General features: G+C 64.3%; 214 protein-coding genes, 1 tRNA gene, 2 pseudogenes and 1 riboswitch (2 of these 218 only partly in view). Of the genes and pseudogenes, 94 read left to right on the top strand and 123 right to left on the bottom strand.

Annotated features, from left to right (window positions below; genetic code table 11):
- From GTH22_RS19720 to GTH22_RS19670, 11 genes are all read right to left on the bottom strand, one after another.
- On the bottom strand, positions 1 to 504 hold the 5' portion of the coding sequence (locus tag GTH22_RS19720; RefSeq protein WP_252947295.1) for an electron transfer flavoprotein subunit beta/FixA family protein. It extends 255 nt beyond the left edge of the window; 504 of the gene's 759 nt are visible here — the first part of the coding sequence; the start codon lies at positions 502 to 504; its stop codon lies off the left edge, out of view.
- The gene (locus tag GTH22_RS19715; protein ID WP_252947294.1) at positions 501 to 1,988 is read right to left on the bottom strand and encodes a tripartite tricarboxylate transporter permease; all 1,488 of its coding nucleotides are present in this window, start codon (positions 1,986 to 1,988) and stop codon (positions 501 to 503) included. The genes GTH22_RS19720 and GTH22_RS19715 overlap by 4 nt, the downstream gene beginning before the upstream one ends.
- Positions 1,989 to 1,993: 5 nt before the next feature.
- The gene (locus tag GTH22_RS19710) at positions 1,994 to 2,440 is read right to left on the bottom strand and encodes a tripartite tricarboxylate transporter TctB family protein (protein WP_252947293.1); all 447 of its coding nucleotides are present in this window, start codon (positions 2,438 to 2,440) and stop codon (positions 1,994 to 1,996) included.
- A gap of 23 nt (positions 2,441 to 2,463) precedes the next feature.
- Complete coding sequence (locus tag GTH22_RS19705) at positions 2,464 to 3,408, bottom strand: tripartite tricarboxylate transporter substrate binding protein (RefSeq protein WP_252947292.1); 945 nt, start codon at positions 3,406 to 3,408, stop codon at positions 2,464 to 2,466.
- Between the two features lie 40 nt (positions 3,409 to 3,448).
- Entirely contained in the window at positions 3,449 to 4,585 is a 1,137-nt protein-coding gene (locus GTH22_RS19700; RefSeq protein ID WP_252947291.1) for an acyl-CoA dehydrogenase family protein, read from the bottom strand.
- 8 nt (positions 4,586 to 4,593) lie between these two features.
- Complete coding sequence (locus tag GTH22_RS19695; RefSeq protein ID WP_252947290.1) at positions 4,594 to 5,400, bottom strand: enoyl-CoA hydratase/isomerase family protein; 807 nt, start codon at positions 5,398 to 5,400, stop codon at positions 4,594 to 4,596.
- Complete coding sequence (locus GTH22_RS19690; protein WP_252947289.1) at positions 5,393 to 6,220, bottom strand: HpcH/HpaI aldolase/citrate lyase family protein; 828 nt, start codon at positions 6,218 to 6,220, stop codon at positions 5,393 to 5,395. The genes GTH22_RS19695 and GTH22_RS19690 overlap by 8 nt, the downstream gene beginning before the upstream one ends.
- Before the next feature lie 72 nt (positions 6,221 to 6,292).
- The gene (locus tag GTH22_RS19685) at positions 6,293 to 7,261 is read right to left on the bottom strand and encodes a D-2-hydroxyacid dehydrogenase (RefSeq protein WP_252947288.1); all 969 of its coding nucleotides are present in this window, start codon (positions 7,259 to 7,261) and stop codon (positions 6,293 to 6,295) included.
- Positions 7,262 to 7,365: 104 nt separating this feature from the next.
- Positions 7,366 to 8,565 carry a CaiB/BaiF CoA-transferase family protein gene (locus tag GTH22_RS19680; RefSeq protein ID WP_252947287.1) on the bottom strand — a complete coding sequence of 400 codons (1,200 nt, stop codon included), beginning with the start codon at positions 8,563 to 8,565 and terminating at the stop codon, positions 7,366 to 7,368.
- Positions 8,562 to 10,292 (bottom strand): FAD-binding protein, encoded by a 1,731-nt coding sequence (locus GTH22_RS19675; protein ID WP_252947286.1) that lies wholly within the window; start codon positions 10,290 to 10,292, stop codon positions 8,562 to 8,564. The genes GTH22_RS19680 and GTH22_RS19675 overlap by 4 nt, the downstream gene beginning before the upstream one ends.
- A 37-nt stretch (positions 10,293 to 10,329) precedes the next feature.
- Positions 10,330 to 10,959, bottom strand: coding sequence for a GntR family transcriptional regulator (locus GTH22_RS19670; protein WP_252947285.1), 630 nt, complete (start codon positions 10,957 to 10,959; stop codon positions 10,330 to 10,332).
- Positions 10,960 to 11,208: 249 nt separating this feature from the next.
- Here GTH22_RS19670 and GTH22_RS19665 point away from each other — a divergent pair, with 249 nt between their 5' ends.
- Positions 11,209 to 12,507 (top strand): DUF4147 domain-containing protein, encoded by a 1,299-nt coding sequence (locus GTH22_RS19665; RefSeq protein ID WP_252947284.1) that lies wholly within the window; start codon positions 11,209 to 11,211, stop codon positions 12,505 to 12,507.
- A 42-nt stretch (positions 12,508 to 12,549) separates the two neighbouring features.
- Here GTH22_RS19665 and GTH22_RS19660 read toward each other — a convergent pair whose 3' ends face one another.
- The gene (locus tag GTH22_RS19660; RefSeq protein WP_252947283.1) at positions 12,550 to 14,454 is read right to left on the bottom strand and encodes a TRAP transporter large permease subunit; all 1,905 of its coding nucleotides are present in this window, start codon (positions 14,452 to 14,454) and stop codon (positions 12,550 to 12,552) included.
- Positions 14,455 to 14,509: 55 nt separating this feature from the next.
- Positions 14,510 to 15,466 carry a sialic acid TRAP transporter substrate-binding protein SiaP gene (locus tag GTH22_RS19655; RefSeq protein WP_252947282.1) on the bottom strand — a complete coding sequence of 319 codons (957 nt, stop codon included), beginning with the start codon at positions 15,464 to 15,466 and terminating at the stop codon, positions 14,510 to 14,512.
- A 156-nt stretch (positions 15,467 to 15,622) separates the two neighbouring features.
- Between GTH22_RS19655 and GTH22_RS19650 the strand changes: the two genes are divergently transcribed.
- Positions 15,623 to 17,053: an NAD-dependent succinate-semialdehyde dehydrogenase gene (locus tag GTH22_RS19650; protein ID WP_252947281.1), complete on the top strand. Its 1,431-nt coding sequence runs from the start codon at positions 15,623 to 15,625 to the stop codon at positions 17,051 to 17,053.
- Positions 17,054 to 17,062: 9 nt separating this feature from the next.
- Complete coding sequence (locus GTH22_RS19645) at positions 17,063 to 18,685, top strand: GMC family oxidoreductase (RefSeq protein WP_252947280.1); 1,623 nt, start codon at positions 17,063 to 17,065, stop codon at positions 18,683 to 18,685.
- A gap of 32 nt (positions 18,686 to 18,717) precedes the next feature.
- Here the strand turns inward: GTH22_RS19645 and GTH22_RS19640 are convergent.
- The 4 genes and pseudogenes from GTH22_RS19640 to GTH22_RS19625 all read right to left on the bottom strand — a co-directional run bounded on the left by GTH22_RS19640 (position 18,718) and on the right by GTH22_RS19625 (position 23,190).
- Positions 18,718 to 19,866: pseudogene (locus GTH22_RS19640) on the bottom strand (IS3 family transposase).
- Between the two features lie 192 nt (positions 19,867 to 20,058).
- Positions 20,059 to 21,471, bottom strand: a complete 1,413-nt coding sequence (gene terL, locus GTH22_RS19635) for a phage terminase large subunit (RefSeq protein ID WP_252947279.1) — start codon at positions 21,469 to 21,471, stop codon at positions 20,059 to 20,061.
- Positions 21,464 to 21,880 (bottom strand): DUF5681 domain-containing protein, encoded by a 417-nt coding sequence (locus tag GTH22_RS19630; protein ID WP_252947278.1) that lies wholly within the window; start codon positions 21,878 to 21,880, stop codon positions 21,464 to 21,466. Before GTH22_RS19630 ends, terL begins: the two co-directional genes overlap by 8 nt.
- Positions 21,877 to 23,190 carry a DNA methyltransferase gene (locus tag GTH22_RS19625; protein WP_252947277.1) on the bottom strand — a complete coding sequence of 438 codons (1,314 nt, stop codon included), beginning with the start codon at positions 23,188 to 23,190 and terminating at the stop codon, positions 21,877 to 21,879. The genes GTH22_RS19630 and GTH22_RS19625 overlap by 4 nt, the downstream gene beginning before the upstream one ends.
- 557 nt (positions 23,191 to 23,747) lie before the next feature.
- Between GTH22_RS19625 and GTH22_RS19620 the strand changes: the two genes are divergently transcribed.
- The 3 genes from GTH22_RS19620 (at position 23,748) to GTH22_RS19610 (ending at position 28,481) form a co-directional block, all read left to right on the top strand.
- Complete coding sequence (locus tag GTH22_RS19620; protein ID WP_252947276.1) at positions 23,748 to 24,071, top strand: H-NS family nucleoid-associated regulatory protein; 324 nt, start codon at positions 23,748 to 23,750, stop codon at positions 24,069 to 24,071.
- A gap of 664 nt (positions 24,072 to 24,735) precedes the next feature.
- The gene (locus GTH22_RS19615) at positions 24,736 to 27,834 is read left to right on the top strand and encodes an N-6 DNA methylase (protein ID WP_252947275.1); all 3,099 of its coding nucleotides are present in this window, start codon (positions 24,736 to 24,738) and stop codon (positions 27,832 to 27,834) included.
- Positions 27,831 to 28,481 carry a hypothetical protein gene (locus tag GTH22_RS19610; protein WP_252947274.1) on the top strand — a complete coding sequence of 217 codons (651 nt, stop codon included), beginning with the start codon at positions 27,831 to 27,833 and terminating at the stop codon, positions 28,479 to 28,481. The genes GTH22_RS19615 and GTH22_RS19610 overlap by 4 nt, the downstream gene beginning before the upstream one ends.
- Positions 28,482 to 28,520: 39 nt before the next feature.
- On the opposite strand, the gene GTH22_RS19605 is transcribed toward GTH22_RS19610, so the two are convergent.
- From GTH22_RS19605 to GTH22_RS19565, 9 genes are all read right to left on the bottom strand, one after another.
- Positions 28,521 to 29,996 (bottom strand): hypothetical protein, encoded by a 1,476-nt coding sequence (locus tag GTH22_RS19605; RefSeq protein ID WP_252947273.1) that lies wholly within the window; start codon positions 29,994 to 29,996, stop codon positions 28,521 to 28,523.
- 171 nt (positions 29,997 to 30,167) lie between these two features.
- Positions 30,168 to 30,305, bottom strand: a complete 138-nt coding sequence (locus GTH22_RS19600; protein WP_252947272.1) for a hypothetical protein — start codon at positions 30,303 to 30,305, stop codon at positions 30,168 to 30,170.
- Between the two features lie 355 nt (positions 30,306 to 30,660).
- Entirely contained in the window at positions 30,661 to 31,290 is a 630-nt protein-coding gene (locus tag GTH22_RS19595) for a hypothetical protein (RefSeq protein WP_252947271.1), read from the bottom strand.
- A gap of 593 nt (positions 31,291 to 31,883) precedes the next feature.
- A complete protein-coding gene (locus GTH22_RS19590) occupies positions 31,884 to 35,321 on the bottom strand; it encodes a hypothetical protein (protein ID WP_252947270.1) in 3,438 nt (1,145 codons plus the stop codon).
- A gap of 33 nt (positions 35,322 to 35,354) precedes the next feature.
- Positions 35,355 to 38,132 carry a DUF3427 domain-containing protein gene (locus GTH22_RS19585; RefSeq protein ID WP_252947269.1) on the bottom strand — a complete coding sequence of 926 codons (2,778 nt, stop codon included), beginning with the start codon at positions 38,130 to 38,132 and terminating at the stop codon, positions 35,355 to 35,357.
- A 568-nt stretch (positions 38,133 to 38,700) separates the two neighbouring features.
- Entirely contained in the window at positions 38,701 to 39,816 is a 1,116-nt protein-coding gene (locus GTH22_RS19580; protein ID WP_252947268.1) for a recombinase family protein, read from the bottom strand.
- On the bottom strand, positions 39,813 to 40,340 hold the full coding sequence (locus tag GTH22_RS19575) for a recombinase family protein (protein WP_252947267.1): 528 nt from the start codon (positions 40,338 to 40,340) through the stop codon (positions 39,813 to 39,815). Before GTH22_RS19575 ends, GTH22_RS19580 begins: the two co-directional genes overlap by 4 nt.
- Complete coding sequence (locus tag GTH22_RS19570; RefSeq protein ID WP_252947266.1) at positions 40,337 to 40,744, bottom strand: DUF2924 domain-containing protein; 408 nt, start codon at positions 40,742 to 40,744, stop codon at positions 40,337 to 40,339. Before GTH22_RS19570 ends, GTH22_RS19575 begins: the two co-directional genes overlap by 4 nt.
- Positions 40,737 to 40,988, bottom strand: a complete 252-nt coding sequence (locus GTH22_RS19565; protein ID WP_252947265.1) for a DUF3489 domain-containing protein — start codon at positions 40,986 to 40,988, stop codon at positions 40,737 to 40,739. Before GTH22_RS19565 ends, GTH22_RS19570 begins: the two co-directional genes overlap by 8 nt.
- A gap of 343 nt (positions 40,989 to 41,331) precedes the next feature.
- On the opposite strand from GTH22_RS19565, the gene GTH22_RS19560 reads away from it, so the two are divergent.
- Entirely contained in the window at positions 41,332 to 45,123 is a 3,792-nt protein-coding gene (locus GTH22_RS19560; RefSeq protein WP_252947264.1) for a hypothetical protein, read from the top strand.
- A gap of 131 nt (positions 45,124 to 45,254) precedes the next feature.
- Here the strand turns inward: GTH22_RS19560 and GTH22_RS19555 are convergent, their stop codons facing one another.
- Together GTH22_RS19555 and GTH22_RS19550 are read right to left on the bottom strand one after the other, a co-directional pair.
- Positions 45,255 to 46,229, bottom strand: a complete 975-nt coding sequence (locus GTH22_RS19555; protein WP_252947263.1) for an HNH endonuclease signature motif containing protein — start codon at positions 46,227 to 46,229, stop codon at positions 45,255 to 45,257.
- Between the two features lie 350 nt (positions 46,230 to 46,579).
- A complete protein-coding gene (locus GTH22_RS19550) occupies positions 46,580 to 47,500 on the bottom strand; it encodes a LysR family transcriptional regulator (protein WP_252947262.1) in 921 nt (306 codons plus the stop codon).
- 113 nt (positions 47,501 to 47,613) lie between these two features.
- On the opposite strand from GTH22_RS19550, the gene GTH22_RS19545 reads away from it, so the two are divergent.
- From GTH22_RS19545 to GTH22_RS19530, 4 genes are read left to right on the top strand one after another with little or no spacing between them, the layout of a single operon-like run.
- Positions 47,614 to 48,546 (top strand): VOC family protein, encoded by a 933-nt coding sequence (locus tag GTH22_RS19545; protein WP_252947261.1) that lies wholly within the window; start codon positions 47,614 to 47,616, stop codon positions 48,544 to 48,546.
- An 11-nt stretch (positions 48,547 to 48,557) separates the two neighbouring features.
- Entirely contained in the window at positions 48,558 to 49,166 is a 609-nt protein-coding gene (locus GTH22_RS19540) for an alpha/beta hydrolase (protein ID WP_252947260.1), read from the top strand.
- A gap of 59 nt (positions 49,167 to 49,225) precedes the next feature.
- On the top strand, positions 49,226 to 49,525 hold the full coding sequence (locus tag GTH22_RS19535) for an N-acetyltransferase (RefSeq protein WP_252947259.1): 300 nt from the start codon (positions 49,226 to 49,228) through the stop codon (positions 49,523 to 49,525).
- Between the two features lie 42 nt (positions 49,526 to 49,567).
- Positions 49,568 to 50,530 (top strand): pirin family protein, encoded by a 963-nt coding sequence (locus GTH22_RS19530; RefSeq protein ID WP_252947258.1) that lies wholly within the window; start codon positions 49,568 to 49,570, stop codon positions 50,528 to 50,530.
- A gap of 22 nt (positions 50,531 to 50,552) precedes the next feature.
- Here the strand turns inward: GTH22_RS19530 and GTH22_RS19525 are convergent, their stop codons facing one another.
- From GTH22_RS19525 to GTH22_RS19460, 14 genes are all read right to left on the bottom strand, one after another.
- Positions 50,553 to 50,942 (bottom strand): hypothetical protein, encoded by a 390-nt coding sequence (locus tag GTH22_RS19525; RefSeq protein WP_252947257.1) that lies wholly within the window; start codon positions 50,940 to 50,942, stop codon positions 50,553 to 50,555.
- Between the two features lie 114 nt (positions 50,943 to 51,056).
- Positions 51,057 to 51,752 (bottom strand): RraA family protein, encoded by a 696-nt coding sequence (locus GTH22_RS19520; RefSeq protein ID WP_252947256.1) that lies wholly within the window; start codon positions 51,750 to 51,752, stop codon positions 51,057 to 51,059.
- Positions 51,749 to 52,444, bottom strand: coding sequence for an alpha/beta fold hydrolase (locus tag GTH22_RS19515; RefSeq protein ID WP_252947255.1), 696 nt, complete (start codon positions 52,442 to 52,444; stop codon positions 51,749 to 51,751). The genes GTH22_RS19520 and GTH22_RS19515 overlap by 4 nt, the downstream gene beginning before the upstream one ends.
- 60 nt (positions 52,445 to 52,504) lie before the next feature.
- Positions 52,505 to 53,473 carry a cupin domain-containing protein gene (locus GTH22_RS19510; RefSeq protein WP_252947254.1) on the bottom strand — a complete coding sequence of 323 codons (969 nt, stop codon included), beginning with the start codon at positions 53,471 to 53,473 and terminating at the stop codon, positions 52,505 to 52,507.
- A gap of 139 nt (positions 53,474 to 53,612) precedes the next feature.
- Positions 53,613 to 54,602, bottom strand: coding sequence for an ester cyclase (locus GTH22_RS19505; protein ID WP_252947684.1), 990 nt, complete (start codon positions 54,600 to 54,602; stop codon positions 53,613 to 53,615).
- An 8-nt stretch (positions 54,603 to 54,610) separates the two neighbouring features.
- Positions 54,611 to 55,645, bottom strand: coding sequence for a LacI family DNA-binding transcriptional regulator (locus tag GTH22_RS19500; protein ID WP_252947253.1), 1,035 nt, complete (start codon positions 55,643 to 55,645; stop codon positions 54,611 to 54,613).
- A 13-nt stretch (positions 55,646 to 55,658) separates the two neighbouring features.
- Positions 55,659 to 56,423, bottom strand: a complete 765-nt coding sequence (locus tag GTH22_RS19495) for an SDR family NAD(P)-dependent oxidoreductase (protein WP_252947252.1) — start codon at positions 56,421 to 56,423, stop codon at positions 55,659 to 55,661.
- Positions 56,423 to 57,472 carry an ester cyclase gene (locus tag GTH22_RS19490; protein WP_252947251.1) on the bottom strand — a complete coding sequence of 350 codons (1,050 nt, stop codon included), beginning with the start codon at positions 57,470 to 57,472 and terminating at the stop codon, positions 56,423 to 56,425. The genes GTH22_RS19495 and GTH22_RS19490 overlap by 1 nt, the downstream gene beginning before the upstream one ends.
- Positions 57,473 to 57,492: 20 nt before the next feature.
- A complete protein-coding gene (gene hisD, locus GTH22_RS19485; RefSeq protein WP_252947250.1) occupies positions 57,493 to 58,803 on the bottom strand; it encodes a histidinol dehydrogenase in 1,311 nt (436 codons plus the stop codon).
- A gap of 12 nt (positions 58,804 to 58,815) precedes the next feature.
- Positions 58,816 to 59,346 carry an ester cyclase gene (locus GTH22_RS19480; protein ID WP_252947249.1) on the bottom strand — a complete coding sequence of 177 codons (531 nt, stop codon included), beginning with the start codon at positions 59,344 to 59,346 and terminating at the stop codon, positions 58,816 to 58,818.
- Between the two features lie 4 nt (positions 59,347 to 59,350).
- A complete protein-coding gene (locus GTH22_RS19475) occupies positions 59,351 to 60,232 on the bottom strand; it encodes a carbohydrate ABC transporter permease (protein WP_252947248.1) in 882 nt (293 codons plus the stop codon).
- A gap of 10 nt (positions 60,233 to 60,242) precedes the next feature.
- The gene (locus GTH22_RS19470) at positions 60,243 to 61,274 is read right to left on the bottom strand and encodes a carbohydrate ABC transporter permease (protein ID WP_252947247.1); all 1,032 of its coding nucleotides are present in this window, start codon (positions 61,272 to 61,274) and stop codon (positions 60,243 to 60,245) included.
- A 69-nt stretch (positions 61,275 to 61,343) separates the two neighbouring features.
- Positions 61,344 to 62,600, bottom strand: coding sequence for an ABC transporter substrate-binding protein (locus GTH22_RS19465; protein WP_252947246.1), 1,257 nt, complete (start codon positions 62,598 to 62,600; stop codon positions 61,344 to 61,346).
- Between the two features lie 92 nt (positions 62,601 to 62,692).
- Positions 62,693 to 63,742: an ABC transporter ATP-binding protein gene (locus tag GTH22_RS19460; protein WP_252947245.1), complete on the bottom strand. Its 1,050-nt coding sequence runs from the start codon at positions 63,740 to 63,742 to the stop codon at positions 62,693 to 62,695.
- Positions 63,743 to 63,862: 120 nt separating this feature from the next.
- Here GTH22_RS19460 and GTH22_RS19455 point away from each other — a divergent pair, with 120 nt between their 5' ends.
- On the top strand, positions 63,863 to 64,864 hold the full coding sequence (locus GTH22_RS19455) for an ester cyclase (protein WP_252947244.1): 1,002 nt from the start codon (positions 63,863 to 63,865) through the stop codon (positions 64,862 to 64,864).
- A 72-nt stretch (positions 64,865 to 64,936) separates the two neighbouring features.
- Here GTH22_RS19455 and GTH22_RS19450 read toward each other — a convergent pair whose 3' ends face one another.
- The 5 genes from GTH22_RS19450 to GTH22_RS19430 are packed head-to-tail and all read right to left on the bottom strand — an operon-like array spanning position 64,937 to position 68,611.
- On the bottom strand, positions 64,937 to 65,656 hold the full coding sequence (locus GTH22_RS19450; RefSeq protein ID WP_252947243.1) for an HAD family hydrolase: 720 nt from the start codon (positions 65,654 to 65,656) through the stop codon (positions 64,937 to 64,939).
- Positions 65,653 to 66,642 carry a quinone oxidoreductase gene (locus GTH22_RS19445; RefSeq protein WP_252947242.1) on the bottom strand — a complete coding sequence of 330 codons (990 nt, stop codon included), beginning with the start codon at positions 66,640 to 66,642 and terminating at the stop codon, positions 65,653 to 65,655. The genes GTH22_RS19450 and GTH22_RS19445 overlap by 4 nt, the downstream gene beginning before the upstream one ends.
- A gap of 26 nt (positions 66,643 to 66,668) precedes the next feature.
- Complete coding sequence (locus GTH22_RS19440) at positions 66,669 to 67,310, bottom strand: DsbA family oxidoreductase (RefSeq protein ID WP_252947241.1); 642 nt, start codon at positions 67,308 to 67,310, stop codon at positions 66,669 to 66,671.
- 4 nt (positions 67,311 to 67,314) lie between these two features.
- A complete protein-coding gene (locus tag GTH22_RS19435; RefSeq protein ID WP_252947240.1) occupies positions 67,315 to 68,016 on the bottom strand; it encodes a glutathione S-transferase family protein in 702 nt (233 codons plus the stop codon).
- Positions 68,003 to 68,611 (bottom strand): NAD(P)H-dependent oxidoreductase, encoded by a 609-nt coding sequence (locus GTH22_RS19430; RefSeq protein WP_252947239.1) that lies wholly within the window; start codon positions 68,609 to 68,611, stop codon positions 68,003 to 68,005. Before GTH22_RS19430 ends, GTH22_RS19435 begins: the two co-directional genes overlap by 14 nt.
- Positions 68,612 to 68,742: 131 nt before the next feature.
- Between GTH22_RS19430 and GTH22_RS19425 the strand changes: the two genes are divergently transcribed.
- Entirely contained in the window at positions 68,743 to 69,114 is a 372-nt protein-coding gene (locus GTH22_RS19425) for a winged helix-turn-helix transcriptional regulator (RefSeq protein ID WP_252947238.1), read from the top strand.
- Positions 69,115 to 69,341: 227 nt separating this feature from the next.
- Here GTH22_RS19425 and GTH22_RS19420 read toward each other — a convergent pair whose 3' ends face one another.
- Positions 69,342 to 70,043, bottom strand: a complete 702-nt coding sequence (locus GTH22_RS19420; protein WP_252947237.1) for a DUF5681 domain-containing protein — start codon at positions 70,041 to 70,043, stop codon at positions 69,342 to 69,344.
- Positions 70,040 to 71,341 (bottom strand): DNA methyltransferase, encoded by a 1,302-nt coding sequence (locus GTH22_RS19415; RefSeq protein WP_252947236.1) that lies wholly within the window; start codon positions 71,339 to 71,341, stop codon positions 70,040 to 70,042. Before GTH22_RS19415 ends, GTH22_RS19420 begins: the two co-directional genes overlap by 4 nt.
- A 130-nt stretch (positions 71,342 to 71,471) precedes the next feature.
- Between GTH22_RS19415 and GTH22_RS19410 the strand changes: the two genes are divergently transcribed.
- Both GTH22_RS19410 and GTH22_RS19405 read left to right on the top strand, forming a co-directional pair.
- Positions 71,472 to 71,801: a helix-turn-helix domain-containing protein gene (locus GTH22_RS19410; RefSeq protein WP_252947235.1), complete on the top strand. Its 330-nt coding sequence runs from the start codon at positions 71,472 to 71,474 to the stop codon at positions 71,799 to 71,801.
- A 40-nt stretch (positions 71,802 to 71,841) separates the two neighbouring features.
- The gene (locus GTH22_RS19405) at positions 71,842 to 72,663 is read left to right on the top strand and encodes an ImmA/IrrE family metallo-endopeptidase (RefSeq protein WP_252947234.1); all 822 of its coding nucleotides are present in this window, start codon (positions 71,842 to 71,844) and stop codon (positions 72,661 to 72,663) included.
- Positions 72,664 to 73,688: 1,025 nt separating this feature from the next.
- Here GTH22_RS19405 and GTH22_RS19400 read toward each other — a convergent pair.
- From GTH22_RS19400 to GTH22_RS19360, 9 genes are all read right to left on the bottom strand, one after another.
- Positions 73,689 to 74,624 carry a 3-hydroxyacyl-CoA dehydrogenase NAD-binding domain-containing protein gene (locus GTH22_RS19400; protein WP_252947233.1) on the bottom strand — a complete coding sequence of 312 codons (936 nt, stop codon included), beginning with the start codon at positions 74,622 to 74,624 and terminating at the stop codon, positions 73,689 to 73,691.
- 2 nt (positions 74,625 to 74,626) lie between these two features.
- Entirely contained in the window at positions 74,627 to 75,415 is a 789-nt protein-coding gene (locus tag GTH22_RS19395) for an SDR family oxidoreductase (RefSeq protein WP_252947232.1), read from the bottom strand.
- Between the two features lie 30 nt (positions 75,416 to 75,445).
- Positions 75,446 to 76,156 carry an ABC transporter ATP-binding protein gene (locus GTH22_RS19390; RefSeq protein ID WP_252947231.1) on the bottom strand — a complete coding sequence of 237 codons (711 nt, stop codon included), beginning with the start codon at positions 76,154 to 76,156 and terminating at the stop codon, positions 75,446 to 75,448.
- Positions 76,153 to 76,917, bottom strand: a complete 765-nt coding sequence (locus tag GTH22_RS19385) for an ABC transporter ATP-binding protein (protein WP_252947230.1) — start codon at positions 76,915 to 76,917, stop codon at positions 76,153 to 76,155. The genes GTH22_RS19390 and GTH22_RS19385 overlap by 4 nt, the downstream gene beginning before the upstream one ends.
- Positions 76,914 to 78,164, bottom strand: a complete 1,251-nt coding sequence (locus tag GTH22_RS19380) for a branched-chain amino acid ABC transporter permease (protein ID WP_252947229.1) — start codon at positions 78,162 to 78,164, stop codon at positions 76,914 to 76,916. The genes GTH22_RS19385 and GTH22_RS19380 overlap by 4 nt, the downstream gene beginning before the upstream one ends.
- Positions 78,161 to 79,102 carry a branched-chain amino acid ABC transporter permease gene (locus tag GTH22_RS19375; RefSeq protein WP_252947228.1) on the bottom strand — a complete coding sequence of 314 codons (942 nt, stop codon included), beginning with the start codon at positions 79,100 to 79,102 and terminating at the stop codon, positions 78,161 to 78,163. The genes GTH22_RS19380 and GTH22_RS19375 overlap by 4 nt, the downstream gene beginning before the upstream one ends.
- A 63-nt stretch (positions 79,103 to 79,165) precedes the next feature.
- Positions 79,166 to 80,404: a branched-chain amino acid ABC transporter substrate-binding protein gene (locus GTH22_RS19370; protein ID WP_252947227.1), complete on the bottom strand. Its 1,239-nt coding sequence runs from the start codon at positions 80,402 to 80,404 to the stop codon at positions 79,166 to 79,168.
- 101 nt (positions 80,405 to 80,505) lie between these two features.
- On the bottom strand, positions 80,506 to 81,132 hold the full coding sequence (locus tag GTH22_RS19365; RefSeq protein ID WP_252947683.1) for a 3-oxoacid CoA-transferase subunit B: 627 nt from the start codon (positions 81,130 to 81,132) through the stop codon (positions 80,506 to 80,508).
- Between the two features lie 80 nt (positions 81,133 to 81,212).
- On the bottom strand, positions 81,213 to 81,908 hold the full coding sequence (locus GTH22_RS19360) for a CoA transferase subunit A (RefSeq protein ID WP_252947226.1): 696 nt from the start codon (positions 81,906 to 81,908) through the stop codon (positions 81,213 to 81,215).
- 186 nt (positions 81,909 to 82,094) lie between these two features.
- On the opposite strand from GTH22_RS19360, the gene GTH22_RS19355 reads away from it, so the two are divergent.
- Positions 82,095 to 84,035 (top strand): GAF domain-containing protein, encoded by a 1,941-nt coding sequence (locus GTH22_RS19355; RefSeq protein ID WP_252947225.1) that lies wholly within the window; start codon positions 82,095 to 82,097, stop codon positions 84,033 to 84,035.
- Here the strand turns inward: GTH22_RS19355 and GTH22_RS19350 are convergent.
- Both GTH22_RS19350 and GTH22_RS19345 read right to left on the bottom strand, forming a co-directional pair.
- Positions 84,027 to 84,962, bottom strand: coding sequence for a 3-keto-5-aminohexanoate cleavage protein (locus GTH22_RS19350; RefSeq protein WP_252947682.1), 936 nt, complete (start codon positions 84,960 to 84,962; stop codon positions 84,027 to 84,029). The two genes, GTH22_RS19355 and GTH22_RS19350, sit on opposite strands and share 9 nt — an antisense overlap.
- Before the next feature lie 160 nt (positions 84,963 to 85,122).
- Complete coding sequence (locus GTH22_RS19345) at positions 85,123 to 86,634, bottom strand: aldehyde dehydrogenase (NADP(+)) (RefSeq protein ID WP_252947224.1); 1,512 nt, start codon at positions 86,632 to 86,634, stop codon at positions 85,123 to 85,125.
- A 261-nt stretch (positions 86,635 to 86,895) separates the two neighbouring features.
- Between GTH22_RS19345 and GTH22_RS19340 the strand changes: the two genes are divergently transcribed.
- Both GTH22_RS19340 and GTH22_RS19335 read left to right on the top strand, forming a co-directional pair.
- Complete coding sequence (locus GTH22_RS19340) at positions 86,896 to 87,999, top strand: mandelate racemase/muconate lactonizing enzyme family protein (protein WP_252947223.1); 1,104 nt, start codon at positions 86,896 to 86,898, stop codon at positions 87,997 to 87,999.
- 48 nt (positions 88,000 to 88,047) lie between these two features.
- Positions 88,048 to 89,166 carry an iron-containing alcohol dehydrogenase gene (locus GTH22_RS19335; RefSeq protein ID WP_252947222.1) on the top strand — a complete coding sequence of 373 codons (1,119 nt, stop codon included), beginning with the start codon at positions 88,048 to 88,050 and terminating at the stop codon, positions 89,164 to 89,166.
- 40 nt (positions 89,167 to 89,206) lie between these two features.
- Here the strand turns inward: GTH22_RS19335 and GTH22_RS19330 are convergent, their stop codons facing one another.
- From GTH22_RS19330 to GTH22_RS19300, 7 genes are all read right to left on the bottom strand, one after another.
- Positions 89,207 to 90,100: an NAD(P)-dependent oxidoreductase gene (locus GTH22_RS19330; protein ID WP_252947221.1), complete on the bottom strand. Its 894-nt coding sequence runs from the start codon at positions 90,098 to 90,100 to the stop codon at positions 89,207 to 89,209.
- On the bottom strand, positions 90,097 to 90,996 hold the full coding sequence (locus GTH22_RS19325) for an amidohydrolase (RefSeq protein WP_252947220.1): 900 nt from the start codon (positions 90,994 to 90,996) through the stop codon (positions 90,097 to 90,099). Before GTH22_RS19325 ends, GTH22_RS19330 begins: the two co-directional genes overlap by 4 nt.
- Positions 90,997 to 91,001: 5 nt before the next feature.
- A complete protein-coding gene (locus GTH22_RS19320) occupies positions 91,002 to 91,454 on the bottom strand; it encodes an RpiB/LacA/LacB family sugar-phosphate isomerase (RefSeq protein ID WP_252947219.1) in 453 nt (150 codons plus the stop codon).
- 20 nt (positions 91,455 to 91,474) lie between these two features.
- Positions 91,475 to 92,749: a TRAP transporter large permease subunit gene (locus GTH22_RS19315; RefSeq protein ID WP_252947218.1), complete on the bottom strand. Its 1,275-nt coding sequence runs from the start codon at positions 92,747 to 92,749 to the stop codon at positions 91,475 to 91,477.
- A 37-nt stretch (positions 92,750 to 92,786) separates the two neighbouring features.
- The gene (locus GTH22_RS19310) at positions 92,787 to 93,362 is read right to left on the bottom strand and encodes a TRAP transporter small permease subunit (RefSeq protein ID WP_252947217.1); all 576 of its coding nucleotides are present in this window, start codon (positions 93,360 to 93,362) and stop codon (positions 92,787 to 92,789) included.
- Positions 93,363 to 93,437: 75 nt separating this feature from the next.
- A complete protein-coding gene (locus GTH22_RS19305) occupies positions 93,438 to 94,433 on the bottom strand; it encodes a TRAP transporter substrate-binding protein (protein ID WP_252947216.1) in 996 nt (331 codons plus the stop codon).
- A 176-nt stretch (positions 94,434 to 94,609) separates the two neighbouring features.
- Positions 94,610 to 95,299 carry a GntR family transcriptional regulator gene (locus GTH22_RS19300; RefSeq protein ID WP_252947215.1) on the bottom strand — a complete coding sequence of 230 codons (690 nt, stop codon included), beginning with the start codon at positions 95,297 to 95,299 and terminating at the stop codon, positions 94,610 to 94,612.
- A gap of 164 nt (positions 95,300 to 95,463) precedes the next feature.
- Here GTH22_RS19300 and GTH22_RS19295 point away from each other — a divergent pair, with 164 nt between their 5' ends.
- The gene (locus GTH22_RS19295) at positions 95,464 to 96,678 is read left to right on the top strand and encodes a CaiB/BaiF CoA-transferase family protein (protein WP_252947214.1); all 1,215 of its coding nucleotides are present in this window, start codon (positions 95,464 to 95,466) and stop codon (positions 96,676 to 96,678) included.
- Complete coding sequence (locus GTH22_RS19290; protein WP_252947213.1) at positions 96,675 to 97,451, top strand: enoyl-CoA hydratase; 777 nt, start codon at positions 96,675 to 96,677, stop codon at positions 97,449 to 97,451. Before GTH22_RS19295 ends, GTH22_RS19290 begins: the two co-directional genes overlap by 4 nt.
- On the opposite strand, the gene GTH22_RS19285 is transcribed toward GTH22_RS19290, so the two are convergent.
- From GTH22_RS19285 to GTH22_RS19260, 6 genes are all read right to left on the bottom strand, one after another.
- Positions 97,448 to 98,179, bottom strand: a complete 732-nt coding sequence (locus tag GTH22_RS19285) for a GntR family transcriptional regulator (protein ID WP_252947212.1) — start codon at positions 98,177 to 98,179, stop codon at positions 97,448 to 97,450. The genes GTH22_RS19290 and GTH22_RS19285 overlap by 4 nt on opposite strands.
- A gap of 57 nt (positions 98,180 to 98,236) precedes the next feature.
- Positions 98,237 to 99,745 carry a tripartite tricarboxylate transporter permease gene (locus tag GTH22_RS19280; RefSeq protein WP_252947211.1) on the bottom strand — a complete coding sequence of 503 codons (1,509 nt, stop codon included), beginning with the start codon at positions 99,743 to 99,745 and terminating at the stop codon, positions 98,237 to 98,239.
- A 10-nt stretch (positions 99,746 to 99,755) separates the two neighbouring features.
- The gene (locus GTH22_RS19275; RefSeq protein WP_252947210.1) at positions 99,756 to 100,169 is read right to left on the bottom strand and encodes a tripartite tricarboxylate transporter TctB family protein; all 414 of its coding nucleotides are present in this window, start codon (positions 100,167 to 100,169) and stop codon (positions 99,756 to 99,758) included.
- Between the two features lie 143 nt (positions 100,170 to 100,312).
- On the bottom strand, positions 100,313 to 101,278 hold the full coding sequence (locus GTH22_RS19270) for a tripartite tricarboxylate transporter substrate binding protein (RefSeq protein WP_252947209.1): 966 nt from the start codon (positions 101,276 to 101,278) through the stop codon (positions 100,313 to 100,315).
- 156 nt (positions 101,279 to 101,434) lie between these two features.
- Positions 101,435 to 102,565, bottom strand: a complete 1,131-nt coding sequence (locus GTH22_RS19265; RefSeq protein WP_252947208.1) for a fumarylacetoacetate hydrolase family protein — start codon at positions 102,563 to 102,565, stop codon at positions 101,435 to 101,437.
- Positions 102,562 to 104,001: an FAD-binding oxidoreductase gene (locus GTH22_RS19260; protein ID WP_252947207.1), complete on the bottom strand. Its 1,440-nt coding sequence runs from the start codon at positions 103,999 to 104,001 to the stop codon at positions 102,562 to 102,564. Before GTH22_RS19260 ends, GTH22_RS19265 begins: the two co-directional genes overlap by 4 nt.
- A 148-nt stretch (positions 104,002 to 104,149) precedes the next feature.
- Here GTH22_RS19260 and GTH22_RS19255 point away from each other — a divergent pair, with 148 nt between their 5' ends.
- Positions 104,150 to 104,884: an FCD domain-containing protein gene (locus GTH22_RS19255; RefSeq protein ID WP_252947206.1), complete on the top strand. Its 735-nt coding sequence runs from the start codon at positions 104,150 to 104,152 to the stop codon at positions 104,882 to 104,884.
- A gap of 126 nt (positions 104,885 to 105,010) precedes the next feature.
- Here GTH22_RS19255 and GTH22_RS19250 read toward each other — a convergent pair whose 3' ends face one another.
- Positions 105,011 to 105,883, bottom strand: coding sequence for a LysR family transcriptional regulator (locus GTH22_RS19250; protein ID WP_252947205.1), 873 nt, complete (start codon positions 105,881 to 105,883; stop codon positions 105,011 to 105,013).
- A 109-nt stretch (positions 105,884 to 105,992) separates the two neighbouring features.
- Here GTH22_RS19250 and GTH22_RS19245 point away from each other — a divergent pair, with 109 nt between their 5' ends.
- The 5 genes and pseudogenes from GTH22_RS19245 to GTH22_RS19225 all read left to right on the top strand — a co-directional run bounded on the left by GTH22_RS19245 (position 105,993) and on the right by GTH22_RS19225 (position 110,044).
- Positions 105,993 to 107,174, top strand: coding sequence for an MFS transporter (locus GTH22_RS19245; RefSeq protein ID WP_252947204.1), 1,182 nt, complete (start codon positions 105,993 to 105,995; stop codon positions 107,172 to 107,174).
- A 54-nt stretch (positions 107,175 to 107,228) separates the two neighbouring features.
- A complete protein-coding gene (locus GTH22_RS19240) occupies positions 107,229 to 108,053 on the top strand; it encodes an aldo/keto reductase (RefSeq protein ID WP_252947203.1) in 825 nt (274 codons plus the stop codon).
- A gap of 274 nt (positions 108,054 to 108,327) precedes the next feature.
- A pseudogene (locus tag GTH22_RS19235) lies at positions 108,328 to 108,630 on the top strand (IS3 family transposase); the annotation flags it as partial.
- A gap of 29 nt (positions 108,631 to 108,659) precedes the next feature.
- Complete coding sequence (locus GTH22_RS19230; protein WP_252947202.1) at positions 108,660 to 109,310, top strand: isochorismatase family protein; 651 nt, start codon at positions 108,660 to 108,662, stop codon at positions 109,308 to 109,310.
- Positions 109,307 to 110,044, top strand: coding sequence for an SDR family NAD(P)-dependent oxidoreductase (locus tag GTH22_RS19225; RefSeq protein WP_252947201.1), 738 nt, complete (start codon positions 109,307 to 109,309; stop codon positions 110,042 to 110,044). Before GTH22_RS19230 ends, GTH22_RS19225 begins: the two co-directional genes overlap by 4 nt.
- A 191-nt stretch (positions 110,045 to 110,235) precedes the next feature.
- Here the strand turns inward: GTH22_RS19225 and GTH22_RS19220 are convergent, their stop codons facing one another.
- From GTH22_RS19220 to GTH22_RS19205, 4 genes are all read right to left on the bottom strand, one after another.
- Positions 110,236 to 111,216 (bottom strand): ABC transporter substrate-binding protein, encoded by a 981-nt coding sequence (locus GTH22_RS19220; protein WP_252947200.1) that lies wholly within the window; start codon positions 111,214 to 111,216, stop codon positions 110,236 to 110,238.
- Positions 111,213 to 111,953 (bottom strand): ABC transporter ATP-binding protein, encoded by a 741-nt coding sequence (locus tag GTH22_RS19215; protein ID WP_252947199.1) that lies wholly within the window; start codon positions 111,951 to 111,953, stop codon positions 111,213 to 111,215. The genes GTH22_RS19220 and GTH22_RS19215 overlap by 4 nt, the downstream gene beginning before the upstream one ends.
- Complete coding sequence (locus tag GTH22_RS19210; protein WP_252947198.1) at positions 111,940 to 112,704, bottom strand: ABC transporter permease; 765 nt, start codon at positions 112,702 to 112,704, stop codon at positions 111,940 to 111,942. The genes GTH22_RS19215 and GTH22_RS19210 overlap by 14 nt, the downstream gene beginning before the upstream one ends.
- A gap of 52 nt (positions 112,705 to 112,756) precedes the next feature.
- Positions 112,757 to 113,368, bottom strand: coding sequence for a Ykof family thiamine-binding protein (locus tag GTH22_RS19205; RefSeq protein ID WP_252947197.1), 612 nt, complete (start codon positions 113,366 to 113,368; stop codon positions 112,757 to 112,759).
- Positions 113,359 to 113,465, bottom strand: a riboswitch (TPP riboswitch). It overlaps the preceding gene by 10 nt.
- A 295-nt stretch (positions 113,466 to 113,760) precedes the next feature.
- Between GTH22_RS19205 and nadA the strand changes: the two genes are divergently transcribed.
- From nadA to nadC, 3 genes are read left to right on the top strand one after another with little or no spacing between them, the layout of a single operon-like run.
- The gene (gene nadA / locus GTH22_RS19200; protein WP_252947196.1) at positions 113,761 to 114,813 is read left to right on the top strand and encodes a quinolinate synthase NadA; all 1,053 of its coding nucleotides are present in this window, start codon (positions 113,761 to 113,763) and stop codon (positions 114,811 to 114,813) included.
- Between the two features lies 1 nt (position 114,814).
- On the top strand, positions 114,815 to 116,392 hold the full coding sequence (locus tag GTH22_RS19195) for an L-aspartate oxidase (RefSeq protein WP_252947195.1): 1,578 nt from the start codon (positions 114,815 to 114,817) through the stop codon (positions 116,390 to 116,392).
- On the top strand, positions 116,389 to 117,237 hold the full coding sequence (nadC, locus tag GTH22_RS19190; protein WP_252947194.1) for a carboxylating nicotinate-nucleotide diphosphorylase: 849 nt from the start codon (positions 116,389 to 116,391) through the stop codon (positions 117,235 to 117,237). The genes GTH22_RS19195 and nadC overlap by 4 nt, the downstream gene beginning before the upstream one ends.
- 127 nt (positions 117,238 to 117,364) lie before the next feature.
- Here the strand turns inward: nadC and GTH22_RS19185 are convergent, their stop codons facing one another.
- From GTH22_RS19185 to GTH22_RS19165, 5 genes are all read right to left on the bottom strand, one after another.
- Positions 117,365 to 118,546 (bottom strand): alpha-hydroxy acid oxidase, encoded by a 1,182-nt coding sequence (locus tag GTH22_RS19185; RefSeq protein ID WP_252947193.1) that lies wholly within the window; start codon positions 118,544 to 118,546, stop codon positions 117,365 to 117,367.
- A 25-nt stretch (positions 118,547 to 118,571) separates the two neighbouring features.
- Positions 118,572 to 119,624, bottom strand: a complete 1,053-nt coding sequence (locus tag GTH22_RS19180) for a DUF475 domain-containing protein (protein ID WP_252947192.1) — start codon at positions 119,622 to 119,624, stop codon at positions 118,572 to 118,574.
- Between the two features lie 21 nt (positions 119,625 to 119,645).
- The gene (locus GTH22_RS19175) at positions 119,646 to 120,389 is read right to left on the bottom strand and encodes a ribonuclease activity regulator RraA (RefSeq protein WP_252947191.1); all 744 of its coding nucleotides are present in this window, start codon (positions 120,387 to 120,389) and stop codon (positions 119,646 to 119,648) included.
- 99 nt (positions 120,390 to 120,488) lie between these two features.
- Entirely contained in the window at positions 120,489 to 121,373 is an 885-nt protein-coding gene (locus tag GTH22_RS19170; RefSeq protein ID WP_252947190.1) for an NAD(P)-dependent oxidoreductase, read from the bottom strand.
- Positions 121,374 to 121,410: 37 nt separating this feature from the next.
- A complete protein-coding gene (locus GTH22_RS19165) occupies positions 121,411 to 121,743 on the bottom strand; it encodes a cupin domain-containing protein (RefSeq protein WP_252947189.1) in 333 nt (110 codons plus the stop codon).
- A gap of 296 nt (positions 121,744 to 122,039) precedes the next feature.
- Between GTH22_RS19165 and GTH22_RS19160 the strand changes: the two genes are divergently transcribed.
- The 4 genes from GTH22_RS19160 to GTH22_RS19145 all read left to right on the top strand — a co-directional run bounded on the left by GTH22_RS19160 (position 122,040) and on the right by GTH22_RS19145 (position 126,014).
- Entirely contained in the window at positions 122,040 to 122,726 is a 687-nt protein-coding gene (locus GTH22_RS19160; RefSeq protein WP_252947188.1) for a GntR family transcriptional regulator, read from the top strand.
- 407 nt (positions 122,727 to 123,133) lie between these two features.
- A complete protein-coding gene (locus GTH22_RS19155; RefSeq protein ID WP_252947187.1) occupies positions 123,134 to 124,117 on the top strand; it encodes a TRAP transporter substrate-binding protein in 984 nt (327 codons plus the stop codon).
- A 67-nt stretch (positions 124,118 to 124,184) separates the two neighbouring features.
- On the top strand, positions 124,185 to 124,718 hold the full coding sequence (locus GTH22_RS19150; protein ID WP_252947186.1) for a TRAP transporter small permease: 534 nt from the start codon (positions 124,185 to 124,187) through the stop codon (positions 124,716 to 124,718).
- Positions 124,719 to 124,730: 12 nt separating this feature from the next.
- Positions 124,731 to 126,014, top strand: coding sequence for a TRAP transporter large permease (locus tag GTH22_RS19145; protein ID WP_252947185.1), 1,284 nt, complete (start codon positions 124,731 to 124,733; stop codon positions 126,012 to 126,014).
- A 34-nt stretch (positions 126,015 to 126,048) separates the two neighbouring features.
- Here the strand turns inward: GTH22_RS19145 and GTH22_RS19140 are convergent, their stop codons facing one another.
- Complete coding sequence (locus GTH22_RS19140; RefSeq protein WP_252947184.1) at positions 126,049 to 126,705, bottom strand: GntR family transcriptional regulator; 657 nt, start codon at positions 126,703 to 126,705, stop codon at positions 126,049 to 126,051.
- A gap of 132 nt (positions 126,706 to 126,837) precedes the next feature.
- Here GTH22_RS19140 and dctP point away from each other — a divergent pair, with 132 nt between their 5' ends.
- From dctP to GTH22_RS19110, 6 genes are all read left to right on the top strand, one after another.
- Positions 126,838 to 127,818: a TRAP transporter substrate-binding protein DctP gene (gene dctP, locus GTH22_RS19135; protein ID WP_252947183.1), complete on the top strand. Its 981-nt coding sequence runs from the start codon at positions 126,838 to 126,840 to the stop codon at positions 127,816 to 127,818.
- A gap of 64 nt (positions 127,819 to 127,882) precedes the next feature.
- The gene (locus tag GTH22_RS19130) at positions 127,883 to 128,464 is read left to right on the top strand and encodes a TRAP transporter small permease (protein WP_252947182.1); all 582 of its coding nucleotides are present in this window, start codon (positions 127,883 to 127,885) and stop codon (positions 128,462 to 128,464) included.
- On the top strand, positions 128,464 to 129,780 hold the full coding sequence (locus GTH22_RS19125; protein ID WP_252947181.1) for a TRAP transporter large permease: 1,317 nt from the start codon (positions 128,464 to 128,466) through the stop codon (positions 129,778 to 129,780). Before GTH22_RS19130 ends, GTH22_RS19125 begins: the two co-directional genes overlap by 1 nt.
- Positions 129,777 to 131,024: a malonyl-CoA decarboxylase gene (locus GTH22_RS19120; protein ID WP_252947180.1), complete on the top strand. Its 1,248-nt coding sequence runs from the start codon at positions 129,777 to 129,779 to the stop codon at positions 131,022 to 131,024. The genes GTH22_RS19125 and GTH22_RS19120 overlap by 4 nt, the downstream gene beginning before the upstream one ends.
- 5 nt (positions 131,025 to 131,029) lie before the next feature.
- Entirely contained in the window at positions 131,030 to 132,547 is a 1,518-nt protein-coding gene (locus GTH22_RS19115) for a malonyl-CoA synthase (protein WP_252947179.1), read from the top strand.
- Positions 132,548 to 132,986: 439 nt separating this feature from the next.
- A complete protein-coding gene (locus tag GTH22_RS19110; RefSeq protein ID WP_252947178.1) occupies positions 132,987 to 133,712 on the top strand; it encodes a SapC family protein in 726 nt (241 codons plus the stop codon).
- Positions 133,713 to 133,720: 8 nt separating this feature from the next.
- On the opposite strand, the gene GTH22_RS19105 is transcribed toward GTH22_RS19110, so the two are convergent.
- From GTH22_RS19105 to GTH22_RS19065, 9 genes are all read right to left on the bottom strand, one after another.
- Positions 133,721 to 134,551 (bottom strand): hypothetical protein, encoded by an 831-nt coding sequence (locus GTH22_RS19105; RefSeq protein ID WP_252947177.1) that lies wholly within the window; start codon positions 134,549 to 134,551, stop codon positions 133,721 to 133,723.
- Positions 134,548 to 136,134: a glycoside hydrolase family 43 protein gene (locus tag GTH22_RS19100; protein ID WP_252947176.1), complete on the bottom strand. Its 1,587-nt coding sequence runs from the start codon at positions 136,132 to 136,134 to the stop codon at positions 134,548 to 134,550. Before GTH22_RS19100 ends, GTH22_RS19105 begins: the two co-directional genes overlap by 4 nt.
- Complete coding sequence (gene mgrA, locus GTH22_RS19095) at positions 136,131 to 137,183, bottom strand: L-glyceraldehyde 3-phosphate reductase (RefSeq protein ID WP_252947175.1); 1,053 nt, start codon at positions 137,181 to 137,183, stop codon at positions 136,131 to 136,133. The genes GTH22_RS19100 and mgrA overlap by 4 nt, the downstream gene beginning before the upstream one ends.
- Positions 137,180 to 138,301: a Gfo/Idh/MocA family protein gene (locus tag GTH22_RS19090; protein WP_252947174.1), complete on the bottom strand. Its 1,122-nt coding sequence runs from the start codon at positions 138,299 to 138,301 to the stop codon at positions 137,180 to 137,182. The genes mgrA and GTH22_RS19090 overlap by 4 nt, the downstream gene beginning before the upstream one ends.
- A 3-nt stretch (positions 138,302 to 138,304) precedes the next feature.
- Positions 138,305 to 139,054, bottom strand: a complete 750-nt coding sequence (locus GTH22_RS19085) for a sugar phosphate isomerase/epimerase (protein WP_252947173.1) — start codon at positions 139,052 to 139,054, stop codon at positions 138,305 to 138,307.
- A gap of 21 nt (positions 139,055 to 139,075) precedes the next feature.
- A complete protein-coding gene (locus tag GTH22_RS19080; RefSeq protein ID WP_252947172.1) occupies positions 139,076 to 140,152 on the bottom strand; it encodes an ABC transporter ATP-binding protein in 1,077 nt (358 codons plus the stop codon).
- A gap of 3 nt (positions 140,153 to 140,155) precedes the next feature.
- The gene (locus GTH22_RS19075) at positions 140,156 to 141,085 is read right to left on the bottom strand and encodes an ABC transporter permease subunit (RefSeq protein ID WP_252947171.1); all 930 of its coding nucleotides are present in this window, start codon (positions 141,083 to 141,085) and stop codon (positions 140,156 to 140,158) included.
- Entirely contained in the window at positions 141,078 to 141,968 is an 891-nt protein-coding gene (locus tag GTH22_RS19070) for a carbohydrate ABC transporter permease (protein ID WP_252947170.1), read from the bottom strand. Before GTH22_RS19070 ends, GTH22_RS19075 begins: the two co-directional genes overlap by 8 nt.
- Positions 141,969 to 142,046: 78 nt before the next feature.
- On the bottom strand, positions 142,047 to 143,279 hold the full coding sequence (locus GTH22_RS19065) for an ABC transporter substrate-binding protein (RefSeq protein ID WP_252947169.1): 1,233 nt from the start codon (positions 143,277 to 143,279) through the stop codon (positions 142,047 to 142,049).
- A 228-nt stretch (positions 143,280 to 143,507) separates the two neighbouring features.
- Here GTH22_RS19065 and GTH22_RS19060 point away from each other — a divergent pair, with 228 nt between their 5' ends.
- Positions 143,508 to 144,545 carry a substrate-binding domain-containing protein gene (locus GTH22_RS19060; protein ID WP_252947168.1) on the top strand — a complete coding sequence of 346 codons (1,038 nt, stop codon included), beginning with the start codon at positions 143,508 to 143,510 and terminating at the stop codon, positions 144,543 to 144,545.
- Between the two features lie 22 nt (positions 144,546 to 144,567).
- On the opposite strand, the gene GTH22_RS19055 is transcribed toward GTH22_RS19060, so the two are convergent.
- Entirely contained in the window at positions 144,568 to 145,953 is a 1,386-nt protein-coding gene (locus GTH22_RS19055; protein WP_252947167.1) for an NAD(P)H-dependent oxidoreductase, read from the bottom strand.
- A gap of 179 nt (positions 145,954 to 146,132) precedes the next feature.
- On the opposite strand from GTH22_RS19055, the gene GTH22_RS19050 reads away from it, so the two are divergent.
- From GTH22_RS19050 to GTH22_RS19035, 4 genes are read left to right on the top strand one after another with little or no spacing between them, the layout of a single operon-like run.
- Positions 146,133 to 146,981, top strand: a complete 849-nt coding sequence (locus GTH22_RS19050) for a transketolase (RefSeq protein WP_371928373.1) — start codon at positions 146,133 to 146,135, stop codon at positions 146,979 to 146,981.
- On the top strand, positions 146,978 to 148,021 hold the full coding sequence (locus tag GTH22_RS19045; RefSeq protein ID WP_252947166.1) for a transketolase family protein: 1,044 nt from the start codon (positions 146,978 to 146,980) through the stop codon (positions 148,019 to 148,021). Before GTH22_RS19050 ends, GTH22_RS19045 begins: the two co-directional genes overlap by 4 nt.
- Positions 148,014 to 148,916 (top strand): NAD(P)-dependent oxidoreductase, encoded by a 903-nt coding sequence (locus GTH22_RS19040; protein ID WP_252947165.1) that lies wholly within the window; start codon positions 148,014 to 148,016, stop codon positions 148,914 to 148,916. Before GTH22_RS19045 ends, GTH22_RS19040 begins: the two co-directional genes overlap by 8 nt.
- 6 nt (positions 148,917 to 148,922) lie before the next feature.
- Positions 148,923 to 149,681 carry an SDR family NAD(P)-dependent oxidoreductase gene (locus GTH22_RS19035; RefSeq protein WP_252947164.1) on the top strand — a complete coding sequence of 253 codons (759 nt, stop codon included), beginning with the start codon at positions 148,923 to 148,925 and terminating at the stop codon, positions 149,679 to 149,681.
- Between the two features lie 32 nt (positions 149,682 to 149,713).
- On the opposite strand, the gene GTH22_RS19030 is transcribed toward GTH22_RS19035, so the two are convergent.
- Genes GTH22_RS19030 through GTH22_RS19020 form a run of 3 tightly spaced genes read right to left on the bottom strand, consistent with a single transcriptional unit; the run spans position 149,714 to position 152,282 of the window.
- Positions 149,714 to 150,670 (bottom strand): LysR substrate-binding domain-containing protein, encoded by a 957-nt coding sequence (locus tag GTH22_RS19030; RefSeq protein ID WP_252947163.1) that lies wholly within the window; start codon positions 150,668 to 150,670, stop codon positions 149,714 to 149,716.
- Positions 150,671 to 150,682: 12 nt separating this feature from the next.
- Complete coding sequence (locus tag GTH22_RS19025) at positions 150,683 to 151,528, bottom strand: fumarylacetoacetate hydrolase family protein (protein ID WP_252947162.1); 846 nt, start codon at positions 151,526 to 151,528, stop codon at positions 150,683 to 150,685.
- 43 nt (positions 151,529 to 151,571) lie between these two features.
- A complete protein-coding gene (locus GTH22_RS19020; RefSeq protein ID WP_252947161.1) occupies positions 151,572 to 152,282 on the bottom strand; it encodes a GntR family transcriptional regulator in 711 nt (236 codons plus the stop codon).
- Between the two features lie 244 nt (positions 152,283 to 152,526).
- On the opposite strand from GTH22_RS19020, the gene GTH22_RS19015 reads away from it, so the two are divergent.
- The 6 genes from GTH22_RS19015 (at position 152,527) to GTH22_RS18990 (ending at position 159,721) form a co-directional block, all read left to right on the top strand.
- Positions 152,527 to 153,543, top strand: coding sequence for a TRAP transporter substrate-binding protein (locus GTH22_RS19015; RefSeq protein WP_252947160.1), 1,017 nt, complete (start codon positions 152,527 to 152,529; stop codon positions 153,541 to 153,543).
- 127 nt (positions 153,544 to 153,670) lie between these two features.
- The gene (locus GTH22_RS19010; protein WP_252947159.1) at positions 153,671 to 154,483 is read left to right on the top strand and encodes a TRAP transporter small permease subunit; all 813 of its coding nucleotides are present in this window, start codon (positions 153,671 to 153,673) and stop codon (positions 154,481 to 154,483) included.
- A gap of 3 nt (positions 154,484 to 154,486) precedes the next feature.
- On the top strand, positions 154,487 to 156,079 hold the full coding sequence (locus GTH22_RS19005; RefSeq protein ID WP_252947158.1) for a TRAP transporter large permease subunit: 1,593 nt from the start codon (positions 154,487 to 154,489) through the stop codon (positions 156,077 to 156,079).
- Between the two features lie 75 nt (positions 156,080 to 156,154).
- The gene (locus GTH22_RS19000; protein WP_252947157.1) at positions 156,155 to 157,243 is read left to right on the top strand and encodes a mandelate racemase/muconate lactonizing enzyme family protein; all 1,089 of its coding nucleotides are present in this window, start codon (positions 156,155 to 156,157) and stop codon (positions 157,241 to 157,243) included.
- 12 nt (positions 157,244 to 157,255) lie between these two features.
- On the top strand, positions 157,256 to 158,197 hold the full coding sequence (locus tag GTH22_RS18995) for a phytanoyl-CoA dioxygenase family protein (RefSeq protein WP_252947156.1): 942 nt from the start codon (positions 157,256 to 157,258) through the stop codon (positions 158,195 to 158,197).
- Positions 158,198 to 158,227: 30 nt separating this feature from the next.
- Positions 158,228 to 159,721 carry a UxaA family hydrolase gene (locus GTH22_RS18990; RefSeq protein WP_252947155.1) on the top strand — a complete coding sequence of 498 codons (1,494 nt, stop codon included), beginning with the start codon at positions 158,228 to 158,230 and terminating at the stop codon, positions 159,719 to 159,721.
- A 5-nt stretch (positions 159,722 to 159,726) separates the two neighbouring features.
- Here GTH22_RS18990 and GTH22_RS18985 read toward each other — a convergent pair whose 3' ends face one another.
- Complete coding sequence (locus GTH22_RS18985; protein ID WP_252947154.1) at positions 159,727 to 160,185, bottom strand: hypothetical protein; 459 nt, start codon at positions 160,183 to 160,185, stop codon at positions 159,727 to 159,729.
- A 92-nt stretch (positions 160,186 to 160,277) separates the two neighbouring features.
- Between GTH22_RS18985 and GTH22_RS18980 the strand changes: the two genes are divergently transcribed.
- From GTH22_RS18980 to GTH22_RS18965, 4 genes are all read left to right on the top strand, one after another.
- A complete protein-coding gene (locus tag GTH22_RS18980; protein ID WP_252947153.1) occupies positions 160,278 to 161,342 on the top strand; it encodes a Gfo/Idh/MocA family protein in 1,065 nt (354 codons plus the stop codon).
- A 2-nt stretch (positions 161,343 to 161,344) separates the two neighbouring features.
- Entirely contained in the window at positions 161,345 to 162,238 is an 894-nt protein-coding gene (locus GTH22_RS18975) for an NAD(P)-dependent oxidoreductase (protein ID WP_252947152.1), read from the top strand.
- Positions 162,235 to 162,954, top strand: a complete 720-nt coding sequence (locus GTH22_RS18970) for an SDR family oxidoreductase (protein ID WP_252947151.1) — start codon at positions 162,235 to 162,237, stop codon at positions 162,952 to 162,954. The genes GTH22_RS18975 and GTH22_RS18970 overlap by 4 nt, the downstream gene beginning before the upstream one ends.
- 61 nt (positions 162,955 to 163,015) lie before the next feature.
- A complete protein-coding gene (locus GTH22_RS18965; protein ID WP_252947150.1) occupies positions 163,016 to 163,882 on the top strand; it encodes a DMT family transporter in 867 nt (288 codons plus the stop codon).
- 63 nt (positions 163,883 to 163,945) lie between these two features.
- On the opposite strand, the gene GTH22_RS18960 is transcribed toward GTH22_RS18965, so the two are convergent.
- Complete coding sequence (locus GTH22_RS18960) at positions 163,946 to 165,598, bottom strand: DUF4139 domain-containing protein (RefSeq protein ID WP_252947149.1); 1,653 nt, start codon at positions 165,596 to 165,598, stop codon at positions 163,946 to 163,948.
- A gap of 179 nt (positions 165,599 to 165,777) precedes the next feature.
- A complete protein-coding gene (locus GTH22_RS18955) occupies positions 165,778 to 166,800 on the bottom strand; it encodes an aspartate-semialdehyde dehydrogenase (RefSeq protein WP_252947148.1) in 1,023 nt (340 codons plus the stop codon).
- Positions 166,801 to 166,958: 158 nt separating this feature from the next.
- Here GTH22_RS18955 and GTH22_RS18950 point away from each other — a divergent pair, with 158 nt between their 5' ends.
- From GTH22_RS18950 to GTH22_RS18925, 6 genes are all read left to right on the top strand, one after another.
- On the top strand, positions 166,959 to 168,338 hold the full coding sequence (locus tag GTH22_RS18950; protein ID WP_252947147.1) for a phosphomannomutase: 1,380 nt from the start codon (positions 166,959 to 166,961) through the stop codon (positions 168,336 to 168,338).
- A gap of 83 nt (positions 168,339 to 168,421) precedes the next feature.
- Positions 168,422 to 169,276: a flagellar motor protein MotB gene (locus GTH22_RS18945; protein ID WP_252947146.1), complete on the top strand. Its 855-nt coding sequence runs from the start codon at positions 168,422 to 168,424 to the stop codon at positions 169,274 to 169,276.
- A 100-nt stretch (positions 169,277 to 169,376) separates the two neighbouring features.
- Positions 169,377 to 170,681, top strand: coding sequence for a flagellar hook protein FlgE (locus GTH22_RS18940; protein ID WP_252947145.1), 1,305 nt, complete (start codon positions 169,377 to 169,379; stop codon positions 170,679 to 170,681).
- 30 nt (positions 170,682 to 170,711) lie between these two features.
- The gene (flgK, locus tag GTH22_RS18935; protein WP_252947144.1) at positions 170,712 to 172,157 is read left to right on the top strand and encodes a flagellar hook-associated protein FlgK; all 1,446 of its coding nucleotides are present in this window, start codon (positions 170,712 to 170,714) and stop codon (positions 172,155 to 172,157) included.
- A 14-nt stretch (positions 172,158 to 172,171) separates the two neighbouring features.
- On the top strand, positions 172,172 to 173,179 hold the full coding sequence (locus GTH22_RS18930; RefSeq protein ID WP_252947143.1) for a flagellin: 1,008 nt from the start codon (positions 172,172 to 172,174) through the stop codon (positions 173,177 to 173,179).
- Entirely contained in the window at positions 173,179 to 174,282 is a 1,104-nt protein-coding gene (locus tag GTH22_RS18925; RefSeq protein ID WP_252947142.1) for a flagellar basal body P-ring protein FlgI, read from the top strand. Before GTH22_RS18930 ends, GTH22_RS18925 begins: the two co-directional genes overlap by 1 nt.
- Positions 174,283 to 174,499: 217 nt before the next feature.
- Here the strand turns inward: GTH22_RS18925 and fliP are convergent, their stop codons facing one another.
- The 4 genes from fliP to fliF are packed head-to-tail and all read right to left on the bottom strand — an operon-like array spanning position 174,500 to position 177,767.
- Entirely contained in the window at positions 174,500 to 175,225 is a 726-nt protein-coding gene (fliP, locus tag GTH22_RS18920) for a flagellar type III secretion system pore protein FliP (RefSeq protein ID WP_371928391.1), read from the bottom strand.
- Positions 175,222 to 175,497 (bottom strand): FliM/FliN family flagellar motor switch protein, encoded by a 276-nt coding sequence (locus tag GTH22_RS18915; RefSeq protein WP_252947679.1) that lies wholly within the window; start codon positions 175,495 to 175,497, stop codon positions 175,222 to 175,224. The genes fliP and GTH22_RS18915 overlap by 4 nt, the downstream gene beginning before the upstream one ends.
- 3 nt (positions 175,498 to 175,500) lie before the next feature.
- Positions 175,501 to 176,094 carry a hypothetical protein gene (locus GTH22_RS18910; RefSeq protein WP_252947141.1) on the bottom strand — a complete coding sequence of 198 codons (594 nt, stop codon included), beginning with the start codon at positions 176,092 to 176,094 and terminating at the stop codon, positions 175,501 to 175,503.
- Complete coding sequence (gene fliF, locus GTH22_RS18905) at positions 176,091 to 177,767, bottom strand: flagellar basal-body MS-ring/collar protein FliF (RefSeq protein WP_252947140.1); 1,677 nt, start codon at positions 177,765 to 177,767, stop codon at positions 176,091 to 176,093. The genes GTH22_RS18910 and fliF overlap by 4 nt, the downstream gene beginning before the upstream one ends.
- Positions 177,768 to 177,887: 120 nt before the next feature.
- On the opposite strand from fliF, the gene fliL reads away from it, so the two are divergent.
- From fliL to GTH22_RS18855, 10 genes are all read left to right on the top strand, one after another.
- The gene (gene fliL / locus GTH22_RS18900; RefSeq protein ID WP_252947139.1) at positions 177,888 to 178,394 is read left to right on the top strand and encodes a flagellar basal body-associated protein FliL; all 507 of its coding nucleotides are present in this window, start codon (positions 177,888 to 177,890) and stop codon (positions 178,392 to 178,394) included.
- A gap of 9 nt (positions 178,395 to 178,403) precedes the next feature.
- A complete protein-coding gene (locus GTH22_RS18895) occupies positions 178,404 to 178,769 on the top strand; it encodes a hypothetical protein (protein WP_252947138.1) in 366 nt (121 codons plus the stop codon).
- On the top strand, positions 178,769 to 179,371 hold the full coding sequence (locus GTH22_RS18890; RefSeq protein WP_252947137.1) for a MotE family protein: 603 nt from the start codon (positions 178,769 to 178,771) through the stop codon (positions 179,369 to 179,371). The genes GTH22_RS18895 and GTH22_RS18890 overlap by 1 nt, the downstream gene beginning before the upstream one ends.
- A gap of 87 nt (positions 179,372 to 179,458) precedes the next feature.
- Positions 179,459 to 180,328, top strand: a complete 870-nt coding sequence (gene motA / locus GTH22_RS18885) for a flagellar motor stator protein MotA (protein ID WP_252947136.1) — start codon at positions 179,459 to 179,461, stop codon at positions 180,326 to 180,328.
- Positions 180,325 to 182,739 (top strand): lipopolysaccharide assembly protein LapB, encoded by a 2,415-nt coding sequence (locus GTH22_RS18880; RefSeq protein ID WP_252947135.1) that lies wholly within the window; start codon positions 180,325 to 180,327, stop codon positions 182,737 to 182,739. Before motA ends, GTH22_RS18880 begins: the two co-directional genes overlap by 4 nt.
- A gap of 319 nt (positions 182,740 to 183,058) precedes the next feature.
- Entirely contained in the window at positions 183,059 to 183,616 is a 558-nt protein-coding gene (locus GTH22_RS18875) for a hypothetical protein (protein WP_252947134.1), read from the top strand.
- A 59-nt stretch (positions 183,617 to 183,675) separates the two neighbouring features.
- On the top strand, positions 183,676 to 185,703 hold the full coding sequence (gene flhA, locus GTH22_RS18870; RefSeq protein ID WP_252947678.1) for a flagellar biosynthesis protein FlhA: 2,028 nt from the start codon (positions 183,676 to 183,678) through the stop codon (positions 185,701 to 185,703).
- Positions 185,700 to 186,473 (top strand): flagellar biosynthetic protein FliR, encoded by a 774-nt coding sequence (locus tag GTH22_RS18865; protein WP_252947133.1) that lies wholly within the window; start codon positions 185,700 to 185,702, stop codon positions 186,471 to 186,473. Before flhA ends, GTH22_RS18865 begins: the two co-directional genes overlap by 4 nt.
- Positions 186,474 to 186,476: 3 nt before the next feature.
- A complete protein-coding gene (locus GTH22_RS18860) occupies positions 186,477 to 187,580 on the top strand; it encodes a flagellar biosynthesis protein FlhB (protein ID WP_252947132.1) in 1,104 nt (367 codons plus the stop codon).
- Positions 187,577 to 187,930: a hypothetical protein gene (locus GTH22_RS18855; protein WP_252947131.1), complete on the top strand. Its 354-nt coding sequence runs from the start codon at positions 187,577 to 187,579 to the stop codon at positions 187,928 to 187,930. Before GTH22_RS18860 ends, GTH22_RS18855 begins: the two co-directional genes overlap by 4 nt.
- 3 nt (positions 187,931 to 187,933) lie before the next feature.
- On the opposite strand, the gene GTH22_RS18850 is transcribed toward GTH22_RS18855, so the two are convergent.
- Positions 187,934 to 188,389, bottom strand: coding sequence for a GNAT family N-acetyltransferase (locus GTH22_RS18850; RefSeq protein WP_252947130.1), 456 nt, complete (start codon positions 188,387 to 188,389; stop codon positions 187,934 to 187,936).
- Positions 188,390 to 188,572: 183 nt separating this feature from the next.
- Between GTH22_RS18850 and smc the strand changes: the two genes are divergently transcribed.
- Positions 188,573 to 192,031, top strand: a complete 3,459-nt coding sequence (gene smc, locus GTH22_RS18845; protein WP_252947129.1) for a chromosome segregation protein SMC — start codon at positions 188,573 to 188,575, stop codon at positions 192,029 to 192,031.
- 18 nt (positions 192,032 to 192,049) lie between these two features.
- On the opposite strand, the gene GTH22_RS18840 is transcribed toward smc, so the two are convergent.
- On the bottom strand, positions 192,050 to 192,502 hold the full coding sequence (locus GTH22_RS18840) for a GbsR/MarR family transcriptional regulator (protein WP_252947128.1): 453 nt from the start codon (positions 192,500 to 192,502) through the stop codon (positions 192,050 to 192,052).
- 315 nt (positions 192,503 to 192,817) lie between these two features.
- Between GTH22_RS18840 and GTH22_RS18835 the strand changes: the two genes are divergently transcribed.
- Positions 192,818 to 193,162 (top strand): hypothetical protein, encoded by a 345-nt coding sequence (locus GTH22_RS18835; protein ID WP_252947127.1) that lies wholly within the window; start codon positions 192,818 to 192,820, stop codon positions 193,160 to 193,162.
- 53 nt (positions 193,163 to 193,215) lie between these two features.
- On the opposite strand, the gene GTH22_RS18830 is transcribed toward GTH22_RS18835, so the two are convergent.
- A complete protein-coding gene (locus GTH22_RS18830) occupies positions 193,216 to 194,529 on the bottom strand; it encodes a FliI/YscN family ATPase (RefSeq protein ID WP_252947126.1) in 1,314 nt (437 codons plus the stop codon).
- Between the two features lie 97 nt (positions 194,530 to 194,626).
- Between GTH22_RS18830 and GTH22_RS18825 the strand changes: the two genes are divergently transcribed.
- Genes GTH22_RS18825 through GTH22_RS18785 form a run of 9 tightly spaced genes read left to right on the top strand, consistent with a single transcriptional unit; the run spans position 194,627 to position 199,226 of the window.
- Positions 194,627 to 195,013, top strand: coding sequence for a FlgB family protein (locus GTH22_RS18825; RefSeq protein ID WP_252947125.1), 387 nt, complete (start codon positions 194,627 to 194,629; stop codon positions 195,011 to 195,013).
- A 9-nt stretch (positions 195,014 to 195,022) separates the two neighbouring features.
- A complete protein-coding gene (gene flgC, locus GTH22_RS18820) occupies positions 195,023 to 195,415 on the top strand; it encodes a flagellar basal body rod protein FlgC (RefSeq protein WP_252947124.1) in 393 nt (130 codons plus the stop codon).
- A 20-nt stretch (positions 195,416 to 195,435) separates the two neighbouring features.
- Positions 195,436 to 195,726, top strand: coding sequence for a flagellar hook-basal body complex protein FliE (fliE, locus tag GTH22_RS18815; RefSeq protein ID WP_252947123.1), 291 nt, complete (start codon positions 195,436 to 195,438; stop codon positions 195,724 to 195,726).
- Between the two features lie 3 nt (positions 195,727 to 195,729).
- Positions 195,730 to 195,996: a flagellar biosynthetic protein FliQ gene (locus tag GTH22_RS18810; RefSeq protein WP_252947122.1), complete on the top strand. Its 267-nt coding sequence runs from the start codon at positions 195,730 to 195,732 to the stop codon at positions 195,994 to 195,996.
- 4 nt (positions 195,997 to 196,000) lie between these two features.
- Complete coding sequence (locus GTH22_RS18805) at positions 196,001 to 196,714, top strand: flagellar hook-basal body complex protein (protein WP_252947121.1); 714 nt, start codon at positions 196,001 to 196,003, stop codon at positions 196,712 to 196,714.
- Between the two features lie 12 nt (positions 196,715 to 196,726).
- Complete coding sequence (flgG, locus tag GTH22_RS18800; RefSeq protein WP_252947120.1) at positions 196,727 to 197,512, top strand: flagellar basal-body rod protein FlgG; 786 nt, start codon at positions 196,727 to 196,729, stop codon at positions 197,510 to 197,512.
- A complete protein-coding gene (gene flgA, locus GTH22_RS18795) occupies positions 197,512 to 197,964 on the top strand; it encodes a flagellar basal body P-ring formation chaperone FlgA (protein WP_371928372.1) in 453 nt (150 codons plus the stop codon). Before flgG ends, flgA begins: the two co-directional genes overlap by 1 nt.
- Positions 197,964 to 198,695 carry a flagellar basal body L-ring protein FlgH gene (flgH, locus tag GTH22_RS18790; protein ID WP_252947119.1) on the top strand — a complete coding sequence of 244 codons (732 nt, stop codon included), beginning with the start codon at positions 197,964 to 197,966 and terminating at the stop codon, positions 198,693 to 198,695. The genes flgA and flgH overlap by 1 nt, the downstream gene beginning before the upstream one ends.
- 15 nt (positions 198,696 to 198,710) lie before the next feature.
- Positions 198,711 to 199,226: a flagellar basal body-associated FliL family protein gene (locus GTH22_RS18785; protein WP_252947118.1), complete on the top strand. Its 516-nt coding sequence runs from the start codon at positions 198,711 to 198,713 to the stop codon at positions 199,224 to 199,226.
- Between the two features lie 40 nt (positions 199,227 to 199,266).
- Here the strand turns inward: GTH22_RS18785 and GTH22_RS18780 are convergent, their stop codons facing one another.
- A complete protein-coding gene (locus GTH22_RS18780) occupies positions 199,267 to 200,979 on the bottom strand; it encodes a thiamine pyrophosphate-binding protein (RefSeq protein ID WP_252947117.1) in 1,713 nt (570 codons plus the stop codon).
- 105 nt (positions 200,980 to 201,084) lie between these two features.
- Positions 201,085 to 201,486, bottom strand: coding sequence for a response regulator (locus GTH22_RS18775; RefSeq protein WP_252947116.1), 402 nt, complete (start codon positions 201,484 to 201,486; stop codon positions 201,085 to 201,087).
- A 267-nt stretch (positions 201,487 to 201,753) separates the two neighbouring features.
- On the opposite strand from GTH22_RS18775, the gene GTH22_RS18770 reads away from it, so the two are divergent.
- The 5 genes from GTH22_RS18770 to GTH22_RS18750 all read left to right on the top strand — a co-directional run bounded on the left by GTH22_RS18770 (position 201,754) and on the right by GTH22_RS18750 (position 206,801).
- Positions 201,754 to 202,935, top strand: a complete 1,182-nt coding sequence (locus GTH22_RS18770; protein WP_252947115.1) for a lytic murein transglycosylase — start codon at positions 201,754 to 201,756, stop codon at positions 202,933 to 202,935.
- 91 nt (positions 202,936 to 203,026) lie between these two features.
- Positions 203,027 to 203,575: a manganese efflux pump MntP family protein gene (locus tag GTH22_RS18765; RefSeq protein WP_252947114.1), complete on the top strand. Its 549-nt coding sequence runs from the start codon at positions 203,027 to 203,029 to the stop codon at positions 203,573 to 203,575.
- A 92-nt stretch (positions 203,576 to 203,667) separates the two neighbouring features.
- Positions 203,668 to 204,897, top strand: coding sequence for a tryptophan synthase subunit beta (gene trpB / locus GTH22_RS18760; protein ID WP_252947113.1), 1,230 nt, complete (start codon positions 203,668 to 203,670; stop codon positions 204,895 to 204,897).
- 220 nt (positions 204,898 to 205,117) lie between these two features.
- A tRNA-OTHER gene (locus tag GTH22_RS18755) sits at positions 205,118 to 205,192 on the top strand.
- A gap of 475 nt (positions 205,193 to 205,667) precedes the next feature.
- Positions 205,668 to 206,801, top strand: a complete 1,134-nt coding sequence (locus tag GTH22_RS18750; RefSeq protein WP_252947112.1) for a slipin family protein — start codon at positions 205,668 to 205,670, stop codon at positions 206,799 to 206,801.
- Positions 206,802 to 206,961: 160 nt separating this feature from the next.
- Here GTH22_RS18750 and GTH22_RS18745 read toward each other — a convergent pair whose 3' ends face one another.
- The 7 genes from GTH22_RS18745 to GTH22_RS18715 all read right to left on the bottom strand — a co-directional run bounded on the left by GTH22_RS18745 (position 206,962) and on the right by GTH22_RS18715 (position 212,723).
- The gene (locus tag GTH22_RS18745) at positions 206,962 to 207,960 is read right to left on the bottom strand and encodes a hypothetical protein (RefSeq protein ID WP_252947111.1); all 999 of its coding nucleotides are present in this window, start codon (positions 207,958 to 207,960) and stop codon (positions 206,962 to 206,964) included.
- Positions 207,960 to 208,463 (bottom strand): RNA polymerase sigma factor, encoded by a 504-nt coding sequence (locus tag GTH22_RS18740; RefSeq protein WP_252947110.1) that lies wholly within the window; start codon positions 208,461 to 208,463, stop codon positions 207,960 to 207,962. The genes GTH22_RS18745 and GTH22_RS18740 overlap by 1 nt, the downstream gene beginning before the upstream one ends.
- 159 nt (positions 208,464 to 208,622) lie before the next feature.
- Positions 208,623 to 209,159 (bottom strand): tetratricopeptide repeat protein, encoded by a 537-nt coding sequence (locus GTH22_RS18735; RefSeq protein ID WP_252947109.1) that lies wholly within the window; start codon positions 209,157 to 209,159, stop codon positions 208,623 to 208,625.
- Positions 209,160 to 209,311: 152 nt separating this feature from the next.
- Entirely contained in the window at positions 209,312 to 209,692 is a 381-nt protein-coding gene (locus tag GTH22_RS18730; RefSeq protein WP_252947108.1) for a DUF2237 family protein, read from the bottom strand.
- A complete protein-coding gene (locus GTH22_RS18725; protein ID WP_252947107.1) occupies positions 209,692 to 210,867 on the bottom strand; it encodes a serine hydrolase in 1,176 nt (391 codons plus the stop codon). Before GTH22_RS18725 ends, GTH22_RS18730 begins: the two co-directional genes overlap by 1 nt.
- 170 nt (positions 210,868 to 211,037) lie before the next feature.
- Positions 211,038 to 211,952, bottom strand: a complete 915-nt coding sequence (locus tag GTH22_RS18720; RefSeq protein WP_252947106.1) for an NAD(P)-dependent oxidoreductase — start codon at positions 211,950 to 211,952, stop codon at positions 211,038 to 211,040.
- Positions 211,953 to 211,970: 18 nt separating this feature from the next.
- Positions 211,971 to 212,723 (bottom strand): SDR family oxidoreductase, encoded by a 753-nt coding sequence (locus GTH22_RS18715; RefSeq protein ID WP_252947105.1) that lies wholly within the window; start codon positions 212,721 to 212,723, stop codon positions 211,971 to 211,973.
- A gap of 113 nt (positions 212,724 to 212,836) precedes the next feature.
- On the opposite strand from GTH22_RS18715, the gene GTH22_RS18710 reads away from it, so the two are divergent.
- From GTH22_RS18710 to blaOXA, 8 genes are read left to right on the top strand one after another with little or no spacing between them, the layout of a single operon-like run.
- Complete coding sequence (locus GTH22_RS18710; RefSeq protein ID WP_252947104.1) at positions 212,837 to 213,865, top strand: L-idonate 5-dehydrogenase; 1,029 nt, start codon at positions 212,837 to 212,839, stop codon at positions 213,863 to 213,865.
- Position 213,866: 1 nt separating this feature from the next.
- A complete protein-coding gene (locus GTH22_RS18705; protein WP_252947103.1) occupies positions 213,867 to 214,463 on the top strand; it encodes a LysE family translocator in 597 nt (198 codons plus the stop codon).
- On the top strand, positions 214,460 to 215,857 hold the full coding sequence (locus GTH22_RS18700) for an FAD-binding oxidoreductase (RefSeq protein WP_252947102.1): 1,398 nt from the start codon (positions 214,460 to 214,462) through the stop codon (positions 215,855 to 215,857). The genes GTH22_RS18705 and GTH22_RS18700 overlap by 4 nt, the downstream gene beginning before the upstream one ends.
- A complete protein-coding gene (locus tag GTH22_RS18695) occupies positions 215,841 to 216,986 on the top strand; it encodes a fumarylacetoacetate hydrolase family protein (RefSeq protein WP_252947101.1) in 1,146 nt (381 codons plus the stop codon). Before GTH22_RS18700 ends, GTH22_RS18695 begins: the two co-directional genes overlap by 17 nt.
- On the top strand, positions 216,983 to 217,825 hold the full coding sequence (locus GTH22_RS18690) for an SMP-30/gluconolactonase/LRE family protein (RefSeq protein ID WP_252947100.1): 843 nt from the start codon (positions 216,983 to 216,985) through the stop codon (positions 217,823 to 217,825). Before GTH22_RS18695 ends, GTH22_RS18690 begins: the two co-directional genes overlap by 4 nt.
- Complete coding sequence (locus GTH22_RS18685) at positions 217,822 to 218,724, top strand: PfkB family carbohydrate kinase (protein WP_252947099.1); 903 nt, start codon at positions 217,822 to 217,824, stop codon at positions 218,722 to 218,724. The genes GTH22_RS18690 and GTH22_RS18685 overlap by 4 nt, the downstream gene beginning before the upstream one ends.
- On the top strand, positions 218,721 to 219,680 hold the full coding sequence (gene denD, locus GTH22_RS18680; protein WP_252947098.1) for a D-erythronate dehydrogenase: 960 nt from the start codon (positions 218,721 to 218,723) through the stop codon (positions 219,678 to 219,680). Before GTH22_RS18685 ends, denD begins: the two co-directional genes overlap by 4 nt.
- 17 nt (positions 219,681 to 219,697) lie before the next feature.
- Positions 219,698 to 220,489 carry a class D beta-lactamase gene (gene blaOXA / locus GTH22_RS18675; protein WP_252947097.1) on the top strand — a complete coding sequence of 264 codons (792 nt, stop codon included), beginning with the start codon at positions 219,698 to 219,700 and terminating at the stop codon, positions 220,487 to 220,489.
- A gap of 167 nt (positions 220,490 to 220,656) precedes the next feature.
- Here the strand turns inward: blaOXA and GTH22_RS18670 are convergent, their stop codons facing one another.
- From GTH22_RS18670 to GTH22_RS18640, 7 genes are all read right to left on the bottom strand, one after another.
- Entirely contained in the window at positions 220,657 to 221,595 is a 939-nt protein-coding gene (locus GTH22_RS18670) for a 2-hydroxyacid dehydrogenase (protein ID WP_371928371.1), read from the bottom strand.
- A gap of 74 nt (positions 221,596 to 221,669) precedes the next feature.
- Complete coding sequence (locus GTH22_RS18665) at positions 221,670 to 222,512, bottom strand: phosphogluconate dehydrogenase C-terminal domain-containing protein (RefSeq protein ID WP_252947095.1); 843 nt, start codon at positions 222,510 to 222,512, stop codon at positions 221,670 to 221,672.
- 9 nt (positions 222,513 to 222,521) lie between these two features.
- A complete protein-coding gene (locus GTH22_RS18660) occupies positions 222,522 to 223,826 on the bottom strand; it encodes a four-carbon acid sugar kinase family protein (protein WP_252947094.1) in 1,305 nt (434 codons plus the stop codon).
- A complete protein-coding gene (locus GTH22_RS18655; protein WP_252947093.1) occupies positions 223,823 to 225,067 on the bottom strand; it encodes a ribulose-bisphosphate carboxylase large subunit family protein in 1,245 nt (414 codons plus the stop codon). Before GTH22_RS18655 ends, GTH22_RS18660 begins: the two co-directional genes overlap by 4 nt.
- A complete protein-coding gene (gene nanR / locus GTH22_RS18650) occupies positions 225,064 to 225,789 on the bottom strand; it encodes a transcriptional regulator NanR (RefSeq protein ID WP_252947092.1) in 726 nt (241 codons plus the stop codon). The genes GTH22_RS18655 and nanR overlap by 4 nt, the downstream gene beginning before the upstream one ends.
- Positions 225,790 to 225,839: 50 nt before the next feature.
- Positions 225,840 to 226,598, bottom strand: a complete 759-nt coding sequence (locus GTH22_RS18645; RefSeq protein WP_252947091.1) for a hydroxypyruvate isomerase family protein — start codon at positions 226,596 to 226,598, stop codon at positions 225,840 to 225,842.
- Positions 226,595 to 227,025, bottom strand: the 3' portion of a protein-coding gene (locus tag GTH22_RS18640) for an aldolase (protein ID WP_252947090.1). It continues 214 nt past the right edge of the window; 431 of the gene's 645 nt are visible here — the last part of the coding sequence; its start codon lies beyond the right edge, outside the window; the stop codon is at positions 226,595 to 226,597. Before GTH22_RS18640 ends, GTH22_RS18645 begins: the two co-directional genes overlap by 4 nt.

The following is a 227,025-nucleotide window of genomic DNA, read 5'->3' as shown; positions in this document are numbered from 1 at the left end:
CTGCAGGCCGCCGTCGACCTCACGGGTCACCACGGCATGATCGCCCTCGACCTTCACCTCGGAGGCGAAAGTGGCCTGCGACCAGCCGAGCAGGGCCGAGAGCATCTGGCCGGTGGCGTTCATGTCGTTGTCGATCGCCTGCTTGCCGGCGAGCACGAGGCCCGGCTGCTCTTCCTCGACGATCTTGGCGAGGATCTTGGCGACCGCCAGCGGCTCGATGTCCTGGTGGACATCATCGGCGGCCACCACGAGGATCGCGCGGTCGGCGCCCATGGCGAGCGCGGTGCGGAGCGTTTCCTGCGCCTGCTTCACGCCGATGGAGACGGCCACGACCTCTTCGGCGGTTCCGGCCTCCTTGAGGCGGATCGCCTCTTCGACGGCGATCTCGTCGAACGGGTTCATCGACATTTTCACGTTCGCCAGATCGACCCCGCTCCCGTCCGACTTCACCCGGACCTTCACGTTGTAGTCGATCACCCGTTTCAGGGGGACCAGGACCTTCATTTAGCCACCTTTCGCATGCTCATGAATGCCGACCCCGCGATCAGCAACATCGTCACCATGATGAAGCCCAGCGAGATCGGGTTGGAGAAGAAGACCGCCAGGTTGCCACGCGACATTGTCAGGCCCTGGCGCAGAGCCTCTTCGAATGGTGCGGCAAGGATGAATGCGATGAGCAGCGGCGCAAGCGGCAATGCCATCCGGCGCAGCAGGTAGCCCAGCAATCCGCCCGCGAACATGGTCGCCACGTCCCAGCCGCTGGAGCGCAGCACGTAGCTGCCGGCGACGCACATCACCAAGATGACGGGATACAAGTAGACCTGCGGAAGGCGCAGTACTTGCGTCAGTGGACGGATCGCCACCAATGCCAGCACCGCAATGAAAATATTGGCCAGAAGCAGCGCGAAATAGATCGTGTAGACCATGTCCGGAGCAGTCGCGAAAATCATCGGTCCTGGCGCTACACCCTGGATCATCAAGGCACCCAGCAGGATCGCGGTAACGGAATCCCCTGGGATGGCCAGTGCCAGCAAGGGGATCATCGCCGAGCCGGTCACGGCGTTGTTTGCGGCCTCTGCAGACGCCACGCCTTCGATGGCACCCTTGCCGAATTCATCCGCATGCGGCGAGGTCTTTTGCGCGACGGAGTAGGACAGGAAACTGGAAACCGACGCACCAAGACCCGGAAGCATTCCCACGAATGAACCGATGGCGCTGGAAGACAGGACCGGCAGGGCGATACGGCGCACCTCGGTCCGACCAAGCCGGTTGGCTTCTCGCTGACCGGACATCTCCAACGGCGCGCCAGTGCCCCGGAACCGGTTCTCGGCCGCGAAGAGCATCTCGGACACGGCAAAGAGACCGATCAACAAGGGGATGAACGGAATTCCATCGTAGAAGTCGTTGATCCCGAAGATGAAGCGCGGCGTGCCGAGCATCGGATCGCTGCCCACCGAGGACATCAATACGCCGAGCCCCGTCGCGACCATCGCTTTCATGGGGTCAGCGCCCGACACCAGAGCCACGAGCGCAAGCGAGAACAGCAGCAGACCCGCCAGCTCCACCGGACCAAAGCGAAGGGCGATCTCGGCAAGACCGGGGGCCACGAGAATGAGCAGCATGACGCTGAACAGTCCACCGACCACTGAGGCCAAGATCGCGACCTTGAGCGCCAGCCCTGCTCGTCCCTGCTTGGCCAGCGGATAACCGTCCAGGCTTGTCGCTGCCGAAGCCGGGGTGCCGGGGGCATTCAGCAAGATCGCCGAGACGCTTCCACCGTAAACACCAGAACAATAGAGCCCCAGCAGCATCATTATCGAGGCGACGGGCGACATGCTCAGGGTCAGCGGTACTGCCAACGCAACCGCCATGTTGACCGTCAGACCCGGTATCGCGCCTGTGACTAAGCCTACGACAACTGAAGCGACAAGGATGAGAAGGTTGCTCGCTTGAAGGACCTCTCCAAGCGCCACGTAAACGAATGTCATGGGGATCACTCCTGCAGGAAGCTGGATTCGGGCAATGGCAGGTTGAAGATGCCGGTAAAACCATAGTGCAAAGCGAGGGGCACGAGAGCCGCCAACGCGATCAGGATCACCGGTCGCCGACCGCCGAAGACGAGGCAGGTCAGCATGATGAAGACAGCCGTGGCGGGAACGAAACCGAGTATCGGCATCGCTGCTGCGTAGGCGGCACCAAAGGCCAACAGTGCGAACGCACCGCCAATCTGCCGCAGGTTCTGGCGCCACGGCAAGACGCCTGCAGATGCGGACTTCAGGGCCATGCCCGCGCCGCCGAGGGCGATAAAGGCAAGCGCTGACAACGGCATCAGCGCCGGTCCGGGCACGCCATGCTCATAGGCTGCGTAGTTCCCCGGGATGACCGCGGCGAATAGAACCGCCGCGATCATGAGGACTGCTCCGAATATCCGGGTGAACATCAGTCCGCTCCGATCCATCGGCTTCAGTCCAGGGCCTTGCCGATGGCGTTGGACATCTTGTCGATCTGCGCGTCGAACGACGGACCATCGAGATAGCTGATTTCCAGGCCCGACTTTTCGGCAAGCTTGACGAATTCGGTGCTTTTGACGGCTTCAGCAAAGCGGCTGTTCAGATATTCATATACGTCATCGGGCAGACCAGCGGGTGCAGAAAGGCCCTTCATGTTGTCGATATAGACGTCATAGCCGGCCTCCTGCAGGGTCGGGACGTCCGGTAGCCCCGGAAAACGGTCGTCCGAAGTGACCGCCAAGGCGCGCACCTTGCCCGCCTCGATCTGCCGCTGCGCCTCGTCCGGCGAAGCCAGAGCCACATCGACATGCCCACCGAGCAGGGCGACCATGGTTTCGGCACCGCCTTTGAAGGGAACATGCGCCATGTCGATCCCGGCTTCGTCGCCGAAGGCCAGCATGGTCGAATGGTACAGGCTGCCTGCGCCGCTTGAGGCGTAAACGATCTCGCCCGGCGCATCCTTGGCCTGCGCCACAAGATCTTCGACAGAGGCGATTTCGCTGTCTTCGCGGACCAGCAGCACAATCCGCATCCGGACGGCGCGCAGGATACCCTGAAAATCCTCGGAGATGTCGTAACCAACCTCGCGGTGGTTCGGAACAGACGTGCTTTCCGATCCTCCGGTAACCAGCAGCGTATAGCCATCGGCAGGTTGGCGGGCGACGTATTCCGCAGCGGACACACCCGATGCGCCTGCGCGGTTCACGATGACCAGCGGCACGGGAAACTCGTCCTGCGCAGCCGTTGCCAGAGTGCGCGCCATCACATCTGTGCCACCCCCGGCGGAGAAACCGACGACGATCTCGATGGGCTTTTCCGGTTCCCACGCCAGTGCGGCGGTGCCGGTCAGGCCCAGCGCCAGGCACAGCGTGCCGACGGTATGCTTGAAGCGTTTCATGGTTTTTCCTCCCGTTAAGTCTTGCGGCATGCGGCCGCGCTCAGAGCCCAAGCTCCTTGCCGATAATGTTCTTCTGGATTTCGCTGGTTCCGCCGAAGATCTGAAAGACCTTGGCCTCGCGGAAATGGCGCTGCATGGCATATTCCATCGAATAGCCGTTGGCGCCCATTACCTGCAGACCGTCCAGCGCGGTCTGCATGTAGCTGTCCGAAGCAAAGAGCTTCGCCTGCGATGCTTCGCGCGAGCATTGTTGCCCCGCGTTAAGCTTCTCTGCGGCGTGATAGGTCAGGAGTCGCGCCGCGTCGGTGCGGTTCTGCATCTCCACGATCCTGTGGGACACCGCCTGAAAGGCTGTCAGCCGCCGTCCGAACTGCTGGCGCTGCGTGCAGTACTCGATGGCCAGATTGGTAGCCGCCTGACCGGCACCCATGCACATGGCGGCCAGCGCGACGCGTTCCTTGGCGAGGATCGGCATCAGTTGCTTCCAGCCTGTATGCAGGTCGCCTACCATCAGGTTGCGTGGCACCTTCACGTCGATGAAGTTGACCTCGCAGGTCCGCACAGCATGGCCACCCAGCAGCGGGATCGGGGTGACGGTCACGCCCTCGGCCTCGCGCGGGATCAGGATCAGGCTGATGCCATCGTGACGCGTGGCTTTCGGATCAGTCCGAACGGCCGTCAGGATGTAGTCCGCCTGCTGGGCGCCGGTTATCCACATCTTGGTGCCGTTGACGGTGAACTCTTCGTCGCCAACTTCGGCACGGGTCTTGAGTGCCGAGGCGTCGGACCCTGAGTTGTTTTCGCTAAGCGCGAAAGCAAAGCGAACTTTACCCTCCGCGAGTTTGGGCAGCATCTCCGATTTCAGATGATCCGCACCCAAGGCCGCGATGGCCCCGCCGACCATGTTGACGTTGATGTTCCAGAACCGTGCCAGCGTGATCGAGGCCGAGGCGATCACCTCAAGCATCGAGGTCATGTCCAGGTAGTCGCCGATGCCGCCATATGTCTCGGGCAGTGTCAGGGCGAACCAGCCCTGTTCGGCCATCCCTTGCACCACGGTCTCAGGGAATTCCTTGCGCTCGTCCCACTCCATGACCGACTCGGGATCGGCGTGGTCGCGGATGTATCGCTCAACCGAGTCACGGAATGCCAGGCGGTCATCATCATCGAAAGTCATGTGCTTGCTCATTGCTCCGGTCCGTTCTTGGGTCGCACCCATTGAGGGGTGCGCTTGTCAAAGAAGGCGGCGCAGCCTTCTCGCGCATCCGCCGTCTGAAAGATGTCCTCGAAGGCGTCGATCTCGGCCATCAGGTGGCTGTCGAAGCGGTCGAGGAAGTCGTGGTCGCCCAGCCGCTTGATGGCTCGGATAGCCTGCGCGGGAGAGGCCGCGATCGTTTCCGACATCGTCGTGGCTCTCTGCAAGGCGTCACCCTGCGGCACCAATTCGTCGATCATGCCCTGCTGGCGCGCCTCGTCGGCATCGACCATGGCGCCGGCCATGATCGCCATTCGGGCCGCGTGAACACCCAGCCGTCGCGCCAGCAGCGGAATGCCCGCCGTGCCCGGAAAGATGCCGCGCTTGATTTCGGGCAGGCCGAGGCGCGCGCCTTGCCCTGCGACGATCCAGTCGCACGCCAAGGCCAGCTCGTACCCGCCGCCCAGACACGGCCCCTCGACCGCAGCAATCACGGGTACCGGGCAGCGCACGAGGTTGCGCATCATCCGGTGACCGTTGGCGCCGTGCCGACATGCCGTTGCCCGCTCGAAGCGCTGCGAGAACTCGGTCATGTCCGCCCCGGCGCAAAATGTCTCTGAGCTGCCGGTCAGCACCACCGCCCGAACCTCGGGTGGGACCTCGCCGAACAGCGTCCCGAGGGCGTGCCGCAAATCCTGCGTCAGCAGGTTTAGCGGCGGGCGAGCCAGCGTGATCCGCAGGACTCCCGCCTCGTTCAGCTCGGTCACCAGGCCGGATATGTCCGGCAGGTCACGCAACTTCGCTGTCCTTCTGCGGCTCGAGCAGCGAGTCGAGGAACCGCATTCGTTCCCTGCCCGCCTGCATCAGCAGAGACAGGTCCGAACCACCCAGCAAAAACCGCGCGCCGAGGCTGACGTATTTTTGCATGATCGTAGGCGTGTAGATGCCACCCATGCCAGGGTGCTTGCCGTGCTTGCGGCAGGCGGCAATCACGCGCTCGTAGGCGGCGCGGATCCGGGGATGATCGAACTGACCGTGAATGCCCATGTCAGCCGACAGATCGCTGGTGCCGATCAGCAGCACGTCGATGCCGTCAATGGCAGCGATCTCGTCGGCGGCCTCGATGGCCTCCTCGGTCTCCAGCATGACGACGATCAATGTGCTTTCGTTCAATAGCCGACAGCAATCCTCCTGCGAATAGGCAGCATAACCCAGCTGCGGCATCGAGCCGGGCACGGAGCGGTTGCCGAGAGGCGGGAATTTGCAGATGTCCGCGACCCGGCGCGCCTCATCGGGCGTATCCACGTGTGGTACGATGACCCCCATGGCGCCAGCGTCCAGAATGCGCGTTGCGTGGAAAGACTCGGGCCCCGGAACGCGGACGATGGGTGTAACGCCCGTGGGCAGCGCGGAGACGCACATCTGCGCGGCCGCATCAAGGTCCATGCTGTTGTGCTCCATGTCGATGAACAGCCAGTCAAAGCCGCAGGATTTGGCAACCATGGCGGTGTCCGATGTGCGCCCCTGCCTGACCCCAAGGCCCACAGCCAGCTCGCCGGCATCCAGCTTCTGCCGGGCGACGTTGGGGAAAAGGTCGGGATTTTTGTTCGTCTTCATTCTTCAACTCCCTGCGTTCTGATAGATGATTAACACACGATTGCTGACAATCCAAGAAACTTTGCCGCCATACTACTGCTTTTTGCCTCCAACTGTGTGGCGCGGCTCTCCACGTTCATAGGCCGCGACGTTGTCGATCAACTGGTCGGCCAGCGACTGCATGGCTTCGGTGCTGGCCCAAGCCGTATGAGGTGTGAACAGGAAGTTCGGGTGATCCATCAATTGCATCAGGGGGTTCTCCGGCGCGGGTGGCTCTTGTGTCGCCACGTCCATGCCCGCACCCGAGATGCGCCCGTCGCGCAGGGCTCGCGCCAATGCGGTCTCGTCGATCAGGCCACCCCGCGCAGTGTTCACCACTACGGGACGCCGTTCCATCAGGTCGAACTCGCGGTCCGAAAGCAGATCGCGCGTCGCTGGCGTCAACGGGCAGTGCAGGGTCAGCACGTCCGATTCGGCCAATGCCTGATCAAATGGCGTGTAAAGTGGCCCCAGCCCTTCGACACCCTTGTGTGCAGCGAACAGCACCCGCATACCGAAGGCTCGCCCAATGGTGGCGACAGCCTGACCGATCGCACCCTCGCCGATGATGCCCAAAGTGGAGCCCGCCAAGTCGTGCACTTGGTGATCGAAGAAACAGAATTGGCCGGACTCCTGCCAGCGCCCGTTCTCAATGGCCTGCCGATAGGGCAGCAGACCGCGCCGTAAGGCGAGGATCATCGCAAAGGTATGTTCGGGAACCGTGTTCACCGCGTAGGCCCGAATGTTGGAGACGATCACGCCCTTGTCGGTGCAGGCCTCCAAGTCGATATTGTCCGATCCCGTAGCGGCGATTGCGATCATTTTCAGGTCGGGCAGCGCATCCAGATGCTCGCGGGTGATGCGCACCTTGTTCAGAATGGCAATCTCGGCGCCCTGCAGACGCTCGACCACCTGGTCCGGAGCGGTACGCTCCCACTCTTTCCAGTCGTGATCGAAGGACGGGCGACGGATGTCGATGTGCGGCGCCAGAGTGCCGCGGTCGAGGAAGGCAATGGTTTTCATGGGGCACTCCTTGCAGGATTAGAGGCGGACAACGCCTAACCCCGCCGCCGGAACGACAGTGGGGTTACAGGTTTCAAAGACAGTCTGAAGGGGTTGTCGTAGGCTCAGGCCTCGGCCTGTTCGGGGGTCAGGCGATCCCGAATTTCCGGCGACACGCCGAATTCTTCAAGCACCTCGCGGGTGTGTTCGCCCAACCGGGGCGCGGGCCTACGATAGGTCGCGGGCGTGCCGTGGTAGTTGACGGGATGCGCCTGCATTCGCACATCGCCTGCCGTGGGGTGATTGACTGAAACTACGGTTTTGTTGTGCGCGATCTGCGGATCCTCGGTCAGCGCCGTGTGCAAATCCTGAATCTTGGCTGCGGGCACATTGCCGGTGCCGAGGATCTCCAGCCATTCGTCCGCCGGCCGTTTGGTGAAGGTCGCCTCCAACTCAGCATCCAACGCATCGCGGTTCTCGCAGCGGTCGGTGTTGTTGACGAACCGGGGATCGTCGATCAGGTCCTCGCGCCCGATGGCCTTGCACATCGCCAGCCAGAACTTCTGCGTGAAACAGGCAAGGAAGAAATAGGCGCCGTCTGCACCTTTGTAGTTGCGATACGGAACGAAGGTAGGATGCCCGCTGCCCCGCCGTTGCGGCGCCTCGCCATTCATGAATGTCTCGCCATCACGCGGAATTGTGCTGAACAGCGCGCCCGACAGCAGGGACAGGTCGATCCATTGTCCCTGCCCCGTCCGCTCACGGTTGAAAAGCGCAGTCGATACGGAAAAGGCCATCAGAGCCGCCGCGCCGAAATCGGGATAGGGGCTGCCGATGCGCACCGGCGCACCTTCGGCCTCGCCGGTCATGTGCATCAGCCCGCTCATCGCCTGGATAACCGGATCGTTGGCCGGCAAATGGGCATAAGGCCCGCTCTGCCCGAAGGCCGAGATCGAGGCATAGATGATGCGCGGGTTGATTGCCTTGACGGCTTCGTACCCCACGCCCAACCGATCGACAGTGCCGGGGCGAAAGTTCTCGATCACCACGTCGACCTGGCGTGCCAGTTCCAGAAAGGCCGCGCGCCCGTCCTCGGATTTCAGGTCCAGCCCCACCGAGCGCTTGTTGCGGTTCTGGGACAGGAAGATGCTGCTTTCGCCCTCGACGAAAACCGTGCCGATGCTGCGCGATAGCTCGCCTGTCTTGGGGTCCTCGACCTTGATCACATCCGCGCCAAGGTCTCCCAGCATCATCGTACCGACTGGACCCGCCGTCATCGCGGTCAGGTCGAGGATACGGATGCCGTCAAGTGCTCCGGGTGTCATGCTACTTCCTCTGTCTTGCGATAATTTAGGATCTGGCGGTCCGGCTCACCCGTCTCGCCGCGGCGATAGGTAAAGGAGTGGCCGAAACGCGCGTCATCGGTCTTGGGGAAATCGGTGCGCAGGTGACCTGAGCGCGTCTCTTCGCGATCGAGGCAGGCAGTCAGCACAAGCTCGGCGCTCTGCGCCAGATTGCGGATTCCGAGCGCTTCGATCAGCGTCTCAGGAGTGGCCGACAGCGATTGATCCAGCTCCTTTCGCAGATCGCGGGCGATCTTGCGAGTATCCGCCAGACCCTCGGCCGTCTTTTCGACCAGGCATTCTCGCTGCATGGCGCTGCGTAGTTCGGCACAGGGTTCACGGAAATCGGAGTCCGCGCCTTTCGACAGCACACGAGCCAGGAAATCCAGGCTTTCGTCCAGCGTAGCATCGTCTGCCGGGCGCTTGCCCGCTGCCACGTTGGCCGCGGCGCTACCGGCGCGGTGGCCAAAGACTTGCCCCTCCGCCAGCGAATTGCCGCCAGGGCGATCCGGCCCGCGCACGCCACCCGCGACTTCTCCCACCACGAACAGGCCGGGAATCGAGCTTTCGGCCGTGGCAGCGGTCATCCGCACGCCACCGTTCATGCATTGAAAGGCAATGCCCACCTCGATAGGTTCCGATCGCGGATCGACGCCGCGCTGTTTCATCCAGCGCATGGTGTTGGGAATATTGCGGTCCAGGTCTGCTTCGGGGATGTCCTCGAAAGAGAACCAGACACCGCCATGCGGCGTGCCGCGTCCTTCGCGTACCTCGCGAGCGATCGAGATGTCGATGTAGCGCGACGGGTTCGACACCGTGAAGGGAAAGACCTTCTCCTGGTAAACCTCGCTGGTGTCGATGCCGTCGGGCAAGTAATCCGGCAGGAATGCGCGCCCCTCGGCATTCGTCATCTTGGGTTCGAGCACGAAACAGGACTTGCTGAAGAGCTGAATGTAGGGATGCAGCAGCGCGGGCCCGAACTGGTGAAATTCCAGGTTCACCAATTCTGCCCCGTGGCGATAGGCGATAGCCTGCCCGTCGCCCGTCATCTCTGGCGTCGAGACCTGGCTGGAAAAGGCGCCGTGTATGCCGCCCGTCGCCAGAACGACGCTGGGCGCGCGATAATGCAGCAACACCTGCCGTTCCTGGTCGAGGGCGAGAATTCCGCTGACCGCCCCATCGGCATCGCGCAACAGATCGACCAGCATGACCGGCGCGTCGATATGGACGCCCAGCTTCTTCATCTCGTCGGCGATGGCGCGGACGAAGGCTTTGCCAGTCTTGCCCTTGACGCCTGCACAACGCCCATAAGTTCCGAAGTCGCTCTTGATCAGCTTGTATCCGCCGGCCGGCAGCTGGTCGAAGGGTACTCCCAGCTCGACCAGATCGCGCATCCGCTGCGGCGCGTCCTCGGCCAGCACGCGCACCAGGTCGCGGTCGATGAATCCTTCTCCGGCACGCATAGTGTCGTCGAAATGCACCTGAGGTTGGTCGCGTTCGTCACCGAATCCGGCGGCTGCGCCCATGCTCATGATCTCGCTGGCGCCGTGCACGGTGCTCCCACCCTTGCCGTAAGCGGCCTTCGTCACGAGATGCACATCGGCGCCCTGCTGGCGTGCCGACAGCGCGGCGCGGGATGCAGCGCCTCCGCCACCTACGACAACGACGTCCGTGTCGATCGTTTCGATTTCGATTGGCAGTGTGGTCATGGTGTCTTCCCGTGTCTTTGTGGTGCCGGCGGTGCACTCAGTGAGCGGCGACTGTGTCCGGCAATTGTTCGAGCATGCGTTCCCGCCCACTCTGGATGTGTTTCTGAAAGGCAGTTGCTGCGGCGACCGAGTCGCGCTCCTGGAACCCGTCGACGATGGCCTTATGCTCGCGCAGCGACGCCTTCAGCATAACCGCGTTGCCCAGGTTCCGCCTGCGGAACAGGTGCAGCTCCATCGACAGCCGGTGGTCCAAATCAGCGAGGCGTGGGTTGTTCGCCGTTTCGTAGATCAGCGTATGGAAGCGGCTGTTCAGGTCAAAGTAGCGCGACAGGTCGCGTACCTCACAGGCCTGGCACATACCCTCGTGCAGGGCAACCAACTCGTCGAGCTGTTTATCCGTGGCCCGCATGGCGCCCAGACGGCCGGCCACCGCCGCAATCCCGTGGCGGACGTCGAAGAGGTCTAGCGCATCCTTTACGGACAGCTCGCGTACGAAGACGCCGCGGTTCGGCACGATGACGACTATGCCCGAGCGTTCGAGCATCCTAACCGCTTCGCGCAACGCGCCGCGGCTGACCTCCAGCTTTTGCGCAAGGGCGTGTTCATTCAGCTTGGCGCCGGGCAGCAGAGACCCGCGAACGATAATGCTCTGAAGCGTCTCGGCCAAGTTGTCGGCCAAGGACAGAGTGTCGCTCCGCTCCAGCGGCGCCAATGTTTTCAAGTCGTTATGCAACACCATATTGCGCCTCCACTTTCCCGGCCAAAACCGTGGGCAGGTCGCCTGATGCGGCGAATGTACCCTGTCTTCAGCGATCTGCACAGCATCTATTGGCAATCTGCCCTGCGGTCAATCATTTTTTGTCGACAATATTTACACTCTTGCCCTACAAGAAGGCAAAACCCGAAAGGATTTGCCGTGGATTGGACGAAGCAATGGCTGGACGCACACATGACGAAACGCCCACGCTCACAGGACGATGCCGAATGCCTGAACAGTTTGCTCGGCATATTTCGCTGTTGCGTCGACTCCGCCCGTCCGGATCGCTGCCTACCCGGCCACCTGCCCGAATTGAATGACCGCGGCCGAACCGTGATCGCGGGCATCGGCAAAGGCGGTGCGGAGATGGCTCGGGTTGCCGAAGCTCAATATAACGATGGAGACTATTCCGGCGTGGTGGTGACCAAGACGGGGCATGGATACGCTTCGGATCGACTGGCGATTCACGAGGGAGGGCACCCGGTACCTAATGCCTCCGGTGTCGCAGGTGCACGGGCCCTCGTTGACAGCCTGCGTGGCCTGAGCTCGGATGATCACCTCGTCGCTTTGGTCTCGGGCGGCGGCTCGTCTTTGCTGACTATACCGCCGGACGGTACAACGCTGGATGAGATCGCCGCGCTGAACCGCGCCCTGCTGGCGTCGGGGATGGAGATCGGGCAGATGAACGCAGTACGGAGGCATGTCTCGCCGCTGGCCAACGGCGGGTTGGCACGCGCGGCCCACCCCGCGCAAGTCACGCTGCTGGCGATTTCCGATGTGGCAGGCGACGACATCTCGGTGATCTCGTCCGGTCCATTCTCGCCCGACGGTTCTACCCCAGCCGATGCTCTGGCCCTGTTGGACAGGCGCGGCATTTCAGTATCCGAGGCGCTGCGATCCCACCTGAAAAACTCCAGCACAACTGGACCGATGGCGAAGGTGCAGGCGAGGCTTGTCGCCTCGCCAGGCACCGCCCTTCAGGCCGCCGAAACGGCGGCGCGACAAGCCGGGTACGACGTGATTTTGCTCGGTGATGATCTCTGTGGTGAAAGCCGCGAAGTCGCCGCGCAACACGCACGCCTGGCAATGAAAATCTATAACGAGGGACGGCGCGGCGTCGTGATATTGTCCGGCGGCGAAACCACTGTCACGCTGCGAGGCCCCGGTTTGGGCGGGTCAAACCGCGAATACGCCTTGGCGCTGGCTGTGGCGCTGGATACCGCCGAAGGCATTCACGCCGTGATCGCCGATACCGACGGCACGGATGGCGAAGGCGAGACTGCCGGGGCCAGCGTCGCCCCTGACACATTGGTCCGGGCGCAGGAGTTGGGCGTGAGCGCCGACGACCACCTAGCCCGAAACGACTCGGGACGCTTTTTCGCCTCTCTGGGGGATGATCTGGTGACCGGCCCGACAATGACCAACGTCAACGACTTTCGGGCGATCATGATCGCGTAAAGCGGAATGCCCGCCCCGCACAACGGCTGGGCGGGCACCAAATCAGCGCAGAACCACGCTGGGCAGCCACAGCGACAGGCCGGGCCAGAAGGTTACGAGCAGCAACGAGACCAGCAGCGGAACAAGGAAGGGCAGCGTGCCCGCCATGCAGCGCTCGAACGACATGCCCGAAACGCGCGCAAGCACCGATACAACCATGCCCACCGGCGGCGTCAGCAGGCCGATCATCAGGTTCAGCACCATGATGACGCCCAGGTGCACCGGATCGACCCCGGCCGCCAAGGCTACTGGCAGCAGGATCGGCACAAGGATGGTGATCGCGGCAATTGTCTCCATGAAGCATCCCACGACCAACAGGATCCCGTTGATCATCAACAGCACCTTGATGCGGCTCGTATCGCCATCTTCGAAAAAACTGGCAAAGAATTGCGGCACCTGGTTGCTGGTGATGAACCAGGAGAATACGCTGGCGGCCGCGACGATCAACAGCACCGTGGCCGTGGTCTCGAAAGTCTCGCGCAGGATGCCATAGAGCGCACGCAGCGACAGGCTGCGATAGACGATCGTGCCCAGAAACAGCGCATAGGCAGCCGCGGCGATGGCCGCCTCGGTGGGCGTGAACAGGCCAAAGCCGATACCACCGACAATAATGACCGGCATCAGCAGAGACAGGAATGCCCGGCGAAATGTGTTCCAGATACGCGACAGCGACAGGGCCGTATCCCGCCCGTAACCACGCCGAATGGCCGTGACATGCACCATGACCATCAGCATCGCCGCCATCAGTAGCCCCGGCACGATCCCGGCCAAGAACAACTGCCCGACCGAGGTCGAAGCCGCGACGCCGAAGATCACCATGGGAAGGCTGGGCGGGATGATAGGGCCGATGGTCGACGAGGCTGCCGTTAGCCCGACCGAAAATGGCGCGTCATAGCCTGCCTCGCGCATGGCCTTGATCTCGACCGCGCCCAAACCACCGGCATCGGCCACCGCCGCCCCCGACATGCCAGAAAAGATGACCGACGCACCGACGTTGACGTGCCCCAACCCGCCGCGCATCCAACCCACCAGTGACTTGGCGAAATCGAAAAGCCGCTCGGTGACACCCGATGTGTTCATCAGGGCTCCGGCGAGAATGAAAAAGGGGATAGCCAGCAAGGGAAAGCTGTCCAGTCCATTGATCATCCGGTGTGCGATGACCACGGTGGGTAGCGAGGTGAAAAGCACCACCTGCAGCAGGCAACTGATGGTCAGTGCGGCAGCAATCGGCATCCCCACAACCAGCAGAAAGAAAAGCGCGCCGAACAGCGTTGCAACAGCGCTGTCCGCGATCCATCCCCAGACGGATAGGGCCAGCAAAGCTCCGGCAAGGGCCACGGCCAGTAGGGCGGCCAAGCCGCTCCGTAGGACTGTTTCGCGCTGACGCGAGGCCTCTGGGATGGCGATCAGAGACCGCAGGCACATCATGGCGAACGCGCCGCAGACCACGAAGTACAGCCAGCTTTTCGGCAGGTCGACCGAGACCATGCTGGTCGTCGTGCGCTGCGCCAGCATCCAGGTCACCACGGCCATCACGCCGAAGAAAACCGGCAGCAGCAGCGCCACCGCTAATCGAAGCGCCCAGACACATGAGGCGGGCAGGTAGCGATAGAAAAATTCGACCCTTATGTGTGTGCCTTCGCGGACTGCTGTAACGGCCCCAAGGAAACCGGTCACGATCAGCAGGTAGCGGGCAATCTCCTCGGTCCAGGCGACCGAGTTGCCCAGCACATACCGGCTGAAGAACTGGAGGAAGACGACACCAGCCAGCACGCAGAAGGCGGCGACGCCCAGCACATCCTCGGGTGCGTGGCGCCATCGTGGAAACGGCCGCGCGGCGGGCGCGGGTTGTACGGTCCGCGCCAAGGGCGGTGAAGCAGTCTGTTTCATGGCGATCTCCGGCAACATCTGGCCCGGCGGTGCCGGGGCAAGGCACAACGCGCCCTGCCCCGCGCCGTCCCGGTCACTTTACGGCTTGCAGCTTGTCGAAAGTCTCGGGCGACCAGTCCTGGCTGCCGTCCTGCAGCAGCGGCAGCACGTTCTGACGGAACGGCTCGCGGTCGACCTCAATGATTTCCAAGCCTTCGCCCTTGAAGTACTCGACCAGCTCCTGCTCGGACTTCTCGACATCGGCGGTGACGCCCTCGGCGGCCTCGGCCAGTACCTGATCGAAGATCGCCTTGTCGTCGTCCGAAAGCCCACCCCAGACGTTGCCGCTGACGATGGTCACGAGGCTATCAGTGATATGACCCGTCAAGACGACGTAGTCCTGAACCTCGTGAAACTTCATCGACTGGATGGTGGGAAGCGGATTCTCCTCGGCCTCGACCACACCCTGCTGCAGCGCGAGGTAGACCTCGGCAAAGGCGATCGGGGTGGCGTTCGCGCCCTGCGCCTCAGGGAACATCATGTATAGCGGCGCATTCGGCACGCGGATCTTGAGACCCTGCATGTCATCCGGCGTCTCGATCCGCTTGTTCGAGGTCGTGTGCCGCGAGCCGTAGTAGTTCAGAGCGGCGATGTGGTGCCCGGTCTGGTCCTGGTACCCTTGGGCGATCTCACTGAAAAGTTCGTTGTCGCGGACCGCTTTCCAATGGTCGAGGTCGCGGAATACGTACGGCGCGCCCAAGAGACCGACGTCGGCATAGTCGCGACCCGCGAACTGGACACCGGTATAAACGATATCGACAGTCCCCAGAGTCAGGCCCTCGTCGATGTCCGCCTGTTTGCCCAAGCTCGAGGCCGGAAAGATGTCGATCTCGTAGCGCCCTTCGGTTCTCTTCTCGATTTCGTCGGCAGCCCACTCGGCCCATTTGTGATTCGGATGCGACGCCTCGTAGACGTGCGCCCATTTCAACGTCTCTGCCGAAAGGGCCGTCGCGGAAAACGCGCCCAAGCCTGCAAGCAGCAGACCGGTCATAACGCTGCGACGGTATAATTGATGATGCATGGTTACCTCCCAAAGTTGCCGGGCAACAACTGCATGTATGAAAACAAATGTCAACGGATTGCCTACAATCCTGTTGCGATCATCGGCAATTGGAATTATCTCTGCCGCCAACCGACAGGAGAAACCATGACCTATTTCCAGTTCATCGCAGGGACCGAAACCGTCGCATCCGATGGTGGCACCTACGACATCGTCAACCCGGCGAACACAGGAACTCTCGGCAAGGCTCCTCAGGCGACTCGCCAGGACACGCGGCAGGCAATAGACGCGGCAGCCGAGGCCTTCCCGGGTTGGGCCGCTACCGATCCTTGGAAACGTTCGGCCATCCTGCGACGGGCCGCGACCGAGATTGCGTCGCGGTCCGAGGACATCGCCACTGCAATCACTTGCGAAACCGGCAAGCCGCTGGCGCAGGCCCGCGGTGAGGTGACGCAGACCGTCGAACTGTTCGACTGGTGCGCCGACGAGGCACGCCGCGTTTATGGCAGGATCGTGCCGGGTCGCAGCGCAGCCACGCAGCACCAGATTTTGCATGAACCCGTAGGTGTCGTCGCGGCCTTCACCGCCTGGAACTTCCCCGTCCTCCTGATGTCGCGCAAGATCGCTCCAGCACTGGCTGCCGGCTGCACCATCGTCTGTCGTCCCGCCGACGAGGCCCCCGGAGGCGCCTTGATCGTCGCCCAATGCCTGCGCAAGGCCGGCGTACCGCAGGGCGTGGTCAACGTCCTAACCGGCTTGCCGCAGGCCATCAGCGAAGAAGTCATGTCCGACAGCCGGGTCCGCAAGATCTCCTTCACCGGGTCGATCCCGGTCGGCCGGATGCTGGCCCGCGCTGCTGCCGCTACGCTCAAGCGCGTGACTCTGGAATTGGGCGGCCACGCACCTGTCATTGTCCACGCGGACGTCGATGCGGCATTGGCGGCCAAGCAGTCGGCCACGGCCAAATTTCGCAACGCGGGCCAGGTCTGTGCCTCGCCGACCCGCTTCCTGGTGCAAGATGATCGCTTCGACGCCTACGTTCAGGCCTTCGTGAGCGAGGCGGAAAGATTGACGCTCGGTGACGGCATGGACGACGCGACCGAGATGGGGCCGCTCATCAATATGAAGCGCCTGCAGGCGGTCGAGGAATTGGTCCAGGACGCGCGCAAACGCGGTGCGACCATCGCAGCGGGCGGACGTCGCAGCGCGCGGTTCCAGGATGGCTACTACTACGAACCCACGGTGATCGTGGACGCGCCCGACGATGCACGCGTCATGCAGGAAGAGCCCTTCGGCCCCATCGCCCTGATCAACCGTTTCAGCGATGTCCAGGATGCCCTGCGTCGTGCCAACCAGACAGAATTCGGGTTGGCCGCCTACGTGCTCACCGGTTCGCTGGAAAACGCGCAAAGGACGGCCGCAGGCCTCGAGGCGGGCGTAGTCGGCGTCAATTCCTTCGTTGCCTCGGCGGCCGAAACGCCTTTCGGAGGCGTCAAGCAGAGCGGATACGGCCGCGAGGGCGGACCAGGTGCGCTGGACGATTATCTCTCGACCAAATACGTCAACCTGAGCTTCTGAGGGGACGGGATGACCCAGACCGATACCGATATGCGGTTCGACTACATAATCGTGGGCGCAGGCTCGGCAGGTTGCGTGCTGGCGAACCGGCTGACCGAGAACCCCCGTCACCGGGTTCTTCTGCTGGAAGCCGGCGGCGCGGATCGTCACCCGATGATCCACGTCCCGGCAGGCTTCCTGCGAATCCTCGATCATCCAGCGACAAGCTGGCGCTATCGCACCAGCGCGGATGCGGAAACCGGAAACCGCGAAATCCTCTTTCCGCGGGGTAAAGGTCTGGGCGGCTCCAGTTCGATCAATGGTTTGCTCTACGTCCGTGCCTTTCAGGAGGATTTCGACGCGTGGGCAGCGCAGGGCAATCCGGGCTGGGACGGTCGTACGATGATGGCCTACTTCCGTAGGTCAGAAAGCTGGCAGGGCCCGCCCAGCCAGACGCGCGGCGGCACCGGACCGCTGATCACTGCCCCGCTGACCGAGCGTCCTGAAATATGTGAAACCATTGTCGCCGCGGCCGAGGCAAACGGACTACCATTCCGCGAGGACATGAATGCCTCTTCCGAGCCGGGGGTCGCCTATTACCAGCAAACGCGCAATGGCAGGCGGCGCTGGTCGGCAAACCGAGCTTATCTGGCACCAGCGCGCAAGCGTCCCAATTTAACGGTGCTGATGGACGTCATGGTCGACAAGCTGGAACTTGACGGTCAGCGCGTCACCGGCGTGAGATTTCAGCAGCATGGGTCGCGACGGCTGGCCCGGGCCGGAGCCGAGGTCATCCTTTCCGCAGGCGTCATCGGTAGCCCGGCGATCCTGCAGCGTTCCGGGATCGGCGATCCGGACACATTGAAAGACTTGGGGATCGAAACGCGTGCGGCGGTGCCCGGGGTCGGGAAAAACATGCAGGACCATTACGTGATCCGCACCACGTGGAAACTGCGTGACACGCTGACCTTGAACGAACGCGCACGTGGTATCCGCCTGCTGGGCGAAGTCGCAAAATTCGCACTGCAGGGACGTGGCATTCTGACCTACAGCGCGGCGCTAGTCGGCATTTTCGCCAATCTCATGCGCTCGACCCCAGACCATCCCGACACGCAGTTCGTCATCGCCCCGGGCTCATTCAAGAACGGCCGACTCGGCGAACTGGAAGACTACCCGGGCATGACCTGCGGCTTTTGGCGCATGCGCCCAGAAAGCCGTGGCCACGTCCATATCAAGAATCGCTACGCCGACACCGCTCCCGAGATCCAGCCCGGCTTCATGCGCGAGGATGGAGACCGCAAACATGCCGTCGAGGCGTTGCGCTTTGCGCGTGCGCTCTGCGGGACGGAACCTCTGGCACGCTACGTGGATCAGGAGATGCTTCCCGGGGCCGAGCTCACATCGAACAAAGAACTTCTGGCCTACGCAAGATCCAACGGTTCGACGGTATACCACGGCGTAGGCACGTGCCGGATGGGCGATGGACCGAACGATGTAGTAAGTACAAACCTATCCGTTCGCGGTCTGAGCGGACTGAGGGTCGTCGATGCGTCAATAATGCCAGCGATCACTTCAACGAATACCAACGCCACTACGATCGCGATCGCCGAGAAAGCTGCCGAGATGATAAGTTCCGCGGCCGAAAGTGCTTGACCTGGCCTGCTGCCGGTTTCGTGGACACAGGGTTAAGTTGGCATAGCGCGAGCCTCGAACGCCACCGGACTTAGACAGCCCAACTTCGAATGCCGACGTCTCGGGTTGTAGAAGCATTCGAAGTAGTCAAAGACGTCCGCTCGGGCGGCGTCAAGGTTGCGGTAGACCTGTCGAGCAGTCCGTTCGGTCTTGAGAGAAGCGAAGAAGCCCTCCATGGCCGAATTGTCCCAGACGTTTCCAGCTCTACTGATCGAGCAGGTGATGCCATAGTCGTGCAACAGGCGCTGGAACTGCTCACTCGTGTATTGCGGACCTTGGTCCGAATGATGAAGCAACTCGTCGGTCTTGCCACGGCGCCAGACGGCCATCATCAGTGCGTCCATGACCAATGTGGCATCGCGATCCGCTTTCATTGACCAACCCACCACGCGTCGTGAAAGCAGGTCCATCACGAACGCCACATAAAGCCAGCCCTCGGCCGTCCAGATGTAGTTGAAATCCGCGCGCTACTTCTGGTTAGGGGTTTCCGTCCGGAACTCGCGATCAATAATAATTTCGGCAATGACGGATCGTTCGCCATCGTCTTTCGGCATGCCACGACGCATGAGTCGGGCTCGCATGGCATTCTGCCGCATTCCTCCGCATGAGCCGCTCGATCCGGTGGAGGCCGCAGCCCAGGCCATCTTCGAGCACGTCGTGCCAGACCCGCCGGGCGCCATAGGTGCGATCGCTTGCCCTAAAGCTCCTATCGATCGCTTTCACGAGCTTTGCGTCATGAGCCGCGCGCTCGCTGAGTGGCCTTCTGAGCCACGCTTGAAAGCCGGATCGGGAGACACCCAGAACCCCGCGCATCCAGCCGATGGGCCAGATATGCCGATGCTTCGAAATGAAGGCTAAAGTCATGTCGCTTCCCGCGCGAGTTATGCTGCCGCCTTTTTTGAGATGTCACGCTCCGCCTTGAGCTTGGCGATCTCTTTCTTCAAGGCCGCAATCTCCGCGCGTTGCTACTCATTACCAGCAAAGGCGGCTACAGGAGCCGCGTTGGCTTCCCTGATCCATCGACGCAGGACGCTCGCTGCGACCTCGAGGTCCCGGCTGACTTGAACCACGGCGACGCCGCGCTCCTGCACCAGGCTCATTGCCTCGATCTTGACCTCTTCGCTAAAGATCCGTCTCTTCATCTTCTGTGTCCAGTATCGCCATCACGATCTTATCTTCGTGTCCACGAAACCGGCAGCAGGCCAGTGCAACGCCTCCCGGATCTTGAGAACGTCTGCCTACCAGCGGTGGTGGAGTGCCTTGTCCTCCCGTGTCATTGGCCCCGCAATTCAAACTGCAGCGAAGCGTCACTGACATGCTCTTGCGTGCAACACTCAACTGATCGAATCAATCAGCACCCGCCCATCCGGTTCCCCCAGCCACTTCAGGAACTGTGACAGGCTGTCGACCTGGTCGTCGTGCTTACCTCTTGGGAAGTTCACAATTTCCCGCTGAAACTCGGCGAGCCAGGGCGCTTCTTTGGGGATCGCGATCCGGCCGCACTCTATCAGTGGCGTCACACTCAGAAGCCGCGTCGCCTTATCGTCTCTGGGTTTCACCCCTCGAACGTTGAGAAGTGTATTGTCGTAAAGGTCCTGGTAGAGCGATATACCGGACCCAGCCTGCTCGATGAGCACAAGGCTGGCGTCCCATCGCCCGGCTTCTTTAATGATCCGTCGCCGCAGCTGCGGAAACTCCAGCTTCGTCCGGATCACATCGAGCAACCACGCAGACGCTCCCCGCACAAGCCAGGTCGTACAGACCGAGTAATCATTTGCCTCCTCCGCGTTGCAGGCCGTATCCCAGCTTTGTACAATACGATCATCGTCGCAGCGCGTTGGCGGTTCATCGTAGGTCCGGAACCAGCTCCACTTTACGAGCCCACCGCCGAGCGGGGCTGGTCGCTGCTGATATTGCGCCGCGTAGACATATGAGCCCAGCTCCTTCCGGCGACGTTCCAGCAGGTCCGGAGGCAACCTCCCCGAGAACAAAGGGATCCCCTCGATGAAGATCAGGCTTCGATCCGGCCCCATGGGGAACTCCATCCGTTCTTCGGCAATGGCCGGCAGGTTCAGATGCGTCCATCCGCCTTGTTCGAGGAGCATTCCGGCCAGATCCTCTTCGTGAACGCGTTGCTGGATCAGGATGATGGCGGACTTGACAGGGTCATTGAGACGACTGAGCAACGTGGAGCGGTACCAGTCCAGTACGGCGTTGCGCTTGGCATCAGAGGTCGCCTCATCGGGCTTGTGAGGATCGTCGATGATGATGATGTCACCTCCGCGCCCGGTCACAGTCCCGCCGATGGAGGTCGAGAACCGGCCGCCACCCAACGTGGTCTCGAAATCCCGCCGGGAGCTCCTGCCCCTGGCAATCCTCGTCTGCGGGAAACAGCGCTGATACCACGGCGCCATCATGAACTTCTGACAATCAAGTGCCAATTTTTCAGCGAGGCCATCCGCGTAGGACGCCGTCAGTAGCTTCTTCCGCGGATAATGCCCCAAGAGGTAGGCCGGAAAGGCCACTGACCCGGATATCGACTTCATGGTGCGCGGCGGCATCGTAATGATCAACCGAGTGATCTCCCCGCGGGCCACCCTGTCGAGTTGGTAGGCAATAGCGTCGACATACCATTCATGCACATACTGAGTCCCAGGATCGACAGTCGCGAATGACTGCTGAATGAAACTCGAGAGGTCCTTACGCAACACCGCGGTGAAAGCGGCAACCTTGTCCGGATCAGACATCACCGTCCTCCCCTTTATCCTCAGCAGCCGCCCGATCCAGAGTGTATCGGTTGAACCAGCGGTCAAGGATCTCGCTTTCGTAAGCCGCCAGCGCCTGCTCTGCGCCGCGCGCTTCCATGTCGTCGGAATGTTGCTGTGCGAGTGCGAGCAGTCGATCCAACGCGCGGGCGTCTCCCTTCAAAGCCTTCTCCTTCAAGCGCATGAGCGCTGCCTTCTGTGTGCTGATATTTCTCGGTTGGCCGTTTTGAGTGATAGGAACACCCTCCGAGAGCACGTCCTGAAGGTCCTTCCTGAAGTTCTTCGTACGTGTCGGACGCCCTTTCGGGTTCCCGGATTGCCCCTTGCGGAACCGTGAATGCTTGGGAGGCTTTCCGTAGCCGACAGGTTCATCATTATTCTGATCAGTCATTGCACCACCTCCAACATGAGATCCGCCTCGAGTGAGGTCAGGCTGCGGTGATCTCGCAGCCGTATCGGTTCCTGACCAGTCTCCGCACGCCAGCGACGCAGGATGACATCGACATACCCTGGGTCGATCTCCATGCCGTAGGCGACGCGCCCACTTCGTTCCGCAGCGATGACTGTCGCGCCCGCTCCCAGGAAGGGGTCGAGAACAACCTCCTTACGTGCCGTGACGTCCCGGATTGCATCCTGCACCATGGCCACTGGCTTGGCGGTCGGATGGGCTGTCAATTCGGCCATCCGGTCTTTTCGGAATGTGTTGACCCCCGGATAGGTCCAGAGGTTCGTGCGGTTCCGACCGTAGCGACCCAGCTGAACGTTGTTCCTATGACTCGCCCTGCCCTTTCGGAACACAAAGACCAGCTCATGCTGAGATCGGTACAGCGATCCCATCCCGCCATTGGTTTTTGCCCAGACACACAAGTTGAGCATTTGACCGAAGGCCGCCTTACCCGCGTCCTGGATTTCCCGCAAATGGCGCCAGTCCATGCAGGCGAAGCACACGGCCCCTGACTTGCTATGGCGCGCCACGAGACCGAGCGCCTCCGCCAGAAACCTCTCAAACTCAGCGGAAGACATCTCACCGCACGCTTCGGCGAACTCCACGTGCTGTACCTTTCCCTTTCCACTGACGTGGCCCTTGATCGGCACGTTGTAAGGCGGGTCCGTGAAGCAGGCATCCGCCACCCTGCCCTCCATAAGACGTGCATAGGCATCCGGGTTCCTGGCATCACCGCAGAGGATCCGGTGATCTCCGAGCGCCCAAAGATCGCCAGCTACAGCGACCGCGGCGGCCAAAGGGTCCGGCAGTGGCGCCTCTTCCGGCGTGGCGGCTACATCTGCGGTGCCTGGATCGATGATCATATCGATCTCGGCTACTTCGAAGCCGGTGATCGTGAGGTCGAAATCGAGGTCGAAAGAAGCCAGGTCCGACAACTCTGCCGCCAGCTGCGCCTCATCCCACCCGGCATTGAGGGCGATCTTGTTGTCCGCAAGCATCAAGGCCCGTTTCTCAGGTTCATTAAGATAGCCAATGCGGATCGTAGGAACCTGATCCAGCCCCAGCTGGAGGGCGGCAGCTAGCCGCCCGTGTCCCGCGATGATCACGCCCTTCTCATCGATCAAGACGGGGTTTGTGAACCCAAACCTCTCGATACTCGCCGCGATCTGTTCGATCTGGCTCGGGCTATGTGTTCTGGCGTTTCGAAGGGAGGGTACGAGATCCCCAGTGGCCACACCTTCAAATACGGCTTCCATGCCGGTCTCCAATTCCTGGACTTGCGGGCGACACATCTTCCACCATGGAAGACGCGCGCTGACGCGTTCAAATGCGGGTTGGTTTAATGACCGGCACCAACATCCGAAGGAAACCGGGTGCCCCATCCGGGGCTTTTGCCACCGCCATCCGGTCAGTGGACTTTTTCAAGGCATCCAGGGCCATCCGACTAAGCCCTCGCAGCCACCTTGCCACTGCGGGACGCCCCGGAATCTCTAAGTATTCCAAAGTGTGCCTATTGGCAATAATTAATTAACTTTGCATATTATTTTTTTACTCTTTAATTTAAACATGAAATGAAAAGCAATCTACAAATGCAACAATACCGAAAACCAAACCGCCGAAATCACCGCACATAAATGTGGATTAAATATGGTATGAACCAAAACACATCCGGAAACTCGGGCGCCGCCATTCAGCCAACAAATCGCAAAAACACCGCGAACCCAAGAAGACCACTTGGAGATCGAGCAGGTTGCATATTGCCGCGGGACAAAGGTGGCCTATGAAAAGCTCAATCAATGCGCAGGACGGGAACATGACCAAGACTGATCTTTCAAAGATGAAGCGAAAGGACCTTGAAGCTCTACGAACCCGCATTGAAGTTGCGCTAGAAGCATTGGACGCTCAGCGTAGAAAAGACGCCATCGCCGCCGCGGAAGCCAAGGCAAAGGAGTTTGGCTTCAGCCTCGCCGAACTCACTGGCGATAGAAGGCCACGGCGCACCAGGGCGCGGAGCAAGCCCAAGTATCGCCATCCCGAGAACTCTGCAGTGACCTGGTCCGGCCGTGGTCGGCAACCTCGATGGATCAAGGAAGCGCTGGAGGCCGGGAAGTCGTTGGATGACTTCTTGATCTCCTAGCCCCATGATCACGGAGTGAGCTGACTGGGTCTGGGTAGGGCAGAAAGCGGAAGTTCGCTGCGGATGCCATGGCTCATAGCCAAGAATGGAAAAGGAGACATTGGGGATACCTGAAATAACGCCCAAATAGAACATAACAAGAACGCTTGACACTGTGGGCATAACAATCCAGTTTGTTGTCAACAACAATTCAGACGGCTCGTACAGTGAAACTCTCTCCTGCACAGTTCAGAGATACGCTAGGGATCTCACAAGAAACGCTAAGGCATTGGAGAAAGTCCTTGCCCGTTTTTCATGGGCGGAATGGCTATGCGCCGGCATTCACAGCTAGTGATCTCGTAGTTGGAGTGCTAATCAAGTTTCTTCGCGAACAATGGGGCATCTCGGTCGCGTCTTTCGCTGAGCAATCGGTGTCCCTAGGACAGGCAGTGCACAAACAGCCTTGGTCTCTTTTGGCGAATTCTGTTCTTCTACTTTCTCTGGTCGACAAGAGCTGTGTTCTCGTTCCTCGTTCCGAAAATCGGCCGATTGAGTCACCTTGCCTCTTGGTTCCGCTGGCTCCGATTGTGGAACAGTTGACCGCTGCACTCCTGCACGAAGCCGATCGTGAACAAGTGCCAATTTACTTCCCACCCGTCGAGGTGGCGCGCAAATCGGGTACGTCATGACCTATCCAGCTTGGCGGGATATGCTTGCGCTCTCTGAGCGTGTTGCTCCGGAGTACTTCGAGCCGGGGCAGCCGGTTACTGGCACGCCGTACGCTGATGAAATTCGAAAAGCTATGCAAAAACTCTCCATATCGGGAGTGTTCTGCAACCAAGGTGTTCCACAGATCATGGTGTTCGAGCAAGAGCAGTATGATCGAGATGAAGTCATGAAGGTTCACGCAGCACTGTGGAACCAAGGACTGGCAAGCATTTTGATCGTTCCCGCAGAGGATGAGGTGAGGGTGTTTTCCCTTGCCCGAGACCCTGGCACTGGGGATCGAACACAGTTTGAGGACCGCTGTCTAATCGAAGCTGTCAACGCTACAGCCGACGCGCTAGCGCTTCGCAATTATGTTTATGGCGCGGAGAGCGGTCGTCTTTGGCTGGAAAAGGAGACTTACTTTGATCCGAAGTCTCGGATTGATCGCGTTCTCTTAAACAATCTTGAAGTAGCTCACGACCTGCTGTCCGAGGAAGGCCTGTCGGCAGATGAGGCGCAGGCCATACTTATCCAAACGATGTTCGTAGCGTATCTCGAAGATCGTGAGATTACGACCGCGACGTTTTTCCAAGAGGCAACTAACGGTACGTACAAGGGGCTGAATGCGATTCTCTACTCTGGCGATGTTGCGGCGCTTGAAGCACTGTTTGCAGCGCTTCAACGCGACTTTAATGGCGATTTGTTTGTTGCGCCGTGTTCATTCGACGACTCCCAACACCCACACTGCCTCACCGCAGATGCGTTGCTAATTCTCAGGCGCTTCCGAGAAGGCAAAGAGGAGATGGCTGGAGCCAATGGTCAGATGCGGTTCTGGGGCTACGACTTTGCCTTCATTCCAGTCGAGCTAATAAGCGCCGTTTATGACCGCTTTCTTGGATACGACCCCCAATCTCGTTCCGATACAGGCGCATACTATACGCCAATGTTCTTGGTCGATACGACCATATCAACCGTATGGGATACCTTAAGCTCGAAGACGAAGACTCATGGAGTTTTTTTGGATCCTGCTTGCGGCTCCGGAATCTTCCTAGTGCGGAGCTTCCAGCGCCTATGTGAGCATCGGCGAAATGAAGGCCAGAATGCGAAGCCTTCTTGGGACAAACTAGTAGAGACGCTTCAGCGAGTTCGTGGCTTCGATCTTAACGGAAGTGCAGTGCGCGTAGCCGTGTTTTCCCTATACATCGCGCTACTCGAAGAAGTTTCGCCACCCAACATTCGGACTCTCGCAAAGAAGGGTCGTTTGCTGCCATCTCTTTGGGACCACACGCTAGTTTGCAAGGACTTTTTCGACGCGGACCCAGGCGAACATGCGGCCGATGTGATAGTTGGAAACCCCCCGTGGACAAGTCGGCGCAATATACTCGGATCTGGCCTTAACTGGTGCAAGGCGCGAAAACTTCCAACACCAAGCGGTGAAGTTGCTTGGGCATTTGTCTGGAAGGCGCAACAACATGTTTCAGCTGATGGCTGCGTTGGGTTCCTTTTGCCGGCCATGGGTTTTCTGCACAACCATGCAGCAAAGGGTGTCGCGGCACGCATCCAGCTATTTGAAACGGTCGGGATGCGGGTAGTCATCAATCTATCGGATTTACGCCGGCAGCTTTTCGACGGTGCGATCTATCCGACTGCATTGATGGTGTACGGAAACAAAGCGGCAAAGGACAGTTATCACTTTGACTACTGGACGCCTAAAGCTGACCTTAACCTCAAGATCAAAAGATTTGTGACTCTAAGTTCGATCGACAAATCATCTCTCAGCCTCGCGGATGTCAAACGGAACCCACTTGTGTTCAAACAACGGCTCTGGATGCGGGGTGCTGAAGCAAAGTTGTTTGGTCATCTGGACCGTCTTCCCAAACTTTCAGCATTTGTCAGTGAATTTGGTAGCGTTCAAAGAAAGAAAGGCAACCCATCTGTGGGCTGGGTAGTGGGTCAGGGCTACCAACCCTACCATGGACGCAGCGAGGTGTCGGGTCCGCAAAGTTTCAAAGAAAGCTCATCTGTCGGACGAATTCCTGACCTGCCCGTGAACGCGGTATCCGCACTCGTTCTCACAACAGATCATCTTGAGCCATGGAATTCGAGTCGAGTCCGGCGGAGCGGATTTGAGCGAGCGTTCTCAGGCCCTCGAATCTTGTTTAGAAGAGGAGTTGATGCTGCGACTGGTCGGCTTAGGGCAGCTTATTCAGATGTCCCATTGTCCTTCCAGCACATACTTCAGGCAATCGTTGCTCCAGAAGAAGAAACAACTCGTGCAAAGTTCATAGCAGGCTACCTTAACAGTCGGCTCGCTGCTTGGTTTGCCTTTCACGGAACGTCATCATTCGGCGCGTCGCGACCCGAAGTTCAACAAGCAGAGTTGCTTCGCCTTCCAATGCCGCGCCCCGACGATCTTCCTGACCCGGAAGCGGCAATTTCAATACAGCTGGCTGTCGAGAACTTAGTTGATCGAGAACAAGAGCGTACAGGCGATTTTTTGCGCCCTCAGAATGACATTGAGTTTGCCCTTCGTGAAATCGATGCGCATATATACTCATACTTTGGTCTTTCTGAGGAAGAGATCACTGTTGTCGAAGATACTGTGAATTATGTCTTGCCAGCTGTCCAACCAAGTTCCGGCAGTTTCCCAGAACTCTGGAAACAAAGCGACCCAATTGAACGGAAGGCCTATGCTCAGCAACTTATTTCTAGTCTGTCTTTCTGGTTCCCAGAGAAAATGTGTGTTTCGGCCGAAATAATTGGCTCGAATCAAGACTTCGGTATCTTGATGCTTCAACTGACCGACGCTAAGAATGCGACACCTTTCCGTGAGGACCGAGACGAAACCTTTACAGACTGCCTGCAGTCTCTATCGCAGAAGCTAGGTACTTCGGTAGCCCGCAACTTTCAAACTGTACCGGACATTAGGATTTTCTCGGGTAGATCGCTTTATCTAATAAAGCCCTTGCAAAAAAGGTTTTGGCTTAAGTCGTCTGCTTTGACAGATGCCGACGTAATTGCAAGCGACTTGCAGACGCTCCTCCAGACTTCTTCGGTACAGAGCGCAGTTTCTTGATCATTGGTAGTGGTGCGGCTTGGCTGAGTGAGTTCAAGGGGTTTGATGAGCGGTTCATCGAACGGCTGTGCCATATCCTGCCAACGACGATCGAGAAATTGGGGGAGAATCCTGAAGAAGATGAAATCACTCATGATCTTCGCCACAGGTTCGGTTCCGATCCTGGAATGCGACGACTATTTCATTTTTGGGAGACACAGTTCGAGCCTGCTGGACTGAGTACTTCAGGCGCGTATACGCGCGACGGCAGAATAGATCTTGTCCTCTTCTGGAACCAAGATCAGACGTGCTATCTAGCCTATGAGGCAAAACGATTGAGTGTCGTCATGCCATCGGGTTTTCAGGCGCTCTCCGGAAAGTATGTGACGGAAGGACTGTCGAGATATGTTACTGATAAGTACTCCGAGGGGCTGCCCTTCGGGGGCATGCTTGGCTACGTACTCGACGATGATCTATCGTCTGCAGCTGAGCGGATAATCAAAGTGGTTCAAAGCAAATCGTCAGAGCTATCGCTCAAAGAAGGTCCTGAAGACCTACCGGTCATAGGAACTGCCCTACGATTTCGTACGCAACACGTCCGGCAAAATGGTGCAGAGATCGATGTAGCGCACTCGCTTCTACGCTGCTGCAAGAAAGCGAGCGAATAGATTGCTCCCCGACTATCAATCGCAGAGTCGACGAGCTCATCAGCCCTTGGCTTTCGCGGCAGCACTTTTTTCACTATCGGTGTACTTAATGAGCATTGAAAAGGAACTGAGCACCGCATCGTGTGGCGTCAGGCTCTGAAGTTGCCCATCCTCAAAGTAGTGGTGTGCCGCTCCAAGTAGGGCCTCGAAGGGCAAAGGATGTTTTGCGTTGGGATTGTGAAACACTTGAATCTCTTGAGTCCAATATTCTTCATAGTCCGGGTCAGAGACATCGACCTTGAATGCCTCGCCAACAACAGCTTTTGGGTCCGGATTGTACTTCAGACCAAGGCGAAAATAGCCGTAACCCGGCGCTCCGTAGCCCGCAGCAACACCCATGCGATCAAACTTTGCAATCGTGCCAGCATTCGAAAAAATCACTGCGGACACGTTCTCAGCATCGGGTAGATCGAAGAACCCCGAAGGTATTTTCTTGCCGTTATATTCGTGCTCGCCAATCTTATGACTGTCGATGATCAGCTGTTCCTCCTTGAAATGCCAAGTCACACGTGAGCCATACAAGTATTGCCACAGCGCAGACTGGGTGTAGGTCATGGGCCCCAACTCATCTTCGGTGGCCATTTTGTGGAAATCTGCGATGGCGATAGCAAACGGCTTGCCCTTGCTTTCCTCGCGTTCCCAGTATCGTTGACCCGCTTTGTTTGCCTTTTCGAGTTTGCTGGTTAATGGGCCACCAAACTTCATGGGCATGTAATCACGCAAGAAAGCCTCACGTTCCTCTGGTGTCTTCGGATTTGGGTGTTCCTGCAGGGCTCCGCCTTCAGATGGCGCCACGGTGGTAGCTTCAACCGTGAAGTCAATCAGCGGACTGCGGCAACGAAAATCGGGTGCCTCTAACTGTTCAACATCGAGGAAAAACTCACGAAACGCCGCCCAAAGGAACAACTCCCAAAGGCGTTGGTCAAATCCGGTCGTTTGGAATTCTCGCACGAAGTGAGGATCCTTTGGCGCTAGCCAGAGAGCCAATTCGCTGATTACTTTTCTTGCGGGGGCTCGACCTGGTTCATCCGCGAGCATCCGAAAGTAGGGGTGCAGCTTATCGTCAGTAAGATTGGGTGGTATGTAAAAGGGGTCGAGTGGGCTGTTGGTCTCATCACCCTGTTCGCCAAACTCTTCTATCTCGCCTTTTTCGATGATCTCCATCATCTCGACGCGCAATTTCTTCTCGGCATGAACTGGGTCGCGGAAATCGGTTCTCAATGATGCACACCGGAAACGACCAATTTTGTCGCGCGCTAGAACCATCCACAGGTAGTCGTTGTCCGTTGTATCTCTCGCGACTAAACCAAGCAGCTCGTCCCCTTCTGATGCCCACCACGAAACTTCTTCACACATGAACGCTGTTTTGGAGTGTCGTGTGCCAGTCGTGAGAATGTTGAAGCGAGCGCGCTTCATGGGCTTTGAGAAAGCCTCTGCACGCCGCTCGTTTTCTCGCCGCCGTTTTGCCTCGCCCATGTTTAGCCTCTTGCTGCCCTCAAGCAGCAAATATGCATCTTGGCTGACAGGTGCAAGGAGGGCCCGTAGGATTAAGGGGCGTATTGAGCGACGCCCTTCATAAAGGCTATGGCGCAAGCGCCTAGACCGTTCGTGTGCGTCCTCGATGACCCGAACTACTCGGCGCTCTTATCAGAGTTTTTGCCCGCCATAGGCGTCCAATACCATTTTGAAGTAAGTTGTTGTTTTGTCCGCGTACTCACCGATGCCAGGCCAAGCGAACGGGAAGGCGCCAGAGGTCATCGACCAGGCGATTTCCAGCCAAAGCATCTTTGCAATTGCCTCCGCTTCAGGTGCTTACTTGTCTTCTGGCCAGAGATCCTTGTCCAACGATATCCATGCGTCGCCGTCATCATCGACTTTGATGTCTGCGCTCAATGCCCCCAATCTTTCGCCCACATTGTTTGCGTCGTCCAGAAGCGCCGTTCATAACAAAAGCTCAGCCTTTTGCGCGTCCATATCCATTGAAAGTGCCATGCTCGTTCTCCAATCCTCAAATTTGAGTTATGCATCGCGATGAACAATTAAAGAGTGTCTGTCTTAAAGTCTGCTTTGGGAAAGCTGCATTGCAGCGTTGCTGATCGTTGTGAAGGGCAGCATTGGGCCGGTACGAGACGGAGCGATGTTATCGCGCTCTGTGCAGATGCACCTTCAAACTTGCCCACTTCTGGCAAAACTCTTCGATTCGCGCCTCGATTTCTGCGCTGGGGTTCAGCACAAAGAATGTCCTTGGGCTGTAGGCGGTCGCCCGCACTGCCATGCCCGGCATCCCGATCTGGCCAAGCCAATGATCCACCTCAGCATCATGACCGCCTCGCCGCCGAGTGTTATGATGGTAGATCAGTGCGCATCGACCTTCGGCTAATTCCTGCACCTCTGCGAGCGGCACCTGTTTGCCGAACTTCGCGCGCCCTCTTCGCCAATCGGCATCATCGATGATGCCATTGTCCGGATCTGCGAATACAAAGTCGCACAATGATAGCCTATCTAACACACGCTTGAACCAGGCAGCGCGCCAGTTCCGGCGGTCACGGGGGCGTACCATACTGGTGTCTACACTTTCGTCATGTGAGATCGACCCTTCCAGCACTGGCAACAATGAATCGATCGAACGCTCATCTTTCGTAATGTTTCGAAGATGGCTGAACAGGGCTGGGTCCAGGTGTTCATACCGTTGCGGTTGGTTAAGATAGGTGACGTGCCGCCCATCTCCGTTGTGGCTCTCGTCGGGGTACCGGTACCAGGCTACGCCCAACTGGCGCCCCGGTGAGAGGGCTCTCAGTAGGCCGAGCTTTACAAAGTCTCCAACATCTCCGGCATAACGGTCTTGCAATTGGGGTGACCTATTCCTTTTGCACCATTAATCCACTACCGGCGCATTAGCAGCTTGCGGGCGCGTACGCTACGAAGATGTTATGACTGCTATCCAACTCCGATAGGTTGTCTATTTCTATGACCACGGACCAGACTTTGACCGGCGCACTGATATCTTGGACCAGATGAGATCATGCACCTGCAGCAAAGGTCCGTGTGACAGGCCACACTTCAGCGAGGATGCCTATATTCAAGGGTAGGTTTGGGCCGTTTCTGATAGTAACCGAGCATTCCTGATCAAAAGCCTAACTGATCATCTGGGGAGAAATAGGTGTCTGTCGCTTGCATGGCCCGAACTCAGGAGCGACGGCCAGGCTTTGACCGAAACGAAGACTTGCGGCGTCCCGTTCAGGCCACGCTCCGGTGCCCATCGGTTGTTGAATTCTCGCCGCCCGCCGGTACTGATACTCTCTGAACGCATTCAGGAAGCGGGGGGCCGGACCGACGCTGACCTGCACACGCTGGGTTCGCCCCCTAAGTTCGAGCGTCGAAGATCACGGAAACCCGTCCCAGCACATCGATGGCCTGTCCCGCTGAGAGCTCCTTGCATCTTTCCAGCAGAGAACCCATCCGGCCCCGGACCGCTGCCTGCACCTCCATCGGCTGCGCTTGGAAGCGTTCGTAGATTGCGTTGATCCCTAGGTAGTCCGGGATTTCAACTCCCGCAGCGCTGCGTTGGCTGACGGCTTCTTTGGCGGCAATCCAGAACACGTCGAGTTCATGCGCCCAGGTTTCGGCTAGTTTCTCGATCGCAGGGAGGATCAGATTGCCGAAGCACTCCTGACCCTGGTCGTTGCTCGGGCTCTCAGACAAGAAGTCCGCCAAAGAGCTTAGAAGAGACACTGTGCGAGCAGGGCGAATGTCCCAGTGCTTCAGGTGAGCCAGGGTACCGGAGAGGTGGTCAAGCGTCTTGGAGATGGAAGTGATGCTTGGGCGATCCTGGTGCAAGCCGCGACGACGTGTCTCGGAATAAGCCGCTACGAGCAAGCGCGCGACTTCTGATTGCTCGCCAATGATCTCGGAGCCTTCCGCGCTCTGACGAATAGCCAGCAGACGGGGCGGCAGAACGCTAGGATCGCTCGGGCCACCGGTACGTTTTCCGAGCAAGAGTATTGATGCGGGCTCGGTCGAGGACAAGACGCAGAGTTCCGCGCCCCATAGTCCCCGCGGCGCCGCTGTGCGGACCCGCTGCATGACCTCGGGGGGAATTCCCCTGCGCAGATTCTCGACTTGGTCGAAGTAGTTGCCCGTTCGCAGGACACGCGGCTTCTTGACCTGGTCCAAAACCAAGTCCGTCAGATCGCCGGCGGCAAATTCCTCAATCTCCGTGGCTAGGTCAGTGGCGCCCACGCCGGACAATAGCGCGATTCCAGCGACGCGTTCGCGCGCCTTGTAGTCCGAAGACAGGACCACGCCGGGCAAATCGAAAGTGAAGTAGTGGATGACGGGATGCGGGCTGTCGATCCGATCGATCCTCCCCAGCCCTTGGATCAGGCTCTTGATATCGGACGTGACTCCAATAATGCCCAGTGCCGAAGCCTGTTGCAGGTTTATCCCCTCCGCCATCTGGAAAGTCATGAACATGGCGCGCTGTTTGAACGGCTCAACCTTTCGGCCGTCGATCCCAAAGACCTCCTGCGCCTCGGCGCCGGAGCGTAGATGGTGCAGCTTCTTGCCAGTCCTTAACTTGGCTCCAGGGGCGACGACGTAGACCTCCGGCCCACGGCCCCGCTGCCCGGCGAGAAGGCGGGCATAGACTTCGAGCACGCCGACGCGTTCCGCAAGGAAGATCGCATGCGGATGTTTGCGCAGGATAGCGCGCATCGCGTCGGCACGGCCCTCGTCGATCGCGTCGAGGCATGGGTGGTTGAGGAGGGCAGATATGCGATCACAAATCGGGGTGTCGCTTTCTTCGGCTTGGATAGGACGCTCCTCCTGGAGTTCACCGTCCGGAAGTAAAATGCCGCGGGCATTCTGACGCTCCGCGCGTCGCAGGCTTTCTCCAATGGAGGCGCGACCGCGCTGGTCCGCGCCGACCTCACGCTCACGGGCCCATTCTTCGCGAGAGAACGTGACGGAAGCGCGCAGAATCGCGAGGAAATTCCGGATGTGAATGCGCGACTTGTCATGGAAGCGGATCTCCGTCTGACCGGCCCGCTTTGGATCGGCAGAGACGAGGGTCACGCCGGTCGTGATCGCCTCGGCCAAAACCTTGATGCGATGGATGACCCGAGCTTGCTGAGCATCGAGCTCAGTGTCACGCCTGTGGCTCTTAACGGTGGGATAGACGAATGAGGTCTTCGACCGTTCCCGGCTCTCGCCGATACAGGCGCGCTGACGGCGGACGACATAGGGCGAAAGCACCGTGGCCAGCCCTTCTTGCAAGGACCGTAGGTTTAGATCGCGGGCTTCTAGCTCAGATTCGATCTGGTCCAATTGCTGCTGTAGCGAGGCAGCATCGTCAAAGAGATCTTCCTGAAGTGCTTGGGCTTCGATACGCTCTGTTAACTGGTTGCGCTGATTGTGGAGCGTCCCGCGCTCGCGCACGCGCTGCATGTGGTTGTTTATCTGATCGGTGATAGGTGGCGGCACATAAATCGAAGCGCGCTTTTCGTGGAAGGCAAGGAGACCATCCAGCCCTTGGTTGCCCATGAGTGTGGCCGACAGGCAAGCGGTCCAAATCGCGGGACTGCGTTCGAAGACGAGAGACCGAGCAGATGGAGCTAAGTACCGCGAGCTGAGGCGATGGCTTTCATCGACGATCAGCGCAGCTGAAGATCGGACGTTGCGGTTTACCTCGTCCAGTTCAGCTTCTTCGCTCTTGCGCGAAAGGTGGCTGTGCTTGATCGGCTTGAAATTCGCCGGTGCGTTTGTGGTCCAGTTCTTCAGGACGCTGGCGGGGATCAGAGCAAGTGAACCGAGACGCTGCTGGTCAGCTCGCTCTCCCCAGCTAAACACCGTCTGTCCATGACTGACCGGCAAGACGGTAGCGAGGTGTTTGCCGATGTCGGTCTTGCCCGCACCGGTTGGAGCCTCGACGAAGGCAAAGCCATGCTCGTAGATGGTCCCCGCAGCCTCGTAGACCAATTCCGCTTGAAAAGGTTGCGGCGGACGCCCCGTGCTGGTGTCCCCTGCCACGCACCATGGCGTGAAACTGGTGGCCTCGATCACTGTACGGGCAACAGCTTCTTCGGGACTGACGAGGCGGAGCAGAGCATGCAGTATCTCTAACGCGGCGTCGGTCCAGTCGCGGCCCATACCCCAGTAGTTTTCTGCCGCCGTCCGTCGCGCGATAGCAAGATCGGACCGATCGCTGACGTCATCGATAAACTCGAGATTACGCCGCAACCCACCCTGCGAAAAATTGGCGCTACCCGACAGCGCCGCCTTTGGGCCAACAAAGAGTTTGGCGTGCAGCATAGTTGGGCGTCGTCCGATCTGCTCACGCGCCAGGTCCTGATCGAAGACGCGGAACTGAATAATCCCGCGTTCGATAGCCTCTACTGCGAGGACAGCACGCAGATCAGCGAGGTCCGAGACCGAAAGACCGCGGCTACCGAGGTAGTAATGGCGTGCCTCCTCGTCGACGCTCCGCCCTTCGCCTCCTAAGGTCTTACGCGTCTCAGTGTTGGAACCAAAAACTATCCGATAACTTCCTGCGGGTTGGTCGAGCAGGTTCGGAACGGCGTTCAGCAGAATCGAAAGCGATGACAAGAAATCCTGGTAGCCCGTAACGATGAGGCAGGGGGGCTGGCGCAGCAAAGGGACGAGAAGCTCTTGAACCGTGCGGCTCGCATTGTCTGCCCAAGCGTTAAGCTGGACGCCGGGTTCCACCGGGGATCCGGCGTTTTCGGCATCGCCAGTCCACGAAAGGAACCGCGAAATCAGACCTTGGCGTGGATTATCTGTCATACCGAGCCTAAGCGCCTGTTCTCCGGAGAGCCGTCATTGCGGGACCCCGAGTTCTGCCCAAAGGGAGCTTGGCACCGGCGTGGAAAGATCCCATTGCACCTTGATTGGCTTTTCACCCTCCCAACCGGTAAAACGAGGCTGGCCGCAGTAGATGAAGGGGTTCACCTTGCCGTTTACTTTGTTGCCTCGCCGCACGAAAAGGTGCACCGCGTGGCCTTCCTTGCCATTGAGGATACGGCCGTGTTTCCCCTCTTGCTTGGTCTGGTTCTGGCTGAACCATTGCAGGCGGGTCGGTGAAAGAAACTCATTTGGGTAGACCTGTTCTTGGTTCGCTACGCCGGCGAGCAAGATCATGATCTTCTTGTCTGGCAGAGGCTTCATACCCGTGCGCCAGAGATGGTTGGCCCATTCGACGCCGAAGTGCGCGGCGATATCCGGGACGAAGTATCGCTGGAAGGGCACGAGCGTATCGGGTTTGCCCTCGAAGGTGGGCTTTGGTTCGGCGGCCGCGCGGACCAGAGGCATTTCCGCAAGCCGCCATTCCACCAGCTCGTCGACCAGATTGCCAAGGTCTCCCGTAGCATCGGGCCGGGCGAGGCGCGTGCCTTCGGCGGTGACATGGGTGTTGAAGGCAAGCTCGGAAGCACCTTCCGTAGGCGCGCGGCCGGAGGCCAAATCGCGCAGGCCGATCAGTGCGTCACGATTCAGCACGCGTGGTTTCTCGATGTCCGAGAGCAGGCGACCGTGGGTGGCGAAAGGACGCTCTGGCAATGCGTCACCCATGTCGCGGACGAAGGTGAACCAGCTTCCATGCCCCGAGGCCCGCGGATCAAATGCGTTGCGATAAAGCTCAGCGGCCGTCGGGCGAGCGCCAGTGCGATCCCGAAAATCACGATAGAAGGCCTCGATCTCAGCGGCACCTTCCCGCGGGCGGAGAAGGGCGCGGAGAGTTTCAATGACCTCCAGATCGTAGGTGATCTCGCAGCCAGCGGGCATCTGGAAATTGCCACTTACCACCGTGTCGAGGCGGTTGGAGATTGACCGGTCGCCGCTGCCGGATTGCAGCAGCGTGGCAACTTTGGTCAGGAAGCTGCGGTGGTTGCCGATGTAGTCGATGACCTGCAGAATCTTGCCTTCGACTTTTCGCAGCCCCCGGCCCAGCTGCTGCAACCATATGATGGCGCTTTCGGTCGGGCGCAGCATGAGCACGGTCCCGATCTCGGGGACGTCGACGCCTTCGTTAAACATGTCCACGGCAAAGAGAATGTCGATCTCGCCACGCCCCAGGGCCACAAGAGACGAGGCGCGAGGGGCAGACCCTGGGCCGGAATGAACCGATACGGCACGAATACCAGCGGCGTTGAAGACCTCGGCCATGTAATCTGCGTGCAGCATGGAACAGCAAAAGCCGATGGCGGGGCCCTTCGCCTTGTCGCGGTATTGCTCAAGCGCATTTTGCGCTCGGGCCTGTGTGGCCAAGACCGCTTCCAGCGCCGTGGGGTCGAACTGTCCAGACCGCCAGGGGATCTGCGCGTAATCCACGTCATCGGGCACGCCGAAGTAATGGAACGGCGACAGGCGACCTGCGTCGATCCCGCGGAACAGGTCACAGCTGTAAACGAGGTTCTCACCGCAGAGGCCCAGCAAATCGGCACCGTCGGACCGGTCTGGCGTCGCAGTCAGACCAAGTAGAAAGCGCGGCGTGAAGTGCCCGATCACCGACTGGTAGGTGCGGGCAGCGGCGTGATGGAACTCGTCAACAACGAGGTAATCGAAGTGGTCCGGCGCAAACTGACGCAGGTGCCCCACACGGCCGAGTGTCTGCACAGAGGCAAATAGAATGTCCGCCTCTGGAGCCTTTTCAGAACCAGTGTAGCGCCCGAGTGTGGCCTCAGGGCGGATACGACGGAACGCGGCCATGGCCTGGGTCAGGATCTCGTCGCGGTGCGCAACGAAGAGGATGCGCTGCGCATTGACCGCGAGCGTGTCGAAGGCGGCGAGCCAGGTCTTGCCCAGGCCTGTCGCGAGAACGACCAAGCCTGCGCGAAAGTCGTGTTGGCGCGTACGCGCCAGGGCCTCCAGAGCTTCAGCTTGGATCGAATGCGGGTCCGGCGGCGGATCCTCTTCAGCTACGATCTGCGCAGTAAACTCAGGCAGGGGGCGGGAGCGGCGGCGCTTTGCGTAGGCCTCGATCCAGTTAAGCGTCAGCGACCGAACCTGCGGCCGACCCAGCAAATCCTCGAAGGCGGTGGCGACTTGGTCGGCGGCATCCTCCGAGTGCAGGTTCCATTCAACCCCGTCGCTCAGCGCCGATTGCGAAAGATTAGAACTGCCGACGATTGCCGCGCCACGCTTATCGGCAGCACGAAAGAGCCACGCCTTAGGATGAAAGCTGAGCCCACCCGTCTCAAAGACATAGAGCTCGGCGCCTTCGAGGTCATGCAGCCTGCCAAGCGCGGTAGGGTCGGTAGTGTCCAGATAGTCGCCTACCACGATACGGAGCCGGCCGCCGCGAGCCAATAGTTCGCGCAACCATGGCTCCAGCAGGGCAACGCCACTGTCCATGGCGAAAGCGACTGCGAGATCGACCGATTGAGCCTGGTCCAAACGCTCCGCCAAGAGCGGCAGCAGCGGGTCGTTGCCGCCTGTGGTGAGGCGGGCACGACGCGGATCATCTGTGAGTACTTTAAGGTGGAAGTGATCATGTTCAACGCTTGCGACGAGCGCCCCAACGCGTCTGCCGAGGGCTCGCCCGACCTCAGCGAGCATTAGCTTTTGCTCAGGCGCGGTCAGTTCATCCCAGCGCGCCACGTGTCGAGGTGCGGCGATCACGCCCTGGTCTTGGTAAAGGCAGATCGGACAATCTTTTGGTAGGTCTGCCAAACGTCAACTTTACTCCAAATGCCTTTGTGAACAGAACGATAAGATAGGAAGTAAGGATGTGCCAGGCAGGCCCACAGCTACCGTTCTTTGACTTCAGTGATCGCGTCCTGAAGGTCACTGTTTTCCCGGCCCATTCCCTGAACCGACGCTACGATTTCCCTGTTACGAGCTTAGGGAATTTCCACGCAACGCCCCGAAATTACTTCGGTTTAGCGCCCCATGAACCCTTAGGCGCGCCAGATTCCTAGGGTTTTCCCTGCAGCTTCCCTGATAGCAGGGAATTTCACCCCAGACCCGATGGCGGTGGACTGCGTCCCCAGCCAGGCACTTTCCTGAAACGAGACCATGCGAGTTGCCGCCCACGTTATCGCTAGATTTCAGAGCGTTGCGGGATCTGGCGTTCTGCGCAGACCGGAAGTAACCGCCAGAATGACCCTAGATATAGCCAAAGTCTCTGCGCGGGGTTTTCGCCATGCGAGTTTCCGATTTTTCGGGATCAGAGCGCAGCGACCACGCGGCGCTGCTCAGCCCAATCGCTGGGCAAGGGATTCCGTAGGCACCATTCGGACGTGAAGCCGACCGGCTGGGTCCCCGCCATGACTTCCCGAACGATATCCGGCGCGAGAAAGGCGAGGGCGATCATCTGTTGGATTCGGCGCTTCGAGGTGTTGCTGGTCCTGGCGATGTCGTCGAAGGTCTCGCCAGCGCGCACTCGCTCGAACCAGGACTGCGCCCGCGCGATGTTGCGGAGGAGGGTCTCGTCGGTTTCCGGCGGAGCATCGGCCAGGATGATCCGTGTCTCGACACCACGCTTGCGAAGCTGGAACGGGGAGTCGCGGGTGATTGGCTCGGACCGAATGTCATCTGCTTGGATCCCAATCTGGGTCGCGATGGCACCTGGGTCCAATACGAGCTGCAAGGTTCCGGTCGCAACTTCGATCCGCTGGACCAGCTCAAGAAGAACGGCGGTGTCGCCGTCAGTTTTGAGTGCATCGAGCCTTGGCGCCATCTTCCCGATGGCATCGGCGCTCGGCTGGATCAGCAACTGTCCAGGCAGGCCAGGGTCTGTGAGCACCTTCCAGACCGGCCCGGCCACGCGCCGTTCCAATTCCTCCGCCGGCAGGCGCCACGCGTCGGGGTGCTCCTCTGCCCGGCTCGCGACCAGCCGGTTGGAGATGTAGTAGCGCAACCGCGTGCCTTTCCGCGTCTTCGTGTGAGAGGGTGTGAGGCGATCCCCGGTCTCATCGAAGAGCCTGCCGCAGAGCAGGCTGGTGCGCGCCGCCCTGCCCTGACCACGTTGCCGTGCGGATGCCTGTTGCAGCAAGGTTTGGATACTGTCCCAGCGTTCGGGGTCGATGATCGCCGGATGAGCGCCGTCGTAGACCTTCTTCCGGTGCCGGATCCGGCCGGCGTAGAGTGGGTTGGTCAGGATGTGATGGACGTGGCCCCGGTCAAAGGGGCGCCCGCCGGTGGTTGTTCCGCCTGCTCTGTGACGCAGTCGGCTCCGAAGCCCCAGACCCGAGGCCGCATCGCGCACCGCGATCACGGTGCGATGCTCCTCGTAGAGGTCATAGATCTTGCGGATCGTCTCCGCTTCCGCTTCGTCGATCACCAGCGTCCGCCCGTCGGCTTGGTAGCCCAAAGGCACCTGCCCCCCATCCAGAGCCCCTTGCGCTTGGAGGCGGCGATCTTGTCGCGGATGCGCTCGGCGGTCACCTCGCGCTCGAACTGGGCGAAGCTGAGCAGCATGTTCAGTGTCAGCCGCCCCATGCTGGTGGCGGTGTTGAAGCACTGGGTGACCGAGACAAAGGAGGCGCCGGCCGCCTCGAGGACATCGACGATCTTGGCGAAGTCGGCGAGCGATCGGGTGAGACGGTCGATCTTGTAGACGACGATCTGGTCGATCCGGCCCTGCTGCATGTCCTCCAGGAGTTGTTGCAGCGCCGGGCGCTCGAGGCTCCCGCCTGACAGGCCGCCATCATCATAGTGATCCGGCAGTGCCATCCACCCCTCGTGCTTCTGGCTGGCGATGTAGGCCGCGCAGGCCTCCCGCTGGGCATGTAGCGAGTTGAACGCCTGCTCCAGCCCGTCCTCGGAGCTCTTGCGGGTGTAGATGGCGCAGCGGATCTTTTTCATGCCTTCGCCCCTGCCCTGCCCTTCAGGCCGAAAAATCTCGGGCCTGACCAGGCGGTGCCGGTGATGTGCTTCGCCACCGCCGAGAGCGACGGCCAGGTTTTGCTGTCCAGCCGGTAGCCGCCCTCGACCACCTCGACCTGGTAGGTGCGCCCGTTCCACTCCCGCACGAGATGGGCGCCCGCGCGGACCCGCTTACCGACCGCTTTCGAAACGCTCTGTCCTTCGGCGATACGGCGCAGGTCTCGCCGAAGGTTCTCCGGCAACCTGCCGTGTTGCCGGCACTGTTTCTCGTGCGCGATGGCCCGCGCCATGAAGTCGACCGACAGGTAGGCAGGCGGAGGAGACCCGAAGATCTCCTCCCACCCCGCGACGGTGGCTTGCCGATCCGGGTGGGGCTCACCCATTTTCTGCCTCCGGCACGCCTGTGATGCGGTAGCGCGGCGCCTTGCCCTCTGGGCGCTCCACGCCGATCTCGTAACCGGCCTTCCGCAGCCCCGATAACGCCGCGCGGGTTGTGTGCGGCTGCCACTCCAGCCGGGTGCTGAGGCTCGCGATATCTGCGCCCGCCTTCGCCTTTAGCAGGCGGATCAGCTGCATCTTCTTGGTGGTGCGGGGTTTGGTCTTGGACGTCTCGTTTCCCTTGGTCATCTGGCTCTCCTGCGCTCAGCGCAGGAGCACCCTGCCCCTGCTACCAGGCAGAGCCCGGAGGCCCGGGCAGAGAGCCGAACGACAGGTGCGTCGCGAATCTCAGAGGCAGTACCGCTCTACTTGCCGCTGAAGTCCAGCGAGCGACTGGAAGTCGGGCGCAAAACATTCACCAAGGCCACCTTGCTAGTTGTCGAAATGGGCGGAGAGCGGTCATTAGCTGCAAGCGCAAGATTTTCATTCGCACCCCCACAAAGCAGACTTTACTCTCACCGGACGCATTGCATCAAATCAACTCAAACGCTTACTCTGGGTTGAACAGAGTCCTAAGCCCAATGAGGTCACTATGCCGGTTGATGAAACTGCAATACGCCAATGGGCCGACCGCCACGAATGTCGTAACCACCTACCAATACTTGTTCGTCGACTGATTAGGGAAACCACGGAATCCCTTGTCTCAATGCGCTTTCCCGGAAACGAGGCGGTCGATTTGCCTGGGCTTGACGGTCAAGTGGAATGTGAAGCCGGAACAGTCTGGGTGCCGGAAGGCCGAAGCGTATGGGAAATGGGTTGCAATGTAGACCCTCGAAGTAAAGCCGACGGTGATTATCGAAAGAGAACTGAAGAAACGCCGCAAGACCAGCGCGAGAATAGTGCATTCGTCTTCGTGACGCCGAGGAGGTGGAACGGAAAAGAAGACTGGCTTGAAGAGCGACGTGGTGAAGGCGCTTGGGCGACCGTTGAGGCATTCGACGCCATAGACCTTGAAACTTGGCTGGAAGAAGCGCCTGCCACGGCCCGCTGGTTGGGTAAAAAGCTGGGTGTCGCCTGGCCTGGGCTGAAGACACCTCACGAATGGTGGAATAGCTGGGCGACAGCTTCGGTGCCGCCATTGTCCATCAAGCTTGTTTCTTCTAGGCGGCACAACGAGCAGAGCGTGTTGTTGCAGAAGCTGCGCGACCGAGAGCAAATAGTCCCGGTTCAAGCTGACGATAGAGGGGAGGCCGTTGCATTTGTCGTTGCGACAATGATCGAGGCCGATGCCCTCGATCTTCTTGATACGACAGTTGTTGCCACATCTCGCGATGCCAGAATTCCTACGAGCGCAAACCACCTTATTGTCGTTGCGGATGTTGAAGATGGGGAGGAGTTGGACTTTGGTGATCGACGAAATTTGACCATTGTCCGCGCCTATCCCAAGGGTCGTTTAGACGTCCGGGAGGCACTGCTGCTTTCGCACGTCCCCTCAGATACCTTTCGCGCTGAACTCGAGAGTATGGGGCTATCGCGTGATGACGCGGATAACCTCTCCATCAAGATCGGTCATTCTGTTCCTGTATTGCGGCGTCAGCTCTCTGGTGATCCTGAGGTTCGGCGGCCTAGTTGGGTTAGAGATCGCGCAGCGGCAAAACGTGTCCTCCCGTTCGCATTGGCGGGCTCGTGGGTTGAGCGCGAGAACATGGATGACAGCACAATTCTCCAGCTATTGGGTGATTTTCGGGATGGTGAAGTAGAACCAGTTCGAGACGAACTGCTCGCTTTTAACGACGCACCAATTGCTCACTATAGGAATGTGAATGTCGTTGTATCCCAAATCGACGCACTTTTTGCCGTAGGGCCTTACATAGATCGAGACGATCTGGACCGTTTCTTTCAACTTTTGCCGGAGTTGCTGGGCGATAGAGACCCCGCCTTAGACCTACCTCAAGATCAGTGGTACATGGCCAATGTTTTGGGTCACGCGCGAAGTTTTTCGGGTGCCTTGCTTTCCGGTCTCGGCGACGCGTTGTGCATTCTATCCGTTCATGGTGCAGAAATCTGCGGTGACAGGTTGGGAGTTGACCTTTCACACCGTGCCGCGCAAGTCGTTCGGTCCCTAATGCAAGGTGCTGACCAAGAACGTTGGCTTTCTATTCGGGGGCACCTACGAACATTGGCGGAGGCATCTCCATCTGCGTTCCTTGATTGCCTTGAAGCTGAGCTTAGAGAGCCAGAACCTGCCATACGCGCCATCATGGGAACCACTGAAGGCTTGGTGAGTGGCGAGTGCTTGCGGACCAATTTGCTTTGGGCGCTTGAACTTTTGGCTTGGCACCCTGTCCACTTTTCTCGTGTCGCAGAGATTGTTTTTGGCCTTCGCCGTCTGGAGGTGGAAGACAACTGGTCAAACTCGCCGAAATCAACCGCCCGTTCTCTGTTCAGGGCTTGGCTGCCTGCCACCGCTCTCAGTGCTGCGGAAAGGATGGCTGCCTTGCGGCGCATGTCAGGGCAGTTTCGACATGCTGTGATGGACGTCTGCATCTCTCTTCTTCCAGGAGGTGGCCCAAGTTTCGCTTCACGCACCGCGAGGCCGCAATGGCGAGCACTGGATACTGAAGTGCAGTCACCGACAAATGCGGATGTCCGCGCAGCGGCGGTCGAAGCCAGCCGCCTACTGCTCGACTTGGCTCCATTTGAAAAGTTGGAGCTTGAACAGCTGTTAGAAGTCACGACACGTATTCATCCTGATGACCTGTCTCGCTTGGTCATCGAGGTCGAGAGTTGGTCAGCGACAGCAACCGATGAGGACAAAGCTGATCTTCGGCACAACCTTCGTCGGCGCGATGTTCTTCGTGCTTATCAGGAAGGTGAAGAGGACGAACAGTTGGCAGCCGCGCTTCGGCGCATGGAAGAGGCTTTGTCCTCTCAGTCGCCGACTGCTCGCCACCGTTGGCTGTTTGAAACATCCCACGTTGAGTGGCGTGCGCTGGTGGAAGACGAAGGAAATGGGCGCTTGTCATGGCAGGAGCGAAACGCACTTGTCGAAGAGCGCCGCCGAAATGCCATCGATGAAATCAGGGAGCAATTGGGAGATCAAGCGGTTCTTCCGTTTGCGCTTAGCGTTAAGCAACCAGAACTGGTGGCTCAAGTCTTGGTCGCGCAAGATGCGGCAGTGGAAACGGCGACCCACTGGGTCTCGGCTGCGCTGCGCACCGAGGCAAATGATCAGTCCAATGCATTCCTACGGCAACTGCTATGGAGCGCAGGTTGGATCGACCTTGCCGCAGTCGTGGCTGGCCTAGAGGCACAAGGAATTCTGAACAGTGAAGTGGAGCGCCTGAGATTCGCCGAGCACCTTCCTGGTCGTTCAATTGGCTGGCAGGTCGCAGAAAGTTTGGGCGAAGACGTGGCTTCTGCATTTTGGAATTCAGCATCAATTCATATTTGGGATGACACGCCGTCCGACGAAGTGGAGTACGCCGTTACAAAGCTTCTTGAATATCAGCGGCCGAGATCAGCGTTCTCAGCCGTTTCTCTGTGGAGAAACAAGCTGCCAGCCAACCGTTGGCTAGATATCCTACAAGCTGTTGCTCGCGGCGAGGAAGTGGAGGGGCCTTTTCCAAGTTCGTACAACCTAGATGAGGTGTTTCAGCTCCTCGATGAAGACGAAGCGATCTCCGACGACCAAATCGCCAATCTAGAACTGCCCTTCGTCAAGCTCTTGTGCTCATACGGTCATCGAGATCACGAGCGAACGCTGGCTTTGCACCGGCAGCTTTCTCGGGATCCAAATCTCTTTGTTGAGTTGCTCTGCTGGCAATATCATCGGCGCGATGGCGCGGACGAACCCGAGCGAGAAAAGCTATCGGCGGAGAGGCGCAAGTTCCTTGCCGAGCTAGCCTATCACTCTCTGGAGGGTTGGAAAAGAGTTCCCGGATGCGATGAGAACGGCGTGGTGTCTCCGGATGAATTCACCACATGGGCAGATAGCGCCCTTCGACTTGCGGCGGAAGCTGACCGCAAGGAAGTAGCTGAAATCCATTTTGGGGCTTTGCTGGCACGAATGGCGAGGAGACGGCCATGGGATGACTGGTTGCCTGACGTCATCTTGGATTTTTTAGATCGCTCTGAACACGCTGGACTAAGGGAACGGTTTTGTATGGGGGTCAGAAATGCACGAGGTGTAACCACGCGCAGCCCATATGATGGCGGAGAGCAAGAGCGCAGACTTGCAGAGCGTTATCGAGACTTGGCAGCTAGATATGGTAATTCCCACCCCCGGTTGTCGGAAAGCTTCATATCCATTGCAGAAGGGTATGAATGGGATGCCCGTCGAGAAGACGAGCAGGCGGCAGTGGGCGAACGCTGGCATCCTTGATACGGAGCAATCCGATGACAGCTTTACGAGAGTAGCGCTGCAGCATTTGGAAGCTAGGGCGAAGGTCAGGTTTGGGCCGGCCCGGCATTTGAGCTGGCCTGACAAATACAACAAGATGCATGGTGCGCCCTTCACGTATAGTCGTCGATGCTGTCCTCCAAACTCTCGCCGGTCAGCTCGCAGAAGGTCTTCAGCGCTCCCTGAAGCGTGAAATACTGATGCTCGCTGCGGTGAACGAACAGCTCACCACGGATCGTAATCATGGCGACAGCCCAGTCCTTGATCGCGTCAGCTTCCGCAGCACGGGTAAGAACTACCAGCCCGTCTTCGACGAGCGCGCACTGAACGACCAAGCTCTGGTAGATATCGTTCCGGGCGAAGACCCCGCTGAACCGGAGGTTCTGAGCGTATCGCTCCAAACCATCTTCCGACACCGCCTCTGGGCATCCGGGAAACTCGGTCGGGACCTTCCACTTCACTTGGATCGCCGATGGTGTCAGGCTTTCATACTCTTCCGGCTCCGGCTCGAAGTCAGCTCGCTCACGGGTGCCGTACAGCCACTCGCCGATTGCGCCTCCGCTTGGGACCGATCCGCTCTTCGCCCACGCCTCGAAACGAGACTTGGTTTTGGCACCTTCTTCCTTGGTCACAGTCCGCATCCATGAGATATCGGGAAAGGACGTTTCGTTAATGGGTCTGGACGGATCTTCGAGAAACGCTTCTATCGAACCATAGGCCAGCTCAATGCGGCGTGCGGTGATTTCGTTCAGGAGTGCGTTTTCAAGCCTAGTGAGCCAGCGTAGGTTCTCGGGCCTGTTATTCGCCCTGTTGGTGTCGATGTGATCGACAACATGATGATCAGAGGGTGGCGGACCGTTGAAGGCGCTGCAAACAATGCGGTGGATCGGCACACCGGCCAGAAGGTGATAGCCGGTCGTGAGGTTTTGGCGTCCGAAGGTCCATGTTTTGTCAAGCGGACGGGGGCGTTTCCGGAATTCGTTCAGTCGATAGACTGCGCCGTTGTCACGGACGCAGTATCGCTCGCCGCGATATTCGACCTCGACTTCCGTTTCGTAGATCTCCAGCAGGTGGTCATGCTCGCCCATAGGCGTTTTCGAGGATGGCATCTTGCTCTCCAGTGCAAGGGTGTCTCGGCCTTCCCCGGAATGGTCCGGTGCCGGGTTCTTATCGGCAGACGTGAAGCGAGGCGTCCGGCGCTGCCTTATGCTCTGGACGCACCGACAGATTGTCGAATGTGTTAGGTTGGAGTCAAGAAGTACCAGGGACAGTGCACACTCGCCCTACGCCCGCCAGTGCGTAGCAACTCTAATGTCGGCTTTGCGGGCTGCAACCGCAGCATCCAAGCAGGGCATTGAGAGTCCGGTTAGGGCCGGTAGGAACCGAAAGTGTGCTTAGCGACCAGCATAATCGGGCGATAGCTTGCTGCGTCACAGCCTCATAGGCGGGACTGATCAAAACTTAGACCGGTCACTTCCCTAAGATGCGCTTCGAAGAACTCCGTGAAGGTCGCCACCAGGGGCGGCAAGACCTCGTAAGGCGGATAAAACAGCGTGAGCCAGAGGGGCGGTGCGGACCAGTCGCTGAGGACGGTTTCGACTTCGCCGTTTGCTATCCCGTCGCTGACGATGAAATCCGGCAGCAGCGCTACTCCGTTTCCGGCCTTGGCCATGGCGTAGAGAAAGTCTCCATTGTTGCTGAGGATTGCCCCCCCTGCGGTCACGTTGCGCGATCGCCCGCCACGGCTGAGCTTCCAGGCTTCCGCCCGGCCCGAGGCTGAATAGGACATGCAGACCGCCGGATCGAGATCATCGGGTGTTTCGGGTTTCGGGGTCCGGTTGAAGAGGTCCGGAGCTGCCACGAGGCGCCGAGGGACTTCGCAAATCTTGCGCCAGATGGTCGACTTGTCGGCAGGCGGGCCGGAAATGCGGATGGCGAGATCGCACCGTTCCTCGACGATGTCGATAAAGGCATCCGTCAGTTGCACATCCAGCGTGATGTTAGGATAGGCCAGCCGGAACCTGTCGATCAGGTCCGGTATCAGCCGCAGGCCCAGCGACATCGGCGCGTTGATGGAGAGCCGCCCCCGGTCGGGGCGGGCGGATCGGGTGATCTCCTCGGTGATCCGGTCAAAATCGGCGACGACGGGCGCATAGCGGGCGGCCATGGTCGCCCCGGCCGTGGTCAGCGAGACCTGCCGGGTTGTACGGACCAGAAGCTGCTGGCCGAGGTCCTCCTCGAGCCGCGCGACGATGCGCGTGACCGAGGCAGGTGTCATCTTGAGGGCGCGAGCTGCGGCGGCGAAGCTGCTGAGCTCGACCACCTTCAAAAACACCCGGATCGGTTTGATGTCCTGCATTCGGGATTATTGCACTCATGGCAATAGTGAGTGCAACACCATTTCGATTAATATGGATGGCGCCATGCCCTATCTTGGGATCAAGACACAGGGATCGCTTGAAAGACACAGCCATGATTACCGAGATTAAAGGCCTGCATCACGTTACGTCGATGGCGGGAGATGCAAATGAAAACAACACGTTCTTCACCAACACCCTCGGCCTGCGCCGGGTCAAGAAGACCGTCAATTTCGATGCGCCGGAGGTGTATCACCTCTACTACGGGGACGAGGTGGGCACGCCCGGATCGGTGATGACCTACTTCCCGTTCGGGAACATGCCGAAGGGCCGCCGGGGCACCGGCGAGGTGGGAACGACCGAGTTTGCCGTTCCCAAGGGTGCGCTGGGATACTGGAAGGAGCGCCTCGCCGCGCGCGGCGTGACCGGGCTGCGCGAAAGCGCGTTCCTGGGCGAGAGCCGGCTGGGTTTTGACGGCCCGGACGGGGACGGTTTTGCGCTGGTGGAAAGCGATCTGCGTGGCCGCACGCCTTGGACCGGCAGCGATGTGCCTGAGGAAGCGAGCATTCTGGGATTTCACGGCGCCCGCTTCAGCCTGCGGGATGCGGCGGCGACCGGCGAGCTTTTGAGTTTCATGGGGTATCAGAAGGACGAGAGCGACGGAGGGATCACCCGGTACCGGATCGAGGGGGGCAATGCCGCCGACACCATCGACCTTGAGGAACTGCCGGATGCGCGCACGGCTGGGCAAGGCGCTGGATCGGTTCATCACATCGCCTTCGCGGTGGAGAACCGGGCGGCGCAGCTCGAGGTGCGCCGCGCCCTCATGGACACCGGTTACCAGGTGACGCCGGTGATCGACCGGGATTACTTTTGGGCGATCTACTTCCGCACGCCTGGCGGGGTGCTGTTTGAAGTGGCGACCAATGAGCCCGGGTTCGATCGGGACGAGGATACGGCGCATCTGGGGGAGGCTCTGAAACTGCCCACGCGCTACGAGCCGCATCGCCCCGAGATCGAGGGGCTTCTGCCCCCGATCTCTGGATAAGGAGCCGATCCATGGGAACGGAAAGCTATCAGGCATTGACGAGACCGCCGGAGTCGGGAGCGCCGCTGATCTTTGCCTTCCACGGCACCGGCGGGGATGAATCCCAGTTCTTCGAGCTTGCCGGGCAACTCCTGCCCGGCGCGGGTATCGTTTCGCCGCGCGGCGATGTCTCGGAGATGGGGGCTGCGCGTTTCTTTCGCCGGACCGGCGAGGGTGTTTACGTTATGGAGGATCTGGCACGCCGAACCGAGGCGATGGCCGATTATGTTGCGGCGCACAAGGCGCAGCATCCGGGCAGCCCGGTTTACGGGTTCGGTTACTCGAATGGCGCCAATATCCTTGCGTCGGTGACCACGGCACGGCCCGATCTGTTCGACCGGGTCGGGCTGCTTCACCCGCTGATCCCCTGGGCGCCGGATGCGGCCCCGGGCCTCGCGGGAACCCGGGTTCTGATCACCGCAGGCCGGCGCGACCCGATTTGCCCATTGCCGCTGACCGAGCGGCTGATCGGCTGGTACGCGGAGCAGGGGGCCGAGGTTGCGACGGACATCCATGACGGCGGGCATGAGCTGCGCCAGCCGGAGCTTGTGGCGCTGCAGAGCCTCGTGACAGCGGACTGACCTCGCCGGGGCACGCCCTGCTGCGCCCCCTGCCTCAAATGTAGAAAGGAGCCCGGATCGTGGCTGACGTTGAGATCACTTACACCGAGACCGAGAGCAAGGGGCGTTACGTGGCGACCACGCCGGAGGCGGAGGGCGAAGCCGAGCTGACCATCTCCAAGGTCACGCCTACGCTGATCATTGCTGACCATACCTTCGTGCCGCATAGCATGAGGGGCATAGGTGTGGCGCGGATGCTGGCCGATCGGCTGATCGCCGATGCCCGCAGGCGCGGCGAACGGATCGTGCCACTCTGTCCTTTTGTCCGGGCCCATGCGCTGAAGCACCGGGAAGAGCTGGCAGATGTTATCCAGTGGTGAGAATGCCCGGCAAGAGAGACGTTATAGACAGAGAGGACGACCATGAGCTGGAACCCCACACACAATCCGGAGTGCCCGTTGGAGCACGCCGGGGAGATCGACACGCTCATCATTCCGCGCGCCCGTGATCTGGGGGGCTTCGAGGTGCGCCGTGCCTTGCCCGCCCCTGCGCGGCAGATGGTGGGGCCGTTCATCTTTTTCGACCAGATGGGCCCGGCGGAGTTCATCACGGATGGCGGCATCGACGTGCGCCCCCATCCGCATATCGGCCTCGGCACGGTGACCTATCTCTACCAGGGTGAGTTCGAGCATCGGGACAGCCTTGGCACGCATCAGATGATCTACCCCGGCGAGGTCAACTGGATGGTGGCCGGACGCGGCGTGACCCATTCGGAACGCACCAGCGAGGAGACCCGCGCAACCCAGCACAAGCTGTTCGGCATCCAGACCTGGATTGCCCTGCCCGAGGACCGCGAGGAGATGGCGCCCGACTTCGAGCATCACAAGGAGGCCGCCTTGCCGCAGTTTCAGGACGGCGGGGCCACGGCCCGGCTGATCCTCGGCGCGGCCTATGGCAAGGCGAGCCCTGTCACCATGCAATCGGAAACCTTTTATCTTGACGTCGTGCTCCAACCAGGTGCCGCCTTCCCCCTGCCCGACGATCACGAGGATCGCGGCATCTATGTTTCCAAAGGCAGCATCGAGGTGAGCGGTGACACATTCGAGGCCGGTCGGATGATGGTGTTTCGGCCCGGTGACCGGATTTCGCTCAAGGCCGGGCCGCTGGGGGCGCGGCTCATGGCGCTCGGCGGGTCGACACTGAACGAGAAGCGTTACATCTGGTGGAACTTCGTCTCCTCCTCGAAGGATCGGATCGAGCAGGCGAAGGAAGATTGGAAGGCGGCAGATTGGGCCAACGGGCCTTTCAGGCTGCCGCCGGGAGATGAACAGGAGTTCATTCCGATCAGCGCCGAGCTCGAGCGCACCCGGCCCCGCGACTGGTAGGGCCGGGCGAGAATGTGGGCGGTCAGGCCTTTGGTCGCGCGAGATACAGGACTGACAGGATGAGCCAGAGACCGGCGATCATGGCGGTCTGCGCCCAGTAGGGCCAGGTGGACTGGCCCTCCGAGAGCACCGAAGCCAGGGCCTCCGACATGTTGACCGACGCGAGGCCGAGGGCGATTGCCCCCAGAACGGCCAAGGCGATGGGGACGAGTTTGATATCCCCGGAAGCCGCGTAAAACAGGCCGACGTAGCTCAGGACTGCGAAGGAGATGATCTTGTCTTGGTAGGCGTAGAAGGGCGTGTCGTAATAGACGAAGAGAATGGGCACTTTGAGACCGAAGTAATGCGCAATCGCCATGCAGACGAAATAGGCGGTAAGCGCAAGGAGGCCGAAGCGCAGGGTTTGGGGCATGGGTGGCTCTATTGGTTGGTGATTTGCGGTCAGGGCAACAAGGCACGGCTACCAGAGGGAAGGGGTTGAAGGCTGACGCGCGGCGCCTTGAAGGGTAGCGCGACTGCGACGCGCTCAGGTCCGCGCTTTCTCGAAGGCGGACCATGCGGCCTCGAAGCTTTCGAAATCGAAGCCGGTGGCGCGGGCGGCATCGAGTACGATGGCCTCGGTGCCTTGCATCTTCGTGATCGCTGCCCCCAGTTCGATGACGTAATCGTGCGGGATCACAAGTGCGCCGTGCCGGTCGGCGTGGACCAGTTCGCCATCGCCAATCGTGAGGCCGAAGACCGTGGCTGGCGTGCCGATCTCGAGGACGTGGACGAAGGCATGGCTGGGGCCGATGGAACCGGCGATCAACGGGAAACCCTTGGGCAGGTCGCCCAGGTCGCGCATGACACCATTGGTCAATGCCCCGGCGAGGCCGAACCCCTTGTGGACGGAGGTGTTGATCTCGCCCCAGAAGGCGCCGATGGCATCTGCGCCGTCCAGATCCTCGACTACCGCGAGCGCGGGCCGGGGGCCGGAGGCCATGTGGCGGTAGTAGTCCATCCGACGGGTCTTGATCACCTCGGGCGGCTCCTCGGGGGGAGCGATGGCGGCGATCTTGGCGGTGCGGGCGAAGCCCACGATGGCGCCCGCGCCCGGGTCGCTGCTGAGGACCGTGCCGCGGGTGAAACGATCAAAGCCGCGCTTGCCCTCGACCACCTCGATGGCGTTGCAGACGGTGGGCGTATCGACCCTGCGCAGAAGGTCGAGAAGGTCGGGTGTCATGGTGTCTCCAGCCAGCGGGCGAGCGCTGCGTTTGTTGCGTCGGGTTGTTCGAGGGTGGGCAGGTGGCCCGCGTCCTCAATGATCGTGAGCGTGGCATCGGGAAACAGGCTGGCCATCAACTCGTGCCGCTCGATGGGGCAGAGCTTGTCATGCCGTCCGCAGAGTACCAGCGCCGGGCCTTCGAAAGCGCGGAGGGTGTCGCTCTGGTCGGGGCGGTCGCGCAGGGCGATGGACTGGCGGATGAACACCTCTGGCCCGAGGCTGAGGGCCATCTCCATGCAAAGATCGAGCAGCGGCTGTGTGCCCGGGGCGTCAGCCAGGTAGTTGGGCATCATTTCGTCGCACATGACCTCGACCATGCGGCCGGCGCGCGCCATCTCGATCTGCGGACCGCGCCGGTCCCTCACCGCCTCGGCCTCGGCCAGCGGGTTGGTATCGAGGAGCGCGATGCGCTCGACGCGGGAGGGCGCCTGTCGCAACACCTCCATCGCGACGATGCCGCCCATCGACAGACCGGCCAGTGCAAACCGCTCCGGCGCACCGGCAAGCACCGATGCGGCCAGCGCCTGAACGCTCTCGGCGCCCGATATCGGGGCATGATGCACGGCGCGGCGGCCCGAGAAGTAGGCGGTTTGCGCACCGAAGAGCCGCGCATGGCACATCATGCCGGGCAGAAAGAGGAGCGGGGTCATCGCGGCAAAGCGCCCGCATGAGATGTTTGAGTTTTGGTCATTGGGGCGCTCTCCCTGCTGTCAGGTCGCGGTCCAGCTCGGGCCGGCGGGATCTTTGGTTCCGACAATGTGATAGAGCGCGGCTTCGCCGGTCATGGAGGGCACGGCGCTATGCGCGAGGCCTTCGGGCACCGACATCGTGTCGCCGGGCGCAATTGTCGTCGTGCCGCCGTCCCAATCTACTCGCCAGTGGCCCTTGACCGGCATCAGGACAGAGGGACGATCATGGCTGTGTTTTGTCTCAGAGGCCGACGCGCGGGTGACGAAGTCCACCTCGAAGCCGGGTTTGTCCTTCAGCAGCCCGTGTTCGCCGATCACCTTGCAGGGATTCTTGTCGGCCAGGGCCACCATATCCCAGTAGCGGGCGACGTGATTGGGCAGCACCTCGGCGGTGCTGGGTTCGGGCCGCTTTGCAAGCTCCGCCTCGGACATCAGCGGCATCGGTCGAACACCCTCGGGCAAGCGCTGCTGGAGCTTGGTGTCATAGAGCTTGCCGTCCTCGCCGAGCACCAGCCCGTGATCTGCGGCGTCCTCGATCACCTGCGGGGCCCACATCACGCCGCCGCCAGCATCATCGCCACCGAGGATCGCCATGATCATCCCGTAGTCGGTGCCGATATTCTCGAAACCGCGGAAGATGCCGGTGGGGATGTTGAAGATGTCGCCCTCTTCCAGCACCACCTCGCCTGCGGTGCCCCAGCGGCCCCAGAAGAAGCGCCAGCGCCCCGACAGCACGAAGAACGCCTCGGCGGTGTGGTGATCGTGCAGCGAGTTGCGGCACTTGGGCGGCTGGCCCGCAGCGCCGATGTTAAAGCCGTGCGCCAGCGCGATGTGAACGTGCTGGTCGGGCGACTCGGACACGCCGCCGCCGATGATGGTGAAGTTCTCCTTCTGGTCGCTGCCGGGCGTATGGGCGTCGATGAAGGCGGTCTTGCAGGGTTGCAACTCGCCGTAGCGGACGATGCGGGTTTCGATCTCATGCGGGGTCATCTGTGTGGTCCTTCTGTCTGTATCCGTGAGGTGGGGGCATGAGGCCCCTGGCCTGGCGGATGCAGGTTGAGCCGCCGCGCCCGCAGCCCGGCGCGATGCGCGTGAAAGCGCCGCGCGGTCTCTTGCGGGCAAGGCAGCATCAGAGGTCGCCCGTCTGGAGCAGGATCTGCTTCCAGATCGAGGTCTCGTCATAGAGCGTCCATTCGCGGCGGATGCGGGGCTCACCGCCCACGAGCGCGCCCCATTCGATGTGGCTGATGCCCAGCACGAAGACCTCCGCGCCGGTGGGCGTGCCGAAGCCGCCCCAGCCTTCATGCTTGCCGTGCATGGTCCAGCGCAGGGCCGAGCGGGGCGGCATCATGGGATCATCGCGGCCGATGGTGTGGTGGAGGGTGAATTTCGCGTTGGGGAAGGAGGCGCGGAGGCCCATCCAGAAGCGGTCTGCCCCATCGAAGGACAGCGTATCCAGCCCGCCGGGATAGTAGAGGTTGGCGCCGCGGTCGTAGGCCTTGGGGATCACGGTGAAATCGGCATTCATGATGCGGGTGAGCACATCGGCGTGGCGCTCGCCCCATTCGCTTTGATTGCCGGTGCCCTTGTAGGGGCCTTCGACATCATTGGCGGGGGTGTAGGGCTTGACGCAATGCTCCGGCCCGCCTTCGCGGGCGATAAGGTCGCGGGCGTAGTCCTTGGGCTCCCAGCCGAGTTGGCGGACGATGGCACCCTGGTCGCGGATCAGCCATTCATCGTTGATCTGGTTATCCTTGGCATGACAGTCGGCGAGGATGCGGTAGTGCAACCGCTTGCCGGTGGGCGCGCCGTAGACCCCGGGATTGGCGTGGGTGGCGGTAGAATGCAGTCGGTGGCTGGAGAGCATGCCCTCCTCCGGCGCGCCCGACCAGATCACGTCCTCGCCGTAGAGCGTGCGGTCGGGGAACTCGGCCAGCGTCGCCATGGTCGCGGCGATCACGCCCTGGTTGCCGACGACTACGGAGGCGGGCGAGCGCACCACGATCTCGGGCGCGTAGTAATCGTGCAGCGTGGCGATGCCGCGATCTTCCCAGATCTCCTTGGTGATGCCGATAATGTAATCGGGAAAGTCGGAGAATTTCGGGTCGAAGCCTTTCATCGGGGCGGTCATGTCGTCGTCCATCCTTCGGGAATGCGTGCCGACCCCCGCACGATCAGCGGCGCCTCCAGCGCGATGCTCGTGGCGGTTGCGGTGTCGAATGTTTCGATCTGCGCGAGCAGCGCCTTGACGGTCTCTTCGACCATGAGGTTGGCGCGCTGACGCACGGTGGTGAGGTTGTAGGACAGCCAGGCGGCTGGCGGCACGTCATCGAAGCCGACAACCGAAACGTCGCCGGGGATGCTCAGGCCCAGCTCGTGCCGGATCACGTCCATCGCCATGAAGGCCATGTGGTCGTTGCCGACAAAGAGCGCGTCGGGGCGCTGCTCGGCCGGGACATCGAACATGGCCAGCGCCGCCTCGCGAGCCTGGTCCACATCGAAGTTTCCGACCTCGCGGGCAAAGACGGTCCGGCCCGCCGCCGACAGCCCGGCCATGAAGCCCGACTCCCGATCCCTCTGGGTCGAGGCGCCCTCCCAACCGGCGATATGACCGATGCGCTCGTGCCCGCCAGCCAGGAGAAACTCGGCAACCTTCCGGCCGCCGCCGAAGTTGTCGGAGGTAATCGCGGCGATGCCCGCGCGGTCCTCATAACGGTTGAATTGCACCACGGGCACGCCTGCGTTCTGACAGCGCTCGGCGATATCGGAGGACATTGCGACAGAGGCAAAGACGATCCCGTCGACCTGGTAGTCGAGCATCTCGTCCACGACATCATCGATGTTGCCCGCCTTCTGCGAGGCCATGAAGATCAGGACGTGGTAGCCTTCGCGTTGCAGGGCATTCGACAATTTCTCCAGCGCCTCGGGATAGAAATAGTTCTCCAGATAAGCCACCACGAGGCCGATGATCCGGCTTTTGCCGGAGACCACGGCGCGGGCGAGAATGTTGGGGCGATATCCCAGCTCCTCGGCGGCCTTGCGGACCTTGTCGACGGTTTTCTTGGAGGCCGAGGCCCCGGGAGTGAAAACCCGGCTGACCGCCGATTGGCTGACGCCCGCCAGCCGCGCTACGTCGAGTGATGTTATTTTGGTATCGGTCATACTCTCTCGCTCATCAATCCGACGTCCATCCGCCATCCACCATGAGCGCGGTGCCGGTGATCAGCGCCGCCGCGTCGGAGGCCAGGAAAACCGCCGCGCCCATGATGTCCTCCACTTCGCCGATGCGGCCCAGCTTGATCTTCTCCTCGACCCAGGCACGGCGCTCGGGCCGTTCGAAGGTTTGCTGGGCAAGCGGCGTCATGATGAAGGTCGGGCAGATCGTGTTCACGCGGATGCCCAGCGACCCCCACTCGATGGCCATCGACTTCGTAAAGCCCTCGACGGCGTGCTTGGTGGCTGCATAGACGGCGCGATCAACCCCGCCGACCTTGGCCATCTGGCTGGAGATGTTGATGAGCGATCCGGGCCTGCCAGCTTCGATCAGCCCCTTGGCAACCGCACGGGTCAGAAAGTAGGCGCCCTTCACGTTGAGGTCGCTGGCGGCGTCGAAGTCCTCTTCCGTGGTTTTCAGCGCGGGAGAATGGCGGGCCAGACCGGCAGAGTTCACCAATATGTCGAAGGGATCATTAGCTGCAACAGTCGCCTCGGTCGCCGCAACGTCGGAGACATCCAGTTCGAGGACCGAGGCGGCATGCCCGGCTTCCGTCAGTGCCTCTGCCAGTTCTGCAAGCTTGCCCGCTGAACGCGCGGCCAGGGTGACGTTTGCTCCATGCTCGGCCAGTGCCACCGCACAGGCCTGGCCTATGCCCGAAGAGGCACCGGCGACCAAGGCGCGTTTGCCGTCGAGACGGAAGGAGGGTGTGCGGGGCAGGTCCATCAGACCTCCCCGACCGGGAAGGGTATGCGGCCGGGCACGCGGGTCTTGTTGAACTCGCGCAGGCGAGCGAAAACATCGACCCCGAGTTGACGATAGGCGTCGAGGATATCGACCATGACCCAGTTCTCGCGGATTCTGCCGTTTTCCAGGCGCCAGAAATCCAGTGACCGCATGGTGATTTTCCGGCCCGACGGGGCGATGCCCATCCAGCCGTCATGGGTGACGGTTTGGACCATGTTGGGCCAGCCCGTGACGGCGGCGTAATCGCCATCGCCGAAGAAGTGATAGGTGATCTCGTCGAGGTACTGGCCGCGGTCGGGCATGCCGTTCAGAAACGGGATCTGGTGCCAGTTGCGGAAGCCCGCGATCCCGCGTCCGGTGCCGATGCCCGCGGGGCCGTACCATGTCATCCGCTCGTGCCAGAAGCGCGGCATTTCCATGACCTCGGGGCCGCCCTGCTTGGGATGCTTCTTCATGTGGGTCAGCATGTTGATGATATGCTGCTGCGAGGCTCGTGATTTCCCCTCGTCCCACGGGCCGGGAATGATCCCGTCCTGGGTTGCGGGGCCGGGGATGCAGAATTCCAGCCCGAGGCTCGGTGCCATTGGCCATGCGCCCGCCTGCATCATGACCTCGGGAATGTCCCAGAGGGTCTGGATTTCGACAACGCGGCCCTGCTCGAAGCGGTAGAACTCGTGGAAGCGCATGTGAACGAGATGCCCGGTCGGCGGAATGTCGAGCCAGGGGCCGGCAAAGGTGCCGACGTAGTGCCCGCCGCAGCCGACCCAGTTGCCGCCGTGCTCGTCTGGCCCGGCCATCACGATCCAGTCGCGGCGTTCGAGATCCGGCAGGGCATCGAGCAAGGGTGCATAGCAGGCATCATAGAAGGCATCCGGCCCGGTGAAGTCCCCGAAGGGGTGCGGCATGTGGATCACCGCATCGCTGGCAAGGACTGCGCCGAGGGCTGCGCGGACACCCCCCTCGTCGAAGTCTTTCATCGCCGTCCGAAGCGGAGCTAGAGCCTTCTTGTTGGCGGTGTGTTCGTCCATCACTCCATCTCGCATGTCTGTCACTCTGCCGCCGTGCCATAAGCCACATTGCGCCCGCCGTAACGGCGCACGCGGATATTGCATTGTTCGGCATGGCCCACGAAGCCCTCAAGCATGCAGAGCCGCGAGCCGTATTCACCGATCATTGCCGCCGCCTCATCGGTGACGATCTTCTGGTAGCTGTGGGTTTTCAGATACTTGCCCACCCAGAGCCCGCCGGTGTAGCGCCCGGCCTTCTTGGTCGGCAGGGTGTGGTTGGTGCCGATCACCTTGTCGCCGTTGGCAACGTTGGTGCGGGGGCCGAGGAACAGCGCGCCGTAGCTGTGCATGTTTTCCAGATACCAGTCGTCGCGGTCGGTCATGACCTGGACGTGCTCGTAGGCCATGTCGTTGGCGACCTGAAGCATCTCCTCGTGGGTCTCGCAGAGGACCACGTCGCCGTAGTCCTCCCAGGAGGCGCGCGCGGTTTCAGACGTGGGCAGAACCTGCAGCAGGCGGTCGATCTCGGAGAGCGTCTCTTCGGCCAGCCTGCGGGAATTGGTGATAAGGCAGGCGGGCGAGTTGTAGCCATGTTCGGCCTGGCCCAGCAGGTCGGTTGCGCAGAGCTCGGCATCCACGGTGTCGTCGGCGATCACCATCGTCTCGGTCGGGCCGGCGAAGAGGTCGATGCCGACGCGGCCGTAGAGCTGGCGTTTGGCCTCGGCAACGAAGGCATTGCCCGGGCCGACGAGCATGTGCACGGGGTCGATGGTCTGGGTGCCCAGCGCCATGGCGCCGATGGCCTGGATGCCGCCGAGCGCGTAGATCTCATGTGCCCCACCCAGATGCATGGCGGCGATCACCGCCGGGTTCGGCTCGCCCCTGAAGGGAGCGGTGGCGGCGACGATGCGCGGCACGCCTGCAACAGTGGCAGTTGCCACCGACATATGCGCCGAGGCGACCATCGGGAACTTGCCGGCGGGCACGTAGCACCCCACCGACTGCACGGGGATATTCTTTTGGCCGAGGATGACGCCGGGCAGGGTCTCTACCTCGATATCCTTCATCGAATCTCGCTGGGCGCGGGCGAAGTTCATCACCTGGGCTTGGGCGAACTTGATGTCCTCCATGTCGCGGGCGGCGACCTTGGACATCAGCCCCTCGATCTGGCCTTGGGTCAGCCGAAAGCTCTCGGGGTTGTAGTTGTCGAACTTCTGGCTCATCTCGCGCACGGCGGCGTCGCCGCGTGCTTCGATATCGGCGAGGCCCGCCTCCACGATGCCGTGCACCTTGGCGTCATCCTCGGCGCGGGCGGTTTCGGGTTTTGATGTCTTGATCCGTTCGATGCTCATCTGTCTCGATCCTCAGTTTGCGGGGCGGGGCGGCACTTTTGCGCCCCGGTCGAAGGCCTCCCAGCCTTCGCCGTTGAAAACGTCATGGCCCAGCTGGGCCAGCACGTGGGGGAAATCGACCATCACCCAGTTGTCGGTGATCTTGCCGTCCTCGACCTTCCAGAAATCCATGTAACGGATGGTGACGCGCTTGCCGGTGGGCGCGACCCCCATGAAGGGGCCGGAATGCGTGGCCTCCTGCCGCCCGAAAGCTGCAGCCCATTCGCCCATGTAAAGCCGGGCCTCATCGATGCAGCTCTTGTTGGAGAAGGCAGCCTGAAACGGGCGCTGCCAGTTGTCCTGAAACTCCTGTAGCCCGGTCTTGGTACCGCAGCCCTCATTGCCCATCCAGCGGAAGCCCTCGGCAAAGAACTGGCCGATATCGTCGATCCGGTGGTCATTGAGACCGTCCACCATGGCTTCGATCACGGCGCGGGTTTCTTCGGTTTTGGCCATGTCCGTGTCGCGGGACAGGACGGCCTGCTCGGGTCTTGAGCCTTTCATGTCGTTACCCTTTCACGGCGCCGGCGGTCAGGCCGCTGACGATCTGGCGCTGGAAGAACATGATCAGCAGGAACAGGGGCGCGGTGGCCGAGACCACGGCGGCGACGGCATACATCACCTTGCCCTCGACCTGCGTGGTGCCCATGAAGCTGTTGATGGCGGGAATGATGGTTTCGTTCTGCTCGCTCAGGAGCATCACCGTCACGGTGAAATCGTTGTAGGCGAGCAGGAAGCTGAACAGCCCGGTGGTGATTACGCCCGGCCACATGACCGGCACGATCACATGCCAGAAGGCCTGGAACCGGGTGCAGCCGTCGACCATGGCGCTCTCGTCCATGTCCTTGGGGATGTTCTTGAAGAACGAGTGCAGCATCCAAAGCGTGAAGGGCTGGTTGATCGCCACGAGCACGATGATGGTCGTGGGCAGGATGCCCCAGACGTTCCACTCGAAGAACCACAGCAGATAGCCCGAGACGAGCGTGATATGCGGCATGGCGCGGAACACCAGCGCGGCCATCAGGATCCAGAATGCATAGCGGAAGCCGGACCGAGCCAGCGCATAGCCGCCCAGTGTGCCGAAGGTCAGGGAGATGACCACGGTGAAGAAGACGACGATGCCGGTGTTCTTGAAGTTGAACCAGAAGCTCTCGTCGACCCAGGCGCCGCGATAGGCCTCGGTGGTGAAGGCGCTGCCGGTCTGGGCGATGGTGTTGGTGCCTTTCAGCGCGTTCATCCAGTCGGCCTTCGACAGGAAGTCGGCCTGCACCTTGAAACTGCCCCAGAAGGTCCAGAAGAACGGGAAGGCCGCGATCAGGAGCCAGAGCAGGACAAGGCCGTAGGAGGCGATCTTGAGCGGGGTCAGGCGGGAGTCTGCTGCGGTTGCCATGATCGTCTCCTCAGTGGGCTTTGCGGGTGAAGTCGCGCCATGTGCGGATCAGGACGGGCATCATCAGGATGACCACGAGGATGATCGTGAGCAGCGATGTCGCGCCTGCCGAAGCGTAGAGCGGATTGCCGCTCTCGCGCAGGTCGTTGAAGATGATCCAGCTCAGGGAACGGGCGTGGGCTTCGGCGGAGAAGCTGACTATCGGCTCGAAGACGCGGAAGTTGTCCATGATCAGCATCAGCGTCACGAAGGAGACCAGCGGCATCAGATGCGGCACGATCACATGGATCAGGCTCTGCCACTTCGAGGCGCCGTCGATCTTGGCGGCTTCGACCGTGTCGGCCGGGACGGTTTGCAGCCCCGCATAGAAGGTGATGAAGCTGAACGGCAGGGTGTGCCAGACGCCGTAGACAATGAGCATCGTCCACATCAGCGGTGTCGAGGCCTTCAGGCTGAGCGAGGGATCGTTGAAGATGTTCTGGATCGTCGCCCCGATCACGCCATCGCCGTCGACCATCCAGAACAGGATCAGCGAGCCGACCAGCGGGGTGACGAGAAAGGGCAGCAGCGAGATGAAGATCGCGAGGCCCTTCAGCGCGCCGGGAAGGTTGTTGACCCCGACGGCGATGGCCAGCCCCAGCACCAGCACCAGCGGTGTCACGATGAAGGTGTAGACCAGCGTGAAGGTCAGCGCGTTGTAGAACGGCAGGTTATACACCTCGCGCCAGAATTCCCCCATGCTGTTCGTGTTCGCCCAGGCCTCGCCGATATCGGAAATGGCAAGATGCGAGCGGTTGAAGTAGGTGTTCAGCCCGTTGAAGCGCCCCAGGGGCTGTTCCTCACGGAGCTTCGCGGTGGCTTCGGTGTCGACAGAGGTGGTTTCGGTGCAGCCGAAGGGGCCGCAGCTTTCGGACACCACCTGCACCTGCTCATGGGCGACGAAGAGGGATTGCACGAACACCGAGACGATGGGCAGTGCGATGAAGAGGATCATCGCCGAGAGCGTCGGCAGGATGAACCAGAAAAAGGTGCGATGCTTCATGGCGTCCGTCCCGAGTGTTGCGGTGAAGGTGTTCGGGAGGGGCGATGAGCCGCCCCTCCCGAGCGTCGGTTACTTGAGGAATCCGGCTTCCTTGGCGGCCGTGATGTAGGCGGCCTCGACATCTGCGAGGGCCTTCTCGGCGCTCTCGCCGCCTTTCAGGAAGTCGGACAGTTCGGCCCCGAGAGCGTTATGCATCAGCCCGATCTGCGGGATCATCGGGTAGGGCTTTGCCCCGCCCTGCGCCGTGGCGGCGACACCCGCGGCGGCGGGCCCGGGCTTGAAGCCTTCCAGCAGCCAGACCGCATCATCGTTGTTGGCCGCGACCATCTCCGCAGTCAGGCCGGAGGCCAGCGCGGCAAAGGTCGCCTCGGCTTCTGCGTCGGAGATGTTGGTCGAGATGGTAAAGCCGTCCCACCACAGGGTCGCGCCGGGCACGCCGCCGGGCTCAACCGATGGCGCTGCGGACAGGACCGTGTTCGAGGTGATTTCCTCTGTCGAGCCCTCGTCATCAAGGATCGGCGCGCCGCGCGAGCCCCACATGATGCCCAGAGCGGCCTGACCGGCCTCCCAGAGGCCCTGGGTCTCGTTGGAGGCCTGGGTCAGATGGTCGGGGTGGGCGTATTCGACAAGCTCCTTAAGCGTGGCCAGCGCCGCAACGCCCGCGGGGCTGTTGATTGCCGGCTCCGCCGTGCCCGGTTTGAAGAACTCACCACCATGGGCCATGAACACGAGGTTGAAGGTTTCACCCACGTTCCAGCCGGTCTGCATGTTCATCACGAGGGGATGTTCCATGATCCCGGCCTCACGGATCGCCTTGGCGGCGGCGATGACCTCGCCATAGGTTGCCGGAACCGTGTCGATGCCCACTTCGGCAAGGATGTCCTTGCGCGAGAAGAGGTGCTGCGAATTCGCCATGAAGGCCACGGCCATGATGTTTCCATCAAGGGTGATCATCAGGTTTTTCGGCAGGTTCTGACCGTACTTCTCGACCAGGTCGTTCAGCGGGCGAACGAGGCCATCGTTCATCAGCTGGGTGAGGGTCGAGTTTGCGACGATTACCGAGGTGTATTCCGCCGGGTTCGGCGTCAGCGCGGCGTTCATGATCTGGCGCGCCTCGGTGGTGTGGTTGCGGGTGAATTCGGCGGCCTGCGCACCGCAGTTCTGCTCCGCGGCATCGGCAACCGCGTGGATCGCCGGGAAATCGGAGGCGAGGATGCGGATGCTCTGGCCTTCGGGGCCGCACATGGCGGCATGGCCTTCGGCATGGGCGGTGGTGGACATCAGGCCCGCGACAAGGCCGGTGATGGCGATCTTCTTCAGAAACATGTCATTCTCCCTGCGTTTCTGTTGGACTGGACACGCCCTGTTTTCACGCATCCGCTGACCGCACCCGGGGTGGCCCCGGAGGCGAAAACCTCTCAGGCCCCGATCCGCTGGCCGGTCTGACCGTCGAACAGGTGGCAGTGATCGTGGGGCACCTGGATCGACACCATGTCGTGGATCTCGGCGCGGAAGGCCTTGTCGGCGCGGACGCTGACCAGCGTCTTGCCAATGCGAACGGTGACCATGGTGGCATCGCCCAGAAGCTCGAGCGTGTAGATCGGCGCATTGATCTGTCCGTCACTTGCGACGACCTGCGCATCCTCTGCCCGAAAGCCCAGGGTGATCTTGCCATCGGGGGCGGAGAGCCCGTCGATCCGGGTCTCCGGCGCGGTGAAGCTGCCACCCGCCAAGGAGCCTTCGATCAGGTTCATCGCCGGTGAGCCGATGAAGCTGGCGACGAAGGTGTTGGCGGGGTTGTCGTAGATCTCGGTCGGGCTGCCGACCTGCTGGACGATGCCCTTTTCCATCACCACCACGCGGTCCGCGAGGGTCATCGCCTCGATCTGGTCGTGGGTGACGTAGATCGTGGTTACGGACAGCTCGTGGGACAGGTTCTTGATCTGCGCCCGTGTGGAAACCCGCAGCTTGGCGTCGAGGTTCGACAGCGGCTCGTCCATCAGGAAGACGTTGGGCTCGCGAACGATGGCACGGGCCAGCGCGACGCGCTGGCGCTGGCCGCCCGAAAGCTCTGCCGGTTTGCGGTGCAGGAACTCATCCAACTCGACCATCGCGCTGGCGCGGCGCACCTTTTCGTCATGGGTTGCCGGGTCGATGCCGCGGACTTTCAGCGGAAAGCGGATGTTCTCGTAAACGTTGAGGTTGGGGTAGAGCGCGTAGCTCTGGAACACCATCGCCACGTCGCGGTCTTTCGGCTCCAGGTCGTTGACCTTGCGCTCGCCGATCCAGATCTCGCCGTCGCTGGGGTCTTCAAGCCCCGCGATCATCCGCATAGTGGTGGTCTTGCCGCAGCCCGAGGGCCCGAGCAGCACCAGAAACTCGCGGTCCGCGATCGTCAGGTCGAAATCGTCGACCCCGACAAAGCTGCCCCACCGTTTGCTGACATTGCGAAGCTGTATCTCGGCCATTTGGGCCTCCCCTAGGCGTGACTGGTCGCAGTTTTGCATGCGCTTGCAAAAAGGCTAGACTCGGTGCCGGGGATTTGGCAAGAATTTTTTGCAAGCGTATGCAATATGATGGGGAGGGCCATGAATTTCCAGCAGGAAAAGGGCGTCGTGCGAGTTCTGTATGCGGCACTCGATGGCGCTGAGGCGGACCGGATCGGGGGCGTCCTGGCCGAATCGATGGAGCCTGACGCACTCTGGCGGGGCTTCCACCCTTTCGGCGAGCTGACCGGCCCGGAGGCCGTGGCCGAGCGCTTCTGGCAGCCCCTTCGCCGCGCCCTGTCGCGCTTGCAGCGACGGGAGGATATCTTCTTTGCCGGGCGCAACGAGATCGACGGGTTTGCGGGCGTGTGGGTGGTGTCGATGGGGCACTTGATGGGCCTGTTCGACCAGCCGTGGCTCGGCATCGCCCCGACCGGCAAGATGGTTTTTCTGCGCTATTGCGAGTTCAACCGCATCGAGGGTGGCCGCATTGCCGAGACCGCCATGTTCTTCGATATCCCGCACCTGATGATGCAGACCGGACTCAACCCCTTTCCGCCCCAGACCGCGGCCCACCTCGTTCAGCCCGGACCGCAGACCCATGACGGGCTACTCCATGACGACGCATCGGAGGCCGAAAGCCGGGCCACGCTCGCCGCGATCAACGCGATGATCGGAGACCTGGGCACTTGGCAATCTGGCCTGCCGCTGGAGGAGGAACTGGCGCTCACATGGGCCGATGACATGATCTGGTGGGGCCCCGCCGGGATTGGCGCGACCTACACGATCGAGCGTTATGCAAAGCAGCACTCGGCCCCTTTCCGCGCGGCTTTCACCGACCGCTCCAAGACCCGCCACCTCGCACGCCTTGCCGAAGGCCATTACGGCGGCTTCTTCGGCTGGCCAAACTTTACCGCCCGTCACACCGGCGGTTTCATGGGGATGCCCGGCTCGGACAAGCCCGGCGAGATGCGGGTGATCGACATCTACCGGCGCGAGGGCGACAAGCTGGCGGAGAACTGGATTTTCATCGACCTTCTGCACTTCTGGAAGACGCAGGGCGTGGATATCCTTGAACGCACGACCGGGATCGCGGGCGCCTGAACGCTGGCCTGTATTGGCTCCGGGCCCGATCAAGGGTATCCGGGTTATTCCTCTACTGCGCTGCCGTGGCAGCTAGGTCAGTGCCTCCGAGAGCTCGGTAAAGCTGCCGACCTCCAGGTCGTAGGTTCCCGGCGGCGGCAATGGGGCCTGCCCTGACGCATCCGCGCCCCACTCGACAGGCCGCCGCACCAGCGCGGTGCGGAACCCGACCTGGGCCGCCGCATCCAAGTCGAAAGGATGGCAGGCCACCATCAGGCAGGCCTCTGGCGGCAGTTGCAGCATTTTCGCCGCGCGCTGGTAGGCTTGCGGCAGGAGCTTGTACATACCAAGCCCCTCGCAGGAGAGCACCGCATCCCAGGTCAGCCCGTTGTGCCGCGAGGTGTCGATGACCAGCCGGTAGGACAGCAGCGTGAAGGAGGCAACGATGTAACGGTCGCGCAGTGCGGCGAGGCCGTCGCGGACATCTGGCCAAGCCGAGAGGCGATGGGGGGCCTGCCAGGCGATGCGGCGGCGATCAGCATCGCCGAAGGCCTCAAGCGCCTCTTCGCGCAACAAGGTCTCGAGACTGAGCGCATGGGCTTCGTCGAAATTGTATCCGGGCGGCCCATCGCTTCCGAGATTGAGCATCATTTCCATCGACAGGCGGCGAAACCTGTTCGCCACTTGGCCCCAGTCGCGGTCGATCTCGTGGCGCCGGCCGGCCTCCGCGAAGGCCTCGCGGAAGCCGGTGTGCCAGTCGAGCACGGTGCCCCCAGTGTCGAAGGTCAAGGCCTTGATTCCGGACAGGCTCATGGGATCAGGACGGTCGCGCCCAGCGTTTTGCCGGATTCGATGGCCTGATGCGCCTTGACCGCGTCCTTGAGCGGGTACTCGTAGTTGATGTTGGCATCGAGTATGCCGTCGCCGATGGCCTTGAACAGATCTCGCGCGGTCCATTCTAGATCCGAGCGCTTGGCGACGTAGTGCATGATCGCCGGGCGGGTGATGAAGAGCGAGCCGCGCCGCCCGAGGTCCTGGATGATGTCCACCGGGTCGGGCGGGCCTGAAACGTGCCCGTAGGCCGCGCAGACCCCCATGAGGCGCAGGCTGTCGAGGCTGTGTTGCAGCGTGTCCTTGCCGATGGCCTCGTAGACCACGGCGCAGCCTTCGCCGTCGGTGACATCGCGAACCACCTCGACGAAGCTCTGCTGCGCGCGGACCACCGGGAAATCGCAGCCTGCCGCGCGGGCGACCTCGGCCTTTTCCTCGGTCGAGACCGTGCCCACGACGGTTGCGCCGAGCGCCTTGGCCCACTGGCACAGGATCAACCCCATGCCGCCCGCGGCTGCATGCACGAGGATCGTGTCGCCGGGCTGCACGGCATAGGTTCGATGCAGCAGGTAATGCGCGGTCATGCCCTTCATCAGCAGCGCGGCAACTTGCTTGTCGTCCAGACCTTCCGGCATGTGCAGCAGCTTGTCGGCGGGGTAGTTGCGAACCTCGGAATATGACCACAGGGGCGGGATCCCGTAGGCCACGCGGTCGCCCGTTTTGAACCCGGTGACGCCCGCACCGACGCCTTCGACTACGCCCACGCCCTCGAAGCCGATCACCACCGGAGGCTCATCCACCTTCCAGGGATGCGAGATGCCGCCCCGGTGGTAGGTGTCGGCAAAGTTGACGCCGACCGCGGTGTGCCGCAGCCGCACCTCTCCCGGGCCCGGGTCGGGCACATGCCAGTCCTCCCATTGCATGACGTCCGGCGGTCCGAGGCGGTGGATCACTTGTGCCTTGCTCATTCTCTCCTCCCTGGTTTGTACGCGTTTCACGCAGATCGGGTGCTTGCCAGCTCCTGCAGTATGCGGGCGTAGGTCTCTTCCCCCTGTGCGCCGGTCATGAGGTACTGGCGCTCGAAGAGCATCGCCGGAACGCCGGTGATGCCGCGCGACGTCCAGAACTGCTCGCTGTCGCGGACGTCTTTCGCCAAGGCACCGCTCTCCAGCACGGCCAGTGCTGCATCGCGGTCGAGACCGATGCGGCCTGCGACCTTTGCCAGCACCTCGGTGTCATTCAGGTCTTCGCGGCGGGTGAAGAAGGCGGCGAAGAGCGCCAGCTTCATGTCGTGCGCCTTGCCGTGCTCCCCGGCCCAGTCGATCAGCTGGTGGGCGCGGAAGGTGTTCACCATCCGCATGTCGTCGGCGTAGTTGAACTCGAACCCGAGGGCCGCGCCCAGCTCGGTCAACCGCGCCCGCGCCTTGCGGGACCCCTCCGGCGTTGTGCCGTATTTGGCTGCCAGATGGTCCCGAAGGTTCTCGCCCTCGGGGGCCATCTGCGGGTTCAATTCGAATGGGTGCCAATGCACGTCAAGCTCTATGCCGGTCTGTTCTGCGGCCCCGGCCAACTGGTGATAACCGACCACGCACCAGGGGCAGACCACATCCGAGACGATATCCACACGGAGTGTCATGGTCTCACGCCTTGAACCGGGCGGCATTGGCCGAAGCGGCGGCGTCGATGTCGCCCTTGCCGAAGGCCGAAGGACGCGGCTCTGGCAGATGCAGGGCCTCCTGCACTCTCGGCATCGCATCGAGTCGGTCGAACCAGGCCTGGAGGTTGGGTAAGCCTTCAACCTCGACCGTTGCCCAGAAATAGCTGCGCGCCCAGGGGTAGGTTGCGATGTCGGCAATGGACATCTCGCCCCCCACCATCCAGTCGCGCCCTTTGAGCCGGGTATCCAGCACCTCCAGCAAGCGGCGGCTTTCGGTCACGTAGCGGCTGATGGCGTAGGGCACCTCATCGCCATTGGGCTTGGCGATGCGCTGGAAGAACATCGCTTGCCCCATGATCGGGCCGATATGGCCAACCTGGAAGAACAGCCATTGCAGTGTTTCGGACCGCTCCACAGGATCGGAGGACAGGAACCGCCCGTATTTCTCGGCCAGGTGCCACAGGATCGCGCCGCTCTCGAAAACGGCGCGGCCCTCCGCCCGGTCCCAGATGGTCGGGATCTTTCCGTTGGGGTTCATCTTCACGTAGTCGGGGGCGTGCTGCTCCTTCTTCGAGAAGTCGACATTGACCAACTCGTACTCGATCTCAGCCTCGTGGAGAAAGATGAGCGGCTTCCACCCGTTCATCGTGTTGGCGGTGTAGAGGACGATATCAGGCTGCGACATGGTCAGCCTCCGCGAAGATGGCATCCAGATGCGCGTCAAACCGGACGAGATCGGCGCTCACCTCCGGGTTCTTCATCACGTCGAAGGCCCCGAAGCTCGGTAGCGGTGCCATGCCGAAGAACTTCGCATTGAGGTGGACCGGGCGCAGCAGGTCATCCATCGACAACCCTTCGAAGAACGGCTCTTCGGGATCATCGAAGGCCTCGCGCGGTGCATTGAACGTGGCTGAGATCATGTAGCGCGTGCCCGAAAGCGTGCCGCCCATTCCGTAGTTGGACTTGGGCGCCTCGGCGGTGCGGCCGTCACCGGCGCAGAGCCGCCCGTCCATGCCGACGGTATAGACCTCATCCATGTATTTCTTGAACGACCACGGCACCCCCATCCAGTTCACCGGAAACTGCATGATCACGGTATCGGCCCAGCGGTGATTTTCGACTTCGGCCTCCACGTCATAGCCTTCGGCCACGGTGGTCAGGCGCACGTCGTGGCCTTGCGCCTCAAGACGGTCTTTCGCCCGGCTCGCGAGTGTCGCGTTCAAGCCGCCGGGCGCGAAGGGATATGGTTGTGCACCGTTCAGGATCAGGATCTTGCTCATCGGTTTCGTCCTTGCTTTCAGGTTTCGCGCCGCTTGACAGGCGGCACGCTCGACATGAAATTGAGCACACCAGATACGAAAAACAACCAGTATACTTTTGGTAACCTGGGCCGGCGAGAGGAGGATCTGTCGTGGAGGCACGCGTTGAGGAAGACAAAGAGGGGCGCAGACATGTGCATGACGCCTGCCTGGAGCCCTGTGCCATCGAGCGCGGGATGCGGATTATCGGGGGCAAATGGACCGGGTCGATCCTGTGGCATGTCAAGGACGGGCCGGTTCGGTTCAACGACCTTGCCCGGATGGTCGGCGGCGCCTCGAAGAAGATGATCGCCGAACGGCTGCGCCAACTCGAAGCGCAGGAACTGGTCACGCGCAGGGTGATGGACACGGCCCCGGTTTCGGTTCAGTACGAGATCACCGACCTGGGGCGCACGGCGCTTCGTTTCCTGGACGAGCTGCGGAAATGGAGCGAGAGCCTTCCTGATCGTCTGACGAGCTCCTGAACCGACGCGTCCGTCCATTTCTCGATTATGAAGCCCAACCGCCGGCCATGATTCTTCTTGCAAGCGGATTGGATTCTGATCGCGCAGAGACGAAAGCGGAACCGTTCATTGCTGGGTGGGATGCATCCTACATTTCCGCCCGACAGATCGTTCAATTGATCCTGGCCGAGCCAATCTCATTGGGCTGATCATCACATGAAGGTTTTGAGCGCCAACCCATGCGAAGGCTACCGGGGTTCCAACATTCTCTCCCCAAGTCTGATGTGCCTTTTGATCTCCGCCCGCTCCTGCGGGTCCTCCTCGTCCTCCAGCGCCACCTTCAGTTCCTCCACCGCCTCCCGGATCTTCGGCACGTCGGCTTGCCATCGGTCATAGAGCGCCTTGTCTTCCCGTGTCATCGGCCCGGTGATCCGGACGGTGCCTTCGCGCATGTCGAGAACGATCTGGTCGGGGTGCGGGATCGGCTCCGGCAGATAGGTGATGCCCAGCGTTTCGCGGCGGCGCAGTTCCGCCTCCCACTCCAGCTTGTAGGTCAGCGCCTTGTCGAAGTAGGCATCGTGCAGCTGCTTGCGGGAGGTTTCGGTGGCGGCAAGCAATTCCGCAAAGAGGCGCTGTGATCGGTGCTGGCCCTTGGCCGCGTTGACGGCCATGGCGCGGACAATCGCCTGGGCCATCGGGATTGTCACGTTGCGGGCGCCGTCACGGACCGTGATGCCACGGTAGGCCTCGTCGAGGATGATGTCCTTCAACCGTTCTTCGTGGAGACCGGGCCGCTTGTTCTTCGCACCACGCGGCCGCCCTTTCGGATTGCCCGATTGCCCCGGCTGGAACTGGCCGTGCTTCGGCGGCTTGCCGTAGCCGACTTCATAACTTGCCTGTGCGACCGGCACGAGCTGCTCCCCCGGTCCCTTCTTGCCTGCCCCGCTCATTCGGCCGCAACCTTCAGATCGGGCTTGGCAGACCAGCCGCAGACCAGTTGCTCCGCCTCGTCCTTCGCGAAGGTTTCCCAACGCGCCAGGATCCGGTCGCAGTAGATCGGGTCCAGCTCGCAAAGGTATCCCCGACGCCCCGTCTTTTCGGCAGCAATGAGGGTCGAGCCTGACCCACCGAAGATGTCGAGCACGATGTCCCCCCGTCCCGAGACATCGCGGATCGCATCGGCGATCATCTGCACCGGCTTCACAGTGGGATGCAGCGCCAGCTCTTCCATGCGGCCCGCATGGCGGGAGTTCACCCCGCGATACTCCCAGACATTTGTCCGGTAGCGCCCGTGCTGACCGAGCTCGAAGGTGTTGATGTGTGGCGCCCTGCCCTTCTTGAACACGAAGATGAGCTCGTGGAGAGAGCGGTAGAAACTCCCCATCCCGCCGTTGTCCTTGGCCCAGACGATCAGGTTCTTAAGCTCGTCGTAGACCCCCTGCCCCGCCGCAAGCATCTCGGCCATGTGGCGCCAGTCCATGCAGAGGAAGTGGATGGAGCCATCGACACTGTGTTCGGCCAGGTGCTGGAAGGCTCTGCGGAGGAAGGCCGTGAACTCCGGCTCACTCATCTCGCCCGAAGCCATTGCGAACTCCCGGTGCTGGATCTTGCCGGAGTTGCCGACGTGCCCATCGATCTTCACGTTGTAGGGCGGGTCACAGAACACCATCCGGGCCTGCTCCCCGCGCATCAACGCTGACACTGTCTCCGCGTCCAGCGCATCCCCGCAGACCAGGCGGTGCCGCCCGAGCTGCCAGACATCCCCGGGGGTGACCCGCCGGGGCGCGGCCTCCGGCAGTAGGTCATCCTCCGGCGCCCCGTCCTCCTCGGGCGCGACGGTCTCCAGCAGGTTGTCGATCTCCGGGATCGAGAAGCCGGTCACCCCGATGTCGAAGTCGAGGTCCTCAGACATCAGCGCACCGAGTTCGGCCGCCAGCAAGTCGTCGTCCCAGCCCGCATTCAGCGCCAGCTTGTTGTCGGCCAGCACGTAGGCCCGCTTCTCCGCCTCGCTCATGTGCTCGATGCGAAGGCACGGAACCTCGGTCCAGCCGAGCAGCTGTGCGGCCGCAACCCGGCCATGGCCCGCAAGGATGCGTCGCCGCTCGTCGATCAGCACCGGGTTGGTGCACCCGAAGGTCCCGATACTGTCGGCGATCTGCCGGACCTGCTTCTTCGAATGGGTTCGAGCATTCGCTGCCCAAGGGGTGAGATCGCCAATAGCGATCATCTCGATATTCTGTTGGGCCATTTTGGGCCTCCTTTGCACTGCTCGGTGGCAGAAACGACTGACCTGCCTCATCAGTATGATGTATCTTACGACTGGCCATTCGTCAAACTGGGGCATATACCCATGACTGCCAGATCAGACGGAGGGGCCGATGAGCATCGGAGAAAAGCTGTTCAGCCTGCGGCAGAAGACCGGTGAGTCCCTGCAGCAGGTTGCGAACGCGGTCGAGGTGTCCAAGGCGCATGTCTGGGAGTTGGAGAAGGGGCGCAGCCGCAACCCGAGCTTCGAGCTGGTGCGCAAGCTTGCCGACCACTACGGCGTGAGCATCGACGTTCTGACCGGGCAGGCCAGCGAGCCGAACAGGGACGAGCTCCAGGTCGATCGCATTCACCGCGATCTGGGCAGCCTCAGCGAGCGAGACCGCGGGATCATCGAGCAGATGATCGAGACCATGAAGTCTTCTGAACCGAAGGTGCCTTAGTATCCCGAAGCTCGACCGGATTACCCTGACTGACATCCATGTGCCGGAAAGGCTGGCGCAAGGAATCCACGGCCAGCTCGACTTGCCGACCTGCTCAGTTCCCATCGTCGAAATCGCCCGGAAACTCGACATCGGGGAGGTCCGTTGCGAAAGGTTTGACGGCTTCGAGGGAATGCTGCTGACCGACCGGGTTCGGAGCCGCGGCGCGATCCTCGCAAACACCCGCCATGGCAGTCGGCGTGCCCGCTTCACAGTGGCACATGAACTCGGGCATTTCCTGCTCGAACGGCATGAGCTGTCCGGGGAGACAGGATTCCTTTGCCAAGCGGTCGACCTTCGAGAAACCCGACAAACCAGGCACCATCAACGCCAGGAGTCAGAGGCCAACCGTTTTGCAGCGGACCTCCTGGCGCCCGCGCGGTATGTGGCCGATCTGTTGTCGCATGACCCGGATCTGCGGGAGGCCCAAAGGATCCGGGATGCACTCGACATCAGCCTGGAGGTCTCAGTTCGCAGGCTGGTAGAGGTGAGGGACGAGGCGCTCGCTGCGGTCTGGAGCCTCCATGGCCAAGTCCGCTACGTGGTCCGGAGTTTCGGCTTTCCGTTCGTCACGTTGCAGAAGGGCGACCCGGTTCCCAAAACGACCGCCGCACACCGGGCCGGACGGAACGGTTCTACAGGGTTCACTGAGATGGTCGAAACCCACTCCATGGCATGGACTGGCCAGTCGGAACTCGACATGTGGGAGCAGACACGCGTTGGCCAAAACGGCCACGCGGTCACTTTGCTTCAGGTTGAGCTGACCGAGGAAGGTTCCGATAACGGTCATGGTACAGACCCGAATATGCCGGGGTTTCGGTGAATCCCTGTTGCTCTTGATTTCTTCGCTGTTCTTAGCTGGTCGTTCCCTGTTCCTCTGCTCAGATTTCCCTGTTCCCTCAGGAACAGGGAAATCGGCTACACGCCATTGATAACACGCACCTAATCCGGATGGATATCGCCAGTTCCGGCGCCAGGAAGCCCGCCTGGAGCGCAAATTCCCTGTAAATTCCCTGTAAACAGGGATTTCTTACCCCAGACCCGATAGCCGTGGACTACCACCGCAGCCAGGCACTTTCCGGAAAATGTGACGGTACGCGTTTGGGGCCACTGTGTGGCGTGAGTTCAAAGGCTTGCGCATGTGGGGCTCTTGCTGAGACCGGAAGACAGGGCCGAATGGCCGCCAATTCTGGCCCAGGCCTCAGTTCGGCAAATCCATGGTAGCAGTTTGAATCCTTGGGGAGTCAGAGCGCGGCGAAGATGGCGCGGTGATCGGCTCGGGCCGAATGTCATCCCCTTCGTCCCCAACCTGGGCTGCAATGGCCGACGTATCCGATTTGGGCTGCTGGGTGTCTCGGGCGATCCCGATCCGATTCATCGGTTCAAGCAGTGTGGCGATGTCTCGATCAGCCTTGAGTGCATCGAGCCTTGGTGCGATCCTTCCGACAGCATCCGCAGTCGGCTCGACCAGCAAATATCCGGGCGAGGGGGGGGCAGCGAGCATCTGCCGGACCAGCCCGACTACAGGCCCTTCCAGCTCCTCGGCCGGTAACCTCTGGGCGTCTGGGTTCTGCAATTGCACTGCTGTCAGTCAGTTGGTTGGAGATGTAATAGCGCAGGCCAGTGCCGGACCGGGTTTTGCTTTGCAGGGGTGTGAGCTGATCGCCGGTTTATCGCAGACCTTGCTGCAGAGCGGGCTGATGCGCGCGCTTGGGCACCGCCCGCGTTGCCGTGCGGAGGTGGCAGGTGCCTCTGGGAGACAGGCTGCGGACCCCAACTGCTCGGGGGCAAGAGTGAGAACGTCTCGCGTCGTGATACCTGAGCACGCCCGCGGTTGCGGGCAGGCACTCAATCCACCGCGCTAGTCTTTCCGCCCATGGCCTTCAAAGCAACCACGCGGTCCAAGAAGCTGTCGCGCGCTGCTGCCAGACCGGCTGCGGGCGTGGGCCCATAGGCTTCCTGAACCGCGCGACTGACGCGGGCGATCTGCGCGTCGTCCAGCGAGGGCTGTCCCAGCTCGGAGAAGAGCTTGCGCTGCATCGGCGTGAACATCTTCCAGAAGCCGTCGATCCCACCCGCGCCGCCGCCCAGGTGATATGTCAGCAATGGCCCCATGAAGGCCCAGCGCAGGCCGGGTCCCTCGCTGACCGCCGCATCGATGGCCTCGACGCTGGCGATGCCGCTGTCGAGCAAGTGGATGGCCTCACGAAAGACCGCCGCCTGAAGGCGGTTTGCGATATGGCCGTAGGTCTCGCGGTCGACCCGGACAGGCACCTTTCCGACCGAGGCGTAGAAGCTCTCGGCGCGTTGCAGCGCCTCGGGATCGGTCTGTGCGCCGGCGCCGATTTCCACCAGCGGCACGAGGTGCGGCGGGTTGAACGGGTGGCCGAGCACAACCCGGCCGGGGTGGGTGCAGGCGCTTTGCATATCGGAAACGGAGAGCGCCGAGGAACTGGACGCGAGGATGACCTCGGGGCGGGTGTGGGCATCGAGGTCGCGGAACAGCGCGATCTTGGCGTCGCGCCGCTCGATGGCGCATTCCTGCACGAAATCCGCCCCCGCGCAGGCGCGCGCGAGGTCGGTCTCGAAGCGCAGGCGCTCGGCGCGCGCCGGGTGGCCCAGAATACCCGCCACCGCCTCGCGCATCGTGGCCTCGGCCTCGGGGCGCAGGTCGGTCACGGTGACATCCAGGCCGTGCAGCAGGAACAACGCCGCCCAACTGCTGCCGATCAGCCCCGCGCCCACCACGGTGACGTGGCGGATCGGATCGCCTGCGCCGCTCATGGTCACAGGGTCTCGACGTTGCCGCAAACGCTGAGCGCCTGCCCTGCGATGCCGGAGGCGGCGGGGGAGGCGAGAAAGAGCGCCATGCTCGCTATGTCCTCGGGGCCGACCATGCGCCGCAGCGAGATGATGCGCAGGTACTCGTCCTGCACCTCATCGAAGCTGCGCCCTTCGGCGGTGGCGCGATCCTGCATGACGCGGTCCATCCGCGGGCCGCGCACCGGGCCGGGCAGAATGGCATTCACCCGGATGCCATCGGGGCCGATCTCCTTGGCAAGGCTTGCCGTCAGCCCGACGATGCCCCACTTGGCCGCGGCATAGGGCGTGCGCAGCGGGTAACCAAGACGCCCCGCCACGGAGGCGACATTGAGGATCAGCGCATCCGTGCCCTTGCGCAGCAGCGGGATTGCGCCTTGCAGCACGATGAACTGGCCGAGGATATCGACATCGAGCGTGCGGCGGATGTCGCCCAGGTCCAGATCCTCAACCCGACCCGTGGGGCCGGCGATGCCGGCGTTGTTCACCAGCACGTCGAGCGCGCCGAAGCTCTCGGCGACGGTGGCGATCATCGCAGCGACTGCGGCGGTATCGGAGACGTCGGCAACGATCGTGATGACTTCGGGGTGCTCGGCGGCGAAGGCATCGAGCGCGGCCTTGTCCACGTCGCAGATCGCCACGCGGGCGCCAGCTTCGAGAAAGGCGCGCGCGGTGGCGGCGCCGATGCCCGAGGCCCCTGCCGTCACCAGCACCCGTTGTCCCGGAGCGGGACGCATACGTTCGAGATAGCTCATGTTGATTTCCGTTTCGTTCTTGAGAGAAAGTCAGGCCACTTCGAGCCAGTTGCGGCGGATGTCGGGGCGCTCGGCCAGCGCATCTGGGGGGCCGTGGAACACCAGCTCGCCGTGGCCCATCACCAGCACGTCGTGGGCCACGCGCAGCGCGATGGTCAGTTTCTGCTCGACCAGCAGCACCGAGACGCCGCGGCGCGCGATATCGAGGATAACCTCCATCACCACCTCGACGATCTTGGGGGCCAGGCCCTCGGTGGGCTCGTCGATCAGCAGGAGGCGCGGATTGCCCAGCAGCGAGCGGCACATGGTCAGCATCTGCTGCTCGCCGCCCGAGAGGTAGCCTGCGTTGATGTCACGCCGCTCGTGCAGGCGGGGGAAGTAGGCATACATGTCGTCGACCGACCACTGGTGCGCCCCAGGCCGCGCCTTCTGCACGCCCATGGCGAGGTTTTCGGCGACGGTGAGGTTGGCGAAGACCAGCCGCTCCTCGGGCACGTAGCCGATGCCGTGGCGGCAGATGTCGTAGGGCCGGGAGCCGGCCAGGTTGCGCCCGTCGAGCACCACCTGGCCCGCGCTCGGCGGCACGATGCCCATGATCGCCTTCATCAGCGTCGAGCGCCCCGAGCCGTTGCGCCCGAGCAGCGAGACGATGGCCCCCTCCCCCACCGACATGTCGATGCCGTGCAGGATGTGGCTCTTGCCGTAATGGGCGTGCAGCCCCTCGATCGTCAGCAGGCTCATGCGGCGTCCTCCCCCAGATAGGCCTTCTGCACCTCGGCGTCTTGGCTGATGGCGTCGGGCGTGCCGGTGGCGAGGATGTCGCCGTAGACCAGCACCGAGACCCGGTCGCAGAGCTGGAAGACCACGCTCATGTCGTGCTCGACCATGAGCAGGGTCTTGCCCTCGGTGACCTTGCGGATCAGCTCGACCGCCTGTGCGGTTTCCTCGCGCGACATGCCGGCGGTGGGTTCGTCGAGCAGGATCACCTCGGCCCCGGTCGAGAGCGTCATCGCGATTTCCAACGCGCGCTGCTCGGAGTAGCTGAGGTCGCCCGCGAGGTGGTTGCTGCGCCGGGTCAGGCCCACGGTGTCGACGATCTGCGCGGTTTCATCGTTGATCGCGCGGCGGCGGGCGATGGCAGAGAACAGGTCGAACCGCCTGCCGTGCCGGGCCAGCACGCCCATGCGTATGTTCTCGAACACACTCAGCCGGTGGAAGATGTTGGTGATCTGGAACGAGCGCGACAGCCCCGCGCGGTTGATCCGGTGCGGCGCCAGGCCGGTGATCGGGGCGCCGTTCAGCACAATCTCGCCCGCTGTCACCGGGAACATGCCCGAGATCAGGTTGAACAGCGTGGACTTGCCCGCGCCATTCGGGCCGATCACGGCATGGCGGTGGCCCCGGGTGACATCGAGGTCGACACCCTGGATAACCGGCAGGGGACCAAAGGACTTGACGACGCCCTTCAGGCTCAGGGCGGGATGCTGGATGGGGTCGGTCATGTGGTCACTCCTTCATTGGCACCGGCGGCGGATGCGCCTTCGGTGGGTCCGGCCAGCCGGGCTGTGCCGTAGCGCAGCGCCGCGATCCCCGCGCCCAGCAGCACGGCGGGCAAGGCCCAGGTCAGCGGCGAGAGGGGAGCCCAGGTCAGGCCGAAGAGGGAGAAGTCGGGCAGGCCCTCGCTCCCCCGCCGCAGGGCGGCATAGTCGAGCCCGAAGAGGACCGAGAGCGCCTCGGTAACGAAGACCACACCGCAGGCGGTGGCGACGCCGCCGACCATCGCCAGCACCATAGGTGCGGCGGGGCGGGTACGCCGGTTGCGCAGGTAATCCGTGAGCGCCCCGCCGATCCCCGTGGGGGCGTAGAGCATGACCAGCACGAAGATCAGGCCCTGGTAGAACAACCACGAGCGGGTCAGGTCGGAGACAAGGAAGGCGAAGAAGGTGAAGGCCACGGCACCGAAGACCGGCCCGAAAAACAGCGTTGCACCGCCGACGTAGGCGTAGAGCACAACCTGCGACGAGACATGCGCGCCGAAGACCACGTAGTTGGCGGTTTCGTTCGACACCGCCTGCAACGCGCCCGCGACACCGGTGAACATCGCCGAGACGGCAAAGATCACGGTCTTGGTCACGTGGGCATCGTAGCCCATGAAGCGCACGCGCTGCTCGTTGTCACGAATTGCCAGCGTCAGCCTGCCGAAGGGGGTTCGGGTATAGGCCCAGAGCAGCGCGCCGCAGACCAGAACCCAGGCGAGGGTCAGGTAGTAGACCTCGAGCGTCGAGCCGAAGGTAAAGCCGGCCCAGGGCATCCGCATTCCTGATATGCCGGACTCACCGCCGAACAGCGCCTTGAGGTGCGGCGCGAAGCTGTGGAACAGCTCGGCGATGGCCAGCGTCACCAGGGCAAAGTAGACGCCGGAGCGCATGGTCGAGAACCATCCCGCGACAAGCCCCGCCAGCAGGCCCGCCGCCGCGCCCGCCAGCGGCAGCAGCGGCGTGGGAAAGGCCAGCCCGTCCTCGGTGGCCAGCATCAGGTGCAGTGCGGCAAAGCTGCCCACCCCGAAGTAGGCGGCGTGTCCGAAGGAGAGCAGCCCCGCCTGCCCGGCCAGCAGGTTGAAGGCCAGCGCATAGAGGCTCGCGATCAGCATGGTGTTCATGGCGTTCTGCCAGCCGGCATCCAGCAGCGGCGGCAATCCGGCGAGGGCGGCCAGCGCAATCGCCCCCGATATCAGTTTGGAAGCGGTCAATTGCGGTCTCCCATCAGGCCTGCGGGGCGCACCAGCAGGACGAGCAGCATGAGGACGAAGGGGATCGTGCCCGAGATCGAGGACACCTGCGTGGTCAGCAACCCGCCTACGCTCTCGGCCCAGTCTCCCAGCCCGACCAGCGACAGCAGCCCCGCCAGCGACCAGTCGAGCCCGACGGCGAAGGACGAGAACAGACCGATCAACAGAGAGGCCAGAAGCGAGCCCTTGAGCGAGCCGAGGCCGCCCACGACGACAACCACGAAGACGATCACGCCCAGCTCGGCCGCCATGTTCGGGTTGGTCGGATAGAAGGCCCCGGCGACGGCCCCGGCCAGCCCGGCCAGCGCCGCACCGACGCCGAAGACCGACATGAAGACGACAGGAATGTTGTGCCCCAGCGCCTCGGCCATCTGCGGCAGGCGCTCGGCGGCGCGCACGACGATGCCCACGCGGGTGCGGGTCAGCATCAGCCAGAGCACGACGAACATCGCCACCGCGACCGAGCCAATGAAGATACGGTAGAAGGGGTAATCGGTGCCGAACAGCGTGAAGGCGGCAAAGCGCAGGTCAGCCGGCACCTGGTAGGCCACGGGAAAGTCGCCGAAGACCAGCTTGACCGCCTCGACCACGATCAGCGCGATGCCGAAGGTCAGCAGCAGTTCATGCGCGTGGCCATGGGCATGAACCCGGCGCAGCAGCACGCGTTCGACCCACATGCCGATCATCCCCACGAGGAGGGGCGCCACCAGCAGCCCGCCCCAGAAACCGATGACCGGCGACAGGGCGTAGGCGATATAGGCGCCCAGCATGTAGAAGGAGGCATGGGCGAAGTTCAGCACGCCCATCATGCCGAAGATCAGCGTCAGCCCGGCCGACACCATGAAGAGCAAAAGCCCGTAGATGACGCCGTTGAGCGTCGAGATCATCAGAAATTCCATCAGGGTCTCCGCAAGTGAGGAGAAGGGGGCAGACCGCGTGGCCTGCCCCGATCTGCGCGGGCTTCAGCCCGGGCGTTGCATGTCGCAGCTGTCCTGCACCGGGTAGATCGCATCTTCGGCAGGCACGATCTTGATCAACTCGAAGCCCATATCGGTGCCATCGACCGGGAAGGCCGCACCTTCGACCACCTTGGACACCACCACGGGGCGGATGGTCTGGTGATCTTCGGGGCGCACGGTGATCGTGCCCACGGGGCTTTCGTAGCTCGCGCCTTCGAGGGCGAGGGCCACCTGCGTCACGTCGACCTCGCCGCCGCCGAAGTCGAGCGTCTTCAGCGCCTCGTCGAGCGCGCCGAGCGCAAAGGCGCCCTGCGGTTCGACGAACACAGGGTAATCGCCGCTCTCGGACTTGAAGGCCTCGGCGAATTCGGACACCTCGGGCACGTTGACGTAGCCGTTGGCGATGTAGTGCCCCAGCGCCGTGTCGCCGGCGTTGGAGATATTGCCGGGCTGGTCGAGGTAGGTGGTGCCGAAGCGCACGTCGAGGCCCGCGTCGCCGGTTGCCTTCATCAGCAGCAGCAGATCGTTCGACCAGTTGCCGGTGATGACGGTATCGGGCTCGGCCGCCTTGATCCGCGCGACGAAGGGGGCGAAATCCTGGATCTTGTTGACGTCATGCAGCACGGCATCGACAACCTCGTAGCCACCCTGATCGGCGGCAGCCTTGATGGCAGCCTCCATGTCCTGACCCCAGGAGTAGTTCTGGTTCATGGCATAGACCTTGCCGCCCAGCTCGCCCGCCTCGGCCATGGCCGCGGTCAGAGCGTTGACCCGCATCGGCGCCGTGGTGGTGAAGCGGAAATGGTAGAAGTGGCATTTGTCGCCGGTCAGCTCCATCGCCTCGGCGCCGAGGTTCATGTAGAGGATTTCCTCGCCCGGATTGCGCAGGTTGTGCTTGCGCACATCCGCGGTGATCTGGCCCGCGATGGCCGAGGACGAGCCCTGGATGACGATGTGCACCCCGTCCGCCGCTGCCTGGCGAAACTTGTCGGCGGCCTCGGTCGCGCCGCCGGCATTGTCGTATTCCACCACCTCGATCGGTTCGCCGTTGAAGCCGCCCGCGGCATTGATCCGCTCGACGCCGTAGTGGATGCCCGAGGCATAGAGCCGTCCTGTCGATGTCTGGGCGCCGGACAGGCTTTCGATGATGCCGATCTTCAGCGGCTCGGCGGTCAGCGCGCCGGTCTGTGCGCCAAGAGTCATGAGGCTCGCGAGGGCAGTTGTTGTCAGGGTCTTGTTCATGGGGTCCTCCTCCGTGTTTGCGTGGCACGTTGCTCCGCCGGCGTGCGCGGACAGGACCTGCCGCCACGGAGGCAGGTCCGTTGTGAGAATTCGGTCAGACGTCAGACGATCGTGGCCAGGGTCGCGGTGCGAAGCTCGGCCTCGGTCACGCCGGGGGCACATTCGACGATGCGCAACCCGCCGGGCACCACGTCCAGCACCCCGAGATCGGTGATGATGCGATCCACCACGCCCTTGCCGGTCAGCGGCAGGGTGCATTCGCGCAAGAGCTTGGACTCGCCGTGCTTGGAGCGGTGATCCATCACCACCACGACCCGTCCGACGCCGGCCACAAGGTCCATCGCGCCGCCCATTCCCTTGACCAGCTTGCCGGGGATCATCCAGTTGGCAATGTCGCCGGTCTCGCTGACCTCCATCGCACCGAGGATGGCCATGGCGATCTTGCCGCCGCGGATCATGCCGAAGCTGGTGGCACTGTCGAAATAAGCGGTATGAGCCAGCTCGGTGATGGTCTGCTTACCCGCGTTAATCAGGTCGGGATCGACTTCGCTGTCTCGCGGGAAGGGGCCCATGCCCAGCATTCCGTTCTCGGACTGGAGCGTCACGGTCAAGCCTTCGGGGATGTGATTGGACACCAGCGTCGGAATGCCGATGCCGAGGTTGACGTAGCTGCCGTCCTCAAGCTCCTGCGCGGCCCGCGCGGCCATTTCGTCCCGTGTCCAGCCCATCGTTCTCTCCTGGTGTTCCGGTTCGGCCTCCGCTCCAAAGCGGCCAAAGGCCTCGATCTGTTCGGCGTCCAGCACTGCGGTCAGGCTGCGCGCACGGTGCGCTGCTCGACGCGTTTTTCGTGGCGCCCCTGCACCAGTCGATGCACGTAGACGCCGGGCAGGTGGATCATGTCGGGGTCGAGGCTGCCGGCTGGCACGATCTCTTCGACCTCGGCGACGCACATGCGCCCGCAGGTGGCCGCCGGCACGTTGAAGTTGCGCGCGGTCTTGCGGAACACGAGGTTGCCGGTGGGGTCGGCCTTCCACGCCTTGACGATGGCAAGGTCGGCAACCAGCGCGCGTTCCTGGATATAGGTGACGCCCTCGAACTCGGCGTGCGGCTTGCCCTCGGCGACCTGTGTGCCGACGCCGGTGCGCGTGTAGAAGGCCGGAATGCCCGCACCGCCCGCGCGCATGCGTTCGGCCAGCGTGCCCTGCGGGGTGAACTCGACCTGCAACTCGCCTGCGAGATACTGGCGCATGAACTCGGCGTTCTCGCCGACGTAGGAAGAGATCATCCGGGTGATCTGGCGATGCTTCATCAGCGGGCCAAGGCCGAAGTCGTCTACGCCCGCGTTGTTCGAGGCCACGGTCAGGTTCTTTACGCCGCTGTCTTTCAGGGCCGCGATCAGCAGCTCCGGAATACCGCACAGGCCGAAGCCGCCGGCAGCGATCAGCATCCCGTCCGACAGCAATCCTTCGAGCGCCGCGCCTGCGTGCGGGTAGATCGTGGCCATGGTAGTCCTCCCTGGAAGCAGCGGCTCTTGCGGCCGCCTGTCCGTTTCCGCCAAAACCTTCCATGATCCAGGGTGACAGGATATGTGGACATTCTCCATGTCCGTGGCCTTTTTATGTGGGCCAAGCATGTTTGTTTTCACCATCAGGGGCGGCTTGCTGCACGGCACGAAGAGGGGAGAAGAGGAATGGAGCGCGACAGCCTGCCGCTGGTATCGCGGATCGTGGCCGAAATGGTCGAGGGGCAGCAGGCGTCAGCCGTCCAGCCGCTGCTGGACCAGCTGGGGACCGACCATGCTGATCTTGCCGAGGATCTCGGTCGGCTGGCGCGAGCTCCGGAGGAAACGGCGCTCGCCGAGCGGGGCCTGACACTCCTGATCGAGACCGCGCACGACCTGTCCAGTACACTTTCGCTGAAAGAGCTGCTGGGCAAGATCGTCAGCCGCGCGCGCAACCTGGCGGGGGCGCATGTTGCCTGGCTGACCATGCTGGATGAGGACGAAGGCCTGTTTCGCAACTACGCCACGGAGGGCAACCTGTCGCCCGGCACAGCCGAGATGAAGGCCGACATCCTCCATGGTGTGGTCGGCCACATCATGCAGACCAAGAGCTTCTTCACCACAGCCGATTACTTGAATGACACGGGATTCCGCCATTCTGAGGCCCTGGATGAACAGTTCCGGCGCGAGAACATTTCCTCGCTCGCGGGGTTTCCGATCCTGTCCGAAGGGCGGGTCATGGGGCTGCTGTTCGTCGCAGACCGCTACAGCCGAAAATACTCGGGTCGCGAGATCTCGGTCATCGGGTCCTTTGCGCAGCACGCCGGGGTGGCAATGAACAACGCCCGCAGCTTCGCGCGACTGTCCGAGGCGCTGGACACGGCGGAACAGGCCCGTGGGTCGCTTCAGCGGCATATTGCAGAGGTCGAGGACTCTGCCCATAGCCACGACGAGATGATGTCGCTACTGGCACGCGGCGCCGACTTGCAGAGTTTCATGCAACGCATGGCAAGCCTGGTGTCGGGCGCGATCTTCTATCTCGATCCGGGCTTTCAGATTCGCGACGAGGTTGCTGACAGCCGCTATTCCGGAACGCTGGGGGAAGCTCTGCGCGACGGAAAGATGGACCACGCGGCGCTTCTTTCTGCGATTGCGCGCTCGCGCCGCAGCGGACGCTCCGAGCTGATGGCAGAACGCGATGGTGATCGCGCCCTCGTGCTGTCGCTGCACGGTGGGCTGCCCCGCGGCGACAGCTTGGTGATCTGCCATCAGGGCGACATCGGGCGCATTCCGCTGCGCAACCTCGAACGAAGCGCGGTGGCACTGTCGATCGCCAAGCTCTGGGCAGAGAAACGCCAGGCGGATCAGCTGATCGCCGCTTCGACGCTGCTGAGGCATCTGGTGCTGGTTTCGCCGCCCGACGCCTCGACGCTGGAGGCGGTGCGCGACCGGCTGGACATGGGTGCGCAGGAGCCGGTGCAGATGCTGCTCGTCACCTTCTCGGGACCGGACCGCGAGGCACAAACCGATCATGTCCGAACGGCGGCGGGGCGGCTGAGCCTGCTGGTGGACCTAGTCGACGACGCTTATCTGGCGGTCGGGCCGTTGCCCGAAATCGCTCAACTGGCGGAGCGGTTGCAGCGCCAGGATCGCGGGGTGACGGCGGGCGGGCTGCTCTCGCCGCCCGTCACGGCACTCGAAGACTGCGCTGCCACCTGGCGCGAGATGTCGGGTGCACTGCGGGTGATGCAGCGGATCGCGCCTTTGACCCGCGTGATCGACCATGCCGAGATCGGCCTGTTCGGGCGTCTGTTCGAGCAGGCTGACCCTGAGCGCATCCGGGATCTGGTGGCGCGGCGGCTGGCGCCGATCCGCGCCCGCGACCCTAAAGGACGAGCCCAGCTGGCCAGGACGCTGCTGTGCTATTTCGATTGCCAGCATAACATGGCGCGCACGGCCGACAGCCTGTCGGTGCATGTGAACACCGTCCGGCAACGACTGGACACGCTGCGCCATGTCACCGGCGGCTGGGATGACCCGACCACATTTCTGGAGCTGCATGTCGCTCTGCGACTGGACCACCTGTCTGCCGCTCCGGGCACCGATCGGGGACGGCGCGGCTCAGGCTGAGATGGCGGTTCGGTCGCGGCCCTTGGTGCCAAGGATAGCGCGGGCCTCGTCGGGGGTTGCGACCTCCAGCGACAGGGCTTCGAGCAGAGTGCGGACCTTGCTCACCTGCTCGGCACAGGACTGCGCCAGCTTGCCGCGCGCGATATAGAGACTGTCCTCGAGCCCGACGCGCACATGTCCGCCCATGATCGCGCCCATTGTGACAAGGCCCATCTGGTGCCGACCTGCCCCCAGAACAGAGAAGGCATAGCCGTCGCGCCCAAACAGCCGGTCGGCGGTGCTGCGCATCAGGAACAGGTTCTCTGGATCCGCGTTTAGCCCGCCGAGGATACCCAGCACGCATTGCAGGAACAGCGGCCCCTCGACCAGCCCCTCGTCGCGCAGATAGGCTAGGTTGTAGAGGTGGCCCACGTCATAGCACTCGAACTCGAAGCGGGTGCCATGCGCCTGCCCCAGCCGCGCGATGACCGATTTCATGTCCCGGAAGGTATTTCGGAAGATCAGGTCTTCGCTGCCCTCGACATAGGGCTTCTCCCAGTCGTGCTGCCAGTGTTCGACGCCCTGCGCAGCCTTGTGAAAGCTGAAGTTCATCGACCCCATGTTGAGCGAGCACAGCTCCGGCTTTGCCACCAGCGGATAGGCCAGCCGCTCGTCCAGCGTCATCCGGGTGCTGCCGCCTGTGGTGATGTTGATGATCGCGTCGGTCCGTGCCGCGATCTGAGGCACGAACTGCGCGAAGATCGCGGGGTCGGGCGAGGGCCGCCCGTCCTGCGGATCGCGGGCATGCAGATGCAGAACCGCGGCCCCGGCCTCGGCGGCGGCGAGCGCCTGCTCGGTGATCTCGGCGGGTGTGACGGGCAGCGCCGGCGACATGGACGGTGTATGGACAGATCCAGTCACGGCACAGGTGATGATCGTCTTTCGCAGTCTGCGCATGGCTCTTCCTCGTTATTGGCGTCGAAGCTGGTGTAGCGCCGCAAGTGAGGTCGAAAACATGTGGGAAAGGCACATTGTTGTTGCGATAAGATGTGGATACCCCGCGCTTCGATGCCGCAGCGCACCCACGCGCGGCGCGGCGGCTTGCCTGTCAGGCTCCGGCGAGATCTTCGGGGAGGATCGCGTCGGGCATGTTCTGGTAGCACACGGGCCGCAGGAAGCGGCGGATCGAGAGGGTGCCGACAGAGGTGGCGCCGAAGTTGGTGGAGGCCGGGTAGGGGCCGCCGTGGACCATTGTGTCAGACACTTCGAGGCCGGTGGGGAAGCCGTTGACCAGCAGGCGGCCTGCCTTGCGCTCGAGGATCGGGAGCAGGGCCTTGGCGCGCTCGGTGTCGCCTTCGTCCATGTGGATGGTGGCGGTGAGCTGGCCTTCGAAGCCTTTTGCCAGCGTCTCCATCTCGTCCTTGCCGGAGACGCGGACGACCAGCCCGAGGGGGCCGAAGACCTCTTCGCCCAGCGCGTGGTCTTGCAGGTAGGCTGCGGCGTCGGTCTCGTAGAGGTTGGGGGAGGCGTTGCGGCCCTCGTCCTCGTTGGTCAGCAGGGCCGTCACCGCGTTGCGGCCGTCGAAGCGGGCCTTGCCGTCCTGGTAGGCCTTGGCGATGCCGTCGGTCAGCATGGTCTGCGGGGCGGCCTTTTCGAGCGCGGCTTTGGCAGCAGAGACGAAGGCGTCACCGTCCGCGCCCTTCTCGACGACGGCGATGCCGGGGTTGGTGCAGAACTGGCCCGCGCCCATGGTCAGCGACCCGGCCCAGCCCTCGCCCATCGCCGCACCACGGGCCTTGGCGGCGTGCGGCAGGATGAAAATCGGGTTGACCGAGCCCAGCTCGCCGAAGAAGGGGATCGGCTCGGGGCGGGCGGCGCAGAGGTCGAAGAGGGCGCGGCCACCGCCGAGCGAGCCGGTGAAGCCCACGGCCTTGATGAGCGGGTGCTCGACGAGGGCGGTGCCGACGTCGCGCTTCCCGCCCTGGATGAGGGAGAAGACGCCGGGGTGGATGCCGCATTTCTTGATCGCGGCGTCGATGGCCTGGGCGACGATCTCGCCGGTGCCGGGGTGGGCGGAGTGGCCCTTGACCACCACGGGGCAGCCCGCGGCCAGCGCGGCGGCAGTGTCGCCGCCCGCGGTGGAGAAGGCGAGCGGGAAGTTGGAGGCGCCGAAGACGGCGACGGGGCCGATCGGGCGTTGCACCATCTTCAGGTCGGGGCGGGGCAGCGGTGCCCGGTCGGGCAGGGCCTTGTCGTGGCGGACGTCGAGGTGTTTGCCCTCGCGGATGTGGCTGGCAAAGAGGCGGAGCTGGCCGGTGGTGCGGCCGCGCTCGCCCTGCAGGCGGGCCTCGGGCAGGCCGGTCTCGGAGGTGCCGATCTCGGTGATCTCGTCACCCCGCGCCTCGATCTCGTCAGCGATGGTGTCGAGAAACTTGGCGCAGGTCTCGCGGGAGGCATAGCCGTAGGTCCAGAACGCCTCTTCGGCGGCCTCGCAGGCCTTGTTCACCAGCTCGGGCGTGCCGACCGAGAACGCATGTGCGGCGCCATGGGCCGGTTCCGAGAAAAAAACCTCACTCGCCGCAACCCAGTTGCCTGCGATCAGATGTTTGCCGATCAGCATGTGAATAGTCCTCCTTCTTTCAGGCCATGCGAGCCACTTCGGCGGATCGGGAAACCGCTCTGGCGTGACGAGCGCTCGCGAGCCTCGGTGATTCCTGATTTCGGGATATTTGGCATTCCAAAAGTCCAAGCACAAGATGGATCCATGAATTTACAGATATTTAACGCGCCATATTGCCTATTGAAGTCCGGAGGATTCGAGAATTATGGTATGCCAAATTCAAATCAGGGCAGTTTGCCCGCGCAAGGGAGACCCCATGGGATGCTGAAGATCGTGAACGCCAAAGTGTCGGCCTATGGGGGCGAGGCGGGGGATGCCTACATTGGCGAGGTCGTGGTGGTGGAGCTTGAAACCGAGAGCGGGCTGGTCGGCACGGGCTTTGCCAGCGCGCCACGTGGCGTGGGGCACATCTTTCGCGATCTGATCGCAAATGTGCTTGTCCCTCAGATCATCGGCGCCAACGCCATGCTGCACCGTGACCTCTGGGAGCGCATGTTCCGGACGATCCCGCGCCGAGGCGGCGAGGGCATTGTGCGGGTCTGCATCTCGGCGCTCGATTTCGCGATCTGGGATCTGCGTGCCAAAGCCGCCAACTGCACGCTTTCAGAGCTTGTAGGCGGGCGACGCGACAAGGTGCCGACCTACATCAACTGCGCCCACCACATGCCCCCCGCCGACCTGGCCGAGCGCGCCGCCTCCTACGTGGCCGATGGCCACCGCGCCTTGAAGATCCGGGGCGCGCGCAGCCATGTGACCATCCAGGAGGCCGATGCCCGGGTCGCCGCCGTGCGCGAGGCAATCGGGGAGGACGTGCTGCTGATGGTCGATGTGAACGGAACCTGGGACGTGGATACGGCGCTACAGCAGCTCCGCAAATGGGAACGGCACAATATCTACTGGCTGGAGGAGCCGGTGCAGCCAGAGGACTTTGCGGGCTACCGCGCAGTGCGGGCCCGGGCCGGTGACGTGCATATCGCCGGCGGAGAGCAGCATACCTCGCTCCACGAATACCAAGCCCTGATCGAGTACGGCGGCATCGATATCGCCCAACCCAACGCGGCCATCTGCGGCGGGATCACCGAGTGGATGCGGATCCACGATCATGCCGTGGCCCATGGGCGCGTGGTTTCGCCGTGGAACCTTCAGCCGATACACATTCACCTCGCCTGCGGGCTGCAAAGCGTGAAGTGGCTTGAGTACTTTAAATTGGACAATGCCCTGCTGGGCATCCAGACGATGCTCTTTAGCGGTCCGAGAATTTCGGAGCGTGTCGAGGCCGACGGGGTCTATCTCGAGCCGCCCACGGCGCCGGGCCTCGGGCTGGAGATCAACCCCGAGGCGGCAGAGAAATACAAGCTCGCCTAAGCTCGCGGGCTGCAAGGACAATCAAGAAAGCACAGGGAGGGCCGGAATTTGGCCACTATCAACTATCTCACCCAGATTGAATTCGGCGCAGGTGAGCTGAACCGGATTGACGAGTTGCGCGCGGGCATTGGGGCACAGCGGCCACTGATCGTGACCGACAAGGGCATTGCAGCCGCCGGCTTGCTGGATCGGCTGAACGCCGCGCTCTCAGAGCCGCTGCCGGTGTTCGACGGCACACCCGGCAACCCGACGGAGGAGGCCGCGCGCGAGGCAGCCGCGCAATTTCGCGCCGAGGGCTGCGACAGCATCATTGCGATGGGCGGCGGCTCGCCCATCGACCTTGCCAAGGCGGTCGGCCTGCTTGTGACCCACGAAGGGGCGCTGGCAACCTACGCTGCCATCGAAGGTGGTATTGCGCGGATCAAGCCGATTGTGCCGATCATTGCGATCCCGACCACCTCCGGTACCGGCAGCGAGGTGGGCCGCGCCTCTCTGATGACGCTGGAGGACGGGCGCAAGGTGGGCCTCATCTCGCCACACCTCATTCCGCGACTGGCCCTCTGCGACCCGGAGCTGACTTATGGGTTGCCTGCCGGGCTCACCGCCGCCACCGGCATTGATGCGATCAGCCACTGCGTCGAGACTTATCTCAGCCCGCGTGAAAACCCGGTGGCCGACGCCATCGCCCTCGACGGGTTGCAGCGCGCCGTCACCCACATCGAGCGCGCGGTCAGTAACCCGGAAGATGCCGAGGCACGGAGCGGCATGATGATGGCGTCCTTGCAGGGCGGTTTGTGCTTTCAGAAGGGGTTGGGGGCGATCCACGCGCTTTCGCATCCGCTTGGCGCCTACAAGGACATCAACCCGCACCACGGCACGCTGAATGGCATCCTTCTGGCGCCGGTCCTAAGGCGAAATGCGGCGGCGGCCGCAGACAAATTTGCAGCGATGAGCGCGCGGCTCGGGATCGCCGGTGGAGATGCGGCGGGCCATTTCGCGGCGCTCTGCGCCCGGCTGAACCTGCCGAAGACCCTCGGCGAGATCGGCTTCGATGGCAGCCAGTGGCAGGACGTGGCCGATGCGGCGCTGAAGGATCACTCGGCGGCCACGAACCCGGTGCCGCTGACCCATGCCGATTATGTGGCGCTCCTCGAAGAGGCTGCCTGAAGACTACACCGGGCGGCGCCGCTGTGCCGCCCGGAAGCCCTCATGACTTCTTTTTGCTGTAGTAGGCGCTGATGGCCGCCGCATCCGACATGGCGTTGCCGTCTTCGGCATAGCTCACGTAGGTTTCGACCGCGCGGTCGATCAGCGGCATTCCCCCACCCTGCTCCACCACGAAGTCTGCCAGCGCCTTCATGTCTTTGGATAGCTGGCGGGCATAGGCCTTGGGTGGATCGAAATCATCCGATGCCATCTGCTTGTAGGTGCGTTGAAGTATTTGGCTATCGGCCAGGCCGCCGGCGAGGGCGTCGGGCAACAAGGCGGGGTCGATACCGGCGCGGCGCGCCAGCGTGATGACCTCTGCCATGAGAACATAGTTGGTGCCGACGATGGCCTGATTCAAAGTCTTTGCCACTTGCCCTGCCCCGAGCGGACCGAGATGTGTGGCTGTGCGCGTCAAGGCGCTAAGAACTGGCGCGGCGCGCTCCACATCCGCCGGGGCACCTCCGATCATTGCGGTGAGCGTGCCGGTCTCTGCCGGGTCCGGCCCACCCGAGACGGGGGCGTCGACCCAGCCGACGCCATGCTCCGCCATGCGGGCGGCGATCTCCAGCGTCAGATCACGGGCGACGGTGGAGAAATCCACGATCAGCTTCGCGCCGCTGCTGGCCTTGTCAAACCCCTGCGGCCCGAAGCAGCAGTTGCGGACCGCCTCTGCGTGGAGCACGCACATGGCGAGGATGTCGCTGGCCTCGCGCACCGCCGCGGGGCTCTCGGCCCAGATAGCGCCATGGGGCACGACCTCGGAGGCACGCTCGGGCTCGAGATTCCACACGGTGACCTGAAAGCCCTGAGACAGCAGGCGGCGGACCATCGGCGCGCCCATGATGCCCAGCCCGACGAAGCCGATCCGGGGAAGGTTGGCATTTGCAGTCATACATTCTCCATGCGGTAGATGCGGCGGGCGTTGTCGCGGAACATGGCCGCCCGCTCGGCTTCGGAAAAGCCCGAAGTAATCTCGGCGAACCCGTCGAAAATGGTTTCGAACCCGGCGACGAGGGAGTCGACGGGGAAGTTGGAGGCGAACATGACGCGCTCGGGCGAGAAGGCCTCGATGGCTGTCAGAACGATGTTGCGGTTGTCGTCCACCCGCCAGGGCTGACCGGGCAGCCCGAGGCCGGAGATCTTGAGCGCAACATTGGGGTGCTCGGCCATGCCGTGCAGAGCCTCCCGCCAGCGCGCGAGCGGCTCTGGCGCTCGGTCGGCGGGCAGGCCGGTGTGGTTGAGGATGATCCGGGTTTCGGGGAAGTCACGGGCAAGGTCGGCGGCGGCATCGAGATGCCACCACGGCGTTTGCAGGTCGAACGACAAGCCATTAGGCGCAAGCAGCGCGTAGCCCTCGCGCCAGGCCGGATCGTCCATCGAACCGGGCGTTCCGCGCGCGGCCTTGTCCGCCGCCGGAGCGGAGGCTGGTTTATGGCGGATGCCGCGCACCAGCGGATGTGCGCCGTGGGCCGCCAGCAGCTCTTCACGGCCCGCCCGGTCGAGCCAGGCCTGCGCCACCACGACCGTCGGCAAGCCCGCGTCACGGCTGATGGCGGTGATCCACTCCACCTCGCCCAGCGGGTCTTCCGGGTCATACTCGGTTTCGACGTAGACCGACCCGACAACCTCATATTTTCCGGCGTCGGCCCGGTAATCCGCAGGCAGGTAGGGGCGCCTCAGGGCGGAATAATCACCGTAGCGGAAGGGGATCGGCGCGTCATCACACAGCCAGGGATGGTAATTCTGCGTCGGGTCCCAGATGTGGTGGTGGGCGTCGATGATCTGCATTGCCCTCAGGCTCCGCGGGTGCGGTCGAGCTCGTGCAGCATTTCCACCCGGCGCACATGGTCTTCGGTCGCGTCGAACTCGGCTTCGACATAGGCCTTGACCAAATCGCGCGCCAGCCAGGGCCCCACGATCTGGGCGCCGATGCACATCACGTTCACGTCGTCATGCTCCACCCCCTGGTGGGCGCAATGGACATCGTGGCCGATGGAGGCGCGGATGCCGGCGCGCTTGTTGGCCGCGATCACCGCGCCCACGCCGGTGCCGCAGATGAGCAGCCCACGGTCGGCCGAGCCATCGAGCACCGCATCGCAGACCTTGCCCGAGATCACCGGAAAATCCACCGGCGCCGGATCGTAGGAGCCGACATCGGTGATCTCGTGACCGAGTTCCTGGAGGTATTCGACCACAGAGGCCTTGAGCGGAAAGCCCGCATGATCTGAACCGACGACGAGTTTCATGGCAGTCTCCTTTTTGGTGATTAACGGATCATCTTGGGCAGGAACAGCGAGAGTTCCGGCACGAGGGTGAGCAGAAGAAGTGTTGCAACGAGCGGGATGTAGAAAGGCATCATGGCCTTCAGGATCGCCCGCATCGACACTTGGGCAATATCGGTGATGAGAAAGAGCGAGAGCCCCATCGGCGGCGTCACCAGCCCCAGCATCAGGTTGAAGATCGCCACGATGCCAAGGTGCACCGGATCGACGCCCGCTGCGTGCAAAGGGCCGGCGATGATGGGGATGATAAGCAGCGTGGCTGTCGTGCTGTCGAGGAACATTCCGGCGATCAGCAGGATCAGGTTGACGATCATCAGCAGCATCACCGGATCCTGCGAGATCGAGGTGAGCGTGGCGGCAAAGCTCTGCGGGATCTGCTCGATGGCGAGAATCCAGCCGAAGAGCGCGGCGGCCGAGACGATGATGAGGATCGCGGCGGTGCTCTTGATGGTCTCGTAGGCGGCATAGAGGATGTGGCCCATCGTCAGCTCGCGGTAGACCACGCTGCTGATGAAGATCACGTAGAACACGGTGACGGAGGCCGCTTCGGTGGGTGTGAACCAGCCCAGAAGCATGCCACCGACCAGCAAGAGGGGCGTGAGCAGCGCCGGGATTGCGGGCCACAGAGCGGCTTGGATCTCGGAGGGGCGCGCCCAGCGTTCGGCGCGGGGCAGGTTCTTGCGATAGGCGATGATGACCGTGGCGATCATCAGCATCAACACGCAGACGATCGCCGGGATGATGCCCGCCAGCAGGAGCTGCACGATAGAGACGCCGGTGACCGAGCCGTAGATGATGAGCGGGATCGACGGCGGAAAGATCGGGCCGACAACGGCAGATGAGGCGGTGACGGCGCCCGCGAAGGCACGCGAAAAGCCGCGCTCGGCCATCGCCTTGATTTCGATCTTGCCGAGGCCGCCCACATCGGCGAGGGCCGCGCCGCTCATGCCAGAGAAGATAAGGCTGGAGAAGATGTTGACCTGCGCCAGCCCGCCCGGCACCCGGCCCACCAGCGTATCGGCGAAGCGGAAGATGCGGGCCGTGACGCCGGCCTGATTCATCAGGTTGCCGACGAAGATGAAGACCGGCACAGCGACGAGAGGAAAGCTGTCGAGCGCGTAGGTCATCCGCTGGCCGATCAACTCGATCGGAAAGCCGTTGTGCGCGATGTAGAGCGCCGATGGCACGAGGATGGACAGGACGATAGGAAAGCCCATCAGGAACATGCCGGCGAACACGGCGAGGATCAGGTAGCCCACGTCGGACCTCGAAGTTTTGCAGTCTGGGAAAAGGGGCTCACAGGGAGAGCTCCTCGGTGGGTTGCTCGGCCGCGAATGTCACGTACATCGGAAGCCCCATGAGCGCTTTCCAGGCCAGCAGGGCAAACTCCAGCGCGGCGCAGAAGAAGCCGACCGCCGTGGCCGAAAAGAAGATGTAGTAGGGGATGCCGAGTGTGGGCGTCGCGTTATTCAGGTTTTTCAGCGTTGCGGTCAGCACCGACCAAGAGGCGAATGTGAAGGCGGCGAGGCCCAAGAGGGCGATCATCACCCGAAGAGCGCGCTGCACCCACTCGGGGAACACGTGCTGGACTTCCTCCATTCGGACGCTCGCTCCCGAGGAGACGGTATAGGGAATGGTCAACATCACGACACTGATGAGCATGAAGCGCGAGAGCTCGTCGGCCCCGATCAGGGGAATGCTGAAGAACTGCCGCATGATGACCTGGGCCATCGGCGTTGCGATCATGACAGCCAGGATCACGAGTCCAGACAGCCGCAGGATCCTGCGCACCGGATTCAGGATGCGGTCGGCCAGAAGGGCGTTGGTCGGGAGCGCGGCGGCTTGCGCGCCGGCTTCGGGATCATGCGACACGGGGCATGCCTCTCCGTCGAACTTGAGTTTGGAACTTTGGGGGAGGGAGAGCAGGCTCCCCCTCCCCGCTGGGGATCACTCGATCGCGGCGATCTGTTCGATGTAGGGCGCCCAGGTCGGGAAGTCCTCGTTCACCTGTGCGACCACGCCGGCGCGGAACTCGTCAAGCTTGAGGCCGTCTTCGGCGGTGATGAAGGTCATGCCCTTCTCGGTCAGCTCACCCACCAGATCCTGCTCGGCCTGCTGGGCCGTTGCGAGAGTTTCGTAGGCCAGCGTGTCGAGCGCATCCAACACCTTCTCCCGGTTCTCTTCGGAGATCGACTGCCAGGCATCTTCGTTGATGAAGACGGGCAGCACGTTCTGCATGTGGCCGGTCAGCATGACATGGCTCTGCACTTCATAAAGCTTGTTGGCGTTAATCATGGTGAGCGGGTTCTCCTGCCCCACGACCATGCCTGTCATGAGGGCGGTTGGCAGCTCGCTCACCTCGACCGGCGTGGGGATGGCGCCGAAACCCTTGATCATCGTCGTCCAGAGCTGGAGCGGCACGCCGCGGAACGGCTGCCCCTCGAGATCGGCGGGCGAGTAGACCGGCATCTTGGCGGTCATCTGGCGAGCGCCGCGGAACAGGCGGCCGATGACACGCATGTTGCCATTCTCGATCAGCTGTTCGTTGAAGGCCTGAAGCACCGGCGATGTGCGCGGGTCGGTGGCCTTCAACGCATGCTCGCCATCGCGGTAGATGAACGGGGCGTTGAACACGGCGATATCCTCGACCAGCTGCGCCAGCGAAGCGAACTCATGGTGCGCCATCGTGATCGAGCCGGAACGGACGCCGTCGATGGTTTCCTGCACGCCGCCGAGTTGCGAGTTGGGGAACACAGTGACGGTGACATCGCCACCGGTGGCCTCTGGAATGCGGGTCGCCGTTTCGGCGGCGAACCAATGCTGGATGTCGCCCTCGGAGCCGACGTGAGCGTAACGCAGACTTTGTGCGCCAGCGGTGGACGCGGCGAATGCAGCCGTGACGGCGAGCGCCGCAGACGCCAGCCGGATGGAACTGAGCTTCATGGTTTTCCTCCCAATTGATTGTCTGGCCGAGCCAGGGAGACGCCTCCCTTGGTCGCCTCTGATGTGCATTCTTGTATGCAAGATTTTTGATCGTCAATAGGCGAAGCGAAAGAAATCCGGCCCGACGGCAGAAGAAAAGCCTTGGTCGTGGGTAAAGCCGCCCGCTGAACAGGCCTTCATTCCTGCGTCATCTGCTCCCGCGCATGGCGCTGGGAAAAGGACAGGCCATTCATGAAATGCTCACGCGTCATCTGCGCCAGCTTGGCCCCATCGCGCGCGCCAAGCGCCGCCAGCATCCGGGAGTGCTCCGACACCGCGGCAAGCCAACGCTTGCGGTCAAGGTTGGCAACGGCACGCGCCCGCTCCACGCGCGGGACCAGCACCTCCCAACTCGCCAGCAGCACCGGATTGCGGGCGAACTCCACGACGCGGCGATGGATCAGGTGGTTGATCGCCAAGTATTCGCTGCGGTCGCCGTGCTCATAGGCCTCGAGCATTTTGCTATGAAGATCAACAACTTCAGCGAACTCTCCCTGTGTCATCAAAGTGCAGGCAATCTCGCCCGCCGTGGCCTCCAGGGCGGCGACGACCACGTAGATATGCTCCAGATCCTCAGCGCTCAACTTGGCGACGACCGGGGATTTGTTGGGGGAAAGTTCGATGAGCCCCTCGGCCGCCAGCCCCTTCACCGCCTCGCGGAACGGTGTGCGCGACACACCGAAGAGCTGGCAATAATGCGATTCGCGAAGCCGTTCGCCCGGCGCCAACTCGCCCGACACGATCATGTCGCGCAGCTTCTGCGTGGTCGCCATATGCAGCGCGCCCTTGCGGCGTTGCGCCTCTGCATTCTCGGGTAGCTTGGCCATGACACCTTTTCCTCTGCACAGGTTGAACCGACCTACTGATTTCATGCCGCCACGGCAATCTTTCCGGCGGCGGGAAGGCCGCAGCGGTTGACCTCGGGCGAATCTTGCATACAAGAATGCTCAGTTGAAGCGACATGTGATGGCAGGGAGGCAGCACGCGCAAGATGACCACTCCAAGACAAGACCAGACCGGAAGCACCCCCCTTCCGCTCGCGGGGCTGCGGATCATCGACCTGACGCAGGTCATGGCCGGGCCTTTCTGCTGCATGATGCTGGGCGACATGGGCGCCGACGTCATCAAGATCGAACCGCCCAAAGGGGATCAGACCCGCGCCTCGATGGGCTTTCGGATGAAAGGCACCGACAGCCCGGGCTTTCTGGCGCTGAACCGCAACAAGCGCTCGGTCACGCTCGACCTGAAGACGGAGGGCGGCCGGCAGATGCTGCTCGAACTGGTCAAGACCGCCGATGTGGTGGTGGAGAATTACCGCCCCGGCGTGACCAAGCGTCTGGGAATTGACTATGACACGCTCTCCGCCCTGAACCCAAAGCTGGTCTATGCCAGCATCTCCGGCTTCGGGCAGACCGGGCCCTGGTCTCAACGGCCGGGTTTTGACCTGATCGCACAGGCTATGTCGGGCGTGATGAGCGCGATGGGCCATCCTGATACCGGGCCGGTGAAGTCTGGCGTGTCGGTGGGCGACCTGGGCGCCGGATTGTTCTGCCTTTATGGCATTCTCAGCGCGATCATTGGCCGCGGCACCACTGGCAGGGGGCAATATGTGGATGCTTCGCTGTTCGAGGCGGCCTTGTCGCTCTCGATCTGGGAGACCACGGAATTCTGGGCGACGGGGCAATCCCCCAAGCCGCTGGGCACGGCCAACCGGATGAGCGCGCCCTACCAGGCGTTCACCGCGAGCGACGGCATGTTCGTGGTGGGCGCGGCAAACCAGAAGCTCTGGGACCTGTTCTGCGAAGTGATCGGACGGCCCGACATCCATGAAGACCCACGCTTCATGACCAACAAGGACCGCGTGGCCAACCGCCATGCCCTGGTTGAGGCGCTGGCCCCCGTCTTCATCGAACGCACCGCCACGGGCTGGGTCGACGCTTTCCTCGACAGGGGCGTGCCTGCCGGGCCGATCAACGATTTCGGCCAGGTCTTTGAGGCAGATCACACGAAGGCACGGGACATGATCATGAGGATCGAGCACCCGACCGAAGGAGAGATGAATGCGCTCGGCTTTCCGGTAAAGCTGCGCGGCACGCCGCAGCAGGTGCGCTATGCACCGCCGCTTCTTGGCCAGCACACCGACGAGCTTGCGGGCGAACTTGGGTTCGACGCTGCAAAGCTGCGCGCGGAAGGAGCGTTCGGATGAGCGCAGGCGAAGTTCGGCTGGAGCTGGACGGCCCGGTCGCCCGCATCTGGTTTGACCGGCCCGAGGCGATGAATGCCATGACATGGAAGATGTATGGCGAATTCGAGGAGATCAGCCAGAAGCTGGCAGACACCGAAGGGCTGCGTGCGGTCATGCTGCGGGGCGTCGGCGGGCGGGCCTTTGTGGCCGGGTCCGACATTGCGCAGTTTGCCGAGTTCGAGAGCGGTGAAGACGGCATTGCTTACGAGCGCAAGATGGATCGCATCCTCGACACCTTCGCCGCCATCCCCGCCCCGACACTTGCGGTGATCGACGGGCTGGCGATTGGGGGTGGGCTCAACATTGCAGGCGGCTGCGACCTGAGGATCGCAACAGCGGGCGCTCGTTTTGGTGTGCCGATCGCCAGGACGCTGGGCAACTGTCTGTCGATCCGAAACTATGCCCGCATGTCGGGCGCATTGGGCGATGCCATCGCAAAGCGCATGTTGCTGCTGGCGGAGTTGCTGACCGCCGAGGAGCTTGCCGGCACCGGCTTTTTGGCACGGATCGTGGAGGACGGTGACATCGACGAGGCGGCAGACAAGCTCGTGGCGAAGCTTTGCTCCGGCGCGCCGCTCTCGATGGCGGCCAGCAAGGCGGCGCTTAGCCGACTGACGCAGGGAAGCCTGCCCGATATCGACGACCTCATCTCCTCTTGCTATGGCAGCAAGGATTTTCGGGAGGGTATCCGGGCCTTCGGAGAGAAGCGCAAGCCTGACTGGACAGGCAGCTAGCCCTCTGCGGTTTCTTCTGCGTCGGGGCCGACTTCGCCCCGACGCAACCGGTCGAAGGCCTTGAGCACGTGGTCTTCAAGGACCGTGGCAAGGCGCGCGCCATCCCGCGCCTCCAGCGCCTCCATGATGACCTCATGGTCGCGGATCGCATCTCCCCAGCGGTTGGTCTTGAGGTTCAACTCGTAGCGCACGCGGTAGAGCCGTGCATTCACCATGCGGTAATGCTCTTCGAGCACCGAGTTGCCGGCGCTGCGCACCAGCGTGAGGTGAATTTTCTGGTTCAGATGGAAGTAAGTGATCCGGTCACTGCGCCAATAGGCGGCGATCATCTCGTGGTGCAGGGCCTGCAACTCGCGCAGCGTGGCATCCGTGATATTTTCGCAGGCCAGCCGGCTGGCAAAAGCCTCAAGCCCGCCCAGCAGCTGGAGCAACTCGCGCACTTCGTCGTCGTCCAGCACTGCGACGGTGGCGCCGCGCCGGGGATTGAGCACGAGAAGCCCTTCATTGGCGAGAATCTTCAGCGCCTCGCGAAGCGGGGTGCGGGAGACCTGTAGCTCCTCGGCCAGCGCACGCTCGCGCACCGGGCTTCCGGGCGCGAAGCGGTTGGTAATAATCATCTCCCGCAGCTTGGCCGCCACCACGGCGGCCTTGTGCTCCTCGGTGGCTGCCGGTTGCGCCGCGGTCGCTGTGCCGATCTCGACGGCTTCACTCGTCCCGTTCTCTTCCATCCTGTCGCGGCACCCCCTGAGGCCTGCGCCCCCGCGCAGGGAGCCGACCGGCCAATCTTACGTTCTGGCGGCGCGAACTCTGACCCTGTTCACCACCGCTCCGGCGACGCCCATCACGACCAAAGCGCAGATCACCGAAATTAGCGTTACGCTAATCGGGCTTGAAAGGAAAATCCACGGATCGCCGTTTGAGATATCGAACGAACGGCGGATGCTGCTTTCGAGCCTCGGGGTGAGCACGAAGGCGAGCACGAGGGGTGCGATGGGGTATTCGGCCACCTTGAGATAGTAGGCGGCGATGCCAACGGTCAGCATGAGCCAGACATCGAACATGCTGCCGTTGACGCTATAGGCCCCGAACACGCAGACAGTGGCGATGACCGGGATCAGCACCGAGATCGGAATGCGCAGGATCTGCATGAGGAAGGGGATGATCAGCATCGCCGCGATCACGGCCATGACGGTGCCGATATACATCGACGAGATCAGCCCCCAAACGAAGTCAGGCCGGGTGGTAAAGAGCAGTGGGCCGGGTTGAAGGCCCCACATCATCAGGCCACCGAGAAGCACCGCCGACGTGCCCGAGCCCGGAATGCCGAGCGACAGGAGCGGCGCGAAGGAGCCGGCGGCGGCACCGTTGTTGCCCGCCTCCGATGCCGCCACGCCCTCGACCACGCCCTTGCCCATCTGGTCGCCGTTGCGGCCGATCTTGCGCTGGAAGACGTAGGAGAGAAAGGCACCGGTTGTGGCCCCTGCCCCCGGCAGGATGCCGACAAAGGTGCCGATCAGCCCGGAGCGCAGGCTGAGCGGCACGAGACGCGCCACCTGCTTGCGGCCCGGAATCGACTCCCGCAGCGGGATCTGCCTTGGCCCCTCGCCCGGCTTCGGACGATCCGTCATCATCTCAAGCAGCTGACTGAAGCCGAACATGCCTATGACAAGTGGAATGAAGGACACCCCGTTGAGCAGGTGCATGGAGCCGCCGGTAAAGCGCGCGTGCCCGAAGGTGGAGCCGATACCCACGACCGCCAGCAGGATGCCCAGCATTGTGGCGATCAGCCCCTTGGCCACGTTGTCGCCTAGCATCCAGCCGATCGAGCAGAGGGCCAGCAGGATGAGTGCTGCAGTTTCGGGCGGGCCAAACATCAGCCCGATCTCGGCGAGCAGCGGCCCCATGAAAGAGAGCGCGATGATCCCCACCGTGCCGCCGATGAAGGAGGCGAGATTGGCCGCGAAGAGCGCCTGCCCGCCCTCGCCGCGCTTGGCCATCGGGTAGCCATCCAGCGCGGTCATCACAGCCGGCGCGTCACCCGGAATGTTCAACAGGATGGCGCTGTAGGCGCCGCCGAACATGCACCCGTAGTAGAGCGCCGCCAGCAGGATGACGGCGGTGGTCGGGTCCATCCCGAAGGTAAGTGGCAGCAGGAGCGCGATACCGGTCACCGAGCCGAGCCCCGGAATGGCGCCTACGATGATGCCCAAGGCAGCCCCAATAAGGGCCGCACTCAGGTTTCCGAGCGACAGGGAGGTGGCGAAGCCGTTCTGTAGTGCAATCAGCGTGTCCATGTCGGGAACCTCAGAGGAGTTTTTCGAGAAGGCTCGGCGGGAATTGCACCCGCAGCCACACGTCGAAGATCAGCGTGGTCAGGAGCGCCGTTGCTGCGGCGACCAGCAGCGAGCGCAGCCATGGCGCGCCCTCGACCAGCTTCAGCCATCCCAGCACGAACAGCGCCATGGCGGGGATCATTCCTACGAGCGGGATGCAAAGGATTGCGGCGAGTATGGCGATGATCGGCGCGTGGTTTCTGAGCTGGACCCGGCCCTTGATCTGGCCGGGGCGCATCAGCTCGAAGGCGGCAAGCAGCACGGTGCCCGCACCGAATACGGCCGGGAAGAAGCCGGCACCGGGGCCACGGTCCATCCAGAAGCCGTATTTGAACAGGCCGAACCCGAGGAAGAGCGCCCCGAAGCAGAGGCAGGCGAGGGCCACGGCGGATGCAAAGAGAGACCGCGCTGGGCGCGGTTCAACGGAAGTCGACACGATCTGTCTCCTGGAAAGCGGGCAATGCCCGTTGCGACGACGGGCGGCGGGTCGGCGGGCGGCGACAGGTGTTGCGCCGCCCACCCTATCGGTCAGTTGACGAAGCCCACGGCTTCGAGCAGGCGCTGGTACTTCTCCGCCTCGCGGGCGTAGAACTCGGCGCTGTCGGCCGCGCCGATAAAGCGCCCGATCAGGCCTTTGTCAGCAATGTATTCCTGCTGCCAGGTCTCGGTTTCATAGGCTTCTTTCAGGGCGTTCTCCCAATAGGCCACGGCCTCGGCGGGCATGTTGGGCGGGCCGACGTAGCCGCGGAACAGGCTGATGGCCACATCTGCATAGCCCATCTCCCCGAAAGTTTCGGTGGCTTCGAACGGCGCGGCGAGGCGCTCTTCGGAGAAGGCCCCGAGGGGATGCGCCCGCCCGGCCTCGACCTGCTGGCCGATTTCGCTGGGGTTGAAGATGGCCGCGTCCACGTGACCGCCGAGAAGCGCCGACAGAACGTCACCGCCGCCGTCGAAGGGCACGTATTGCAGCTCGGCATCGACGCTGTCGTTCAGCATGGTGAAGACGAGGTGATCCTCGCTGCCGCGCGACACGCCGCCGATGGTGACGCTGTTGGGCTCCTTGGCGGCTGCTTCGACGAGCGCTGCGAAATCGGCGTAGTCCTCCGTGCTGCGGGTCACGAGCAGCAGCGTGTCGAGTGTCAGGGTGCCGAGTGGCGTGAGGTGTTCGAGTTGGACCGCCGCATTGTTGGAGATCGAGCTCATCATCTGGCCGGACACATAGGTCTGGATGGTATTCGGGTCGCCGTCCTTGCTGAAGGTATAGGTGTTGCCCACCGCGCCGGAGCCGCCGGGTTTGTTCAGCACAACCACGTTGGCGTCCACGATGCCATGCTTCCGCCAGGCTTCGACAAGCAGGCGGGCGTTCACATCGCTCCCGCCACCGGCGCTGTAGGGCACCACGAATTCAACGGTGCCCTCAGGCTCCCACGCCTGCGCCTGGGTGCCCATCATCAGTGCGACGGATGCCGCCAAGAGCGTTTTGAAGTGTTTCAAGCTGTCCTCCCTTGCTTGAGACCGAACAGAGGCTCTGTCGGTTTTGCATACCATATTTTTGTCATTACGTTCAGGTCAATCTAAATTAAACTACTAAATTCCGCTATTTAGATTCTAGATGACATTTTGGCATTCCAAATTGCGTGGCACAACAGCCTAGAGGAGCGCACGCTGCGCGAGGTTGCGCATCAGGTGACTCGGCCCAAACGTCCAAGGTGGGCACTCGGTGGAAAGGTTCACCGTGTTGCGCAAGACGCCGAGCCTCTCCGACCTGATCTCGACCACATCGCCCAGCTTGTGCGTGAAGCCCTGCCCCGGAGTGTCGCGGTCCTCGGTCGGGGCAAAGAGTGTTCCCAGAAACAGCGCGAAACCGTCGGGATACTGGTGATGCGGCCCCACCGTCTGGCGCACCAGGTCGAGCGGGTCGCGGCTGATGCGGGTCATGTCGGAGCGGCCCTCAAGGACGAAGCCATCGGTTCCGGTCACCCGCAGCCCCACCCCGGCCTCACGGATATCGTCTATCCCGAAAGCGCCATCAAAGAGCCGCAGCATCGGGCCGATCGCGCAGGAGCCATTGTTATCCTTTGCCTTCGATAGCAGCAGGGCCGAGCGGCCCTCGACGTCGCGCAGGTTCACATCGTTGCCCAGGGTCGCGCCGACCACGCGCCCGGTCGAGGCGACCGCGAGAACCACCTCGGGCTCGGGGTTGTTCCAGCGTGACATCGGGTGCAGGCCGATCTCGGCCAGATGCCCGACCGAAGAAAGCACCTGGGCCTTGGAGAACACTTCGGCATCCGGCCCGATACCGACTTCGAGGTATTGGCTCCAGAGGCCCTCGGCGATCAGGGCCTCCTTGATCCGGCCCGCCTCGACGGAGCCGGGCGCGAAGTTGCGCAGGGAGTTTCCGATGGTCTCGCCCACGCGGCGCCGGATGGCCTCGGCGCGGCTCGGGTCGCCTGCGGCCTTCTCTTCGATGACGCGCTCCACCATAGAGCCCGCGAAGGTGACGCCACAGGCTTTCACGGCCTGAAAGTCGATGGGCGCAAGGGGGCGCCAGGTTGAGCTTTCGGCAAAGATCTGATCCAGCGCGCCGATATCAGTGCCAGATGCACCCCTGACATACGCCGCCGGGTCTTCCATTTCACAGATGTCACGCACGGTGGGCGCGGCGCGGGATGTGATATCAAGCACCCTGCCCTCACGCACAGTGACCACGGAAGGGCCGGAGACCTCGGGGTTCCAGACACGGCCAAGCCAGCAGCCAGCGCCTTCGAGTTCAAACGTCATGCGTGTTCTCCTTCATGATCTCGCCGCACCGGAAACAGGCAGCCCGGGTTGAGTCGATTGTCAGGATCGAGCCGCGCTTTTACCGTCTCAGCCAACCGCAGCACCTCGGGCGCGCGATCCGCGTAGAGCGCGGAAAGGCGCTCGCGTCCGATTCCGTGTTCGGCGCTAAGCGACCCGTCAAAACTGCGGACGACCTCGTACATGCGCGTTCTCGCCTTGCCGACAGCCGTGGTGAAGGCGGCCTGCCCTGTTCCCTCGGGAGGCAAGACGTTGAAATGCACATTGCCGTCGCCCATGTGGCCGTAAGCCAGCGAGATCCAGCCCGGTAGTTCGCGCTCCACAACCAGTTCCAGCGCATTCACCAGCTGGGCCACGCGCGACAGCGGCACCGAGAAATCCGTTCGCATATGCCGACCTCGCGCCGCCTGCGCCTCGACCATCGCCTCGCGGAGCAACCACAACTCCTGCCGCTGACTATCGCTTGTGGCCACCACGCCATCCAGCACCCGGCCGTCACCCATCGCCTCTTCCAGCAGGCCCATGAGCAGCGCATCGAGGTCGATCGGCCCGGACGCCGAGATCTCCAGCAAGACGTAGTAGGGGTGCCGTGCTTCAAGTGGGTCGCGCAGGCTCTCTACATGCTCGGTGGCCAGGTCGATGGCGGCACCGGGCATGAACTCGAAGGCGGAGAGCAGGTCGGAGCAATGTGCTCGCGCATCGGAGGCGAAGGCCACGATCTCAGGGAGGCCCTCGAAGGCGAGCAGCGCGGTCTGGCGTCGGGTGTTGCGCGGGGAGAGTCGCAGGCTGGCGGCTGTCACCACGCCGAGCGCTCCCTCGGTGCCGATGAAGAGCTGATGCAGCGCGAGGCCCCGGTTGTCCTTGGCGAGGGAAGAGAGCGTGTCGACCACCGTCCCATCGGCCAGCACCACCTCTAGGCCGAGCACGAGGTTGCGGGTCATGCCGTAGCGCAGCACGTTCAACCCGCCAGCGTTGGCCGCGATTGCACCACCGATCTGCGCCGTGCCTTGCGCGCCGAAGGCGAGCGGGAACAGGCGGCCCACCTCCTCTGCCGCGCTGCGCGCTTCCTCCACGGTCAGGCCGGCCTCGACCTGCATGACCATGTCTGTCGGCTCGATGCTGCGGATCGCCCGCATCCGGCCGAGGTTCAGCAAGATATCGCGCCCGCCGGTTGCGCTGGTGCCCGCAACGAGGCCGGTGTTGCCGCCTTGGGGGACCACGGCCAACCCGTGCGCCCCGGCGAAACGGATCACGGCGGAGACCTCGGCCGTTGATGCGGGGCGCACCACGCAGAGCGGATCGGCAAGGTTGTCTCCCGACCAGTCGCGCACGTAGCGCGCCGTATCCGCCGGTTCGACCAGCACGTGGCGGTCGCCCACCAGCTCCGCCAATCCGGCCACGATTCCACGCTTATCCATAAGGCTCCTCCGCTGTTCGCCGGAGGTGCTGATATCAGCTTTGCCCTATTTGTCCAACAATCATATTATCGGAAAACAGTATCCTGCCCGTGGGCGGGTCTGCTATCCCACCCCAAACGCCCTGCCGGGCGGACCAAAAGCGCAGGACGTGGAACAGTTGACCACCAAGTTTGTCGTAGAACGCCCCACCGGGCTGCCGGACCGCATTGCAGACAAGCTCGTGGAGCAGATCGCATCGGGCGCGCTGGCGGAGGGGCAGGTATTGCCCACGGAGACAGAGCTTGCCCGGAGTTTCGGAGTCAGCCGGAATGTGGTGCGCGAGGCCATCGCAAGGCTTCGATATGAGGGCATCCTTGATAGCCGGCAGGGACGCGGCGCGGTGGTGTGCCCGCAAGACGAGCGCCTGACCTTTCGGATCGACGGCAACGGGCTGGGCGACAGCGAAAACCTCGGTGACCTCTTCGAACTGCGTGGGGTGCTGGAAATCGAGATCGCAGGGATCGCCGCGATGCGCCGGACCGACGCCGACCTTGCCGAACTGCACTCGGCGCTCTCTGACCTCGCCGAAACACCGTTTTTCGATGAGGCCAAGCTCGAGGCCGATGCGCGCTTTCACCGGGCCCTCGCGAGTGCGACCGGCAACACCTATCTGATGGGACTTTCCACCTACATATCGTTCCGGCTGAAAGGAACGACGCGCGACACCGCCGCGGTTTACACCTCTGACGATTTGGCCAAGCGCACGCTCGACGAACATCGCGGCATTCTCGGCCATGTCGAAGCACAGGACCGATCCGGCGCGCGGGAGGCCATGCGCCATCACATTCACAGTGCCGCTGAACGCCTTGGCGTTACCCTGCGCGATGGTGGGCTTGGGCAGTAGCCGCACCAGGGACAGGTTTGGCGCAGACAGCGGTTGCGAGGCCAGGAGTGCCTGGGGAAGAACGCATCCCCACCGCGGGAACCTTCCTCCAGTGCAACAGGGCGCTGCCCCCTGGATCAACGTCGCTCACAACAGGCCGCCGACCCAATCGAGAAAGACGGCGAGGCGGCGCAGGCCGGCGGTTGGGGTGAGATAGAGGGCGGTGATGTCGAGGGGTTCGGCCTCCAGCTCCTGCGGGAACAACTCGACGAGACGGCCCGCTGCGAGGTCTTCGGCGACCATGAAGTCCGAAAAGCGGGCGATCCCGAGGCCGCCCAGCACGAGGCGCCGAGCCGCCTCGCCATTGCCCGCGACAACCGAGGCCGGGAGAGAAAGTGGCCCGGTGATCCCCTTGAACCGCAGGCTGTTGATATGGTCGGGCGCTGCAAAGCGCACTTGCTCCAGCCCCGTCAGATCTTGTGGGGAAGACGGCCAGCCAGCGCGGTCGAGGTAACCCGGCGCTGCCACCAGTTTCCACGGGGTCCGCCCCAGCTTGCGATGCAGCATGTCGCTGTCTGGAATCGGCCCGAAGCGGATCGCGACATCGGCATGGGAGCCGATCAGGTCCACGAGGCTGTCGGTCATGTCGAGCGTCAACTGAACCTCGGGATAGGCCGCGTGAAACTCGGAGAGCCGCGGGGCGATGGCGTGCAGCACGAAGGGCACCGGCGCGTTGACCCGCAGCGGCCCGCGCGGGCGACGACTGCTGGCGGCAAGGTCGCTCAGCGCCTCGGTGCGGGCGAGGATTCCGCGCGCCGCATCCAGAAGATCGCGCCCCTCGGGGGTCAGCTCGATCGACCGGGTGGTACGGCGCAGCAGGGTCAGACCAAGCAGGTCCTCCAGCCGCGTCACCGTGCGGCTGAGGGTCGACGGGGCCATGCCGAGGCGCCGCCCCGCTTCGGCAAAGCCGCCGTCCTCCACCACGGCGACAAAGGCGGCGAGATCGCGGGTTTGGGGCAATTCGTGCGTGCGGCGCAAAAGTCCATTCCGAAACTGTTCATTCACGCAAAGGCTAAGACCTGCCATCTGGGCTGTCGACCCCAAACGCCCAACCGCAGGAGACCGGGCCATGCCACTTGCCTTATGGGCGCTGACCATCAGCGCCTTTGCCGTCGGAACCACCGAGTTCGTGATCGTCGGCCTCATCCCCACCATTGCCACCGATCTTGGCGTTTCACTTCCAAGTGCGGGGCTGCTCGTCAGCCTCTATGCGCTTGGCGTGACCATCGGCGCGCCGGTGCTGACCGCCCTTGCCGGGCGGATGCCCCGCAAGACGCTGCTGCTGGCGCTTCTGACACTGTTCATTGCCGGCAACGCCTTTGCGGCTTTTGCGCCGGGCTACGGCAGCCTGATCGCCGCCCGCTTCGCTACGGGCCTCGCCCATGGCGTTTTCTTCGCCATCGCATCGACCATCGCGACCGATCTGGTTGACCGCGAGAAGGAAAACTCGGCCATCGCCACGGTTTTCTTTGGCCTCACGGTCGCGCTTGTGACCGGTGTGCCGCTTGGCACGTGGATCGGACAGACCCTTGGCTGGCAGTCGACCTTCCTCGGTGTGGTGGCCCTTGGGTTCATCGGCCTTGTGGCCAGCGCGCTGCTGGTGCCCGGAAATCTCAGCCGCCCCGCCCCGGCCAGCCTGAGCGCCCAGGCCCGCGTGCTGACCTCGCCGCGGCTCTTGCTGGTCTACCTCATCACGGCTGTGGGCTACGGCGGCAACTTCATCACCTTCACCTATCTGGCCCCGATGTTGACGGATGTGACCGGCCTTTCTGCCGGATCGGTCGGCCTTGTCATCCTGCTCTATGGAGCGTCGGTGGCGGCGGGCAACATTCTGGGCGGCAGACTGGCCGACCGGACCGGGCCTATTCCGGCGCTGACGCTGATCTTCACCGGCCTTGCAGTCCTTCTGGGGGTGCTAGGGCTGGCGATAAACTCTCCGGTCTGGGCGATTGCCGTCGTAGCACTTTGGGGTGGCTTCGCCTTTGCCAACGTGCCGCCATTGCAGGCCTACACGGTCGCCACGGCACGTCAGGTTGCGCCTGAAGCGGTGGCGGTGGCCTCGGGGCTGAACATCGGCGCCTTCAACCTCGGCATCGCGTTCGGCTCGTGGGGCGGCGGCCATGTGGTCGAAGAAATGGGGCTTGCCGCCACGCCCTTCGTGGGGGCCGCCGTTGTTGCCATTGGCATCGTGTTGACCCGTCTGGCAGCGCGCCTCGACGCACCGAAAACCGACCCTGTTCCGGCAGAGTAATCACTAACTTCGGGGGCCAAGGCTCCCACTCCCAACCTCAAGGAAACACATATCATGACCATCCGAAACATCGGCCCGGCCGGCATTCCGAACCTCGGCCTTGGCACCTTCCGCATGGAGCCGGGCAAGGCGCGCGACATCGTTGCCGCAGCATTGTCCGAGGGCTATCGCCACATCGACACCGCGCAGGCCTATGGTAACGAGGCCGAGGTCGGCAAAGGCATCCACTCCTCGGGCGTGCCGCGCGATCAGATCTTTCTCACCACCAAGATCCTGCCACGGGATTTTGCCGCCGCCGATTTCCGCACGGCGACAGAAGCCTCGCTGACCGCGCTTGGGCTCGACCATATCGACCTGATGCTGCTGCATTGGCCGTCGAAAGAGGTGCCGCTTTCCGAGACCCTGCCGGTGCTGGACGCGCTGATCGACGAAGGCAAGGTGCGGTTTGGCGGCGTGTCGAACTTCACCATCGCTCAGGTGGAGGAGGCCCGCAGCATCCTGCGCGCACCTATTGCCGCGAACCAGGTGGAGCTGCATCCCTTCATCGACCAGTCGAAGCTGCTGCCCTACCTCGAGGCGCAGGGCATCCCGGTCGAGGCCTATGCGCCGCTGGCGCAGGGTGGCGTGATGACCGAGCCTGTGTTGCAGCAGATCGCCGAAGCCCACGGCACCACACCCGCCGCCATCGCGGTGGCGTGGGTGCTGCACAAGCCCAACGGGATCGCAATACCGAAGACCGCAAAGGCGGAGCGACTTGCTGGCAACCTTGCGGCGGCGGAGGTCACCCTGACAGCGGAAGAGATCGATCGGATCGATGGCCTGTCGCGGCGCGATGGTCGCATCGTGTCGCCTGACGGGCTGGCGCCCGAATGGGACTGAACCCTGCAGGGGTGCCTTGGAGCACCCCCAACTGCCTTGTTCGGTTTGGAAGATGACCAGAAAATCGTTGTCGTTATCGTCGCAAAACTGCCAGCCTTCAGACCAAATTTACATCACCCTTCATGAGGTCATCATACGCGAGGGTTTGGGTGTTCGGGCCGATTTGGTCATCATGAGGGCCAGTGTGGCGAGCAAAGGCGCAGACGTCGGAATGAGCACCCTGAATAGCTCGATGTATCTTGGACGCCTTCTTCGCTAATTTTGAGGCAAGGTGTCTAGGATGAGCAGCCAGTTCACCAGCATGGACTGGACGGCGTTCCTGCGGACCCACAATCTGGAGCAATCGATGAGCCGCCACGGAAACTGCCACGACAATGCGGTTGCCGAGAGCTTCTTCAAACTGCTCAAGCGCGAGCGGATCAGGCGACGGACCTACCGAACTCGCGAGGAGGCAAGGCGGGACGTGTTCGACTATATCGAGATGTTTTACAACCCGAAGCGCAAGCACGCCCGGAATGGACTGCTGTCACCCTTCGACTTCGAGCGGCTGCAGAAACTGAGACAGGAAGGCGTCTAAGAAACGCGGGGCTATTCAGAGCGGCACGCATGTCTGATGATCTTCAAGCCAACTATTCGGCGGCCTACTCCAACAAGGCCGGTTACGGCAAACGCCCCGGGCTGGTGCTGATCGACTTCGCGCAGGCCTATTATGACCCCGACAACGTGCTTTATGCGGGCGTCGATGAAGCGCTGGCCTCGGCACTCCGGGTGCGTGAGGCGGCTCATGCCGCCGGCGTGCCGGTGATCCTCACCGAGGTGAGCTATCAGAAGGGTCTTGGCGGCAAGGATGGCGGACGCTTCTTCGAGAAGGCCCTGCCGCTCAAGGCCTTCATGGAAGGCGAGCGCAGCGGCGGCTTCGTGGAGGGGCTGGTGCCGCGCGAGGATGAGTTGATCGTGACGAAGCAATATCCGTCCGCGTTTTTCGGCACCTCCCTTGCCTCCACGCTCACAGCCGCCGGCCATGACAGCGTGATCCTCACCGGGCTCACCACCTCGGGCTGCGTGCGGGCCAGTTGCGTTGACTCCATGTCATACGGCTTCAAGACCATCGTGGTGGCCGAGGCATGCGGCGACCGGCACGCCGGTCCGCATGAGGCCAACCTGTTCGACATGAACGCTAAATATGCCGACGTGGTCTCGGAAGCCGATATTCTCGCCTATCTCGCCAGCCTCGACGGCAAGGGCGCGGCGGCATGAGCGCAAGGCGGATTGCGCTGCTCGGCGGCGCGGGCGGGATTGGCCGGGTTCTGGCGGCCGAGCTTTTGGCCGCGGGCGATGAGGTGTTGACCCTCGACTTGCTGGCCTCGCTCGAACGCCACGGCATCTCCGGGGGAGTCGAGATTGACGTGACCGACGAGGCCTCGGTCGATCGGGCCTTCAGCAAGCTCGGCACTGCGCTCGATGGGTTCGTGAACCTAGCAGGCTACAACACTGAGCTGACCCCTTTGGGCGAGATGGACCCCGGCTACTTTGACGAGATCATCTCGGCAAACCTGCGGGGCGCCTTTCTTGCGGCCCGCGCCGCCGCGCCCCTTCTTGCAAGGGCCGAGGGGGGCGAACTGGGCAGCATGATCATGATCACCTCCGGCCTCGCCTCGCATGTGAGGCCCGGCTACGGAGCCTATTCGGCCTCGAAGGCCGCCGTGATTGCCATGACCAAGACCCTGGCCTTGGAGCTCGCGCCGAAGGTCCGGGTCAACGCCGTTGCACCCGGACTGGTGGACACGGCCTTTTTGCGGGGCGGCACCGGGCGGTCTGCCGAGGATGCAGAGAGCATCGTCAACCTCGACTCCTACAAGGCGATCACACCGCTGGACCGCATTGCGCAGCCGGCTGACATTACCGGCCCGATCCGATTTCTGCTCGGGCCCGACAGCAGCTTCATGAGCGGACAGGTGCTTTGGGTGAATGGCGGCGGCTACATGCCCTGACTTTTGGCTAAGGGGAGCCGCCGTCGGCGCTGGACGGGAGCAAGATTGGCGCGTAACGCGGCAATCCTTGCTGGGTGGCAGCGGTTGGCAACGCGAAAAGCGCTGCCCGAAGGTCTTGCCCTCGTGCAGCGCTCTCGCGGCCTTGGTCACCAGCGGGTCATGCGCCCTGACCCTGGTTCAGAACCCTGCGGTCACTTCGTCATCCAGCCTTGATCATACCAGCTCGACACATCGCCCGGCCATGTGAGCGCTGCGCCGCCCGGTCCTTTCAACACGCCGCTGTCGAAGAGGAAGCGGGCCATGCCGGAAAACCGCTCGGGGTCGATCTTGCCGACCGGGATGGTGCCGGATTTGATATAGGCGCCCTCGGCCAGCGCCGCCATCGAGGCGCGCACCAGTTCGGGGTTCTGGAAGTCCCCTGTCCCGATCAGGATGTCGGCGGCCTCGGCGGGGTGATCGGCAGCCCAGGCATAGCCCTGCTGGGTGGCTTTCATGAAGGCGGCGATCTGCTCGAGAGATTCGGCCAGCATGGCCGAGGTGGTGCCGATGTAGCCATTCTGCTGGTCGGGCACTCCGTAGTCGGCATAGGTGAAATGCTTCTGCTCGCGCCCGAGCAACTCGCCATTCACCCCTTCCCATGTGGCAACCTCCAGCGTGAAATCCACCGCGCCGCTGGCCAGCGCCTCATAGGCGCCGGTGCCCATGGTGACGGTGTCATACTCCGCCGTGCCGCCATCGGCCTCGATCATGGTGGAGATCAGCGCATCCTCCCAGGCGGAGCCGAAGCCCGCGTAGATCTTGCCTTCAAGGTCGGCAGGGCGGGTGATTTCTGTATTGCTGGCATTATACACCAACCGCCCGTTCTCGCGCTGCATGCTGGCCCAGAGCGCCACGATATCGGCTCCGGCGGCCTTGGCGCTCATGAAGCCGAGCGAGGTCATATAGGCAAAATCCGCCGCCCCGGCGGCGAGGACGGCGGTGGAGGCACTGTCGGAATAGGGCAGAAGCTCCACCTCCAGCCCGGCCTCGGCGTAAAAGCCCTTCTCCTGCGCCACGACAAGGCCGATGTGGTTGGTGTTCAGCGTCCAGTCGAGCGCGATGGTCACGCTCTCCTGCGCCTGCGCCGCCACGGGCAGCGCGAGGCAGGTGGCAAGGATCGGAAGCAGTTTCATGGGGTGTCCTCCAGAAGCAGGGATTTGAGCAGCGACCGGGTCTCGGCCAGGCTGGCCTCGGTGCGGGCGCTGCGGGGCGTGGTGAGCGGGATGTCGGCCACGATCCGCCCCGGGCGGGCGGACATGACGAGCAGGCGGTCGGCCATCTGGGTGGCCTCGTAAAGATCATGCGTCACCATCAGCACGCCGCGCGGGCGCTCGGCGAGGCGGTCGCAGAGCCAGTCCTGCATCCGCAGGCGAGTGACGGCATCGAGGGCGGAGAAGGGTTCATCAAGCAGCAGAAAGCGGCTCTCCTGCACCATGGTGCGCAGGAAGGTGGCGCGCTGGCGCATTCCGCCGGAGAGCTGGTCAGGGAAGCTGGCCTCGTGCCCTGCAAGGCCGAAGGGCGCGAAGAGGGGCAGCACGCGGGCACGGGCGGCGCGGCGGGAAAGGCCGCCAAGCTCGAGGCCAAGAGCCGCGTTCTCTGCGATGGTGAGCCATGGAAAGAGCGTGTCTTGCTGGGGCTGGTAGGCCAGCGCCGGGTTTGGGGCCGCAAGCGGCGCGCCCGCAAGGCTGGCCCTGCCGGTGGCGGCGAGCTCGGCGGGCAGAACCCCGGCAAGCCACTTGATGATGGAGCTCTTGCCGCAGCCCGAGGGGCCGATCAGGCAGGTGATCGCGCCTTCCGAGAGGCCGAGCGTGGTCTCCTCCACCAGCAGGCTCTCGCCCGCCCGGATCGCCAGCCCCTCAACCCGCAGCATCGACAGCCCTCCGGTAGCGCCGCCCTGTGGCGCGGTCGATCAGGTGGAGCAGGCCCAGCAGCAGCAGGGTCAGCGTGGCCGAAAGCACCACGGCGGCCAGCACGAGGTCGGCGCGGAAGTTGTTCTTGGCGGTGAGGATGTAGATGCCGAGGCCCTGCCGAGCGCCGGCGTATTCGGCAAAGATCGTGGCGACGATGGCATAGGTGGCCGAGATCCGCAGACCGTTGAAGAAGTGAGGTCTAGCGACGGGCAGAGCTGCACGGCGGAAGACCTGCCCCCGCCCTGCCCCCATGGAGGCAAGCTGGTCGCGGTAGGCCTGCGGCACCCGGGCATATCCGGCCATGAGGCTGACCAGCACGGGAAAGAACGTGACGAGGATCACCAGCAGCACCTTGGGCAGCAACCCGAAGCCGAACCAGAGCACCATCAGCGGGGCCAGCGCGACGATGGGCACGGTCTGGCTGGCGACCAACAGCGGAAACAGCCCGCGCCGCAACCAAGGGATGAAGTGCAGCGCGACCGAGGTGGCGAAGGCGAAGCTGACCGAGAGGCTGAAGCCGAGCGCCGCCACGCCGAGGGTGGCCGCCGCGTGGCCCGCGAGCGCGGAGCGGTTGACCCAGAGGCCAAGCGCCACGTCGGACGGCGCGGGCAGGATCAGCGGAGAAACAGCAGCGAGCGTGCAGTAAATCTGCCATGCCGCGAGAAAGGCGGCAGCGAGGCACAGGCTTGGCAGGGCACGGGTGATCGGCATCGGAAGGGTCCGCAATAGGGGCTTGGGCGCGCCGCCCGAAGGCGGCAGCGGCTCAGCGCAGGCTGGGGCTGTTGGCCGAGGCGGTCAGGTCGATAGTGACATGCCCCTCCGCCGGACCGAACCGCAGGAAGGCCTGCCGGATCGTCTCGAAAACTGCCCCCGCATCACCGCGCAGCCGGGTGCAGAAGTTCTTGGACTTCAGGAAAGTGCCGGACTGCTTGAGAAAGTCGATGCAGCCATAGATCTCGTCCATATGCCGGTCCTGCCCGAGCACGTAGAGCGAGAATTGCACATCAATCCCCACGCCCTTTTCGGGTGCGGCCCTCACCGCTTCCAGCGCCAGCGCCTTGCGCTCGTCCAGCCCCAGCGACTGCGCCGTCACCAGCGCCTCGCAGTGGCAGGAGGGGTCATCCGGCTCGCCGGGGCAGCCGCGCGACAGGGTGACATGCATGGTCACATGCTCGGGCCGCCGGGCGGACTCGGAAAAGAGATCGCGGATCGCATCGAGCAGCGCTTCGGGCGCGCCGACCATGAGGGTCGACATATCGTCGGTCTCGATCCGCAGCTTGTCTTCGTAGGGGGAAAGGGCCTTGAGGCCGGTCATGATGACATCCACGAAATCGGACGTCATCGGATAGAGCGACACTTGCGCGCCAATGAACATGATATCCTCGCTCCGCTGGCATTACCCAGATCAGCTTTGAAGGGTTCACGCAGGCTTGCGCATCTCAGCCCCGACCGGAGCACCCCTGGTTGATGGCGCGAAGGTCGGGGAGCGGGGGGCGATTGTCAAGCGCTGGTCGTTCAGCCCTTCATCGGGGTGAGAAACGGCGCATTGGCGCTCCTCGGCGAAAGGCGGCGCCGGGACTGCTCGCGCTTTCTGTCGCCAGTCGGTCGCGGGATAATGTTAGCGTCGGACATCCGGATTCCGCCGCCGGGTTGAACTTGCCCTTGGGTCACACAACCCCTAGAACGCCGGCATCGCTCACTTGGCGCGCAGCCTCGCGCGTTTCCCGCCGCTCCGGCAGGCAGACCAGACCTGAGGAACACCAGCACTTGCTCGACCAGATCGCTTTGCGCGCCGAACTCGCCGATCACTACGATCTCGCCCCCTCCACCGAAATCGCCTCCGCCAATGCCGACCTCTACGCCCGAATGGAGCGCGTTGTGTCGCCGCCGGACTGGGCGATTTTCGCGCCCTATGTCGCGGCGATCAACCGGCTGAAGAAGGAGCGCGACGCGGTCATCCTCGCGCACAACTACATGACGCCCGAGATCTACCACGGCATCGCCGACGTTGTAGGCGACAGCCTGCAACTGGCGATCGAGGCGACCAAGGTCGAGGCGCAGGTGATCGTGCAATGCGGCGTGCATTTCATGGCCGAAACCTCGAAAATCCTGAACCCCGCCAAAACGGTTCTGATACCCGACATGGAGGCCGGCTGCTCGCTGGCCGAAAGCATCACCGCCGAGGGCATCGCCGAGATGCGCCGCCAGTATCCCGGCGCGCCGGTGGTGAGCTACGTCAACACCACCGCCGAGGTGAAGGCGGCCTCCGATATCTGCTGCACCTCCTCCAACGCTGCGCAGATCGTGGCGGCGCAGGAGAGCGATACGGTAATCATGACGCCCGACAAATACCTCGCGCAAAACGTGGCGAAGCAGGTGCCGCAAAAACGGGTCGTCTGGTGGGACGGGGCCTGCATCGTGCATGAGCGCTTCACGGCGCAGGACCTGCGCGATTTCCGCAGCTACAGCCCCGACACCCGCATCATCGCCCACCCCGAATGCCCGCCCGACGTGGTGGCCGAGGCGGATTTCTCCGGCTCGACCAGCGGCATAATCGACTATGTCACCCGCGAGCGCCCCGGCAAGGCCATGCTGGTGACAGAATGCTCGATGGCCTCGAACATCTCCGACGCGCTGCCCGAGGTCGATTTCGTCGGCCCTTGCAACATGTGCCCCTACATGAAGAAGATCACGCTCGAGAAGGTGCTCTGGTCGCTGCACAGCATGGAGGGCGCGGTGGAGGTCGACGAGGCCGTGGCCGCCAGGGCGCGGGTGGCCGTGCAACGGATGATCGACCTCTCCGCCCGGCTGGCCGGTTGAGGTGAGCGCCCCAATCGAAACGTCCCGCGTCATCATCGTCGGAGCGGGGCTGGCGGCGCAATATGCCGCGCTGAAGCTGGCCCCGCGTCCGGTGCTGGTGATCTCGCCCGAACCGCTCGGCACCGGCGCCTCCTCGGCATGGGCGCAGGGCGGCGTGGCGGCGGCGATGGACCCGGCGGACAGCGCCGAAGCCCATGCGCGCGATACCGTGAGCGCGGGCGCAGGCACGGTCGATGCGGGCGTGGCAGAGGCCGTCACCAAGGAGGCGCGCGACCATATCCTCGATCTGACCGGGCTGGGCACACCCTTTGACCGCACCGAAGACGGCTCCTACGTGATGTCGCGCGAAGCAGCGCATAGTTTTGCCCGCGTCGTCCGGGTGCGCGGCGATCAGGCCGGGGCCGAGATCATGCGCGCCCTCACCGCTCAGTTGCGCGAGGCAGCGCATGTGCAGGTGCTCGAAGGGGTCATGGCCACGGCGCTCGAAGTATCCGAAGGGCGCGTCACCGGCGTCGCCGTGGCCCGCTGCAACGCGGGGCTCAGCGCAAGTGTCGTGCTGCGCGGGGCGGCGGTGCTTCTAGCGGGCGGCGGCTCGGGCGGGCTCTATGCGCTCACCACCAACCCGCCGCGCATTCGCGGGCAGGTCATCGGCATGGCGGCCCGCGCCGGGGCGCAGATTGCGGATGCCGAGTTCGTGCAGTTTCATCCCACGGCCATCGCCTGCGGCATCGACCCGGCCCCACTGGCAACTGAGGCGCTGCGCGGCGACGGGGCAGTGCTGATCAATCGGCACGGCACACGCTTCATGCTGGACGCACACCCCGACGCCGAACTTGCCCCGCGCGACATCGTGGCCCGCGCCGTCTATGCCCAAACGCAGGCCGGATTGGCCCCCGCGCTCGACACCCGCGCCGCGATTGGCGCGGCGATCCTCACCGATTTCCCTGCCGTGGCCGCCGCCTGCCAGAAGGCCGGACTCGACCCGGTGACGCAGCCCATCCCGGTGGCTGCCGCCGCGCATTACCACATGGGCGGGGTCGCCACCGATGGCTCCGGCCAAAGCAGCCTGCCCGGCCTCTGGGCCTGCGGCGAGGTGGCCTCGACCGGGCTGCACGGCGCAAACCGGCTGGCCTCGAACGGGTTGCTGGAGGCGCTGGTCTATGGTCGCCGCTGTGCACAGGCCATCGACGCCGCCCTTCCGGCCCCGGCGCCGGCGCAGGAAGTCCGCCTGCCCCAACTTGCCCCGACAGAGCCGCCCGATGCGACGCTGGTGGCAGAGCTTCGGCAAGCCATGACAGACGGGGCCGGCGTGATCCGCACCGCCGAGGGCCTCACCCGGACGCTCGCCAGCATCGCCCGCATCGAAGCCGCGCAGCCCGGGTGCGAGGCGCTGGCCAACATGACGGCCACCGCCACGCTGATTGCCGCCGCCGCGCTGGCACGCCGCGAAAGCCGGGGCGCGCATTTCCGCTCGGACTATCCGGAGGCTGTGGGCGAAACGGGCCAACGCTCCCGCATGACGCTCGCCGAAGGCCTCGTCATCCGCGCTGCCGCCACGACCAGAGAGGAACCTGCATGACCCAAAGCCCCCTGCCCGATCTGATCCTCGAACCGCTGGTCCGCGCCGCCCTGATGGAAGATCTCGGCACCTACGGCGACATCACCACTCGCACCGTCATCCCGCCCGGCACGGTCTATGCCGCGCGGCTCAACGCCCGCGAGGCCGGGGTTGTCTCGGGGCTGCAAATTGCCGCGCTGGCCTTCCGGCTGGTCGACCCCACGCTGAAGATCACCGCGCTCAAGGCGGATGGCGATGCCATCGCACCGGGCGACCTGCTGATGGAAGTGACCGGCGACGCCGCCTCGATCCTCTCGGGCGAACGGGTGGCGCTCAACTTCGCCGGGCGGATGTCGGGGATCGCCACGCTGACCGCCGCCTTCGTGGCACAGACGCAGGGCACGAAAACCCGCGTGACCTGCACCCGCAAGACCACCCCGGGGCTTCGCCTTGTCGAAAAACAGGCCGTGCTGCACGGCGGTGGCTTCAACCACCGCTTCAGCCTGTCGGACGCGATCCTGATCAAAGACAACCATATCGCCGCCGCCGGGGGCATCCGCCCGGTGCTTCAGGCGGTGAAGGCACGGGCCTCGCATATGATGCGCTGCGAGATCGAGGTGGACCGGCTGGAGCAACTCGCTGAAGTGCTCGACGAAGGCGGTGCCGCCGTGGTGCTGCTGGACAACATGAACACAGAGGAGCTTGCGCAGGCTGTAGAGATGGCCGCGGGGCGCGTGGTGCTGGAAGCCTCGGGCAACATGCGGCTCGAGCGGATCGCGGAGGTCGCGGCGACGGGGGTGGATTACATTTCGTCCGGCGCGCTGACCCATTCGGCCAAGGTGCTGGACCTCGGGCTGGATTTTTGAAGGCGCGGGAGGTTCGGCCCGATCTGCACCTGCTGCATGACGTGCCCCAAAGGTTCACTCGATACGGCGGAGCTTGGCAGCGGTGATCTGTTTGGAAGACGGGGCTATGCGGAATTGCTGATCCGGGTCAGCGGGCGGGGGTGAAGCGTTCCAGTGCAAGGAGGTCTGGGGAGAGGCCTTCGAGGCCCAGAACGCCCAGCATTCCGAGGTCGGCGCGAAGCTGCACACGCAGGAGGTCGATGGCATGGGCCATGCCGGCCTGGCCGGCCACGGCGGCGGCGTAATTCATCGGGCGGCCGATGAAGGTGAATCCGGCACCGAGCGCCATAGCCTTCAGGATATCGGTGCCGCGAAGGATGCCGCCGTCGATCATCACCGCCATATCGCCCGCCCGTTCCAGGACGGCGGTGAGCACACGGAGGGGGGCCACTGCGCCATCGAGCTGGCGGCCGCCGTGGTTGGAGAGGATCACGCCCTCGGCACCGAGCGCCCAGGCGAGGGCGACATCATCGGGGTGGAGGATGCCTTTCAGAACGAGGCGGCCTTTCCAGAGTTTGCGGACCTCAGTGAGCAGATCCCAGTTCAGGAACTCCCGTCCCGAGAAATCCCGCACCGCCTGCCGCGAAAGCAGCGGGGCACCGCGCCCCGCCGTCGCGTTCTCAAAATGCGGGGCGCCGTGCTGCGCATAGGTGCGCAGGAAGGTGCCGAGCGCCCAGCGCGGGTGGGTCAGGCCCTGCCAGAGGAGGGCGAGATTGGGGCGGATGGGGGTGCGGTAGCCGGAGCGCAGGTTGTTTTCGCGGCTGGGCACAACGGCGCTGTCGAGTGTGATGACGAGGGTTTCGACCCCTGCCTTTGCAACCCGTTCGAGCAGGGCGGCGATGTCGGTGAGGTGCTGCGGAAAATAGGCCTGATACCAGACATCGGGGGCTTCTGCAGTGATCTCTTCGAGGCGGATCAGCGAGGCGGCGCTGACGATCATGGGGATGCGAGCGGCCTGCGCGGCGCGGGCGAGCACGAGGTCGCCGCGGTAGGCGGTGAGGGCCGAGACGCCCATGGGGGCGATGCCGAAGGGCATGGCATAGTCCAGCCCCATAACGCGGGTGGAGAGGTTGCGGGTGGAGACATCGACGCCGACGCGGGGCAGCAGGCCGATCTCGGCGAAGGCGGCGCGGTTGTCGGTGAGCGAGGCGTTGGTTTCGGCGGCGCCTGCGACGTAGCCGAAAATCGGCGCGGGCAGGTGGCGGCGGGCCAGTGGCTCGAAATCCTCGAGCGCGTAGACGCGGGCGAGCGCCCTGCCCCGCCCGATCATCGGCAGCTTGCTCCGTTTCCCGTGGTCATGACTGCCCTCCCTCGGCCCTCTTGTAGCGCCGCGAGCTGATCACCGCCAAGCCGATCAGCACGACACCGAGAAGCCCCGTGACCGGCTCGGGCACCCGCACCACCGATTGCGCGAAGAGCGCGAGGGAGAGGAAGAACACCGAATAGAAGGCGCCGTGCTCGAGGTAGCGGAAATGGGCGAGCGTCTGCTTTTCGACGATCATGATGGTGAGCGAGCGAACGTACATTGCGCCGATGCCGAGGCCGATGGCGATGAGGAAGAGGTTGGTGGTGAGGGCGAAGGCGCCGATGACGCCGTCGAAGGAAAAGCTGGCGTCGATCACTTCGAGATAGAGGAAGGCGCCGAGTCCACCCTGCGCGGCGACCTTGGCGGTTGAGGCCTGCTCGCTGTCGAGGATGTGGCCGAGCACATCGACCGCCGAGAACACCAGCAGCCCGAAGAGTGCGCCGAAGACGAAATCGGCCCTCACCCCGGAGGGCAGGCAGAAGGCGAAGCCGACGACCACCAGCAGCACCAGCGCGGTTTCGAAGCCGCGGATCGCGCCGTAATCGGACAGGCGACGTTCGAGCCACTGGATCCAGTGCACGTCTTTGCCCTCGTCGATGAAATAGGTCAGCGCGACCATCATCAGGAAGGTGCCGCCGAAGGCCGAGATCGACAGGTGCGCCTCTTCGATGATGTGGGCGTATTCGTCGGGGTGGGAGATGGCGAGGTTCAGCGCCTCGATGGGCCCAATCCAGGCGGCGGTGCAGACCACGGCGAGCGGGAAGACGATGCGCATGCCGAAGACGGCGATGAGGATGCCCCATGTAAGGAAGCGCCGCCGCCAGATCTCGGACATCGTGACAAGGCGGTTGGCGTTGACCACGGCATTGTCGAAAGACAGCGCGATTTCGAGCGCAGCGAGGATCGCGCCGAGGATCAGGAAGTTGAACACGCCGCCCAGTGTGCCGGTGTTGTGCCAGCCGAGCCAGGCCGAGAGCGCAAGGCCCAGCACGGTCACGATCACCGGCCATATGAAGTAGGAGCGGAGGGGGCGGCTTTGCATTCTGGTCCTTTCGAGAGGCGGTCAGCGGGCCTGTTGGGCCTGCCACGCCTTGTAGCGCTCCTGCACGTCGGGGTCGGTTGGCGGGTAGAGCCCGATGATCGGGTGTCCCGCTCGGACCTGCTCCAGAACGAAACTCTCGAACTCTTCCATAGGTTCGGCCTCTGCCGCAATCTCGTCGGCCAGGTGGCGGGGGATCACCATGACCCCGTCGCCATCTCCCAGCAGGATGTCACCGGGATACACCGCAACCTCGCCACATGCGATGGGCAGGCCGATATCGACCGCGTGATGCTTGGTCAGGTTGGTTGGGGCGGAGGGCTTGCCGGCGTAGACCGGCATTGCGAGCGCCGCCGCCCCTTCGGCATCGCGCACGCCGCCATCGGTGACGACACCCGCGCAGCCGCGGATTTCTAGACGGGTGAGCAGGATCGAGCCGGCGGAGGCGGCAGAGGCATCGCCCCGGCAATCCATCACCAGCACCGCGCCCTCGGGGCATTGCTCCACCGCCACGCGCTGCGGGTGGTCGCGCTCGCGGAAGGCTTCGATCGGGTCGGTGTCGGGGCGGGCGGGGATGTAGCGCAGGGTGAAGGCGGGGCCGACCATGGTGGGCTTGCCGGGTGCCAGCGGCATGGCGCCCTGGATGTAGGCGTTCAGGTAGCCGCGTTTGTAGAGCAGCGTCGCGACGGTGGCGGTGCTGGCGCCGCGCAGGCGGGCGAGCGTGGTGGGGCTGATCGGGGTGACATCGGCGGGGGCGGGATTGGCCATGGGAGTCCTCGGAGGTTGGGTGATTTTGGCGGGCGAAAGGCTGCGCCCGCGCCGGGGTGGCGGCGCGGGTTGGAGGGCGACGGGTGGCTGCCCCCTGCCCTAGCCGCGTGCGAGCTTCAGGAAGTAATCGTAGATCTCGGGCACGTTGCCCTCGCCCAGCCCGGCGGCCACGGCGGCCTCGAGGTTGTGCGAGGTGCCCTCGGCGATCTCGGCGCGGGTGCCGAGGTCTTCGGCCATCTCGAGGAAATAGCCCAAGTCCTTGTTGGCATTGTTGATCGAGAAGCCTAGGTCGCTCACCCCGTCGACCGCGTAGTTCTTGCAGAACCCCATGAAGGGCGAGTTGGAGGGGCCGGTAGACATGATCTCGTAGAGCTGCGCCCGGTCGACGCCTGCCCGCTCGGCCACGGCGAAGGCCTGGCTCATGGTGCAGACGGTGGTCATGCCCATGAAGTTGTTGATGAGCTTGGTGGTGTGCCCCGCCCCCAGCGCGCCGAGGTAGAAGACGTTCTCGCCCTGATCGTCGAGCACGGGCTTGACCTTGTCGAAGGTCGCCCTGTCGCCCGCGGCCATGATGTTGAGCAGCCCGTCCTTCGCGTGGGCGGGGGTGCGGCCCAGCGGCGCGTCGATCATGCTGGCACCCATGGAGGCGAGGTCGGCGCCGATGCGGCGGGTGGAGGCGGGGATGGAGGTTCCGTAGTCGATCAGAACCGAGCCCTCGCGGATGCCGGCGATGATGCCATCGTCGCCGTAGACCAGCTTTTCGACCACGTCGGAGGTGGTGAGGCAGAGCATCACGATGTCGGCGGCTTCGGCAAGCTCGCGGGCCGTGGCGGCCTCACGGGCATTGCCGCGATCAAGAACGGTCTTCACCGCATCCTTGTTCAGGTCCATCACGACCAGCTCGTAGCCGCGCTTCTGGAGGTTCTCCACCATGTTGCCGCCCATGAGGCCGAGGCCGATGAAGCCGATGACAGGTTTGGTCATGCTGTGCACTCCCTTGTATTGAATGAAATTGTCGGGGTTAGAGGAAGTCTTCGCGGTGCGGCGTGAAGACATCCAGAAGCGTGCCTGCCTCGAGGCAGGTGGCGCCGTGTTCGATGTTGGGCTGCTTGTAGAGCGAGTCGCCGGGGCCGACGATGTAGGTGTCGTCGCCAATGGTGAACTCGAACCTGCCCGAGATGACGTAGGTGATCTGCTCGTGGGGATGGTGGTGGCGGGCGGCTATGGTGCCCTTCTCGAAGTGCACCTCGACCACCATCGCGTTGTCGGCATAGGCGCCGACCTTGCGGGTGAGGCCGCCGCCTGCGTCGAAGCTTTTCGCCTCGCCGGCGGGGAAGTGGTTTTTGACGGTCATCGGCGTGTCCTTCGGCGTCAGATGGTGGCGTGGCTCGGGTAATCCGGGGGCGTGGGACCCGGTGAGCCGGTTGCAATGACGATTCGACTGATCGCGCAATCTGGAATACTAGTAATCTTATTCGCATGCCAGTCCGAAAACCTCGGAGATGCGTGCAAGGCGGTGCAGCGGACGGAATGGCCAAGCCTTTGGTCCCGTCGGAAGAGGGCAACACCGGGGCTGTGGTTGGCCAGACGCCGATTGGCGCGGCCGGATTGAGGGACTATAAATCGAGGACGCAAAGGGGACCCCGAGACATGCGAAACACGCTGGCCACCGATCGCCGCACGACGGTCGATGATATTTTCGACCATCTCTTCGGCGAGATTAACTCCCTGCGCCTGCGCCCCGGCGACCGAATTTCGGAGGCCGAGATCGCGGCGCAGTTCGGCGTGTCGCGTCAGCCGGTGCGCGATGCCTTCACCCGGCTTGCCAACCTCGACCTGCTGCTGATCCGCCCCCAGCGGGCCACCGAGGTGAAGCGCTTTTCCTCCCGCGAGGTCGAGAAGTCGCGCTTCGTGCGGGCTTCGGTGGAGTTCGAAGTGCTGCGCCGTGCCGCGGGAAACGCCAGCACCGCGGCGCGCAAGCTGTTGGAGGCCTGCCTGAAGCGCCAGCGGACGGCCATCGACAAGGGCGACTACCAGAAGTTCGGGGAGCTGGATTACGAGTTTCACCAGGCGCTCTGCGATATCGCCGATGCGGGTTTTGCCTTTGAGGTGATTGCGCAGGAGAAGGCCAAGGTCGATAGGCTCTGCACTCTCGGGCTGAGCAAGGAAGACCGGATGCCCCAACTGCTCGAGGATCACGAGGCCATTGCGGCGGCCATCCTCGATGGTGACGCCGAGCGTGCGGTGGAGGCGGGCAAGCTGCACCTGTCGCGGCTCGATGCCACGATTGCCTCGATCGAGGCAACCAACGGGCATTACTTCGACCCGAGCGACTGACGCGCGCGTCCCGGCTCAGTCCACTTGTGCGGCAGCGTTGTGCCCGGGGTCCGGCGAGCCTGCGTCCTTACGGAAACCTCACCTGTGTGCGGCAAAAGAATCGGCGCTGCCTTCAGCTTTCCGTTGACTTATTCTGGTATACTAGTATTGGCTTTAGACAAGGGATCGACCCGCGCCGTTCCCTGATGCACCCGCCCTCGGCAGGCAAGATCGGGGGTAAGTTTCGAGGAAGGTCAACAAGCCCGTTGACTCAATTGATATATTAGTTCTGGATTGGTGCGGGAGGAGAGAGTTCGCCGCAATGTTGCGGCCGTATCACTGTAAAACAAGAGCGAACGCCATGGCCTGCGCCCAGAAGACCGCGGGAGAATCAATGGCAGGTAGTAAAACGACTGGGAGGAATATTAATGAACAAGACAATCAAGACGGCATTCGTCGGCGCGGCCACCGCGATCGCCATGCTTTCTAGCGCGGCCTATGCCGCTGAATGGCGCGGCTGGAACATCCATGTCGACGGCTACCCGAACACGGTGGCGATGGACAAGTTCGCCGAGCTGGTCGCCGAGAAGACTGGCGGCGAGATCACGCTGCAGATGTTCCACGGCGGCACGCTGGGCGACCAGCCCGACGCCATCGAGCAGGTGCGCCTCGGTGGCCTCGAGATCGGCAACTTCAACCTCGGCCCGATCGGCCCCATCGCGCCGGAAGCCAACGTGGTTTCGCTGCCCTTCATCTTCAAGGACGTGGACCACATGTTCCGCGTGCTCGACGGTGAGGCAGGCCAGAAGATCGCCGATGGCATGGCAGCCAAGGGCCTCGTGCCGCTGGCCTGGTATGACGCAGGCGCGCGCTCGTTCTACAACGCCGACCACGCGATCAACGCGCCAACCGACCTTCAGGGCATGAAGGTGCGGGTGATGAACAACGATCTCTATTCCGGCATGATCTCGCAGCTTGGCGGCAACCCCTCGCCGATGGCCTTCGGTGAGGTCTATCAGGCGCTGAAGACCGGCGTGGTGGACGGGGCCGAGAACAACTGGCCCTCCTACGAATCGACCGGCCACTTCGAAGTCGCGGGCTTCTACTCGCTGAGCCAGCACCTGATCATCCCCGAGTGCGTCTGCATCAACGCCGATGTCTTCAACGGGCTGAGCGACGAGCAGAAGACCGCGCTGACCGAAGCCGCGCAGGAATCGGCCGAGCTGCAGCGCCAGCTCTGGAACGAGCGCGAGGCCGCCAGCCGCGACAAGGTGATGGCCGCAGGCGTGACCATGAACGAGATCGCCGACAAGGCCCCGTTCCAGGACGCCATGGCGCCGGTCTACGAAGCCTACCTCGAGGCCAACCCCGACCTGCGCCCGCTGGTCGAGCTGATCCAGGCCACCGAGTGAGCTGAAAAGCACCCCGCGCCCGCCCCGCCCCATGGGGCGGGCGCATTCCTTTGCCGAGGGCACCCCCATGATACCGCCGCTTCCCGACGACTCCCCGGCATGGCTGGGCCGGTTCAACCGTTGCCTCGATGTGCTTGCCAGCCTGTGCCGCCTTCTCACCGGCCTGTCGCTGGTGGTGCTTACGGTCATCTTCGGGTGGCTGGTGTTTGGCCGCTACGTGCTCAACGCCACGCCCACATGGGTCGAACAGGTGGCGCTGCTGCTGATCATGGTCATCGCCTTCATCGGCGCGGCGGTGGGCGTGCACGAGAACTCGCATCTCTCGGTCATGGCGCTGCGCACCTCGGTGCCGGTCTGGGTCCGCAACGGGCTGGTGGTGCTCTCCGACCTTCTGCTGCTCTGCTTCGGCGGGATGATGGCCTTCTACGGGGCCAAGCTGACGCTGTTCAAATGGGGCTCGTCGATTCCGCTGATCCACATGCCGGAGGGGCTGCGCTCGCTGCCGCTGACCATCGGCGGCGGGCTCATCGTTCTTTTCACCTTCGGCCATCTGCTCCGCTTCGTGCTGGGGCGTGACTGGCGCAAAGATCTCATTCAATAGAAGGCCGCCGACATGGGAATTTTCGTTCTGCTGGGGATGTTCGCGCTCTGCGTGGCCATCGGTGCACCGGTCGCCTTCGCCCTCGGCATCTCCGCCATCGCGGCCTTCTGGTTCGAGGGGCTGCCGCTGATGATCGGCTACCAGCGGATCATCGCGGGCATCAACGTGTTCTCGCTCATGGCGATCCCCTTCTTCATCTTCGCGGGTGAGCTGATGTTTCATGGCGGCATCGCCATGCGGCTGGTCAGGTTCGCCTCCGCCGCGGTGGGCGCGGTGCGCGGCGGGCTCGGCATCGTCAACGTTTTCTCCTCCATGCTCTTCGGCGGCATCTCGGGCTCGGCTGTGGCCGATATCTCGGCGCTCGGCTCGATCCTGATCCCGGTGATGAAGGAAAAGGGCTATGACGCCGATTACGCGGTGAACGTCACTGTCACCTCCTCGATCGCCGGCATCGTCATTCCGCCCAGCCACAACATGATCATCTACGCCATCGCGGCGGGCGGCGGGCTTTCGATCTCCAAGCTGTTCATGGCGGGCGTGGTGCCGGGGATGCTGATGTGCCTCTGCCTTGCCGTCGCCGCCTATGTCGTGGCGGTGCGCCGGGGCTATCAGGCCGAGGTCTTCCCCGGCTTCACCTCGCTGTTCCTGAGCTTCATCGCCGCCCTGCCCGGCCTCTTCACCGCGGTCATCATCGTCGGCGGCGTGCTTTCGGGCGTGTTCACCGTCACCGAATCCGGGGCCTTCGGGGCGATCTACGCCTTCGTCGTCACCCTGCTGGTCTACCGCAGCCTCACCTGGGAAAGCTTCATGACGGCGGTGAAAAGCGCGGTGCGCACCACGGCCATGGTTATGATCCTGATCGCCTGCGCCGGGGCCTTTGCCTACATGCTCACCTTCTACCGGGTGCCCGACAAGACGGTGACCCTGCTCACCACCATCACCGAGAACCCGATCCTGATCCTGATCCTGATCAACGTGGTGCTGCTGGTGCTCGGCATGATCATGGACATGGCGGCGCTGATCCTGATCTGCACGCCGATCTTTCTGCCGGTGGCCTACAGCATCGGGCTCGATCCGCTGCAATTCGGGATCATCCTGATGATGAACCTCGGCCTCGGCCTCTGCACCCCGCCGGTGGGCGCCTGCCTCTTCGTGGGCTGCTCGGTCGGGCGGCTGCCGATGGAGCAGGCGGTCAAGACGATCTGGCCGTTCTACCTGGCAATCCTGGTGGCGCTGCTGATGGTTTCGTTCATCCCGGCGATCTCGCTGACCTTGCCCGGGCTCATTGACGTCTAAAGCTGGGGCTGTCCCGGGGCATCGGGTGGGGCGCTTACTCCGCGGCCTGCTTCAGCCCGGCCATGAGGTGGTGAAACTTCTCGCCCTGTACTGCAACATGCGCCCGTAGCGCCTCAGCCGCTTCGGGCGCATTGCCGCGCTCCAGCGCCTCGACGATGGCTTCGTGCTCGCTCATCGACTGCCTGAGCCGCCCGCGCAGCCTCAGTTGCATCCGGCGGAAGGGCATGAGCCGTTTTTGCAGGCGAAGGCATTCGCCTTCGAGGAAGCCGTTGCCGGACTGGCGGTAGAGGATTGCGTGGAAGCGCTCGTTCTCGTGGTAGTAGCCGTCATGGTCGGAAGCGGCCACTGCGGCGAGGCAGCGGGCGTTGGTGGCGCGCAGGTCGTCCAGGGCGGCATCGGTGATGCGGGTGGCGGCGAGGCGGGCGCAGGCGGCTTCGAGCTCGGCCATCACCTCGAACATCTCGATCAGCTCCATCGGCCCCGGCTGGCGAACGAAGGTGCCGCGATGGGGGATGTGCTCCACGAGGCCCGAAAGCGCCAAGCGGTGGAAGGCCTCCCGCAAAGGTGTGCGGGACACGGCGAAACGCTCGGCCAGCTGCACTTCGTCCAGCCGTTCGCCATTGGCGAAGTCGCCCCCGAGGATGAGCCCCTCGAGCTGTTCGGCGATTATGTCTGACCGCTTCTGATCCATGTCTCGATCTTAGCTCCAAATCCTGCCGACAAGAAGGGAATTATTGTATACAAGATTGTTGACCTTGCGAACAATGGGTGCAAGGCTTGGCCCCGGAGGAGTCCTGAAGGACCGTAACCCAGGGAGGAAATCATGAAATACACAGCACTCGCGGCAGCCGCCGCGCTATTTGCAGGCACCATCGCCGCCGAGGCCACGGAGCTGAGGCTCTCGCACCAGTGGTCGGAGGGCGACGTGCGCCACAAGGTCGCCCAGATGGTGGCCGACGAGGTTGGCGCCGCGGGGGTAGACCTCGACATCACGATCTTTCCCAGCCAGTCGCTGTTCAAGGCGCGCGAGCAATACAAGCCGCTGAGCCGCGGGCAGGTCGACATGATCGTGTTTCCGCTCTCCTACGCGGGCGGGCTGCGCAACGCCTACAACCTCACCCTCATGCCAGGGCTGGTGAAGAACCACGACCACGCCGCGCGGATGAACGACAGCGAGTTCATGGGCGAGATCGAGAAGATACTGGCCGAGGATGACATCATGGTGCTGGTGCACGGTTATCTTGCGGGTGGGTTTGCCGGCAAGGACAAGTGCATCACCGCCCCCGAAGACGTGCAAGGTGCCCAGACCCGGGCCGCCGGCAAGGCCTTCGAGGAAATGCTCGCCGGGGCGGGCGCCTCGATTGCCTCGATGAGCTCTGCCGAGATCTACAACGCCATGCAGACCGGCGTGCTGGATGCGGCAAACACTTCGTCGTCGAGCTTCGTGTCCTACCGGATCTACGAACAGGCCAAGTGCTTCACCCCGGTGGGCGATTACGCGCTCTGGTTCATGTATCAGCCGCTGATGATGAACAAGACGGCCTATGACGGGCTGACCGACGAGCAGCGCGCTGCCCTCGATGCCGCCGCCGAGAAGGCGCAGGCCTTCTATCTCGAAGAGGCCAAGCGCGAGGACGGCGAGGCCAAGGAGGTGTTCGAGAAGAACGGCGTCGAGATTTCGGAGATGACCGAGGAGCAGTTCAAGGCGTGGCAGGCGATTGCCGAGGAAACCGCCTACAAGACCTTCCGCTCCGGTTCCGAGCAGGATCAGAAGCTGCTCGATCTCGCCCTCTCCGTCGAGTGACATGAACACAGGCGGTCCGGCCACGTAAGGCCGGGCCGCCCCTTTCCTGGAAAGTCCCCCGAAGATGTCTGGATCTGCCCACCCCACCCCCGCCGCACGCCACGGCGGCAATCCCATTCTGCGGGCCATCGGCGTCCTCAGCACCGGCTGCGGCGTCATTGCGGCGCTGCTGATCGTCGCCGCCGTTGCGATCACCTGCCAGATGATCTTCATCCGTTGGGTGCTGAACGGCTCGACGGTCTGGCAGACCGAGGGCGTGACCTACATCGTCATTGCCGCCACCATGCTGGGCCTTCCTTACGTGCAGCATCTGCGCGGCCATGTGAACGTAGACCTGCTGCCGCTCATGCTGCCGCCCCCCGCCCGCAAGGCCTTGGCGATCTTCGTTCAACTGCTGACCCTCGCCGTGATCGGCATGATGCTGTTTTACGGCTACGAGTTCTGGCACGAAGCGTGGGACTGGGGCGAAACCTCCAACTCGCCGTGGAACCCCAAGCTCTGGATGCCCTACCTCGCGCTGCCGCTCGGCTTTGGCCTTTACACCCTTCAGGTCGCCGCCGACCTCTGGGCCCTGCTTGCGGGCCATGACACCCCCTTCGGCCTCGACCCCGAGGCAGGCTTCACCGACGGACGGGAGGGCCACTGATGGACCCGCTTCTGCTGGGCGCACTGGTCGCCGTTTTCACCATTCTCGTGCTGTTCTCGGGCATCTCCGTGGGCGCCGGGTTGCTTGTGGTCGCTGCGGGCTTCCTGATTGTCTTTGACGGGATGCGCTCGCTCTCGCTGCTGCCGGAAATCTTCTTCGGCAAGCTCGACAACTTCGCCCTGCTCTCGATCCCGATGTTCATCATCATGGGCGCGGCCATTTCATCCACCCGCGCGGGGGCCGATCTTTACGAGGCGCTGGAGCGCTGGCTGACGCGCGTTCCCGGCGGGCTGGTCATTTCCAACCTCGGGGCCTGCGCGCTCTTTGCGGCCATGTCGGGCAGCTCGCCCGCCACCTGCGCCGCCATCGGCAAGATGGGCATCCCCGAGATGCGCAAGCGCGGCTACCCGGACGGGGTGGCGGCGGGCTCGATCGCGGCGGGCGGCACGCTGGGCATTCTCATTCCGCCCTCCGTCACCATGATCGTCTATGGCATCGCCACCGAAACCTCGATTGGCCGCCTTTTCCTTGCGGGTGTGCTGCCGGGGCTGATGCTGGTGATGCTCTTCATGGCATGGTCGCTCTATTCCACATGGCGCTCGGGCGACACCAACCTGCTCAGCGGCGCCAGCTACACCTGGCGCCAGCGGATCGAGATTCTGCCCCGCGTGGTGCCCTTCATCCTGATCATCCTCGGCGTGCTCTATGCGCTCTACGGCGGGGTCGCCACGCCCTCGGAAACCGCTGCCGTGGGCGCGCTTCTCTGCCTGCTGGTGGCCGTGGTGATCTACCGGCTCTGGAACCCGCGCGACCTTTGGGTGGTGCTGCGCGACAGCACCCGTGAAAGCGTGATGATCCTCTTCATCATCGCGGCGGCGGGGGTGTTCAGCTACATGCTGTCCTCGCTCTTCATCACCCAGTCCATCGCCAACTGGATCGGCACGCTGGAAGCCAACCGCTGGGTTCTGATGGGCGCGATCAACCTGTTCCTGCTGGTGGCAGGCTTCTTCCTCCCGCCCGTGGCGGTGATCCTGATGGCGGCGCCGATCCTGCTGCCGATCATCACCACCGCCGGGTTCGATCCGATCTGGTTTGCCGTGGTCCTGACGATCAACATGGAAATCGGGCTGATCTCGCCGCCGGTGGGGCTGAACCTTTACGTCATCAACGGCATCGCGCCCGATATCCGGCTGCAAACCATCCTCAAGGGCTCGCTGCCTTTCGTCGCCTGCATGGTGTTGGGTATCGTGCTGCTCTGCCTCTTCCCCGGGCTCGCCACATGGCTGCCCGACGCCGTGATGGGACCGGAACTATGACCCTGCTCGCCGACCTGCTCTCCACCGTCTTCGAGCGCCGCATCCGCTCGGATGCCGCCGCGCGGCTGGGCGATCGCGAACTGCCGGACCTTGCGCGCGACCTCATCGGCACCACGGGCGAAATGTCGGGGCTCGCGCTCGCCCGCGCCATGCTCGACCGTTACGCGGCGCTTGGGGACGATGACCGGCTGGCGTTCTTCCACTTTCTCGCGGGCGAGATGGGGGTCAACCCGGAAGCCACGCGTGCGGCACTGGAGGCGCTGAATGCAGGCCAGACCAAGGCCAGCTACCGCGCCTTCATGGAGGCTTCCGAACCGCCCCGACAGGAACTGATCCGGCGGCTCAACCAGGTGCCGGGCGCCACGGGGGCGCTGGTAGAGATGCGGGCCGACCTGCTCAGGCTCGGGCGGGGCGACGAGGCGCTGATGGCGCTCGACCTCGACTTTCGCCACCTCTTTGCCAGCTGGTTCAATCGGGGCTTCCTAGTGCTGCGCCCGATCTCATGGGAGACTTCGGCGCAGGTGCTCGAGAAGATCATAGCCTATGAGGCGGTGCACGCGATCCACTCCTGGGCCGACCTGCGGCGGCGGCTGGAGCCGAGCGACCGGCGCTGTTTTGCCTTCTTCCACCCGGCGATGCCTTCGGAACCCTTGATCTTCGTCGAAGTGGCACTGACGCAAGGCATTCCCGGCTCGGTGCAGGGGCTTCTGGCCGAGGGGCGCCCTGCCCTGCCCGAAGCCGAGGCCGATACGGCGGTATTCTACTCCATATCCAACTGCCAGGCGGGGCTTGCGGGGATTTCCTTTGGCAACTCGCTGATCAAGCAGGTGGCCGCAGATCTCTCTTCCGAGGTGCCCGGCCTCTCCACCTTCGTGACCCTCTCGCCCATCCCGGGCCTTGCGGCGTGGATGGAGGAAACCGGCCAAGAGGCCGAAGATGAAACCAGCCTGCGCCAGTTCGCCGCCTACTACCTGACGCGCATAAAGGGCCGCGGGCCTGCGCCGCGCGACCCGGTGGCGCGCTTTCACCTCGGCAACGGAGCGCAGGTTCACATGATCCATGCCGGCGCCGACACTTCGGACAAGGGGCGGGCACAGTCCCATGGGGTGATGGTGAACTACCTCTACGACCTTTCCCGCGTGACCCAGAACCACGAACGCTTTGCCGCGAGCGGCGAGATTTCGTCCTCCCCGGAAGTGCGGTCGCTCGCCTCCGCCGCCGAGAAGACACTGATCCAGGAGTAAGCCCGATGGCCAACCCGCTTTATGACCGGCTGTTCGGAGCCCATGAAGGGAAGTCGACGCCCTTCCTCATCCTTCACGACGACCGCACGATTACCCATGGCGCCTTTCTGGCGATGGCGGCCCGCTTTGCCAACGCGCTGACTGCCGCCGGGCTGGCGCCGGGCGACAGGCTCGCGGTGCAGATCGAGAAAAGCCCCGAGGCGCTGGCGCTCTATGCTGCGGCGGTGCGGGCGGGCGTTGTCTTTCTGCCGCTGAACACTGGCTACACCGCTGATGAGGTGAGCTACTTCGTCGAGAACAGCGGCGCCCGGCTTCTGGTCTGCGACCCCGCCCGCGCCGAGGCACTCGGCCCTGTGGCCGCCCGCTTTGGCGCGGAGCTGCGCACGCTCGACGCGACAGGCGAGGGTAGTTTTGCGCAGAGCGCGGCAGGCATGCCAGAAGAGTTCGATACCGTGGAGCGCAGGGAAGATGACCTTGCCGCCTTTCTCTACACCTCCGGCACCACCGGACGCTCGAAGGGCGCAATGCTCACGCAGGCGAACCTGCTCTCCAACTGCGTCACGCTGGCCGAGTTGTGGAAGTTCACCGCGGAGGATGTGCTGCTGCATGCCCTGCCGATCTTCCACACCCACGGGCTTTTCGTGGCAACCAATGTCACCCTCGCGGCGGGCGGGGCGATGATTTTCCTGCCGAAGTTCGACATTGACGCGGTGCTCACCCTGATGCCCCGCGCGACCACGATGATGGGCGTGCCCACCTTCTACACCCGCCTGCTGGGCGACGCGCGTTTCACCGCCGAACTGGCAGGGCCGATGCGCCTGTTCATCTCCGGCTCCGCCCCGCTGCTGGCCGAGACCCACCGCCAGTTCGAGGCCCGCACCGGCCAGCGCATCCTCGAGCGCTACGGGATGACCGAAACCAACATGAACACGTCCAACCCCTACGACGGCGAGCGCCGCGCCGGCACGGTGGGCTTTCCGCTGCCCGGCGTTGAGCTGAAAATCACCGATCCGGCCACGGGCGCCGAGCTGCCACAGGGCGAGATCGGCCAGATCGAGGTGCGTGGGCCGAATGTGTTCAAGGGCTATTGGCAGATGCCAGAGAAGACCGCCGCAGAGTTGCGGGACGACGGGTTCTTCATCACCGGTGACATCGGTGTGGTGGATGACGAGGGCTATGTGTCCATCGTCGGGCGCGGCAAGGACCTGATCATATCGGGGGGCTACAACATCTACCCCAAGGAGATCGAGGCGCTGCTCGACGACCAGCCCGGGGTGCTGGAAAGCGCGGTGATCGGCGTGCCCCATGCCGACTTCGGCGAAACGGTGCTGGCCGTCCTGGTGCCCGAACCGGGGGTGAAACCCGACATGGCCGCCATCGAGGCGGAGGTGGCGGACAAGCTCGCCCGCTTCAAGCACCCGCGCCGCATGGTCATCCTCGACGGTTTGCCGCGCAATACGATGGGCAAGGTCCAGAAGAACCTGCTGCGCGAGACCTACAAGGATACATTTGCGGCGACCTGACATGATGCGCGGGGCATGCCCTTGGCGGGCACGCCACCGGCGAAGGCTCAGGGAGTCAGCTCCATGTCGAGCAGGGCGAAGCTCAGGGCTTTGCCGTGGGCGTCGATCGCCAGACTGCGGGTGACACCGCCCTTGAGCGCGCCTTCGATCACGAAGTTCATCGCGTTGAGTTGCGGCAGCTGTTGATCGCTGGCAGTAACCCATGAATGCCAGCCAAACTTGGTTCACGCCTGTCACCACCAGCGCAGTACCTATGCCGCTCTCACCGGCTCTACTGACGTAGCGACACCGCAGACAGCCCCTCCACCCCGCCATCAGGGCTCACACCCCGGCCTGCAACAGCGAGGCATTCCGCGCCCCATGAGAGCCCCCGCCTCTTGCAACCTTGCTCACAGCCGTTACACCGGGGCGGTCACGCAAAAGGCGAGGAGATCGGACCATGGCTAAGCAGTTGCTGTTCTACGAAAAACCGACAGCGGTAAATCCGGCAAAGCACGGTAAGACCAGCGTGAACACGGCGGGCAATTTCAGCTTTACCGCCGAGGTCAACTCGGTGCCGATCGCGGCCGCCGAGTTTGCCCACTGCGCTGCCGAGTACCCGATTGTCTTTGCAGGAGATGCGGCCGCGCCCGTGCCCTCGGTGATCCTTGGTCTCGACGGGTCGAAGAACGCCTTCATCGGCAAGAAGGGGGCTTGGCTCGGCACCTACGTGCCCGCCTATATCCGGCGCTATCCCTTTGTCCTGTCGCATCAGGACGAGGCCGGCAGCCAGACCCTGCACGTCGACGAAGAAGCCGCTTGCCTCAACACCACCGGCAAGGGCGAGGCGATGTTTACCGAGGATGGCAAGCCGTCCGAGTACCTCGAGGGCGTGCTCAAGTTTCAGCAGGAGTATCAGGCCCAGCACCTGCGCACGCAGGCCTATGCCAAACGGCTGGCCGAGTTGGAGCTGCTCGCGCCGATGCAGGCCAACTACACCACGCCCACCGGCGAAAAGCGGACGCTGCAGGGCTTCTTCTCCGTCGACCGCGAAAAGCTCAAGGCGCTGGGCGATGAAGCGGTGATGCAGATGTTCCGCAATGACGAGTTGGAGTGCACCTACCTCCACCTTGCCTCGCAGCGCAACTTCGCGGCCCTGGCCAACCGGGTCGCCAAGGCGACCTGACATCCGGCCTATGATTCAGCGGGGCGGGCGTAGCGCACAAAGGCAAAGCGCCGCCCGTCCGGTGACCACGAGGGCACGTTGATCGTGCCCTGCCCTCCGTAGAGGCTGACCAGTGTTTTCGCCGCGCCGCCGGCCGCCGGCATCATCCGCAGTTCGACATCGCGGCCAAACGGGTGCCCGCTGGTTCCTGGCGGATAGGACAGAAACACCACATTTCGACCGTCGGGCGAAGGATGTGGAAACCAGTCGACACTGTCGCCGCCGGTCATTTCCTCAGGTTCGCTGCCATCGGCCCGCATCCGCCAGAGGTTCATCTGGCCACCCCGATCCGAGTTGAACCAGATATGCGCGCCATCCGGTGTGTAGTCCGGGCCATCGTAGTGCCCGCGCCCGGCAATGAGCACCGTTTCATCGCCCCCCGCCTCGGGAATGGTCGCAATGCCGAACACGCCCTCGCGACGGCAGGTATAGGCCAGCGTCTCGCCATCGGGTGACCAGCCATGCCACCAGCTCGGGGTCTGCATGGTGATCCGCTCGGGCACGCCGCCCGTGGCCGGAAGCGTGTAGATGCAGGACTCGCCGGCCTCGCTGCTGTCGGAGATCACCAACCAACGCCCATCGGGCGAAAGGCCGTGGTCGTTGTTGCATTGGGTGTGCCCGCCGGTGTCGATTTCCACCAGTTCCGGCGCGTCCAGCGCCACCCGGAACAGCTTGCCCTCGGCGTTGACGATCAGCGCCTCCCCGGCCCAGTTGGGCGCTTCGATATGCCGGTCGGTTTCGAGCAGCGCCGTGATCTGGCCGCTCTCCACATTGAAGATTTCCAGCTTGGCAAAGCTCATGTCGGATCGTAGCTGAACCGGGTGAAGTCGGCCGTCTGCCCCTGCCCGGTAATATCGAAACAGGCCATGCCGACGAAGGCCCCGGTGAACGACCCATGCTCGCCCCGCCCGCCCTCGTCGGAGATCACGGACGCGTCCAGCTCCGGCCCGAAGGGCTGCCAGTTTCCGCCGCCCTGCCGGTAAATGAACTGCTGCTTCGCGTGATCGACCTCGACGGCCAACTCGACGGGCCCGTCTTCCAACGGCACGGGGGCCGCGGGAAACTGCATCCGCCCGTCCGGCCAGTCGCCGGGGCAGGACATGAGCATCAGGCAGCGCCCGTGTTCGGCGCTCCACGACAGGGCGGCAAAGTGAAACTTGTATCGGTTGTAATAAGTCGTGAGGCCCGCCGCCTGCTGGTAGGTGGTCGGCTCGAACACCTCCAGCGTGGTGGCAGCGCGATACTTCAGGTGCTCCTGCCGCCGCGCCACAAGGCTCTGCTCGAACCAGCTTCCAATGCTCTCCCGCCCGATCAGCCGCAGCGCCTTGCCGGTGAGGGTGAAGATCCGCTCGGGCTCCGGGGTGCGCAGCCATTGGAACTCCGGCGGCAGGGTGTCGGTAAACCTGCGTTCGATCGCTTCCGGCGGATGCTGCTCCACATCAAACGGCGCAGGCACCTCCAGATGCGCCAGCGTGCCGCCACCCTCGACGTAAAGCCAGTCGTCCCGCCACTCGCATTTCTCGATGCCCGTCTCGCGGCCAAGCGGCGAGAACCGCCCCGGAAGCGGGCGGGAGCACAGGAAGGTGTGATAGGTCTCGCCCTCCGGTGTCTCCACAATCTGCCCGTGCCCGGTGCGCTGCAGCGGCGCGTCCGGGTCGTCCTTGGCCGTGAGCAGATGGGTGTCAGGGTGCAGCTCGTAGGGGCCGAACACATGGCGGCTGCGGGCCATCGTCACCGCATGGTCATACCCCGTGCCACCCTCCGCCACTGTCAGGTAATACCACCCGTTCCGCTTGCTCAGGTGCGGCCCCTCGGTCAGCCCCAGCGGCGAGCCTTTGGAGATCACCTTGATCTCTCCCCTCAGCCCCTCCTCCGGGTGCCATTCCTGGCAGAGAATGCCGTCAAAGGCAGAGGTCTTCGGCTTCCCGCCAATCGACTCGCTGATGTGGTTCCATTGCAGCACCAGCCAGTACATCTTCCCGTCGTCATCATGAAATAGCGATGGGTCAAACCCGTGGCTGCTCACATAGATCGGGTCGCTCCACGGCCCCTCAATCGAAGGCGCAGTCACGATGTAATTGTGCGCATCCTTGAAGTTGCCATCGTACCGCTTCACGTCGGTGTAAACGAGCCAGAAGAGGCCATCGGCATAGCTCAAACAGGGCGCCCAGATGCCGCAGCTGTCCGGGTCGCCCCGCATATCGAGCTGGCTCGCACGGGAGAGCGGGCGGCAGGCCAGGTCCCAGTTCACCAGGTCCTTCGAGCGGTGAATCTGCACGCCCGGGTACCACTCGAAAGTCGAGGTCGCGATGAAGTACTCGTCGCCCACCCGGCAGATCGAAGGGTCCGGATTGAAGCCGGGGAGGATCGGGTTGCGGATCATCGCTGCGCCGCGCCTTTCGTTTGCTCGGCAGATTGTGCCCAGAGGTTGATCGCCTCCTCGTCGGCGTATTCGTCGATCTCCGCCAGCTCTCCTTCCGTGAACTCCAGGTTCCCCACCGCACCGACGCAATCCACCACCTGAGAGGGCTTGCTCGCCCCGATCAGCGCCGTGGTGATCCCGCCGCCGCGCAGCACCCAGGCAATCGCCATCTGCGCCAGCGTCTGCCCGCGCAGCTCGGCAATGGCATTGAGCGCCCGGATGTTCTCGATCGCCCGCTCGTTCAACATCTCGCTGCGCAGGCTCTTGGCCTGCGTGGCCCGGCTACCGTCCGGCACCCCGCCCAGATACTTCGCCGTCAGCATCCCCTGCGCCAGCGGGGTGAAGGCAATCGAGCCGACGCCCAACTCCGCCAGCGTGTCCTTCAACCCGTCCCGCTCGACCCAGCGGTTGATCATGTTGTAGCTCGGCTGGTGGATCAGGCAGGGCGTGCCCAGCTCCTTCAGGATCGCCACCGCCTCCCGCGTCCGCTCCGAATTATACGAGGAAATCCCCGCATAAAGCGCCCGCCCCGAGCGCACGATGTAATCCAGCGCGCCCATCGTCTCTTCCAGCGGCGTGTCCGGGTCAAACCGGTGCGAATAGAAGATATCGACGTAATCCAGCCCCATCCGCCTCAGCGACTGGTCACAACTCGCCACCAGATACTTCCGGCTCCCCCACTCGCCATAAGGCCCCGGCCACATGCCGTATCCCGCCTTCGACGAGATGATCAGCTCATCGCGGTAAGGCGCAAAATCCGTCCGCAAAATCTCGCCAAAGGCCTGCTCCGCCGCGCCCGGCCTCGGCCCGTAGTTGTTGGCGAGGTCGAAATGGGTGATCCCGTGGTCGAAGGCCGTGCGGCAGATTTCCCGCTTGGTCTCATGCGGCGCGTCGTCCCCGAAGTTGTGCCAAAGCCCCAGCGACACCGCCGGCAGCTTCAGCCCCGACCGCCCGCACCGCCGATACGCCATCCGCTCATAGCGGTCCTCCGCCGCCGCATAAACGCTCATGCCAGCAACCCCCGCGCCGCATCCGGCCCCAGCGCCTCGGGGCGCGCGCAGGTGGTGGCAATATCCAGCGCGCGGCCTTCCTCGCCCGCCTTGAGGATCGAGGTCATCACATCCACCACATGGGTGGCAAACGCATCCGAACACCGATGCGCCCGCCCCTCCAGAATCGCCTGCGCCATATCGGCCAGCCCTGCCGTGCGATAATTCGCCCGCACCCCCTCGTTCGACTTGCCAAACGGATGCGCCCACTCGCCGGAAATATTGGTAAACGCCCCCTTCTCCGTCACCCGCACCTCGCCGCCAAAGAAGTTCGGGTCCGGCACATGCAGGGTGCCCTCGGTGCCATAAAGCTCCATATTCGCATGCCCATGCTGCCACACGTCCCAACTGGCGATAAACGTCACCTGCGCCCCGCTCTCGAATTGCAGGATCGAGTGGATCGTCGTCGGCGTCTCCACCCTGATCTTCTCGCCATGGCGCGGCTGCGAGGTGATGGTGCGGTATTCATTGGCGCTGGAACTCATCGCCACAACGCGCACCACCGGCCCGAGCAGCTGCACGAGGTTGCTCACGTAATAGGGGCCAATGTCCAGCACCGGCCCGGCCCCCGGCTGAAAGAAGAAATCCGGGTTCGGGTGCCACATCTCCATGCCCGCGCTCTGCACGAAACAGGTGCCGCTCGTGATCCGCCCCACCGCCTCGCTGTCCACCAGATGCCGCGCCAACTGATGCGCCCCGCCAAGGAAGGTATCGGGCGCCGAGCCAACCCGCAGGCCCTTGCTCTCGGCCAGCGCCTTCAGCGCCTCGCCCTGCTCCAGCGTCAGCACGAAGGGCTTTTCGCTATACACATGCTTGCCCGCCTCCAGCACACGTTTGGACACCTCGAAATGCGCGTTGGGCACCGTGAGGTTCACCACGATATCCACGTCATCGGCCGCCAGCAGCCCGTCGATGCTCTCCGCCCGCAGGCCAAACTCCTCAGCCCGCGCCTTGGCGGCCTCCTCGCTCAGATCGGCGCAGGCCCGCATCTCGATGCCCCTGAACAGCGGCGCAAGCCGCATGTAGGCGGCCGAAATGTTGCCGCAGCCGATCACGCCAATTCCCAGAACATCAACCATGGCTCAAAGCTCCTTCACGGCGGCAATGGAGCGCTCTGCAAAGCGCCGCGCGTCACTCGGCTTGTCATGCTCCATCACGAACAGGTCCACGCCCGCGCCCCTCAGAGCCGCCATCAGCCCGGCCCAATCCATCGTGCCGTGGCCCACATCGGCCCAGCCGTCTTCATCCTCGCACTCCCCCTCGGGGGCGATGTCCTTCACATGGGCCGTGGTGATCCGGCCCTTCCACGCGTCGATCCACTTCAGCGGATCGGCCCCGCCGCGCACCACCCAGGCCACGTCCATCTCCCATTCGATCTCGGGGGCGAGGTCGAGGATCACATGCATCGGCAGGGTGCCATCCGGCAGCGCCATGAACTCCCAATGGTGGTTGTGCCAGCCAAAGCGCAGCCCCGCGCCCCTCACCCGCTTGCCCGCCTCGCTGAGCCGATTGGCAAGGTCCTTCCACGCGCCCAGATCGGCGCCGTTGCGATACGCGTCGGTCGGCGCCGGGCAAAACACCCGCTCCATGCCAAGCACCTTGGCGGCCACCATGCTCTTGTCGAAATCCTCCTCGAAGGAGGCGAGCGGAAAGTAATGCCCCGAAGGCATCGCCAGCCCGTTCTCGTCAAGCAGCGCCTTGAAGGCATGGGGGTCTTCGTAAACCCCGCCAAACCCCTCGACATTCTCGTAGCCGAGCGAGGCAAGATGCCTGAGCACCTCCTCCCAAGGCCCGGCATCGCGGGAGGAATAGAGCTGGTATGAAATCGTCATGTTCGGTCCTGTCGTATCGGCTCAGAGCCGGGTTTCGTCCGCTTTATCAAAGAGATGCGCGCGCTCGGCCGAAAAGCCGAGCGGCAGGGGCGCGCCGGGGGCGATCTCGGTCTGCCCGTCGATCCGCACCCACACATGCCGCCCCGCCACATCGCAGCGCAGCAGCGTGTCCGAGCCGAGCGGCTCCACGAGGTCCACCGTCGCCTCCACCTGAAAGGGCTTGCTCGCGGCCAGCTCGTCGCTGGCGATATGCTCGGGCCTTATGCCGAGCCATGCCGCGCCCTCCCCCGGCGCGCCCTGCCAGCCATAGCCCTCCAGCGGGATCGAAAGTTCGCCGGTCACAAACCGCCCGCCCTGCACCTCGCCCTCGAAGAAATTCATCGTCGGAGAGCCGATGAACTCGGCCACGTATTTGCTGGCCGGGCGGTTGTAGATTTCGTTCGGGGAGTCGAGTTGCAGGATCATCCCGCTTTTCATGATCGCGATCCTGTCGGCCAGCGTCATCGCCTCGATCTGGTCGTGGGTGACATAGATCATCGTGTTGCCCAGCGTCGCATGAAGCTGCTTGATCTCCACCCGCAGGTCGGCCCTCAGCTTGGCATCAAGGTTGGAGAGCGGCTCGTCGAACAGGAACACATCCACGTCGCGCACCAGCGCCCGGCCAATCGCCACCCGCTGCCGCTGCCCGCCCGAAAGCGCGGAGGGCTTGCGGTCCAGCAGCGCATCCATTTGCAGCACCTTGGCCGCCCGCTCCACCCGCTGTGCAATTTCCGCCTTGGGGATGCCCGCGTTCTTTAGGCCAAAGGTCAGATTGCCGCGCACCGTCATCTGCGGGTAGAGCGCATAGCTCTGAAACACCATGCCGATCCCGCGCCGCGACGGCTCCTCCCATGTCACGTTCTTGCCGCCGATCCAGATCTGCCCGCCGGTCACATCGAGCAGCCCGGCGATGCAGTTGAGCAGGGTCGACTTGCCGCAGCCCGAGGAGCCGAGCAGCACCAGAAACTCTCCCTGCTTCACTTCGAGGTTCAGGTCGCGCAGCACCTTGACGGCGCCGAAGGACAGATCGAGGTGTTTGATTTCAATACTGTTTTCCATGCCTCAACCTTTGACCGCGCCCGCAGCGATGCCACGCACGAAGAGCTTTCCCGAGATGAAGTAGATGATGAGCGGCACCAGCCCGGTGAGCAGGGTCGCCGCCATGTTGACGTTGTATTCCTTCACCCCCTGCACCGAGTTGACGATGTTGTTGAGCTGCACCGTCATCGGGTAGAGGTCGGGCTTGGTGTAGACCACGCCGAATAGGAAATCGTTCCAGATTCCAGTGACTTGCAGGATCATCGCCACCACGAAGATCGGCAGGGACATTGGCAGCATGATCTGAAAGTAAATCTGCCAGAACCCCGCCCCATCGACCCGCGCCGCCTTGAACAGCTCCTCTGGCAGCGAGGTGAAGTAGTTGCGGAACAGCAGCGTCAAAATCGGCATCCCGAAGACCGAATGCACAAGGATCAGCCCGGTCAGCGAGCCGTACAGCCCGATCTCCCGCAGGATGATGACGATCGGATAGAGCATCACCTGATAGGGGATGAAGGCCCCGAAGATCAGGATGGTGAAGAAGATATCCGCCCCCTTGAACCGCCAGTTCGCCAGCGCGTAGCCGTTGACGCTCGCGATCAAGATCGAGAGCGCTACCGAGGGCACCGTGATCCGCACCGAGTTCCAGAATCCGCGCGAAAGCCCGTCGCAGTTCAGCCCGGTGCAGGCCTCTGCCCATGCTTTCACCCATGGCTGAAAGGTAATCTCCACCGGCGGCGCAAAGATGTTGCCCAGCCGGATTTCGGGCATCCCCTTCAGCGAGGTCACGATCATCACGTAGAGCGGCAGCAGGTAGTAGAGCGCCACCACGATCAGCGTGCCGTAGATGAAGATGTTGCGCCGCGAAAACCGGCGGCGCGGCTTGGGGCCGCTCGGCCCCTCGAGCGCATCGGCCCCGACGGCGGCGGTGGCAAGGATGCCCGGATCAGACACGCTTCTTCCCCCCGAATTCCAGATAGGCCCAGGGGATGATGACGATCAGCACCGCCAGCAGCATCATCGTCGAGGCGGCAAAGCCCTGCCCAAGGTTCTGCCCCTGAAACATGTAGTCATAAACGTATTTCGCCGGCACATCCGAGGCGATCCCCGGCCCGCCTCCCGTCTGCGCCACGATCAGGTCGTAAAGCCGCACGATGCCGCTGGCGATGATGACCAGCGTGGTGATGAACACCGGACGCATCATCGGAATGACGATGAAGATATAGGTCTTCCACATCGGAATCCCGTCCACCCGCGCCGCCTTCCAGATCTCCTGATCTATGCCGCGCAGCCCCGCCAGCATCAGGCACATCACCAGCCCGGTGCCCTGCCACAGCCCGGCGATGAGCACGCCGTAGATGACGATATCGGCGTCATAGAGCGGGTCGAAATCAAAGCTCGTCCAACCCATCGCCCGGATCACCGACTGGATGCCGAAATCGGGGTTGAGCAGCCATTGCCAGACAAGGCCGGTCACGATGAAACTGAGGGCGAAGGGATAAAGCAGGATGGTGCGGAAGGTGTTTTCAAACCGGATCTTCTGGTCGAGCAGCGCGGCGAGCACGAAGCCGATCACGAGGCTGAACACCACCATGCACGCGCCGTAGATCATCAGGTTCTCGATCGCCACGTTCCAGCGCTCGGTGCTCCAGAGCCGCTCGTATTGCTGCAAGCCCACGAACTTCTCGCGCGGCAGCAGCTTGGAGTTGGTGAAGCTGTAAACCACCGTCCAGATCGTGCCGCCGGTGAAAACCACCAAGGCGGTCAGCACCATCGGGATGGCGGCGATCTTGGCGTTGATGTTCCTGAAAAGCCCTGACGGGCGGGCCGAAGCCATGGCGCTCCCCTCTTCGCACAGTCGCACTGCCCCGGAACCGGGCCACTTGCGCGGCCCGGCCCCTGGGTAGACGCGAGATCAGTCCTTGTTTTCCACGATCCCGACAAAGCGCGCCTGAGCATCCTCGGCGCTGATCGACGGATCCTGGAAGAACTGAACGAAGAGATCGTTGAGCTGGTTGTTGGTGTCTTCGGTGTTCAGCATGTTCACGTCGGGCATGGTCTTGCCGTCGGCGAGCAGCTGGAGGCCCTTCTTCATGCAGTCATTCGCGGCGGCGAGGTCCACATCGCCCCGGATCGGCAGCGAGCCTTTCTTGAGGTTGAAGGCCACCTGTGTCTGCGGCGCCAGCAGGGTCGCGGCCAGCGCGTCCTGCGCCGCCTCGATCTCGGCATCGCCGGTCTCGGGGAAGTAGAAGGCATCGCCCCCGGTCGAGAGCACCTCGATCACCCCGAGGCCCGGCAGGCAGGTGTAATCCTCACCGGCTTTCTGGCCCGCCACGGCAAATTCGCCCTGCGCCCAGTCACCCATGATCTGCCCGCCGGCCTTGGCGGTGATCACCATGTTGGTGGCCTGATTCCAGTCCTGCACGTTGGAGCCTTCGACCATGCCGCGCATGTCCTCGGCGGCCTTGAACACGCGGGCCATCTCCTCACCCCCGGCCAGCTCGGCATCTCCGTCGCCATAGATCTTCTGCAACACGTCCGGCCCGGCCAGCGTGGCCATCAGCACGTTGAACGCGCCCGAACTCTGCCAGCTCTGCCCGCCCAGGGCCATCGGCTGAATGCCCGCCTCCTTCAGCGCGGGCGCGGCGGCCACGAACTCGTCCCAGTTGGTCGGCACCTCGACGCCGGCATCGGCAAACGCCTTGTTGGAAAGCCACAGCCACTGCCACGAATGGATGTTCACCGGCGCGCAGTAAATCTTGCCATCAACCGTGCAGGCATCCAGCAGGCTCGGCGGGTTCACGATATCCTTCCAGCCCTCGGCCTCGGCCACATGGGTCATGTCGCGCAGCAGCCCGGCCTCGATCAGTTCCTCGGCCTGCCGCCCGTGGTTGAACTGGAACGCCCCCATCGGGTCGCCCCCGATGATCCGGCTCACCATCACCGGGCGGGCGGTGCCCCCGCCCCCGGCAATCGCGCCGTCGACCCACTTGTGGTCAGTCTGGCTCTCGAACTCGGTGGCAAACTGCTGCACGGCAGCCGCCTCGCCGCCCGAAGTCCACCAATGGGTCACTTCGAGATCGGCAGCCGAAAGGGCGGTGCCCGCGCACAGCGCCGTACCCGCCATCAGAATGGTGCGAAACGTCATCTCTATTCCTCCCTGCGGGCGCTGCGCGTGGCAGGCCCTTACGTTTTCAACGCCGCCTCCACGGCGCCTGTAATCGTTTACATGTTCAGGGCCTCCTCGCCCGTAAACTTCAAAGCCCATGAACTCTCGGGCTTGTATGTAAACGATTACATGGATAGTTTCCGGCACTGCCGCCCTTGTCAAGCGCCGCGTTATCGCTATCAGGCAAGGCGGATGGGAATTTTTTCAGTGGCTCAAAAAACGGTCAGAATTCGGGATGTTGCGCGGGAGGCCGGGGTTTCGACGGCCACGGTCAGCCGGGCATTGTCCAACCCCGACCTGCTCACCGAGAGCACACGCAAAGCGGTGGAAGATGCCGTTCGAATCACCGGCTACCGGGTAAATCATGCCGCGCGAAACCTGCGGATGCAGAAGGCCGGTGCGGTTCTGGTGCTGGTGCCCAACTTGGGCAACCCGTTCTTCAGCACAATTCTTGCCGCGATTTCCGAGAGCTTCGCGGGCAGCGATACCTCGGTGCTCATTGCCGACACCGCCAGCAGCGCGTCCGGCGGACGCGAACTGGCCGGATACTTTCTCGACGGGCGCATCGACGGGATGATCTCGCTCGATGGCGGCCTCGCCCCGGCGGATCTCGAGGCCTTCGATGCCGCCGGGGTTGCCGACCGTATCGTCTTTGCCTGCGAATGGGTCGATGGGGCCAGCCTACCTTCGGTGCGCTCCGACAATGAGGAAGGGGCGCGGCTGGCCGTTCAGCATCTCTACGACCTCGGCCATCGTGACATTGCCCATGTGACCGGTCCGGCAGGCAATGTGCTCACCAAGGCCCGTCGCGCCGGAATGCTGGCCGAACGCGCGCGCCTCGGCCTGCCCAGCCGCGATGACTGGATCATCCGTGGCGACTTCTCGCTCGCCTCGGGCCGCGAGGCCGCGCAGCGGATCATCGCCATGGAGGAGCGCCCGAGCGCCGTGTTCTGCGCCTCCGACCAGGTGGCCTTTGCACTGATGTCCACGCTCAATGCGGCAGGGGTGCGGGTGCCCGAGGATATCTCGGTCGTGGGCTTCGACGATATCGAGTTGAGCAAGGTCTATACACCGGCCCTCACCACCATCCGTCAGGACCGGCACGCCCTTGGCCGCCAGTCAGCCCGGCTCCTGCTGGAGCGCATCGCCTCGGCAGACGACCCGCTGGCCGCCTCCGGGCAAGGCCGGGTTGAAACGATCAGCGTCGAGCTGGTCGCCCGGCAAAGCACCGCCGCCCCGTCCTAGAACGACAAGGCGGCGAGGTCGATCAAGCGTCGGCCAGAGCGGGCTTTGCCGCCTGGGTATCCGCCGGAGCAGGCGACAACAGCCGCCGCTGCTCATCGCGCAGGGCATGGATGTCGAGATCATCGACGATATCCACATCGTCAAGGCTCACAACCTGATCGCGGCTGACCGGGCGCTTCAGCTTCACATGGTGAGCCAGCCCGATGGGCAGCGCATTGAGCGCGGCCGATTCCGTTGCCGGAATCGCCTTCGCCCAGACCTTGAAGCCACCTTCCCCATCGAGGAACTCGCCCGCCTGAAAGTTGCCCTTCGCCGTCGCCACCGCATCCGCCCGGAACAGCCGCGAACTGCCGGTCGGCTCGCCGCGCAGGCAGGCCGAAAGCACCGACATCGCGGTTTCCAACCCGATCAGGTGGAAGGGCCGCCACATCGAGCCATACCAGCCGCTCTTGTCGGTCATCAGCCCGTATTGGTTGAAGCACTGGCGGGTGTATTCGTTCGGCGCCTTGAAGGTCACGAACATGCCGTACTGGATGTTGTTCAGCACCGTGCGCCCGTCCGGCTCGCGGGAGGCGGCGATATCGACAATCCCCGCCTTCTCCAACTGCCCGCCCTCGCTCACCGGCTTGAACACTTCGGCAAGGTCCTGAAGCCCGGCGGGCGGAAAGGCCAGCCCGTCCTTCGGGCAGTCCATGCCGGTCGCATTGGCCACTGCCGCCATCTCGATGGCCGCCTTGGTGCCATCGGTGAAGGAGTTGTACATCTTCGGATTGAAGTCCCCCGAGGCCACCTGCTCGGGCGTGAAATCGAAGTAGTCCCACACCGTATCGGGGGTGGAGTAGCGATAGGAGGGGCAGAAGTTCATGCCCTTGCCCGCCGCCACCAGCTCAAAGCCGCAGCTCTTGACCCAATCCACCAGCTCGCACATCGCGGCGGGCTGGTCGCCATAGGCCATCGAGTAGACCACGCCCGCCTTGCGCGCCTTCTCGGCCAGCAACGCGCCCACCATCACATCGGCCTCGACGTTGACCATGACCACATGCTTGCCCGCCTCGATCGCCGCCAGCGCGTGCCGCGTGCCCGCCAGCGGGTGTCCGGTGGCCTCGATGATGCACTCGATCTCGTCGCAGGCCATCACCTCGGCGGCGCTGTCGGTGATCCATGTCTTGCCGGTGCTCAGCGCATCATCGGCGGAGGCCGCGCCGTATTGCTCCTCCGGCCAATGCACCCGCGCAAAAGAACCGCGCGCCTTTGCCGGGTCCAGATCGGCCACCGCAACCACGTGCAGCCCCTCGATATGCCGCGCCTGCGCAAGGATCATCGAGCCGAACTTGCCCGCCCCGATCAGCCCCACGCGCACCGGCTTTCCCCCTGCGGCCCGCGCCGCCAACATGCTTGAAAGGTTCATGGCTCAACTCCCTTGTTTCACCGGCAAACTAGGCCCGCACCGCCGGGAGCTTCCATCAAATTCTCCTATGCGATCTTTAAGACCAGCTTCACCACACTTTAAGAATACATCGTTGCCCGAGCCGCCCCGCCCTGCCAGAACCGCCTTCGGAGGAACAAGGCGCAAGGGAGGAGCGGCCAGTGGAACATGCGGCAGGATCGAACGTGAGCCTCGCCCGCCGGGCCTGGGCCATCCGACGCAACGCGCTGCGGATGGGCGAGGTGCAGGGGCAGGGATACATTGGGCAGGCGCTCGGATCGGCCGACGTTCTGGCGGTGTCCTACTTCCATGCCATGCGCTATCGCCCGGGCGATCCCGACTGGGAAGGGCGGGATCGCTTTCTCCTCTCCATCGGCCATTACGCCATCGCGCTCTACGCAGCGATGATCGAGGCCGGGATCCTGCCGGAAGACGAGATCGAAACCTACGGCATGGATGACAGCCGCCTGCCGATGTCGGGCATGGCCGCCTATACGCCGGGCATGGAAATCACCGGCGGCTCGCTCGGCCACGGCCTCGGCATCGCCGTGGGCATGGCGCTGGGGCTGAAGCGCAAGGGCAACGACGCCTTTGTCTACAACATGCTCTCCGATGGCGAGCTGGGCGAAGGCTCCACATGGGAGGCCGTCATGGGCGGCGCCGCATGGAAGCTCGATAACCTCATCGCCATCGTCGATTTCAACAACCAGCAGGCCGACGGCCCGACCATGGAGGCCCTCGCCACCGGGCCGGGCACCGAGGCCGCCAAATGGCAGGCCTTCGGCTGGCACGCCGAGGAGGTCGACGGCAATGATATCGAGGCCGTCGTGGCCGCCTTCGACCGCGCCCGCAACCTGACCGAGCCAAAGCCCCGCGCGATCATCTGCAATACGAAGATGTGCAAGGGCGTGCCCTTTCTGGAAGAGCGCGAAATCACCCATTTCGTCCGCGTCGAGCCCGAGGAATGGGCCAAGGCGCTGGCCCATCTGGACCGGGAGAAACCCGAATGAGCATCGGCCCCAACTCCCGCCGCACACCGGCCCATATCGCCCGGCCCAAGCCCGCCGAGCGCGGCGCGCGCACCTCCGCCATGATCGCCTCGCTCGATGCCGAGGGCCGCGATACCATCGCCGCCCCCTTCGGCCACGCGCTGGTCGACCTCGCCAAGACACGCGAAGATATCGTCGGCCTCACCGCCGACCTGAGCAAATACACCGACCTGCATGTCTTCGCGCAGGCCTACCCCGACCGGTTCTACCAGATGGGCATGGCCGAGGCGCTGCTGATGTCGGCGGCGGCAGGCATGGCCCGCGAGGGCTTCACCCCCTTTGCCACCACCTACGCCGTCTTCGCCTCGCGCCGCGCCTATGACTTCATCGTCATGGCGATTGCCGAGGAGAACCTGCCGGTCAAGATCGTCTGCGCCCTGCCCGGCCTCACCACCGGCTACGGCCCCTCGCATCAGGCCACCGAAGACCTCGCCATCATGCGCGGCATGCCGAACATGACGGTGCTCGACCCCTGCGATGCGGTGGAAACCGATCAGGCCACCCGCGCGCTGGCCGACTATCCCGGCCCCGCCTACATGCGTCTGCTGCGCGGCAAGGTGCCCAACGTGTTGGGCGAATACGGCTACAAGTTCGAGTTGGGTAAGGCCAAGGAAATCCGCCCCGGCAGCGATTTGCTCTTCGTCTCCTCCGGCTTCATGACCATGCGCTGCCTCGATGCCGCCGCCGCGCTGGAGGCCGATGGGGTGAGCTGCGCCGTGCTCCACTCGCCCACCATCAAGCCGCTCGACGAGGCCACCATCTGCGCCGAGGCGGCCAAGGGCGGCAGGCTGGTGGTGACGGCCGAAAACCACTCCATCACCGGCGGCCTCGGTGAAGCCGTCGCCGGGGCGCTGGCCCGCAATCAGGTGCATGTGCCCTTCCGGCAAGTCGCCCTGCCCGACGAGTTCCTCGACGCGGGCGCCCTCCCTTCGCTTCACGATCAATACGGGCTATCGGTGGCCAGCATCACCACAAGGGTAAAGGGCTGGCTCAATGACTGACACGAACACTGGCACCGCAATCATCGGCCTCGGCGTCATGGGCCGCGGCATGGCCAAGAACATCCTCGCCGCGGGCATCCCGCTGACAGGCTTCGACATGGCCCAGCCCGCGCTCGACGCGCTTGCGGCAATGGGCGGCACCCCCGCCAGCTCCGCCGCCGAGGCCGCAAACGGCGCCTCGCTGCTGGTGCTGATGGTGGTCAACGCCGCCCAGGCCCGCGCCGCGCTGTTCGAGGCCGGTGCCGCCGAGGCGCTCTCGCCCGGCGCCACCGTCATGCTGTCGTCCACCGTCGCCCCCTCCGCCGCCCGCGCCATCGGCGAGGACCTGGCCGCGATGGGCCACCACCTGCTCGACGCGCCGGTCTCCGGCGGGCAGGTCGGGGCCGAGGCGGGCACGCTCACCATCATGGCCAGCGGCTCTCCCGCCGCCTTCGCCCGCGCTGAAAAGGTGCTCGAGGCCACCGCAGGCACGCTGCACCGCCTTGGCGATGAGCCGGGCATGGGCGCCACCTACAAGGTCGTCCACCAGCTCGCCGCCGGCGTGCACATCGCCGCCGCCGCCGAGCTGATGAGCTTTGGCGCCAAGGCAGGCTGCGATCCGGCAAAGCTGCACGAGATCGTCATGGCCTCGGCAGGCGCAAGCTGGATGCTCGGCAACCGCGGGCCCCGGATGATGGAGGCCGACCCCGAAGTCACCTCCACCGTCGAGATATTCATCAAGGACCTCGGCCTGGTCGAGGAAACCGCCAAGGAGGCCGAGGCCCCCGTGCCGCTCGCCGCCCTCTCGCTGCAACTCTTCTCCGCCGCCCGCGCCCTTGGCCACGGCAAGGCGGACGATGCCCTCGTCATCCGCGCCTATGAGGCGCTCACCGGAAAACCCGTTCACGAAAGCTGAAGTCCAATGCCCGACCTTCTCACCGGAAAGACCGCCATCATCACCGGCGCCGCCAGCCCGCGCGGCCTCGGCAAGGCCACCGCGAAGCTCTTCGCCGAGCACGGCTGCCGCGTGGCGGTGCTGGACCTGGATGCCGATGCAGCGGCTTCGGCTGCGGCGGACCTCCCCGGCGAGGGCCACATCGGGCTGGCGTGCAATGTCACCGACAAGGAAGCCTGCGAAGCAGCCTTTGCGGCGGTGCTGGCGGCTTTCGGGCAGGTCGACATCCTCGTGAACAACGCGGGCATCACCCAGCCGCTGAAATTCATGGAGATCGCACCCGAGAACTACGAAGCCGTGCTCGATGTGAACCTGCGCGGCACCCTCTACATGAGCCAGGCCGCCCTGCCCCACATGCGGGGCCGCAAGAGCGGCTCCATCGTCAACATGTCCTCCGTCTCCGCCCAGCGCGGCGGCGGCATCTTCGGCGGCCCGCATTACTCCGCCGCCAAGGCCGGCGTGCTCGGTCTCACCAAGGCCATGGCCCGCGAGGCCGCGCCCGACAACGTGCGCTCCAACGCGATCTGCCCCGGCTTCATCGCCACCGACATCACCGCAGGCAAGCTGACCAACGAAATGAAGGCGATGGTGCTCGACGGCATCCCGATGGGCCGCGCTGGCGAAGCCTCCGACGTGGCGGGCTGCGCCCTCTTCCTCGCCTCCGACCTCGCCGCCTATGTCACCGGCTCCGAGGTGGACGTGAACGGCGGCTCACTGATCCACTAGCCCTCGCGGGCGGGTTCATTGACGGGCCCGCCTCACCCGGTCAGCTCAGTCACACTCTCGAAGCTCTCCACCACCAGCCCATGCCGCGCCACGATGCCGGCCACCTCGGCATCGTGCAGTTCGGCCTCCTCGGCAATCCAGCCCAGAAAGATCTGCACCGCCCGTCGCCCCAGGTAGCGACTCGGGCAGATCGCCCAATGCGCTGGAAACCGCAGCACCGGCACCTGCGGCGTGACCGGCACCAGCCGCCCCTCGGCCACCTCGCGCCCCGCCACCACCAGCGATTCCAGCACCATCCCTATCCCGTCGAGCGCCAGCTGCAGCGCCATCGAGGAGCGGTCCATCAACAGCGTCTTGCGGTTGGCCGGGGTCTCTATACCGTTGCGCAGCAACCATGTGTCCCACTGGCAGAGGTTGCGGGCCGAGTCGATGAACCGCCCCGCCTCCAGCGGATTGCCTTCCAGCCGGGCCAGGTAGTCCGGCGTCGCCAGCGGCAGAATGTGATCCTCGACCACCGGCTCCACATGCATGCCGCGCCAGTCGCCGGTGCCATAGCGAATGTCGAGATCCATGATCTCGCGGTCGAAATCTGTGGGATCTGGCGCGGCATCCACCCGCAACTCCCACTCCGGGTGCTTTTCGACAAAACGCGAAAGCCGCGGCCCCAGCCACAGCACCCCGAACGACGGCGCGACCCGCAAGTTCAGCCGCCGCGTCTCCCGCGACCGCCCGAGGTTCTGCCGCGCATCCTTCAGCATCCGCAACGCGGTGCCCGCCGATTGGTAAAGCTGCTCCCCCTCCAGCGTCAGCGAAAGCTGCCGCCCGTCCCGGCGAAACAGCTTCACGCCAAGCTGCTGCTCCAGAAGCTTGATCTGCTGGCTGACGGCCGAGGGCGAAACCGAAAGCTCTTCGGCAGCGCGGGAGAGCGTGCCCCGCCGCGCCACCGACTCGAAATAGAGAATGGCATTGAGGTTTTCCGTCCGTGCCATCCCCGTCTCCCGTTACTGCGCCGCAACGGTCTCCTGCCGCTGACGCCCGAGGCCTTCGACCTCGATTTCCATCACGTCGCCCGGTTTCAGGAACCGCTGTGGCTTCATCCCCATGCCCACGCCCGAGGGCGTTCCGGTGGCGATGATGTCGCCGGGCTGGAGCTTCATGAAACGGCTCATGTAGCTGATGATCTCGGCCACGGTGAAGATCATGTCATCGGTGTTCGAATCCTGCACCGTCTCGCCGTTCAGGTCGAGCGAAACACGCAGCGCCTGCGGGTTGGGCACCTCGTCGGCACTCACCAAGTACGGGCCGGTCGGGCCGAAGGTGGGGGCCGATTTGCCCTTGATCCACTGGCCGCCCTTCTCGATCTGGAATTCGCGCTCGGAGACATCGTTGATGGTGCAATAGCCCGCGACGTAGCTCAGGGCATCTTCCTCGGAGACGTAGAGCGCCTCCTTGCCGATCACCACGCCAAGCTCCACTTCCCAGTCACCCTTCACCGAGTCGCGCGGAATGATCACCGGATCGAAGGGGCCGGAGAGCGCGCTGGAGGCCTTCGAGAAAATGATCGGCTCCTTGGGCGGCTCGGCGCCGGTTTCCTCGGCGTGCTTGGTATAGTTCAGCCCGATGCAGAAGAAGTTGGGCACGCTTGCCACGCAGCTTCCGATCCGGCCCGGCTCTTCGACCACCGGCAGGCTGGTCACGTCGATCGCGCGGATCGCTTCCAGCGCCTCCAGCGACACACCGGCACCGGCGAAGTCATCGACCTTGCCAGAAAGATCACGCACCTTCCCGTCACTATCGAGAATGCCGGGCTTTTCCGCGCCCGCGGGACCAAAACGCAAGAGTTTCATAGGCTTTGTCTTCCTTTTGCTGAGAATATCCGGGGCGAGGGCGTCACTTAGCCGTGGTGACGTCGCTCGCCTTGTCTGTTGCCTGCGGGGTCTGAAGCTCGCCCACGCGGGTGTTCGTATCAAAGTGCCGCCGGATCTGGCGGCGCAGCGCATCGAGGTGGGCCGAAATCGTCGCCTTCACCCGCCGCTTGTCGCGCTCGCGCAGGCCTTCGATGATTCCGTTGTGCTCGTCGAACACGCGTTGCTGGCTGCGCCCGATCCGGCTGCCCAGAAACCGCGCGCGCCACATCTTGGCAAGATAGGCGCCGTGGGTCTCGGCCAGCGCCGGGTTTCCGGCCGCGCGGACGACGGCGCTGTGAAATTCCATGTCGATCTCGAACAGGTCGATCTCGTCGGTCGTGGGGGCCAGCTCTTCCATCCGCGCCTGCACCGCGGCGGCGGCATCTATATCGGCCTCGGTGGCATTAACCACTGCCAGCTCGCCGGAGAGCAGTTCGAGCGCCTTGAGCACTTCGAGGTTGTCGACCACCTCTTTCCAGGTCGGGTCAGAAACGATCGGGCTGCGCGACGGGCGAAGTTCCACCAGCCCCTCCAGCGACAGGATTCGAATCGCCTCCCGCATCGGGGTCCGGCTCACACCAAGCTCGGCCGCGTTGTCGCGCTCCTTGATGGAGGCACCGGGGCGCAGTTTTCCCCGCAGGATCTCCCGCCGCAAACGCTTTGCAATTTGCTCGGGCAGCAGTTTGTCCGACATCTCCGGCCTCTTTTGAGCGATTCCCCCCAGGCACAGGCGATTTGTGGGCATCTGCCCGGAAATCAACCACCAAAAAGTGCCTCTCCGGCAAATTTGGTATACCAAAACCCGTTGATTGTCGACATGGCTTCCGATAGTTTCACGCGAGATGGTATGCCATCTGTCGCCGCGCGTTGGAGGACGCGCAGTACGAAAAGCGGTGCCGCCCGGGGAGGGTAAGGGCCGCGCAGGGAGGTAACTCTAGATGAAACTTTCGACCGTTTTCTCAACGGCCACGGCCGCTGCCCTCGTGGCAGGCGCCGTGTCCGCTGATCCGATCACTCTTCGGATCCAGACCCACTATGCCACCGAGCATCCCACCGGCCAGGCGCTGGCCACTTGGATCGACGACGTCCAGACCATGTCCGGCGGCGACATCACGATCGAGATGTTCTACTCCTCGTCCGTGGTTGCCACGACCGAGACCTTCGACGCCGCCATCAACGGCATCGTCGACTGCGACGCCACCGGCGGCGCCTACCAGACCGGCAAGAACCCCGCGTTCCAGTTCGTCGGCGACATCATGGGTGGCTACGACACCCCCTGGCAGCAGTATTCCTGGCTCTACTACGGTGACGGCTACGCCGCCGCTCAGGAACTCTACAACGCCCAGGGCATGCAGCTCATCGGCTGGTCGATCTACGGCCAGGAGTCGCTCTCGTCCTCCAAGCCGCTCAACGGCTTCGAAGACCTGAAAGGCTGGAAGTTCCGTTCGCCCCCCGGCATGGAAACCGAGATCTTCGAAAAGCTCGGCGCCTCGCCGATCGTGATGGACTTCACCGAGATCTTCACCGCGCTGGAAACCGGCATCATCGACGGTGCCGATGCCTCGGGCCTCGCCAACAACGTCGGCCTCGGTCTCTATGACATCGTGAAGCACGCCACCTACCCGGGCTTCCACTCCATGCCGTCCGACCACCTCGCCTGCAACAAGGACGTGTGGGACGGGATGACCGAGCAGCAGCGCCGCATCATCGACACTGCCTGGCAGAAGCTCTCCTTCCAGATCGCGCTGTCGAACGAGAAGGCCAACGCTGAAGCCGCCGCCGAGCTCACCGCCAACGGCGTGACCCTCTACGACTGGTCGCCGGAAGACCGCGCAGAGTTCCGCAAGGGTGCTCAGGCTGCATGGGAAGACTGGGGCACCCGTTCGCCGGAAGCCGCCGCGCTTCTCGCCAGCCACAAGGCTTACCTCACTCAGCTGGGTCTGATCAGCGAGTAAGCATCTGTCGGAGCGCGGTTTTCGGACCGCGCTCCACACCCGCGACGAGCCCCGCCAGCCGGGGCTCGCCGCTTCTTCGCAGCACGCAAGGCTGCACTCATCACATGACCGCTTGGGGAGGCGCGCCGTGTCGGAAATTCTCGAAAAAGAAAGCGTATGGCTCGGAGGGCTGCGAGGCCCGGTCCGGATTGCGGCCATCGGCTTCACTGCACTGGCGGGGCTGGTCTGGCTCTGGCTGATCGTCAACAACCTGATCTTCGACGATGCCTACGGCATGCACGAAATGATCCGCCCCTCGGGCAAGCCCGTCGTCTACCTGATGCTCGGCTCGGCCTTCCTGTCGATCCTCTTCGGCTCGATCTACCTCTCGGACTTCATCGGTCCGATCGAGGATAAGCCCGCAGGCTTCTTCGACATTCTTTCGCTCGTCACCTCGCGCATGGCGATGATCATGATCGGCCTGATCGTGATCGTCATGTTCTACGAGGTGGTCTCGCGCTACGTATTCTCGCGGCCCACGCTCTGGGCCAACGAGCTTTCGCTCTGGATCGCCGGCGTGGTGTTCCTGTTTGCCGGGCAGTACGCCATGCAACAGCGCAGCCACATCCGGATCTACGTGATCTACGACATCATGCCCCGCTGGGCCCAGAAAACCGCCGATTGCGTCTCGGTCGGCCTCATCGTCGGTTTCACCTTCGCGCTGGTCTGGGGCGGCTACGGCGATGCCAAAACCCGCCTGCTGCGGATGGAAACCTTCGGCACGGCATGGGATCCGCCCATTCCCGGCACCATGAAGGCCACCATTCTCTTCATCATCTGCCTCGTCGCAGTGCAGGCCGTCTCCAACCTCATCGCAGATTGGAACAAGGCCCCCGAGCACCACACCGACGAGCTCGACGAGCAAGAGATCGAAAACATCCGCAAGACGCTGGAGGACTGATCAATGGTCGATATCGGCACCCTCAGCCTGCTCGTTCTTGCAGGCATGTTCATCCTGCTTGCCATCGGCATGCCCCTCGGCTTCGCCTCCGCCTTCCTCGCGGTGGTGACGCTAATCCTCAAGTTCGACGTCGACATCCTGTTCCGCGACTTCGGCAAAGGCCCCTTCTCGGTGCTCGGCCAGGCCGTGTATCGGCAGATGACGAACTACGTTCTCATCTCGATACCCCTGTTCATCTTCATGGCAGCCCTGCTCGAACGCACCGGCATCGCCAAGGACATGTACAACTCGCTGAACGTCTGGCTTTCCCGGATGCGCGGCGGCATCGCCATCGTCACCTCGGTCATGGCCGTCATCATGGCTGCAATGTCGGGGATCATCGGCGGCGAAGTGGTGTTGCTGGGCCTCATCGCCCTGCCCCAGATGCTGCGGCTCGGCTATAACCAGAACCTCGCCATCGGCACCATTTGTGCCTCCGGCTCGCTCGGCACCATGATCCCGCCGTCCATCGTGCTCATCTTCTACGGGCTGGTGACGGAAACCTCGATCAAGGCGCTCTTCACCGCGTCCTTCCTGCCCGGCTTCATGCTGGCCTCGTTCTTCATCGTCTATATCCTGATCCGAACCAACCTGAACCCCTCGCTGGCCCCGCTGCCGCCCGAGGAAGAAGGCGCCGTTGTGGGCAAGGAAAAGGGCATGCGTTTCCTCGGCTTCCTCGCCTACTTCGGGCTCTGGATCACCGGCGTGCTGTTCCTGCGGGCGGTGTTCTTCTGGGCCACCGGCGAGGGCTACATGACCGAAGGCGTAGATCCGATCGCGCTCGGCATGGTCTATCACATGCCCTGGATCGCGCTGGCCTTCGCGCTCTGCCTCGGCGCCGTGTTCCTTGTGGGACGCGAGCGCACCAATGAAGGCTGGGAGATGGGCAAGGGCCTCGTTGCCCCGGTCATCGTCATCGGCGTTGTGCTCGGCTCGATCTACATGGGCATCACCGGTATCACCGAGGCCGCCGGCATGGGCGTGGTGGCGGTGTTCACCATCTCCGTCCTGCGCCGAGAGATGACCTTCGATATCGTCTGGGACAGCCTAATGCGCACGCTCAAGTCCACCGGCACGATCATCTGGGTCACCATCGGTGCGGCAGCCCTCGCGGCAGCCTACACCCTCGCGGGCGGGCCAACCTATGTGGCCAACCTCATCCTCGCCGCCGACCTGCCCACCATGGGCGTGATCCTTGCGATGATGCTGATCTTCCTCATCATGGGGATGTTCATGGACTGGGTCGGCATCGTGTTGCTGATCATGCCGGTGTTCCTGCCCATCGTGCTCAAGCTCCCGGTTGAAGAGCTCGGCTTCCTCGGCGGGCTCGAAGCAAGGCACGTGGCGATCTGGTTCGGCGTGGTGTTCTGTATGAACATGCAGGTCTCCTTCCTGTCGCCACCCTTCGGCCCCGCGGCCTTCTACCTCAAGTCCGTGGCCCCGCCGCACATCACCCTCACGGCGATCTTCCGGGGCTTCCTGCCCTTCATCTGCCTCCAGCTTCTGGCCCTCGCGGTCCTGCTGGTCTGGCCGCCGATCGTCTCGGTCTTCCTTTAGACCACACCCTTTCGCCGGGGCGGCCCAGCGCCGCCCCGGCCCCACCTTTCCAGGCCGCAAGGAGCTCGCAATTCCATGGCCCAGATCGACCGCCTTCAGGCCGACCATTACATCATCCCGCTTCCCAACGTGCTCGAAGACTCGATGCACGGCGCGATGGAGAATTTCGAGGTCATCACCGCCCGCGTCACCGACAGCGACGGCGCGGAGGGGATGGGCTACACCTACACCTGCGGCGTCAACGGCGGCGCCATCGCCAATATCCTCACCCGTGAGATGGCCCCCCGCGTCCAGGGACGCGACGCAGACCTGATCGAAGCGATTTGGAAAGACCTCTGGTGGGCCACCCATTACGGCGGGCGCGGCGGCCCAACGGTCATGGCTCTCTCCGCGCTCGACATGGCGCTCTGGGACCTCAAGGCCAAACGCGCAAACCTGCCCCTCTGGCGCCTGCTCGGCGGCTATGATGCCACCGTGCCCTGCTACATGGGCGGCGTCGATCTGCACCTCTCGCCCTCCGAACTGGTCGACCAGACTCACCGCAACTTCGGGAACGGCCACCGCCACATCAAGATCAAATGCGGCCGCGACGCACTCCGCGAAGACGTCGCCCGCATGTCCGCCATGCGCGACGCCTTCGGCCCCGACATGCCGCTGATGACCGACGCCAACATGAAGTTCACCGTCGATCAGGCCATCCGCGCCGCCCGCGCCTTCCGCGACTTCGACCTCACGTGGTTCGAAGAGCCGATCCCGCCCGACGATCCCGCAGGCCATGCCCGCATTCTCTCCGAGGGCGGCGTTCCGCTGGCCACCGGCGAAAACCTCCGCACCCTCTGGGAGTTCAAGACCCTCTTCGACTCACGCGGTATCTCCTACCCCGAGCCGGATGTTACAGGCTGCGGCGGCGTCACCGGCTTCATGAAGATCGCCGCGCTCGCCGAGGCCCACCACCTGCCCGTCACCAGCCACGGCGCCCACGACGTAACCGTGCACCTGCTCGCCGCCTGCCCCAACCGGAGCTACCTGGAAATGCACAGCTTCGGGCTGAACGACTACATCGAAACCCCGCTGACCGTCGTTGAAGGCCACGTCACCGCCCCCGAAACCCCGGGCCACGGCGTCACCTTCGATTGGGACCAGCTGGAAACCACCCGCGCCTGAGGAGGAACCGAAATGCTCACCCAAGCCCAGATCGACACCTTCAACACCGAAGGCGTCCTCGTCGTCGACAACGTCCTGCCCGCCGCCGTGCTGGAGGCCGTGAAGGCCGAATACACCACCCTGCTCGACCGCCTCTACGACGGCTGGCATGCGGAAGGCCGGGTGCCAGCGCCCGGCGGGATGGATTTCTGGCAGAAGCTGCTGGTGAGCTACGAGGCCGGCTGCGAGTGGTTCCAGCCGATGGACATCACCCTGCCCGGCAGCGAGATCCACGCCGACACGCCGATGCACCAGGGCCCCGCCGTCTTCGACATGCTCCGCTGCGACCGCCTGCTCGACCTCGTCGAATGCCTGATCGGCCCGGAGATCACCTCCAACCCGATCCAGCACGTCCGCCTCAAGCCCCCCTCGCGCACCCTGCGTGGCTCCGAGACCACCGCGCACATCATGGCGACCGACTGGCACCAGGACCGCGCCGTGGCCCACGCCGAGGGCGACGACACCGAGATCGTCACCGTCTGGCTCGCCATCTCCGATGCCACGCTGGAGAACGGCTGCCTGCAAGTGGTCCCCGGCAAGCCGCAGATGTACCCGCACTGCCCGCAGAAACAGACCTCCATCGCGCCAGGCCTGCTCGACGAGACCAAGGCCCGCCCCCTCCCGGTCAAGGCCGGCGGCGCCGTGCTCTTCCACCCGCTGACCCCCCACGCGTCGCTCGACAACGTGTCTGACACCTTCCGCTGGTCCTTCGACATCCGCTACAACGTCACCGGCCAGCCCACCGGCCGCGCCCACTTCCCCGATTTCGTCGCCCGCTCGCGGGCCAACCCCGAAAGCGAGCTGAAGGACTGGCGCGTCTGGAAACAGATGTGGGAAGACACCCGCACCCGCCTCGCCCCCGAGCCGCATATTCCGATCCACCGCTGGGACGGCACCGCCCCCGTCTGCGCCTGACCCACTCCCATACTCAATTACGAGCCAATCATGAGCCAAACCGTCCGCCTTTCGCCCGACGACAACGTCGTCACCGCCATCACCCCGCTCGAAGTCGGCACCGATGGCGCCACCCAGCTCATCCCGCGTGGCCACAAGATGGCCGCCGAGGATATCGCCAAGGGCGCGCCGGTGCGCAAATACGCGCAGGTGATCGGCTACGCGGCAGAAGACATCGCCCAAGGCGCACACGTCCACAGCCACAACCTCGAGTTTCGCAACGTCGACACCGCCTACGAGTTCTCCACCAACCTGCGGCCCGTCGCTCCGGCCACCCGGCGCGATACCTTCAAAGGCTACCGCCGCGCCTCCGGCAAGGTCGGCACCCGCAACTACATCGCCGTGCTCACCTCGGTGAACTGCTCCGCCACCGCCGCCCGGATGATCGCCGCCCACTTCACGCCCGACAAGCTGGAGGCCTATCCGCAGGTCGATGGCGTCGTCGCCTTCGTCCACGGCACCGGCTGCGGCATGGCGGGCGATGGCGATGGCTTCGAGGCGCTGCAACGGGTCATGTGGGGCTACGCCAAGAACCCCAACATCGGCGCGGTGCTGATGGCGGGGCTGGGCTGCGAGATGAACCAGATCGACTGGCTGATCGAAGCCTACGGCCTCGTGCCCGGACCGCTGTTCCAGACCATGAACATTCAGGATGTCGGCGGGTTGCGCAAAACCGTCGAGCTGGGCATCAAGAAGATCGAGGCCATGCTGCCGCTGGTCAACGACGTGCAGCGCGAAGAGTGCCCCGCCTCCGATCTCACCGTCGCCCTGCAATGCGGCGGCTCCGACGCATGGTCCGGCGTCACCGCCAACCCCGCCGTCGGCTACGCCTGCGATCTGCTGGTGGCGCAGGGCGGCACCGGCGTTCTGGCCGAAACCCCCGAGATCTACGGCGCCGAGCACCTGCTCACCGCCCGCGCCGTCGACCGCGCCACCGGCGAAAAGCTCATCGGCCTCATCAAGTGGTGGGAAGATTACACCGCCCGCAACAAGGGCTCGATGGACAATAACCCAAGCCCCGGCAACAAGAAGGGCGGCCTCACGACCATCCTCGAAAAGTCCCTCGGCGCGGCGGCAAAGGGCGGCACCACGCCGCTGGTGGGGGTCTACAAATACGCCGAAGAAGTCACCGCCAAGGGCTTCACCTTCATGGATTCCCCGGGCTACGACCCGGCCTCCGTGACCGGGCAGATCGCCTCGGGCTGCAACCTCGTCTGTTTCACCACCGGGCGCGGCTCCGCTTTCGGGGCCAAGCCCTCGCCTTCGATGAAGGTCGCCACCAACACCGAGATGTTCAACCGGATGACCGAAGACATGGACGTGAACGCAGGCCGCATCCTCACCGGCGGCGCCTCGGTTGAGGAGGTGGGCCGCGAGATCTACGAGATGTGGCTGCGCATGGCCTCGGGCGAGCAGAGCAAGTCCGAGGCGCAGGGCCTTGGCGATTACGAGTTCGTCCCTTGGCAGATCGGGGCGGTCATGTGAGGCCGCTATTCGACCACGAACACCCCTTCCACCTGCTGCGGCGGCTCACTGTGGTCGCGCACGATGAAGTCATAGCTGCCCGCCCGCATCGGGTGGAAGCTGAACTTCACCGTGCCCGGCTCGTCGCATTCCAGCGCCCTGAAGCCGAGCCCCTGCATGTAGATCTCCATGTCGCCAACGGAGACCACGCGCACATGGGCGTTGGTCATCAACCCCTCGGATTCAAAGTGAAATCCGCTCTGGTCATCCACCGCATCCGGGCAGGTGAAGTTGAACCGGTAGTAGCCCCCCAGCGCCAGCTTGAACTCGGTCGCCGACACCTCCGGCGCCCCGCCCTCGCCCGTCTTCACCATCATCTCGATATCTTCCGGCGGAAAGCCCCCCACCTCGCCCGAGGTCTGCTCGGACAGCGCGGCGCAGGGCATTGCGGCAAGGGCCATGGCCCCGATCATCTGTTTCAGCATGTCGTCTCCTCCACTTGTTCGCCTCCCGATTGTAGGGATCGACAGCGGGCTGTGACGGCAGACCTTCGGATCACCCGGCAGGAGGCCGCTTGATGACCACCCCTCTCCCGCTCTGCATCATCGGCGCAGGCTCCATCGGCATGCGCCACGTCGAGGTCGCGAGCCTTTCGCCCGCCGTGCAGATCACCGCCGTGGTCGAGCCCCACGCCCCCCGCCGCGCCGAGCTGGAAGCGCAGGGCCTCACCGCCGTGGCCAGCATCGCGGAGGTTCCGGCCGAAACCCGCGCCGCCGTCATCGCCACCCCCACGCAAGACCACGCCGCCTCAGCATCTGCCTGCCTGTCGCGCGGCTGGGCCGTGCTGGTCGAAAAGCCCACGGCGGCAACGCTCGACGAGGCCCGCACCCTCGTCACGCAGGCCGAAACCGCAGGCCTGCCGCTCTTCACCGGCCACCACCGCCGCTGCCACCCGTTTTCCATCGCCGCCCGCGACGCGCTGGCCGAAACCGGCGATCTCGTCGGCGTGCAGGGCCTCTGGTCCCTGCGCAAGCATGACACCTACTACGATGTCGACTGGCGCCGCGCCCCCGGCGCAGGCCCCTTGCTCACCAACCTCACCCACGAGATCGACCTGCTGCGCTTCTTCGTCGGCGACATGACAGAGGCCACCGCCCTGCTCTCCTCCGCCCGGCGCGGCTTTGTCATTGAAGACACCGCCGCCGTGGCCTTCCGCTTTGCGGGCGGCGCGCTGGCCTCCTTCCTTGTCTCCGATGCCGGGGCCTCGCCCTGGAACTTCGAGGCCTCCAGCTACGAAAACCCGATCATCGCCGGATCGGGCGAGGATTACCTGCGTTTCGTGGGCACCGAGGGCGCGCTGGCCTTCCCCTCGCTCACCCGCTTTGGCCGCTCCGGCCCGGGTGAGATCGAATGGTCCAAGCCGCTGGCCCGCACCCCCGGCCCCGCCTTCGAGCGCATCGACCCGCTGCTCGCCCAGATCGAGCGTTTCGCCGCCGTCGCCTCGGGCGGCACCGATACCGTGCTCTGCACCGGGGCCGACGGGATCGCCGCCATGGAAATGACCCTTGCCGCCGCCCTCTCGGGCAAATCCGGCAAGCCGATCACCCCGGCAGAGGTGCCGGGCGACTATACGGGAGTTTGAAAATGTCGAAAGAAACCATAGGCTTCATCGGCCTCGGCCTGATGGGCCGCGCCATGGTCGGATGTTTGCAGGAGGCCGGACACCCGGTGATCGCCCTTGGCAACCGTGACCGCAGCGGCATCGAAGAAGCCATCGCGCGCGGCGGCTCCGAGGCCGCAAACGCCCGCGAGCTGACCGAGGCCGCCGATATCGTGATGCTCTGCATGGGCACCTCCGAACACGTCGAGGGGCGCATCTTCGGCGAGGATGGCGTGCTCGCAGGCGCCAAACCCGGCCAGATCGTGATCGACTTCGGCACCTCCCTGCCCGCCTCCACCCTCAAGATCGCCGCCGCGCTTGCCGAAAAGGGCGCGCTCTACCTCGACGCCCCGCTCGGGCGCACGCCGGCCCATGCCGAGAAGGGCCAGCTCAACATCATGTGCGCGGGCGACAAGGCGGGGTATGACGCGGTCAAGCCGGTGCTCGACACGCTGGGCGAAAACGTCTTCCACCTCGGCAAATCCGGCAATGGCCACACCATCAAGCTGATCAACAATTTCTTTGCGATGACAACCGCCTCCTCTATGTCGGAAGCCTTCGCCATGGCCGATGCGGCGGGCATCGAGCGCGGCGCGCTCTACGATGTCATGGCCGCCGGTCCCAACCACTCCGGCATGATGGATTTCATCCGCAACTACGCGATGAACGGCCAGATCGACCTCGCCTTCTCGGTCGCCAATGGCGCCAAGGACGTGGGCTACTACCGCCAGATGGCCGCCGACCTCGGCCTGCACTCCCGCATGTCCACCGCCGCCAATGCCACGCTGCAAGAGGCCAAATCCACCGGCGACGGCGAGATCATGGTGCCCGAGCTGGTCGACTGGATGGGCAAGAACCTTGGAAAGGACCCCAAATGAGACTCGCAGGCAAGAAAGCCTTCATCACCGCCGCCGGACAGGGCATTGGCCGCGCGATTGCCGAAACCTTCGCCCGCGAAGGGGCGCAGGTGGTGGCCACCGATCTCAAGGCCGATCTGCTGGACGGGCTCGACGCCGAGACCTTCGCGCTCGACGTGCTCGACCGCGCCGCGCTGACCTCCGCCATCCAGGCCGCCGCGCCCGATGTGCTGGTCAACTGCGCCGGGGTGGTCCACGCGGGCACCATCGAAGAGGCGAGTGACGCCGACCTCGACTTTGCCATCAACCTGAACGTCCGCGCGCAGATGCACGCCATTCAGGCGGCGCTGCCGATCCTGCGGGGCAAGGGCGGCGGGGCGATCGTCAATATCGCCTCCGTGGCCTCCTCGATCATGGGCGTGCCCAACCGCTTCGTCTACGGCACCTCCAAGGCCGCCGTGCTGGGCCTCACCAAATCCGTCGCCGCCGATTGCATCACCGATGCGATCCGCTGCAACGCCATCTGCCCCGGCACGGTCGACAGCCCCTCGCTGCACGAGCGCCTGCGCGCCACCGGCAATTACGAGGCCGCCATGAAGGCCTTCGTCGCCCGCCAGCCCATGGGCCGCATCGGGCTGCCGCAAGAGATTGCAGACCTTGCACTTTACCTCGCCAGCGATGAAAGTCGCTACATGACAGGGCAGTGCATCGCCATCGACGGCGGCATGTCGAACTGAGGCAATCCGCTTGAGCGATCCGTTACCAAGAGAAGACCGCACCGCAGCGGGCGTCGTTACCATGCTGCTCGCGGTCTGCTTTTTCATCTGCATCGACACCTCGGCCAAATGGCTCACCCTCTCCGGCCTGCCGGTGATGATGGTGGTCTTTGCCCGCTACTTTGGCCACTTCGTCTATTCCTGCCTGATGTATATTCCGCAGGAGGGGCTGGGCTGCTTCCGCTCGCGGGCCCCGCTCAAGCAGTTCCTGCGCTCCAGCTTCCTGTTCGGCTCCACGGTGTTGAACTTCTTCGCGCTCAAGTTCCTGCCGATCACCGTGACCACCACCATCATGTTCGCCGGGCCCATCGTGGTCACGCTTCTGGCAATCCCGCTGCTGGGCGAAAAGGTCGGGCTGCGGCGTTTTCTGGCGGTGGCGACGGGCTTTCTCGGGGTGCTGGTGGTGATCCAGCCCTGGGGGGCCGAATGGCACCCGGCGATGTTCTTCTCGCTCGGGGCGCTGGTCCTGGCCTCGCTCTACTTCGTCATGACCCGGATGCTCGCGGGGGTCGAAACCAACGCCACCCAGCAGGTCTGGTCCGCCGGGATCGCCTCGGTCGTGCTGGCGCCCTTCGCGCTGGCGGCATGGACATGGCCCCAAACCACCACCCAATATGTCGTGCTCTTTGCCATCGGCTTCTTCGGCATGTTCGGCCATGTGCTCGCCACCACGGCGCACCGCTGGGCCGATGCCTCGATCCTGGCCCCCATGGTCTACAGCCAGATCTTCCTCGCGGCGATCTCCGGCATCCTCGTCTTCGACCAATGGCCGACGATCTGGACGCTGGCGGGCGGGATCATCATCATCGGTTCCGGTCTCTACATCTGGCAGCGCGAGCGCGCCGTGCGCAAACGCCAGATCATGAACGCGGCGCACCCGAAGTATTGAGCGCCACAGCAGGCAGAAGGGGCCGAAGCATCGCTGCTCCGGCCCCTTTGCTGTTTCCCCGTCTCAGGGTTGCCAGATCAGCTCCGGGCCGGTGGGCCAGTCGAAGGTCACGTCGATCCGCACCAGCTTTTTCTCGCCCGGGGCCAGCGACATGTCCCATTCGCCCACACCACGCTTCTTCTCCCAATCCTCGCGGGTCGGGGCCGGGCGGGCAGTGACGTCAAGCTCAAGGTCTTCCTGCTCGGAGAAGGGCAGCGCATAAAGCGCCGTCAGGTCGACCGACTCATCGCTGAGGTTCTCCACGGTGAACTCCATCGCCTGCTCGCGGGTGTTCGAACGGCTGACGATTCCTCGGTCGCCGGTGTCGTTGTTCAGGAGCTTCCACTCCAGACGCACCGATTCCAGCGGCCCGAACGACAGCTCCTCCTCCGCCCCCGCCGGAATGAGCGGCACCATGTTGCGCCCGACAAAGACGCCGTCGCGATAGACAGAGGCCTCGCCCGGCAGGATCGGCTCGGGCAGGGTGTTGCGCAGCTCGGCCAGCAGGAAGGCGGTGGCATCGGTGCGCGGCGCGGCGATGATCTTTTCCTCCGCCTCCAGCGTCACCGTATCCAGCGCCAGTTGCAGCCCCTCCCCCGCATCGGGCGACAGCGTCACCCGGCGCGGGTAGTCATAGGTCACGGCGAGGCCTTCCACCTTGAGGCCTGCCACGATGGGCGCGGCCTCCACCATGGGCTCCTCCATCACTTCGGACTCTGCGGCACCCCGGGCGGTGTCATAGGTGGCACTGCTCGCAACCCGGCCCTTGTAGGCCGCGTTCCCGATCTGGGCGAGGTTCGGATAGGGCTCGCTCGGCACGATCCCGGCAAAGGGGTCGGCGGTGGACAACACCAGCTCGATCCCGTCCCAAAGCTCGCCGGTGTATTGCTGCACCACCGCCTTGCGGTCGATCTCGATCGAGGCGGCCTCGCCACGGGTCAGTCGCAGGTCGTAGTCGGGGCGCCATGCGGCGGCACCGTCGAGGTAGACCACCTCAAGCTCCACCTCCTGCGCCGCCTCCAGCTCCAGTGAAACCGCCATCATGTCGACCGGCCCGGAGGGCGGGGTGAGGCGGGCAAGGTCGGCCTGCGCCTGTTCCAGCTCGGTCTTCAGCGCCTTCATCTCCTCCGCCAGCCCGCGCAGCGCCTCCTGGGTCTGCTGCTTCTCAAGCTGAGCGGCGGCGGTCTCGCTGCCGATCAGCCCGGCGGCGGCCCGCAGCGCCTCGGGGTCGATGCTGTCGAGCGCCCCGCCCTTCACCGAGCCCAGAAACTCCAGCCGCGCATTGGCCGCATCCAGCGCCACCTGCGCCCGGGCGATCTCGTCGGCCTTGGCGGTCACCTGATCCTCGACCGCCTCCACCCGCGCCTGTGTTGCCTGCTGCGCCGGGGAGTAGATCGTCTCGGGGTCGGTCACGTAGCCGCTCAGAAGCTGCGTCGCGCCCAGCGCGACCCCGTCCGAAGGCACAATGCGGGGCGGCCCGTAGCTCAGCATCCCCTGTCGCACCGGAAACAGGATGCGATGCGCTCCGGCGGGCACTTCCGCCGTAACCGTGCGCGTCACCGTCGCCCCCTGCGGATAGACGGTGGCCCCCGTCACAGGCGCAGCCGCGGTGAAATCGGCGGCGCTGGCAAGGGCGGGGAGGGTCGAAAGGGCGGTGGCCCAGAGCAGTTTGTTCATCGGTCAAAATCCTTGTCTCAAATGCCTTCGGCGCGGAGCATCCTCCTCCGCCAGCCCGAAAGCAAGCTGCGTATCCCGGCGCGCATCGGCGCCGTTCACAAGGTTTGACGCATGCAAAGGGCCGATCCTTGGACCGGCCCTGCAATAATTTCGGAGCGGGCTGTCACACCCTTGCGGGCTTAGCCCTTCTTCAGCACGCGGCTGCCGTAGAGCTCGGCAATCTGCACCGCGTTCAGCGCCGCGCCCTTGCGCAGGTTGTCGCTGACGCACCAGAAGTTCAGCCCGTTCTCGATGGTGCTGTCCTGCCGGATCCGGCTGATGAAGGTGGCAAAATCGCCGACGCATTCCACCGGCGTCGTGTAGCCGCCCGGCTCGCGCTTATCGACAACCATGATCCCCGGCGCCTCGCGCAGGATGTCACGTGCCTCGTCCTCGTCGAGAAACTCCTCGGTCTCGATGTTGACCGCTTCCGAGTGGCCCACGAAAACCGGAACCCGCACGCAGGTCGCCGTGACCTTGATGTTCTTGTCGATGATCTTCTTGGTCTCGGCGACCATCTTCCACTCTTCCTTAGTGGAACCGTCATCGAGGAACACGTCGATCTGCGGGATCACGTTGAAGGCAATCTGCTTCTGGAAGGTCGAAGGCGCCTTTTCCTGACCGGGCACATACATGCCCTTGGTCTGATCCCAGAGCTCGTCCATGCCACCTTTGCCCGCGCCCGAAACCGACTGGTAGGTGCTCACCACGACGCGCTTGATCTTCGCCCGGTCATGCAGCGGCTTCAGCGCCACCACCATCTGCGCCGTGGAGCAGTTGGGGTTGGCGATGATCATCCGCTTGGCATAGCCCTCGATCGCATCGGCATTCACCTCCGGCACGATCAGCGGAACGTCGTGGTCGTAGCGATAGAGCGAAGAGTTGTCGATCACGAGGCAGCCTGCCTTGGCCGCGCCGGGGGCATACTTCTTGGTCGCCTCAGAGCCGATCGCGAAGAGCGCGATATCCCAGCCCTTGAAGTCGAAGGTATCGAGATCCTGGGTCTTGAGGGTCTTGTCGCCGAACGACACCTCGGTGCCCAGAGATTTGCGCGATGCAAGCGCAGCAATCTCGTCAACCGGGAACTGGCGTTCGGCCAGGATGTTCAGCATTTCGCGGCCCACATTGCCCGTGGCGCCGGCGACAACGACGCGATAGCCCATCAGGGTCTCCTTTGGTTTGTCCGTGCGGGGCAATATAGGGTTTGGCCGCGTGTTTAAAGGGCAAAGCCGCCTTTGCAGGGGCGGGGTTGCCAATTCGTCCGGGCTGCCTACGATCCCTTTGCAGTTGCAGCATCACCAGATAACCAGCCGGAGCCCCCATGACAGACCTTTCCGCCTTCAAGGCCTACGACATTCGCGGTCAGATCGGGGTAAATCTCGATGTGGCGCTGGCCCGCAAGATCGGTCGCGCCTTTGCCGAGGTTCTGGGCTGCAAGTCGGCCGTGATCGGCCGCGACATCCGCCCCTCTTCCCCCGAGATCACCGCAGCCCTCACCGAGGGCCTCATCGCGGGCGGCGTCGACGTGATCGACATCGGCCTCGTCGGCACCGAAGAGGTCTATTTCGCCACCTCCCATCTCGGCGCCGAGGGCGGGCTGATGGTGACGGCCTCCCACAACCCGATAGATTACAACGGCATCAAGATGGTCGCGGCAGGCTCCCGCCCGCTGTCCGCCGATGATGAGATGGAGCGGCTCAAGCAGCTCTGCGGCGGCCCCGACCTGCCCGATGCGGCCTTGCCCGGCACCCGCTCCGAGGCCGACACCCGCGATGCCTATGCCGACAAGATCATCAGCTTCGTCGACATTGCCGCGCTGAAACCGCTGAAAATTCTGGTGAACGCCGGCAATGGCGTGGCCGGCCCGAGCTTCGATGCCATCGCCGCCAAGCTTGAGGCCGCCGGCGCGCCGCTCACCTTCGAGCGCATGCACCACGAGCCCGACGCCAGCTTTCCCAACGGCATCCCCAACCCGCTCCTCCCCGAGAACCAGCCCGCCACCGCCGATCAGGTCAAGGCGCGCGGTGCCGACATGGGCGTTGCCTGGGATGGCGACTTCGACCGCTGCTTCCTCTGCGACGAAACCGGCAATTTCGTCGAAGGCGAGTTCGTCGTGGCCCTTCTCGCCAAGGGCTTTCTCGCGCTCTACCCCGGCGCCAATATCGTCCACGACACCCGCGTCGCCTGGAACAGCCGCGAGTGCATCGCCGAGGCGGGCGGCACTCCTATCGCCTCCCCCACCGGCCACTCCCTCATCAAGGCCCTGATGCGCCGCGAAGATGCCGTCTATGGCGGCGAGATCTCGGCCCACCACTACTTCCGCGACTTCTACTACTGCGACAGCGGCATGATCCCCTGGCTCACCATCGCCCAGCTGATGTGCGCCGAAGGCAAGCCACTCTCGCAGATGGTCGCCGACATGCGCGCCGCCTACCCCTCCTCGGGCGAGATCAACTTTCGCCTCACCGACCCGGAGGCCGCCAAGCGCGCCTTCGAGTCCACCTATGCCGCAAACGCCAACTCCGACGACCGGCTCGATGGCCTCAGCCTCGAGTTCGACAGCTGGCGGGTGAACCTGCGCAGCTCCAACACCGAGCCCGTGCTGCGTCTCAACGTCGAAACCCGCGGCGACCGGGCCTTGCTGGAAGAGAAGGTGGCAGAAATCTCCGCGCTCATCGAAAGCACCGGCAACCCCGGCTGATTTCGCCTCGCATTTTACCTGTTAAGCGAGGTTTCACCCCCCAGCGCTACACCTTTCGCCGGTGAACAACCGAGGTGTGCGTCATGAGCGCCGCAAACGATCTGCGACCGATCATCATCAAGAAGAAGAAGATCATCGCAGGCGATGGTCATCACGGCGGCGCGTGGAAGGTCGCCTACGCCGACTTCGTCACCGCAATGATGGCCTTCTTCCTGCTCATGTGGCTCCTGAATGCCACCACAGAAAAGCAGCGCAAGGGCATCGCCGACTACTTCCACCCCAGCGTCCCTCTCGCCCGCGTCTCCGGTGGTGGCGATGGCACCTTGGGCGGCGATTCCGTCTTCACCGAAGAGACCCTGCCGCAAAACGGCACCGGCGCCAGCAACGAGGCCCCGACCGACGAGCAGAAGGCCTCCGGCGAACAGGGCGAAAACGATGGCGCCTCCGACGAGGAGTCTCTGGCGGAGTCCGCCGCGATCGAGCAGATCGAAGAGGCCCTGATGGCCATGTCCGGCGAAAGCATGAGCGCCGACGACGCGCTGCGCCACATCGTCACGAAGGTCACCGACGAGGGCCTCATCGTCGAGGTCTTCGATATCGAGGGCGTCCCCCTCTTCCGGCGCGGCACAGACGAGCCCACCCCGATCATGGTCGAGATCGCCGGCATGCTGGCGCGGGTCTTCGACCTTGCCGCCAACGAAATCGCCGTCAACGGCCACACCGCCGCCGCGCCGCTGGTGCTTGCCGACAATCCCGTCTGGTCCCTGTCCGCCGCGCGCGCGCGAAAGGGGCATCTCCTGATGGTCGCCGCCGGGATGGACGAACGCCGCTTTCAGCGCGTCTCCGGCTTCGCCGACCGCAAGCTCGAAGTGGCCGAGATGCCCATGTCGATCCGCAACAATCGACTCGAATTCATCCTTCTGCGCCCCGACACCTGATCCGGGAAACGGCGACAAGTTTATCTGTTAGCGCCCCCTTAAGGGCCTCGCCCCATACTGTGCCTTGATCTTGCCACAAAGCAGCAGAAAGGCGCTTCACATGACCATCTCTTCCTCGCTCAACGCGAGTGTTGCCGGACTGGCGGCCAACGCGAGCCGCCTTGCCACCATCTCCGACAACATCGCCAACAGCGCGACCAACGGCTACAAACGCTCGGTCGCGGACTTCCACGCCATGGTCGTCAGCTCCGGCAACGGCACCTACTCCGCAGGCGGGGTGCGCATCACCACCACCCGCATCATTGATCAGCCCGGCGCGCTACAATCCACCGAAAACGCCACCGACCTCGCCGTGCGCGGCCGCGGCTTCCTGCCCGTGACCTCCGCCGCATCGCTCAACAGTCTCGCCGGCGAAAAGCCGATGTATCTCGCCTCAACCGGCTCCTTCCGCACCAATGCCGACGGCTATCTCGTCACCGCCACGGGCCTCGTGCTCATGGGCTGGCCGGCGGATTCCGACGGCACGGTGCCCACCTTCCCGCGTGATACCTCCGAGGGGCTCGAGCCGATCCAGATCAACGTCAACCAGTTCGCCGGCGAACCGACCACCGCGATGTCGCTGGGCATGAACCTCCCCGCAACAGAAACCGACTCGGATGCCTCTGGAGACCCGCTCGATCTCTCCATCGAGTACTTCGACAACCTCGGCAAATCCGAATCCCTCAACATCACCTTCACTCCGGAAATCCCGGCGATCGGCTCCTCCAACACCTGGACCATGGTGATTGCCGACAGCGCCTCCGAAGGGGCGATCGTCGGAGAATACGAGCTCATCTTCGATGACAGCCGCGGCTCCGGCGGCACCATCCAGACCGTCAACCTGATCGGCACCGGCGGCGCCTACAACGGCGCAGACGGCACGATCACGATCGACGTAGCCGGCGGACCGCTGGTGATGGAGATCGGCGCCCTCGGCTCCGGCAACCTGATGACCCAGCTCTCCGACAGCTTCGCCCCCACCTCCATCTCCAAGGACGGCTCGCCCGTGGGCAACATGGTCTCCATCGAGATTGACGCCAACGGCTTCATCCACGCCAACTTCGACATCGGCAGCACCAAGACAATCTACCAGATCCCGCTGGTCCACCTGCCCAACCCGCACGGGCTCATCGCCCTCGACAACCAGACCTACCAGACCTCCAACGCCTCCGGCTCCTTCTTCCTCTGGGATGCCGCCGACGGGCCAACCGGCGATATCCTTAGTTACGCGCTGGAAGAGAGCGCCACCGATGTCGCCGGCGAGTTGACCAACCTGATCCAGACCCAGCGCGCCTATTCCTCCAACGCCAAGGTCATCCAGACGGTCGACGAGATGCTGCAGGAAACCACCAACATCAAACGCTGATCCCACGATCCTCCCCAAAGGGGCCCACCCATGACCTACTCCGCCGCAATGTCCGCCGCGCTCTCCGGCCTCAACGCCTCCAAGCGCCAGCTCGATGTCATCAGCTCCAACATCGCCAATGCCAACACTGAAGGATACGGTCGCCGGTCGCTCACCCTGAACGTCCGCGAGCTGGGCGGTGTCAGCATCGGTCCGGTCCAACGCGCCTCAGACATCCGGCTGATCGGCGACAGGCGCCTGTCCGACGCCGCCCAGAGCGAGGCCGGCCACCTGGCCTCGACCCTCACCGCCATCGAGGATCTCATCGGCGAGCCCGGCGATCCGGCCTCGCTGACCACCGCCTATTCCAACTTCGAAGGGGCGCTGATCGAGGCCGCAAGCCGCCCCGACCTCTCCTCCCGGCTCGACGCCGTCGGCCGCGCCGGCTCCGCCCTCGCCGAGAAGTTCAACACCCTCTCAGACGGGGTGCAGGAAATCCGGATGGAGGCCGACCAGAGCATTGCCCGCGAGGTCCATCGCCTGAATGCGGCGCTCGAACAGGTCGTCGAGCTGAACGCCCGCATCTTCAACTTCGGCGCCACCGGCCAGAACATCGCCGCACTGATGGACCAGCGCCAATCGGTGATCGACAGCATCGCAGAGCTCGTGCCCATCCGTCAGGTCGACCGCGACGGCGGGCGCATCGCACTCTACACCCCCACCAGCGCCATCCTCGTCGATGGAACCGCCGCCGAAATCGGCTTTGACCCCGTCGGCCTCATCACCTCTGACATGACCCTCGCCTCCGGTGCCCTCTCCGGCCTCACCATCAACGGCAATCCAATCTCCACCAGCGGCGACAACGCGCCGATGGCGGGCGGCAAGATGCACGCCCTCTTCGCCGCGCGCGACGAAATCGCCCCGAAGGCCCAGGCCGGGCTCGACCTGCTCGCCCGCGACCTCGTCGATCGCTTCCAGGACCCCACGCTCGACACAACCCTCGGCGTCGGAGCGCCGGGGCTCTTCACCGATGGCGGCGCGGCCTTCCTGCCGACCGAAGAGGAAGGCCTCGCCAAGCGCCTCGAGTTCAACATCCTCGTCGACCCCGACGAGGTCGGAGAGTCCTGGCGCATCCGCGACGGCCTCGGCGCCGCAGCGCCCGGAGTAGTCGGAAACTCCACCCTGGTTCAGGCCATCTCGGCCCGCTTCTCCGCGAGCATCGCCTCCGCTTCCGCCGCCTCGACAGGCACGCCCCGCAGCGCCGGGGGCCATGCGGCCGACCTGCTCACTTCTCTCGCCTCCGAGCGCGCCAGCCGCGAGGTGGAATTCGGCTTTCACATCGCCCGCTTCGATACCATCAAGTCCGCCGAACTCGCCGGAGGGGTCGATACCGACCACGAACTGCAAAAACTTCTTGTCGTCGAACAGGCCTATGCCGCCAACGCCAAGGTGATCCAGACGATCGACGAGCTGATCGACCGGCTGATGGCAATCTGAGGGAGCTACATGACATGGTAAACCAAATCGGCCAAGGCGACCTCGCGCGCATGTTCCTGATGCAAAAGACCAATTTCGACGTGAAGGCCGAAGTCACCCGCCTGGCGCAAGAACTTTCGACGGGCCGCAAAGCCGATGTCGCCGCAGCCGTCGGCGGTGACTTTGCCCCCATCACCAGCATCGAAACCACGCTTGCCCGGAATGCCTCCTACAAGACGACCGGAACCGAGGCCGCCAGCCTCGCCGCCGTCATGCAGAACGCCTACCAGACGATCTCGACCCTGATCGAGGAAAGCTCCGGAAACATGCTCAACGCCGGCCAGGCCACCCAGGCCTCCGTGATCGAGACCGCCGCCGCCGACACCGCCGCCAAACTCGCCCCCGTGCTCGCCGCGCTCAACACGACCTTCGGCAGCCGAAGCGTTTTTTCCGGCGTCGCGGTCGACGGCCCCGCCGTCGCCGATGCCGAAACCTTCATGGCCAGCCTCACCGCCACCACCGCAGGCGCCACCGATGTTGCCAGCCTGACCACCGCCCTGGACGCCTGGTTCGCCCCCGGCGGCGGCTTCGAAACCGATGTCTATCTCGGCTCCACCACCCCGCTGGCCCCGATCGACATTGGCCTCGGCGTAAAGGCCAACCTCCAGCAGACCGCCTTCGACGGCGAGCTTCGCGATGCCCTCAAGGGAATTGCCCTCGCAAATCTGATCGACAACGATGTGCTGACCGGCAACACCGAGGCCCGCGCCGAACTGGTGCGGATCGCCGGTGAAACCATGCTGCGCGGCGAAACCGGCCTGACAACCCTGCAGGCGCGCCTCGGAACCGTCGAAGGGCTGATCGAAGAGACTGGCGTCGCCCGCGACACCGAAACCAGCGCACTCACCTTGGCCCGCGCGGAAATCCTCGAGGTCGACCCCTATGAAACGGCCAGTCGCCTGACCGCAGCCCAGACCCAACTCGAAACCATTTACGCGATCACTGCCAGAATGCAGTCCCTGAGCCTGGTGAATTACCTCTGATGCTTCGCACAATCCTCGCCTGCCTTCTCGCGCTGACCCTTTCCAGCGCGCTCCATGCCACCCCTGTCCGGATCAAGGATCTCGTCGAGTTCGACGGGGTTCGCAGCAACGACCTCGTCGGCTACGGTCTCGTCGTCGGGCTCAACGGCTCCGGCGACGGCCTGCGAAACGCGCCCTTCACCGAAGAGATCATGCAGAACATGCTGGAACGGCTCGGCGTCAACGTCACCGGTGAGCAATTTCGCCCAAAGAACGTCGCCGCCGTTTTCGTCACCGCAACCCTGCCGCCCTTCTCCCGCGCCGGCAGCCAGATCGACGTGACCGTCTCCGCCATCGGCGACGCCAAGAGCCTGCTTGGAGGAACGCTGGTCATGACCCCGCTGACGGCGGCCGACGGCCAGATCTACGCCGTCGCCCAGGGCACCATAATTGCCGGCGGAGCCTCCGCCGAGGGGGACGGCGCAAAAGTCACCCAAGGCGTCCCGACAGCCGGAACTGTGCCCTCGGGCGCGCGCGTCGAACGCGAGGTGACTTTCGATTTTACCCAGTTGCGCACCATGCGTCTGGCCCTTCGCACCCAGGATTTCACCACCGCCAGCCGCATCGAGACCGCGATCAACAGCAGCTTCGGGCGGCCTGTCGCGCGCATGCTCGATGCCGGCACAGTTCAGGTCGATATCGCGGGCAGCGGCATCCGCTCCCCGGCCCATGTCATCAGCCGCATCGAGAACATCGCGGTCGAACCTCAGCGCCGCGCCATGGTGGTCGTCGACCAGCGCTCGGGCACCATTGTCATGGGCGAAGACGTGCGCATCAGCCGTGTCGCCGTAAGTCAAGGAAATCTCACGATACGCATCGAAGAAAAGCCCATCGCCGTCCAACCCAACCCCTTCGCCCCTGGTGAAACCGTGGTGCTGCCCAACACCACTGCCGAAATCAATGAAGAGCCGGGCATCGGCCTGGCCGAAGTCGCTTCCGGCACGTCCCTCTCCGAGGTCGTCGCGGGCCTGAACGCCCTCGGCGTCTCGCCTCGCGACATGATCGACATCCTGAAGAGCATCAAAGCCGCCGGCGCACTCCACGCCGACTTCATCGTAAGATAGGCGGCCGGGCCTGAACGACCTGCGCCTAACGGACGACACTCCAACGCTGCCGTACCCAATTCCGGTGGGCCGTTTCTTCACAATGAACGGAGTGAGAGATTGAAGCCGACCTGCGGCCAGCCCAGTCGAACCATGCCAATTGCGATGGACGCCATCGAGGATGATCGGGCGCTCCAAACGCCCCTCGCGTCATCCAACGAGACGTCTCGTTCGCGGTTCAGAAATAGCTCCGGATCAACGCTCCGGAAATTAAAGACCAGCCGTCCGCGACCACGAAGAAAGCCAGTTTGAACGGCAGCGACACGATCGCAGGCGGCACCATCATCATCCCCATCGACATCAGGACAGCGGCCACCACGAGATCGATGATGAGAAAGGGCAAGAAGATCAGAAAACCGATCTGAAAAGCCCGTTCCACCTCGCTGAGCATGAATGATGGCACCAGCAGTGACAACGGCGCCTCGCCGGGTGCTGCAGAGATCTCCCGCAAATCGCTCAACGTCCTGAAGGTTTCCACATCGACCCGCGCCGCCATGAAGACCCGGAACGGTGCCATGGTCTTGGCAAAGGCCTCTTCGACCGAGAGCCGATCGTCCAGCAGAGGCTGCACACCGGAGGTCCATGCCTCCTGCAGCACCGGGTCCATGATGAAGTAGGTCAGAAAGAGCGCGAGCGAGACGATCAGCATGTTCGGGGGTGATTGCTGCAGCCCGATGGCCTGACGCAGGATGGACAGCACGGTCACGATGAATGGAAAGCAGGTGATCATCACCGCTATCCCGGGCACGAGGCTCAGAATGGTTACGAGGGCGAAGAGCGAAATCGTCTGGCTGGTAAGTCCGCTGCCGTCTCCCATGTCGATCGATATGTCTTGGGCCGCAAGCGGCCCGGCACACAGGACAAAGGCAACAGAAAGGACGGCAGCGCAGCCAGTCTGCGTCAGATACCGCCCTTGAGGTCTGCAACCTCCGTCAGCCGTACAGCCAGCTGGCCCGGCTGCCCTCCTTCCACTTCGGTCAGCTCGCCCCGGGCGATCAACTTGTCGCCGACATAGAGCTCCACCGGGTCTTCCACCCGGCGGTCGAGCGGCAAGACGGCGTCGGGCCCGAGCTTCAACAGCTCCGAAACCCTTGGCCTCGCCTTGCCGACCGCCACGGTGATCTCCACCGGAACCTGCGAAAACGGGTTGCCTGCGCCCTGTGCCTCGTCGCTCATGTGTCATCCTTCCCGGGCCGCCTGGCCCTCAAAAAAGCCGTCAACGACCTGCGTGATGCCCGTGAGCACCGCGTCGAGGTCGATGATTTCCTCCGCGCTGGCAAACCGCAGCACCGCCTGTCCGGGGCCAAGGCTCGCGGAGTCCGCGAGCCGAACGGGAATGGTCGCCTCGCCCTGCAAAAGGGGCGCGACCCGCGCCAGGTTTTCGGGGGCAACTGCGACCTCAACCGAAACTTCGCTGCGTGATTTCACAGCCTCCTCGATCCGTTCCAGGATCATGGGCCCGAGACTGCCACCAAGACTGAACGGCAGCACCTTGGCCACGATGCCGGTGATGAGTTCGCGCATCTCGCACAGCATCGCCCGCCGGGCCTCGTGATAGGTGAAGCTCATGTCATCCAGCGCCCGTGCCAGATCGCTGCCGATCGCCTTCTGCTCCTCGGCATGGGCGCGGGCGGCATCCTCCCAGCCCTCCCTGTAGCCCTTGTCGAAAGCCGCAAGCTGGGCCTCGGCCAGGGCTGTATCGCCCGCTTCCGCGACTGGCGGCTTGCGCACCACGCCGCTGAAATCTTCCAGAGTCACGCCGCCCTTGCTCAAGCCTTGGCCTCCTCATCGTCTTCCATCCAGCTCTTCAGGATCTCGATGGTTTCGTCCTGCCGCTCCTCGATCATCTGGCGCAGACGCCCCACCGGGTCATCGCTGTCGGCGCTGTCGAACCCCGGAACACCCGCCACATCGAAGTCATTGATCACCGCGAGGTCCGGCAACTCGATCCCGCTGTCATCAATTTCGCCGGTGAGCGCGTCGGGCATAGGAAAGTCGTCGAGACTTTCTCCGGCACCGCCATCAACTGGAGCACCCGGCGGCAGCGCGGCCATCCCCGCACCCGTGCCACCACTTGCACCGGCCCCCTCCGGCGCCGGGAGGTCCCGGGCGCTCAGGGCGGGCTTCAACACGAAGAGGCCGAGGCCAAGGGTAACAAGTGCGAGAATCGCCAACTGGATCAGGGTCATGATGTTCAGCCGGTCGAGCAGCGATCCGCCCGCCGCAGTGCCGATCTCTTCAACCGGCAGAAGCTCCAGCGACTTGATCGTGATCTGGTCGCCCCGGTCCTCATTGAAGCCCACCGCGCTGGCAACAAGCTCCCGCAGCGCCCCAAGCTGGTCGTCGTCACGGGCCGCCCAGGTTGGAGCGCCCGCTCCATCGGTGCCCCGCACCCCGTTGACCAGAACGGCCACCGTCAACCGCTTGATCGCACCGGGTGTGCGCAGTAATTCTCTTTGAGTTTCCGACACTTCGAAGTTGGTACGCTCGCGTGTCTCGGTCTCCTGGCTCTGGCTTTCACCGCCGCCCCCGCCGGCTTCACCATCCGGCAGATTGGAGGCCACAGTCACCGCCGAAGGATTGGTGCCGCTCGCACTGTTCGAGCGTTCCTCGGTTTCCGAGCTCACGGCGACGCGCCCGTCCGGGTCGAACCTGCGTTCGATGATCTGCTCGCGGTCTGTCTCGGTTTCGATGGAAACCTCCACCACCGCGTTGCCGGGCCCCACATGCGCCTCCAACAGCCGCTGCACGTTCCGGCGCAGCCCCTCGGCCCGCTCATCACCAGCAGGATTGCCCATCGAGTCGTCCGAGGCCACGACGGCGCCGCTCGTGCCGTCGATGACCGACACGCCGTCTGCCGACAGTCCAGAGACCGCGCTCGCGATCAGGAACTTGAACGCCTTGGCTTCGGCCGGCGTCACCCGCCCGTTCGTGGCCGTCACCGAAACCGAGGCCGAAGCCGAATCATTGCGACCGAACCCGTGACTGGCCGGATTGGAGATATGCACGCGTGCCGCCCGAACCCGGGGAGAGGCCAGCAGGGTGCGGGCCAGTTCGCCTTCCTTGGCCCGCCAATAGGCCGCATCGAACATCTGGCTGGTGGTGCCGAAGCCGGACAAACCGTCCAGAATTTCATAGCCTTGCCCGCCGGTCGCCGGCAGCCCCTCGGAAGCAAGGGTCATCCGAAGCTCGTCGCGCCGGGAACTGTCGACATAGATGCCCCCGCCGCGAATCTCATAGGCCACACCGCGTTGATCGAGCGAAGTCACGACCTCGCCGGCGGCGGACGGCTCCAGCCCGGCGTAGAGCAGGGTCATCCCCGGCGCGGTCGCAATGCGACTGAGGGCCAGAACGGCCGCGAACATGGCCAGAGTCGCCACCAGAACGGTGAGTCTCCGCCTGCCATCAAGGCCGTTCCAAGTGTCGAGGATATTCTGCACGCGCATTCTCCGCCGTCATCCGGGCTTCTGCCCTTCTCCCTCTAAATCGCGCATTCGCCTTAACAATCGGTTAGCCTCCTTCGGTCTATGAACAGTTCGAGCGAATTGTTCAGGAGACCCGACCAGATGGCCGAGGAAGATGGTGAAGCCGAGGCAGGAGAAGATGCCGAAGCCCCCAGGAAAAAGTCCAAGCTGCCGTTGATTCTTGGCGTGGTCCTGATGCTTGGCGGCGGTGGAGGAGCGTTCTTTGCAACCTTCTCCGGCATTTTGGGGGGCGGAGAATCATCTGGTGAGGAGGGCGCCGAAAACATGGCGGAAGCCGAGCCGCTTGAGCCCGTGTCCTTCGTTCCCATCGACCCGATCATCATTGCCATGCGCTCGGGCGGACAGGCTGCACACCTCCGGTTCAGGGCCGAACTCGAGGTGCAGCCGGGCATGGAAGCCGAGGTCGAGATGGTGATGCCGCGCATTCTCGACGTGCTCAACACCTACCTGCGGGCCATCGAGGTCAGCGAGATCGAGCGGCCCAGCGCGCTCATGAGCCTGCGGGCCCAGATGTTGCGCCGCATCCAGATCGTGACCGGCGAGGGCCGCGTCAAGGATCTGCTCGTTACCGAATTCGTGGTGAACTAGGAGGCAAAGATGCTTGACGTGATAGCCGATATTCTCATGACGGCCGGTGCATTGGGAGCTGGCATCTACTGCCTCATTCTGTCGCGCCGCCTGTCGCGCTTCACCGACCTTCAGGGAGGGATGGGAGGGGCCGTGGCTGTGCTCTCCGTGCAGGTGGACGACTTGAAGAAGGCGCTCGAGGCCGCCCGGGCAGCCTCGACCGGAAGCGTCGATGAGCTCACCAGGTTGACCGAGCGCGCCGAGGACTCCGCCGACAAGCTCGAGATCCTACTCGCCACCATGCATGACCTGCCTGAACCCAGCCAGACCGGGCCGCGCCCGACGGTGACACGCCGGAGGCGGACGGCGCGCAATGATGAGCAGGAGGCCGCCTGATGGCGATGCGCGGCAGGTCTTCAATGCCGCTGCGGCGCAGGCTTGGGCGAAGTCTGCTCAGCATCATCGCGGCCCTCCTGCTCTTTTCCGCCGCCCTCCGCCTGACGGGCGTCAGTGGGTCCGCCTTTGCGTTGGAAGGGTCTCCGACCGATGAGCCTGCAACTTCCCCGGTCGTTGCAGGTTGCGAGCCGGATCCCGACATCGCCACGCTCCTCTCCGCGCTGCAATCGCGCGAAAGCGCCGTGACCGCGCGCGAGGCCGCGATAGCCGACGAGCTTGTCGCGCTTCAGCGCGCGCGTGAAGAGATCGCTCGCGAGATGGATGCGTTGCGCCAGGCCGAAACCGAGCTCGAAGCGACCCTCGCCCTCGCCGATGGCGCCACAGAGAGTGACCTTGCCAAGCTCACCCGCATGTATGAGGTCATGAAGCCGAAAGAGGCCGCGGCCCTGTTTCAGGAGATGGACCCGGTCTTTGCCGCAGGCTTTCTAGGCCGGATGCAGCCCGAACGTGCCGCTGCCGTACTCGCCGGAATGGAGGCAAAGGCCGCCTACCGCCTGTCCCTCATCCTTGCAGGTCGCAACGGGTCGGCGCCCACCGAATAGTTGGCGGAACCTCAGAAAAAATTAACCGCGGTCTGCAACACTTGTGGTGAGTAGAAACCCGCGGTTCAGCGCAAGGGCGAGCAGTTCATGATCGGTATTGTCGGCATCGCAATTATCTTCGTGATGGTGTTCGGCGGCTATCTCGCCGCCGGCGGCAAGATGGGCATCATCCTCAAGTCGCTGCCCTTCGAGATGACCATGATCGGCGGAGCCGCCGTGGGTGCCTTCGTCATTTCCAACGACATGGCCGCGATCAAACACACGCTGAAGGACATCAAGAAGGTGTTCAAGGGCCCGCACTGGGGCCACCACGACTACAAGGAACTGCTTTGCCTGCTCTTCGAACTGATCCGCCTCGCGCGGCAAAACCCGGTGGGCCTCGAGGAGCACATCGAGAACCCTGCGGAGAGTTCGATCATCTCGCGCTACCCCAAGATTCTCGCCGACAAGGAGGCCATCGAGCTCATCTGCGACACCCTCAGATCCGCCTCGATGAACTATGATGATCCGAACCAGGTGGAGGAGGTGCTGGAAAAACGCATGTCCGCCAACATGCACCACGCGCTGCACTCTCCGCACGCCATGCAATCCATGGCAGACGGGCTTCCGGCGCTCGGGATCGTCGCCGCCGTGCTCGGCGTGATCAAGACCATGGGTTCCATCGACCAACCGCCGGAAATCCTCGGCAAGATGATCGGGGGCGCTCTCGTGGGCACCTTTCTCGGCGTGTTCCTCGCCTACGGGATCGTCGGGCCGTTCTCTTCCAAGATGAAGGCCGTGATCGAGGAGGATGGCCACTTCTACCAGTTGATCCGCGAGGTGCTCGTCGCCAACTTGCATCAGCATGCAACCAACATCTGCATCGAGGTTGGCAGACAAAACACGCCCGGCCACAGCCGCCCCAGCTTCTCCGAACTCGAAGAAGCACTCAAAGACCTAAAAGCAGAAGCAGCGTGATCTTTCGCGTCAGCCTCCGGGCGGTGCTATTTGCCGCCGTGTTGCTTGCGAGCACGTCCTCGCAGGCTGAAACTGTCTTGCTGACGACTGGCGAGCACAGCGGATTCACCCGAATCGCGCTTGGGCTGCAACAGGGAACCGATTGGAAGGTCGGGCGAACCGAAGGCGGCTATGTTCTGGAGCTTGCCCGCCGAGATATCGCACTCGACATGTCCATCGCGTTTCGCCGTATCCGGCGGGATCGCATCCAGAATCTTGCGTACACGCAGGAGGCCGGGAGGCTGATCATCACATCTGGTTGCGCCTGTCACATCCGTCCGGTCCAAACCGGCACACAGGTGGTCGCCGTGGATATCGTGGATGGCGCCGCGCCGCCCGCACAGGAGGCCAACAACCGGTTGATGACCGCGCAGGTGCCACCAACCGAAACGGCCAGTCCAAGCGCCGAGCCGATCGGCGCTCCCGCCCCCGTAGCGGTTGCAGATGGTGTGCTGCCGCCAATGTTCTCGGGCAAACTGCGCCGCCGGTACGACCGCCATGTCGCGCTTCCCAACATGGCGGACCAGCCGCCAAAGCAGGAAGAGCCAACTGCGCCCGCGCGTGAAGACCCCGGCGCCACCGATCCTTTCGCCGAGGCGAGGGAGCGGCAGCGTATCGCAGAAATCGAGGCCGAGCTCCTCAAGCAGCTCGCCCGGGCCGGCTCGCAGGGCATGGTGAAGCCCAATCCCGACTACGGCGGGCTCGACGGCGAGGTGGCACAACCCGGTGCCGACATGCCCCCGAGCAATCATCCCGGCGAGAACGTGGGGGCAATTACCGGCGTCGACCGCGCCGCGCCCAATCCGGCTGAGAGGCTCGCCGAAACGGCGACAGCCTGCCTCGACCCACGCCACTTCGATTTTCTGATCTCCGAGCCCGAAGCAGAGCCACATGAAATGATCGGCACCGCCCGGCAGGCCTTGCTGCGCGAGTTTGACACCCCCAATTCCCAGGCCGCCGCCGCATTGGCGCGGTCTTATCTCTACCTCGGCTTCGGCGCCGAAGCACGTCAGGTGGTTGATGATTTCATGCCGGACGACCCCGATGCCCCCCTATACCGTGCGCTTGCAGCCGGGCTCGACGACATACCGGGCAAGGCCGGTCCGGCCCTCGTCGGCCACGTCGGCTGTCCCGGACAGGCCAGCTTTTGGGCCATGCTGACCGGGCCTGTGCCAGCCACACTGAGCGACGCCACCTCGCGCGATATCGCTGCCACGGCCTCAGATTTGCCGCTGCATCTGCGACGGCTGGTTGTGCCGAGAGTCGCACAGAGCCTGCTCGCCCGAAACCACGTGGAGCTGGCGGCTAGCCTGCGGGACACGCTCTCGCGGGCAGATGGCGACCATGGCTCCGGCTACCAGATGCTTCAGGCCGCCTTGGCAGAAGAGGGCGATCATGCGGCCGGAGGAGAGGGCTTCAGATCACAGGCCAGCAATGGTGCCGCCGAAGACCTCCTTGAAGGCGTGCTGGAATCCAATCAGGCCGAGGTGCCCGAAGCGCTCGTCGAGCTTGTCCGTCTGGCCAATGAGCAGGGCCGCCCGCTGGCTCCTGACCGGATTGACCTGGTCGAATCGATCATCTTCGAGCATCGGGACAGGCCGCTTGCCTACACCCTCATGGTCGCGATCGCCCCCGCCTACGCCCGCGACGGGGACTTCGATAAAGCTTTCGAACGGCTCACTGCGGCCAACGCCCACAGCCCGGGTGCCAACCCAGGTTCTATCAACGAAGCCCGCGATACCGTCTCCCTGATCCTCGCGAAGAACGCCTCCGACGAGGTCTTCCTTCGAACCCTCTTCGACCCCGCATACAACGATCTTCACACACAGGTCAGCGAAGAAACCGCATTTGCTCTCGCCTCGCGCCTGCTGTCACTCGGCTTTCCCGAGCAGGCACTTCAACGATCCGACGGGCTCCCTCCCGAGGATGCCTATCGCCTGATGCGCGTGCGTGCACTCATGGCGCTCGGCCGATACGAACGGGCACTGGCCTCACTCGCCGGCTTGCAGGGGCCCGAGAGCGACGCCCTTCGCGGTGAGCTTCTGGCAAGGCTTGGCGAGCATGACCGCGCCCATACGATGAGTCGTGTCGCGGGCGACGAAGACGCGGCACGGCGCGCAGCCTGGGCCAGCGGCGATACCGAAGCAATTCGCGAATCAGGCACGGAAACCGAAGCGGGATTCTCCGAGGCCGTACAGGCCGAGAACGCGCCGGTCGCACCCGCCGAACCGAGCCTGGCAGGTACGGAGGAGCTGCTGCAGAAAATTCGCCAGCGCCGGAGTGCGATCGAGACGCTTCTGCAGGAAAAATCCTCCGCCACCCGGGCCCTCTCCCCGTCGCAAAATGATCCCGAAATTCAGCCCGGAGCCTGAGGGCAGAAACCTTATGGTAACTCTGATCGCCTAGGCTGGGCGTATCATCGATTAGCCAGAACTGTGATCCCTCATGACCTCCCCTTGCCCGCCAGAAGGCGGCCCCAGCGTTGCACCGCGCGGGCTGTCAACGACGCCACGTGTTCCTACGTTCTCCCGCCGTCGCGCTCGCCGCATCTATGCTCTGCTCGCGGTCCTTGCCCTCGCCCTCATGTCGCTGCCCGCGCTCGCCCAGCCCTCGAGGCCCGAACTTTGCGAAGCCGCTGCCAGGGAAGCCTCCGAAAAATCCGGTGTTCCGCTCTCGGTCTTGCGGGCCATCATGCTCACGGTCAGCGGCCGCAAGAGTGACGACGGGCTGGTTCCCTGGCCATGGACGGTCGGTGCGGAGGGCCAAAGAGTCTGGTTCGAAACCGCCGACGATGCCCGCGCCTACGCCTACCAGCAGATCAAGTCGGGACACCCGGCACTCGGCCTCGGATGCTTTCAGGTCGATTACGCCAAATACGGGCCTCAGTTCGCCTCGCTCGAAGATATGCTGACCCCGCGTGTCAACGCCGAGTTCGCCGCTTCCCTTCTCACAAGCCTCCAGGCTCAAACCGGCGGTTGGGGCAACGCTGCGGCAGCCCTTCAAGGCCTGCCTCCGGAGGAGTCCGAGCGTTGGCTTACCCGCTTCAACCGCAATCGCAGCACGCTCCGTTCGGACGATTTCGCAACGGTGGCCCACAGGCCGGGCAACGGGATCGAAACGCAAGAACCCCGCCTCAACACCTATCCGTTACTCAAGGACGCCGGCGCCGCGCCCGTGCTCGGCTCGCTTGTGCCCACCAGCCCGGCGGCGCAGGGGGCCAGCCTCTTCCCGCCGGCTGAAGGCCTCTGAACGTGACCCTCGGCAAGGCCGATCTGTTCCGACCGACGATCCTGCTGGCCCTCGCCTTGATGGGGGTCATCACCATGATGATTCTGCCAATGCCGTCCTGGGTGCTCGACGTTGGCCTCGCAGGAAGCTTTGCCCTCGCAATCCTGATCTTCACCGTCACCCTCTTCATCGAACGCCCGCTGGATTTTTCGTCTTTCCCGACAATCCTGCTGGCCTCCCTGATGTTGCGGCTGTCGCTCAACGTCAGCTCCACCAAGCTCATCATCGGCGAGGGTCACACGGGCACGCGGGCCGCCGGCTCTGTGATCGAAGGCTTTGCGATGTTCGTGATGGGCGGCTCGGTCTTCCTCGGGCTCGTGGTCTTCGGAGTGCTGATGATCGTGAACTTCATGGTCATCACAAAGGGGGCCGCCCGCATGGCAGAGGTGGGCGCCCGCTTCGCGCTCGACGGGATGCCGGGCAAGCAACTCGCCATCGACTCCGACATGTCGGCAGGTGCGATCGACCACGAAGAGGCCAAGTCCCGGCGCGAGCGCGAACAGGCGGAAACCACCTTTTTCGGCTCTCTCGACGGAGCGTCGAAGTTTGTCAAAGGCGATGCGATGGCGGGGCTGCTCATCACCTTGCTGAACCTCGTGATGGGGCTGGTGATGGGAACGGCCGTGCACGGCCTGCCCATCGCCGACGCCTTCCACACCTATGCGATCCTGACGGTCGGCGACGGGCTCGTCACCCAGATCCCCGCGGTCATCATCTCCATCGCCTCGGCGCTTCTGCTGGCCCGCGGCGGCGAGCGGGGCGCGACCGACCTGGCCCTTGTCGGCCAGCTCGGCAAGCACCCCGCGGCCATCGCCACCGTCGCCGTGCTCATGGCGCTCTTCGGTCTCGTGCCCGGCCTGCCGATGCTGCCCTTCTTTGCCGGAGCGGCGACCTTGGGCCTCTTTGCCTGGCGCCGTCATGTCGCCCTCGAGGCCGAGGCCCTGGCCGCCGCCCTGCCGCCGCCCGAAGAACCCAAGACCCAACGCAAATCCATGGGCGACATGCTGGATCTCGACGATATTCACGTGGAGTTTGCGCCGGACCTCGTGTCCATGGTGCTCGATCCGGCGACTGGCCTCGACGCAAGAATCGAGAACATGCGCGCCCATGTCGCCGCCTCCTTCGGCCTGATTCTCCCCGAGATCCGGCTGACGGACAATGCCGCGCTGCGGTCCGAAACCTACGCCATCCGCATCCACGGCGTGACCCAGGCCACCAATCTCCTCCATCCCGAGCGGGTCCTTGCTCTGGCCGGCGACCTGCCCGAGCTGCTACCACCCGGCGAGGACTGCCACGAGCCGGTCTACGGCGCGCCCGCCCGCTGGATCTCGGAGAACGATCGCGAAGACGCCGCCTTGCAGGGGTCAACCGTCGTCACCCCGGCGGAGGTGCTGGCGACCCACCTGCTGGAGGTGCTCAAGCGCAACTTTGCCCGCCTCCTGACCATGAAGGCCCTGCGACGCCTGCTCGAAGAGCTCGCCAACCTGTCCGATCCGGTGCGGGCCGAAGCCAACAAGCGCCTGATTGACGAGCTGGTGCCCGACAAGGTGCCCATCGAGCTGTTGCTCGCGGTGTTGCGGCTACTGCTCGACGAGCAGGTTTCAATCCGCAACCTGCCGCTCATTCTCGAGTCGATCTCCGAGGCGCGCGGCACATATTCCGCCCCCGAGACCATCTGCGAGCATGTGCGCCAGAGGCTCGGGTTCCAGCTGGTCTCGGAGCTGCGCCGCGATGATGGCACCCTCCCGCTGCTGCAACTCGCGCCAGAATGGGAAGAGCAGTTCCTTGCGCATCAGGTCGACGGTGGCAACGGCACCGAGGATATCGCCTTGCCGCCGGAGGCGTTTTCCAAGTTGGCCACCGGGGTTTCCGAGAAGCTGGCGCGGGTCGCGGAAGACGGGGTGTCGCCCGCGCTGGTCACAACCTCGCGCCGCCGCCGGTTCCTGAAAACAGTGCTGACCGCCAAGGGCATCGCAACGCCGGTTCTCTCCTTCGAAGAAATCGGAATGGACGCCCGCCCTGCCCTGCTTGGCGTGATCGCGGCATGATCGAAGCGCTGGCCCAGCTGCTCGGCTTCTCGCAGGCCGCGCTGCTCACCGGCTTCACCGTCTTCCTGCGGGTCGGGGCGGCCATGGCGCTGATCCCGGCCTTCGGTGAGCAGGGCGTGCCGGCCCGCATCCGCCTTGGCGCGGCGCTGGCCTTCACCGCCATCGTCGCGCCGCTGGTCCCGGTGCCGCAGGCAACATCATTGGCAGGGATCGCCCTGTCGTTGACCCTCTTGAGCGAAATCGTCATCGGCCTGACCTTCGGCTTCGGCCTTCGCCTCTTCATCTTCGCCCTGCAGGTCGCGGGCTCGATGGCGGCGCAATCCACCTCACTGGCACAGATCTTCGGCGCGTCGCCAAATGTCGACCCGCAGCCCGCCATCGGCCACCTCTTCGTGGTCGCCGGGCTGGCGCTGGCCGCCACGTCGGGGCTCCATGTGCAGGTCGCCATGGGCTTCGTGGAAAGCTATAAGGTGCTGCCGGTCGGCGCCGTGCTGGGTGCCGGCGACGCGATGGAGTGGGGAGTGTCACGGGTATCTGCGGCCTTCGGCATGGCCTTTTCGCTGGCATCGCCCTTCATCATCGCGGCGCTGATCTACAACATCGCGCTCGGCGTCATCAACCGCGCCATGCCGCAGCTCATGGTGGCATTCGTCGGCGCGCCCGCCATCACAGCGGGCGGCTTGATCCTGCTGTTCCTGTCCACGCCCTATCTGCTCTCCCTCTGGCTCACCGCGCTTCAGCGCTACATGGCCACACCCTTCGGCGGGTAGCACATGGCGGGGCAGGATGACGACAGCGACAAGCAACACGAGCCAACCCAGAAGCGCCTCGATGATGCCCGCAAGAAGGGCGAGGTGCCCCGCTCGACCGATATCACCACCGCCACGGCCTACGGCGCGTTGCTGCTGGCTGCGTTCACCGTCGGCGCCTCCAGCATCACCGGGCTAGGCGCGACCGGCAGCCAACTTCTCGCCCAGGCCGACCGGCTCGCCCCGCTCCTGACCGGCCCGGGCTTTGCCACACTCTCGGGCGGGCTGATGACCAAGATCGCCGGCACCATGGCCCCCTGGTTTGCCATCCCGGCGCTGGCCTGCATCGCATCGCTGGTTGCGCAGCGGGCCATCACCTTCGCGCCGGAAAAGCTTCAGTTCAAACTCAGCCGCATCTCGCCGCTCTCCAACGCCAAGAACAAGTTTGGCCGCAACGGGCTGTTCGAGTTCTTCAAGAGCTTCGTCAAGCTCACCATCATCTCCTTCGTGCTCTTCGCGTACCTCAACCGGCGCCTCCCCGACATGCTCTCCGCCGCCGCCCTCGAGCCCGGTCAGGTCGGGGCGCTGCTCGGCCGGCTGTGCCTCGATTTCCTGATGATCGTCACCGCCATCATGGCCGCAATCGCCACGGTCGACTTCCTGTGGCAACAGGCCGAGCACATGCGCAAGAACCGGATGAGCCACCAGGAACTGAAGGACGAGCACAAGGAAAGTGAGGGCGACCCGCACATCCGCCAGTTCCGCCGCCAGAAGGCCATCGAGATCGCCTCGGCGCAGATGATGAGCGAGGTGCCCAAGGCCGATGTGGTCATCGTCAACCCGCAGCACTATGCCGTCGCCCTCAAGTGGGACCGGCTGACGCCCGGCGCGCCGGTCTGCGTCGCCAAGGGGGTCGATGAGCTGGCGGCCCGCATTCGCGCGCGGGCGCAGGAGGCCGGGGTTCCGATCCACCGCGACCCGCCCACCGCGCGGGCGCTCCATGCCACCGTGGAGCTGGGCGAAGAGATCCGCCCTGACCACTACGCGCCCGTCGCCGCCGCCATTCGCTTTTCAGAGGCAATGCGCCAGAAGGCACGTGCGAGCTATACCAACAGGTCCGGCTCATGACCGTGAAAAAGAAGCAGATGCAACAGCTTGCGGGGCTGATGGAAGCGCGGTTCATGTCGGGCCAGAGCAAGCTGAAGCTGCGGCTGGCCGAAGAGGCCCGGCTCTCCACCGCCGTCGAGGCGCTCGACGAGGCCCGCCACAAGGCCATGGCCGATGCCTCCGACCCGGCGCATTTCAGCCCGGCGCATGCCCGCGCCACAAATGTCTGGCTCCGCTGGACAGATGCCCGCAAGGCCGCCCTCAACCGCGACCTCGCCCGCGCGCGTGCCGCTTCGGCCAAGGCCCGCAAGGCGCTGGCCCGGTCCTTTGGCCAGATGCAGGCCAGCCGCGCCCTGATGAAAAAGCTCTAGCCCTCAGTCCAGGCGCTTTTCCATGAACAGCGATGAGGGCGCTTCGGGATAATCGCCGAATGCCCCCCGCTGGACGAACCCGGCCTTGCCATAGATCCGATGCGCCGACGCCAGGCTGTTGCCCGTCTCCAGCCGCAGCAGGTCATACCCCTCCCGGCGCGCCTCGGCCTCGATCTCGGCCAGAAGCAGTGCCGCAATCCCCCGGCCGCGGGCGGATTCGCGGGTGAACATCGACTTCACCTCGCCATATCCCTTCCGCAGCGCCAGCGCGCCCACCCCGAGGATGCGACCGTCCTCCTTGGCCACGAAAAACCGGATGTCGCGGCCGCAAAGTGCGTCGATATCGAGGAAAAAGTTGTCCTCCGGCGGAAACAGCCGCTGCATCAGCGCCTGGCTCTGCTTCAGCAGGTCGGTGGCATCGGGATGGCGGGGATCGCCGCGGGAGATCTTGAGGCTCATGCTGCGATCTTCCCCGGCGGCGACCCGCCGTCAACCGCTCCATATCTTGTGGATAACCGCCAAAACGCTGCCACATGCTGATTGACAGACGCCCCCTCCCCCCCAAACATGGGCCAGCCCCGGGGAATCGCCCCGCCGGGGCACGGGGACGGACAGGGGCGCCAAAAAGGGGCAGCAGGCAGCGTGCAGTTCACACGGCTCAGACTCAACGGGTTCAAGAGTTTCGTTGACCCGACCGATCTGGTCATCGCCAACGGGCTCACGGGCGTTGTCGGGCCCAATGGCTGCGGCAAGTCCAACCTGCTGGAGGCCCTGCGCTGGGTCATGGGCGAAAACCGCCCAACCGCCATGCGCGGTGGCGGCATGGAAGATGTGATCTTCGCCGGCGCCGCCTCGCGCCCGGCCCGCAACTTTGCCGAGGTGTCGATCCACATCGACAACTCCGAGCGCCTCGCCCCGGCCGGCTTCAACGACCAGGACGTGCTCGAAGTCGTCCGCCGCATCACCCGCGACGCCGGCTCTGCCTACAAGGCCAACACCAAGGATGTCCGCGCCCGCGATGTGCAGATGCTTTTTGCCGATGCGTCCACCGGCTCACACAGCCCGGCGCTGGTGCGGCAGGGTCAGATCTCCGAGCTGATCAACGCCAAGCCCAAGTCACGGCGGCGCATCTTGGAGGAAGCCGCAGGGATTTCAGGCCTTTACCAGCGTCGCCACGAGGCCGAACTCAAGCTGAACGGCGCCGAGCAGAACCTTGCCCGCGTCGATGACGTAATCGAACAGCTCGCCGCCCAGCTCTCCCAGCTGGCCCGCCAGGCCCGGCAGGCCGCCCGCTACCGCGAGATCGGCAGCGAGCTGCGGCAGGTCGAGGGGCTGTTGCTCTACCGTCGCTGGATGGAGGCCGACGAGGCCGTGGCCAGCGCCGGACAGTCCCACCGCGACACCGTCGCCGCCGCCTCCGCCGCCGAACGCGCCGTGCTGGCCGCCGAGAAGCGCCGCAGCGAGACCGACGCCGCCCTGCCCGCCCTGCGCGAGGAAGAGGCAATCGCGGCGGCGGTGCTCCAGCGGCTTCAGGTCGAGCGCGGCGGTCTGCGCGAAGAGGCCGCCCGCGCCGAAGCCACCATCGACACGCTCAAGAGCCGCCTCGCCCAGCTCACCCGCGACATGGAGCGCGAAGAGGGGCTGAACCGCGACGCGGGCGAAACCGTCGAGCGGCTGGGCTGGGAAGAAGCCGAGCTGCAGAAGGCCGGTGACGGGCAGGAAGAAAAGCTGGAAGAGGCCACCGAGGCCGCCCGCAAGGCTGCCTCCGTCCTCTCCGAAATCGAGGAGCGGCTCGCCGAGCAGACCGAGGATGTCGCCCGCCTCGCCGCCCGCCACCAGTCGGCCCAGCGGATGCAATCCGACGCCCGCAGCGGGGCCGATCGCAACGAGGCCGAGGCCGCCAAGGCCCGCACCCAGGCCGAAGAGGCGCGCGGCCGCAAGGCCGGGGCCGAAGAGGCGATGCGCGTTGCGAAGGCCGCCAGCGAAGCGGCCACCCTTCGTGCCGAAGAGGCTGAGAAGGCACTGGAATCCGCCGACGAAGCCCGCGCCGAATGTGCTGGGCGCGAGGCCGAAGCCCGCGCCGCGGCCTCCGCCGCAGAGGGCGAAACCAAGACCCTCTCCGCCGAGATGCACGCCCTTGCCCGGCTGGTCGACCGCGAGGGCACCGAGGGCGCGCAGGTGCTCGACATGCTCTCGGTCGACAAGGGCTACGAGAAGGCCCTCGGCGCCGCCCTGGCCGACGATCTCCGCGCCCCCGCCGTCGAGGCCGACGCGCCCTCCGGCTGGGCCGCCCTGCCCGATTATCCCGCGCCGCAGGGCCTGCCCGGCGGGCTGCACCCGCTGGCCGACTACATGCATGTCCCCGATGTGCTGAAGCGCCGGATGGCCGAGGTCGGGCTTGTTTCCGGCCCCGAAGAGGGCGCCGCGCGGCAGGCCGAGCTGAAGCCGGGCCAGCGCCTCGTCTCCCGCGAGGGCGACCTCTGGCGCTGGGACGGGTTCCGCGCCGCCGCCGAAGATGCCCCCTCCGCCGCCGCCCTCCGGCTCGAGCAGCTCAACCGGCTCGAAGAGCTGAAGCTCGATCTCAATGAGGCCGAGGCCCGCGCCGCCGGGGCCCGGCAGGCCCACACCACGCTGTCCGAAGAGCTGGCCCGCGTGACCGAGGCCGACCGCACCGCGCGCCAGGCCCGCCGCGAGGCCGATACCGCCGTCGCCGATGCCTCCCGTGCCCTGTCCCGCGCCGAGAGCGATGCCTCCATGGCCGCCACCCGCGCCGAGGCCGCCGACATGGCCGTGAAGCGCCACGAGGACGAGGCAAAGGCCGCCCGCGAGCGCCTTGCGGAGGCCGAGGCCGCGTTGGCCCAGCTCGGCGATCTCGAAGAGGCCCGCGGCAATGTCGAGGCGGCCAAGAGCCTCGTCGAGAACGCCCGGCAAGATATGCTCTCCCGCCGAGCGGTGCAGGACGAGATCCGCCGCATGGGCGAGGCCCGGGTGCGCCGCCTGCAGGAGATCGCCCGCGAGGTGTCCAACTGGAGGGAGCGGCTGACCAACGCCGAGGCTCGCTCCAACGAGCTCAACGAACGCAAGACCACCACCGAGGCCGAACTGGCCACCGCCGAGGCCGCGCCCGACGACATCGAAGCCCGTGAAACCAAGCTTCTGGACGCGCTCGAGAAGGCCGAGGAGCGCCGCAAGGGCGCCGCCGACAAGCTGGCCGCGGGCGAAACCGCATGGCGCGAGGCCCAGGCCGAGGAGCGCGAGGCCACCAAGATCGCCGGCGAACTCCGCGAAGGCCGCGCCGCCGCGCAGGCCCGGATGGAAGCCGCGCAGGAAGCCCGCAAGCTGGCCGAGGAGCGCATCCACGAAGAGCTCGAATGCGCCCCCGCCGACCTCCTGCAAACCCTCGAGGCCGACCCGGACAAGATCCCCGATGTCGAGCGGCTGGAAAACGACCTCTCCCGCCTGCGCCGCCAGCGCGATTCACTCGGGGCGGTAAACCTGCGCGCCGAGGAAGACGCCAAGGAGGTGCAGACCGAGCATGACGAGCTGGTCAAGGAAAAGGCCGACCTCGAGGAAGCCATCCGCGCCCTGCGCAACGGCATCGCCGGGCTCAACAAGGAAGGCCGAGAACGCCTTCTGACCGCCTTCGAACAGGTCAACTCCAACTTCACCCTGCTGTTCAAGCACCTCTTCGGTGGCGGCGAGGCCTCGCTCGAACTCGTCGAATCCGACGACCCGCTCGAGGCGGGGCTCGAGATCATGTGCATGCCTCCGGGCAAGAAGCTCTCGACCCTCTCCCTGCTCTCGGGCGGCGAGCAGACCCTCACCGCGCTGGCGCTGATCTTCGCCGTCTTCCTCGCCAACCCCGCGCCGATCTGCGTGCTCGACGAGGTCGACGCCCCGCTCGACGATGCCAACGTCACCCGGTTCTGCGACCTGCTCGACGAGATGACACGCCGCACAGACACCCGCTTTCTGATTATCACCCACCACGCGGTGACGATGAGCCGGATGGACCGGCTCTTTGGCGTTACCATGCAGGAACAAGGGGTTAGTCAGCTGGTGTCGGTCGACCTCAAGAAGGCCGAGGCGCTGGTCGCCTGATCGCGGCCTGCCGCCGCCTCACACCATCTCTTCGGCCAGCTCACCGATCTTGCGCGAGACGGATTCCAGCATCACCGAATAGGCGCGCACCCGCTCCCGGATCTCCGGCTCGCTTTCGGGCACGCAATCCAGCGTCGAATACAGGTCTTCGCTGCGGCGATGGAACTGAAGGCTCAGGTCCTTCACCATCGACTCGTAAGACTTTTCTGCAAGTTGGAAGTAGTCCTGCCGATCCCCGGGCTTGGCCAGGCGCCGAACCATCCGGCGGTCGATCAGGATGCGGGTTGCGGTGCTGATGCTGCCGCGGCTCACCTGAAGCCCGATGGCAAGATCGCAGAACGAAATCGGCTCGCCATGCCACACCAGCATCCCCATGACCCGCCCCGCCGTGCGCGGGAGGCCATCGGCTTGCACCAGTAGTCCCATCTTCTCGATGAACTCGTCTCGGGTCTCGTCGATGGGTTGTGTCATGGGGTCATCCGCCTCTTCAGGAGTTTCGTTTCACACGCGTCTCTGTCACCGCTCATCAGTCTGTTCTGTGGTGTTTAGCTAATACTAAACGCACTTAAAGTCCAGTGGTTCCGGGTTCATGTGCGCATTCTCAGCCCCCGAAGCCCGGCCAAACAAAAAACTTTTCAAACAAAAACAGCACCTTGCACTGTTCATATCAATTAGTTTGTTCTGTTTGTTTGATTCATACTAAACAGACCATACATCGGGGTCATCACGATGCAAGACATCGCGCCAACAGCCCGAACGGGCCCCTTTGAAAAGTGAGACAGACCTATGAAAACCACCATCCTTGCCGCCGCCGTCCTCGCCGTCGCAGCTCCTGCTTTCGCCGCCAGCGACAACCTCGCCAACTCGATCGGCGTTCAGCCCGGTGTCTACACCCAGGAACAGCTGGTGACGCTGAAAGCCCACGAGAGCGACTCCGCCGGTGAATCGCACGTCTACTTCGGTAACGACGACAGCACCAACGGCGTGGTCAACGACGTGGCGGCCGCAAAATTCCGCGAGCTCAACGCCGAGCAGAACAACGGCGTGGCCCAGGCCTCCGAGGCCGTGACCACCCGCGGCGTGATCAACCCGGTTGCCGCTGCCAAGTTCCAGGAACTGCGCGCCGAGTGAACCGCGCCAAAAGCGCCAAACAAAAGGGGGCCGTCATGGCCCCCTTTCTATATCTAACCGGGGCCCAGAATCGCCCGCAGCCGTTTGAAGGCCGCTGAAGGCCCGTCGCTCCGGTCTGCCAGAAACCCGTCCAGCGCGCCGTAGCACCGGATGGCCGCGTCGATCTCCGGGTCCGATCCGGGCGAATACAGCCCCGACTGAATCATCAGCTCCGCCCGGTCATAGGCCCCCAGCCGGCGCCGAGCCTTGCCGATCAGCGCGTTCTCCTCCGCGCTGGCCGCCTCCGGAAGCGAGCGCGAGGCCGAGCGCAGCAGGTCCACCGCCGGAAACCGTCCGCGCTCCGCGATTTCGCGCGCCAGCACCACGTGGCCGTCGAGCACGCCCCGCAGGATGTCGGCCACCGGCTCCTCCATGTCCGACCCTGCCATCAGCACCGAGAAGATCGCCGTGATGTCGCCCGCCCCGTCCAGCCCCGGCCCGGCCCGTTCGGCCAGCGCCATGATCATGTGGGCGGTCGAGGGCGGATAGCCGCGCAGGCTGGCCGGCTCGCCCGCCGCCAGAGCCACCTCCCGGTGCGCCTCGGCAAAGCGCGTGACAGAATCGGCAAGGAAAAGAACGTGTTCGCCCGCGTCGCGCATGTGTTCGGCCACCGTCATCGCGGTCCACAGGCACCGGCGCCGCGCAATGGCCGACTGGTCTGAGGTGGCCGCCACGATGACCGACCGCGCCATGCCCTCCGGCCCCAGCACATCCTCGATGAAGTGGCGCAATTCCCGCCCCCGCTCCCCGACCAGCGCAATCACCGCCCGGTCCGCCTGAAGGCCCCGCCCCAAGGCGCCCAGCAGCGAGGATTTGCCAACCCCCGAGCCCGCAAACAGCCCAAGCCGCTGCCCCCGCACGATCGGCAGCAGCGTGTCGAACACCGCCAGCCCGGTGCCAAGCCGCGTTCCGAGCCGCTTGCGTTGCGTGGCAGGCGGTGCGTGCGGACGCAGCGGGCGCAGATCGGGGCCGCGCGGCAGGGGCCGTCCATCGAGCGGGTTGCCATAGGGGTCGATGATCCGGCCCTGCCAGCCAAGGTCCGGATAAAGCCCGTCGCCCCCCTGCAGCATCACCTGGTCGCCCAGCCGGATACCATCAACCGAGCCGTCCGGCAGCGCCATCGCGTAGCTGCGATCAATATGAACGATCTCCCCGCGCAGCCGCCCCTCCCGCGTGCCAAGCCAGACCTGGTCGCCCAGCGCGGCGATCTCCGAGAGGCCGGTCAGCTCCACCGCGCCGCGCCCGACCGAGCTGATCCTGCCCACGGCCATCGTGGGTTTGAGCGCCGCGATCTCGGCGGTGAGCTGGGCAAGTGTGGCTTCTGCCATGTGAGTCTCCTCTTTCGGTGCGCCGGACCGGACACCTGAAACTCTTTCTAAAGGAATCAGAGTTAAGCCGAGGTTGAAGCCCGTGGGAGAAACCCCGATGTTCGATCAGCTCGAGATCCTTTCAATGGCGCGTGGTCTGGCCACGCACTCCGCCACCCGACAGAACGTGGTGGCCCAGAACCTCGCCCAGGCCGATACGGCCGGATACAAGGCGCGTGACATCGCGGCCTTCGGCGACACCTACCGCGCCTCCGGCCGCATGGCCCTGCGCAGCACCCGCGCCGGTCATCTCGCCGGCAGTGCCCCCCCGCCCGAGCTGCGCCCCTTTGTCGAGCGCGGCGTCGATAGCGACCCGAACGGCAACAGCGTGTCGATCGAAACCCAGATGGTGAAGTCGGCCGAGGTCCAGATCAGGCATGAGCTGGCCCTGTCGGTCTACAACACCACGCTGGGCATCCTTCGCGCCACGCTCGGGCGCAGGTAGGGGGGCGGCATGAGCGACCTGTTCGAGAGCTTCTCCGTTTCCGCGAGCGCCATGCGGGCTCAGAGTTCGCGCCTGCGTCACGTGTCCGAGAACATCGCCAACGTCGATACGCCCGGCTACCACCGCAAGCTCACCCCGTTCCGCGAGATCTTGCAGGGCGGGCGGCGTTCCGGCGCGGTCGAGGCCGCGCCCGTGCAGCTCGACGACACCGATCTGCCCGAGGTCTTCGACCCCTCCCACCCGATGGCCGGAGAGGATGGCATTTACCTCGGTTCGAATGTCGATCTCGTGGTCGAGATCGCCGACGCGCGAGAGGCCCAGCGCAGCTACGAGGCAAACCTCAAGATGTTCGATCAGGCCCGGCAGATGACCCGTAGCCTTTTGGAAATACTGCGAAAATAGCAGATTAAAGGAGATCCAGAATGGATATCAAGATGTCCAGTGTGTCCCGGCTCTATGAAGGAGCCAGACCAGCCACCGCCCCGAAGACGGGCACCGAACCGGGCGGCGAAGGCTTCGCCCGCGTGGCTCAGGACTTCGCTGCCATGCTCTCGAACGCGGAGCATGTGGCAAAGGAGGCGATGGTCGGCAAAGCCGATCCACACGCCCTTGTTCAGGCATTGGCCGAAACCCAGCTTGCCGTCGAAACGGCGGTGACGGTGCGCGACAAAGTCGTGGAAGCCTACCAGGAAATCCTGCGGATGCCTGTGTGACCAATGGAGGCGGCGGGCTTTTACGACACGCTCCGGGAGGGGCTCTGGGTTGGCGTTGTCATCGCCCTGCCCATCCTCACCGTGGCGCTCGTCGCGGGCGTGACCATCGGCCTTTTCCAGGCGCTGACCTCGGTGCAGGAAATGACCCTCACCTTCGTGCCCAAGCTCGCCGCCATCCTCGCCGTTTTCTGGCTGACCATGGGGTTCATGACCGAGAGCCTCGTCAGTTTCTTCCAATCCACCCTCGTTCCGCTGATCGCCGGAGGTTGATCCCATGAGCAGCACCTATGTCACCCTCTCCCGCCAGTCGGGCCTGATGAACGAGATGCGCGCGGTGGCCAACAACCTCGCCAACCTCTCCACCACCGGCTTCCGCCGCGAGGGGGTGATCTTTTCCGAGTGGGTCCGCGCCGCAGACGGGCCCTCCGGCTCGGTCTCCATGGCGACGGCCCGGGTGCGCAACACCGACCTCGCGCAGGGCACCCTCAGCCAGACCGGGGGCACCTTCGACTTTGCCATCGAGGGCGAGGGGTTCTTTCAGATCGAAACGCCACAGGGGCTGCGCCTGACCCGCGCGGGCAGCTACACGCCCGGGCCCGCGGGCGAGGTGATGAACGGCGATGGGCACTTTCTGCTCGATGCCGGCGGCGCGCCCGTCTTCGCGCCCCCCGGCGCGCGCTCCATCAGCCTCGCCGCCGACGGCACGCTCAGCGCCGACGGCGTTCCGCTGACCCAGATCGGCATGGTCGAGCCCGAGGATTACACCGCCATGACCCGCGAAGGCGGCACGCTCTTCGATCCGGGCGGCGCCGTGGTGCCCGCCGAAAACGCCCGCGTGCTCCAGGGCTTCATCGAAGAGAGCAACGTCGACCCGATCCTCGAGATCGCCCGCATGATCGAGGTCCAGCGCACCTATGAGCTGGGCCAGAAATTCCTGGAGAAGGAGTCCGAGCGCAAGGACTCCGTCATCCAGACCCTCACCCGTTAAGGAGGCAACCCGATGCAGGCCCTGAAAATCGCCGCCACCGGCATGAGCGCGCAGCAGATGCGTGTCGATGTCATTTCCAACAACCTCGCCAACATGAGCACCACCGGCTACAACGCCCGTCGCGCCGACTTTGCCGACCTGCACTATCGCCAGCTCGCCCGGCCCGGCACGATCAACGCCAATGACGGCACCGTGCTGCCCACCGGCGTGCAAATCGGCCTCGGCGTGCGGCCCTCCTCGGTGTCGATGAACATCCAGCAGGGCTCGCTCGGCTCCACCGGCGGCGACCTCGACATTGCCATTGAGGGCCTCGGCTACTTCGAGGTCACCCTCCCCTCGGGCCTCGCCGCCTATACCCGCGACGGGGCGCTCAAGCGCACCGCCGACGGGCTGATCGTCACCTCCGACGGCTACCCCGTCGCACCCGACATCACCCTGCCCGACGACGCCCGCAGCATCTCGATCAACACCGATGGCGAGGTCTATGCCCACTTCGATGGCACCGTCGGCTCCCAGCTTGTCGGGCAGTTCACCCTTGCGGATTTCTCCAACGCCAAGGGGCTCGAAGCCATGGGCTCCAACCTCTTCCTCGAAACCGAAGCCTCCGGTCCGCCCATCATCGCCTCGCCCGGCGAGCAGGGGCTCGGCATCGTCCGGCAGGGCTACCTCGAGGAAAGTTCGGTCGACGCGGTGAAGGAAATCACCGATCTCATTACCGCCCAGCGCGGCTACGAGTTGAACGCCAAGGTCATCACCGCCTCCGACCAGATGCTTGGCGCGACCACGCAGATCCGCTGATGATCCTGCGCAGCCTTCTCCTTCTGGCTCTGCTGGCCAGCCCGCTCCGCGCCGAGATGCTGGTGGCCGCCCGCACGCTTCCGGCCGGCACCGTGCTGGAGCCCGGCGATGTGCTGCTGCGCGAAGGCACCGCGATCGGGGCGCTGGACGAGGCCGAGCTGGCCTTCGGCCTCGAGGCCCGCGTCACCCTCTATCCGGGGCGCCCGATCCGGGCCGCGGACCTCGGTGCGCCGGCCCTCGTCGAGCGCAACCAGACCGTGACGCTGATCTACCACCAGAACGGCCTGCTGATCGCCACCGAGGCCCGCGCGCTCGGGCGCGCCGGGGCGGGCGATCTGCTCAAGGTCATGAACCTCGCATCCCGCAGCACCGTGACCGGACAGGTCGACGCGGCCGGGCGCGTCATCGTGGGCCCCAGCGCCCGAATGCTGAACGACCTGGAGGATTTCTGATGCCCCGCACCGCCCTGCTTCTGCTCACCGCCCTGCTCGCCCTCGCGGGCTGCTCGCGCCTGCAAGATGTTGGAAAGGCCCCCGATTTCGAGCCGACCGAAGAGACCTACGAGTATCGCGCCATGGCCAGCGTCCCCCTGCCCGACGTGCTGGACGACAAGCGCGGGGCCGAGCAGGCCTCGCTCTGGAGCCGCAACCGCAAGTCCCTGTTGGGCGACCGTCGGGCGGTGCGGCGCGGCGACATTCTGACCGTGGTGATCGAGATCGACGACAGCGCCAGCATCTCCAACGCCACCGGCCGCTCGCGCAACGGCGCCGAAAGCATGGGCGTCCCCTCGCTTTTCGGCATCCCCGAGCGGGTCGACCAGCGCCTGCCGGAAGGGGCGACCATGGCCGATGCGGTCTCTACCAACTCTTCCTCCACCTACTCCGGCAACGGGTCGGTCAGCCGGAACGAGCAGCTCGAGCTGCGCATCGCCGCGACCATCGTGGAGGAGATGTCCAATGGCATCCTGAGGATCCAGGGCAGCCAGGAAGTGCGGGTGAACTTCGAGCTGCGCGAGCTGCTCGTCACCGGCTATGTCCGCCCCGAGGACATCACCCGCCAGAACGAAATCACCTACGACAAGATCGCCGGCGCCCGCATCAGCTATGGCGGCCGCGGCCAGATCACCGATGTCCAGCAGCCGCGCTATGGCCAGCAGATCACCGACATCGTTCTTCCCTTCTGACCGGAGCCCGCCCTCATGAAGTCCATACTCCTCATCCTCATCCTCGCGCTCGTCGGAGTGGGCGCGGGCACGGGCGCCGGCATGATGCTCCGCCCGCCGCCCGAGGAGGCCATGATGAACCCCTGCGGCGAGGACGGCGAGATGGTCGAGAGCCACCCGGAAGAAGAGCCGATGGCAGCGGATACCACCGGCGAAGAGTCCGACCCGACCCGGGAATACGTGAAGATCAGCAACCAGTTCATCATTCCGATCGTCGAGGAGGGACGGGTGGCGTCGATGGTGGTGCTCAGCCTCAGCCTCGAGGTCGACGCCGGACAGGCAGAGCTGGTCTTTGCCCGAGAACCCAAGCTGCGCGACAGCTTTCTGCAGGTGCTCTTCGACCATGCCAACTCGGGTGGGTTCTCCGGCAACTTCACCACCGGCAGCAAGATGGGCCGGCTTTCGCAGGCGCTCAGGGAGGTCGGCCGCAAGGTGCTCGGTCCGACGCTGACCGATGTGCTGATCATCGACATCGTCAGGCAAGACAACTGATCCCACGCCGGGCTTCTCCGCCAGCAGGCGCGGCGCAGCCTCAGCGCTTCCGGCCGACCTCGCGGGTTTCGCTCAGGGTCAGCCCGGCCGACAGGGCCTCAGGGTCCACTACAAGTTCGAGCACGGCCAGCCGTCCGCTGGCTTGGGCCCGCACGAAGGCGCCGGCAAAATCCTCGGTCCGCTCGACCCGCTCGCCAAAGCCGCCATAGGCCTGCGCCAGCGCAACGAAATCCGGGTTGGCCAGATCGGTGCCCGAGACCCTCCCCGGGAATGTCTTTTCCTGGTGCATCCGGATGGTGCCATACCGCCCGTTGTTCACAACCAGCACGATCGGGGCCGCGCCATGCTGCACCGCCGTCGACATCTCGTTGCAGGTCATCTGGAAGCAGCCGTCCCCGGCCAGCGCCACCACCACCCGCCCGGGGTGGCGCAGCTTGGCGGCAATGGCCGCGGGCAGCCCGTAGCCCATCGACCCGCTGGTCGGGGCAAGCTGAGTGCCGTAGCGCTTGAACTGGTAGTAGCGATGCAGCCAGGCAGCATAGTTGCCGGCGCCATTCGTCAAAATCGCATCCTCGGGCAGGTTGTCCGACAGCCAGCCGATCACCTGCTCCAGCTTCAGCGCGCCCGGGGTTTCCTTTGGCCGCAGCCATTTTTCGTAGGCAGAGCGGTAGTCAGCCGTCCACTGCCGCTTGTCGCTGCGCGGCCGCACCGATCGGGCCAGCTTGGCCAGCACCGCCGGAGCCTCGGCGACAAAGGGCAGCTGCACCGGGTAGACCTTGCCGATCTCGTCCGGGTCGGGGTGCACCTGAATGATCCGCTTGTTGGGGCGCGCCACGTCGAGCAGCTTGTAGGCGCCGGTGGTGATATCACCCAGCCGGGTGCCCAGCGCCACGATCAGGTCGGCCTGGCGCACCGCATCTGCCAGCCCCGGGCTCATCCCCACGCCAAGATCGCCAATGTAATTGGGGTGCCGGTTGTCCATGTAGTCCTGCCGCCGGAACGGCACCGCCACCGGCAGGTCAAGCGCCTCGGCAAAGCGGGCGAGGTTCGCGGAGGCCTCCGCGCTCCACCCCGAACCGCCGGCGATCACCAGCGGCCGGTGCGAGCGTTCGATCTGATGAATCACCAGCTCGGAAAAGTTCGAGCCCTCCGGCGAGGTGAAAAACGCGTCATCCGGCCGGTCGGGCACATCGACCTTGTCGTGCAGCATGTCCTCGGGCAGCGACAACACCACCGGCCCCGGCCGCCCCGCATTGGACAGGCGAAAGGCGCGGTCGATGTATTCCGGCAGGCGGGCGGCGTCATCCACCTCTGCCGTCCACTTCGCCACCGGCGCCAGAAACGCCCGCAGATCCACTTCCTGAAACGCATCCCGGTCGCGCTGCTCGCGCGGCACCTGCCCGACGAAAACCACCATCGGCGTGCTGTCATGGCGCGCCACATGCAAGCCCGCCGAGGCGTTCGACGCGCCCGGCCCGCGGGTCACGAAAAGCACGCCCGGCTCGCCGGTCATCTTGCCCTCGGCTTCCGCCATCATCGCCGCGCCGCCTTCCTGGCGGCAGACGATGTTGGCGATCCCCGAATCCACCAGCCCGTCGAGGACCGGCAGAAAGCTTTCGCCGGGCACCGAGAACACCCGTTCAATTCCGCGAATGGCGAGCTGGTCGACAAGCACCTGCCCGCCGTGACGAAGTTCTGCAACGCGGGGCGATGCGGCGGGTTTTGGCGTCTTGAGCGGCACGACTGTCTTCATTTCTGGCCCCGGAGATTCGTCACAGCCTGAGCCATTCGCGCCTTCCCGGCAAGTCTCGCAAACCACAATTCATCAGGCTGTCTGCAGGTCGCGGCCGATCCGGCGTCAGTGGCGGACCAGAGCCGCGTCGCCCGTGGCATCCGCGCCGAAACCCCCGCCGTGATATTCGACCATGGCGGCAAGGTCGTCGACCGGGGTGCCGATGCGCAGGAAGGCGCAGGCATTGGATGCAAACGAAAAGATCGAGCCATCCGAGAAGAAGGTTGTGTCGGTCACGAAGATCACCCGCGCCTCCGGTTGCCGGTAAGAGGCAAAATCGGCCACCGCCAGCGCGGAGCCTTCCAGAAGCACGAGGTTGAGCACGATCACCTGCACCGACCCGTGGCGCAGCGCGTCCACGGCATCCGATTGGCTGGCCACAAGCGTCACCGAGCAGCCCTGCCGCTCAAGGTGACGAGCCCAGATACTTCCGAGCTCCTCGTCGCTTTCCACGATGAGAACTTTCACACCAGCCTCTTTGTTCGGAACGACCCGAACCCAACGCCCCCAAGGCCCATCATGGGCCGGAAAGCCTAAGAGGACGTTAACACATTTGAAACCTTGGTTAACGCGAATTGTGAACACGGCACCGCGACCCCGCATCAACGCGCGGAATCAACCGGTTATCACCGGCCCCCGCATCCGCCCGACCCCGCATTTAACGTTTTCGTGCCCCCCGTTGCGCCCGCCAAGCCCTTCGCTACTCTCGCGCCACTGCTCTTATCGGAGATAGACATGCGCCTCGCCCTCCCTTTCGCCGCCGCTGCCGCCGCCCTTCTGGCCGCGTCGCCTCTCGTCGCACAAGAGGCCCCCTGCGGCGGCGATTTCGCCAGCTTCAAGGACGGCCTCGCCGCCGAAGCGCCCTCTCACGGGGTCAGCGCAGACACCGCCAGCCGCTTTCTCGCGGGCGTCCGCCAAGACCCGGCAGTGCTCAAAGCAGACCGCGCCCAGGGCGTCTTCCAGATGCCCTTCGTCGACTTCTCCCGCCGCCTCATCAGCCAGGGCCGGATCGACCGGGGCCGCAGCAATGCGCAGAAATACGACAGCGTCTTCAACGACATAGAGGCAAAATACGGTGTCTCCCGCGGCGTCCTCCTCGCCTTCTGGGCGTTCGAAACCGATTACGGCGCGGTCCAGGGCGACTTCAACACCGTGAACGCCCTCGCCACCCTCGCCCACGATTGCCGCCGCCCCGAGCTGTTCCGGCCGCAGATCTTCGCCGCCATGAAGCTCTATGAGTCGGGCGACATCGACCCGGCCCGCACCACCGGCGCCTGGGCCGGTGAAATCGGCATGGTCCAGATGCTCCCCGAGGACATCCTCGAAAACGGCGTCGATGGCGATGGCGACGGCCACGTGTCTCTCAAGACCTCCGCTCCCGATGCGCTGATGTCCGGCGGCAAGATGCTGCAATCGCTCGGCTGGCGCGCCGGCGAGCCGTGGTTGCAGGAGGTGACCCTCCCGGACACCCTCGACTGGTCGCAGACCGGGCTCGAAACCGAGAAGCCCGCCGCCGATTGGGCCGCCCTCGGCGTCGCCCCGCGCGAGGGCACGCTGGCCGATCTGCCCGCCTCGCTGCTGCTGCCGCAGGGCCGCAAAGGCCCCGCTTTCCTCGCCTACCCCAACTACCGCGTCTACTTCGAGTGGAACCAGAGCTTCGTTTACGTCACCACCGCCGCCTATTTCGCCACCCGGCTCGAAGGCGCGCCCGTGTTCAACGCCGGCAACCCGGATCCGGGCCTCCCCGATGCGCAGATGAAGGCCCTGCAACAAAAGCTCGTGAACCGCGGCTTCGATGTCGGCGAGATCGACGGCATCCTCGGCGCAAAGACTCGCGCCGCCATTCGCGCCGAGCAGGCCCGCCTTGGCCTTCCGGCCGATGGCTGGCCCACCGTCGAGCTGCTGAACGCTTTATGAGAATGCAACTGCGTCTCAATTACATCTAATTGATTTCATTGACTTTTCCCGCGCGCACCCCTACCTGACCCGCACAGGAACAGGATGCGCCATGACCCCGCTCGCCATAGCAACCCTCTCGCTCGCGCTCTCCATCGACGCCTTCGTGGCGGCGCTCGGGCGCGGTGCGCAAACCGCGCGCCCCGGCTTCACCGCAGCGCTCTCCACCGGCGCCGTCTTCGGCGCAATCGAGGCGCTGACCCCGCTGCTCGGCTGGGCCGCCGGGCTGGCGGCGGCGCAGTTCGTCGAGGCCATCGACCATTGGATCGCCTTCACCCTCCTCGCCCTCGTCGGCGCCCGCATGGTGCTGCACGCGCTGGCAAAAACCCGCCCCGAGCCCTCCGCCGGCGGCCTCGTCGTCACCGCCATCGGCTCCTCCATCGACGCTTTCGCCGTCGGCATCTCGCTGGCGCTGCTCGGCGCGCCCATCCTCATCGTGGCGCTCTCCATCGGCGCGGCCACGCTCGTCATGGCCACGCTGGGCACCCTCGCCGGGGCCTCGCTGGGCCGCCGTTTCGGCCGCTGGGCCGAGGTCGCGGGCGGGCTGGCGCTCATCGCGCTCGGCACCGGCATCCTCATCGAGCACATCCTGCTGGCCTGACCCGCCTTGCCGCGCCGCCCCCGCGCCCTTACAACCCGCACTGCACAACGTAACCCGCGCGACAGAGCGCGGGGCACCAAGGAGTCCGCGCGATGACCGAACAGCTCAACAGCTTCATGACCGGCCCCGATGAAAAGGGCCGCTTTGGCGATTTCGGCGGGCGCTTCGTGTCCGAAACCCTGATGCCGCTGATCCTCGAACTCGAAGAGCGCTACGAGCACGCCAAGACCGACCCCGAGTTCTGGGCCGAGATGAACTTCCTGTGGAAGCACTACGTCGGCCGCCCCAGCCCGCTCTACCACGCCGAGCGCCTCTCTGAGCGGCTCGGCGGCGCGAAGATCTACTTCAAGCGCGACGAGCTGAACCACACCGGCGCGCATAAAATCAACAACGTGCTCGGCCAGATCATCCTCGCCCGCCGCATGGGCAAGAGCCGCATCATCGCCGAAACCGGCGCCGGCCAGCACGGCGTGGCCACCGCAACGGTCTGCGCGAAGTTCGGCCTGCAATGCGTGGTCTACATGGGCGCCCATGACGTCGAGCGGCAGGCCCCCAACGTCTTCCGCATGCGCCTTCTCGGTGCCGAGGTCATCCCCGTCACCTCCGGGCGCGGCACCCTGAAGGACGCGATGAACGACGCCCTGCGCGACTGGGTGACAAACGTGCGCGACACCTTCTACTGCATCGGCACCGTCGCCGGCCCGCACCCCTATCCTGCCATGGTCCGCGACTTTCAGGCCATCATCGGCAAGGAAACCCGCGAGCAGATGCAGGAGGCCGAAGGCCGCCTGCCCGACAGCCTCGTCGCCGCCATCGGCGGTGGCTCCAACGCCATGGGCCTGTTCTTCCCCTTCCTCGACGACAAGGAGGTCGAGATCATCGGCGTCGAAGCCGGCGGCAAGGGCGTGAACGACAAGATGGAGCACTGCGCCTCCCTCTCCGGCGGCCGCCCCGGCGTGCTGCACGGCAACCGGACCTACCTGTTGCAGGATGAAGACGGGCAAATCCTCGAAGGCTCCTCCATCTCGGCGGGCCTCGACTACCCCGGCATCGGCCCCGAGCACTCCTGGCTGCACGAGACGGGCCGCGCCAAATACGTGTCGATCACCGACGCCGAGGCGCTCGAAGCCTTCCAGCTCTGCTGCGAGACCGAGGGCATCATCCCCGCGCTCGAGCCCTGCCACGCCCTCGGCCACGTCATCAAATACGCGCCCACCCTGCCCTCCGATCACCTGCTGGTCATGAACATGTGCGGACGCGGCGACAAGGACATCTTCACCGTCGCCAAGGCGCTCGGCGTCGACATGAGCGCGATGGGCTGATCCGCCCGAGGGCGGGACAAGTCCCGCCCTACACCTGTTGCACCCGTACAACTACACGCTCTGTGACAGCATATTTCACGAGGCAGAATCACCCGCCCCGGCTAAACGGCCCCTCCCGCTCGTAGCGGTCGGAGTTCAGCGGCTCGGGGTGTGATCCCCCGTCCGGTGCGGCAAGGCCCTGCCCTGTCCGTATGCCGAACCCGGCGCAGCCCTGCGGGATGCGCGTGTAGCTCAGTTGGAAGAGCGCCGGGGTCCGCCCCGGAGGACGGGGGTTCAGCTCCTCTCACGTGCGCCATGGATGTAGCTCATTCGGTTAGAGCACCAGACTTCTAATCTGGGTGTAGCGGGTTCGATTCCCGCCATCACACCGGCCCTCAAAAGGCCACCAGTTTCAGGTACTGGCTGCCGCGCGAGCGGCACATCTGATCACGGAGTTCCGGGGCCGCCCTGTCGGGTGGGTCCGCGCCAATCCTGCGCCTTCGGGCAAGGGGGCGGCAAGGCTCCGCCCGACCCTGGCCACGAGCCGGCGGCGGGTGACGGCACGGGCCGGTGCGGGCCGGGCGACGGGAACGATCCCCAAGCCCCACCCGCATCACGCCACGCCCTCTCCCCGCACCGCCCGCCCGCGTGCCATGGCCGGAGCGGCCTCGGGCTCCACCCCATCCGCCCCTCTCGAGGGGGCACCACACCTGCCGTCCAATCCGGGCGCAACTAACAGAACCCACAAGGAGATCGCGCGTGCGATAGCAGAGCGAAGAAGGAACGAGACAATGACCATGATAGATTACCTGACCGGGACCATCCCCGTCACCGTCACCGAAACCGAGCGTGTGCTCGTGCTGCGGCACGGGCGGTTCGCCTCCATGCTGACCGCCGGGCACTACCGCCTGCGGCGCAAGGGCACCACGCTGCATCGGTATGACATCGAGGCAAACCCTGCCTTCGTCTCGTCCTGGTGCGACGCCCTCAAGCGGGCACGCCCCGAGCTGCACAAGGCCCACCTCACCGAGGTCCGGGCCGAGGAGGCCGAGGTGGTGCTGATCTCGCGCGATGGCTGGCCCTGGCGCCTGCTCCACCCCGGCCACCGGATCACCGTCTGGACGGACGCGGGCCCTTGGGAGGTCGAGCGCTTCGCGGTCGACGGCCCCCTCGTGCCCAAGGCGCTGGGAGACCGGCTGGAGGCGGCCACGATCACCAAGGCCTTCACCCCCGTGACCGTGCCCGAGGCCCACACCGGCCTGCTCTTCACCGAGGGCGCGCTCGCGGGCGACCTTCCCCCCGGTCTGCACCGGCTCTGGACGGTCGGCGCCAGGTCGAGTGTCACCACCGTCGATCTCCGCTGGCGGGCCCATGAGGTCACCGGTCACGAGATCCTCACCCGCGATCGGGTGACGCTGCGGGTCAACCTCTCGGCCACCTACCGGGTGGTCGACGCCCGCCGCGCGGTGAGCGTGAGCAAGGACTACGCCGAGGCGCTCCACCGGGCGCTGGCGCTCGCCTTCCGCAAGACCCTCGGGGCGCTCAGCCTCGATGAGCTTCTGGCCGACAAGGTTGCGGTCGACGAGACGGCAGCGGGCGAGGTGCGCACCGCCATGGCCGAGCTCGGGCTCGAGGTGGCGGAGATCGCCCTGAAGGACGTGATCCTTCCCGGCGAGATGCGCGAAATCCTCAACCGCGTCGTGGCGGCGGAGAAGGAGGCCGAGGCCAACGTCATCCGTCGGCGCGAAGAGACCAACGCGGTCCGGGCGCTGCACAACACGGCCAAGGTCATGGCGGACAACCCCGTCATGCTGCGGCTGAAGGAGCTGGAGGCGCTCGAAACCGTGGCCTCCAAGGTCGAGCGGCTCACCGTCCACAACGGCACGGCCGGCCTGCTCTCCGACCTCGTGAAGCTGCGTGACTAGAAAACGGGCCGTCCGGCACCCCCGCCGGGCGGCCCAATCTCCTAGAACTTACCTAAAATTTTCGCCCCACCCCGCCCCATTTTCTTGCCACAAATATCTCCGGGGGTGTGGGGGCAGCGCCCCCACTCCGCCACCAACCCCGGGCGCACCGCCGCAAGGCTCACACCTCCAGCGCCGCCTCCCGGGCCACGGCCTCAAGGTCCATCCCCGGCTCGCCCACCGCGACCCAGGCCGCGCCCGGCGCAAGCCAGCGCACCATCTCGACCCCGTCAAAGCTGCGCGGCGTGAACTCCTCGCTGCCCTCGCCCTCACGCGCCAGCACGCAAAGCGCCATCACCTGCCCGCCCGCATCGGTATAAAGCAGCTGCGCCACCGGCTTGCCGCCCGCCACCAGCAGGCGTGCCCCCTGAAACGCAAAGCCCGAAGCGCTGAGTTCCGGCACCTTGAACGCCACGCCGGTTTCCTTGCCGAGCCAGGCCTCGATATGCGCCTGCTCGCTCGCGGGCACCTCCACCAGATGCGCCACCTGCCGGGCATAGACCCGGTGATAATCCGCAATCTCGTCCATCCAGCCCCGCGTCGCATGGCCGTCGGCCAGCTCCTCACCGGGCGCGAAGGCCCGCGTCATCAGCGCCCCCGCCCCGGCCCCGACCATCAGCAGCGCCAGGATCGCTGCAATCGAGGCCGAGAAAATCGGACGCCGGTCCAGGTTGGCCGGGCCGAACGCCGGCGGAATGGAGTCCTCGCGCGGGGCCGCCCCGCCGGGCGGGATGCCGCCCACCGCCGGGGCCTCGGTCAGCGCCAAATCGGCCCCGCCCAGCGCCTGCTGCCCCGGAGCGCCAGGCTCGGCCTCTGCCACCTGCGGCGCCTCCACCGGGTCTGCGCCGGTTTCGGCCGCCCCGGCCACCGTCGGCCGCGCGCTTTCCATCCGCGTGCCCGGCGTCGTGGTGGCCGACACCGCCGACATCAGCGCCGCCGGCAAGGGCGCTTCCAGCAGGCTGTCGAAGGCCGCCCCAATCTCGCCATCCAGCGCCCCCGCGGCCTCGATCTCCGCAGCAAGCTCGGGGTCGCGGGCGGCCTCGGCCTCCAGCGCGGCGGCCTCTTCCGCGCCGAGCGCGCCGTCGAGATAGGCCGAAATCCGGTCAAAGCGATCATCCATCACGCCGCCTCCCCCGCCAGGGCCGCACGCATCCTCTGCCGCGCCGCCGACATCCGCGACATCACCGTGCCCGCCGGAATATCAAGGATCGCCGCCGCCTCGGCATAGCTGTGCCCCTCGACCGAAACCAGCAGCAGAACCGAAGCCAGCCCTTCCGGCAGCGCCATCACCTGCGCCATCACCTGCCCGGCCCGCGTCGCCTCCTCGCCGCCCGCATGGCTCACCAACTCGCTCGCCTCCTCGGCGGGCACCGTGCCCGCGCCCACCCGCACCTGTCGCTTGCGCATCTCCGAGGTCCAGAGATTGCGCGCCATGGTGTAGAGCCACGGCAGCAGCGGCTGCTCCGGGTTCCACTTTCCCACGTTGGTTATGGCGCGCTCGCAAGTCATCTGAACAAGGTCATCGGCCTCTGAAGGGTGGCGGGTCAGGCTGAGCGCAAAGCGCCGCAGCCGGGGAAGGCTGGCCAGGAGTTCGGCCTGAAAATCTGTCGCGTCGGGCTGCAATCTGCGGCCTCCTCGGGGCGGTGCGAACCCCCTGGTCCGCGTGGCCCGATAGAAACCGAGGCCCGGTCACGATGCAACCGCCCGCGCGAAAATGCGCCCGGGCGGTCGGCAGGTCGGGGCGGGCAGGCTCTCCGCCCGCCCCGTAGAGAGGCATCGGGATCAATAATCCACCGCCACCCCGCCAATCGCGTTCATCAGGCTGGCGTAGGCCCAGGTCTCCTGACCGCCGCGCAGGGCGATCTCTTCGAGCTGCTCGGTGGCCCCGGCCAGATCGCCAGACGCGGCCAGCCCCTGGCCCATGTAGGAGCGGGCAAGGATGTAATCCGGGTCCACCTTCAGCGCCGCCTGGTAAAAGCTCATCGCCACCTCGGTCTCGCCCATCTTGCGGTGGGTGAAGCCCTTGTAGTTCAGGATGCGCGGGTCGTTCTGGTTCTCGGCAGCGGCCAGCACCATCAGCGCACGGTCGTACTTGCCGTTGTAGGCCAGCTCGCGGGCGGCGTTGTAGCGGTCGTCATCGGTGACGGCTTCCGACTTGGCGTCGAGGCACTTGGCGGTCTTCTCGTCAAACACCTGGCCCTTCTCGCACTTGGTCGTGGTCGAGGTGGTCGAGGGCGGGGTGGTGCTGTCGGAGCCAGCGGCCAGCACCGGGGCGGCCATGGCAAGAAGAACGGCGGAGAGGGGAAGAATACGGGTCATCTGTCTGTCCTTTGGGTTAATCATCTACGTGGTCATTTCGGTGACGGCGCTCATCGGCTGTCACAGAGGATACGCAGGCACCGCCCGAATTATTCACTTACGCCCCGAAGTTTTTTGCCCCAAACGCGTAACCACACGAAAAGGCGACAAATTTATTTGATCGAAACCGCCTGCAACAGCTCCAGCGGCACGATCTCCAGCGCCCGCTGGTGGGTCGCCTCCAGCACAACCTCGGGCGGGCAGCCCTCGTCATGGGCCTGCATGAACCGGCTGGCACACAGGCACCAGCGGTCCCCCGGCTTCAGCCCCTCGAACCCGTATTGCGGCATCGGCGTGGTCAGGTCGTTGCCCACGTATTTGCTGTAGGCCAGGAACTCCGCCGTCATCACCGCGCAGACCGTGTGGCTGCCGGCATCCGCAAGGCAGGAGTTGCAATGCCCGTCGCGGAAGAACCCGGTCACCGGATCGTTCGAGCAGGGCTCCAGCGCGCCGCCCAGCACGTTGACCGGGGCAAACTTGTCCAGCGCCGTCATCAGCGCGCCTCCACGTTGGCAATGGCAATCTCGCGGAACCAGTCAATCATCCCGTCCCGCACCGCCTCCTGCCCAAAGCCCGGGTCCGCCGCGCTCACGGCAATCACCACCCGCGCCGGCCGGTTCACGTAAATGTACTGCCCGTAGATCCCCGCCGCCATGAACTCTCCTTCTCCGGTCTTCGGGATCCACCAGTGCAGCCCGTAGCGCGTTGCCCCGGGCGCGGTGTTGGCGCTCGGCACGGTGCTCTCCCGCACCCAGTCATAGGGCACGATCCGCCGCTCGCCCAGCCGCCCGTCCTGCAGGTAGAGCAGCCCGAACAGCGCATAATCCCGCAGCATCATGTTCAGCCCGCCCAGCACAAACCCCTGCCCGCGCGCATCCGTCAGCAGCGTCGGCCGCCCCTCCAGCCCCATCGGCTTAAGCAACCGCTCGCCCAGCAGCGTCGCCATGTCCTGCCCGGTCGCGCCCCGCATCACCATGCCCAGCACATGGGTGTCCATCGACACGTAGCGCCAGATCTCGCCGGGCGGCCCGGCGCGCCCGTCAAGCCCGGCGGTAAAGCTGTCGAGCGAGCCGCCCAGCGCCATGATCCGGCCCATCTTGTTGATATCGGACCAGTAATCGAAATAGTCCTCGTTGAAGGCCACCCCCGATTGCATCCGCAACACATCGCCAATCCGCGCCCCGTCATAGGCGCCGCCCGCAAGCGCGGGCGCATAGCGCGTCACCGGATCGTCGAGGCTTTCGATCTCCCCGGCATCCAGCAATATGCCCACCAGCGCCGAAACATAGCTCTTCGCCACCGACCACGAGATCCGCAAATCCTCCGCCCCAGTGCCCTCGTGGTAGCTCTCATGGGTCATCAGCCCTTCCGAAAGCACCACGATCCCGGTGATCCGCCGCGCCGCAATCCTCTCCTGCGACCCGGCCGGCAGCGGCACGGCCTCTCCCGCCAGCATCGGCTGCACCGCATCGCCGGGGCCAATCGGCAGCTCCACCGCATGAAACAGCGCGCCCATATGGCCGAAGTTCCAGATAATCCGCTCCGGGTCGAACAGCTTCTGCACCGCCCAGAGCCGCGCCACCTCCTCGCGCTTCACCCAGGCCGCACCCCCCGCCGCAACAAGCAGCAGGAGCACCCCCACACCAATGGCTTTCAACGCGGCTCGCATGGGGTGATCCGATCACGCAGCCGGGCGCAGGGCAAGCAGGTCACACGCACCCCTGTTCATTTTCTTGCTGCAAATATCCAATCCCGCAGCCGCCACCCTCGGCACCAGCCGTTCTCTGGCACCCCGGCAAAGCGCGCGCCGCAGGCACGTGGGCCCGCGGCGCTACCGCGTCACTTCTTGGCTTCTTCCGCCATGTCCATCCCGTTCAACCGGGCCACATGGTCGGTGACGAAGGGCACAAAATCGCCCCCCGCACCGATCGCCTCGACATGGTTGAAGTAGTGCCGCACCGCGCTGGCCACCACGTTCACCACACCCGCATCGGCGGCCATCGAGTTCACGTAGCGCAGGTCCTTGTTGGCGTTCTGGATGGTGAACTTGTGCACCTCCGCCTCGCGCCCCACGCAGCCGCGGGTGAAGGTCTCGAAAAACCCGTTGCCCAGCCGCGAGCCGCCGATCACCGTCTGAAACTGCTTCGGCGTGATCCCCACCTTGGCCCCCAGCACTGCCGCCTCGGCATAAAGCGAGGCATAGCCCATCGAGATGAAGTTCATCAGCAGCTTCATCTTGTGCCCGTTCCCGGTGGGGCCAAGGTGGTTGATGGTGCCCGCCCAGCATTCGATCACCGGCAGCACCTTGGCGTAGCTCTCGTCATCCGCGCCCACCATCGCATCCAGCGTGCCTTCCTCGGCCTCCTTCGGCGTGCGGCCCAGCGGTGCATCCACCAGCTTGCCGCCCTTGGCCTCCAGTGCGGCGGCCAGCTTCATCGTGCTCACCGGATCGGCGGTGGAGCATTCCACCACGATCAGCCCCGGCCTTGCGCCCGCCAAAATGCCATCCTCGCCCTCGAATACTGCCTCGACCTGCGGCGAGTTGCCAAGGCAGATATGGATAATGTCGCATTGCTCCGCCATCTCGCGCGGGCTGGCGGCTTCGCTCGCGCCCATGCCCACCAGGCTTTCCACCGGCACCCGGTTGCGGTTGCCCTTCACCACCAGCGGATAGCCGCCCTTCAGGATGTTCTTGGCCATCCCGTGGCCCATGAATCCCACGCCGATGAACCCGACGGTCGGTTTGTCTGCCATGTTTTCCTCCCCGAAAACCTAAAGACTGGCGGTAATCCCGCCATCCACGAACAGCGTATGCCCGTTCACGAAACTTGCCGCATCCGAGGCCAGAAACACGCAGGCCCCCACCAGCTCTTCCACGCGGCCCCAGCGCCCCGCAGGGGTGCGCTTTTCGAGCCATGCACTGAACTCCGGGTCCGCCACCAGCGCCGCGTTCAGCGGCGTGTCGAAATACCCCGGCGCAATCGCGTTGCAGTTCAGCCCGTGCTTCGCCCAGTCGGTCGCCATCCCCTTGGTGAGGTTGGTGATCGCCCCCTTCGAGGCCGTGTAGGGCGCAATGCCGGGCCGGGCGAGCAGGCTCTGCACCGAGGCGATGTTGATGATCTTCCCCGCCCCGCGAGAGATCATCCCCCGCGCCACCGCCTGCCCCACGTAGAAAGCCGAGTTCACATTGGTGCGCATCAGCCGGTCGAAGTCTTCCGGCTCGAAATCTTCCAGCGGCCCGCGATGCTGCATCCCGGCGTTGTTCACCAGAATGTTGATCGGCTTGCCATAGCCCTCCACCGCCTCGCGCACCGCGCCTGCATCGGTCACGTCAAAGGCCAGCGTCTCCACCTCGGCCCCGCCAGCGCGCAACCCCTCGGCCGCCTCTTCCAGTCGCGCCCCGTTGCGCGCGTTCAGCACCACAGAGGCCCCGGCTTCGGCCAACCCCTTTGCCAGCGCCGCTCCGATGCCCATCGACGAGCCGGTGACGAGCGCCCAGCGCCCGGTCAGGTCAAAAATCTTCATAAGTCCTCCCACGCGCCCGCCCTCCCGTTGACAATCGGGGGCCGAGCCTTCATGCAAATGGTATACCATTTGGGGCGGCATGCAACCGCCCCGCTCTGGGAGGAGTCACGTCGATGAAGGCACTGTATGCCCATGGGGCGCATGATCTGCGCCTCGAGGAGTGCGAAGCCGTTGCGCCCGGCCCGGGCGAGGTTGCGCTGCGCATGGCCCGCGGCGGCATCTGCGGGTCTGATCTGCATTACTACCACAACGGCGGCTTCGGCACCGTCAAGCTGCGCGAGCCGATGATCCTTGGCCATGAGGTTGCGGGCGAGATCACCGCGCTCGGCGCGGGTGTCGAGGGCCTCGCCGTCGGAGACCTTGTCGCCGTCTCCCCCTCCCGCCCCTGCGCCGCCTGCGAGCAATGCCTGCGCGGCCTGCCCAACCAGTGCCTCAACATGCGCTTCTACGGCTCCGCCATGCCCTTCCCCCACATCCAGGGCGCCTTCCGCGAAAGCCTCGTGGCCATGGCCTCCCAATGCGTCCCCGCCACCGGCCTCACCCCCGCGCAGGCCGCCATGGCCGAGCCGCTGGCGGTCTGCCTCCACGCCACCCGGGAGGCGGGCGACCTCCTCGGCAAGCGCGTGCTCATCACCGGCTGCGGTCCCATCGGCCAGCTCTGCATCCTCGCCGCCCGCCGCGCCGGGGCCGGTGAAATCGTGGCAACCGACATCGCCGCCCCCGCCCTCACCGCCGCCCAAACCTCCGGCGCCGACCTCACGCTGAACACGAGCCAAAACCCCGAGGCCCTCGCCCCCTACACCGCCAACAAGGGCTATTTCGACGCCGCGATCGAATGCTCCGGCGCCCCGCAGGCCCTTGCCGCCTGCATCTCCGCCCTGCGCCCCCGCGGCACCCTCGTGCAGCTCGGCCTCTCCGGCGACATGTCGGTGCCGATGATGCAGGTCACCGCCAAGGAACTCGCCCTCAAAGGCTCCTTCCGCTTCCACGAAGAATTCGCCGTGGCCGTCGCCCTCATGCAGAAGGGCCTGATAAACGTGACCCCCCTCATCACCCACAGCTTCCCGCTGGCCGACTATGCCGAGGCCTTCGCAACCGCCTCCGACAAGTCCCGCGCCATGAAGGTCCAACTGGAATTCTGAGATGCTGACCTTCGCCGCCGCCGTCCTCTTCCTCATCATCACCCCCGGCCCGGGCGTGCTGACAACGGCGGGTGTCGGCTCGGGCTTCGGCTTCAAGCCCGGCCTGCGCTACGTCACCGGCCTCTTCATCGGCAACAACCTCGTGGGCTTCGCCGTCATCACCGGCCTCGCCGCCGTGGTCCTCTCCGTGCCCGCCATCCGCATCGTGCTCACCGTCGCCTCGGTGGCCTACCTCTGCTATCTTGCCGCCAAGATCGCCTTCGCGGGCAGCAAGATCGCCTTCGTCGAGGCCAAGACGGCGCCGGGCATCCTCAACGGCGTGCTGCTGCAAACCATCAACCCCAAGGCCTATGCGGTGAACACCGCGCTCTACGCCGGCTTCCCCTTCGCGCCCGACAATCTGGTGCTCGAAACCATCGCCAAGGTGCTCATCATCAACGCCGTCTGGGTGCCCATCCACCTCGGCTGGCTCTGGGCCGGGGCCACGCTGCACCGCCTCAACCTGCCCGAGAGCGCCCATCGCAAGATCAACTACGCCATGGCCGCCTCGCTGCTCGCCGTGGTCGCCCTCGCCCTCTACGCAAGTTTCCTCAAATGACGATCCCAAACGCCATCACCCGCCTCGCCTTCCTCGGTGACCGTCTCGTCACCTCCGGCGCCGTGCGCGACCAGCACGGCCAGAACGAAACCTACTACCCCGACACCCTGCCAGACGCGGTCGCCTTCCCCGAAACCACCGATGAAGTCAGCCAGATCCTGAAAATCTGCCACGAGGAATCCTGCCCCGTCGTCCCCTACGGCGCCGCCTCATCCCTCGAAGGTCAACACCTCTGCACCTCCGGCGGCATCTCCCTCGACATGAACCGCATGGCTGCGCTCATCGAGACCCGCCCCGAAGATCTCAACTGCACCGTCCAGCCCGGCATCACCCGCCTTCGCCTCAACGAAGAACTCCGCGCCACCGGCCTGATGTTCCCGGTCGACCCGGGCGCCGATGCCTCCATCGGCGGCATGGCCGCAACCCGCGCCTCCGGCACCACCGCCGTGCGCTACGGCACCATGCGCGAGAACATCCTCGCCCTTGAGGCGGTGATGGCCGACGGCACCGTGATCCGCACCGGCACGCAGGCCCGCAAAAGCTCCACCGGCTATGACCTCACCCACCTGCTGATCGGCTCCGAGGGCACGCTCGGCATCATCACCGAACTGACCCTGCGCCTTCAGGGCATCCCCGAGGCCACCAGCGCCGCCACCTGCCGCTTTGACTCGGTGGAAAACGCGGTGAACTGCGTCATCGCCACCATCCAGTCCGGCCTGCCGATGGCCCGGATCGAGCTGCTCGACGAGATGATGGTGAAGGGCTTCAACGCCTATTCCGGCGCGGGCTTGCCGGAAGAGCCGCATCTGTTCCTTGAGTTCCACGGCACCCCCGCCAGCGTGGCCGAACAGGCCGAAACCTTCGGGATGATCGCGGAAGACTTCGGCGCCTCCGGCTGGCAAGTGGCCGAAAAGGCAGAAGACCGCACCGCCCTCTGGGCCATGCGCCACAAGGCGCATTATGCCTCCGCCGCGCTCGGCACGGGCAAGCACCTCTGGCCAACCGATGTTTGCGTGCCGATCTCGCGGCTGGCCGAGGCGGTGCTGCAAGCCCAGAAAGACGCCGTCGCGATGGGCCTGACCTCCACCATCATCGGCCATGTCGGCGATGGCAACTTTCATGCGGGCGTCAGCGTTGACCCGTCAGACCCCGACGAGATGCGCCGCGCCGAGGCCTTCACCGGGGCGCTCGCCAAGACCGCGCTGCGCCTTGGCGGCACCGTCTCGGGCGAGCACGGCATCGGCCTTGGCAAACAACGCTACATGGCAGCCGAGCACGGCGCCGCCCTTGCCTACATGCGCGCGATCAAGCAAGCCTTTGATCCACGCAACATCCTCAACCCCGGCAAGCTTCTGCCGCCAACAAACGAGGTGCAAAATGCTGCCGCAGAATAGCGATCAGGCGGTTCTCGCCGCCCGCGTCTGGAAACCCGGAGTCGGCCCCTGCGTGGTGCGCCTTGAGGCCGACCGGGTGATCGACATCACCTCCAAGGCGATCCCCACGATGCAGGCCCTGCTCGAGCAGCCCGACCCCGCCAGCGTGGCCCGCTCCGCGCCCGGCAACTTTCTGTGCACCTTCGAGGAACTGGCCGAAGCCTCAACAGAGGCCGCAGGCCCCGACGCCCTCCGCCTGCTCGCCCCGGCGGATCTTCAGGCCATCAAGGCCAGCGGCGTCACCTTTGCCGAGTCGATGGTCGAGCGGGTGATCGAAGAGCGCGCCGCGGGCGATGCCGACCGCGCCGAAGAAATCCGCGCCCGCGTGAAAAGCCACATCGGTGAAAGCCTCTCGGGGATCGAGCCGGGCAGTGAAAAGGCAATGGCCGTCAAGGAGGTACTCCAGAAGGAGGGCCTCTGGAGCCAGTATCTCGAGGTCGGCATCGGCCCGGATGCCGAGGTCTTCACCAAGTGCCAGCCCATGGCCGCCGTGGGCTACGGCGCCGCCGTCGGCCTGCACCCGATGTCGAGCTGGAACAACCCCGAGCCCGAGGTGGTGCTGGCCGTCTCCTCCGCCGGAAAGATCGTCGGCGCCACCCTCGGCAACGATGTGAACCTGCGCGACGTGGAAGGCCGCTCCGCCCTGCTGCTCGGCAAGGCGAAAGACAACAACGCCTCCGCCGCCCTCGGCCCCTTCCTGCGCCTCTTCGACGAGCGTTTCTCCCTCGACGATGTGCGCCGCGCCCACCTCACCATGAGCGTGACCGGCACCGATGGCTTCACCCTCGAAGGCAGCTCCTCGATGGAAAAAATCTCCCGCGACCCCGCCTCAATCGTGCAGCAAACCATCGGCCGCCACCACCAATACCCCGACGGCTTCTTCCTCTACCTCGGCACCATGTTCGCCCCGGTAAAGGACCGTGACGCGCCGGGCCAGGGCTTCACCCACCACCCGGGCGACACCGTCTCCATCTCCACCCCGCTGCTGGGCACCCTCACCAACACCGTGCGCCTCTCCACCGAGGCGCCGGAATGGACCTTCGGCACCTCCGCCCTCATGCGCAACCTCTCCCAACGAGGCCTGCTATGACCCTCTACGACGACACCCAATGCAACCTTGGCGAAGGCCCGCTCTGGCACCCCGAGCGCGGCGAGTTCTTCTGGTTCGACATCAACAAGCACCACATGCACACCCAGCGGCGCGGCCAGACCTTCACATGGGAGTTCCAGCACTTCGTCTCCGCCGCAGGCTGGGTCGACCGCGACACCCTGCTCATCGCCTCTGACGCCGCGCTCTTCACCTTCAACCTCACCTCCGGCGAGCGCGAAGAGATCGTGGCACTGGAAGCCGACAACCCGGCAACCCGCTCCAACGATGGCCGCGCCGACCCGCAGGGCGGCTTCTGGATCGGCACCATGGGCTGCCAGAAGGAGAAGGGGGCAGGCGCCTACTACCGCTACTATCGCGGCGAACTGCGCCAGCTTTGGGACAACTGGTCGATCCCCAACTGCACCTGCTTCTCCCCCGATGGCACCACGGCGTGGATCGCCGACACGCCGGAAGGCAAGATCTGGCGCGTGGCGCTGGATGAGCACGGCTGGCCCAAGGGCGACCCCGAGCCCTGGCTCACCCTGCCCGGTGAAACCCACCGCCCCGATGGCGCCGTCTGCGACAGCGAGGGCAACCTCTGGATCGCGCAATACGGCCACTCCAAGGTCACCGTCCACGCCCCGGACGGCACCGAGCTGCGCGCCCTCCCGGTGCCCGGCAAGAACACCACCTGCCCGGCTTTCGGCGGCCCCGAGCTAAACCAGCTCTACGTCACCACCGCCATCCAGCAAGACCCTGACCCGGCCCCCGAAGACGGCTGCACCTACCTGCTCGACCCCGAGGCCACCGGCCAGGCCGAGCATCAGGTCATCCTGTGAGCCGCTTCCTCTGCATCGGTGAATGCATGGTCGAGCTGGCCCAGACCGGGCCGGACACCTATCGCCGCGGCTTCGCAGGCGATACCTTCAACACCGCGTGGTATGCCCGCCGCTGCCTGCCCGAAAGCTGGGATGTCAGCTACGCCACCGCCGTCGGGACCGATGCCACCTCCGCCGAAATGACCGCCTTCATGAAGGCCGAGCGCGTCACCCCGGCCCTGCGCGAAATCCCGGATCGCACGGTCGGCCTCTACATGATCGCCACCGAAGGCGGCGAGCGCAGCTTTTCCTACTGGCGCTCCAACTCCGCCGCCCGCCTGCTGGGGGAAGATACCGAGTGGCTCGCCGCCACCTTCGCCCAGGCCGAGATGATCCACTTTTCCGGCATCACGCTGGCCATCCTCGCCCCCGATCAGCGCAGCCGCCTGTGCAACGCCCTGCGCTCCTCCCGCGCCACCGTGAGCTTCGATACCAACCTGCGCCCCCGCCTCTGGGAAAACGAAAACGCCATGAAGCGCGGCCTCACCCAAGGGGCCTCTGCCGCCTCCATCGTGCTGCCCAGCTTCGATGAGGAAACCGCCCTGTTCGGCGATGCCACCCCCGAGCACACAATCGCCCGCTACCGCGAGGCCGGCGCGCAGATCATCGCCGTCAAGAACGGCGCCAGCGCGCTGACACTTGCCACCCCCGAGGGCATCACCGAAATCGCCGTCGAGCCGGTCGAAAAGGTGGTGGACAGCACCGCCGCAGGCGACAGCTTCGCCGCCCGCTTCCTCGCCGGGCTGGCCCAGAACGAAACACCGCAAGAGGCCGCCCGCGCCGCCATGGCGCTCGCCGCCAAGGTCATCTGCGCCCCCGGCGCCCTCGTGCCCGACATCTTCCAAGGAGATCCCAAATGAACATCCTCATCATCGGCGGCGCAGGCGTCGTCGGCCAGAAACTCGCCCAGGCCCTCGCCGCCAAGGGCACCCTGCGCGGCAAGGAAATCTCCCGCATCACCCTCGCCGATGTGATCGCCCCCACCGCCATCGACGCGCCCTTCACCGTCGACACCGTGAAATGCGACATCACCGACCCCGCCTCGATGGAAGCCACCATCACCGCCGATACCGATGTGATCTACCTGCTGGCCGCCATCGTCTCCGGTCAGGCCGAAGCCGAGTTCGACCTTGGCTGGAACATCAACATGCACGGCACCATCAACGTGCTCGAACGCGCCCGCGCCCTCGGCACCAAGCCGGTGGTGGTGTTCTCGTCGTCCATGGCGGTCTACGGCGGCGACACGCCCGACCCGATCACCGATTTCTCCTCGCTGAACCCGCAAACCTCCTATGGCGCGCAAAAGGCCATCGGCGAGATGATGGTGACGGACTACTCCCGCAAGGGCTTCATCGACGGCCGCGCCTTCCGCCTGCCCACCATCTCGGTGCGCCCCGGCAAGCCCAACCTCGCCGCCTCCTCCTTCATGTCGTCGATCTTCCGCGAGCCGCTCAACGGCGTGGCGGCCAACTGCCCGGTCGATGACAGCTTCCCGCACTACTACCTCTCGCCGCGCAAATGCGTCGAGAACCTCATCATCGGTGCCGAAGTTCCGGCCGAAGATTTCGGCCCCAACCGCGCCGTCCAGCTTCCGGGCCGGATGTGGACCATCCGCCAGTGCATCGACGCGATGACCGCCGTGGCAGGCCCCGAGGCCGAAGCCCTCATCACCTGGAACGACGATCCGGTGATCCAGGAAATCGTCAAGGGCTGGCGCTTCGATCTGCGCCCCGAAAAGGCCCTGCGCCTCGGCATGTCCGCCGACGACAGCTTCGAGGACAACATCCGCTACTACATCGAGGACGACCGCCCCTAAGGCGCCGCCCGCCCTCCATGCGCGCGCTCCTCGTCGCCCTCCTGCTGGCCCACGCGCCCGCCGCGCAGGCCGCCCCCCGCACCCTCTGCACCCTCGTCGCAGAAGCGGGGAGCGGCACCGTGCTGCGCGAGGAGGGCGATTGCACCGCCCGCACCACACCCGCCTCCACCTTCAAGCTCGCCCTCGCCGTCATCGGCTACGACGCGGGCTTCCTCACCGGCCCCCACGCCCCCGTGCTGCCCTTCCAAGCCGGTGATCCCGACTGGGGCGGTGCCAACTGGACGCGCAACACCGACCCCACCGACTGGCTCCGCTATTCCGTGGTTTGGTATTCGCAGCGCATCACCCACGCCCTTGGGGCCGAGGCGATCACCCGCTATCTCCGCGCCCTCTCCTACGGCAACGCGGATTTCTCCGGCGATCCGGGCCAAAGCAACGGGCTGGAGCGCGCATGGATCGCCTCCTCCCTGCGCATCTCCCCCCGCGAGCAAATCGCCTTCCTGAACGGCCTCGTCACCGGCACCCTGCCCGTCTCGCCCGAGGCCATGGCGCAAACCCGCGCCATCACCCAAAGCCACGCCGTCGGCGGTTGGGCGCTGCACGGCAAGACAGGCACCGCCTACCCCCGCCGCGCCGATCGCAGCTTCGATTATGCCCGTGGCTACGGCTGGTTCGTCGGCTGGGCCGAGAAGGAGGGGCGCACCCTCGTCTTCGCCCGCCTCACCCAGGCGCAGGAGCGCACCCAAGGCTCCCCCGGCAACCTCACCCGCGACCGGTTTCTGGCCGACTGGCCCGGCCTCGCGCCGTGAAAGAGGCCACGCGAAGGGCCGCGCGAGCGGTTAACCTCTCGCGTCCTGCAAATTTGCGTATGCACGGGGTGTGTACAGGTTGTGCACGGGATGTGACTCCCGTTTTTCACGGTTAATGCCGCCGCGCGTCCCCGCGCAACGGCATTTTCGCAAAGCCCGTCCGGGCCTCAGTTCACTGGCGTGAGCAGGTCGTTTCCGGCCAGGAAAGCACTGATATTGTCGCGCTGAAGCTGCCCCATCGCGGCGCGGGTTTCCACCGTGCCCGAGCCCTGATGCGGCTGGATCACCACGTTGGGGAAGTCGTAGAACCGGCTGTCGATCTTCGGCTCGTTCACGAACACATCCAGCCCCGCGCCATAGATCCCGCCGGACTCCAGAGCCGCGAAAAGCGCCTCCTCATCCACTGTCGATCCACGCGAGATGTTGATCAGGATGCCGCGCGGCCCGAGTGCCTCAAGCACCTCTGCCGAAACGATATTTTCCGTGGCCTTGCCCCCCACCGTGGCCACGATCAGGTAGTCGACGGCGGCGGCCAGCGCGGTCGGGCTGTCGTGGTAGGTCCAGCCCGGCGTCTCCTTTTCGGAGCGGCTCCAGTAGTGCAGATCCATCTTGAAGGCCGCCAGCCGGTCGGCAATGTCGCGCCCGATCCGCCCGAGGCCCAGAATGCCCGCCTTGCCGCCGCTGACCTTGCGGTTCAGCCGATATTCACCCTTTTCGGCCCATGATCCGGAGCGCGCCCACTGGCTCGCATGTTCCATCTCGCGCCCGCACATCAGCAGCATGGCAACGGCGAGGTCGGCCACGTCATCGTTGAGCACATCGGGCGTGTTGGTCACACGGATATCGCGCTCGGAAGCGGCCGCCACGTTAATACTGTCGTAACCAACCCCGAAGTTGGCGATGACACCGAGGTTCGGCAGCAGGTCCATCGCCTCCGGCCCGAAGGGCTTGTGCCCCTTGAACCCGGCAGCGGTGATGCCCTCGCGGGTCGCCGCGTCGAGGCTTTCCAGATCGGTCGTCTCGGCCAGGAAAACCGGGTCGAAGGTCTCCTTCATGCGGGCCAGATCGGCCTCGCTGTAGTTCCCGATTGCGATCACCTTGCTCATGGCCAAATCCTCCCCGGCGGTGCTTCAGATGGTATACCATTTCCTTGCAGCGCCCCGCCGGAGAGTCAAGCCGGTCAACCGGCGCAAATGTCCTTCACAGACTTCTTCACCGCCTCGAGCGAAAACACCTGATCCAGCCAATCCTCCTTGAAGATCACGCTCTTGGCCTGATCAATCGCCATCAACGCGCCATCGCTGAACTTCCCTTCCGGGAAGATCCCGAAGGCAATCGCCAGCTCGATCTTCAGATGCCCGAGCACAAAGTCATGCGCCGCCGCTTCCGGCACCCCCATGCCCACCGCCTTGTCGGTCGCCTCGCGCAGCGCCATGCACATCGTCGCGGCCACCGTCTCGCTCAGCGCCGGCTCAAGCACCGCAATGTTTTCCAGCGTGCAACGATGCGAGCGTGCCACCGGGGCATAGATGATCTTGGCGATCTCCTCGCAGAGCGCATAATGCTCCTCCGGCCCCTGGATCAGGGCGCAGACGATCCCCTGCGGCGCGTCGATTCCGCCGAAATAATCCTTCTGCGCCGCCTCTGTCGCCTGCACTTCAAGGATATGCGGATGGCAGGGATGGGTGCAGAAATAGGTCACGTCATCGCGCTCGGGCATCTCGCCCGCATAGGGCGCCGCCGCATCCAGCACGATTACCGCCGCGCCGGGCTTGAGCTTGTCTACAAACCCATGGGCGATCTTGCCGATCAGCCTGTCGGGCACCGCCATCAGCACCACATCGGCATCCGAAATCGCGTTGTCGCCATCGGTCACGGCCTCAACGCCAACCTCGTCGAGCAGCCGCTTGCGCCCTACCTCGGACACCTCGACATGGTCGATCTCGAACCGCGTCGGCTTCAGGTTCTGCGCCAGCCTGACGCCCATCTTTCCGCCCGCACCGAGCAAAGCAACCTTCGTCATATCTTCCTCCTAAACGGCACCACCGCCGCGTTTGATCCATCCAAAGTAATCGTCCGACCCCATCTGCCCGCCCTTCAGCGCCAGTTGCAGCCCGGCCAAATTCTCGTCGTCGGAATGCGCCGCCAGCAGCGCCGCCCCCGGCAGCGTCGGCGCCAGCGCGGTGAAGGCAAAAAGCCCCAGTTCACGGCTCGCGTGGCCGCTGGTATCCCCGCCAGAAATCACCGCCCGCTTCAGCCCGGTCTGCCGCAGAAGCCGCGCCAGCACCTTGCCCAGCGCCGCCCCGATCCGCGCATTCGCCTCTTCCATGCCGCCCGTCGGCACCGCGGCGCGAAGCCGCGCCACCGCCGGGTCATCCGGCCCCTTGGCCGTGTAGATCAACGGGTCGCGCCCTGCGTTCAGCGCCGCAATGGCCGCCTCGTAAGCGCCGTTCTCCTCGCCCCGCACAGCCGCCGCCGCATCCAGCTCGATCCCCTCGAACCCATGCGCCTCGGCCCATGCAATCTGCGCCGCCGTCACCGGCGAAACCGAGCCGGACACCGCCAGCATCCGCTCCACCGGCCCTGCGCTCTCCACTCTGTCCTCGCCCCCCAGCCAACCCGACTCGCGCCAGTGCTCCACCAGCGCATATTCCACCCCCTGCGAGCCCACCGCGAGCAGCGGAGCCGCCTGCCAGACGCGCCGCCCGACCTGCGCCATATGCGCGTCCGTCATCGCATCGAACGACCAAACCTCTGCCTCCGGCGAAGCCTCCAGATCCTCCAGCGTAACCAGCCCGAAGCTCTTGCCCGTCTGCCGCGCCAGATGCCGCGCCACATCGCTCTCATCCATCGGAGTCACAGGATGCCGCGCCATCACCGGGTGCCGATCCAGCCGGAACACGCCCCCCGGCCCGCTGGCAAACAAATGCCCGAACGCCTGATACCGTCGCATCTTCGGCGCCGCCAAAAGGCACGGAATGAACGGCCCGCGCACCACCTGCGCGCCAAGGTCCATCGCCTTGCCGATCGAGCCGACCTCGGGCGCGGAATCCAGCGTGGAGCAGGTCTTGTAATGCACCACCTTCGCGCCCGTATCGGCCAGAAAGCGGAACACGCGGGGCAGTTCCCGCTCCATCCATGCAGGCGCGTGCGAGCGCGCCGTGGTTGCCACCCCCACCGCCCGCATGCCGGGGAACCGCGCCAGTTGATCCTCCGAAGGCACGTCCAGAAACAGCACCGAAGGCACCCCGGCAAACTCCAGCACCTCCATGCTGGCCGCCGAGCCGGTGAAGTCATCCCCCAACCAGCCAAGCAGAATGCCGCCCGGCAGGCTCATCCAAATGCCTCCAGCGCGCCCGCCAGCGCGGGCCGCGTTGCGGCATACTCCGCCGCCGGAACTCCCGCCTGCGCCGCCTCCCATGCCTCCCGCAGCGAGGCCACGCCCGCCGCCGGCCCGTCCGGATGCGCCATGATCCCGCCGCCCGCCGCATGAATGCAATCAGCGTGCCCCACACGGGCGTAGGTCTCCGCCGCCTGAACGGCCGTCTGCCCCGAGGAAAACACTGGCATCGCCGCGCACGGCTTGTCGTCCCATAGCGGCGTGCCGACCGAGAGCGCCGAGGCAATCACGCTGTCATCGCCTTCCGAAAACTTGTTGCGCAGCCCGTTCACATGCATGTGGTCCGCCCCGGCCAGCCGCCAGAGCTTGCTCCACGCTGGGTAGTCCCAACCCAGCATCTCGGCGCGGCTCAGGTACCCCCAGCCGCAGCGGTGCGCATGGATCGGCAGCTCGCTATGGCGCGAAAACGCGAGGAACCCGGCAAAGCCCACCGAGTTCAGCGAGACCATCGCGCAGGTCGCCCCAAGCTCCAACAGCAGGTCATGGCGGCGCCGCATCTCGTCGACCTCACCGGTCAGGTTGAAGGCGAACATCACCTTCTTGCCGGTCTTCTCGGCATGGTCGTTCAGCACGGCCATCACCGCACGGGCGCGGTCGTCGAACGGGCAATTCGGCCCGTCGCTCTGCAATTCGTCATCCTTGATGAAGTCGATCCCGGCCCGCGCCAGATCGCCCGACAGCGTGGCCGTCTCTTCGGGGCCAAAACCCACCGAGGGCTTCACGATCGTGCCAATCAACGGCCCGCTCTCAACGCCGCTCAACGCCCGCGTTCCCGCGATCCCGAACTTCGGGCCCGGATAGGCCGCACCAAATTCCTTCGGCAGCCGGATGTCGCGCAACCGCAGCCCCGAGAACTGCCGCAGCTCAAAGAGATTGCCCGCCACCGTCGCCACGAGGTTGGGGATCGACGCGCCGATGTTCCCGAAGGGCCACGAGAGCGTCACCGTGGCCCGCGTGTAACGCTCGCCCGTCGCCCCACCGCCCAGCGATGGCTCGGCCACCTCGCCGACCACCTCCAGCGCCTCCACCCGCGCCGCCGAGCGTTCGCGCAGCTCCGGCGTCTCTCCCGGCACCGAAACGAAGGTGCCGGATGACTGCTCACCCGCCATCGCCTCCGCCGCCTTGGCCGGGTCCACCGGGGTTTCGATCAGGTAGTCGGCTTCGATGCGTTCACTCATTGGAAGTGATCCTGATGATAAAGTGCATTGGCGCGTTCAAGGTGGTCGCGCATCGCCTGTGCCGCGGCCTCGGCCTGCCCGGCGATGATCGCATCCAGAATGGCGCGGTGTTCGGTCAGCGTCAGTTGTTCCAGCCCGCGCTTGCGCACGCCTTCCACGTGAAAGGCGCGCATCCAGTCGAAGATACCGGCCACGAGGGTCTCGAAAATGGGATTGGCAGAAATGGCAGCGATCCGGCGGTGGAACTTGCCGTCGATCTCCAGAAACCGCTCCGGCTCGCCGGTGGCCAGCTCCTGCGCGGCAAGCAGCGACTCCAGCGCGCCGATGTCGGTCTCGCTGCGCTGGCGGGCGGCGATGCGGGCCATCTCGGCCTCCAGCGCGGCGCGGGCCTGCTTGAGATGATCCAGCGAGGAGGTATGGGCGAGCAGGTGCTGCACTCCGGTTCCAAGCTGGCCGATCAGCCCGTCGAGCGACGGCTCGGCCACGCGCGGGCGCCCGCCGTGGCGAATGTCGATCACCCCGCGATGCTGAAGCGCCTGCATCGCCTCGCGGATCGCCGGGCGGCCGATCTCGTAGCGAGCCATCAGTTCACGCTCCGAGGGCAGCGCATCTCCGGGGCCGAGGCCGTCTTCGCGGATCAGTCGCAGCAGACGGTCCTGCACCTCATCGGCCAGCTTGCGCGGCTTGATGCTGTCGGGCTTATGCGAATCTGGTAAACTCATCATACCAGTTGCTAGCGCAAGCGCCCGCCTCAGGCAAGAGTGCTGCCGAGTCAGATGTCTTGCGCGGCCTTCAGCCAGCCCAGCGTTGGCTCCGTCGGCCCGCCGGGCTTGTATTCTGCCCCAAGCGGAACATCCCAGCCGAGCGCCTTCAAGTGGCCGTAGATATGGGAAAAATTCACCTCGCCATGATCCGGCGCGCCCCTGTCGGGCACTGCCGCGATCTGGATATGCCCGATCATCGGCAAGAGCCTCTCGAGCCGGTGCGAGAGGTCGCCCTCCATCAGCTGCACGTGGTAGCAATCGAACATGATCTTCAGGTTATCCGCCGCCACATCGGCCAGAATCGACTCGGCCTGCGCGGTGGTCGAGAGGAAGTATCCCGGCGCGTCGTAATGGTTGATCGGCTCGATCAGCACGGTCTTACCCAGCTTCGCCGCGCCCTCGCAGGCATAGCCCAGCGCCTCGACAAAGGTATCATGATCGCCGCCGAAGCCGGCCATCACATGCACCTTCCCGGTGCCCGTGGCCTCGGCATAGGCCAGCGCCTGATCAATCGCATCCCGCGCCTCGCCCTCGCGGCCCGGCACCGCGGAAAAGCCCATTTCGCCCTTGGACGCATCGCCCCGCGAGGCGTTCAGCCCAAGCATCTCAAGGCCCGTCTCGGCCAGCGCATCCGCCACCTCCTGCGGTGGCACCGCATAGGGCCAATGGCATTCCACCGCGTCGAACCCGGCAGCCTTGGCGGCGCGGATCGCATCCGGCAGCGGCAGCTCGCTCCACAGGAAACCGAGGTTGGCCGAAAACTTCATGCGTCCCACTCCAGGTTGAACTTGCGCACCAATCCCTGCACCTGCCCGTCGTCCAGCCCGCGCGGGTTCATCCCCCGCGTCATCAGCGCCAGCTTGGCCGTGGCTTCCAGCTCTTCCACCGCGTTGCAGGCCGCTTCCACGTCCTTGCCCGCCACCACCGGCCCGTGGTTGGCCAGCATCACCGCAGAGCGTTTGCCCGCCAGCCCGCGCACCGCCTCGCCCATCGCCGGGTCGCCCGGCAGGAAGAAGGGCAGCAGCTTGACCCGGCCGACCTGCATGACCCCGTAGGGGGTGAGCTGCGGAAGAAAATCGTCTTCATCGGCCTCCAGCATCGAGAGCGCGACCGAGTGGCAGGAATGCAGGTGCACCACCGCGCCTGCCGTGCCGCGAGTGTCGTAAAAGGCTGTATGCAGGGGCATTTCCTTGG

Source organism: Oceanicola sp. 502str15 (genome assembly GCF_024105635.1).
Lineage (GTDB): Bacteria > Pseudomonadota > Alphaproteobacteria > Rhodobacterales > Rhodobacteraceae > Vannielia.
Note: the sequence above shows the minus strand (reverse complement) of the source record. Positions and strands in the feature narration are given on the sequence as shown.

Coding starts and splice junctions, on each gene's coding strand:
- blaOXA (WP_252947097.1), top strand. CDS start 219,698: ATGCGCGCGCTCCTCGTCGCCCTCCTGCTGGCCCACGCGCCCGCCGCG.
- GTH22_RS18700 (WP_252947102.1), top strand. CDS start 214,460: ATGACGATCCCAAACGCCATCACCCGCCTCGCCTTCCTCGGTGACCGT.
- GTH22_RS19015 (WP_252947160.1), top strand. CDS start 152,527: ATGAAACTTTCGACCGTTTTCTCAACGGCCACGGCCGCTGCCCTCGTG.
- denD (WP_252947098.1), top strand. CDS start 218,721: ATGAACATCCTCATCATCGGCGGCGCAGGCGTCGTCGGCCAGAAACTC.
- GTH22_RS19300 (WP_252947215.1), bottom strand. CDS start 95,299: ATGGCCAAGCTACCCGAGAATGCAGAGGCGCAACGCCGCAAGGGCGCG.
- GTH22_RS19370 (WP_252947227.1), bottom strand. CDS start 80,404: ATGAACAAGACCCTGACAACAACTGCCCTCGCGAGCCTCATGACTCTT.
- GTH22_RS19410 (WP_252947235.1), top strand. CDS start 71,472: ATGAGCATCGGAGAAAAGCTGTTCAGCCTGCGGCAGAAGACCGGTGAG.
- GTH22_RS18690 (WP_252947100.1), top strand. CDS start 216,983: ATGACCCTCTACGACGACACCCAATGCAACCTTGGCGAAGGCCCGCTC.
- GTH22_RS19265 (WP_252947208.1), bottom strand. CDS start 102,565: ATGACGTTTGAACTCGAAGGCGCTGGCTGCTGGCTTGGCCGTGTCTGG.
- GTH22_RS19520 (WP_252947256.1), bottom strand. CDS start 51,752: ATGACACCCGACCTTCTCGACCTTCTGCGCAGGGTCGATACGCCCACC.
- GTH22_RS19330 (WP_252947221.1), bottom strand. CDS start 90,100: ATGACTGCAAATGCCAACCTTCCCCGGATCGGCTTCGTCGGGCTGGGC.
- GTH22_RS18875 (WP_252947134.1), top strand. CDS start 183,059: ATGCTCACGGTCAGCGGCCGCAAGAGTGACGACGGGCTGGTTCCCTGG.
- GTH22_RS18830 (WP_252947126.1), bottom strand. CDS start 194,529: ATGGCAGAAGCCACACTTGCCCAGCTCACCGCCGAGATCGCGGCGCTC.
- flgA (WP_371928372.1), top strand. CDS start 197,512: ATGATCCTGCGCAGCCTTCTCCTTCTGGCTCTGCTGGCCAGCCCGCTC.
- GTH22_RS18655 (WP_252947093.1), bottom strand. CDS start 225,067: ATGAGTGAACGCATCGAAGCCGACTACCTGATCGAAACCCCGGTGGAC.
- GTH22_RS19125 (WP_252947181.1), top strand. CDS start 128,464: ATGGACCCGCTTCTGCTGGGCGCACTGGTCGCCGTTTTCACCATTCTC.
- GTH22_RS18670 (WP_371928371.1), bottom strand. CDS start 221,595: ATGAGCAAGGTGATCGCAATCGGGAACTACAGCGAGGCCGATCTGGCC.
- GTH22_RS19705 (WP_252947292.1), bottom strand. CDS start 3,408: ATGAAACGCTTCAAGCATACCGTCGGCACGCTGTGCCTGGCGCTGGGC.
- GTH22_RS18695 (WP_252947101.1), top strand. CDS start 215,841: ATGCTGCCGCAGAATAGCGATCAGGCGGTTCTCGCCGCCCGCGTCTGG.
- GTH22_RS18770 (WP_252947115.1), top strand. CDS start 201,754: ATGCGCCTCGCCCTCCCTTTCGCCGCCGCTGCCGCCGCCCTTCTGGCC.
- GTH22_RS19390 (WP_252947231.1), bottom strand. CDS start 76,156: ATGAGCCTGCTGACGATCGAGGGGCTGCACGCCCATTACGGCAAGAGC.
- GTH22_RS18955 (WP_252947148.1), bottom strand. CDS start 166,800: ATGGGCTATCGCGTCGTTGTCGCCGGCGCCACGGGCAATGTGGGCCGC.
- flhA (WP_252947678.1), top strand. CDS start 183,676: ATGGGGGTCATCACCATGATGATTCTGCCAATGCCGTCCTGGGTGCTC.
- dctP (WP_252947183.1), top strand. CDS start 126,838: ATGAAATACACAGCACTCGCGGCAGCCGCCGCGCTATTTGCAGGCACC.
- GTH22_RS19490 (WP_252947251.1), bottom strand. CDS start 57,472: ATGGACGAACACACCGCCAACAAGAAGGCTCTAGCTCCGCTTCGGACG.
- GTH22_RS19000 (WP_252947157.1), top strand. CDS start 156,155: ATGGCCCAGATCGACCGCCTTCAGGCCGACCATTACATCATCCCGCTT.
- GTH22_RS18725 (WP_252947107.1), bottom strand. CDS start 210,867: ATGCGAGCCGCGTTGAAAGCCATTGGTGTGGGGGTGCTCCTGCTGCTT.
- GTH22_RS19365 (WP_252947683.1), bottom strand. CDS start 81,132: ATGGGCTGGACACGGGACGAAATGGCCGCGCGGGCCGCGCAGGAGCTT.
- GTH22_RS18930 (WP_252947143.1), top strand. CDS start 172,172: ATGGTAAACCAAATCGGCCAAGGCGACCTCGCGCGCATGTTCCTGATG.
- GTH22_RS18825 (WP_252947125.1), top strand. CDS start 194,627: ATGTTCGATCAGCTCGAGATCCTTTCAATGGCGCGTGGTCTGGCCACG.
- GTH22_RS19105 (WP_252947177.1), bottom strand. CDS start 134,551: ATGAGCTTTGCCAAGCTGGAAATCTTCAATGTGGAGAGCGGCCAGATC.
- GTH22_RS18720 (WP_252947106.1), bottom strand. CDS start 211,952: ATGGCAGACAAACCGACCGTCGGGTTCATCGGCGTGGGATTCATGGGC.
- GTH22_RS18995 (WP_252947156.1), top strand. CDS start 157,256: ATGCTCACCCAAGCCCAGATCGACACCTTCAACACCGAAGGCGTCCTC.
- GTH22_RS18890 (WP_252947137.1), top strand. CDS start 178,769: ATGGCGATGCGCGGCAGGTCTTCAATGCCGCTGCGGCGCAGGCTTGGG.
- GTH22_RS19475 (WP_252947248.1), bottom strand. CDS start 60,232: ATGGCAACCGCAGCAGACTCCCGCCTGACCCCGCTCAAGATCGCCTCC.
- GTH22_RS18940 (WP_252947145.1), top strand. CDS start 169,377: ATGACCATCTCTTCCTCGCTCAACGCGAGTGTTGCCGGACTGGCGGCC.
- GTH22_RS19100 (WP_252947176.1), bottom strand. CDS start 136,134: ATGATCCGCAACCCGATCCTCCCCGGCTTCAATCCGGACCCTTCGATC.
- GTH22_RS19560 (WP_252947264.1), top strand. CDS start 41,332: ATGCCGGTTGATGAAACTGCAATACGCCAATGGGCCGACCGCCACGAA.
- GTH22_RS19710 (WP_252947293.1), bottom strand. CDS start 2,440: ATGTTCACCCGGATATTCGGAGCAGTCCTCATGATCGCGGCGGTTCTA.
- fliE (WP_252947123.1), top strand. CDS start 195,436: ATGGATATCAAGATGTCCAGTGTGTCCCGGCTCTATGAAGGAGCCAGA.
- GTH22_RS19700 (WP_252947291.1), bottom strand. CDS start 4,585: ATGACTTTCGATGATGATGACCGCCTGGCATTCCGTGACTCGGTTGAG.
- GTH22_RS19175 (WP_252947191.1), bottom strand. CDS start 120,389: ATGGCCAATCCCGCCCCCGCCGATGTCACCCCGATCAGCCCCACCACG.
- GTH22_RS19130 (WP_252947182.1), top strand. CDS start 127,883: ATGTCTGGATCTGCCCACCCCACCCCCGCCGCACGCCACGGCGGCAAT.
- GTH22_RS19290 (WP_252947213.1), top strand. CDS start 96,675: ATGAGCGCAGGCGAAGTTCGGCTGGAGCTGGACGGCCCGGTCGCCCGC.
- GTH22_RS18645 (WP_252947091.1), bottom strand. CDS start 226,598: ATGAAGTTTTCGGCCAACCTCGGTTTCCTGTGGAGCGAGCTGCCGCTG.
- GTH22_RS19115 (WP_252947179.1), top strand. CDS start 131,030: ATGGCCAACCCGCTTTATGACCGGCTGTTCGGAGCCCATGAAGGGAAG.
- terL (WP_252947279.1), bottom strand. CDS start 21,471: ATGTCTGATCCGGACAAGGTTGCCGCTTTCACCGCGGTGTTGCGTAAG.
- GTH22_RS18785 (WP_252947118.1), top strand. CDS start 198,711: ATGAAGTCCATACTCCTCATCCTCATCCTCGCGCTCGTCGGAGTGGGC.
- GTH22_RS19065 (WP_252947169.1), bottom strand. CDS start 143,279: ATGACGTTTCGCACCATTCTGATGGCGGGTACGGCGCTGTGCGCGGGC.
- GTH22_RS19025 (WP_252947162.1), bottom strand. CDS start 151,528: ATGAAACTCTTGCGTTTTGGTCCCGCGGGCGCGGAAAAGCCCGGCATT.
- GTH22_RS19715 (WP_252947294.1), bottom strand. CDS start 1,988: ATGACATTCGTTTACGTGGCGCTTGGAGAGGTCCTTCAAGCGAGCAAC.
- GTH22_RS19020 (WP_252947161.1), bottom strand. CDS start 152,282: ATGTCGGACAAACTGCTGCCCGAGCAAATTGCAAAGCGTTTGCGGCGG.
- GTH22_RS19660 (WP_252947283.1), bottom strand. CDS start 14,454: ATGTTGCCGGAGATCGCCATGAAACAGACTGCTTCACCGCCCTTGGCG.
- GTH22_RS18945 (WP_252947146.1), top strand. CDS start 168,422: ATGAGCGCCGCAAACGATCTGCGACCGATCATCATCAAGAAGAAGAAG.
- GTH22_RS18805 (WP_252947121.1), top strand. CDS start 196,001: ATGAGCAGCACCTATGTCACCCTCTCCCGCCAGTCGGGCCTGATGAAC.
- GTH22_RS19545 (WP_252947261.1), top strand. CDS start 47,614: ATGATTACCGAGATTAAAGGCCTGCATCACGTTACGTCGATGGCGGGA.
- GTH22_RS19645 (WP_252947280.1), top strand. CDS start 17,063: ATGACCCAGACCGATACCGATATGCGGTTCGACTACATAATCGTGGGC.
- GTH22_RS19340 (WP_252947223.1), top strand. CDS start 86,896: ATGCTGAAGATCGTGAACGCCAAAGTGTCGGCCTATGGGGGCGAGGCG.
- GTH22_RS18865 (WP_252947133.1), top strand. CDS start 185,700: ATGATCGAAGCGCTGGCCCAGCTGCTCGGCTTCTCGCAGGCCGCGCTG.
- GTH22_RS19555 (WP_252947263.1), bottom strand. CDS start 46,229: ATGGGCGAGCATGACCACCTGCTGGAGATCTACGAAACGGAAGTCGAG.
- GTH22_RS19625 (WP_252947277.1), bottom strand. CDS start 23,190: ATGGAAGCCGTATTTGAAGGTGTGGCCACTGGGGATCTCGTACCCTCC.
- GTH22_RS18730 (WP_252947108.1), bottom strand. CDS start 209,692: ATGACGGCGCTGGACAAGTTTGCCCCGGTCAACGTGCTGGGCGGCGCG.
- GTH22_RS19030 (WP_252947163.1), bottom strand. CDS start 150,670: ATGGCACGGACGGAAAACCTCAATGCCATTCTCTATTTCGAGTCGGTG.
- GTH22_RS19150 (WP_252947186.1), top strand. CDS start 124,185: ATGATACCGCCGCTTCCCGACGACTCCCCGGCATGGCTGGGCCGGTTC.
- GTH22_RS19540 (WP_252947260.1), top strand. CDS start 48,558: ATGGGAACGGAAAGCTATCAGGCATTGACGAGACCGCCGGAGTCGGGA.
- GTH22_RS19220 (WP_252947200.1), bottom strand. CDS start 111,216: ATGAAACTGCTTCCGATCCTTGCCACCTGCCTCGCGCTGCCCGTGGCG.
- GTH22_RS19455 (WP_252947244.1), top strand. CDS start 63,863: ATGAATTTCCAGCAGGAAAAGGGCGTCGTGCGAGTTCTGTATGCGGCA.
- GTH22_RS19525 (WP_252947257.1), bottom strand. CDS start 50,942: ATGCCCCAAACCCTGCGCTTCGGCCTCCTTGCGCTTACCGCCTATTTC.
- GTH22_RS19565 (WP_252947265.1), bottom strand. CDS start 40,988: ATGACCAAGGGAAACGAGACGTCCAAGACCAAACCCCGCACCACCAAG.
- GTH22_RS19440 (WP_252947241.1), bottom strand. CDS start 67,310: ATGACACTCCGTGTGGATATCGTCTCGGATGTGGTCTGCCCCTGGTGC.
- GTH22_RS19155 (WP_252947187.1), top strand. CDS start 123,134: ATGAACAAGACAATCAAGACGGCATTCGTCGGCGCGGCCACCGCGATC.
- GTH22_RS19140 (WP_252947184.1), bottom strand. CDS start 126,705: ATGGATCAGAAGCGGTCAGACATAATCGCCGAACAGCTCGAGGGGCTC.
- GTH22_RS19385 (WP_252947230.1), bottom strand. CDS start 76,917: ATGACCGACCCCATCCAGCATCCCGCCCTGAGCCTGAAGGGCGTCGTC.
- GTH22_RS19445 (WP_252947242.1), bottom strand. CDS start 66,642: ATGAGCAAGGCACAAGTGATCCACCGCCTCGGACCGCCGGACGTCATG.
- GTH22_RS18980 (WP_252947153.1), top strand. CDS start 160,278: ATGACCACCCCTCTCCCGCTCTGCATCATCGGCGCAGGCTCCATCGGC.
- GTH22_RS19245 (WP_252947204.1), top strand. CDS start 105,993: ATGCCACTTGCCTTATGGGCGCTGACCATCAGCGCCTTTGCCGTCGGA.
- GTH22_RS18835 (WP_252947127.1), top strand. CDS start 192,818: ATGAAAACCACCATCCTTGCCGCCGCCGTCCTCGCCGTCGCAGCTCCT.
- GTH22_RS18665 (WP_252947095.1), bottom strand. CDS start 222,512: ATGACGAAGGTTGCTTTGCTCGGTGCGGGCGGAAAGATGGGCGTCAGG.
- GTH22_RS19460 (WP_252947245.1), bottom strand. CDS start 63,742: ATGGCCGAGATACAGCTTCGCAATGTCAGCAAACGGTGGGGCAGCTTT.
- fliL (WP_252947139.1), top strand. CDS start 177,888: ATGGCCGAGGAAGATGGTGAAGCCGAGGCAGGAGAAGATGCCGAAGCC.
- GTH22_RS19165 (WP_252947189.1), bottom strand. CDS start 121,743: ATGACCGTCAAAAACCACTTCCCCGCCGGCGAGGCGAAAAGCTTCGAC.
- GTH22_RS19080 (WP_252947172.1), bottom strand. CDS start 140,152: ATGGAAAACAGTATTGAAATCAAACACCTCGATCTGTCCTTCGGCGCC.
- GTH22_RS19005 (WP_252947158.1), top strand. CDS start 154,487: ATGGTCGATATCGGCACCCTCAGCCTGCTCGTTCTTGCAGGCATGTTC.
- GTH22_RS19360 (WP_252947226.1), bottom strand. CDS start 81,908: ATGGCCACGATCTACCCGCACGCAGGCGCGGCGCTCGAAGGATTGCTG.
- GTH22_RS18965 (WP_252947150.1), top strand. CDS start 163,016: ATGCTGCTCGCGGTCTGCTTTTTCATCTGCATCGACACCTCGGCCAAA.
- GTH22_RS19230 (WP_252947202.1), top strand. CDS start 108,660: ATGTCTGATGATCTTCAAGCCAACTATTCGGCGGCCTACTCCAACAAG.
- GTH22_RS19505 (WP_252947684.1), bottom strand. CDS start 54,602: ATGAAAGGCTTCGACCCGAAATTCTCCGACTTTCCCGATTACATTATC.
- GTH22_RS19480 (WP_252947249.1), bottom strand. CDS start 59,346: ATGAAAGGCTCAAGACCCGAGCAGGCCGTCCTGTCCCGCGACACGGAC.
- mgrA (WP_252947175.1), bottom strand. CDS start 137,183: ATGAGCGTTTATGCGGCGGCGGAGGACCGCTATGAGCGGATGGCGTAT.
- GTH22_RS19400 (WP_252947233.1), bottom strand. CDS start 74,624: ATGAGCGGCGCAGGCGATCCGATCCGCCACGTCACCGTGGTGGGCGCG.
- GTH22_RS18780 (WP_252947117.1), bottom strand. CDS start 200,979: ATGAAGACAGTCGTGCCGCTCAAGACGCCAAAACCCGCCGCATCGCCC.
- GTH22_RS19675 (WP_252947286.1), bottom strand. CDS start 10,292: ATGACCACACTGCCAATCGAAATCGAAACGATCGACACGGACGTCGTT.
- GTH22_RS19690 (WP_252947289.1), bottom strand. CDS start 6,220: ATGAAGACGAACAAAAATCCCGACCTTTTCCCCAACGTCGCCCGGCAG.
- GTH22_RS18860 (WP_252947132.1), top strand. CDS start 186,477: ATGGCGGGGCAGGATGACGACAGCGACAAGCAACACGAGCCAACCCAG.
- GTH22_RS18735 (WP_252947109.1), bottom strand. CDS start 209,159: ATGACCCGTATTCTTCCCCTCTCCGCCGTTCTTCTTGCCATGGCCGCC.
- GTH22_RS19600 (WP_252947272.1), bottom strand. CDS start 30,305: ATGCTTTGGCTGGAAATCGCCTGGTCGATGACCTCTGGCGCCTTCCCG.
- flgK (WP_252947144.1), top strand. CDS start 170,712: ATGACCTACTCCGCCGCAATGTCCGCCGCGCTCTCCGGCCTCAACGCC.
- GTH22_RS19570 (WP_252947266.1), bottom strand. CDS start 40,744: ATGGGTGAGCCCCACCCGGATCGGCAAGCCACCGTCGCGGGGTGGGAG.
- flgH (WP_252947119.1), top strand. CDS start 197,964: ATGCCCCGCACCGCCCTGCTTCTGCTCACCGCCCTGCTCGCCCTCGCG.
- hisD (WP_252947250.1), bottom strand. CDS start 58,803: ATGAGCATCGAACGGATCAAGACATCAAAACCCGAAACCGCCCGCGCC.
- GTH22_RS19170 (WP_252947190.1), bottom strand. CDS start 121,373: ATGACCAAACCTGTCATCGGCTTCATCGGCCTCGGCCTCATGGGCGGC.
- GTH22_RS18925 (WP_252947142.1), top strand. CDS start 173,179: ATGCTTCGCACAATCCTCGCCTGCCTTCTCGCGCTGACCCTTTCCAGC.
- GTH22_RS18850 (WP_252947130.1), bottom strand. CDS start 188,389: ATGAGCCTCAAGATCTCCCGCGGCGATCCCCGCCATCCCGATGCCACC.
- GTH22_RS19055 (WP_252947167.1), bottom strand. CDS start 145,953: ATGAACCTTTCAAGCATGTTGGCGGCGCGGGCCGCAGGGGGAAAGCCG.
- GTH22_RS18765 (WP_252947114.1), top strand. CDS start 203,027: ATGACCCCGCTCGCCATAGCAACCCTCTCGCTCGCGCTCTCCATCGAC.
- GTH22_RS18855 (WP_252947131.1), top strand. CDS start 187,577: ATGACCGTGAAAAAGAAGCAGATGCAACAGCTTGCGGGGCTGATGGAA.
- GTH22_RS19470 (WP_252947247.1), bottom strand. CDS start 61,274: ATGAAGCATCGCACCTTTTTCTGGTTCATCCTGCCGACGCTCTCGGCG.
- GTH22_RS19655 (WP_252947282.1), bottom strand. CDS start 15,466: ATGACCGGTCTGCTGCTTGCAGGCTTGGGCGCGTTTTCCGCGACGGCC.
- GTH22_RS18895 (WP_252947138.1), top strand. CDS start 178,404: ATGCTTGACGTGATAGCCGATATTCTCATGACGGCCGGTGCATTGGGA.
- GTH22_RS19590 (WP_252947270.1), bottom strand. CDS start 35,321: ATGACAGATAATCCACGCCAAGGTCTGATTTCGCGGTTCCTTTCGTGG.
- GTH22_RS19355 (WP_252947225.1), top strand. CDS start 82,095: ATGGAGCGCGACAGCCTGCCGCTGGTATCGCGGATCGTGGCCGAAATG.
- GTH22_RS19240 (WP_252947203.1), top strand. CDS start 107,229: ATGACCATCCGAAACATCGGCCCGGCCGGCATTCCGAACCTCGGCCTT.
- GTH22_RS19605 (WP_252947273.1), bottom strand. CDS start 29,996: ATGGGCGAGGCAAAACGGCGGCGAGAAAACGAGCGGCGTGCAGAGGCT.
- GTH22_RS19035 (WP_252947164.1), top strand. CDS start 148,923: ATGCCCGACCTTCTCACCGGAAAGACCGCCATCATCACCGGCGCCGCC.
- GTH22_RS19210 (WP_252947198.1), bottom strand. CDS start 112,704: ATGCCGATCACCCGTGCCCTGCCAAGCCTGTGCCTCGCTGCCGCCTTT.
- GTH22_RS19345 (WP_252947224.1), bottom strand. CDS start 86,634: ATGCTGATCGGCAAACATCTGATCGCAGGCAACTGGGTTGCGGCGAGT.
- GTH22_RS18915 (WP_252947679.1), bottom strand. CDS start 175,497: ATGAGCGACGAGGCACAGGGCGCAGGCAACCCGTTTTCGCAGGTTCCG.
- GTH22_RS18975 (WP_252947152.1), top strand. CDS start 161,345: ATGTCGAAAGAAACCATAGGCTTCATCGGCCTCGGCCTGATGGGCCGC.
- GTH22_RS19225 (WP_252947201.1), top strand. CDS start 109,307: ATGAGCGCAAGGCGGATTGCGCTGCTCGGCGGCGCGGGCGGGATTGGC.
- GTH22_RS19630 (WP_252947278.1), bottom strand. CDS start 21,880: ATGACTGATCAGAATAATGATGAACCTGTCGGCTACGGAAAGCCTCCC.
- GTH22_RS18810 (WP_252947122.1), top strand. CDS start 195,730: ATGGAGGCGGCGGGCTTTTACGACACGCTCCGGGAGGGGCTCTGGGTT.
- GTH22_RS19420 (WP_252947237.1), bottom strand. CDS start 70,043: ATGAGCGGGGCAGGCAAGAAGGGACCGGGGGAGCAGCTCGTGCCGGTC.
- GTH22_RS19435 (WP_252947240.1), bottom strand. CDS start 68,016: ATGTCGCAGCCTGATATCGTCCTCTACACCGCCAACACGATGAACGGG.
- GTH22_RS19120 (WP_252947180.1), top strand. CDS start 129,777: ATGACCCTGCTCGCCGACCTGCTCTCCACCGTCTTCGAGCGCCGCATC.
- GTH22_RS19070 (WP_252947170.1), bottom strand. CDS start 141,968: ATGGCTTCGGCCCGCCCGTCAGGGCTTTTCAGGAACATCAACGCCAAG.
- GTH22_RS19110 (WP_252947178.1), top strand. CDS start 132,987: ATGGCTAAGCAGTTGCTGTTCTACGAAAAACCGACAGCGGTAAATCCG.
- GTH22_RS18705 (WP_252947103.1), top strand. CDS start 213,867: ATGCTGACCTTCGCCGCCGCCGTCCTCTTCCTCATCATCACCCCCGGC.
- GTH22_RS19685 (WP_252947288.1), bottom strand. CDS start 7,261: ATGAAAACCATTGCCTTCCTCGACCGCGGCACTCTGGCGCCGCACATC.
- flgG (WP_252947120.1), top strand. CDS start 196,727: ATGCAGGCCCTGAAAATCGCCGCCACCGGCATGAGCGCGCAGCAGATG.
- motA (WP_252947136.1), top strand. CDS start 179,459: ATGATCGGTATTGTCGGCATCGCAATTATCTTCGTGATGGTGTTCGGC.
- GTH22_RS19515 (WP_252947255.1), bottom strand. CDS start 52,444: ATGACCCCGCTCCTCTTTCTGCCCGGCATGATGTGCCATGCGCGGCTC.
- GTH22_RS19495 (WP_252947252.1), bottom strand. CDS start 56,423: ATGGACCTGCCCCGCACACCCTCCTTCCGTCTCGACGGCAAACGCGCC.
- GTH22_RS19090 (WP_252947174.1), bottom strand. CDS start 138,301: ATGGTTGATGTTCTGGGAATTGGCGTGATCGGCTGCGGCAACATTTCG.
- GTH22_RS19185 (WP_252947193.1), bottom strand. CDS start 118,546: ATGATCGGGCGGGGCAGGGCGCTCGCCCGCGTCTACGCGCTCGAGGAT.
- GTH22_RS18745 (WP_252947111.1), bottom strand. CDS start 207,960: ATGGATGATCGCTTTGACCGGATTTCGGCCTATCTCGACGGCGCGCTC.
- GTH22_RS19500 (WP_252947253.1), bottom strand. CDS start 55,645: ATGACCGATACCAAAATAACATCACTCGACGTAGCGCGGCTGGCGGGC.
- GTH22_RS19575 (WP_252947267.1), bottom strand. CDS start 40,340: ATGAAAAAGATCCGCTGCGCCATCTACACCCGCAAGAGCTCCGAGGAC.
- GTH22_RS19375 (WP_252947228.1), bottom strand. CDS start 79,102: ATGGAATTTCTGATGATCTCGACGCTCAACGGCGTCATCTACGGGCTT.
- GTH22_RS19040 (WP_252947165.1), top strand. CDS start 148,014: ATGACTGACACGAACACTGGCACCGCAATCATCGGCCTCGGCGTCATG.
- GTH22_RS19295 (WP_252947214.1), top strand. CDS start 95,464: ATGACCACTCCAAGACAAGACCAGACCGGAAGCACCCCCCTTCCGCTC.
- fliF (WP_252947140.1), bottom strand. CDS start 177,767: ATGCGCGTGCAGAATATCCTCGACACTTGGAACGGCCTTGATGGCAGG.
- GTH22_RS19085 (WP_252947173.1), bottom strand. CDS start 139,054: ATGACGATTTCATACCAGCTCTATTCCTCCCGCGATGCCGGGCCTTGG.
- GTH22_RS18660 (WP_252947094.1), bottom strand. CDS start 223,826: ATGAGCCTGCCGGGCGGCATTCTGCTTGGCTGGTTGGGGGATGACTTC.
- GTH22_RS19215 (WP_252947199.1), bottom strand. CDS start 111,953: ATGCTGCGGGTTGAGGGGCTGGCGATCCGGGCGGGCGAGAGCCTGCTG.
- GTH22_RS18715 (WP_252947105.1), bottom strand. CDS start 212,723: ATGAAGATTTTTGACCTGACCGGGCGCTGGGCGCTCGTCACCGGCTCG.
- GTH22_RS19285 (WP_252947212.1), bottom strand. CDS start 98,179: ATGGAAGAGAACGGGACGAGTGAAGCCGTCGAGATCGGCACAGCGACC.
- GTH22_RS18970 (WP_252947151.1), top strand. CDS start 162,235: ATGAGACTCGCAGGCAAGAAAGCCTTCATCACCGCCGCCGGACAGGGC.
- GTH22_RS18840 (WP_252947128.1), bottom strand. CDS start 192,502: ATGACACAACCCATCGACGAGACCCGAGACGAGTTCATCGAGAAGATG.
- GTH22_RS19145 (WP_252947185.1), top strand. CDS start 124,731: ATGGGAATTTTCGTTCTGCTGGGGATGTTCGCGCTCTGCGTGGCCATC.
- GTH22_RS19395 (WP_252947232.1), bottom strand. CDS start 75,415: ATGAGCTATCTCGAACGTATGCGTCCCGCTCCGGGACAACGGGTGCTG.
- GTH22_RS18750 (WP_252947112.1), top strand. CDS start 205,668: ATGACCATGATAGATTACCTGACCGGGACCATCCCCGTCACCGTCACC.
- GTH22_RS19045 (WP_252947166.1), top strand. CDS start 146,978: ATGAGCATCGGCCCCAACTCCCGCCGCACACCGGCCCATATCGCCCGG.
- GTH22_RS19430 (WP_252947239.1), bottom strand. CDS start 68,611: ATGAGCAAGATCCTGATCCTGAACGGTGCACAACCATATCCCTTCGCG.
- GTH22_RS19530 (WP_252947258.1), top strand. CDS start 49,568: ATGAGCTGGAACCCCACACACAATCCGGAGTGCCCGTTGGAGCACGCC.
- GTH22_RS18985 (WP_252947154.1), bottom strand. CDS start 160,185: ATGCTGAAACAGATGATCGGGGCCATGGCCCTTGCCGCAATGCCCTGC.
- GTH22_RS19510 (WP_252947254.1), bottom strand. CDS start 53,473: ATGACCCCGCATGAGATCGAAACCCGCATCGTCCGCTACGGCGAGTTG.
- GTH22_RS19415 (WP_252947236.1), bottom strand. CDS start 71,341: ATGGCCCAACAGAATATCGAGATGATCGCTATTGGCGATCTCACCCCT.
- GTH22_RS19305 (WP_252947216.1), bottom strand. CDS start 94,433: ATGAAGCTCAGTTCCATCCGGCTGGCGTCTGCGGCGCTCGCCGTCACG.
- GTH22_RS19620 (WP_252947276.1), top strand. CDS start 23,748: ATGACCAAGACTGATCTTTCAAAGATGAAGCGAAAGGACCTTGAAGCT.
- GTH22_RS19680 (WP_252947287.1), bottom strand. CDS start 8,565: ATGACACCCGGAGCACTTGACGGCATCCGTATCCTCGACCTGACCGCG.
- trpB (WP_252947113.1), top strand. CDS start 203,668: ATGACCGAACAGCTCAACAGCTTCATGACCGGCCCCGATGAAAAGGGC.
- GTH22_RS19280 (WP_252947211.1), bottom strand. CDS start 99,745: ATGGACACGCTGATTGCACTACAGAACGGCTTCGCCACCTCCCTGTCG.
- GTH22_RS19160 (WP_252947188.1), top strand. CDS start 122,040: ATGCGAAACACGCTGGCCACCGATCGCCGCACGACGGTCGATGATATT.
- GTH22_RS18950 (WP_252947147.1), top strand. CDS start 166,959: ATGACAGACCTTTCCGCCTTCAAGGCCTACGACATTCGCGGTCAGATC.
- nanR (WP_252947092.1), bottom strand. CDS start 225,789: ATGAGTTTACCAGATTCGCATAAGCCCGACAGCATCAAGCCGCGCAAG.
- GTH22_RS19205 (WP_252947197.1), bottom strand. CDS start 113,368: ATGTTCATTGGCGCGCAAGTGTCGCTCTATCCGATGACGTCCGATTTC.
- GTH22_RS18710 (WP_252947104.1), top strand. CDS start 212,837: ATGAAGGCACTGTATGCCCATGGGGCGCATGATCTGCGCCTCGAGGAG.
- GTH22_RS19320 (WP_252947219.1), bottom strand. CDS start 91,454: ATGAAACTCGTCGTCGGTTCAGATCATGCGGGCTTTCCGCTCAAGGCC.
- GTH22_RS19180 (WP_252947192.1), bottom strand. CDS start 119,624: ATGCAAAGCCGCCCCCTCCGCTCCTACTTCATATGGCCGGTGATCGTG.
- GTH22_RS19615 (WP_252947275.1), top strand. CDS start 24,736: ATGACCTATCCAGCTTGGCGGGATATGCTTGCGCTCTCTGAGCGTGTT.
- GTH22_RS19550 (WP_252947262.1), bottom strand. CDS start 47,500: ATGCAGGACATCAAACCGATCCGGGTGTTTTTGAAGGTGGTCGAGCTC.
- GTH22_RS19325 (WP_252947220.1), bottom strand. CDS start 90,996: ATGCAGATCATCGACGCCCACCACCACATCTGGGACCCGACGCAGAAT.
- GTH22_RS19260 (WP_252947207.1), bottom strand. CDS start 104,001: ATGGATAAGCGTGGAATCGTGGCCGGATTGGCGGAGCTGGTGGGCGAC.
- GTH22_RS19465 (WP_252947246.1), bottom strand. CDS start 62,600: ATGTTTCTGAAGAAGATCGCCATCACCGGCCTTGTCGCGGGCCTGATG.
- GTH22_RS19450 (WP_252947243.1), bottom strand. CDS start 65,656: ATGAGCCTGTCCGGAATCAAGGCCTTGACCTTCGACACTGGGGGCACC.
- GTH22_RS18960 (WP_252947149.1), bottom strand. CDS start 165,598: ATGAACAAACTGCTCTGGGCCACCGCCCTTTCGACCCTCCCCGCCCTT.
- nadC (WP_252947194.1), top strand. CDS start 116,389: ATGACCCAAAGCCCCCTGCCCGATCTGATCCTCGAACCGCTGGTCCGC.
- flgC (WP_252947124.1), top strand. CDS start 195,023: ATGAGCGACCTGTTCGAGAGCTTCTCCGTTTCCGCGAGCGCCATGCGG.
- GTH22_RS19650 (WP_252947281.1), top strand. CDS start 15,623: ATGACCTATTTCCAGTTCATCGCAGGGACCGAAACCGTCGCATCCGAT.
- GTH22_RS18990 (WP_252947155.1), top strand. CDS start 158,228: ATGAGCCAAACCGTCCGCCTTTCGCCCGACGACAACGTCGTCACCGCC.